This window comes from Tsukamurella sp. PLM1 (assembly GCF_023168325.1).
In the GTDB taxonomy this organism is placed as follows: Bacteria; Actinomycetota; Actinomycetes; order Mycobacteriales; family Mycobacteriaceae; genus Tsukamurella.
In genome coordinates this window covers 3863573-4094258 of record NZ_AP025688.1, presented here as the reverse complement: position 1 = coordinate 4094258, position 230686 = coordinate 3863573, and the positions used below count along the sequence as shown (strand labels likewise).

At 70.3% G+C, this 230686-nt stretch carries 180 protein-coding genes, 2 tRNA genes and 58 pseudogenes (2 of these 240 cut by a window edge); 103 read left to right on the top strand and 137 right to left on the bottom strand.

Annotated features, from left to right (window positions below):
• Positions 1–205 carry the start of a TetR/AcrR family transcriptional regulator gene (locus MTP03_RS21015; RefSeq protein ID WP_248489821.1) on the bottom strand. Its footprint begins 428 nt before the window's first position, so 205 of the gene's 633 nt are visible here — the first part of the coding sequence; its start codon is at positions 203–205; its stop codon lies beyond the left edge, outside the window.
• A gap of 50 nt (positions 206–255) precedes the next feature.
• On the opposite strand from MTP03_RS21015, the gene MTP03_RS21010 reads away from it, so the two are divergent.
• The 5 genes from MTP03_RS21010 to MTP03_RS20990 all read left to right on the top strand — a co-directional run bounded on the left by MTP03_RS21010 (position 256) and on the right by MTP03_RS20990 (position 5659).
• On the top strand, positions 256–1959 hold the full coding sequence (locus MTP03_RS21010; RefSeq protein WP_371820820.1) for an FAD-binding dehydrogenase: 1704 nt from the start codon (positions 256–258) through the stop codon (positions 1957–1959).
• Positions 1960–2015: 56 nt separating this feature from the next.
• On the top strand, positions 2016–3131 hold the full coding sequence (locus MTP03_RS21005) for a hypothetical protein (protein WP_248489819.1): 1116 nt from the start codon (positions 2016–2018) through the stop codon (positions 3129–3131).
• 21 nt (positions 3132–3152) lie between these two features.
• Positions 3153–3956 carry an SDR family oxidoreductase gene (locus tag MTP03_RS21000; RefSeq protein ID WP_248489818.1) on the top strand — a complete coding sequence of 268 codons (804 nt, stop codon included), beginning with the start codon at positions 3153–3155 and terminating at the stop codon, positions 3954–3956.
• Positions 3957–4034: 78 nt separating this feature from the next.
• A complete protein-coding gene (locus tag MTP03_RS20995) occupies positions 4035–4472 on the top strand; it encodes an Rrf2 family transcriptional regulator (RefSeq protein WP_248489817.1) in 438 nt (145 codons plus the stop codon).
• 11 nt (positions 4473–4483) lie between these two features.
• Positions 4484–5659: a globin domain-containing protein gene (locus MTP03_RS20990; RefSeq protein ID WP_248489816.1), complete on the top strand. Its 1176-nt coding sequence runs from the start codon at positions 4484–4486 to the stop codon at positions 5657–5659.
• A gap of 57 nt (positions 5660–5716) precedes the next feature.
• Here the strand turns inward: MTP03_RS20990 and MTP03_RS20985 are convergent, their stop codons facing one another.
• From MTP03_RS20985 to MTP03_RS20965, 5 genes and pseudogenes are all read right to left on the bottom strand, one after another.
• Complete coding sequence (locus MTP03_RS20985; protein WP_248489815.1) at positions 5717–6430, bottom strand: polysaccharide deacetylase family protein; 714 nt, start codon at positions 6428–6430, stop codon at positions 5717–5719.
• A gap of 7 nt (positions 6431–6437) precedes the next feature.
• A pseudogene (leuA, locus tag MTP03_RS20980) lies at positions 6438–8305 on the bottom strand (2-isopropylmalate synthase).
• A 283-nt stretch (positions 8306–8588) separates the two neighbouring features.
• Entirely contained in the window at positions 8589–9809 is a 1221-nt protein-coding gene (locus MTP03_RS20975; protein WP_371821001.1) for a mannosyltransferase family protein, read from the bottom strand.
• Positions 9810–9856: 47 nt separating this feature from the next.
• Complete coding sequence (locus MTP03_RS20970; protein WP_248489813.1) at positions 9857–10108, bottom strand: hypothetical protein; 252 nt, start codon at positions 10106–10108, stop codon at positions 9857–9859.
• Positions 10093–10662, bottom strand: coding sequence for a hypothetical protein (locus MTP03_RS20965; protein WP_248489812.1), 570 nt, complete (start codon positions 10660–10662; stop codon positions 10093–10095). Before MTP03_RS20965 ends, MTP03_RS20970 begins: the two co-directional genes overlap by 16 nt.
• A gap of 259 nt (positions 10663–10921) precedes the next feature.
• Here MTP03_RS20965 and MTP03_RS20960 point away from each other — a divergent pair, with 259 nt between their 5' ends.
• Positions 10922–12187: an aspartate kinase gene (locus MTP03_RS20960; protein WP_248489811.1), complete on the top strand. Its 1266-nt coding sequence runs from the start codon at positions 10922–10924 to the stop codon at positions 12185–12187.
• Positions 12188–12189: 2 nt separating this feature from the next.
• A pseudogene (locus tag MTP03_RS20955) lies at positions 12190–13213 on the top strand (aspartate-semialdehyde dehydrogenase).
• 331 nt (positions 13214–13544) lie between these two features.
• Here MTP03_RS20955 and MTP03_RS20950 read toward each other — a convergent pair.
• On the bottom strand, positions 13545–14147 hold the full coding sequence (locus MTP03_RS20950) for an MFS transporter (protein ID WP_248489810.1): 603 nt from the start codon (positions 14145–14147) through the stop codon (positions 13545–13547).
• Positions 14126–14797: an MFS transporter gene (locus MTP03_RS20945; RefSeq protein ID WP_248489809.1), complete on the bottom strand. Its 672-nt coding sequence runs from the start codon at positions 14795–14797 to the stop codon at positions 14126–14128. The genes MTP03_RS20950 and MTP03_RS20945 overlap by 22 nt, the downstream gene beginning before the upstream one ends.
• A gap of 116 nt (positions 14798–14913) precedes the next feature.
• On the opposite strand from MTP03_RS20945, the gene MTP03_RS20940 reads away from it, so the two are divergent.
• From MTP03_RS20940 to MTP03_RS20930, 3 genes are read left to right on the top strand one after another with little or no spacing between them, the layout of a single operon-like run.
• Positions 14914–16614, top strand: coding sequence for a (2,3-dihydroxybenzoyl)adenylate synthase (locus tag MTP03_RS20940; RefSeq protein ID WP_248489808.1), 1701 nt, complete (start codon positions 14914–14916; stop codon positions 16612–16614).
• A gap of 13 nt (positions 16615–16627) precedes the next feature.
• Positions 16628–17698, top strand: coding sequence for an FAD-dependent monooxygenase (locus MTP03_RS20935; RefSeq protein ID WP_248489807.1), 1071 nt, complete (start codon positions 16628–16630; stop codon positions 17696–17698).
• A complete protein-coding gene (locus MTP03_RS20930) occupies positions 17695–18165 on the top strand; it encodes a hypothetical protein (protein WP_248489806.1) in 471 nt (156 codons plus the stop codon). The genes MTP03_RS20935 and MTP03_RS20930 overlap by 4 nt, the downstream gene beginning before the upstream one ends.
• A gap of 55 nt (positions 18166–18220) precedes the next feature.
• Here MTP03_RS20930 and MTP03_RS20925 read toward each other — a convergent pair whose 3' ends face one another.
• Entirely contained in the window at positions 18221–19693 is a 1473-nt protein-coding gene (locus MTP03_RS20925) for an aldehyde dehydrogenase family protein (RefSeq protein ID WP_248489805.1), read from the bottom strand.
• Between the two features lie 50 nt (positions 19694–19743).
• On the opposite strand from MTP03_RS20925, the gene MTP03_RS20920 reads away from it, so the two are divergent.
• The 6 genes and pseudogenes from MTP03_RS20920 (at position 19744) to MTP03_RS20895 (ending at position 24420) form a co-directional block, all read left to right on the top strand.
• The gene (locus tag MTP03_RS20920; RefSeq protein ID WP_248489804.1) at positions 19744–20613 is read left to right on the top strand and encodes an SDR family NAD(P)-dependent oxidoreductase; all 870 of its coding nucleotides are present in this window, start codon (positions 19744–19746) and stop codon (positions 20611–20613) included.
• A 50-nt stretch (positions 20614–20663) separates the two neighbouring features.
• Positions 20664–21359, top strand: a complete 696-nt coding sequence (locus tag MTP03_RS20915; RefSeq protein WP_248489803.1) for a TetR/AcrR family transcriptional regulator — start codon at positions 20664–20666, stop codon at positions 21357–21359.
• A 228-nt stretch (positions 21360–21587) separates the two neighbouring features.
• Positions 21588–22283 carry a maleate cis-trans isomerase gene (locus MTP03_RS20910; protein WP_212554735.1) on the top strand — a complete coding sequence of 232 codons (696 nt, stop codon included), beginning with the start codon at positions 21588–21590 and terminating at the stop codon, positions 22281–22283.
• A gap of 24 nt (positions 22284–22307) precedes the next feature.
• A complete protein-coding gene (locus tag MTP03_RS20905; RefSeq protein ID WP_212554722.1) occupies positions 22308–22955 on the top strand; it encodes a VOC family protein in 648 nt (215 codons plus the stop codon).
• On the top strand, positions 22952–23197 hold the full coding sequence (locus tag MTP03_RS20900) for a hypothetical protein (protein ID WP_248489802.1): 246 nt from the start codon (positions 22952–22954) through the stop codon (positions 23195–23197). Before MTP03_RS20905 ends, MTP03_RS20900 begins: the two co-directional genes overlap by 4 nt.
• A pseudogene (locus tag MTP03_RS20895) lies at positions 23194–24420 on the top strand (alpha/beta hydrolase). Before MTP03_RS20900 ends, MTP03_RS20895 begins: the two are co-directional and overlap by 4 nt.
• Before the next feature lie 4 nt (positions 24421–24424).
• On the opposite strand, the gene MTP03_RS20890 reads toward MTP03_RS20895, so the two are convergent.
• From MTP03_RS20890 to MTP03_RS20850, 10 genes and pseudogenes are all read right to left on the bottom strand, one after another.
• Positions 24425–25915, bottom strand: a complete 1491-nt coding sequence (locus tag MTP03_RS20890) for a glycosyltransferase family 39 protein (protein ID WP_248489801.1) — start codon at positions 25913–25915, stop codon at positions 24425–24427.
• 45 nt (positions 25916–25960) lie between these two features.
• Positions 25961–26602 (bottom strand): TetR/AcrR family transcriptional regulator, encoded by a 642-nt coding sequence (locus MTP03_RS20885; protein ID WP_248489800.1) that lies wholly within the window; start codon positions 26600–26602, stop codon positions 25961–25963.
• Positions 26603–26708: 106 nt separating this feature from the next.
• Positions 26709–27200: a ferritin gene (locus tag MTP03_RS20880; RefSeq protein ID WP_248489799.1), complete on the bottom strand. Its 492-nt coding sequence runs from the start codon at positions 27198–27200 to the stop codon at positions 26709–26711.
• A 63-nt stretch (positions 27201–27263) separates the two neighbouring features.
• Positions 27264–28715 carry a PepSY domain-containing protein gene (locus MTP03_RS20875; RefSeq protein WP_248489798.1) on the bottom strand — a complete coding sequence of 484 codons (1452 nt, stop codon included), beginning with the start codon at positions 28713–28715 and terminating at the stop codon, positions 27264–27266.
• Between the two features lie 85 nt (positions 28716–28800).
• The gene (locus tag MTP03_RS20870) at positions 28801–29496 is read right to left on the bottom strand and encodes a hypothetical protein (RefSeq protein ID WP_248489797.1); all 696 of its coding nucleotides are present in this window, start codon (positions 29494–29496) and stop codon (positions 28801–28803) included.
• Between the two features lie 60 nt (positions 29497–29556).
• Entirely contained in the window at positions 29557–29778 is a 222-nt protein-coding gene (locus MTP03_RS22965) for a hypothetical protein (protein WP_256465297.1), read from the bottom strand.
• Positions 29779–29800: 22 nt separating this feature from the next.
• Positions 29801–30091 (bottom strand): annotated as a pseudogene (locus MTP03_RS22960) (phosphoribosylanthranilate isomerase); the annotation flags it as partial.
• A gap of 64 nt (positions 30092–30155) precedes the next feature.
• Positions 30156–31961: a penicillin-binding transpeptidase domain-containing protein gene (locus tag MTP03_RS20860; RefSeq protein WP_248489796.1), complete on the bottom strand. Its 1806-nt coding sequence runs from the start codon at positions 31959–31961 to the stop codon at positions 30156–30158.
• Between the two features lie 74 nt (positions 31962–32035).
• Positions 32036–32935, bottom strand: coding sequence for a serine hydrolase (locus MTP03_RS20855; protein ID WP_248489795.1), 900 nt, complete (start codon positions 32933–32935; stop codon positions 32036–32038).
• Positions 32932–33777 carry a LysR family transcriptional regulator gene (locus tag MTP03_RS20850; RefSeq protein ID WP_248489794.1) on the bottom strand — a complete coding sequence of 282 codons (846 nt, stop codon included), beginning with the start codon at positions 33775–33777 and terminating at the stop codon, positions 32932–32934. Before MTP03_RS20850 ends, MTP03_RS20855 begins: the two co-directional genes overlap by 4 nt.
• Positions 33778–33841: 64 nt before the next feature.
• Between MTP03_RS20850 and MTP03_RS20845 the strand changes: the two genes are divergently transcribed.
• The 9 genes and pseudogenes from MTP03_RS20845 to MTP03_RS20805 all read left to right on the top strand — a co-directional run bounded on the left by MTP03_RS20845 (position 33842) and on the right by MTP03_RS20805 (position 41458).
• Positions 33842–35041: a CdaR family transcriptional regulator gene (locus MTP03_RS20845; protein ID WP_248489793.1), complete on the top strand. Its 1200-nt coding sequence runs from the start codon at positions 33842–33844 to the stop codon at positions 35039–35041.
• A 140-nt stretch (positions 35042–35181) separates the two neighbouring features.
• Positions 35182–36680: pseudogene (locus MTP03_RS20840) on the top strand (long-chain fatty acid--CoA ligase).
• Between the two features lie 33 nt (positions 36681–36713).
• Complete coding sequence (locus MTP03_RS20835; protein WP_248489792.1) at positions 36714–38408, top strand: alpha/beta hydrolase; 1695 nt, start codon at positions 36714–36716, stop codon at positions 38406–38408.
• Between the two features lie 4 nt (positions 38409–38412).
• Complete coding sequence (locus MTP03_RS20830; RefSeq protein WP_248489791.1) at positions 38413–38865, top strand: MaoC family dehydratase; 453 nt, start codon at positions 38413–38415, stop codon at positions 38863–38865.
• Positions 38862–39746, top strand: a complete 885-nt coding sequence (phaZ, locus tag MTP03_RS20825; RefSeq protein ID WP_248489790.1) for a poly(3-hydroxyalkanoate) depolymerase — start codon at positions 38862–38864, stop codon at positions 39744–39746. Before MTP03_RS20830 ends, phaZ begins: the two co-directional genes overlap by 4 nt.
• Positions 39747–39785: 39 nt before the next feature.
• Positions 39786–40207: pseudogene (locus MTP03_RS20820) on the top strand (Fur family transcriptional regulator).
• A 90-nt stretch (positions 40208–40297) separates the two neighbouring features.
• The gene (locus tag MTP03_RS20815) at positions 40298–40723 is read left to right on the top strand and encodes an organic hydroperoxide resistance protein (RefSeq protein ID WP_248489789.1); all 426 of its coding nucleotides are present in this window, start codon (positions 40298–40300) and stop codon (positions 40721–40723) included.
• An 85-nt stretch (positions 40724–40808) separates the two neighbouring features.
• Positions 40809–41105, top strand: coding sequence for a CrcB family protein (locus MTP03_RS20810; RefSeq protein ID WP_248489788.1), 297 nt, complete (start codon positions 40809–40811; stop codon positions 41103–41105).
• Positions 41102–41458 (top strand): CrcB family protein, encoded by a 357-nt coding sequence (locus MTP03_RS20805; protein ID WP_248489787.1) that lies wholly within the window; start codon positions 41102–41104, stop codon positions 41456–41458. Before MTP03_RS20810 ends, MTP03_RS20805 begins: the two co-directional genes overlap by 4 nt.
• 1 nt (position 41459) lies before the next feature.
• Here MTP03_RS20805 and MTP03_RS20800 read toward each other — a convergent pair whose 3' ends face one another.
• Both MTP03_RS20800 and MTP03_RS20795 read right to left on the bottom strand, forming a co-directional pair.
• A complete protein-coding gene (locus MTP03_RS20800) occupies positions 41460–41960 on the bottom strand; it encodes a hypothetical protein (RefSeq protein ID WP_248489786.1) in 501 nt (166 codons plus the stop codon).
• Positions 41961–41964: 4 nt separating this feature from the next.
• Entirely contained in the window at positions 41965–42429 is a 465-nt protein-coding gene (locus MTP03_RS20795) for a GatB/YqeY domain-containing protein (RefSeq protein WP_248489785.1), read from the bottom strand.
• A 53-nt stretch (positions 42430–42482) separates the two neighbouring features.
• Here MTP03_RS20795 and MTP03_RS20790 point away from each other — a divergent pair, with 53 nt between their 5' ends.
• Both MTP03_RS20790 and MTP03_RS20785 read left to right on the top strand, forming a co-directional pair.
• Entirely contained in the window at positions 42483–43433 is a 951-nt protein-coding gene (locus tag MTP03_RS20790; protein ID WP_248489784.1) for a metallophosphoesterase, read from the top strand.
• A 58-nt stretch (positions 43434–43491) separates the two neighbouring features.
• Positions 43492–43565, top strand: a tRNA-Pro gene (locus MTP03_RS20785).
• 284 nt (positions 43566–43849) lie between these two features.
• Here the strand turns inward: MTP03_RS20785 and MTP03_RS20780 are convergent.
• The 8 genes and pseudogenes from MTP03_RS20780 to MTP03_RS20755 form a co-directional block, all read right to left on the bottom strand.
• Positions 43850–45088: an alpha/beta hydrolase gene (locus MTP03_RS20780; protein WP_248489783.1), complete on the bottom strand. Its 1239-nt coding sequence runs from the start codon at positions 45086–45088 to the stop codon at positions 43850–43852.
• On the bottom strand, positions 45085–45330 hold the full coding sequence (locus tag MTP03_RS20775; RefSeq protein ID WP_248489782.1) for a hypothetical protein: 246 nt from the start codon (positions 45328–45330) through the stop codon (positions 45085–45087). Before MTP03_RS20775 ends, MTP03_RS20780 begins: the two co-directional genes overlap by 4 nt.
• Positions 45327–46024: pseudogene (locus MTP03_RS20770) on the bottom strand (VOC family protein). The gene MTP03_RS20775 and the pseudogene MTP03_RS20770 overlap by 4 nt, the downstream one beginning before the upstream one ends.
• A gap of 29 nt (positions 46025–46053) precedes the next feature.
• Positions 46054–46824, bottom strand: coding sequence for a maleate cis-trans isomerase (locus MTP03_RS20765; RefSeq protein WP_248489781.1), 771 nt, complete (start codon positions 46822–46824; stop codon positions 46054–46056).
• A 163-nt stretch (positions 46825–46987) separates the two neighbouring features.
• Positions 46988–47278, bottom strand: coding sequence for a hypothetical protein (locus MTP03_RS24105; protein WP_371821000.1), 291 nt, complete (start codon positions 47276–47278; stop codon positions 46988–46990).
• Positions 47194–47595 (bottom strand): TetR/AcrR family transcriptional regulator, encoded by a 402-nt coding sequence (locus MTP03_RS24100; RefSeq protein ID WP_371820999.1) that lies wholly within the window; start codon positions 47593–47595, stop codon positions 47194–47196. Before MTP03_RS24100 ends, MTP03_RS24105 begins: the two co-directional genes overlap by 85 nt.
• A 742-nt stretch (positions 47596–48337) precedes the next feature.
• Positions 48338–49051, bottom strand: a pseudogene (locus MTP03_RS24095) (FAD-dependent monooxygenase); the annotation flags it as partial.
• A gap of 244 nt (positions 49052–49295) precedes the next feature.
• Entirely contained in the window at positions 49296–50996 is a 1701-nt protein-coding gene (locus tag MTP03_RS20755; RefSeq protein ID WP_248489779.1) for an AMP-binding protein, read from the bottom strand.
• Between the two features lie 498 nt (positions 50997–51494).
• Between MTP03_RS20755 and MTP03_RS20750 the strand changes: the two genes are divergently transcribed.
• Positions 51495–51998 (top strand): hypothetical protein, encoded by a 504-nt coding sequence (locus MTP03_RS20750; RefSeq protein ID WP_248489778.1) that lies wholly within the window; start codon positions 51495–51497, stop codon positions 51996–51998.
• A gap of 86 nt (positions 51999–52084) precedes the next feature.
• Here MTP03_RS20750 and MTP03_RS20745 read toward each other — a convergent pair whose 3' ends face one another.
• The 8 genes and pseudogenes from MTP03_RS20745 to MTP03_RS20710 form a co-directional block, all read right to left on the bottom strand.
• Entirely contained in the window at positions 52085–52714 is a 630-nt protein-coding gene (locus tag MTP03_RS20745) for an MBL fold metallo-hydrolase (protein WP_248489777.1), read from the bottom strand.
• Positions 52711–53792, bottom strand: a pseudogene (locus tag MTP03_RS20740) (S-(hydroxymethyl)mycothiol dehydrogenase). The gene MTP03_RS20745 and the pseudogene MTP03_RS20740 overlap by 4 nt, the downstream one beginning before the upstream one ends.
• 49 nt (positions 53793–53841) lie before the next feature.
• A complete protein-coding gene (locus MTP03_RS20735) occupies positions 53842–54990 on the bottom strand; it encodes an NAD(P)/FAD-dependent oxidoreductase (protein WP_248489776.1) in 1149 nt (382 codons plus the stop codon).
• A complete protein-coding gene (locus MTP03_RS20730) occupies positions 54987–55310 on the bottom strand; it encodes a 2Fe-2S iron-sulfur cluster-binding protein (protein WP_248489775.1) in 324 nt (107 codons plus the stop codon). The genes MTP03_RS20735 and MTP03_RS20730 overlap by 4 nt, the downstream gene beginning before the upstream one ends.
• A gap of 64 nt (positions 55311–55374) precedes the next feature.
• Entirely contained in the window at positions 55375–55848 is a 474-nt protein-coding gene (locus MTP03_RS20725; RefSeq protein ID WP_248489774.1) for a cytochrome P450, read from the bottom strand.
• Positions 55764–56420 carry a cytochrome P450 gene (locus MTP03_RS20720; RefSeq protein ID WP_248489773.1) on the bottom strand — a complete coding sequence of 219 codons (657 nt, stop codon included), beginning with the start codon at positions 56418–56420 and terminating at the stop codon, positions 55764–55766. The genes MTP03_RS20725 and MTP03_RS20720 overlap by 85 nt, the downstream gene beginning before the upstream one ends.
• Entirely contained in the window at positions 56417–56569 is a 153-nt protein-coding gene (locus MTP03_RS20715) for a hypothetical protein (protein WP_248489772.1), read from the bottom strand. The genes MTP03_RS20720 and MTP03_RS20715 overlap by 4 nt, the downstream gene beginning before the upstream one ends.
• Before the next feature lie 123 nt (positions 56570–56692).
• Positions 56693–57346 carry a TetR/AcrR family transcriptional regulator gene (locus MTP03_RS20710; RefSeq protein ID WP_248489771.1) on the bottom strand — a complete coding sequence of 218 codons (654 nt, stop codon included), beginning with the start codon at positions 57344–57346 and terminating at the stop codon, positions 56693–56695.
• Between the two features lie 172 nt (positions 57347–57518).
• Here MTP03_RS20710 and MTP03_RS24090 point away from each other — a divergent pair.
• Together MTP03_RS24090 and MTP03_RS20705 are read left to right on the top strand one after the other, a co-directional pair.
• Positions 57519–57758, top strand: a pseudogene (locus tag MTP03_RS24090) (MFS transporter); the annotation flags it as partial.
• Positions 57704–58816: an MFS transporter gene (locus MTP03_RS20705; protein WP_248489770.1), complete on the top strand. Its 1113-nt coding sequence runs from the start codon at positions 57704–57706 to the stop codon at positions 58814–58816. The pseudogene MTP03_RS24090 and the gene MTP03_RS20705, both read left to right, overlap by 55 nt.
• Before the next feature lie 20 nt (positions 58817–58836).
• Here the strand turns inward: MTP03_RS20705 and MTP03_RS20700 are convergent.
• A pseudogene (locus MTP03_RS20700) lies at positions 58837–59232 on the bottom strand (integrase core domain-containing protein); the annotation flags it as partial.
• Positions 59233–59329: 97 nt separating this feature from the next.
• Here MTP03_RS20700 and MTP03_RS20695 point away from each other — a divergent pair.
• The 3 genes from MTP03_RS20695 to MTP03_RS20685 all read left to right on the top strand — a co-directional run bounded on the left by MTP03_RS20695 (position 59330) and on the right by MTP03_RS20685 (position 63730).
• Positions 59330–60229, top strand: coding sequence for a hypothetical protein (locus MTP03_RS20695; protein WP_248489769.1), 900 nt, complete (start codon positions 59330–59332; stop codon positions 60227–60229).
• Complete coding sequence (locus tag MTP03_RS20690) at positions 60154–61539, top strand: MFS transporter (RefSeq protein ID WP_248489768.1); 1386 nt, start codon at positions 60154–60156, stop codon at positions 61537–61539. Before MTP03_RS20695 ends, MTP03_RS20690 begins: the two co-directional genes overlap by 76 nt.
• 184 nt (positions 61540–61723) lie before the next feature.
• A complete protein-coding gene (locus MTP03_RS20685) occupies positions 61724–63730 on the top strand; it encodes a TerD family protein (RefSeq protein ID WP_248489767.1) in 2007 nt (668 codons plus the stop codon).
• A 220-nt stretch (positions 63731–63950) separates the two neighbouring features.
• Here MTP03_RS20685 and MTP03_RS20680 read toward each other — a convergent pair whose 3' ends face one another.
• Positions 63951–64559: a class I SAM-dependent methyltransferase gene (locus tag MTP03_RS20680; RefSeq protein WP_248489766.1), complete on the bottom strand. Its 609-nt coding sequence runs from the start codon at positions 64557–64559 to the stop codon at positions 63951–63953.
• A 90-nt stretch (positions 64560–64649) separates the two neighbouring features.
• Between MTP03_RS20680 and MTP03_RS20675 the strand changes: the two genes are divergently transcribed.
• The 3 genes from MTP03_RS20675 to MTP03_RS20665 all read left to right on the top strand — a co-directional run bounded on the left by MTP03_RS20675 (position 64650) and on the right by MTP03_RS20665 (position 66567).
• On the top strand, positions 64650–65441 hold the full coding sequence (locus MTP03_RS20675; RefSeq protein WP_248489765.1) for an acyl-CoA thioesterase domain-containing protein: 792 nt from the start codon (positions 64650–64652) through the stop codon (positions 65439–65441).
• Entirely contained in the window at positions 65438–66226 is a 789-nt protein-coding gene (locus MTP03_RS20670; RefSeq protein ID WP_248489764.1) for a crotonase/enoyl-CoA hydratase family protein, read from the top strand. Before MTP03_RS20675 ends, MTP03_RS20670 begins: the two co-directional genes overlap by 4 nt.
• A gap of 110 nt (positions 66227–66336) precedes the next feature.
• Complete coding sequence (locus MTP03_RS20665) at positions 66337–66567, top strand: hypothetical protein (RefSeq protein WP_248489763.1); 231 nt, start codon at positions 66337–66339, stop codon at positions 66565–66567.
• A gap of 10 nt (positions 66568–66577) precedes the next feature.
• Here MTP03_RS20665 and MTP03_RS20660 read toward each other — a convergent pair whose 3' ends face one another.
• Entirely contained in the window at positions 66578–67297 is a 720-nt protein-coding gene (locus tag MTP03_RS20660) for a PaaX family transcriptional regulator C-terminal domain-containing protein (protein WP_248489762.1), read from the bottom strand.
• Positions 67298–67657: 360 nt separating this feature from the next.
• Here MTP03_RS20660 and MTP03_RS20655 point away from each other — a divergent pair.
• A pseudogene (locus MTP03_RS20655) lies at positions 67658–69354 on the top strand (acyl-CoA dehydrogenase family protein).
• Between the two features lie 23 nt (positions 69355–69377).
• Here the strand turns inward: MTP03_RS20655 and MTP03_RS20650 are convergent.
• A pseudogene (locus MTP03_RS20650) lies at positions 69378–71897 on the bottom strand (penicillin-binding protein).
• Positions 71898–72145: 248 nt separating this feature from the next.
• On the opposite strand from MTP03_RS20650, the gene MTP03_RS20645 reads away from it, so the two are divergent.
• Complete coding sequence (locus MTP03_RS20645; RefSeq protein WP_248489761.1) at positions 72146–72463, top strand: WhiB family transcriptional regulator; 318 nt, start codon at positions 72146–72148, stop codon at positions 72461–72463.
• 90 nt (positions 72464–72553) lie between these two features.
• On the opposite strand, the pseudogene MTP03_RS20640 reads toward MTP03_RS20645, so the two are convergent.
• Both MTP03_RS20640 and MTP03_RS20635 read right to left on the bottom strand, forming a co-directional pair.
• Positions 72554–73683, bottom strand: a pseudogene (locus MTP03_RS20640) (ArsA family ATPase).
• A pseudogene (locus tag MTP03_RS20635) lies at positions 73680–74716 on the bottom strand (ArsA family ATPase). Before MTP03_RS20635 ends, MTP03_RS20640 begins: the two co-directional pseudogenes overlap by 4 nt.
• 142 nt (positions 74717–74858) lie before the next feature.
• Here MTP03_RS20635 and MTP03_RS20630 point away from each other — a divergent pair.
• From MTP03_RS20630 to MTP03_RS20620, 3 genes are read left to right on the top strand one after another with little or no spacing between them, the layout of a single operon-like run.
• Positions 74859–75023, top strand: coding sequence for a DUF4177 domain-containing protein (locus tag MTP03_RS20630; RefSeq protein ID WP_248489760.1), 165 nt, complete (start codon positions 74859–74861; stop codon positions 75021–75023).
• Complete coding sequence (locus MTP03_RS20625; RefSeq protein ID WP_248489759.1) at positions 75020–75484, top strand: RidA family protein; 465 nt, start codon at positions 75020–75022, stop codon at positions 75482–75484. The genes MTP03_RS20630 and MTP03_RS20625 overlap by 4 nt, the downstream gene beginning before the upstream one ends.
• On the top strand, positions 75481–76320 hold the full coding sequence (locus MTP03_RS20620; RefSeq protein WP_248489758.1) for an MBL fold metallo-hydrolase: 840 nt from the start codon (positions 75481–75483) through the stop codon (positions 76318–76320). Before MTP03_RS20625 ends, MTP03_RS20620 begins: the two co-directional genes overlap by 4 nt.
• A gap of 130 nt (positions 76321–76450) precedes the next feature.
• Here MTP03_RS20620 and MTP03_RS20615 read toward each other — a convergent pair whose 3' ends face one another.
• Entirely contained in the window at positions 76451–77125 is a 675-nt protein-coding gene (locus tag MTP03_RS20615; protein ID WP_248489757.1) for a Crp/Fnr family transcriptional regulator, read from the bottom strand.
• A gap of 213 nt (positions 77126–77338) precedes the next feature.
• Positions 77339–77551 (bottom strand): hypothetical protein, encoded by a 213-nt coding sequence (locus MTP03_RS20610; RefSeq protein WP_248489756.1) that lies wholly within the window; start codon positions 77549–77551, stop codon positions 77339–77341.
• A 75-nt stretch (positions 77552–77626) separates the two neighbouring features.
• Between MTP03_RS20610 and nth the strand changes: the two are divergent.
• The 4 genes and pseudogenes from nth to MTP03_RS20590 all read left to right on the top strand — a co-directional run.
• Positions 77627–78349, top strand: a pseudogene (nth, locus tag MTP03_RS20605) (endonuclease III); the annotation flags it as partial.
• Positions 78350–78702: 353 nt separating this feature from the next.
• Positions 78703–79077 carry a TlpA disulfide reductase family protein gene (locus MTP03_RS20600; protein WP_248489755.1) on the top strand — a complete coding sequence of 125 codons (375 nt, stop codon included), beginning with the start codon at positions 78703–78705 and terminating at the stop codon, positions 79075–79077.
• Positions 79074–79784: a CoA pyrophosphatase gene (locus tag MTP03_RS20595; protein WP_248489754.1), complete on the top strand. Its 711-nt coding sequence runs from the start codon at positions 79074–79076 to the stop codon at positions 79782–79784. The genes MTP03_RS20600 and MTP03_RS20595 overlap by 4 nt, the downstream gene beginning before the upstream one ends.
• Positions 79781–80980: a MarP family serine protease gene (locus tag MTP03_RS20590; RefSeq protein WP_248489753.1), complete on the top strand. Its 1200-nt coding sequence runs from the start codon at positions 79781–79783 to the stop codon at positions 80978–80980. The genes MTP03_RS20595 and MTP03_RS20590 overlap by 4 nt, the downstream gene beginning before the upstream one ends.
• 63 nt (positions 80981–81043) lie before the next feature.
• Here the strand turns inward: MTP03_RS20590 and MTP03_RS20585 are convergent.
• The 3 genes and pseudogenes from MTP03_RS20585 to nhaA form a co-directional block, all read right to left on the bottom strand.
• Positions 81044–82008 (bottom strand): annotated as a pseudogene (locus MTP03_RS20585) (alpha/beta fold hydrolase).
• A 25-nt stretch (positions 82009–82033) separates the two neighbouring features.
• Positions 82034–82495 (bottom strand): phage holin family protein, encoded by a 462-nt coding sequence (locus MTP03_RS20580; protein ID WP_248489752.1) that lies wholly within the window; start codon positions 82493–82495, stop codon positions 82034–82036.
• A gap of 37 nt (positions 82496–82532) precedes the next feature.
• Positions 82533–83746 (bottom strand): annotated as a pseudogene (nhaA, locus tag MTP03_RS20575) (Na+/H+ antiporter NhaA).
• Between the two features lie 61 nt (positions 83747–83807).
• On the opposite strand from nhaA, the gene MTP03_RS20570 reads away from it, so the two are divergent.
• From MTP03_RS20570 to MTP03_RS20565, 3 genes and pseudogenes are all read left to right on the top strand, one after another.
• On the top strand, positions 83808–85127 hold the full coding sequence (locus tag MTP03_RS20570; protein WP_248489751.1) for an MFS transporter: 1320 nt from the start codon (positions 83808–83810) through the stop codon (positions 85125–85127).
• A gap of 3 nt (positions 85128–85130) precedes the next feature.
• Positions 85131–85319 (top strand): annotated as a pseudogene (locus tag MTP03_RS24085) (2-dehydropantoate 2-reductase N-terminal domain-containing protein); the annotation flags it as partial.
• Between the two features lie 58 nt (positions 85320–85377).
• Positions 85378–86034: a ketopantoate reductase C-terminal domain-containing protein gene (locus tag MTP03_RS20565; RefSeq protein WP_371820998.1), complete on the top strand. Its 657-nt coding sequence runs from the start codon at positions 85378–85380 to the stop codon at positions 86032–86034.
• On the opposite strand, the gene mug is transcribed toward MTP03_RS20565, so the two are convergent.
• A complete protein-coding gene (gene mug / locus MTP03_RS20560) occupies positions 85985–86590 on the bottom strand; it encodes a G/U mismatch-specific DNA glycosylase (protein WP_248489750.1) in 606 nt (201 codons plus the stop codon). The genes MTP03_RS20565 and mug overlap by 50 nt on opposite strands.
• Between mug and MTP03_RS20555 the strand changes: the two are divergent.
• Positions 86589–86954: pseudogene (locus MTP03_RS20555) on the top strand (nuclear transport factor 2 family protein); the annotation flags it as partial. The gene mug and the pseudogene MTP03_RS20555 sit on opposite strands and share 2 nt — an antisense overlap.
• Before the next feature lie 171 nt (positions 86955–87125).
• Here MTP03_RS20555 and MTP03_RS20550 read toward each other — a convergent pair.
• From MTP03_RS20550 to acs, 4 genes are all read right to left on the bottom strand, one after another.
• Entirely contained in the window at positions 87126–88079 is a 954-nt protein-coding gene (locus tag MTP03_RS20550) for an ATP-binding cassette domain-containing protein (protein ID WP_248489749.1), read from the bottom strand.
• Entirely contained in the window at positions 88076–88903 is an 828-nt protein-coding gene (locus tag MTP03_RS20545) for an ABC transporter permease (protein WP_248489748.1), read from the bottom strand. Before MTP03_RS20545 ends, MTP03_RS20550 begins: the two co-directional genes overlap by 4 nt.
• Positions 88896–89669: an ABC-2 family transporter protein gene (locus MTP03_RS20540; RefSeq protein WP_248489747.1), complete on the bottom strand. Its 774-nt coding sequence runs from the start codon at positions 89667–89669 to the stop codon at positions 88896–88898. The genes MTP03_RS20545 and MTP03_RS20540 overlap by 8 nt, the downstream gene beginning before the upstream one ends.
• 130 nt (positions 89670–89799) lie before the next feature.
• Positions 89800–91746, bottom strand: a complete 1947-nt coding sequence (acs, locus tag MTP03_RS20535; protein ID WP_248489746.1) for an acetate--CoA ligase — start codon at positions 91744–91746, stop codon at positions 89800–89802.
• A 304-nt stretch (positions 91747–92050) separates the two neighbouring features.
• Between acs and MTP03_RS20530 the strand changes: the two are divergent.
• From MTP03_RS20530 to MTP03_RS20510, 5 genes and pseudogenes are all read left to right on the top strand, one after another.
• Positions 92051–93594, top strand: a pseudogene (locus MTP03_RS20530) (ABC transporter substrate-binding protein).
• A 4-nt stretch (positions 93595–93598) separates the two neighbouring features.
• Positions 93599–94525, top strand: coding sequence for an ABC transporter permease (locus MTP03_RS20525; protein WP_248489745.1), 927 nt, complete (start codon positions 93599–93601; stop codon positions 94523–94525).
• Entirely contained in the window at positions 94518–95468 is a 951-nt protein-coding gene (locus MTP03_RS20520; protein ID WP_248489744.1) for an ABC transporter permease, read from the top strand. The genes MTP03_RS20525 and MTP03_RS20520 overlap by 8 nt, the downstream gene beginning before the upstream one ends.
• Positions 95468–97210, top strand: a complete 1743-nt coding sequence (locus tag MTP03_RS20515; RefSeq protein ID WP_248489743.1) for an ABC transporter ATP-binding protein — start codon at positions 95468–95470, stop codon at positions 97208–97210. The genes MTP03_RS20520 and MTP03_RS20515 overlap by 1 nt, the downstream gene beginning before the upstream one ends.
• A 52-nt stretch (positions 97211–97262) precedes the next feature.
• Positions 97263–98056 (top strand): annotated as a pseudogene (locus MTP03_RS20510) (oxidoreductase).
• 335 nt (positions 98057–98391) lie between these two features.
• On the opposite strand, the gene MTP03_RS20505 reads toward MTP03_RS20510, so the two are convergent.
• A complete protein-coding gene (locus MTP03_RS20505) occupies positions 98392–99276 on the bottom strand; it encodes an HAD family hydrolase (protein ID WP_371820818.1) in 885 nt (294 codons plus the stop codon).
• Positions 99277–99415: 139 nt separating this feature from the next.
• Between MTP03_RS20505 and ssd the strand changes: the two are divergent.
• From ssd to MTP03_RS20460, 7 genes and pseudogenes are all read left to right on the top strand, one after another.
• Positions 99416–100517 (top strand): annotated as a pseudogene (ssd, locus tag MTP03_RS24080) (septum site-determining protein Ssd).
• Positions 100514–101695 (top strand): TadA family conjugal transfer-associated ATPase, encoded by a 1182-nt coding sequence (locus MTP03_RS20490; RefSeq protein ID WP_248489740.1) that lies wholly within the window; start codon positions 100514–100516, stop codon positions 101693–101695. Before ssd ends, MTP03_RS20490 begins: the two are co-directional and overlap by 4 nt.
• A 37-nt stretch (positions 101696–101732) precedes the next feature.
• Entirely contained in the window at positions 101733–102491 is a 759-nt protein-coding gene (locus MTP03_RS20485; RefSeq protein ID WP_248489739.1) for a type II secretion system F family protein, read from the top strand.
• Positions 102488–103306 carry a DUF4244 domain-containing protein gene (locus MTP03_RS20480; protein ID WP_371820817.1) on the top strand — a complete coding sequence of 273 codons (819 nt, stop codon included), beginning with the start codon at positions 102488–102490 and terminating at the stop codon, positions 103304–103306. The genes MTP03_RS20485 and MTP03_RS20480 overlap by 4 nt, the downstream gene beginning before the upstream one ends.
• 35 nt (positions 103307–103341) lie before the next feature.
• Positions 103342–103650, top strand: a complete 309-nt coding sequence (locus MTP03_RS20470) for a TadE family type IV pilus minor pilin (RefSeq protein ID WP_248489738.1) — start codon at positions 103342–103344, stop codon at positions 103648–103650.
• Positions 103651–103751: 101 nt separating this feature from the next.
• Entirely contained in the window at positions 103752–104072 is a 321-nt protein-coding gene (locus MTP03_RS20465) for an Rv3654c family TadE-like protein (protein WP_248489737.1), read from the top strand.
• A 145-nt stretch (positions 104073–104217) separates the two neighbouring features.
• Entirely contained in the window at positions 104218–104547 is a 330-nt protein-coding gene (locus tag MTP03_RS20460; protein ID WP_248489736.1) for a TfoX/Sxy family protein, read from the top strand.
• A gap of 4 nt (positions 104548–104551) precedes the next feature.
• On the opposite strand, the pseudogene MTP03_RS20455 reads toward MTP03_RS20460, so the two are convergent.
• A pseudogene (locus MTP03_RS20455) lies at positions 104552–106863 on the bottom strand (DEAD/DEAH box helicase).
• A gap of 410 nt (positions 106864–107273) precedes the next feature.
• Between MTP03_RS20455 and MTP03_RS20450 the strand changes: the two are divergent.
• The 3 genes and pseudogenes from MTP03_RS20450 to topA all read left to right on the top strand — a co-directional run bounded on the left by MTP03_RS20450 (position 107274) and on the right by topA (position 111282).
• Positions 107274–107477 (top strand): cold-shock protein, encoded by a 204-nt coding sequence (locus MTP03_RS20450; RefSeq protein WP_068523077.1) that lies wholly within the window; start codon positions 107274–107276, stop codon positions 107475–107477.
• A gap of 133 nt (positions 107478–107610) precedes the next feature.
• On the top strand, positions 107611–108186 hold the full coding sequence (locus MTP03_RS20445) for a hypothetical protein (RefSeq protein WP_248489735.1): 576 nt from the start codon (positions 107611–107613) through the stop codon (positions 108184–108186).
• Between the two features lie 157 nt (positions 108187–108343).
• A pseudogene (gene topA, locus MTP03_RS20440) lies at positions 108344–111282 on the top strand (type I DNA topoisomerase).
• 24 nt (positions 111283–111306) lie between these two features.
• Here the strand turns inward: topA and MTP03_RS20435 are convergent.
• A pseudogene (locus tag MTP03_RS20435) lies at positions 111307–112837 on the bottom strand (adenylate/guanylate cyclase domain-containing protein).
• Positions 112838–112889: 52 nt separating this feature from the next.
• On the opposite strand from MTP03_RS20435, the pseudogene MTP03_RS20430 reads away from it, so the two are divergent.
• Positions 112890–114108, top strand: a pseudogene (locus tag MTP03_RS20430) (DNA polymerase III subunit delta').
• A gap of 830 nt (positions 114109–114938) precedes the next feature.
• On the opposite strand, the pseudogene MTP03_RS20425 reads toward MTP03_RS20430, so the two are convergent.
• From MTP03_RS20425 to MTP03_RS20405, 5 genes and pseudogenes are all read right to left on the bottom strand, one after another.
• A pseudogene (locus tag MTP03_RS20425) lies at positions 114939–115604 on the bottom strand (serine/threonine-protein kinase); the annotation flags it as partial.
• A 197-nt stretch (positions 115605–115801) separates the two neighbouring features.
• On the bottom strand, positions 115802–117295 hold the full coding sequence (locus MTP03_RS20420) for an NAD(P)/FAD-dependent oxidoreductase (protein WP_248489734.1): 1494 nt from the start codon (positions 117293–117295) through the stop codon (positions 115802–115804).
• Between the two features lie 128 nt (positions 117296–117423).
• The gene (locus MTP03_RS20415; RefSeq protein WP_248489733.1) at positions 117424–118656 is read right to left on the bottom strand and encodes a CdaR family transcriptional regulator; all 1233 of its coding nucleotides are present in this window, start codon (positions 118654–118656) and stop codon (positions 117424–117426) included.
• An 83-nt stretch (positions 118657–118739) separates the two neighbouring features.
• Positions 118740–119198, bottom strand: a complete 459-nt coding sequence (locus MTP03_RS20410) for a hypothetical protein (protein ID WP_248489732.1) — start codon at positions 119196–119198, stop codon at positions 118740–118742.
• 5 nt (positions 119199–119203) lie between these two features.
• Positions 119204–121582: a molybdopterin oxidoreductase family protein gene (locus tag MTP03_RS20405; protein ID WP_248489731.1), complete on the bottom strand. Its 2379-nt coding sequence runs from the start codon at positions 121580–121582 to the stop codon at positions 119204–119206.
• 684 nt (positions 121583–122266) lie between these two features.
• On the opposite strand from MTP03_RS20405, the pseudogene MTP03_RS20400 reads away from it, so the two are divergent.
• A pseudogene (locus MTP03_RS20400) lies at positions 122267–122661 on the top strand (helix-turn-helix domain-containing protein); the annotation flags it as partial.
• 41 nt (positions 122662–122702) lie between these two features.
• On the opposite strand, the gene MTP03_RS20395 reads toward MTP03_RS20400, so the two are convergent.
• The gene (locus MTP03_RS20395; RefSeq protein WP_248489730.1) at positions 122703–123590 is read right to left on the bottom strand and encodes an IS3 family transposase; all 888 of its coding nucleotides are present in this window, start codon (positions 123588–123590) and stop codon (positions 122703–122705) included.
• Complete coding sequence (locus MTP03_RS20390) at positions 123587–123874, bottom strand: transposase (protein ID WP_248489729.1); 288 nt, start codon at positions 123872–123874, stop codon at positions 123587–123589. The genes MTP03_RS20395 and MTP03_RS20390 overlap by 4 nt, the downstream gene beginning before the upstream one ends.
• 213 nt (positions 123875–124087) lie before the next feature.
• Between MTP03_RS20390 and MTP03_RS20385 the strand changes: the two are divergent.
• Together MTP03_RS20385 and MTP03_RS20380 are read left to right on the top strand one after the other, a co-directional pair.
• Positions 124088–125336, top strand: a pseudogene (locus MTP03_RS20385) (IS256 family transposase).
• Positions 125337–125594: 258 nt separating this feature from the next.
• A pseudogene (locus MTP03_RS20380) lies at positions 125595–127051 on the top strand (IS1634 family transposase).
• Positions 127052–127627: 576 nt separating this feature from the next.
• On the opposite strand, the gene MTP03_RS20375 reads toward MTP03_RS20380, so the two are convergent.
• The 4 genes from MTP03_RS20375 to MTP03_RS20360 all read right to left on the bottom strand — a co-directional run bounded on the left by MTP03_RS20375 (position 127628) and on the right by MTP03_RS20360 (position 130879).
• Positions 127628–128302: a polymorphic toxin type 44 domain-containing protein gene (locus tag MTP03_RS20375; RefSeq protein WP_248489728.1), complete on the bottom strand. Its 675-nt coding sequence runs from the start codon at positions 128300–128302 to the stop codon at positions 127628–127630.
• On the bottom strand, positions 128299–129057 hold the full coding sequence (locus MTP03_RS20370) for a hypothetical protein (RefSeq protein ID WP_248489727.1): 759 nt from the start codon (positions 129055–129057) through the stop codon (positions 128299–128301). The genes MTP03_RS20375 and MTP03_RS20370 overlap by 4 nt, the downstream gene beginning before the upstream one ends.
• A gap of 503 nt (positions 129058–129560) precedes the next feature.
• The gene (locus MTP03_RS20365) at positions 129561–130073 is read right to left on the bottom strand and encodes a hypothetical protein (RefSeq protein ID WP_248489726.1); all 513 of its coding nucleotides are present in this window, start codon (positions 130071–130073) and stop codon (positions 129561–129563) included.
• A gap of 161 nt (positions 130074–130234) precedes the next feature.
• On the bottom strand, positions 130235–130879 hold the full coding sequence (locus MTP03_RS20360) for an MspA family porin (protein WP_248489725.1): 645 nt from the start codon (positions 130877–130879) through the stop codon (positions 130235–130237).
• Between the two features lie 53 nt (positions 130880–130932).
• Here MTP03_RS20360 and MTP03_RS20355 point away from each other — a divergent pair, with 53 nt between their 5' ends.
• Positions 130933–131082, top strand: a complete 150-nt coding sequence (locus MTP03_RS20355) for a hypothetical protein (RefSeq protein WP_248489724.1) — start codon at positions 130933–130935, stop codon at positions 131080–131082.
• Positions 131083–131764: 682 nt separating this feature from the next.
• Here the strand turns inward: MTP03_RS20355 and MTP03_RS20350 are convergent.
• The 3 genes and pseudogenes from MTP03_RS20350 to MTP03_RS22950 all read right to left on the bottom strand — a co-directional run bounded on the left by MTP03_RS20350 (position 131765) and on the right by MTP03_RS22950 (position 132532).
• Positions 131765–131837, bottom strand: a tRNA-Thr gene (locus MTP03_RS20350).
• Positions 131838–131963: 126 nt separating this feature from the next.
• A pseudogene (locus tag MTP03_RS24075) lies at positions 131964–132407 on the bottom strand (DinB family protein); the annotation flags it as partial.
• Positions 132404–132532, bottom strand: a complete 129-nt coding sequence (locus tag MTP03_RS22950) for a hypothetical protein (protein ID WP_256465180.1) — start codon at positions 132530–132532, stop codon at positions 132404–132406. The pseudogene MTP03_RS24075 and the gene MTP03_RS22950, both read right to left, overlap by 4 nt.
• 41 nt (positions 132533–132573) lie before the next feature.
• Here MTP03_RS22950 and MTP03_RS20345 point away from each other — a divergent pair, with 41 nt between their 5' ends.
• Positions 132574–133059, top strand: coding sequence for a GNAT family N-acetyltransferase (locus MTP03_RS20345; RefSeq protein WP_248489723.1), 486 nt, complete (start codon positions 132574–132576; stop codon positions 133057–133059).
• Here the strand turns inward: MTP03_RS20345 and MTP03_RS20340 are convergent.
• The 3 genes and pseudogenes from MTP03_RS20340 to MTP03_RS20330 form a co-directional block, all read right to left on the bottom strand.
• On the bottom strand, positions 132954–134045 hold the full coding sequence (locus MTP03_RS20340) for an ABC transporter substrate-binding protein (RefSeq protein ID WP_248489722.1): 1092 nt from the start codon (positions 134043–134045) through the stop codon (positions 132954–132956). The two genes, MTP03_RS20345 and MTP03_RS20340, sit on opposite strands and share 106 nt — an antisense overlap.
• 85 nt (positions 134046–134130) lie before the next feature.
• On the bottom strand, positions 134131–134358 hold the full coding sequence (locus MTP03_RS20335) for a hypothetical protein (protein ID WP_248489721.1): 228 nt from the start codon (positions 134356–134358) through the stop codon (positions 134131–134133).
• A pseudogene (locus MTP03_RS20330) lies at positions 134358–135277 on the bottom strand (SPFH domain-containing protein). Before MTP03_RS20330 ends, MTP03_RS20335 begins: the two are co-directional and overlap by 1 nt.
• A 346-nt stretch (positions 135278–135623) precedes the next feature.
• Between MTP03_RS20330 and MTP03_RS20325 the strand changes: the two are divergent.
• Positions 135624–136022 carry an SgcJ/EcaC family oxidoreductase gene (locus tag MTP03_RS20325; RefSeq protein WP_248489720.1) on the top strand — a complete coding sequence of 133 codons (399 nt, stop codon included), beginning with the start codon at positions 135624–135626 and terminating at the stop codon, positions 136020–136022.
• 95 nt (positions 136023–136117) lie between these two features.
• The gene (locus MTP03_RS20320) at positions 136118–136777 is read left to right on the top strand and encodes a hypothetical protein (protein ID WP_248489719.1); all 660 of its coding nucleotides are present in this window, start codon (positions 136118–136120) and stop codon (positions 136775–136777) included.
• Between the two features lie 51 nt (positions 136778–136828).
• Here MTP03_RS20320 and MTP03_RS20315 read toward each other — a convergent pair whose 3' ends face one another.
• From MTP03_RS20315 to MTP03_RS24070, 6 genes and pseudogenes are all read right to left on the bottom strand, one after another.
• Positions 136829–137455, bottom strand: a complete 627-nt coding sequence (locus MTP03_RS20315; protein WP_248489718.1) for a hotdog fold domain-containing protein — start codon at positions 137453–137455, stop codon at positions 136829–136831.
• Positions 137456–137459: 4 nt separating this feature from the next.
• Positions 137460–138631: pseudogene (locus tag MTP03_RS20310) on the bottom strand (lipid-transfer protein).
• Positions 138628–139044 (bottom strand): MaoC family dehydratase, encoded by a 417-nt coding sequence (locus MTP03_RS20305; protein WP_305852772.1) that lies wholly within the window; start codon positions 139042–139044, stop codon positions 138628–138630. Before MTP03_RS20305 ends, MTP03_RS20310 begins: the two are co-directional and overlap by 4 nt.
• Positions 139041–140045, bottom strand: coding sequence for a bifunctional MaoC family dehydratase N-terminal/OB-fold nucleic acid binding domain-containing protein (locus MTP03_RS20300; protein ID WP_248489717.1), 1005 nt, complete (start codon positions 140043–140045; stop codon positions 139041–139043). Before MTP03_RS20300 ends, MTP03_RS20305 begins: the two co-directional genes overlap by 4 nt.
• The gene (locus MTP03_RS20295; protein ID WP_248489716.1) at positions 140042–141577 is read right to left on the bottom strand and encodes an acyl-CoA dehydrogenase family protein; all 1536 of its coding nucleotides are present in this window, start codon (positions 141575–141577) and stop codon (positions 140042–140044) included. The genes MTP03_RS20300 and MTP03_RS20295 overlap by 4 nt, the downstream gene beginning before the upstream one ends.
• 218 nt (positions 141578–141795) lie before the next feature.
• Positions 141796–142248, bottom strand: a pseudogene (locus tag MTP03_RS24070) (acyl-CoA dehydrogenase family protein); the annotation flags it as partial.
• Between the two features lie 168 nt (positions 142249–142416).
• On the opposite strand from MTP03_RS24070, the pseudogene MTP03_RS20285 reads away from it, so the two are divergent.
• Together MTP03_RS20285 and MTP03_RS20280 are read left to right on the top strand one after the other, a co-directional pair.
• Positions 142417–143282 (top strand): annotated as a pseudogene (locus tag MTP03_RS20285) (TIGR03619 family F420-dependent LLM class oxidoreductase).
• Between the two features lie 8 nt (positions 143283–143290).
• Positions 143291–143698: a nuclear transport factor 2 family protein gene (locus MTP03_RS20280; protein ID WP_248489715.1), complete on the top strand. Its 408-nt coding sequence runs from the start codon at positions 143291–143293 to the stop codon at positions 143696–143698.
• Positions 143699–143789: 91 nt separating this feature from the next.
• On the opposite strand, the gene MTP03_RS20275 is transcribed toward MTP03_RS20280, so the two are convergent.
• The 5 genes and pseudogenes from MTP03_RS20275 to kstD all read right to left on the bottom strand — a co-directional run.
• A complete protein-coding gene (locus tag MTP03_RS20275; protein ID WP_248489714.1) occupies positions 143790–144647 on the bottom strand; it encodes a MaoC/PaaZ C-terminal domain-containing protein in 858 nt (285 codons plus the stop codon).
• Positions 144648–144681: 34 nt separating this feature from the next.
• The gene (locus MTP03_RS20270; RefSeq protein ID WP_248489713.1) at positions 144682–145770 is read right to left on the bottom strand and encodes a ferredoxin--NADP reductase; all 1089 of its coding nucleotides are present in this window, start codon (positions 145768–145770) and stop codon (positions 144682–144684) included.
• A gap of 1 nt (position 145771) precedes the next feature.
• Positions 145772–146092 carry a hypothetical protein gene (locus MTP03_RS20265; protein ID WP_248489712.1) on the bottom strand — a complete coding sequence of 107 codons (321 nt, stop codon included), beginning with the start codon at positions 146090–146092 and terminating at the stop codon, positions 145772–145774.
• Between the two features lie 4 nt (positions 146093–146096).
• Positions 146097–147273 (bottom strand): annotated as a pseudogene (locus MTP03_RS20260) (Rieske 2Fe-2S domain-containing protein).
• A 163-nt stretch (positions 147274–147436) separates the two neighbouring features.
• Positions 147437–148989 (bottom strand): annotated as a pseudogene (gene kstD, locus MTP03_RS20255) (3-oxosteroid 1-dehydrogenase); the annotation flags it as partial.
• Positions 148990–149154: 165 nt separating this feature from the next.
• Between kstD and MTP03_RS20250 the strand changes: the two are divergent.
• Positions 149155–149451, top strand: a complete 297-nt coding sequence (locus tag MTP03_RS20250) for a hypothetical protein (protein WP_248489711.1) — start codon at positions 149155–149157, stop codon at positions 149449–149451.
• A 338-nt stretch (positions 149452–149789) separates the two neighbouring features.
• Here the strand turns inward: MTP03_RS20250 and MTP03_RS20245 are convergent, their stop codons facing one another.
• Complete coding sequence (locus MTP03_RS20245; protein ID WP_248489710.1) at positions 149790–151253, bottom strand: FAD-dependent oxidoreductase; 1464 nt, start codon at positions 151251–151253, stop codon at positions 149790–149792.
• A 158-nt stretch (positions 151254–151411) separates the two neighbouring features.
• Between MTP03_RS20245 and hsaA the strand changes: the two genes are divergently transcribed.
• The 5 genes and pseudogenes from hsaA (at position 151412) to MTP03_RS20220 (ending at position 155640) form a co-directional block, all read left to right on the top strand.
• Entirely contained in the window at positions 151412–152587 is a 1176-nt protein-coding gene (hsaA, locus tag MTP03_RS20240; protein ID WP_248489709.1) for a 3-hydroxy-9,10-secoandrosta-1,3,5(10)-triene-9,17-dione monooxygenase oxygenase subunit, read from the top strand.
• Positions 152588–152589: 2 nt separating this feature from the next.
• Positions 152590–153497, top strand: a pseudogene (hsaD, locus tag MTP03_RS20235) (4,5:9,10-diseco-3-hydroxy-5,9,17-trioxoandrosta-1(10),2-diene-4-oate hydrolase).
• 17 nt (positions 153498–153514) lie between these two features.
• Positions 153515–154433, top strand: a pseudogene (gene hsaC, locus MTP03_RS20230) (iron-dependent extradiol dioxygenase HsaC).
• Positions 154433–155005, top strand: coding sequence for a 3-hydroxy-9,10-secoandrosta-1,3,5(10)-triene-9,17-dione monooxygenase reductase subunit (gene hsaB / locus MTP03_RS20225; protein WP_305852771.1), 573 nt, complete (start codon positions 154433–154435; stop codon positions 155003–155005). Before hsaC ends, hsaB begins: the two are co-directional and overlap by 1 nt.
• Positions 155006–155076: 71 nt before the next feature.
• Positions 155077–155640, top strand: a complete 564-nt coding sequence (locus MTP03_RS20220) for a peroxidase-related enzyme (protein WP_248489708.1) — start codon at positions 155077–155079, stop codon at positions 155638–155640.
• Between the two features lie 139 nt (positions 155641–155779).
• Here the strand turns inward: MTP03_RS20220 and MTP03_RS20215 are convergent, their stop codons facing one another.
• The 8 genes and pseudogenes from MTP03_RS20215 to MTP03_RS20190 all read right to left on the bottom strand — a co-directional run bounded on the left by MTP03_RS20215 (position 155780) and on the right by MTP03_RS20190 (position 162396).
• Positions 155780–156697, bottom strand: coding sequence for an SAM-dependent methyltransferase (locus MTP03_RS20215; RefSeq protein ID WP_248489707.1), 918 nt, complete (start codon positions 156695–156697; stop codon positions 155780–155782).
• Between the two features lie 68 nt (positions 156698–156765).
• Positions 156766–157281 (bottom strand): acyl-CoA dehydrogenase family protein, encoded by a 516-nt coding sequence (locus tag MTP03_RS24065; RefSeq protein WP_371820816.1) that lies wholly within the window; start codon positions 157279–157281, stop codon positions 156766–156768.
• Between the two features lie 337 nt (positions 157282–157618).
• Positions 157619–157801, bottom strand: a pseudogene (locus MTP03_RS24060) (acyl-CoA dehydrogenase); the annotation flags it as partial.
• The gene (locus MTP03_RS20205) at positions 157798–158814 is read right to left on the bottom strand and encodes an acyl-CoA dehydrogenase (protein ID WP_248489706.1); all 1017 of its coding nucleotides are present in this window, start codon (positions 158812–158814) and stop codon (positions 157798–157800) included. The pseudogene MTP03_RS24060 and the gene MTP03_RS20205, both read right to left, overlap by 4 nt.
• A 79-nt stretch (positions 158815–158893) precedes the next feature.
• A pseudogene (locus MTP03_RS24055) lies at positions 158894–159097 on the bottom strand (acyl-CoA dehydrogenase); the annotation flags it as partial.
• A complete protein-coding gene (locus MTP03_RS20200; RefSeq protein WP_371820815.1) occupies positions 159031–159969 on the bottom strand; it encodes an acyl-CoA dehydrogenase family protein in 939 nt (312 codons plus the stop codon). The pseudogene MTP03_RS24055 and the gene MTP03_RS20200, both read right to left, overlap by 67 nt.
• A pseudogene (locus MTP03_RS20195) lies at positions 159969–160870 on the bottom strand (enoyl-CoA hydratase). Before MTP03_RS20195 ends, MTP03_RS20200 begins: the two are co-directional and overlap by 1 nt.
• Positions 160867–162396, bottom strand: a complete 1530-nt coding sequence (locus MTP03_RS20190) for a FadD3 family acyl-CoA ligase (RefSeq protein WP_248489705.1) — start codon at positions 162394–162396, stop codon at positions 160867–160869. The pseudogene MTP03_RS20195 and the gene MTP03_RS20190 overlap by 4 nt, the downstream one beginning before the upstream one ends.
• 112 nt (positions 162397–162508) lie before the next feature.
• Between MTP03_RS20190 and MTP03_RS20185 the strand changes: the two genes are divergently transcribed.
• The 4 genes and pseudogenes from MTP03_RS20185 (at position 162509) to MTP03_RS20170 (ending at position 166234) form a co-directional block, all read left to right on the top strand.
• Entirely contained in the window at positions 162509–163669 is a 1161-nt protein-coding gene (locus MTP03_RS20185) for an acyl-CoA dehydrogenase family protein (RefSeq protein WP_248489704.1), read from the top strand.
• Complete coding sequence (locus MTP03_RS20180; RefSeq protein WP_248489703.1) at positions 163666–164478, top strand: SDR family oxidoreductase; 813 nt, start codon at positions 163666–163668, stop codon at positions 164476–164478. The genes MTP03_RS20185 and MTP03_RS20180 overlap by 4 nt, the downstream gene beginning before the upstream one ends.
• A complete protein-coding gene (locus tag MTP03_RS20175) occupies positions 164471–165076 on the top strand; it encodes a TetR/AcrR family transcriptional regulator (protein WP_248489702.1) in 606 nt (201 codons plus the stop codon). The genes MTP03_RS20180 and MTP03_RS20175 overlap by 8 nt, the downstream gene beginning before the upstream one ends.
• A pseudogene (locus MTP03_RS20170) lies at positions 165073–166234 on the top strand (acetyl-CoA C-acetyltransferase). The gene MTP03_RS20175 and the pseudogene MTP03_RS20170 overlap by 4 nt, the downstream one beginning before the upstream one ends.
• Positions 166235–166260: 26 nt before the next feature.
• On the opposite strand, the gene MTP03_RS20165 reads toward MTP03_RS20170, so the two are convergent.
• The 4 genes from MTP03_RS20165 to MTP03_RS20150 are packed head-to-tail and all read right to left on the bottom strand — an operon-like array spanning position 166261 to position 169743.
• Positions 166261–167319 (bottom strand): nitronate monooxygenase family protein, encoded by a 1059-nt coding sequence (locus tag MTP03_RS20165; RefSeq protein ID WP_248489701.1) that lies wholly within the window; start codon positions 167317–167319, stop codon positions 166261–166263.
• Positions 167316–168059 carry a CoA-transferase subunit beta gene (locus MTP03_RS20160; RefSeq protein WP_248489700.1) on the bottom strand — a complete coding sequence of 248 codons (744 nt, stop codon included), beginning with the start codon at positions 168057–168059 and terminating at the stop codon, positions 167316–167318. Before MTP03_RS20160 ends, MTP03_RS20165 begins: the two co-directional genes overlap by 4 nt.
• Entirely contained in the window at positions 168056–168934 is an 879-nt protein-coding gene (locus MTP03_RS20155) for a CoA transferase subunit A (protein ID WP_248489699.1), read from the bottom strand. The genes MTP03_RS20160 and MTP03_RS20155 overlap by 4 nt, the downstream gene beginning before the upstream one ends.
• Positions 168931–169743: an enoyl-CoA hydratase family protein gene (locus MTP03_RS20150; RefSeq protein WP_248489698.1), complete on the bottom strand. Its 813-nt coding sequence runs from the start codon at positions 169741–169743 to the stop codon at positions 168931–168933. Before MTP03_RS20150 ends, MTP03_RS20155 begins: the two co-directional genes overlap by 4 nt.
• 124 nt (positions 169744–169867) lie before the next feature.
• On the opposite strand from MTP03_RS20150, the gene MTP03_RS20145 reads away from it, so the two are divergent.
• Positions 169868–170767 (top strand): SDR family oxidoreductase, encoded by a 900-nt coding sequence (locus MTP03_RS20145; RefSeq protein WP_248492315.1) that lies wholly within the window; start codon positions 169868–169870, stop codon positions 170765–170767.
• A complete protein-coding gene (locus MTP03_RS20140; RefSeq protein WP_248489697.1) occupies positions 170764–171669 on the top strand; it encodes an SDR family oxidoreductase in 906 nt (301 codons plus the stop codon). The genes MTP03_RS20145 and MTP03_RS20140 overlap by 4 nt, the downstream gene beginning before the upstream one ends.
• Positions 171670–171757: 88 nt before the next feature.
• On the opposite strand, the gene MTP03_RS20135 is transcribed toward MTP03_RS20140, so the two are convergent.
• Positions 171758–172744, bottom strand: a complete 987-nt coding sequence (locus tag MTP03_RS20135; RefSeq protein WP_248489696.1) for an NAD-dependent epimerase/dehydratase family protein — start codon at positions 172742–172744, stop codon at positions 171758–171760.
• Between the two features lie 4 nt (positions 172745–172748).
• Entirely contained in the window at positions 172749–173909 is a 1161-nt protein-coding gene (locus MTP03_RS20130) for a steroid 3-ketoacyl-CoA thiolase (RefSeq protein WP_248489695.1), read from the bottom strand.
• A gap of 245 nt (positions 173910–174154) precedes the next feature.
• Between MTP03_RS20130 and MTP03_RS20125 the strand changes: the two genes are divergently transcribed.
• Positions 174155–175378, top strand: coding sequence for a cytochrome P450 (locus MTP03_RS20125; RefSeq protein ID WP_248489694.1), 1224 nt, complete (start codon positions 174155–174157; stop codon positions 175376–175378).
• Positions 175379–175617: 239 nt separating this feature from the next.
• On the opposite strand, the pseudogene MTP03_RS20120 reads toward MTP03_RS20125, so the two are convergent.
• From MTP03_RS20120 to MTP03_RS20110, 3 genes and pseudogenes are all read right to left on the bottom strand, one after another.
• A pseudogene (locus tag MTP03_RS20120) lies at positions 175618–176789 on the bottom strand (thiolase domain-containing protein).
• A pseudogene (locus MTP03_RS20115) lies at positions 176789–177863 on the bottom strand (thiolase domain-containing protein). The pseudogenes MTP03_RS20120 and MTP03_RS20115 overlap by 1 nt, the downstream one beginning before the upstream one ends.
• Positions 177863–178792: a Zn-ribbon domain-containing OB-fold protein gene (locus tag MTP03_RS20110; protein WP_248492314.1), complete on the bottom strand. Its 930-nt coding sequence runs from the start codon at positions 178790–178792 to the stop codon at positions 177863–177865. The pseudogene MTP03_RS20115 and the gene MTP03_RS20110 overlap by 1 nt, the downstream one beginning before the upstream one ends.
• A 162-nt stretch (positions 178793–178954) precedes the next feature.
• On the opposite strand from MTP03_RS20110, the pseudogene MTP03_RS20105 reads away from it, so the two are divergent.
• A pseudogene (locus MTP03_RS20105) lies at positions 178955–180507 on the top strand (AMP-binding protein).
• Positions 180508–180576: 69 nt separating this feature from the next.
• On the opposite strand, the pseudogene MTP03_RS20100 reads toward MTP03_RS20105, so the two are convergent.
• Positions 180577–181799 (bottom strand): annotated as a pseudogene (locus MTP03_RS20100) (IS30 family transposase).
• 70 nt (positions 181800–181869) lie between these two features.
• Positions 181870–182667, bottom strand: coding sequence for a crotonase/enoyl-CoA hydratase family protein (locus tag MTP03_RS20095; protein ID WP_248489693.1), 798 nt, complete (start codon positions 182665–182667; stop codon positions 181870–181872).
• Positions 182668–182784: 117 nt separating this feature from the next.
• Between MTP03_RS20095 and MTP03_RS20090 the strand changes: the two are divergent.
• Together MTP03_RS20090 and MTP03_RS20085 are read left to right on the top strand one after the other, a co-directional pair.
• A pseudogene (locus tag MTP03_RS20090) lies at positions 182785–183887 on the top strand (NAD(P)H-dependent flavin oxidoreductase).
• 4 nt (positions 183888–183891) lie between these two features.
• Positions 183892–184388: pseudogene (locus MTP03_RS20085) on the top strand (pyridoxamine 5'-phosphate oxidase family protein).
• Here MTP03_RS20085 and MTP03_RS20080 read toward each other — a convergent pair.
• Positions 184360–185469 (bottom strand): LLM class F420-dependent oxidoreductase, encoded by a 1110-nt coding sequence (locus MTP03_RS20080; RefSeq protein WP_248489692.1) that lies wholly within the window; start codon positions 185467–185469, stop codon positions 184360–184362. The pseudogene MTP03_RS20085 and the gene MTP03_RS20080 overlap by 29 nt on opposite strands.
• Positions 185470–185514: 45 nt before the next feature.
• Here MTP03_RS20080 and MTP03_RS22945 point away from each other — a divergent pair, with 45 nt between their 5' ends.
• From MTP03_RS22945 to MTP03_RS20070, 3 genes and pseudogenes are all read left to right on the top strand, one after another.
• Positions 185515–185955, top strand: a complete 441-nt coding sequence (locus tag MTP03_RS22945) for an aldehyde dehydrogenase family protein (RefSeq protein WP_256465179.1) — start codon at positions 185515–185517, stop codon at positions 185953–185955.
• Entirely contained in the window at positions 185952–187094 is a 1143-nt protein-coding gene (locus MTP03_RS20075; RefSeq protein WP_256465178.1) for a succinic semialdehyde dehydrogenase, read from the top strand. The genes MTP03_RS22945 and MTP03_RS20075 overlap by 4 nt, the downstream gene beginning before the upstream one ends.
• Positions 187095–187125: 31 nt before the next feature.
• Positions 187126–188693, top strand: a pseudogene (locus tag MTP03_RS20070) (ATP-dependent DNA ligase).
• Here the strand turns inward: MTP03_RS20070 and MTP03_RS20065 are convergent.
• The 4 genes and pseudogenes from MTP03_RS20065 to MTP03_RS20050 all read right to left on the bottom strand — a co-directional run bounded on the left by MTP03_RS20065 (position 188629) and on the right by MTP03_RS20050 (position 194123).
• Positions 188629–190202: pseudogene (locus tag MTP03_RS20065) on the bottom strand (AMP-binding protein). The pseudogenes MTP03_RS20070 and MTP03_RS20065 sit on opposite strands and share 65 nt — an antisense overlap.
• A gap of 1 nt (position 190203) precedes the next feature.
• Positions 190204–191847 carry a GMC family oxidoreductase gene (locus MTP03_RS20060; RefSeq protein ID WP_248489691.1) on the bottom strand — a complete coding sequence of 548 codons (1644 nt, stop codon included), beginning with the start codon at positions 191845–191847 and terminating at the stop codon, positions 190204–190206.
• On the bottom strand, positions 191844–192926 hold the full coding sequence (locus MTP03_RS20055) for an acyl-CoA dehydrogenase family protein (protein WP_248489690.1): 1083 nt from the start codon (positions 192924–192926) through the stop codon (positions 191844–191846). Before MTP03_RS20055 ends, MTP03_RS20060 begins: the two co-directional genes overlap by 4 nt.
• A gap of 15 nt (positions 192927–192941) precedes the next feature.
• Positions 192942–194123, bottom strand: a complete 1182-nt coding sequence (locus MTP03_RS20050; protein ID WP_248489689.1) for an acyl-CoA dehydrogenase family protein — start codon at positions 194121–194123, stop codon at positions 192942–192944.
• A 120-nt stretch (positions 194124–194243) separates the two neighbouring features.
• Between MTP03_RS20050 and MTP03_RS20045 the strand changes: the two genes are divergently transcribed.
• From MTP03_RS20045 to MTP03_RS20035, 3 genes are read left to right on the top strand one after another with little or no spacing between them, the layout of a single operon-like run.
• On the top strand, positions 194244–195134 hold the full coding sequence (locus MTP03_RS20045; protein WP_248489688.1) for a 3-oxoacyl-ACP reductase: 891 nt from the start codon (positions 194244–194246) through the stop codon (positions 195132–195134).
• 9 nt (positions 195135–195143) lie between these two features.
• Positions 195144–195905, top strand: coding sequence for a glucose 1-dehydrogenase (locus MTP03_RS20040; protein ID WP_068626488.1), 762 nt, complete (start codon positions 195144–195146; stop codon positions 195903–195905).
• Positions 195906–196604: a nuclear transport factor 2 family protein gene (locus MTP03_RS20035; protein WP_248489687.1), complete on the top strand. Its 699-nt coding sequence runs from the start codon at positions 195906–195908 to the stop codon at positions 196602–196604.
• A 49-nt stretch (positions 196605–196653) separates the two neighbouring features.
• On the opposite strand, the gene MTP03_RS20030 is transcribed toward MTP03_RS20035, so the two are convergent.
• The 3 genes from MTP03_RS20030 to MTP03_RS20020 are packed head-to-tail and all read right to left on the bottom strand — an operon-like array spanning position 196654 to position 199238.
• Positions 196654–197406 carry an IclR family transcriptional regulator gene (locus MTP03_RS20030; RefSeq protein WP_248489686.1) on the bottom strand — a complete coding sequence of 251 codons (753 nt, stop codon included), beginning with the start codon at positions 197404–197406 and terminating at the stop codon, positions 196654–196656.
• A gap of 36 nt (positions 197407–197442) precedes the next feature.
• Positions 197443–198006: a TetR/AcrR family transcriptional regulator gene (locus tag MTP03_RS20025; RefSeq protein ID WP_248489685.1), complete on the bottom strand. Its 564-nt coding sequence runs from the start codon at positions 198004–198006 to the stop codon at positions 197443–197445.
• A 5-nt stretch (positions 198007–198011) separates the two neighbouring features.
• Entirely contained in the window at positions 198012–199238 is a 1227-nt protein-coding gene (locus MTP03_RS20020) for a cytochrome P450 (protein WP_248492313.1), read from the bottom strand.
• Between the two features lie 203 nt (positions 199239–199441).
• On the opposite strand from MTP03_RS20020, the gene MTP03_RS20015 reads away from it, so the two are divergent.
• Together MTP03_RS20015 and dmpG are read left to right on the top strand one after the other, a co-directional pair.
• The gene (locus MTP03_RS20015; protein WP_248489684.1) at positions 199442–200350 is read left to right on the top strand and encodes an acetaldehyde dehydrogenase (acetylating); all 909 of its coding nucleotides are present in this window, start codon (positions 199442–199444) and stop codon (positions 200348–200350) included.
• Positions 200347–201395, top strand: a pseudogene (gene dmpG / locus MTP03_RS20010) (4-hydroxy-2-oxovalerate aldolase). The gene MTP03_RS20015 and the pseudogene dmpG overlap by 4 nt, the downstream one beginning before the upstream one ends.
• A gap of 122 nt (positions 201396–201517) precedes the next feature.
• On the opposite strand, the gene MTP03_RS20005 reads toward dmpG, so the two are convergent.
• The 13 genes and pseudogenes from MTP03_RS20005 to rfbB form a co-directional block, all read right to left on the bottom strand.
• Entirely contained in the window at positions 201518–201706 is a 189-nt protein-coding gene (locus MTP03_RS20005) for a ferredoxin (protein WP_248492312.1), read from the bottom strand.
• Between the two features lie 27 nt (positions 201707–201733).
• A pseudogene (locus MTP03_RS20000) lies at positions 201734–202510 on the bottom strand (2-keto-4-pentenoate hydratase); the annotation flags it as partial.
• Positions 202511–202627: 117 nt separating this feature from the next.
• Positions 202628–204724, bottom strand: a complete 2097-nt coding sequence (locus tag MTP03_RS19995) for an acyl-CoA dehydrogenase (RefSeq protein ID WP_248492311.1) — start codon at positions 204722–204724, stop codon at positions 202628–202630.
• A gap of 825 nt (positions 204725–205549) precedes the next feature.
• Positions 205550–205675, bottom strand: a pseudogene (locus MTP03_RS19990) (MlaD family protein); the annotation flags it as partial.
• 143 nt (positions 205676–205818) lie between these two features.
• A complete protein-coding gene (locus tag MTP03_RS19985) occupies positions 205819–206838 on the bottom strand; it encodes an MlaD family protein (protein ID WP_248489683.1) in 1020 nt (339 codons plus the stop codon).
• Positions 206838–207866 (bottom strand): MlaD family protein, encoded by a 1029-nt coding sequence (locus MTP03_RS19980; protein ID WP_248489682.1) that lies wholly within the window; start codon positions 207864–207866, stop codon positions 206838–206840. Before MTP03_RS19980 ends, MTP03_RS19985 begins: the two co-directional genes overlap by 1 nt.
• Before the next feature lie 55 nt (positions 207867–207921).
• Positions 207922–208914: an MlaD family protein gene (locus MTP03_RS19975; RefSeq protein WP_248492310.1), complete on the bottom strand. Its 993-nt coding sequence runs from the start codon at positions 208912–208914 to the stop codon at positions 207922–207924.
• Complete coding sequence (locus MTP03_RS19970) at positions 208911–209909, bottom strand: MlaD family protein (protein ID WP_248489681.1); 999 nt, start codon at positions 209907–209909, stop codon at positions 208911–208913. The genes MTP03_RS19975 and MTP03_RS19970 overlap by 4 nt, the downstream gene beginning before the upstream one ends.
• Positions 209910–209964: 55 nt before the next feature.
• Positions 209965–210939, bottom strand: a complete 975-nt coding sequence (locus MTP03_RS19965) for an MlaD family protein (protein WP_248489680.1) — start codon at positions 210937–210939, stop codon at positions 209965–209967.
• Between the two features lie 9 nt (positions 210940–210948).
• A complete protein-coding gene (locus MTP03_RS19960; RefSeq protein ID WP_248489679.1) occupies positions 210949–211815 on the bottom strand; it encodes an ABC transporter permease in 867 nt (288 codons plus the stop codon).
• On the bottom strand, positions 211815–212633 hold the full coding sequence (locus tag MTP03_RS19955; RefSeq protein ID WP_248489678.1) for an ABC transporter permease: 819 nt from the start codon (positions 212631–212633) through the stop codon (positions 211815–211817). Before MTP03_RS19955 ends, MTP03_RS19960 begins: the two co-directional genes overlap by 1 nt.
• A gap of 129 nt (positions 212634–212762) precedes the next feature.
• A complete protein-coding gene (kstR, locus tag MTP03_RS19950; RefSeq protein ID WP_248489677.1) occupies positions 212763–213398 on the bottom strand; it encodes a cholesterol catabolism transcriptional regulator KstR in 636 nt (211 codons plus the stop codon).
• A gap of 146 nt (positions 213399–213544) precedes the next feature.
• Entirely contained in the window at positions 213545–214540 is a 996-nt protein-coding gene (gene rfbB, locus MTP03_RS19945; protein ID WP_248489676.1) for a dTDP-glucose 4,6-dehydratase, read from the bottom strand.
• A gap of 42 nt (positions 214541–214582) precedes the next feature.
• Here rfbB and rfbA point away from each other — a divergent pair.
• Both rfbA and MTP03_RS19935 read left to right on the top strand, forming a co-directional pair.
• Positions 214583–215451, top strand: a pseudogene (gene rfbA / locus MTP03_RS19940) (glucose-1-phosphate thymidylyltransferase RfbA).
• Positions 215448–216017, top strand: a complete 570-nt coding sequence (locus MTP03_RS19935) for a dTDP-4-dehydrorhamnose 3,5-epimerase family protein (RefSeq protein WP_248489675.1) — start codon at positions 215448–215450, stop codon at positions 216015–216017. The pseudogene rfbA and the gene MTP03_RS19935 overlap by 4 nt, the downstream one beginning before the upstream one ends.
• A gap of 2 nt (positions 216018–216019) precedes the next feature.
• Here the strand turns inward: MTP03_RS19935 and MTP03_RS19930 are convergent, their stop codons facing one another.
• The 7 genes and pseudogenes from MTP03_RS19930 to MTP03_RS19900 all read right to left on the bottom strand — a co-directional run bounded on the left by MTP03_RS19930 (position 216020) and on the right by MTP03_RS19900 (position 225105).
• Positions 216020–217360, bottom strand: a complete 1341-nt coding sequence (locus tag MTP03_RS19930; protein WP_248489674.1) for an RNA polymerase sigma factor — start codon at positions 217358–217360, stop codon at positions 216020–216022.
• A 23-nt stretch (positions 217361–217383) separates the two neighbouring features.
• Positions 217384–217980, bottom strand: coding sequence for a dihydrofolate reductase family protein (locus MTP03_RS19925; RefSeq protein ID WP_248489673.1), 597 nt, complete (start codon positions 217978–217980; stop codon positions 217384–217386).
• A gap of 15 nt (positions 217981–217995) precedes the next feature.
• Complete coding sequence (locus MTP03_RS19920; protein ID WP_248489672.1) at positions 217996–218367, bottom strand: YciI family protein; 372 nt, start codon at positions 218365–218367, stop codon at positions 217996–217998.
• A gap of 139 nt (positions 218368–218506) precedes the next feature.
• Positions 218507–219871, bottom strand: a complete 1365-nt coding sequence (locus MTP03_RS19915; RefSeq protein WP_248489671.1) for a M1 family metallopeptidase — start codon at positions 219869–219871, stop codon at positions 218507–218509.
• A gap of 292 nt (positions 219872–220163) precedes the next feature.
• Entirely contained in the window at positions 220164–220460 is a 297-nt protein-coding gene (locus MTP03_RS19910; RefSeq protein WP_248489670.1) for a hypothetical protein, read from the bottom strand.
• A 53-nt stretch (positions 220461–220513) separates the two neighbouring features.
• The gene (locus tag MTP03_RS19905) at positions 220514–220990 is read right to left on the bottom strand and encodes a GNAT family N-acetyltransferase (protein WP_248489669.1); all 477 of its coding nucleotides are present in this window, start codon (positions 220988–220990) and stop codon (positions 220514–220516) included.
• Between the two features lie 207 nt (positions 220991–221197).
• Positions 221198–225105 (bottom strand): annotated as a pseudogene (locus MTP03_RS19900) (Pls/PosA family non-ribosomal peptide synthetase).
• A 152-nt stretch (positions 225106–225257) separates the two neighbouring features.
• Here MTP03_RS19900 and MTP03_RS19895 point away from each other — a divergent pair.
• Positions 225258–226250 carry an alpha/beta hydrolase gene (locus MTP03_RS19895; RefSeq protein ID WP_248489668.1) on the top strand — a complete coding sequence of 331 codons (993 nt, stop codon included), beginning with the start codon at positions 225258–225260 and terminating at the stop codon, positions 226248–226250.
• A 77-nt stretch (positions 226251–226327) separates the two neighbouring features.
• Positions 226328–226771: a hypothetical protein gene (locus MTP03_RS19890; RefSeq protein WP_248489667.1), complete on the top strand. Its 444-nt coding sequence runs from the start codon at positions 226328–226330 to the stop codon at positions 226769–226771.
• A 4-nt stretch (positions 226772–226775) separates the two neighbouring features.
• Here MTP03_RS19890 and MTP03_RS19885 read toward each other — a convergent pair whose 3' ends face one another.
• The 3 genes from MTP03_RS19885 to MTP03_RS19875 are packed head-to-tail and all read right to left on the bottom strand — an operon-like array spanning position 226776 to position 228344.
• On the bottom strand, positions 226776–227093 hold the full coding sequence (locus MTP03_RS19885; protein ID WP_248489666.1) for a cupin domain-containing protein: 318 nt from the start codon (positions 227091–227093) through the stop codon (positions 226776–226778).
• 1 nt (position 227094) lies between these two features.
• Positions 227095–227841: an ankyrin repeat domain-containing protein gene (locus MTP03_RS19880; RefSeq protein ID WP_248489665.1), complete on the bottom strand. Its 747-nt coding sequence runs from the start codon at positions 227839–227841 to the stop codon at positions 227095–227097.
• The gene (locus MTP03_RS19875) at positions 227838–228344 is read right to left on the bottom strand and encodes a nucleoside deaminase (RefSeq protein WP_248489664.1); all 507 of its coding nucleotides are present in this window, start codon (positions 228342–228344) and stop codon (positions 227838–227840) included. Before MTP03_RS19875 ends, MTP03_RS19880 begins: the two co-directional genes overlap by 4 nt.
• 63 nt (positions 228345–228407) lie before the next feature.
• Between MTP03_RS19875 and MTP03_RS19870 the strand changes: the two genes are divergently transcribed.
• Entirely contained in the window at positions 228408–228761 is a 354-nt protein-coding gene (locus MTP03_RS19870; protein WP_248489663.1) for a VOC family protein, read from the top strand.
• 1 nt (position 228762) lies between these two features.
• Here the strand turns inward: MTP03_RS19870 and MTP03_RS19865 are convergent, their stop codons facing one another.
• Positions 228763–230499 (bottom strand): ABC transporter ATP-binding protein, encoded by a 1737-nt coding sequence (locus tag MTP03_RS19865; RefSeq protein WP_248489662.1) that lies wholly within the window; start codon positions 230497–230499, stop codon positions 228763–228765.
• Positions 230496–230686, bottom strand: a pseudogene (locus tag MTP03_RS19860) (ABC transporter ATP-binding protein/permease); it runs 2415 nt beyond the window's last position. Before MTP03_RS19860 ends, MTP03_RS19865 begins: the two are co-directional and overlap by 4 nt.

Genomic DNA, 230686 nt, shown 5'->3' with positions numbered 1-230686 from the left:
CCTTACCGGAGAAGTTGGAGTAGAAGGCGCCGCGGGACAGACCTGCCCGGGCGCAGATCTCGTCCATGGACGCGGCATGGAAACCGAACTCGGCGAAGACGTCCAGGCCCGCGTCGAGGAACCGTTCGACGCTGCGCGCTCGTGTCCTGACTCCCTTGGCCACCGGATCCAGCCCTCCGTTGACGATTCCTGTGATGCGTGCCATGCTAGCGATAAATAGAACGTCTAGTCCAGTTATGACCGAGGGGAATGACGATGACGAGTACGGACCGCGGCGCGGTGGGGTCGGGCGGCTTCGAGCCCGACGCGATCGTGGTCGGTGCCGGTCTTGCGGGACTGGTGGCGGCGTACGAACTGTCCCGGGCGGGCCGGAGGGTGTTGATCCTCGACCAGGAGAACCGCGCGAACCTGGGCGGGCAGGCGTTCTGGAGCCTGGGCGGCCTGTTCCTGGTGGACTCGCCGGAGCAGCGGCGCCTCGGCATCAAGGACTCGTTCGAGCTGGCGTGGCAGGACTGGCAGGGCTCCGCCGGCTTCGATCGCGACGACGAGGACCGCTGGCCCCGGCAGTGGGCGCGCGCCTACGTCGAGTTCGCCACGCACCGCAAGCGCGACTATCTCCGCCGGCTCGGCCTGGGGTTCACGCCCGTGGTCGGCTGGGCGGAGCGCGGCGGCGGCGCGGCCGACGGTCACGGCAACTCGGTTCCGCGCTTCCACCTCACCTGGGGTACGGGCCCCGAGGTGGTCCGGGTGTTCCGAGAGCCGGTGGAGCGGGCGGAGGAGAAAGGACTGGTGCGCTTCGCGTTCCGGCATCGCGTCGACGAACTACTCCGTGACGCCGACGGTGCCGTGACCGGCGTGCAAGGTGCGGTGCTCGCCCCATCGGAGCTCGACCGTGGCGTGGCGAGCTCGCGAGACGTGGAGGGCGAGTTCGAGTTCCGCGCGCCCGCGGTGCTGGTGACCTCCGGTGGCATCGGCCACAACTTCGAGCTGATGGAGAAGTACTGGCCCACCGAACGGCTCGGGCCGTTCCCGAAGCACATGATCGCGGGCGTGCCGGCCCACGTGGACGGCCGGATGTTGGCGATCTCCGAGGCGGCGGGCGCGAACATCGTCAATCGCGATCGGGTGTGGGCCTATACGGAGGGCATTCACAACTGGGACCCGATCTGGCCGCAGCACGCGATCCGCATCATCCCCGGCCCGTCGTCGCTGTGGTTCGACGCCGACGGTAACCGCTTCGCCGCCCCGAACTTCCCCGGCTTCGATACCAATTCGACGATGAAGGCGATCCTCGAGACCGGCTACGACTACTCGTGGTTCGTGCTCACCGAGACCATCATCGAGAAGGAGTTCGCCCTGTCCGGGTCGGAGCAGAACCCGGACATCACGGAGAAGGACATCAAACTCGCTCTGGGGCGCGTGAAGTCGAAGGGCGCACCGGGCCCGGTCGAGGCGTTCAAGCAACACGGCGAGGACTTCGTGGTCGCCGACACCCTCGAGGAGCTGGTCGCGGGGATGAACGGCATCGGTCGGGGCGGCCACGTCGACCTCGACCACCTGCGCCGGCAGATCGAGGCCCGTGACCGCGAAACGGCCAACGCCTTCACCAAGGACGCCCAGGTGCAGGCGATCAGCAACGCGCGGAACTATCTGGGCGACAAGATCGTCCGCGTCGCCAGGCCGCACCGCATCCTCGATCCCGCGCACGGCCCGCTCATCGCGGTGCGGCTGAACGTTCTCTCCCGCAAGACCCTCGGCGGGCTCGAGACGGACCTCTCGGCGCGCGTCCTCGGGGCCGACGGTGCGCCCGTCCCCGGCCTGTACGCCGCAGGCGAGGTGGCCGGATTCGGTGGCGGCGGGGTGCACGGCTACAACGCGCTGGAGGGCACCTTCCTCGGTGGGTGCATCTTCTCCGGGATGACGGCGGGCCGCGCCGCCGCTGCGGCGACGGAGAGCTGACGGCCCGTTAAGCGGGAACCAGGCGGGCCCCAACAACGCCCGAATACGGTGCGGAGATGGAGTACACGCCGATCGCAGTCTTCTACCCGTCCACCATGCGGGTGGCTGCGACGGCGTCCGTCATCGGGTTGTGCGCGTGCGCCGTGGTGTTCGCCGTCGCGTGGGGCCACCACCCCCGCAACGCCGCGTTCGCCGTGCTCACCGTCGTGTCGGTCGCCGCGGCGATCGGCTGCGCCATCGCGCTCGCCCGCGTGGCGTCCAGGCTCGAGGTCGACGCGCAGGGACGGCTTCGAGTGCACTTCCCCCTGAAGCACGTGGACCACGATCTCCGAGCCGCCTCGATCCGCGTGGACCGCGACATCGTGACCAACTGGAACAAGTACCGATCGTGGGATGCGCCGCGGACCACGTTCACCGTAGACCTGGGAAACCGGAAACTGATGGTCCTCGCCATCGAGGAGGACGCCACCCACTTGGCGGGCTTCGGGGCCACTGTGACCAGGGTGCTGGGGCCCGACCGGGCGATGGAGGAGCCGCTGCCGATCGGCGAGTTCGAGGACGTCCACGTCCTCGCGGGCGGGGGGTACCGCGTGCCGGAGGGGGCGCGGATCCTCGGGCCGCTGGCTCTCGTCTACTGGGGCGGTGCCGCAGCGGGCCTGGCCCTGCTCATGCTCGCCGGGGGCATTCTGTGGACGGGGTTCGACGGCCCGCTGCGTGAGCCCGTGGAGTCCGGGCAGGCGCACGCCGCCACCATCGCGACGGCGGCACCGTCGGGAACGACGATCGCGCCGACGACGGAGCTGTCGCGCACGCAGGCGGGATGCCCGTTCGAGGCCAAGACGGTGCGGTGGCTGTGGGGCGCCGAGAGCGACACGGCGTTCACCGTGACCCACACGGTCACCGTCCCGTACGCCGAACGGGACCAGCGGGCGATGGTGGCGCGCCTGAACGATGCCGGATCCGAGCGCTACCCCTCGCGCAGCCTGGAGTCCTGGTACCGATTCGCGCAGTGGCGGATGACGGTGGAGCCCGATGACGCGGCGACATCTGGACCGCCGACGCTGGTCGCGACGGTGACCACGCCGTGCGTGCGTTCGTCGGACCTGGCGCGGTTCGGGGACGACTACGACGGGGCGCTCGGGCGCCTGGTCAACTGGCTGGCGCACGGCTGAGCCGCCAGTATCGTTGCGAGTATGACGCGGAAGGCATTGGTAACGGGGGCATCGTCGGGAATCGGCCTGGAGGTGGCGAAGCTGCTGGCGCAGAAGGGCTACCAAGTGCTGGGAACCAGCCGGAACCCGGACACGATCCCGGTCGACAAGCGGATCCCGGGGGTGGAGTACCTGGCCCTGGACCTTGCGGATCGGGACTCGGTGGCCGCCTGCGCCGCGGCTGCGGGCGCGGTGGACGTGGTGGTGAACAACGCGGGCGAGAGCCAGTCCGGGCCGCTCGAGGAACTCCCGGCGGATGCCGTGGACCGCCTGTTCCAGACCAACGTGTTCGGCGCGGTGCAGCTGACGCAACGGCTCCTGCCCGCGATGCGGGCGGGCGGGTACGGCCGTGTGATCATGGTGGGCTCGATGCTCGCGAGTTTCCCACTGGCCTACCGCGGTTCGTACGTCGCGGCGAAGGCCGCGCTCAAGGGGTTCGCCTCGGCCGCGCGGCAGGAACTCTCGCCGTTCGGGGTGTGGGTGAGCACTGTTGAGCCCGGGTCGATCGCGACCGGCATCGGGGAGCGGCGCACCAAGTACGTCGCCGACGACTCGGTGTACCGCAAGGATTTCGACACGATGATCGAGAACCTGGACGCGAACGAGCGCGCGGGGATCACCCCGCGACAGGTGGCGGAGACGATCGTGAAGGCGGTCGAGGCGGACAAGCCGCGCGAGTTCTACGCCGTCGGCAGCAACGCGCCGCTGGTGTTCCTGCTCAAACGCCTGGTGCCGGTCGAGGTGGTCTCCTCGATCGTGGCGCGCAAACACGGGTTGAAGCGCTGACGCGGATCTACTACATGGTGTCGTAGATCACTCGGATTAATATTGCATCGATCATGATGATTTGAATAGCCTGGTCACGTGCGGCTCACAGGGTTCAGTGACGTCGGGCTTCGGATCCTCATCCGGCTCGCCGTCCAGGAGGACGGGCACCGCATCTCGACGCGCGACATAGCCGACGAGATGCAGGTGTCCTACGCCCATGCGACGAAGGCCTGCGCGCATCTCTCGTCGCACGGGTGGATCGACGCGGACCGCGGCCGCGGCGGTGGGGTGACCCTCACCGCCGCCGGGCGCACCGCGCTCCTCGGTGATGTCGTCCGCTCGCTCGAGGGCGACGACGACACGGAACTCGTCGATTGCTCGGGACTCGAATGTCCGCTGCGATCGGCGTGCCGGCTCCGGACCGCACTCGCCACGGCCAACGAGGCGTTCTACGCCTCGCTGAACACCACGACGGTGGCCGCCCTGGCGCAGGCCCCGACCCGGGCGCTGGTGCTCGGGCTCACGACCGGATAGGACTTCTCACGATGCTTTCCGCAGCCCACAGGGACATCGTCTCGGCCACCCTCCCGCTCGTCGGCGGAGCGATCGGGGAGATCACCCCCGTCTTCTACCGACGCCTGTTCGCGGCCCACCCCGAGTTGGAGCGCGACCTGTTCAACCGTGGCAACCAGGCCAGCGGTGCGCAGCAGGCGGCGCTCGCCGGCGCCGTCGCGATGTACGCCACCATGCTGGTCGAGGAGAATCCGGAGACCCGCGCGCTGATCGAACGGATCGCCAACAAGCACGCGTCGCTGGGAGTTGCGCCGGACGCGTACCCGATCGTCCACGAACACCTGTTCGCGGCGATCGTCGAGGTTCTCGGCGCGGACACCGTGACGACCGACGTCGCGGAGGCGTGGACGGCCGTGTACTGGGCGATGGCCGACGACCTGATCGGCCGCGAGAAGCAGCTCTACGCGGCGGCAGGGGCCACCCCGGAGAGCACCTGGATCCCGGTCGTCGTCGTGGAACGAGACCAGCAGTCGCCGGCCACCGTCGCGTTCACCCTCGCGGCGCCCGACGGTGCGCCCCTCCCGGACTTCCATGCCGGGCAGTACATCTCGGTGTCGGTCACGCTGACCGACGGTGCCCGCCAGATCCGGCAGTACAGCCTCTCGCACGCGGCCGGCGTCGATCGCTGGCGCATCTCGGTCCGCCGCGACGGCGAGGTCTCCTCGCATCTGCACGAGTACGCCTTCGAGGGAACCGAGCTGTCGGTGTCGCGCCCGTTCGGCGACGTGTACCTCGACAGCGCCCCGTCGACCCCGCTCCTGCTCGTCTCCGCCGGTATCGGGATCACGCCCGTGCTCGGAATGCTCTACGCGCTCGAAACGGAGGCGCAGGGACGATCGGTCACCGTCGTCCATGCGGACCGCACCCGGGCCACCCACGCGCACAGGGCCGAACTCGCCGAGCTGGTCGCGCGCATACCCGGCGCCGAACTGGTGACGTACTACGACGAACTCCCGGACGGGTATCCGCTGGTCGCGGGGGAGCGACGCGGACGGATCGACCTGCGGGACATCGTCGTTCCCGCGGAGGGCAACGTCTACCTGTGCGGCCCCACGCCGTTCATGCAGGCGCTGACCCGCCAGCTCGCGGACGTGGACGTCGCCTCCGACCGGATCTACGCGGAGGCGTTCACCCCGCTCACGGCCTGAGCCCGGCCGACGGCGCACCGTCGGACCGAGGAATGGTGACGCGACCGCCGGACCGGATCAGCGCAGGGCGAGGAGCTGCTGGACAGTCACGAACCGGTAGCCGTCGGCGCGCAGACGTTCGATGATGCGCGGCAACGCTTCTCGGTCCGCTCCGCAGCCCGCCTCGCAGAACGGGTGCATCAGCACGATCGAGCCGGGCCGGACGTGCTCGAGCGTGTACCGCTCGATGGCGGCGGCGTCGCCCGCGTGGAAGGTATCGGGTTCCACGTCCCACGTCACCGTGGTGACGCCGCGTCGCGACAGCTCCCAGGGCAGGACGAACAGCTTCTTGCCGTAGGGCGGGCGGAACGTGATCGGCCCCCGGTAACCGGTGGCGCGGATCAGCGCGTCGGTGCGATCGAGCTCGCTGCGCACGAACCCCGGCGTCTCGTTCGTGCCCACCATCCGGCGGTGGCTGAACGTGTGGTTGCCCAGTTCGTGCCCCGCGGCCGCGATGCGCCGCCCCAGTTCGGGGGAGCGCTCGAGCTCGGATCCCAGCGCGTAGAAGGTGCCCTGCACGCCGAACCGGGCGAGGGTGTCCAGCACCTCGGCCGCGCGAGGCGTGGGGGCGTCGTCGAAGGTCAGGGCCACGACGCGTTCGGTGGTGTCCACGCGGTCGACGATCTCGCCGAAGAACTGGAACGAGCGCGACTTGCTCACCTGGAGGAGCCCGAACAGCACGGCGGCCGTGCAGAGCAGCACGGCCGCCGTGAGGATCAGGCGCTTGCGCACGGAGGCCCTAGGGCGCCCAGGTGCGGGTGGAGGCCTCGCCCACCGCCTCCTCGGCCGTGCGGACGCTGCCGTGGGCGCGGTTCACGGCCGAGACCAGCGCGCGCAGGGACGCGGTGGTGATCGACGGTGCGATGCCGACGCCCCACACGGTGCGGTCCTCGCCGCCGACCTTCACGATGGCCTCCACGTAAGCGGCGGCCTGCGCGTCGTCGCCGGCGGAGAGGGCGTGCTCGTGGTAGTCCAGCACGCGGACCTCGAACCCGACGCCGGCGATCGCGTCGACGAACGCCGCGAGCGGGCCGTTGCCCTCGCCGGAGATCTCCTGCTCCTTGCCGTCCACCTTGACCACCGCGTCGATGCGGTCGACGCCGCCGTCGACCTCCGACGCGGTGACCTTCTGACGCATGCGTTCCAGCGGCAGGATCGGATCGATGTACTCGCCGGAGAAGACGTCCCACATCTCCTTGGGCGTCACCTCGCCGCCCTCGCCGTCGGTGATCCTCTGCACGGACTGGCTGAACTCGATCTGCAGGCGCCGCGGCAGCTGCAGGCCGTGGTCGGCCTTCATGATGTACGCGACGCCGCCCTTGCCGGACTGGCTGTTCACGCGGATCACGGCCTCGTAGTTGCGACCCACGTCCTTCGGGTCGATCGGCAGGTACGGCACCTGCCACAGGATGTCGTCGATGTCCTTGTCGGCCGCGTCGGCGTCGACCTTCATCTGGTCCAGGCCCTTGTTGATCGCGTCCTGATGGCTGCCGGAGAAGGCGGTGTACACCAGGTCACCGCCATAGGGGTGCCGCTCGGGCACGGGCAGCTGGTTGCAGTACTCGACGGTGCGCCGGATCTCGTCGATGTCCGAGAACGTGATCTGCGGATCGATGCCGCGGCTGTACATGTTCAGGCCCAGCGTCACCAGGCAGACGTTGCCCGTGCGCTCGCCGTTGCCGAACAGGCAGCCCTCGATGCGGTCCGCGCCGGCCAGGTAGCCCAGCTCGGCGGCGGCCACGCCCTCGCCGCGGTCGTTGTGCGGGTGCAGCGACAGGATCACGCTCTCGCGGCGGGCGAGGTTGCGGCTCATCCACTCGATCGAGTCGGCGTAGACGTTGGGCGTCGCCATCTCGACGGTGGCGGGCAGGTTCAGGATGATCGGCTTCTCCGGCGTCGGCGCGATGATCTCGGTGACCGCGTCGCACACCTCCTTGGCGAAGGAGAGCTCGGTGCCCGTGTAGGACTCGGGGGAGTACTCGTAGCGCCACACGGTGTCCGGGTACTTCTTCTCCTCCTCGAGCACCTTGTGCGCGGCGTCGGTGGCGATCTTCTTGATCGCGGCCTTGTCGGCACGGAAGACGACGCGGCGCTGCAGCACCGAGGTGGAGTTGTAGAAGTGCACGATCACGTTCTTCGCGCCCTGGCAGGCCTCGAAGGTGCGCTCGATCAGCTCGTCGCGGCACTGGACCAGGACCTGGATCGTGACGTCGTCGGGGATGGCCCCGTCCTCGATGATCTCGCGGACGAAGTCGTAGTCCGTCTGGCTGGCGGACGGGAAGCCCACCTCGATCTCCTTGTAGCCCATGCGGACCAGCAGGTCGAACATGCGGCGCTTGCGCGCTGGGCTCATGGGATCGATCAGGGCCTGGTTGCCGTCGCGCAGGTCCACGGCACACCACAGCGGGGCGGTGGTGGCGACCTTGTCGGGCCAGGTGCGATCGGGGAGCGAGACCTGCTCCACCTCGTCGGCGAAGGAGCGGTACCGGTGGGTCGGCATGGCGCTCGAACGCTGTGGGTTCCACGACGGCTGCCCGGGGTGACGGGGCCTGCGGGAGCGGTGATCTTCGATACGCCGGAGGTGTAGGAATCGGCTGCGGGGCTCATGATGACGAGGCTACTTTCTGGGATCTCTCCGCGGATCGCGGGGAGGAAACCGGCAGTGAGACGCCGGGAGGGGGACTCGACCGGCGCAGCCGCGCCTGCACGGCTCAACCCGCGACGGGGAGCCGGTCTGGATCAGGCCCCGCCGCGGCAACCGAGGAGAAGGGCGCGCCGCTGCACACCACGAATGTAGCGCACGGGGTGCGGGCCCGGGAAGAGGGGCGGCACGGGCCGGGCCCGACGGTGCCGCTTCCTTCGGTCGCCGCGCCGATCGCGGGCCCCTCCGTCACATGGCGTGCGGGTACACGCTCACCATGTGGGCGCCGTACCAGCAGGTGATGGTGACGACGCCGACGCAGGTCCACACTCGCGTCGGTTTCGCCGTCTTGGCCAGCGCGATCGCGATCGGGATCAGCAGGACGAACGCGGGCAGCAACAGCCGCGGGCGCGACATCATCAGCCCACCCGAGCCGAGCAGTGAGACCACCACGAGCGATCCGTACAGCGTGATCGGCCATGGCATCTTCGCGCGGATCGCCAGCACGATCAGGACGATTGACGCGGCGAGCAGGCCCACCACCGACAGGTCGGCGATGTCGGAGCCGTTGACGAGCGTGTAGTTGACGAACTGCCAGGTCTGTACGCCGAGGTCGAACGTGGTGCCCCAGCCCTCCGTCTGGATCCGGAACCATCCCGTGAGGCTGCCGGTGTGGTTCGCCACGATCAGCAGGTAGGTCACCCAGCCCAGCGGAGTGAGGAGCACGCACGCGGCGGCCCGGACGCGCTCGGCACCGTCGGACGTGAGGACCGCGAGCAGCGCGGCGAGCGCGACCACCCCGATCAGCACCACCGACGTCGGTCGGCAGAAGCCCGCGAGCGCCGTGCAGAGGCCCGCGAGGAGCCACTTGCGCTCCATGACCCCGACCAGAGCCCATCCGGCCAGTGCGGAGTACAGGGCCTCGGTGTACGCCATCGTCAGGACGATGGACATGGGGGCCGCAGCGAACAGGACGGTCGTGAGCAGGCCGGTGCGCTCGGCGAGACGATCGGGGAGTCGCGGCATGTGCTCGACGCACAGTCGGCCCAGCCGGTACGCCGCGACCGCGGCCACGCAGCCCAGGATCACGTTCACGGTGAGCGCCGCGCGGTACGCGTCGAAACCGGGGAGCTGGGCGACCGCCCGCACCAGCATCGGGAAGCCGGGGAAGAAGGCGTACGCGGTGTCGGCGGTGTGCTCGCCGCGCGCGTCCACGAACCGCCACGGCATGTCGTCGTAGCCGTAGGTGGCCAGCCCGATCATCCACTTTCCGTCCCAGGCGGTCAGGAGATCGGCGAGGTTCTGGTTGCGCAGCTGTGCGAACCGGGCGAGCATCGCGAGCCCGATGCCGCGGATCGCGAGGTAGACGACGATCGGCAGCCATACCGTGCGGGTGCGGTCGAGCAGCGACGACGGTGCCGTCGCGGCACCGGTGTCGGCGAGGTCGGGGGCGGTCGGCACGCGTTGCATCGTACCGACGCGGTCGTCGCCCTCCCCGCGGCGCGCGGCGACCCCCGTCACGGCGCGCGCTTGATCCCGCACTGCACCGTGTTGGTGCCCTCGCGGGTGCTGATCTCCTTACCGTTGACGGAGATCGAGCAGCTGACGGTGCCGGTGCCCGTGACCCGCATCGTGAGCGCATCGCCGATCACCGCGGTGCCCTGCCAGTCCCACGGCAGGGTCGAGGCCGGCGGCACCGTCGAACTCGCGACTCCCACGATGAGCACCACCCCGACGCCCGAACCGCCCGCGCTCAGCTTGAGGGGCACGGCCGTGCCGCTCGACGGTGCGCCGCTCGGCGCCGTCGTCGTGGTGAGGAACCCGTCCGACTCGGTGGCGGGCTCGGTGGGGCCGGTCGTGGGCGCGGCCCCCGTCGTCGGGGCGCCGGCGGTGGTCGTGGTGCCCTCGGCGGAGAACGTGACCGGCGACGCGGTCGACGACGAGTCGTCGCGCAGGGTGAGCCCCGGCCCACCGCTGCGGCCACGGCGAGCACGGCGACGACGGCCGCGAGTGCGATGACCAGGCCCTTGCGCCCGCCCCCGCCGTTCGGGGGCTGCGGCGGCCCGGGCTGATAGCCACCCTGCTGCCCGTACTGCGGCTGCACGTACTGCGGCTGCCCGTACTGCGGCACGCCCTGCGGGTGACCGAACTGCCGGGTGCCCTGCGGCCCCTGCTGGTACCCGCCCTGCTGGTACCCGCCGCTCTGGTAGCCGCCCTGCTGGTACCCGCCGGCCTGGTACCCGCCCTGCTGGTAGCCGCCGGCCTGGTGGTACTGGCCGCCCGGGTACTGCCCGGGGTTCTGGCCGCCGCCGTGGGGATTCATCGGTTCTCCTCGATCGCGCTGATGCAACGATTATCCGCGCACCGGCTGAACGCGGGGTTGTGGACCGCTTGGACCCGTACGGATCGTCGCGGGCCGCGGTGCGATCGTTACGACGGCCCGCCTGGTCACGGGCCCCGAGCGGGTCCCCGCGCGGGGACCGGGGTGGGGGCACCGTCGTAGCGGGGAGGCGAGCGGCGATGCCGCGACCGGTACGATGACTCCAGCAGGTAGCCCGCGAAATGCAGGAGGAATCCCCAAAGTGGCACTCGTCGTCCAGAAGTACGGGGGCAGTTCCGTCTCCTCCGCCGAGCGCATCCGGCGCGTGGCCGAACGGATCGTCGAGACCAAGCGCGCGGGGAACGACGTCGTGGTCGTGGTGTCCGCCATGGGCGATACCACCGACGAACTGCTGGACCTGGCGAACCAGGTGTGCCCGGCTCCGCCCGCCCGTGAGATGGACATGCTCCTGACCTCCGGCGAGCGCATCTCGAACGCGCTGGTCGCGATGGCGATCCACTCCCTCGGGGCCGAGGCGCAGTCCTTCACGGGCTCGCAGGCCGGCGTGATCACCACCAGCAAGCACGGTGCCGCGAAGATCATCGACGTCACGCCCGGCCGCGTCCAGGCCGCGATCGACGACGGGAAGATCGTGCTCGTCGCGGGCTTCCAGGGCGTCTCGCAGGACACGAAGGACGTGACCACGCTGGGGCGCGGCGGCTCCGACACCACCGCGGTGGCCCTCGCGGCCGCCCTGAACGCCGACGTCTGCGAGATCTACACCGACGTGGACGGCATCTACACCGCGGACCCGCGGATCGTGCCCAACGCCAAGCACCTGAAGTCCGTCTCGTTCGAGGAGATGCTCGAGATGGCGGCGTGCGGCGCGAAGGTGCTCATGCTCCGGTGCGTGGAGTACGCGCGCCGCTACAACACCCCGGTTCACGTGCGCTCGTCGTACTCGACCAAACCCGGCACCATCGTCAACGGATCTATGGAGGACATCCCCGTGGAAGAGGCAATTCTCACCGGCGTCGCCCACGACCGCAGCGAAGCGAAGATCACCGTGGTCGGCCTTGAGGACAAGCCGGGCTACGCCGCCCGCGTCTTCCGCGCGATCGCCGATGCCGAGATCAACATCGACATGGTGCTGCAGAACGTCTCCAAGGTGGACACGGGCCGCACGGACATCACCTTCACACTGCCGCGCGAGCTCGGCCCGCTCGGTGTCGAGAAGCTCGAGGCGCTGCGCGCGGAGATCGGCTTCGATTCGGTGGTCTACGACGACCACGTCGGCAAGGTCTCGCTGGTGGGCGCGGGCATGAAGAGCCACCCGGGCGTCACCGCCACCTTCTGCGAGGCGCTGTCGCAGGCCGGCATCAACATCGAGCTGATCTCCACCTCGGAGATCCGGATCTCGGTCCTCATCCGGGACACCGAGCTCGACGAGGCCGTCAAGGTGCTGCACGACGCCTTCGACCTCGGCTCGGACGAAGAGGCCACCGTCTATGCCGGAACGGGGCGATAGTCATGGGCGTACGGGTAGGAGTGGTCGGCGCCACCGGCCAGGTGGGCGCCGTCATGCGGCAGCTGCTGCTGGACCGGGTTTTCCCGGCCGACGAGGTGCGGTTCTTCGCGTCCTCGCGCTCGGCGGGCAAGAAGCTGCCGTTCGGCGACCGCGAGATCGTCGTCGAGGACGCCGAGACGGCCGACCCGACGGGGCTCGACATCGCGCTGTTCAGCGCGGGCGCCACGATGTCGCGGGTGCAGGCGCCGCGGTTCGCCGCCGCCGGGGTCACCGTGATCGACAACTCGAGCGCCTTCCGTAAGGACCCGGACGTGCCGCTCGTGGTCTCGGAGGTGAACCCGGAGCAGGTCAAGGACCTGAAGAAGGGCATCATCGCCAACCCGAACTGCACCACGATGGCCGCGATGCCGGTGCTCAAGGTGCTGCACGACGAGGCGGGCCTGCAGCGGCTCATCGTCTCCTCGTACCAGGCGGTCTCCGGCTCCGGCCTGGCCGGCGTGGACGAATTGGTCTCCCAGGTTCGCGCCGTCGAGGCCGAGGCGGAGAAGCTGGTGCACGACGGTTCGGCGGTGGATTTCCCTGCGCCGAACAAGTACGTCGCGCCGATCGCGTTCAACGTGCTGCTGCTGGCCGGCGCCATCGTGGACGACGGTTCCGGTGAGACCGACGAGGACCAGAAGCTGCGCAACGAGTCGCGCAAGATCCTCGGCCTGCCGGACCTGCTGGTCTCGGGTACGTGTGCGAGTGCCGGTGCTGACCGGACACTCGCTGTCGATCAACGCCGAGTTCGCCTCGCCGCTGTCGGTGGAGCGGGCGCAGGAACTGCTCGCCGCGGCGCCCGGCGTGAAGCTGGTCGACGTGCCGACGCCGCTCGCGGCGGCCGGCGCCGACGACTCGCTGGTCGGCCGCATCCGGCAGGATCCGGGCGTGCCCGAGGGCCGCGGCCTCGCGCTGTTCATCAGTGGCGACAACCTGCGCAAGGGTGCGGCGCTGAACACCGTGCAGATCGCGGAACTGCTGGTCTAGGAGCTCCGCAGGCCAGGCGCCAACGGCGGCCGTGAGCAGTTCGGTCTGCCGGTCGAACGTGAGGTCGCCGGCCGGGAGGGCGGCGCTCGCGCCGTAGCCGGGGCGGTCGATCGCGGCCACGGAGTAGCCGAGCCGGGGGCCCAGGGCGAGAAGTGAATCGGGTCCGGTGTAGTACTCGCCGTCGTAGGTGCCGCCGTGGAGGGCGGCGATCAGTGCCCGTGGCGTCCCCTGTGCCGTGGCGATTCGCGCTCCGAGTTCGGCGCCGTCGGCGGCGAGCGATTCGATGGTGACGTCGTTTATGTGCGTGCTCCGTTCGTAAGGGTGGGACTGGTCAGGCGCCCGACGGTGCCGGGGTTGCGGTGCCGTGGATGTGCTGCTCGTCGGCGCGCCGGGGCACTAGGAGGCAGGCGACGCCGCCGACGAAGGCGACAGTGCAGAACGCCGCGGCGATCCCGCCGAAGGAGACACCGGCGCTGAGCAGGATTCCGCCGGCCAACGGGCCGGTCACGGCGCCCAGCCGTCCGACTCCCGTGCTGATGCCGAGGGCCGTCGCCCGGACCGAGATGCGGTAGTAGGTAGCGACGTACCCGAACAGCACGATCTGGGTGCCTATCGAGCCGGCGCCGGCGAGCAGGACCACCACGTACATGACCGCCATCGAGGGCATCATCGCCATGCCTCCAATCGCGAGCGTGGCAAGCAGGAAGTAGGCCGCCGCCACCGGACGGTTCCCGTACCGGTCGGCGAGCATCGCGCCTGCGACGCCGCCGGCGATCGCGCCCACGTTGAGGAGCACCTGGAAGGTGAGCGCCGAGCCCAGGCTGTATCCGGCGCCGCGCATCAACTCGGGGAGCCACGTGTTCAGGCCGAACACGAGGAGGAAGCCCGCGAAGTTGGCCAGTGCGAAGAGAGTCAGTGCGACCACGGCGGGCATGCCGAGCAGCTCGCGAGTCCTTCCTTCGGCCGGGGCGCCGGTGGGTGCGGTTCCGGGGTGTGCGCGGTCTCCGGGATGACCCGCCACGCGACCGGCACGACGAGGACCAGTGCTGTGGCACCGAGTGCCCACAGTCCACGGAAGCCGAGATCGCGGCCGAACGCGAGGGCGAACACCGCCGCGACGACTCCGCCGACCGGCAGCCCCGACAGCATCAGCGCGTTGAGCAGATTCTTCTGATGCGCCTTCGCCACCTCGATCACGAGCGCGATGGCGACCGGGGCGACGCCGCCGAAGCCGAGTCCGGCGATGAACCGGAACACGCCGAGGAGCTCGGGGTTGGGCGCGGCGGCGACCGCGAGCATCGCGACCGAATACCAGATGAGGCAGCCCAGGAAGAGCCGCCGGCGACCGAAGCGGTCGGTCAGTGTTCCGGCGAGGATCGCGCCGAAGAACATGCCGAGCAGCGCGTAGCTGCCGATCGCGCCGGCTTCGGTCCGGCTCAGTGACCAGGGCTCGTACGCGAGGAGATACGGCATCGTCGAGCCGTAGACGATCAGGTCGTACCCGTCGTAGACGATCGCGGCGAAACAGACCGCGACCACGGCGTACGGGTGGGTGAAGCCCCTGGTGGCTGGGCGACGGGTCATGGACACTCCTCGGGACTCGAAGCTGCGGTGAGAACGTGGCGTGGATCACGTTCGGTGACTCATCAAACGGGAGAACCCCTTGTGTTGTCAACAGTGATGTTGATATCTTGACTCGTATGTCAGCAGATCGTGCTTCCGGCCTCATCCGACCCGAGACGGACCCGGGCCTCATTGCGTATCCGCCCGAGTTCGTCGCCGACTACCGCGCTCGCGGCCTGTGGCAGGGGCGGTCCCTACCTGATGAATTCCTGGACGCGACAACGGCGTTCGCAGATCGCGACGCACTGATCACCCCTGAGGTTCGGTGGTCCTACGCGGACCTCGGCGACCGTGCCCTGCGGCTCGCGGCGGGGCTGCGCGCGGAGACGGACCTGCGACCGGGCGAGGCGATCATGTTCCAGATGGGGAACGTCGCCGAGACCGTGGTCGCCTACTTCGGGGCGCTCATCGCCGGTCTCCGCCCCGTGTGCACGCTGCCGCAGCACGGAACCCGCGAGGTCGGGCTGCTCGCGGAGCACGTCGGTGCCCGCGCCACCGTCGTCCAGGCCGATCACGGGCGGGGCGGGACTCTCGAGGTCGCGCGGGAACTCCACGCGGACGGCCGGATCGGGGTGGTCGTCGTCGCCCGGGGAGAATCGATCGGGGGGACGCCGACGCTGGAGCAACTCATCGAGGCCGGCGCCGGGGCGCCCGCGCCCGAGCCGGTCCACCCGGAGCAGATCGTCGTCTTCCAGTTGTCGGGCGGCACCACCGGTCTGCCGAAGGTCGCGCCCCGGCAGCACGAGGAGTACGTCTACAACTCCCGGGCCTGGGCCGAGACGCTGGGCTGGGGGACTGACACCAGGGTCCTGTACCCGCTGCCGGTGATGCACAACGCCGGCATTGCGCTCGCGGTGCAGCCCGCACTGCTGAGCGGCGCGGCGATCGTTCTGGCGCCCTCGGCGCAGATCCCGCTGCTCCTGGAACTGATCGAACGAGAGCGACCGACGTCGCTGCCGCTGGTGCCGCCGGCACTCGCGGTGCGCCTCCTGGAGGACCCGGCCAGCCGAAGCGCCGACCTCTCCAGCATCGAGCAGTTCATCGTGGGCGGACAGGCCCTCCCCGAGGAGGTCTCGATCCGGCTCCGGGACGAGCTGGGCATCGCGGTCCGGCAGATGTTCGGGATGGCCGAGGGCATGTTCCTGGTCAATCCCGACGGTGCGGGCGAGGACGTCCGGCACCATACGGTGGGCGCACCGATCTCTCGCGCCGACGAAGTGCGGATCGTGGAGGTGGGCGGTGACGAGGAGGTGCCGCTGGGCGAGATCGGCGAGTTCTGCGCGCGCGGTCCGTACACGATCCGCGGCTATTACCGTGCCGAGCAGCACAATCGGGACGCGTTCGACGCCGAGGGCTTCTACCGCACCGGGGATCTGGCTCGCGCGCACGACGCCGACGGGGTGCTCGTGTACTCGATCGAGGGCAGGATCAAAGACGTGATCAACCGCGGTGTCGAGAAGATCCACGCCGAGGAGGTCGAGGAGGTCATCCTCCGGCACCCGGACGTGATCAGCGCCGCGCTCGTCGCGATGCCCGACCCGGTCCTCGGCGAGCGCGCTTGTGCGTTCCTCATCGTGGAGCCCGCCGCCGCGGACCTCACCGTGGAGCGCCTCGGCGAGTTCCTGCTGGGCGAGGGGCTCGCCAAATACAAACTGCCCGAACGCGTGGAGATCGTCACCGAGTTCCCGCTGTCGAACGTGGGCAAGGTGTCGAAGAAGGATCTGCGGGAACGCATCGCAGCGGTATTGCGCGCCGGCGATTCCGGCGTCGCGGAATAAGGGAGGTCGGACAATGACGAAGAGGACCGTTGCGATCATCGGCGGGGGCCCGGCGGGCCTGGCCGCCGCCCGGCTGATCCGGCTCCGCGACCCGGAATCGGCGGTCACTGTCTACGAACGCGCCGATTCCAGCACGGGCACTTTCGGATTCGGGGTCGGCCTCACGGAGGCGACGATGCGGAACGTCGCATCGGCGGATCCCGAGACCGCAGACCGCATGCGGGCCGCGAGCCACGCGGGACACAACCTGGTGCTCCGCACCGAGGGTCGGGAGGTACACCTGCACGGCGCCCGAAACCTGGCCATCGGACGCGCGATCCTGCTCGACGTGTTGACGCGCGCCGCGGAGGAGGTCGGGGTCGACATCCGGATGGGGGCGCGCGTCGACGTGTCCGATCTGAACGCGGACGTGATCGTCGCGGCCGACGGTGCGCGGAGCGCGGTGCGCGAGAAGCTGCAGGCGGAGCTCGGGGTGAACGTCACCTACGGGTCGCTCCACTACATGTGGTGCGGAACGGATTTCGCGGTGGACAACGCCAACTTCACCTGGCGTTCCCGCGGCGACGACCTGTTCGTGGTGCACGCGTACCCGTACACCGAGGACCGGAGCACGTTCCTGATCGAGGCCGACGCCCGGACATGGGAGAGCGCGGGACTGGCCGAGAACGACCGGGCGGTCGCCCCGGGAGAGTCGGACCGCCGCAGTCTCGCACTGCTCGAGGACGTCTTCGCGGAAGAGCTGAAAGGACGGGCGCTGCTGGCCAACCGGACCCGGTGGGCGCAGTTCCCGACGGTGTCCCTCGAGCGGTGGTCCGCCGGCAACGTCGTCCTGCTGGGCGACGCCGCGCACACCGCGCACTACACGATCGGTTCCGGCACGAAACTCGCCCTCGAGGACGCGATCGCGCTGGCCGACGCGCTCGGCACCCACGACGACGTCGGTGAAGCGTTCGCGGCTTACGAGGCCGCCCGCAGGCCGGGGTGGACCGGTTCAAGCACCTCGCGGCACGGTCGCAGGCGTGGTGGTCGAGCTTCCGCGAACGCTCCGGCGAACGCCCCGAGGAGATCGCCCTGTCGTACATGACCCGCGCCGGGAACATCGGCGTCCGCGACTACGCCGTCGAGTACCCCGAGAACACCGGCCTCGCCCTTGCCCACCTGGGCGAGGCGCCCGTCGGCGAACCCGATGCCCTCGACGACTGGGTGCTGTCCCGTCCACTCGCGACTGAGGCACTCACGGCACCGTCGCGCACGGTGACCCGCGCCCAGCTGCCGGACGGTGCCACGCGCGTCGTGGAGTGGACGGGTGGCGATGTGTGGGGCACGGAGCACGAGGCTGTGGTCGATGAGCTGTCGAAGGCACCGGAGCCCGTGATCGTGCTCTCGGGCGCGCCGGAGCCGGCCGCGGTGGGCGCGCGGATCGACATCGGAGAGCGGGTTCGCTGGGACGGCCGGCACACGGTGATCATCGAGATCCCGGAGTCGCTGCGCTCCGAAGCGGCCGCAGCTGTGGCGGCGCGCCGGGCCGATGCGGTGATCATGACCGAATGATCGAGAGACGGATGAGGGCGGCCTCCCCGCGGGGAGGCCGCCCTCATCCGTCGCATCACTCCTGTGGCGGCGCGACCTGTGCGTACAGCTTCGTGTCCTGGAATTCGCTGATAGCACTGGGGCCGCACAGCAGACCGTAGCCACTCTGCTTCAGGCCGCCCTCCTCGAATGCCTCGTGGATGACGCCCCAGCAGTTCGTCCAAACGAAGCCGGCCCGCATGTTCCGGGTCACCCGGCGCGCCAGCCACTCGTCCCGGGTGAACACCGCGGCGCCGAGGCCGAACGACGTTCCGTTCGCCATGCGCACGGCGTCCGCCTCGTCGTCGAAGACCTCGAAGGTCTGGACCGGGCCGAACAACTCGTCCTGGACGAGCGGGACGTCCAGCCGGTCGACCTCCACCAGGCTCGGCTGATAGTAGGCTCCGCCGGGCCGTTCGGCGTCCTCGACGACACCGCCGCGGACCAGGATCTTTGCGTAGGCGTCGGCCTCTTGGACGATCCGGTCGACACGTCGCGCGCTGTCGGCGTCGATGAGCGGCCCGAGATCACTGGCGGGGTCCTCGCTCGGTCCGGGCCGGAGGTTGCTGATGGCGTCGATCACCATGGGGCGCAGCCGGTCCGCGATGCTGCGCTGTACCAGGAGTCGTGAGCCGGTCAGGCAGAACTGGCCGTTCATCAATGTGCACGCCGCGACGATGTTCTGCATGACGACATCGAGGTCAGCGTCCTCGAAGATGACGAGCGGTGTCTTACCGCCGAGTTCGAGACTGAGGCGTTTGAGTGTGTCCGCACCCGTCTTGGCGATCGCGCGCCCGACATGGGTGCTCCCGGTGTAGCTGATCATGTCGACGTCGGGTGACGTCACCAGTGCCGGGGACACGGCGTTGCCGCCCTCCGTCAGGATGCTGACGACGCCCGGCGGGATCGAAGTGGTCTCAGCGATGATCTCGGCAACCAGCGTGTTGGTGAGCGCGGTCTGTCCGGGCATCTTCACGACCATCGTGCACCCGGCGGCGAGGGCGGGGCCGATCGATCGCATCGACAGGATCACCGGTGAGTTCCACGGCGTGATGATGCCGATGACTCCCATGGCTTCGCGACCCGTTTGGAAGTAGACCCCGGGAGCCACCTCCGACGATCGTCCACCGTCGAGCACGATCGCGGACGCCGCGGCGTAGCGCAACCAGTCGACCGTGGTGGAGACCTCCCACGTCGTCTCCGGAAGACGTTTCCCGTTCTCTCGGCTCAGCATGAGCGCGACCTCGTCGACGCGCGCCTCCAGGTTGTCGGCGAGCTGGTGGATGGCGCGCGACCGCCGGCGCGGATCGCGGGACCAGTCGGATTCGTCGAACGCGCGGCGCGCGGCCGCGATCGCGGCGGTGGCCTCGGACGCTCCGGCGCTGGCGTACGAACCGAGAACGAGGCCCGTGGACGGATTGACCGACTCGAGGCGGTCCCCCGATTCGCTCCATTCGCCCGCGATGAGATTGCGTCCCGTCGAACGCATGGTGAGTGGTTCTGTCGTCATAGCTGGATGTTCCTCTCGAGATGTGTGATGCAGGACACTCCGCATCCACCATGACCGATGTCAACAATAAAGTCAATAGTTCAACATGGTTGTTGACACCGGGGAGGTGTCGGCTTAGCGTCGGGGATCGAAACAGTCATGACGAGGCTCCGAAAGGGTGTGCAGAAGTGAGTGATTCGAATGCGGGGAATGATCGCGTCGCGGTGGTGACCGGCGCGGCGCAGGGCTTCGGGAGGGCGATAGCGGCAGCGCTGGCGGCACGGGGCGCGAACATCGCGGTGCTCGACCTCAATCCGGCGGCGGAGACGGTCGCGGAGGTGGAAGAAGCAGGGCGGCGGGCGATTTCCATCGAAGTGGACGTGTCGGAGCCGGACTCCGTGGAGGCGGCGTGCCGGAGCGTCCTCGACGCGTTCGGCCGTGCTGACATCCTCGTCAACAACGCCGGTGTGTACCCGTTCCGGGACTTCTTCGAGGTCGACTACCACTACTGGAAGCGGATCCAGGCCATCAACCTCGATTCCCAGTTCCTGATGGCCCGTGGTCTGGCGCCCTCCATGCGGGACCGTGGGTGGGGGCGGATCGTGAACATCGCCTCGAATTCCCTCGGTCTCGCAGTACCTGCGTTGTCGCACTACATGGCGAGCAAGGGAGGTGTCGTCGGGTTCACCCGCGGCCTGGCGACGGATCTCGCTCCGTACGGCATCACGGTGAACGCCGTCGCGCCGACTGCGTCCAGGACCCCTGGTGGAGAGGCGAACATCGCTGCCGAGGTGCTCGACGGCGTAGCGGCCATGCAGGCGATCAAGCGCAGTGGTACGGCGGCCGACGTCGTTGGCACCGTCTGCTTCCTCGCGGGTGACGACAGCGCGTTCGTGACCGGACAGACGATCATGGCGGACGGCGGTTTGGTGCGTCTGTGACCCGATCCGGTTGCGCTGTCATGAGCCGGACCGGGAGTACTGTGTTCGCCATGTCGACCGCGGAGAAATCAGGAAAGGCGACCGGCTCCCGGCGTCGCGAGCTGATCGTGGGCGAGGTGTTGGACGCCGCGACGGAGTTGTTCGCGGTCAAGGGCTACGAGGCGACGAGCCTGCAGGACATCGCCGACGCGGTCGGCGTCTCACGACCGGCGTTGTACCACTACCTCAGCAGTAAAGAGGACCTGTTGGTGATGCTGGTGGAGGGCGTATCCCAGAGTCTGGTCGCGATGCTCGAGGAACTGCACGCCCGGCCCGATCTCGCCCCGGCGGAGAAGATCGCGAACTTCACCGATCAGCTGGTGCGGGAACGGGTCCGGTATCCGGGGAGGTTCCGCATCCTGGACCGCTCGGAGACCGTCCTTCCCGAGCCGGCCCGCACCGATCACCTGGAGGCCAAGCGGCGGATCCTGCGCGAGGTCGTCACGATCATCGAGGACGGCGTGCGGGTCGGCCAGTTCGTGCCCGTCGACGCCCGGACGACGGCGCTGAGCGTGATCGGCATGTGCAACTGGGTGGCCTGGTGGGCCCGGCCGGAGGACACCGCCCGCGTCGAGTCCATCGCCGAGACGGTGAACTCGCTGGTCCAGCGCATGCTCCGCGTTCCGGACGAGCAGGAGGCCGACGGTGCGCCGGGCCTCGTCCGGGAGATCCGAGAACGGCTCGACCGCCTCGAACCGCTGCTGTAGAACACGCGCGACCGACGGACCGACAGTGCCAGTCACTGTCGGTCCGTTGGCGTTTCGGGAGAGGTGCGGGCGAAGCTGACGAGGCTGTCTACGCAAGTGTTGACAATTTAACGTCATCGTCGAATACTGGGGAGGAAGCCACACAGCGGCAGAAGGAGCAGCGTGAACACCAAGCCCACCCGCATCGGACTCGTCGTGCCGAGCTCGAACGTCACTGTCGAGACGGAGATGCCGCGCATCCTGGCGCGGCACCCCGAGCGCGAGTTCACCTTCCACTCCAGCCGGATGCGGATGCAGAAGGTCTCGCCGGAGCAGCTCCGCGCGATGAACGCGCAGCGGGAGCGCTGCGTGATCGAGCTCGGCGACGCCGGGGTGGACGCCGTGCTGTACGCATGCCTTGTCGCCATCATGTCGACCGGCCCGGGCGCCCATCGCGACGCCGAGCTCGCCGTCGCCGAGCAGCTCGCGGCCGGGGGATCCGAGGCGAGTGCGCTGTCCAGCGCCGGGGCGCTCGTGGACACCCTGAACGACATGGGAGCCAAGAGGATCGCCGTTGTCACGCCGTACCTGCGGCCCCTCGCGGAGCAGGTGGTCGCCTACCTGGAGAACGAGGGGATCGAGGTGGCCGACTGGCGGGCCCTTGAGGTCGGCGACAACGCCGAGGTGGGCTGCATCCCCGGTGACCGGGTGATGGAGGCGGCGCGCAGCCTGGACCTGGACGGCGTGGACGTGCTGGTGCTGTCGGCCTGTGTGCAGATGCCGTCGCTGGATCTGGTGCAGGCCGCGGAGGACGAGTTCGGTATCCCGGTGATCACCGCGGCGACGGCCGGCGCGTACCGGATCCTGCGTGCCGTCGGCGCCAGGGTCGACATCCCGGACGCCGGATCGCTCCTGCGCGCCGACGCAGCCGTGCCCGCGAACTGACCGACGTCCGGAAGGGAGAAAAGAATGACCGAGAAGAACGACGAACACAGGGTCAGCGGTGTCGACCACGCCGCGTTCCCAACCTTCGATCCGGTGGGAACCGTGAAGTTCTACCGCGACGTGCTGAAATTCCCCGTGGTGCACTCGATCTGCGCCGCCGGCTGGGGGCCTGAGAAGCACCCGGACTTCATTCACTTCTTCTTCGACATCGGCAACGGTGACCGGATCGCCTTCTTCTACTACTTCGGCCTCGAGCCCTACGGCGACCAGTCGGCGCCGGGCGACTCCTGGGCCCGGTTCGACCACGATACGCCCGTGTTCTTCCGGAACTCGCGGCACCTCGCCATCCACGTGGACAGCGAGGAGGATCTGCTCGAATACCGCCGCCGCATGGACGAATCCGAGTGGCCCTGCGAGATGCAGGTGATGCACGAGACGATCGAATCGATCTACACGCACGACCCGAACGGCTACATGTTGGAGATCACCCGGGCCCTGCGTCCGGTGACCGCGCAGGAGGACCTGGACGCGCAGCTCACCCTCGAGGCGCTGTGCGACGTGGTGACGGCCGGCGACGCCTCACTCGACACCCTGCTCACCCGCAAGGCGGAGCTCATCGTCGAGAGGGCGGAGGCGTGGGAGCGCGAGCAGGCCGCGGAGGCGCAGCGATGAGCCGGCTGTACGTGCTCGACGTGCCCGAGAACGAGGGCGTGGTGAAGGTCGCGTCCGCGGACCGCGAGGTGACCGTGGACAAGGTCGGCCCGTACTTCCGGCTCTCCGCCGACGGCGACATCGTGATCGACCGTCGCGCGACCGGATGTCGGCATGCGGTGTGGTACAGCGCCATTGCGGGTCTGGAGGATTCGAAGATCGTCCAGCACGACAAGGACGCGCTGCGCGTGGTGATGCGATGAGCACCGCAGAGCGGGTGGGTGCGGGTCGCTACCTCGCGGCCGAGGAGGCACCCGCCGAGACGACGGTAACGGCGCACGAACTCACCACCGCCGACGGCGCCACCGTCGCCGGACTGCTGCGCACTGTGCCGGACGCGACCGCGGTGGCCTTCCTGATGCACCCGCGCAACGACTTCAGCCACCATGTCCTCGTGCCCGAGTTCCTGCGTCGCGGCGTCGCGGTGTGGACGCAGGGCAGCCGGACCATGGGCAACGACCTCACGCTGCTGCACGAGCAGGCGCTGCTGGACATGGCCGCCGGCCACGTCTTCCTGAGGGATCGCGGCTTCGGAACCGTGATCTCCGTGGGGCATTCGGGAGGGTGCGCTCGCCGCGTTCTACGCGGAGCAGGCGGGCCTGCCGGCGGGGAAACGCCTGAAGGCCACCCCCGGCGGGAAGCCGGTGCCCCTGGCGGATGCGGAGATGCCGCTCGCCGACCTCATGGTGCTCATGGCTCCGCACCCCGGGCAGGGGGAGCTGTTGCTGCGCCTCATCGACCCGTCCGTGGCCGACGAGTCCGACCCCGATCCGTGGACCCCGCGCTGGACCCTTACTCGGAGGCGAACGGGTTCGCCCCTGCTCCGCAACCGAGTTCGTACTCCGAGGAGTTCCTCGAGCGTTACCGCGCCGCGCAGCGCGCCCGTGTGGAGCGGATCGACGCCGTCGCCCGGGAACGAGTGGCCCGCGCCCGCGAGGCGCAGCTCCAGTACAAGCGGACGAGGGATCCGGCGGACCGTCGGGACGCGCTCGCGACCGAGCTGATCACGGTGTATCGCACCGACGCCGACCCGCGGTGCGTGGACCCGGCGATCGATCCCAACGATCGCCCGTACGGGTCGCTGTTCGGGTCGCGCCCCGACCTCACCGACTACGGCGTCGTCGGATTCGGCAGGTTGACCACGCCCGAGGCGTGGCTCTCCACGTGGTCCGGGCTGAGCAGCAACGCGGGCTTCCTGCGCTGCGCGCCCGCGATCGGGGTGCCCACGCTGTTCATCGAGATCACCGGCGACCAGGCGTGCTTCCCTGCGGACGCGCGCGCCATGGTCGAGGCCATCGGTACGGACGACGTCGAGCATGTTCGGGTGCGCGGCAAGCACTTCGGAGCGGCCCTCGCTGAAGGCGAGCCGACCGCGGCGGCGTCGGCCGGAGCCGAGATCGGCCGGTGGCTCGCGCAGCGGGTCTGATCCGCTACATGCGGCGCAGCGACGGCCAGGCCTGAGACCAGGGCTTCGCGGCCTTGCACAGGCGGACGTCGACATCGGCGGACGCGGTCGGCATGCCGATGCGGTAGTCGAAACGCCGGAGAGTGCGAGAACTCGCGCACATCTCGCCGGGCTGCTCCGCCTCGGACGAGACGATCCAAAGCACTGTCGTAGCGGAGTCGTCGGGCTGCCCGAAGAACCCGTACCCGCGACTGAAGCTGAACACCGGCGGAAGGTCCCTGCCGTAGTAGTCCAGCGCGGCCGCCTGCCAGTACGAGCTCGCGACGATCGCCTGCGGTCGCTCGGACTCCGGCAGCGCGGCGATCGAATCCTCCACGGCGCCGGTCAGTTCCGGCCAGCCGAACTGCCCGTACACCGAGATCTGCATGCCCGCCTCCATCACGGACTCGGGCTCCTTGATGTCGGACTCCGGGGTGAACGGCAGGCTCACGACCAGGAAGACGACGGCGAGCGCGGCGACCGGGGCGGCCACCCACCGCAGCCGAGGTCGCCCGATCCGCTCGAACGCGACGGCGCCCGCCGCCACGATCACCGTCAGCATCCCGCCGGGGTAGTACGGCCGGCCGGCGGTCGCGAGGAACACGACCACCAGCAGTAGGAACGCGGGAGCCAGGAACCGGTACGGCCGCAGCGCGGGCGAGCGAAACAGCGCCCACAGCCCGAACAGCAGTAGCGGCGCGCCCAGGACCCCGGCGAGGAGCAGCAGGATCGGCACGAACAGCAGCCTGCCGCCGGCGTACTGACTCTCCTCGGCGACCTGGCTCGTGAGCTGCAGGTACGGCCAGCCGCGGTCGGCCTGCCACAGCAGCGCGGGGATCATCGTGAGTACTGTGAACGCGCCGCCCGCCCAGAGCGCGGGCCGGCGCCACAGCTCGCGCGGCCCCCAGATCAGCGAGGCGGCGAGCACGCACACCCAGAACACGGGGATCAGCCACTTCACCTGCATGTCCAGCGCGGTGACCACGCCCGCGGCGAACAGCAGCCGGTCCTGCCGGGTGCGCACCCAGCGCACCACGAGCCAGGTGACCGCGACCCACAGCGGCGTGTCGATCGCGTTGGTCGCGAGCAGCGAGGACTGCAGCAGCAGGAACGTCGAGGTCGCGTAGGCGCCGGCCGAGAGCGCCTGGGCGAGGCGCCCGCCGCCGAGCTCGCGGGCGATCAGCGCCGCGAGCACGATGCCCGCGAGGGTGATGAGCACCGACGGCAGGCGGAACAGGATCAGCGAGTCGCCCGGCATCGCGTCGCCGAGCAGCGCGAGCAGCGGCAGGATCGGCCCCTGGTCCGCGTAGCTCACGGACAGGTGGTGGCCGGCGGCGATGAAGTACAGCTCGTCGCCGAACAGGTGGTACCGGCTCGCCCCGAACAGCGCAGCGATCGCGGCGAGCAGGGTGATGGGTACGACCGCCGTCCAGGCGAACGGGGCGATGCCCGACGGTGCGCCGGCACCGTCGGGCACGGGGCGGTACGGGGAAGGTCTGCCTGCGTCATCCGGGTCTCTCCGTCAGTCGTCCGCGTGCGTGGGCGGCGATGGCTGCACCGCCCGGAGGTAGAGGTCGATGAGGTGGCGTGCGTAGGGCTTGAGATCGAGGTCCGGGTCGCGCGCCGCGCGGTTGGCGGCGCCGTCGATCGAGTCGCGGATCTGCTGGGCCATGATCCAGGCGTCGAACTCTCCGAGTTCCCCGGTGGCCTGGCCCGCCCGCAGCAGCTCGGCGAGCGGCGCGACGGAGGCGGTGTCGCCGTCCTCGGCGGAGAACGCCGGCCGGTCGTCCGCGTCCCGCAGGCCGAAGACGACTTCGATCATCGCGGTGATGTGCCGGCGCGCGGCGTCGAGGAACTCGAGGTTCGATTCGATGTAGGCGCGGACGCGGCCGAGCGCGGTGGTCTCGGCCTCGATCCGGGGAACCATTGCGGCCGCACCGTTCTCGTAGAGCGAGATCACCACCTGCCGGAGCAGATCGTCCTTGCCGTCGAAGTGGTACGAGATGACGCCCTTGGAGATTCCCGCGCGCTCGGCGATCCGGGCGAGGGACGCCCCGCCGAATCCCGTCTCGGCGAGCACGTCGACGGCCGCCGCGAGGATCTGGGCGCGCCGCGCCTCCTCGATGAACGAGCGTTGGCCGTCGATCTCATTTTCTGGCCGCATGGTCAAAATTTAGCACGGATGGACAGAACGTGGAAGAGAAAGACGGGGCCCTCCAATGCGGAGGGCCCCGTTTCCCGGGCTGCAGAGGTGGTCTGCGGGAGGTGGCTTAGGCGGACGAACGCGCCGACAGCTCCTCGTCGAGGCGCAGCAGGCCCGGGCCGTCACCGTCGATCAGTTTGAGGCGACCGACGATCTCGCTGACCGTGGCCTCCTCCTCGACCTGCTCGTTGACGAACCACTGGATGAGCGCCTTGGAGTCGATGTCGTCGATCGCGGCGCGGTACAGGTTGCGGATCGAGTCCGACACCCGGCGCTCGTGCTCCAGGGCGGCCTCGAACACGTCGAGGACGGTGTCCACGTCCACCTTCGGCGCTGCCGAGGCGCCGATCTTCGGGTGGTTGCCGCGGTCCGACAGGTGATCGATCCACTTGTTGGCGTGGACGATCTCCTCGTCCGCCTGCTTGCGCAGCCAGCCGGAGATGCCCGGCAGGTCGCGGATCTCCATTTCGATGGCCAGCTGGCGGTACACCAGCGAGGCCTCGAACTCCAGGGTGATCTGGTCGTTGAACTTCTCTTCGAGTGCGTCCGTGAGCTTCATGAGGACGACTCTAGAACCGTTCCAGGATCCCCGCAACGCAGGCAAGGCGACCCTTTCCGCAGGTCAGGGGGTATTTCTTAGGTTAGCCCTGCCCCTCTTAGCCACGCCTATCGCAAGATCCAGCACCAGGAATACGAGGAGCGAAACTCCGAAAACGGGCAGGAACCAGCCGAGGAACGCGACCCCCAGAATCGCCGGAATCGCGTGCGACGGTTCGACCTTGCGGATCGCGCCCCGCTCCGGCGGCTTCGGGAGCCCGCCGCGCTTCGGCCGCCGCTGCCACCACATCAGGTAACCGCGCACGATCACCGTCACCAGCAACGCCGCGAAGGCGACCAATGCGATCTGATTGAGCAGACCGAACTGCCAGCCCATGTGCGTGTTGATGAGCAGCTCCGTCGCCTTGGCCAGCAGCGGCCACGACGCGAACCCCAGCACGGTGATCACCTGCCCGGTGGTCGGGTCCACGGCGGCGGAGTCGATCCCCATCCGCCACGGCTGCCGCGTCTGCGCGACCGTGATCGCGACGGACGGGTCCGTCGGGATCGAGACCTGGACGGCACCGTTGACACCCCGGGCCGCGGCGGCCGCGACCGCCCGGTCCAGCACGACGGTGTTGCGGGCGCGGGTCTGCTCGGCCACCTCCCGCGGGACCGACGGTGCCGCGGCCGGCGCCTGATGGTCGGCGTGCTCGCCCGCCGCGCCGTGCCCGCCGCCCGGCGTGAGCGACGTGGAGAGCGCGGGCTTGGTCCACCCGAGCTCGGCACGCAGCTGGCCGATGTTCTCGCCCGCGTACTTCGACCAGGTCAGGCCCGTCGCGGAGAAGAACAGCAGGCCCACGAGCAGCCACGTGCCGACAGCGGCGTGCCGGCTCATCCGCCCGCCGCGCCCGCGCGCCGTGCGGTCGTAGCCCAGCATGCGTTTCGCGTTCCCCCGGCGGTTGCGCCACCACAGGTAGAGCCCGCCGAGCGCGACGACCCACAGCCACGACGCCGCCAGCTCGCTGTAGAACCGGCCGACGGTGCCGAGGTGCAGGTCCACGTGCAGCCGGTCGATCCAGAACCGGATCGGCAGGGCCTCGACGGAGCCGTACACCGGCAGTGCGCCCTGGACCTGCGCCGATGCGGGATCGACGTACACCGCGAGCTGCCTGCCCTCGGCGACCAGCGAGGGATCGTCGAACAGCACCCGGGTGGTCAGGCCCGGGCCGTCGCCGGTGCGGACGGCGGAGAGCGGCAGGCCCGGCCGGGCCGCCTGCGCGGCGGCGACCTGCTCGGCCAGGGGCCGGGCCGGGCCGTCGGTGCGCGCCTCGATCTGGTCGGCGTAGACGAACCTCTCGACGGTGGGCGCCGCGGCGTAGAGCCCGCCGCTGACGGCTGCGACGAGGAGGAACGGGCCGATCAACAGGCCCGCGTAGAAGTGCAGCCGCCAGATCGCGGCGCGCCAGCCCGGCCGCGGGGGCGGGCCGGTTCGGGTCGGCGGCGCGTTCTCGGCCGCCGATTCGGTGATGGACATGAGGACACCTCACGGAAGTAAGTGCGCGTACGCGCGGGGACCCGGGCGGCGGCGCCGTCCCGGGCGGGAGAAGGGAAGTGAGGGGTCAGGCGGGCGGGCCGCGCAGGGCGCCGTGCCGCGCGAGAGCGGGCACGGGCGTGGGCACGTAGGCCCAGGCGGGGAGGGCGACGGTGCGCGTCCGGTCGCGCCAGGTGGCGGCGAGTGGAACGAGAACGGCCAGCGCGAGCCGCAACGCGCGCTCCGCGCCGGCGATCGCCGCGCCCGCGAGCACGGCGGCGGCGACGTGTGCGACCGCCATCGAGGGGCTCATCGCCAGGTGCCCCATCGTGACACCCAGTGCGAGGTGGCCCGCGCCCTGGCCGAGCAACAGCATCGCGCCGGTGGCGCGCGCGCTTGCGGAGCGGGGACGGGCCGCGAGCAGCCCGAGGACCGCGCACACCGCGGCGAGCAGCAGCACCGAGGTGGCCGGGACCGTCGGCGCGGCGAGCGACGCGGCGGGCACGGCCGAGGCCGCCGCGTCCGGAATCGCGTGCGTCGCAGGCATCGCGTGGCCCGCGTGCGCGCCGTGCATCGCGTGCGCGCCGTGCAGGGCGGGCATGGCGTGCGCCGCGGGCGTGCTGGATCCTGCGGGAACAGCGGCCATGGACGCCATGGCGTGGCCGCCCGCCGCAACGGCGCCGTGCATCGCCAGCGCGTGCGCGGTGAACGCGGCGCCGAACGAGACCGCGCCCGCCGCGAGGCCGCGGAAGGCGGCTTCGGGGCGGGCTGGGCTGCGGCGCATGGCCGGAATACTACTCCCTGTAGGGGACCCGTCTCGTGTGCGAAGGGGCTGGTCAGCGGGTCAGGCGCGGGCGGCGGCCAGGAATGCCCGGATCAACTCCGGATCCTTGACGCCCGGCGCGGACTCGACGCCGCTGGAGACGTCCACGCCCGACGGACCGAAGGCGGCGATCAGGGCGATCACGTTGTCCGGACGCAGGCCGCCGGCCAGGAGCCATTCGGTCGCGGGGAACGGGGAGATCAGCGGGATCGAACGGCTCGCCCGAGCCGGGCACCGTCGCATCGATGAGGAGGCGGCCCGGCCCGGCGTGCCCGGATCCCGAGTAGCGGGCCGCGGAGACCGCGCGGATGGTGCCGAAGCCCGCCTCGGCGGCGCGGGCGAAGTGCTCGTCGGGTTCGTCGCCGTGCAATTGGATCGTGCGCACCCCGGCGGCGCGCGCCACCGCGAGCACCTCGTCGATCGGCTGCTTGCGGAACACGCCCACCGTCTCCACATCGCCGGGGACGCGCGCGACGAGGGCGGCGGCGCCGTCGGGGTCGATGAGCCGGACGCTGCCGGGCGCGAACACGAAGCCCACGGCGTCGGCGCCGGCCACGACCGCCGCGTCGACGGTCTCGGGGGTACGCAGGCCACACACCTTGACGAACACCCGGACGAGCCTAATCTGCCAGTACGGCCCGCTCCGATCGCACCACCGTCAGGAGGTCGCCGCCCGCGCCGCGGAGGAACGCGCCGCTCACCGCCACGGCCGGGGCGGAGCTCTCGCCCGAGACCACGAGCGTCGCGAACGCGAGGTCGCCGACGATGCCGGCGAACCAGCCGTGCGCATGCGAGTTGTCGCCGAACTCGGCGGTGCCAGTCTTGCCGCCGAGGCCCTCGATGTCGCGCAGCGCGGCCGCCGTGCCGGACGTGACGGTCTCGCGCATCGCCGCGCGCAGCGCCGTCGCGACCGCGGGGTCGATCCGCACGGCGCCGGCGTCGGCGGTACCCGGCTCACCGTCGAACAGGGAGGGCCGCACCATGGTCCCCGCGGCGAGCGAGGCCTCGACCACGGCGAGCCCGAACGGCGACGCGGTCACACGGCCCTGCCCGATCGATTCCTCGACCCGCTCGGCGGGCGTGCGCGCGGGTGGGACGGTGCCGGTCACCGTCGTGATCCCGGGAACCGTGAAGTCGACGCCGAGGCCGAACGCGCGGGCGGTATCGGCCAGGGCGGTGTCGCCGAGTTTCGTGCCGAGGGCCGCCATCGTGGTGTTGCACGACTTCGCGAAGGCGGTGTGCAAGGGCACGGTGCCGAGGGCGAACTCGTCCTCGTTGGGGATGGTGCGGTCGCCGAACCGGGCCCGGCCGGGGCACGGCAGCTCCGCATCGGCGGTGGTGACGCCGGCCTTCAGGGCCGCCGCAGTGGTGATGGTCTTGAACGTCGAGCCGGGCGGGTACAGGCCGGTCAGAGCGACGGGGCCCTGCGCGTCGGCCGCGGAGTTCTGCGCGACGGCGAGGATGCCGCCGGTCGACGGGCGGATCGCCACGAGCATGGTGGGGCGCTTCTCCCGCGCGACGGCCGCGTTGGCGGCGCGCTGCAGGCCTGCGTCGAGGGTGGTCCGCACGGGCTGTGCGGTGGCCGCGGGGAACGACTCGACCAGGCGGATCGGCTCGCCCTCGCCGTCGACGACGGTGACCGAGGCTCCCGCCCCGGCGTCGACGTCGCCGCGCCAACGCTCCTCGAGGCCGGTGGTGAGGGGGCTGCGCAGCGCCGGCGACGTCGTGAGCAGGCGGCCCTCCTCGCGCGTCGTGACGCCCGGGATCGTCGCGAGCGATCCGACCCGCTTCGCGGCGTCGGCGCGGAGCGCGATCACCGTCGTGGGGGAGTCCTTGCCCGCCACCGTCTTCCGGAGTCCGGCGGCTGTCACCGTCCGGTCGGCGACGGCGAGCCGGCCCGCCAGCGCCTCGGCGGAGTCCGCGTGCTCGGGGTCGAGCGAGACGACGGTGACCGTCTGCCACGTCATCAGCGGCGCGTTCTTGCGATCGAGCACGCGGGTGCCGTACGACTTCTCGTCGGCGTAGAGCAGGCGGGCCCCGGCGGTGGCGTCCGGGTGGATGACGCTCGGCTGCCAGGTGACCTTGCCGCCGCCGGCCGCGACCCGCGTCGTGTACCGCACGTCGCGATCGTGCGGCAGCGACCAGGACCAGGTGAGGTCGTGCTCGTCGCCGTTCTTCCCGACGGTGACCCTCGGCCGCGCGTCGCCCATGCCGTCGAAAGTGCGCTGGAGCGCGTCGGTCGCGGCCGTGGGGTCGGAGGTCAGCCCGGCGGCCTCGCCGGCGTCGCGCTGGGTCAGGGCCGTCGCGAACTTCGTCACCACGTCGTCCTCGGAGCAGGACACGAGGGAGGCCGCGAGGGCGGCGATCGCGAGAACGGCCGTGCCGCCGCGGGCGGGTCGGCCGGGTCGGATGGAGGCGGAGCGCATGCGCCCAGTCAACCCGCGCCCCGCGATACCCGCCAAAGAGCGAAACCGGCGTCGACGATAGCGAATCGGTATCGCTACTGGTAGAGGGGCACGCGAAGCGCGTCGACGGCGATGGCCGCGACAGTCCCGATCGCCGCGTCGACCCGCGGCAGGCTCGGATCGTTGCGCGCCGCGTGGGTGAACACGGCCACCGCGACGGGGTGCTCGCCGGGGTACTCGACCACCGCCACCTCGTTGCGGAGCGCGCCCAGGGTCCCCGTCTTCCCCGCGATCGACGGCGCCGAGCCGAAGCCCGAGGCGACGCGGTGCCGGAAGACCTGCCCGGCGAGCGCGGAGCGGGCGAAGGCGCACTGCTCCGCCGACGCCGCGGTGTCGGTCCAGAGCGCGGCGAGGAGTGCGGTCATGTCGGCGGCGGTGGTCGCGCTGCCGAACGTCGGGTCGTAGGCGCGGACGGGGCGCGCGAGATCGTCGTCGGCGAGCGCCGCGAAAGCCTCGGCGACGGTGCGCGTATCGGTCTCCGCCATCATCGCCGCGTGGATCTCCGCGTCGCCGCCGACGATCCGGGTGCCGCGCAGCCCCAGGTCGCGGGCGGTCGCCTGCACGGTGTCCAGGCCCACGAGCGGCATCAGTACGCCCGCTGCCGCGTTGTCGGAGACCGCGATCATCGAGCGCGCCAGGTCCCGCACACTCACTTCGACGGGATCCGCGAACGCCGCGAGGCCGGTCGGGCCGGGCGTCGCGGTGGCCGGGTCGACGACGACCCGCGCGCGGGGATCGAGCCGCCCGGCGTCCACGGCGCGCGCCGCGGCGACCAGCAGCACCACCTTGTAGACCGACGCGGGCACGACGGGCTGCTCGCCGCCGACGGACAGCGCGGCGACGGGGTCCGACCGGTGCCCCACGACGCGCGCGTGCAGCCAGCCGTTGCACCCGGCGTCGGCGAAGACGGCGTCGATCCGCTCGATCGCGTTCACCGGCCCAGCCGCCACAGAACCGACTCGAGTACTGCGACGTCCGGGTGGTCGCGACGGCCGAGCACCTTGACCCGCAACGGGAAGTCCGTCGCCGGGCGCCGTGCGGTCCCCGCGGGGGCCGCTCCACCGGCGGCGACGGGCGTGAACGCCAGGCCCGCGGCCACGGCGGCGTGCGCTGCTGCCTCGGTCTCGGTGATGAGCACCGTCGACGTGATGCCCCGCGCCGTGAGCCGGTCCAGCAGCAGGTCGGCGGCGGGCGGATTCGTCGCGCGCGGCGGCAGCGCCACCGCCAGCGTCGACAGGTCCCGCAGGCGCGGCGACCGGAATCCCCCGGGCACCAGGAAATCGCGCGGCAGCGCGATCACGGGCCCAGACGGTGCGCCGTCCCCGAGGACGGGGTGCTCGACGACCGCGACGTCCAGCAGATCCTCGGCGACGGCCCGCGCGAGCTGCGGTGACGCGCCCGCCGAGAGGGTGAGCGGCGCATCGTCGTCGCGCGGGGCGAGGGCGGCGGCGCAGACCGCGGCCAGGTCGGTACCGAGCGCGTCGCAGAGCGCGACTCGGCGCTCCCCGGTGCCCGCGCCCAGCCGGGCAGCCTCGGCCACGAACCGGTCCGCATCGCGCACCATCACCCGGGCGCGGGGGAGCAGCTCGCGTCCGGCGGGCGTGAGGTCGGCGCCGCGTCTGCTGCGGTCGATCAGGGCCACCCCCAGTGCGTCCTCGAGGCGTCGCAGCCCGGCGGAGACCGGCGGCTGCGTGATGCCGAGCCGGTCGGCGGCGCGGCCGAAGTGCTGTTCCTCGGCGACCGCGACGAAGAACCGCAGGTGCCGGATCAGGTCCATGCGCCGGAGTCTAACCGGCGGATTCGGGCGCGCGACCGCCCGCGAGCCCCCACAATCGACAGGTGTGAGTGACCGTGTGGACGCCGAGATCGCGCAGATCCGAGACGCCTTGACGGCGCGGATGGATGCCATCGCGGTCGCTGTGACCGCGGCGATCAGGCGCGACATCCCCTTCTACGCGGACGCGGGTGCCGTCTCGGAGGACATGGTCACCGATACGGTTCGGGACAACCTGAGCTACATGGTGAAGGCGCTCACGGACCCGTCCTTCGACACCTCCCCGGCGGCGATGACCGGCCGCTCGCGCGCCGAGATCGGGGTGCCGTTGGCCGCGGTCATGCACGCCTACCGGATCGGCGTGCACCGCGTCTGGCAGGAGGTGTACGCGATTGCGGACGAGCGGCCCGAGCTGAGCCGGCAGGCGCTGCTCTCGGCGACGCAGCACATGTGGGAGGCACAGGACCAGTTCATTGATGCGATGGCCGGCGCCCATCGGGACCGGACCACCGAGCAGGCGCTCGACGACGCGGCCGAGCGCGCCGCGCTCGCGGAATACCTTCTGCAAGGCCGTATCCCGAGCGATCAGAGCCTGTGGGAGATCGCGACGATCCTCCGCATCCCCACCACGGGTCCGTACCTCGCGGTGGCGGCGGCCACCGTCGAGGTGGGCCGGGCGCCCCTGCCGGGCATCGTCGATCGGCTGCGCGCGATCGACGCCTACTCGGCCTGGCGGCTGCTGCCGGACCAGCAGATCGGGATCGTCCACGCTCCGACGCCGGCGGTGCGCACCGCGGTGATCGACCTGCTGAGCCGGGTGGCGATCGCGCGTGTCGGCGTGAGCGCGCCCTTCGGCGACCTCCGGGACACCCCGCAGGGGCTCAACTTCGCGCGGCGCGAACTCGTCGGGCCGGGCACCGGCGTTTCGGTGTTCGACGGTTCCGTGCTCGGCACGGCCGCGATCGCCGCGCCCGAGACCACTGTGGAGCTGGCGCGCGGCGTTCTCCGCAAGCTGTACGCGCTTCCCGACGACGACCGCGAACCGCTGTTCGCGACCTTCCGGGCCTGGGTGGCGCACGAGGGCAACGTCAAGGACGCCGCGACGGCGTTGTTCGTGCACCCGAACACGGTGCGGCACCGCCTGCGGCGCATCGAGCAACTCACGGACCGCTCGGTGAGCTCTCCTCGGGAGAGCGCGGAGCTGTGCCTCGCTTTCGAGGTCGACGCACGCGTCCGGCTGCAGGTGGGCGGCGACCGCGAGCGGTAGCGAGTCCCGCGAATACCAGCACCGGTGATTGTGTTCCGTCACACCCTGCGGGCTCAACGATGTGTCCATCACCATCGACCCCGAGGGGTGTCGGGGGTCACTCTTGAATGGTCGAACCCGCTACCCGCCCGAAGGACACCATGACGAATCTCGCCGAGAACCTCACCGCTGCCGCCGCGGCCCATCCCGACGTGCTCGCCCTCAAGTGCGATGACCTCGAGTTCACGTACGCGGAGTTCGACGCCGCCGCCGCGCGCTTCGCCGCCTACCTCGCAGAGCAGGGCATCGAGCCCGGCGATCGCGTCGGGATCATGCTGCCGAACACTCCCGCGTTCGCGATCGTGTTCTACGGGATCATGCGCCGCGGGGCGGTCGCGGTGCCGATGAACCCGCTGCTCAAGGCCGCCGAAATCGAGTTCTACCTCGCGAACACCTCGGCCAAGGCCCTGTTCGCGACTCCCGTGTTCGCCGACGACGCCGAGGCCGGCGCGAAGGCCGCCGGGGCCGTCTGCCACTTCGGCGACGATGCGGCCCTGGCCGCGCTCCTCGCCGACTACGAGCCGACCGCGGCGGTCGAGCCCCGGGCACCGTCGGACACGGCGGTCGTCCTGCACACCTCCGGCACCACCGGCAAGCCCAAGGGCGCCGAGCTCACGCACCGCGGCCTCGGCATGAACTGCGAGATCGTCGGGCGCACGCTGTTCCACGTCGAGGCGGGCGACGTGGTGATGGGCTGCCTGCCGCTGTTCCACGTGTTCGGCCTCACCTGCGGCCTGAACGCGGCCGTGCGCTTCGCGCTCACCCTGACCCTGATCCCCCGGTTCGAGCCGCGCAAGGCGCTCGAGGTCATCGCCCGCGACGGGGTGACGATCTTCGAGGGCGTGCCCACGATGTACGCGGCCCTGGTCGCGGCCAAGCAGACCGATGACGACGTCTCCTCGCTGCGGCTCTGCGCCTCGGGCGGCGCCGCCCTGCCGCTGCAGGTCATCTCCGATTTCGAGAGCGCCTTCGGCGCGGCGATCCTCGAGGGCTACGGCCTCTCCGAGACCTCCCCGGTCGCGTGCTTCAACCACCCCGACAAGCCGCGCAAGCCGGGCACGATCGGCACGCCGATCGAGGGCGTCGAGATGCGGGTGGTCGACGACGCCGGCAACGAGACCCCGCAGGGCGAGCGCGGCGAGGTCCGGTGCGCGGCCACAACATCATGAAGGGCTATTGGAACCTGCCCGACGCGACCGCCGCGTCGATCGACGCCGACGGCTGGTTCGCCACCGGCGACATCGGCATCGTGGACGAGGAGGGCTACTTCTCGATCGTCGACCGGAAGAAGGAGATGATCATCCGCGGCGGGCTCAACGTCTACCCGCGCGAGATCGAAGAGGTGCTCTACAGCCACCCCGAGATCGCCGAGGCCGCCGTGGTCGGCGTCCCGCACGACACGCTCGGCGAGGAGGTCGGCGCAGCCGTCGCACTCAAGCCCGGCAGCGCGCTCACCGCCGACGACGTGCGGGCCTTCGTCAAGGACCGCGTGGCCTCCTACAAGTACCCGCGCCACGTCTGGCTCCTGGCGGAGCTGCCCAAGGGGGCCACCGGCAAGGTCCAGAAGCGCGACATCACCGTCCCCGCAGAGATCAACTGACCCACCGAACGAGAAAGTCGAGGCCACCGAACAATGACCACCACTGCCGAAGGCGCCGACGAGATCGTCGCCCCCCTGGATCTGCTCCTCGTCAACTCCACGAAGAGCTTCGCCTCCCGTATGGTGCCCAACGCCGCCTGGGCACGGTTCGGGCTGTCGCTGGCCGGCCAGCCGGTGACGGTGGCCGAACGCTCCGCGGGCCTGGCCAAGGAGCTCGCGCTCATCGCCGCAGGGCGCAGCGCCCGCGAACCCAAGAAGGGCGATTTCCGGTTCAAGGATCCCGCCTGGTCCAACAACCCGCTGCTCAACCGCATCGAGCAGGCGTACCTCGCCGTGTCGGACCTGGCCGATCAGCTCTACGACGATGCCGATCTGGACTGGAAGGACGCCGAGAAGATGCGGTTCGTCCTCGACAACCTCATCGAGGGCCTGTCGCCGACGAACAATCCCTTCGTCTCGCCGCTCGGCTGGAAGGCGATGATCGACACGGGCGGCCTGTCGATGGTGCGCGGCCTCAAGGCCCTCGCCGCGGACATGGCGTCCAAGCCCCGCATCCCGTCGATGGTCGACCCGAAGGCCTACAACGTGGGCGAGACCGTCGCGACCACGAAGGGCACCGTCGTCCTGCGGACCCGGATGTTCGAGCTGATCCAGTACGCTCCGCAGACCAAGCAGGTGCGCGAGGTCCCGCTGCTGCTGGTGCCGCCGGTGATCAACAAGTTCTACATCATGGACCTCGCGCCCGGCCGCAGCCTGGTGGAGCACTACGTCAAGGGCGGCCAGCAAGTGTTCGCCATCTCGTGGCGCAATCCGTCGGCGCGGCACCGGGACTGGGGCTTCGACGAGTACGGCAAGGCGATCATCGACGCGCTCGACGCGCTCCAGGTGATCACCGGTGCGGACAAGGCGAACGTGTTCTCCACGTGCTCGGGCGGTATCCTCACCGCGATGGTCATGGCGCACCTGTTCGCCACCGGCCACGGCGACCGGATCGCCGGCCTCACCTTCGGCGTCACCGTGCTCGACCAGAGCCACGCGGGCTTCGCCTCGGCCCTCGCGGACCGCCGCGCCGCGGACGCCGCGATCCGCACGTCCGCGAGCAAGGGTTACCTCGACGGTGCCGCCATGGCGGAGATGTTCGCCTGGCTCCGCCCGACGGACCTGGTGTGGCGGTACGTGGTCAACAACTACATCCAGGGGCGCCCGCCGGCCGCGTTCGACGTGCTGTTCTGGAACGCCGACACGACCCGGATGGCCGCCGCGCTGCACCGCGACATGGTCCTCATGGGCCTGGAGAACAAGCTGGTCACGCCGGGCGCCGCGACGATGCTGGGCACGCCGGTGGACCTGTCCACGGTGGAGGCCGACCTGTACGTGCTGGGCGGCATCTCCGATCACATCTGCCCCTGGCAGGCCACCGAGCGCAGCGCCGCGCTGTTCGGCAGCAAGGACAACACCTACGTGCTGTCCACCGCGGGTCACATCGCGTCGTTGGTCAACCCGCCCGGCAACCCGAAGTCCTCGTTCCGCACCGCGCCAGTGCTGCAGGGCCAGACGCCCGACGAGTGGTTCGAGACCGCCGAGAAGCAGTCGGGCTCCTGGTGGCCGCACCACCTGGAATGGCTCGACGCCCGCAGCGGCGCCGAAGTCGACGCACCGTCGGCCCTCGGTGCTCCAGGCTTCGAGCCGCTCGCTCCCGCTCCCGGCACCTACGTCCTGGAGAAGTGAGCACATGACCACCACCGTCAACACCCCGCAGGATCTCCTCGACCTGGTCGGGCAGACGCTCGGCACCACCGACTGGATCACCATCGACCAGGACCGCGTGAACCTGTTCGCGGACGCCACCGGGGACCACCAGTGGATCCACGTCGATCCGGAAAAGGCGGCGAAGGGGCCGTTCGGCGGGACCATCGCCCACGGCTACCTCACACTGTCGTTGGCGCCGTTGCTGCTGCAGGAGGCCGTCGTCGTCGAGGAGTTCGCCGCGGCGCTGAACTACGGCCTGAACAAGGTCCGCTTCCCGGCGCCCGTGCCGGTCGGGTCGCGACTGCGCGGCACCGTCGAACTGGTTGCGGCGCAGGACAAGAAGGGTGCGATCGAGGCCGTCTTCCGCCTCACTTTCGAGGTCGACGGTGCCGAGCGTCCTGCCTGTATCGCCGAGACGGTGGTGCTGTACCGGTGAGCGAGGAGCAGGAGAGCGGCGCGCAGGAGATCGAGGACCGACTCATCGCCACGGGCGGACAGCGGATCCGCGTGCGCTACCGGCCCGGCACGGGCGTTCCGCTGGTGCTGTGCAACGGGATCGGTGCGAGCCTCGAGGTGCTGGACCCGTTCGTGGACGCTCTCGACCCGCAGCGACCGGTGGTGCGGTTCGACGTGCCGGGCACAGGCGAATCGCCCACATCGGTTCTCCCGTATGGATTCCCGTATCTTGCTTGGGTGCTGGGTCGGGTGCTGGACGAGCTGGACATCGGTGTCGTCGACATCCTGGGCCTGTCCTGGGGCGGCGCGCTGGCGCAGCAGTTCGCCTTCCAGAATCCGATGCGCTGCCGACGCCTCATCCTGGTCTCCACGGGGACCGGGGCGATCATGGTCCCCGGCGATCCGCGGGTGCTGTCGAAGATGGTCACGCCGCGGCGGTTCCGTGATCCCGAGTACGCGGCGCAGGTGGCCGGCGAGCTGTACGGCGGAGCGGTCCGGGAGGACGGGAAGGGCATCGCCGAGACGTTCTCGCGGCAGATGCACGCCGGCTCGAAGATGGGCTACCTGCACCAGCTCCTGGCGGGCTCGGTGTGGACGTCGATCTTCGCGTTGCCGGTGATCCGGCAGAAGACGCTGCTGGTGTTCGGCGAGGATGATCCGATCATCCCCATGATCAACGGCAGGATCTTCGAGACGCTCCTCCCGCGGGCCACGCTGCACCGCCACGACGGCGGCCACGTCGACCTGGTGACCAGGGCGGCGAAGCTGGCCCCGGTGATCGACGAGTTCCTCGGGACGCCGCACCTGGGACGGCGCCAGTGGCGCGGGCGGACCGCCGGTCTGCTCACACCGCGCGACTAACCCTGGAATGATTCCAAATCCGGGCGTACTCTAGTCGGCATGAGTGAGGTGGACACCGCCGAGGGTCGGCTGCGGGGCGTGGGGCTGCGGATCACCGCCCCCGCGTCGCCGCGCTCGGCTACCTCGACGGGCATCCGCACGCGACGGCCGACGACGTGGCAGAGCACCTCCGCGGGCGGCTCGGCACCGTCGCCACGCAGACGGTGTACGACGTGCTGCGGGTGTGCTCGGAGAAGGGACTGCTGCGGCGCATCGAGCCGGCGGGGTCGGCCGTCCGGTACGAGGCCCGCGTCGCCGACAACCATCACCATCTGGTGTGCCGCACCTGCGCGAAGATCGTCGACATCGACTGCGCCGTGGGTACCGCGCCGTGCCTCACCGCGGACGACGACCACGGCTTCGTCATCGACGAGGCCGAGGTCACGTTCTGGGGCTACTGCCCCGACTGCGCGCCCCACTGAGCATCCCCGGGCGCGTCCCCTGTGACGCGGACTACTGTCGAGGGTGGCGCCGCCCGGGCCTTGGGCGGCACGAATGCGAAGGAGTGCGATATGAGCTTGGACGTCGTTTACACCATCTCCTCGACCGCCACCGGTGGCGGCCGCGACGGGCACGTGAAGTCGGCCACCGGCCGCATCGACCTGGACACCCGTCCGCCCGCCGAGATGGGCGGCAGCGGCGAGGGCACCAACCCGGAGGAGCTGTTCTCCGCGGGCTACGCGGCGTGCTTCCTGGGCGCGATCCGCGCCGTGGGCCGCAACGAGAAGGTGGCCGTCCCGGACGACACCAGCGTCGACGTCACCGTCGGTTTCGGCAAGACCGAGACCGGATTCGGTATCAACGCCGCCATCAAGGCCACCCTGCCGGGCCTCGCCCAGGCCGACGCGGAGGCTCTCGTCGCCAAGGCGCACCAACTGTGCCCGTACTCCAACGCGACGCGCGGCAACATCGACGTCGACCTGACCACCGCCGTCTGATCGGCTCCTGAGCACGCTGCTGCGGCCCGCCGCCCTGGGACTCGTCTTCCTGGGCGGCGCGGCTGGCACGTTTGTGCGCGCCGAGGTGGGGCACTGGCTGCCGCACAGCCCGTTTCCGTGGGCGACGTTCGTGGTGAACATGCTCGGCGCGTTCCTGCTCGGCGGGTTGATCGAAGCCCTCTCCCAACGGCCGGACGACGAGCGGCATCGTCGGGTCAAGCTACTGTTCGGCACCGGATTCTGCGGGGGCCTCACGACGTACAGCGCGTTCGCGCTGGACATCCACGACGCGGGCCCGGCCGTCGGCGCACTGTACGCGGGGTCGACGGTGCTCCTCGGTCTCGTTTCGGCGATCGCCGGGGCGGCGGTGGTGCGCCGATGACGGCGCTGTTGGTGGCGGTCGGCGGGGGCATCGGTGCCGTCCTGCGCTACCTGGTCGACGGTGCCCTCCGCTCCCGTCTGTCGTTCTGGGCGACGGCGGCGATCAACGTGTCGGGCTCGTTCGTGCTCGGGCTCCTGGCCGGTCTGGTCGCCGGGGGAGGGCTGGGCGGCACGGCGCTCGCGATACTCGGCACCGGCGTGTGCGGCGGCTACACGACGTTCAGCACGGCTACCGTCGAGACGTGGACCCTCCTGCGGGATCGACGCTACCGCGACGGGATCGCGTACGGCCTGGCCACGCTCGGCGCGAGCGTCGTCGCGGTGTGGGGCGGCTACGCCCTCGGCGCGGTGTGACTCACGCGCCGCTGCGCTCGAGCGCGTACCGGTGCACCGGGCGCGTGAGCAGCAGCGAGAACAGGAACAGGAACATCACGATCACCGCGCCCCACATCGGCAGGCCCGCCAGGGGCGCACCGTTGTGGTCGACGCCGAAGCGGCTCACCGGATCGGTGTAGTCGCGTTCGTTGCCGAGCAGCGCCGACGCGGCGGCGAACAGGAAGCCGACGAACACGGCCAGACCGTAGAGCACCGTCGCCCAGCGTTGCCCGAACAGGGCGAACAGGCCCGTGAACGCCATCGCGGCGACGGTCACCAGCCCGGCGATCGCGATCACCAGGATCGTGATCGTGCGCACGCCCAGCGGCGACGCCGGGAAGTTCCCCGGATATCCCATCGTGCCCAGCAGCGCCGAGCACTGGATGATCGCCGTGACGTAGAGCGCGATGGCGCCCGCGCCCGCGACGAGTGAGACGAGGACCCACAGCCACATCGCGCCGGGCCGGCGCAGTTTCGCCATGGGGTTACGCCAGCCGGGCCTTGACGGCGGACGAGAGGCGCTTGCCGTCCGCGGCGCCGGCTGCCTTGGCGTTCGCGACCTTCATGACCTGGCCCATCTGGCGCACCGTCGGGGCCTCGCCGAGCTCCGCGGTCACCTCGGCGACTGCGGCGTCGACGAGGGCGTTCAGCTCGTCGTCGCTGAGCTGCTTCGGGAGGTAGCGCGCCATGACCTCGGCCTCGGCGCGCTCCTTGGCGGCGAGCTCGTCGCGGCCGTTGGACTCGAAGATCTCCGCGGCCTCGCCGCGCTTCTTCACCTCGCGCGCGACGACCTTCAGGAACTCCTCGTCGGTCAGCGCGTGCGCCGTGCCGGAGGTCTCCTCGTTCTGGATCGCCGAGAGCAGCATGCGCAGCGTGCCCGTGACCAGGGTGTCCTTGGCCTTCATCGCGGTCTTGAGGTCGTCGCGGATCGCGGCCTTCACTTCTGACATGTCGTCCAAGTTACGCGGTGTGCGACGGGGCGGCAGCTGAGTATCCTGGGGGAATGGCAGTTCATCCTCTTCTCCGTGCCGGGGCCGGCCTGGTGGGCGCGGGTGCCGCGTCCATCGCGTACGCCACGGTGTACGAGCGCAACGCGTTCACGCTGCGCGAGCACACGCTGCCGATCCTGCCGCCGGGCTCGCCCACGCTGCGCCTGCTGCACATCTCGGACCTGCACATGACCCCGGGACAGCGGCTCAAGCAGGGCTGGGTGCGTGAGCTGGCCGCGCTGGAGCCCGATCTGGTGGTCAACACGGGCGACAACCTGTCGCACCCGCGGGCCGTGCCGGCGGTGGTGCAGACTCTGGGACCGCTGCTCGGCCGCCCCGGCCTGTTCGTGTTCGGCTCCAACGACTACTTCGGGCCCACGCCGAAGAACCCGGCGAAGTACTTCGACAAGGACCACGAGCGCAAGCACGGCGAGCCCCTGCCCTGGCAGGACCTGCGGGCCGCGTTCGCCGAGCGCGGCTGGCTCGACGCGACGCATCAGCGGCGCCGGCTCGAGGCCGGCGGCGTCACCATCCAGGTGGCGGGCGTGGACGATCCGCACATCGAGCGGGACCGGTACGAGACCATCGCGGGGCGTGCGGACGAGTCCGTGGACCTGCGGCTCGCGCTCACGCATTCGCCCGAGCCGCGCGTGCTCGACCGGTTCGCGTCCGACGGCTACGACCTCGCGCTCGCCGGCCACACGCACGGCGGGCAGCTGTGCCTGCCGGTGTACGGCGCGCTCATCACGAACTGCGGTCTGGACCGATCACGGGTGAAGGGGGCCTCCGCGTGGGGCGCGCACATGAAGCTGCACGTGAGTGCGGGCCTCGGCACGTCGCCGTGGGCGCCGTTCCGCACCTTCTGCCGGCCGGAGGCGTCGCTGCTCACCCTCGTCGGCGCGCCGGTGCGCGACCGCGAGGTCGAGATCGGCCCCGTCGTCGCTCCGGAGGCAGTACAGGCCTGACCTGCCGATTTCCTGCCCGACGGTGGCTGTAGTAACCTATTGCAGGTTGTTACAGTCACGGGGTGTGGCGCAGCTTGGTAGCGCGCTTCGTTCGGGACGAAGAGGTCGTGGGTTCGAATCCCGCCACCCCGACTCGTTGGTTGAGACGACAGCAGGGCCCCTGATCAGTGGAAACACTGGCCAGGGGCCTTACTTGTGGCCGGATCCGCGAGCGCGGGGCCCCACGTGTGGTCACGCGTCGTCCGGTATCCGTGGGGTGTGCCGCGATCCGAGTGCGCTCGGATCCTGTCCGCTCTGGACAAGCGCCGGGAGGGTCGGCGAGCTCGAGGACACGGCCGGCGCCGCGGTGTACCTGGCCTCCCGCGCGGATGACTACGTCGTCGGGTCCACCATCACCCTGGACGGCGGCGCCAGCCTCACTCGGTGAGGAGGCGCTCGGTGAGCCAGCGCTCGATCTCGTCGGCGGCGAGCGCGGCGGCGGTCGGCTCGCCCTCGGTGAGCGCCGCACCGAAGTGCTTGCCGCGAACCCGCACGTGCGTGACGTCGTCGGTCCCGAACGCCGCGACCATCGCGCGGGCGTCGTCGGGGAAGCACGCCTGATCGCCGGTGATCTCGATGAACAGGGCCGGCATGGTGACCGCCGGGGCGCAGCGGAGGAAACCGGCGTTGCTGCTCAGCGCCGACCAGGTCGACAGCCACGCATCGGGCGTGGTCAGCCGCCCGAAGCCGACGACGCCGTAGTCGGTGAGGTCGGGCCGGGAGCCGAACAGCGAGCCGTACGGCCGGTCGTTGGGGTCGATCGACGGGTCCATGCAGCGCAGGTCGGCGTCGGTGCGGTGCACCACGATGAACTCTGTGGCCAGTGCGTCGCGGCGGTCGGCCGGATCCTTGGACTCGGCGTACCGTTGCTGAGCCGCGCGGGACTGCGCGACCCGCTCGCGGGCGAGCGCGTCGATCCGTTCGATCCGGGCCCGCTGCGCTGCGCGGTACCGCTCCACGAACTCCGCGGAGTACGAGCTGGGCGCCGGGGCCGGCGCGTAGCCGTTGTCCGGGTTGAACGGATCCAACTCGGGCAGGATCGACCGCGGGTCGGTCTCGTCGGCGACCGACGGGTCGATCATCCGCAGTAGCAGCTCGCCCTGTCCGGGGTGCGGCGCCATGAACACCGCGAGGTCCGGCGCCGGCATCCGCGCCTCTGGCAGCTTTACCGGCTTGCCGCTCGGGGTGCGCGTGAGACGCTCTTCCGTGGGCAGCCCGGCCTGCTCGATGTAGAACGCCGCCAGCGCGCCGCCGCCGGAGTGGCCCACGGCGATCACGGTCTCGAAGCCCCGGTCGCGCAGGTACGCGTGCCCCGCGGCCATGTCCAACAGAGCCTGCTCGTGCAGCAGCGTGAGGTCGTTGCCCTGGGTCCGGCTGCCCTGCGTCCACACTGCCACCCCGCGACGCAGGAACTCGGGAACGAGCACGTGGTGCGTGAAGTCCTGCCGCGGATGCATCAGGAACGCCACGGCGGTCGCGCCCGGGACCGTCCGGAGCAGGCCCGACACCTTGGCCCCGTCGACGGTGTCGAGCTCGACCGGGGTGGTCTCGGTGCCGTCCGGCACCTCCTCGGCGTCCAGGTACCGTCCGGCGCCGACGCGCTCGGCGGTGGTCATCGGTCGACCACCCGGAGTGCGTCCTTGTCGTGCTGCGCGACGCGGGAGTGCTCCAGGCCTGCGAGGGCGCTGTACCAGACGGCGTGCCGGCAGCCCGTGGCCCGCCGGTCGATCGCGATCTCGTCGGGCTGGGTGATCCGAAAGTACGGTCCCACCTTCTCGATCTCGTTGCCGGGGTCGGCCCCGGCCACCTTGATGACGCCCTCGTTCTCGGGGACGTCCAGGACGTACATGCGGCTCATCGGACCTCGACCTCCTCGTCGGCGTTCCACGCTGCGTCGCCGGCGTCGGTGAGGCCGGCGAGCTCACGCTGCCGCTCCTCCCACGTCTCGGCCTTCTCCACGATCAGCTCGGCCTTGCGCATCAGCAGGGCATCCATCGAGGGTGCGCCGCCGGAGACCACGTCGCACAGCGCCTCCAGGGTGAGCGCGGCGTCGAGGTCCTCCTGCGGCGTCACGGGCCGCAGGGCCGGGTGATCTCGACCATGTAGCCGTTGGGATCGTGGGTGTAGATCGACTCGATGGTCTCGTGCATCACCTGCATCTCGCACGGCCAGTCCGAGTCGTCCAGGCGGCGGCGGTACTCGAGCAGATCCTCTTCGCTGTCCACGTGGATCGCCAGGTGGCGCGAGTTCTTGAAGAATTCGGGAGTGCCCTGGGGCAGCCGCGCCCAGGAGTCGCCGGGCGCGGTCTGATCCCCGAACGGCTCGAGGCCGAAGTAGTAGAAGAACGCCATCCGGTCGCCGTTACCGATGTCGAAGAAGAAGTGTATGAAGTCGGGGTGGTTCTCGGGTCCCCAGCCGGCGGCGCAGATCGAGTGGACGATGGGGAACTTGAGCACGCCGTTGTAGAAGTTCACGGTGCCGACGGGGTCGAAGGTCGGGAAGGCGGCGTGGTCGACGCCCTGGACGCGGTGCTCGGAAGTCCTGGCGGACATGTCTTTCTCCTTATCCGGTAGCGGGTGAGTCAGGCTCCGGCGGTGGCCGGTGCGGCGGCATCGGTGCGGAGCAGCGAACCGGCGCCGGGGATGTCGACGGTGGCGCCCACCGACCGCAGGATCCGGTAGGCGCCTGCGGTGGCGGCGGTGATCACCGGGATGCCGAATTCGTCCTCGGCGGCCTGGACCAGGTCGAGTGACGGCATCTGCACGCATGCGGACAGCACGAGCGCGTCGACGCCGGTCAGGTCCAGACTGCGCGCGGCCTCCATGACGCGATCGCCAGGGATGCAGCCCACCTCGGCGTTGTCCGCCACCTCCAGGGCGCGCCAGTCGGTCACCGTCACGCCCTCGTGCTCGAGGTACGCCATCACCTGCTCGGCGAGTGGGCGCAGGTAGGGAGTGACGACGGCGATCCGGGTGGCGCCTATGTCGTTCAGGGCGTCCACGAGGGCGCCGGCGCTGGAGAGCACGCGGGCGTCGCTGCCGCCCTCGGAGAGCTGCTCGGCGATCTTCGCCTCCACGCCGTGATGTTCGCCGAGGCCGGTGGACATGATCGCGACGAGGCAGGCGTAGAGCATCGCGTCGACACCGGCGTCGCCGAGCTCGATGACGCAGCGCTCGCGCTGGGTGTTCATGGCGCGCAGCTGCTCCGGCGACACCTTCTGCATGCGCATCCGGCTCGAGTGGAACGTGAAGGTCTCCTGCGGGTGCCGGCCGAGGATCTGGGGCATCTCCGTCTCGACGGTGACGTTCGAGCTGGGGACGATCAGTCCGATCCGAATGGGCTTGACGCTCATGGTGCTCCTTGCGTGGGCTCGCTGTACCCCTCCAGTATTCGACACTACCGTCCAATTGTCAACAGTCATGTTCAAAACATGACGCCGACGCCGACCGCAGAACGGCACTCGCCCGGCCGTCCTGCGGCCGGGCGAGCGGGATGTTCAGTTGTGGTGCGCGATCTCAGATCAGCGGTTCGAGCCGGTCGAGCCGGTCCCGGATCCCCTGCAGCAGGGCGGCGGGACCGCCGCCACCGTCGCCGTCACCGGAGTCGGGGACGCACAGCATGCGACGGGCGAGGGCCGTGACGGTGCTTACGATCGACTTGACCTCGACGGCGTCGGCGGGCCGCGCCCACCAGGCCACCCAATTGCACATGCCGAGCAGGCTCAGGGCGGCGGTGCGGGCGTCGACGGGCACGAACTCCCCCTGCTTGACGCCCTCCTCGATGATGGCGATGGTCTCGCGCAGCACCGGCGCTTGGCGCGGGCGTGCTCGGCGCCGGCCTCCTCCGGCAGCATCATTTCGGAGCGATCGAGTATCCGGAACTGGCTCGGGTGCTCCGCGCGCTGCTGCACGAGCTGCTCGGTGAGCAGCGTGATCTTCTCCGTCGGCGCGAGGTCGGAGCGCTTGCGCAGTTCCTCGATCACGTCGGCGAGGTCCCGTGAAACCCGCTCCACCAGCATCACGAGGAGGTCTTCCTTGCTGCTGAGGTAGTGGTAGAGCGCGGGCCGGGACACGCCGACCGCGTCCGCGATGTCCTGCAGGCTGGTCGCGTCGTAGCCCTTCACCGCGAACAGACCGGTCGCAGCGTCCAGCACGTCGCTCACGATCAGGTCCTGCGGCGCGACCCGCGGCCCGTTCTCTCCACTGTCGACATGTCGACGACCCTATCCCCCGGCGGGCTCGGCCGCCGGGAAGCTCATGCCGTGAGCACGACGGCGTCGGCCCGCCCCACGGCGACCGCCGCCGCGGCCTCCGGCCGCAGGGCCTCCGGGATCTCGAGCACCACCGTCTTGCCCGCCCAACGGATCCGCTCGGCAAGGTCGATGCGCGCACCCACCGCCGCGTGGTCTGACGGTCCGCCGACCACCACCACGGGGGCCTCCCTGCGGCCGCGGCCACGACGAAGTCGTCGTGCCCCGTCTCCCACGCGGCGGCGCCGCTCCATTCCACGCGGGTAGCATCCGGGAGCTGTTCCGCCGTCACGATCTTCGACGGTGCGCGGAGCGCCTCGGTCTCGAGCGGAAGGCCCAGGACCCAGTCGTCGACGGCGTCCCAGTCCCCCGCCGGCTCGCCGCCCAGGGCGCGCAGCGCGACGGTGGCCGCTTCGGGGAACTCGGCAGCGTAGTGGCCGATCCCCAGGTTGCCGGCGCGGGTCATGTACGACAGCGCGGTGGCCTCCGGCGCCGTGCCGGCGCGCTCGCGGAAGCTGGTCCACCAGTTCTGCGAGCGGGCGGCGAGATGCTTGAACCGCTGTACCGAGGGGCGACGCGCGGCCTCGTAGGCTGCGAAGGCCGCGCCCGTATCCTCGTGCGCGGCGAGTGCGGCAGCGAGGGCGATGGCGTCCTCGATCGCCAGCTTGGTGCCGGATCCGATGGTGTAGTGCGCGGTGTGCGCGGCGTCGCCGATCAGCACCACATTGCCGGTGGACCAGCGGTCCAGTGTCACGGTGGGGAACTGCGCCCAGCGGGTGCGATTGGCCAGCAGCTCGCCGCCGTTCAGCTCGCGGGCGAACACCCGCTCGAGGTGTTTCAGGCTCGCGGTGTCCGACTCTCCCGCGGGCGTCGCGGCGGCGTTGGCCGCGAGCCCCGCCGCCTCCCAGGTGATGTCGTCGGCCTCGATCAGGAAGGTGCTGCGGTCGTCGGCGTAGGGGTACGCGTGCACCACGAACAGCTCGTCGCCGTCGCCGCGCCAGGTGAAGTTGGCGTTGTCGACGGCGAAATCGGTTCCGCACCACATGAAGTGGAGGCGACCGTAGTCGACGTGCACCCCGAGTTCGTCCGCCACCGCGTCTCGGACGGCGCTGCGGGCCCCGTCGGCGGCGACGACGACGTCGGCCGAGACGTCGTCGAGGCCCGCTTTCACGCCGCTACGGATCTCGACGCCCACCTCGAGCGCCGCCTTGGTGAGCACCTCCAGCAGCACCGCGCGGCCGATGGCGAGGTTTCGTGCGCCGTGCAGGCCTACGTCACCGGCGTCGGTGCGCAGCACCAGCGAGTGGCCGCCGTGACTGACCTCGCGCATCCGGTCCGCGGTCTGCGGGTCCACCTTCGCGAGATTGCTCATCGTGGCCTCGGTGAGGCCGACGCCGAAACCGAACGTCTCGGTGCTGCTGTCCGTGCGCTCGTACACGGTGACCTGAGCGTTCGGGTCGGCGAGCTTGATCAGCCGGCCTGCGGCGAGGCCGGCGGGCCCGCCACCGATGATCGCGACGGTCCGGCCGGGGAGGGGCTGGTTGGTCATTCCTGTTCCTTTCGGCTGTCGGGGCTTATCGCGCGGCGGTGGGGAGGTCCGCGGCGAGCCGCTCCGCGATGCGTTCGCGGAGGTCCTTCTTCGACACCTTGCCGACGTTGGACAGCGGGAACTCGGTCACCACCTCGACCCGCTCGGGCAGCTTGTACTTCGCGAGACCCTGCCCCAGGAGGAACTCGCCGAGCGTCGCGACGGTCGGCGCCTCGGCCCCGTCGTCCACGATGAGGTAGGCGCACGCGCGTTCGCCGAGGACGGGGTCGGGCATCGCGACCAGCGCGGCGCTGACGACGTCGGGGTGGCGCAGCATGACCTCCTCGACCTCCTCGGCGTGGATCTTCTCGACGCCGCGGTTGATCACGTCCTTGATCCGGCCCTCGATCGAGTAGACCGTGACGCCGCCGATCTCGTGGGCGCGGGCGAGGTCGCCCGTACGGTAGTAGCCGTCCGCGCTGAACCCGTCGCGGTTGTGCTGCTCCGCGCGATAGTAGCCGCGGATCGTGTACGGACCGCGGGCGCAGAACTCGCCGATCTCGCCGGGCGCCACCGGATCGTCGCTGCCGATCTCGGCGATCCGCACTTCGTCGCCGGGCGAGACGGGGGCGCCCACGCTGTGGTGCCGCACGCTCTCGCCGGCCCCGGTCGGGGTCACGAAGAACATCCCCTCGGCCATGCCGAACATCTGGCGGACGGCGATGCCCAGCTCATCCCGCAGTCGCTCGGAGACCTCCTCCGGCAGCGCCTGACCGCCGACCACGAAATCCTCGATGGAGGTCAGATCGGTGGAGGCGCTACGCGGATCCTCGAGCAGCCGCACGGCGACGGCGGGCGGCACCAGCGGCAGCGAGGTGGGGCGCTCGGCGGCGATGAGGTCGAGGATGTCGGAGGTCTTCGCGGAGGGGGCGAGGACCAGCTGCGCGCCCGCCAGGATCGTGGGCTGCACGGCCAGGCCGATGCCCGCGTTGTGCATCACGGGCAGCGGGTAGAGCACCTTGGTGGCGCCGTCGTAGCTCATCGCCTCCGCCCACGCGCGGGAGTTGTAGACGTACTCCTCGTGCTGCCGGGCGGCCACCTTGGGCAGGCCGGTGGTCCCTCCGGAGAGCTGGAAGACCGCGATCTGCGCAGGATCCACGGCGGGCGGCGCGGGTGCGGCGGCGCCGATCTCCGACAGGCGCTCCAGGGTGGGGGTGTCCCCGATCGCGTCGCCGCGGGTCACCACGACCACCGGCAGTGTTCCGGAGGCGTGCAGCGCGCGGGCGACGGCGAGGGCTTCGCCGGCGCCGTGGTCCGCCTGCACGATCGTCGCGCGGGCGCCCACGTGCTGGGCGAGCAGGCCGATCTCGCGCTCGCCGTGCTGCGGGAGGGTGCACACCGGGCGCAGTCCCGCGATCAGGGCGCCCAGGTAGGCCACGACGGTCTCGGCCACATTCCCCATCTGGAACATGACCGGCTCGCCCGGCTCCAGCTCGGTGCCTGCGAGCAGGCCGGCGCCGAACGCCCGCGCCCGGACGAGCAGCTCACCGTGAGTCCACCGGACCTCCGGCGTGATGAGGTAAGGGCGGTCGGCGAACCGGGCGAGCGCGTCGGTCAGCTCGTCGGGCAGCGACCTGCCGCGCCACAGGCCGTCCGCCCGGTACCGGGCGACGACGTCGTCGGGATAGGAGACCAACCCGGCCTCGTGCGCCGAGCGGGTGGAGGACTGCACATCGTTCTCTGACATATTCGTCAATTTATCAACATGCCTGTTGACACACAAGGGGTCGGCGGGGTTTCTTGACATTGCCGACGAAAGTTCACCATCGGCGTAATCTCACTCGCGAACGCCGGCCGGCCACCGTCCGCGTCGACCAGTCAAGGAGCACCACATCATGACGACCACCTCCGCAGTCTTCTCCACCACCATCGACGCCGCAGGCGTTCCGCTCGCGGCACGCGTCGCCGAGTCCCCGGGCGAGCCGCGAGCCCTGATCGTCGCGATTCACGGCGGAACGTACGATTCCGAGTACTTCCACGCAGGCGCGGACTCGCTGCTGGCCCTCGCCCCGAGCCTCGGGTACACGATCGTCGCGATCGACCGGCCGGGCTACGGCGGCAGCGCGGCGGTCCCCGCTGAACTGTTCGGCTTCGACGCGCAGTCCACCGTCCTCGCGGCGGCGGTGGACGCACTGCGGACTCGGTACGGCCGGCCCCGGTCCTCGTCGGTCATTCGATCGGCGGCATGCTCGCGCTGCTCACGGCCACGAAGACCGCGACGCCACCCGCCGGCGTCGAGGTCAGCGGCCTCGGCGAGCTCTGGCAGCCGGGAATCCGAGAGATGTGGGGCGGCCTGCGCGGTGACGCCCCGGCGATCGAGCTGCCGGCCGAGGCCCACGCCGGTGTCATGCTCGGGCCCGACGGTTCGTTCACGCCGGCCCACGTGGCCCGCGACGGCGAACTGCTGCGCCCGATGCCGATGCCCGAGCTCTACGACGTGGTCGACTGGGCTGATCGACTGCCCGACGTGGGGGCTGCGGTCGCCGCGCCGGTTCGGGTGACCTTCGGCGAGTACGACAAGATCTGGCGCTCCGACAGTGAGGCGCGGGCGGCGCTCGCCCGGCACTTCACGGCCGGACCCGTCGACGTGCGCCTGATGCGCGGCGTCGGCCACTCCATCGAGCTGCACACGCGTGCCCGCGAGTACGCGCTGTCCCAGTTGTCCTTCGTCGAGCAGGTGACTGCCTGACGGCCGGTACTCGTCCCGGGAGAGGCACGCCTGCGTCGCCGGCCGCGAGTCCGACCGGCGACGACGACGGAGTGCGGCCCCGGCCACTAGTAGCCTCGGGCGATCCATTCGCCGAGGTGCGGCGCCTCGGCGCCGATCGTGGTGCAGGCACCGTGGCCCGGCCGGACCACGGTGTCGGGCGGCAGCGGTAGTAGTCGGCTCCTGATGGAATCGATGATCGTCGGGAAATCGGAGAGCGACCTGCCCGTGGCCCCTGGGCCGCCGGAGAACAGCGTGTCTCCCGAGAACAGGGAATCGAGCTGTGGTGCGTGCAGGCACACGGAGCCGGGACTGTGCCCCGCAGTGTGGATCACCCGGACTTCGACGCCGGCGACGACGATCCGCTCACCGTCGGTCAGCGGAGCGTACTTCTCGCCCGGGTGGCTCGAGTCCCACAGCGGTCGGTCCGCGGGGTGCAGCCGGATCGGTGCGCCGTAGTGAGCGGCGAGCTCCGGCGCAACGGTGATGTGGTCGTTGTGTGCGTGCGTGCACACGATGGCGATCACGTCGCGATCACCGACCGCCTCGACGATCGGTCCCGCCTCGTGGGAGGCGTCGACGATGAGCACCTCCCGATCGTCGCCGATCAGCCAGATGTTGTTACTGACTTCCCATGTACCCCCGTCGAGGGCGAACACACCGCTGGTTTCGACGAGCTCGATACCGGCGCCGGTCACAGCTCGACCACGGACCGGAGCACCGAGCCCCGGTGCAGTCGTTCGAACGATTCCTCGACGTCGCCGAGCCCGACACGTTCGGTCACGAACCGCTCGAGCGGCAACCGGCCCTGCCGGTACAGGTCCACCAGCATGGGGAAGTCGCGGTCGGGAAGGCAATCGCCGTACCAGCTCGACTTCAGCGCGCCGCCGCGGCTGAAGAAATCGACCAGGGGCATCTCCAGCGTCATGGCCGGCGTCGGCACCCCGACGAGGACGACGGTTCCGGCGAGGTCGCGGGCGTAGAACGCCTGCTTCCAGGTCTCCGGTCGGCCGACGGCGTCGATCACGACGTCGGCACCGAAGCCGCCGGTCGCCTGCCGGATCGCCTCGACGGCGTCCTCCCGCGATGCGTCGACCGTGTGCGTCGCGCCCAGCGCCGTCGCCGCGGCTAGCTTGTCCGCCTCGAGGTCCACGGCGATGATCTTGGTCGCGCCGGTCAACCGGGCGCCCATGATCGCGGCGTCACCGACGCCGCCGCACCCGATCACGGCGACCGAGTCGCCGCGTCCGACGCCGCCGGTGTTGACGGCCGCACCGAGTCCGGCCATCACGCCGCAGCCGAGCAGGCCGACCACGGCGGGATCGGCTTCGTCGACGATGGTGCACTGCCCCTCGTGGACCAGGGTCTTATCCGCGAAGGCGCCGATCCCCAGCGCCGGCGTCAGTTCCGTGCCGTCCTCCAGCGTCATCTTCTGCGTGGCGTTGTGGGTGTCGAAGCAGTACTGCGGGCGCCCGCGCCTGCAGGCCCGGCACTGCCCGCACACGGCTCGCCAGTTGAGGATGACGAAGTCGCCCGGCTGGACCGTGGAGACGCCCTCGCCGACCGATTCGACGGTGCCCGCGGCCTCATGGCCCAGCAGGAACGGGAACTCGTCGGTGATGCCGCCCTCCCGGTAGGTGAGGTCGGTGTGGCAGACCCCGCATGCGGCGATGTCCACCACGACCTCGCCGGGACCGGGGAGGGGATGACGATCGTGGTGAGCTCGACGGGGGCTCCGGGAGCGCGGGCGATCACGCCGCGGACGTGCTGTGACATTGTCTCGGTTCTCTCCTTCGGATTCGCGCGGCGCCGCTGCGGCGCCGCCTCAGAGTTGCTTTCGGGCGGCGACGTGCGCAGTGGGGTCGTTGATCGACTCCACCGCGACGAGCCGCCCCTCGCGGTAGCAGCTCGTCGAGAACGAGCCCGTCGACGGGTCGCCGACGATCCTCGCCTCGTCGTGCCCCGTGCCGTCCCCGGCGATCTGCAGTTTGAGGTCGTGCTGGTCGCTCCAGAACCACGGAAGGGCCTGGTACGGGGTGGGATCGCCGGTCACGGTGCGGGCGACGGCCCGCGCCTGGTCGGTGGCGTTCTGCACGGATTCGCGCCGTCGGGTGCTTCCGTCCGCGGTGGTGAACCGGGCGCAGTCGCCGATCGCGAAGACGGCCGGATCGCAGGTCCGGAGATGGGTGTCGACCAGGACCCCGTCGTCCACGGCGAGGCCGGCGTCGGCCGCCAGGTCGACGTTGGGCACCGCGCCGACGCCCACGACCACGAGGTCGGCGCGCACCTCGTCGTCGCCGAGGTCGATGCGGACCGAGGGGCCGTCGGCGGCGAAGCCCCGCACGCGCGCCCCGGTTCGGATCTCGGTCCCCCAGGAGCGCTGCGCGCGTGCGACGTGCGCGGAGGTGGGTTCCGACAGTGAGCGCTGCAGGAGCCGGTCGGCCGACTCCAGGACGACCGTGTCGATCCCCTTCGACGCGGCGACGGCGGCGAGTTCGAGGCCGATGAATCCGCCGCCCACGATCGCCAGCCTCGTCGCGCCGGCCAGGCGGGGCGCGAGGGCGTCGACGTCGGCGAGCGTGCGCAGCGTTGCGACCGCCTCGAGGTCGAGGCCCGGTATGTCGAGCCGGCGCGGCCGGGCACCGGTCGCCAGGATGAGGGTGTCGTACGGGACCCGTTCGCCGGAGTCCAGGTGGACGCTCCGTCCGGCGCGGTCGATGCCGGTCGCGGCGACGCCGGTCCGGAGCGTGATGTCGTGTCGGGTGTAGAAGCTCTCGGGCCGGAACGCCAGGCGACGTTGCTCGACCTTCCCGAGCAGGTACCCCTTGGACAGCGGTGGCCGCTGATAGGGCATGGAGTCCTCGTCGCCGAGGAGCGTCACGGAGCCGGTGTATCCGCGGTCCCGAAGGGCGGCCGCGGCCGCGAATCCAGCGTGTCCGGCCCCGACGATGACAGCGTGAGGGCCGGTGCTCACCACTGGTCCTCCGGGAGCTCGACGACCAGGCCGTCGACGGCGGGACCGCCGACGAGCTGGCACGAGAGCCGGCTCGTGGGCCGACGCGGGGCCACGGTGCCCTCGAGCATGTCGTCCTCGAGCGGGGTCATCGGGGGGACCCGGTTCGCGCAGCCCTCGGTGAGATAGATGTGGCAGGTCGCGCAGGTCGCGTTGCCACCGCACTCGGCGAGGATCTCGTCGATGCCCGCGTCGATGGCGGCCTCCATGAGCGAGACGCCATCGGGGACGGTGACGTCCGATCGCGAGCCGCCGGGATGGACGAATGTCACTTGTGCCATGGGAGTAGCCCTTTCGGGGGAGGGGAGGGAGGGACGGACGGAGGTGGGTCGGCGCGGGGCCGGGCTACGCGGGGATGGGCGTGAACTCGACGGGGAGGTCGACGATCTCGAGGAGTTTTCCGCCCTGGAGGGTCGAGTAGGTGACTTCGCCGGCCAGCCGCAGATCCGGAAGCCGCTCGAAGAGGCGTTCGATCATCACCTTCAGCTCGTGCCGCGCCAGGTGGCGGCCCAGGCACAGGTGCGGGCCGAACCCGAAGGCCAGGTGCGGATTCGGCTTGCGGTCCAGCTTGAACTCCTCGGGGTCGTCGAACCGTCGCGGATCGTGGTTCGCCGAGGCGTAGTTGAGGAACAGGCGGGTCGATTCGGGAACCTCGACTCCGGCGATGGCGGTGTCGGCCGTCGCGGTCCGCGCGAAGATGTGCAGCGGCGTCGTGACGCGGAGGCTCTCCTCGATCAGGGCGGAGAGCCGGGGCCCGCCGTGGTCGACGACCTCCCGCAGCCCGGGGACGCTGAGGACGTGGTGGATGAGATTGCCCATCGAGGCAGCGGTGGAGTGGTGACCTCCGATGAGGAGTGTGGTGACGACGCCGATGATCTCGTCGTCGTCGAGGTGCCGGTCCCGATCCTGCCGATCGCCAGGTCCGTGAGGAAGTCGTCCCGCGGTTCGGCGCGCCGCCGAGCGATCTGATCGTTGACGAAGGCGTCGAAACTGTTCTTGTTGTCCGCGAAGTCAGGTGTACCGATCGACTGGAACGTCTTGATCGCCTCCTCGCGGAGGGTGCCGCAGTCCGCCACGTCGAGTCCGGCGACCATGCCGACCACGTGCGCGGGGACCGGTTCGGCGAGCTCCTTTGCGAGGTTCGCGGAACCGTTGGCGGCGAACGCGTCGATGTGCCGGTCGACGATCGCCACGATGTCGTCGTGCAGAGCCCGCACGGCGGGCGGGCTCACCGGTGTCTGCATCAGGGCCCGCCAGAAGTGGTGCTCGTCGCCGTCGTAGTCGATCGGCGCCATCCGCGGCAGGCCGCTGGGCGGGATGAACGCCCCGTCGGCCGAGCTGAAGACGTCCGCGCGATTCGCGGTCTCCTTGACGTCGTCGTATCGCGTCACGTGGAGATGACCCCGTAGCGGGAGTTGTGCGCGACCGGGCAGGCGTCGCGCATCTCGGCGTACGACGACCACACTTCATCGCGGGTCAGAGTCTGGTCGAGGTGGTCGTACGTCACCTCGGTGGCTGTACGGGGGTGGGGAACGTCCATCGGATCCTCCGGCGGTTCGGCATTTACTGAACGGTCCAGTAAAGAGATTTACCCCACACAGGATGCGCGTATGTGACGCAGATGTCAATAGTTCGACACCGACTTAACTGGCCGGAGGCGGACTCACTCTCCCGTGATCCCCCGCAGGGCCGCGCGCGCCACTCGCCGATCCCATTCGTCGTCCATGGGCGTGCCGGCCAGGTAGTCGGCGTAGAACGCGCCGATCATCATCGAGGTCGCGAGCTCGAGGTCGGCTCCGGCGGTGAGTGTTCCATCGCGGACGGCCGCCGAGAGCACCTGAACGAACGTGGCGCGCCGCGGCCTGAGGGTGCTGTCGCGCACCACGTCGAGGAAGCCGGCGTCCCTGCCGTCGGCGGCAAGGCATGTGCCGACGATGCTCATCCCGCCGACCGACGCGTACTGACGACGCATGGCGGCGAGCAGGCGCGCCAGGTCGCGTTCGAGATCGCCCGACACCGGCGGAACGTCGCCGAGTTGCAGATGCTCGAGGGCGGCGCCGATGAGCCGGTTCTTGGTGCGGTAGCGCGCGTAGACGGTGACCTTCGATACCCCCGCGTCGGATGCGACACGCTCCATCGATGTGCCGGCCACCCCGTGGGCGGCGAGGGCCTTGACCGTCGCGTCGAGGATGGCTTCGTCGATCGCCGGATCGCGCGGGCGACCACGCGGTGCGGTGCCCCGCTGCGACTCATCGGACACGAGGACTCCTTCCGCGGTACGTGATGCGAACGTTAGCAAGCTCTTGCAGGAGCTCATACCGAGGCTGTCAACACTCTCGTTGAAACTTCGTCATCACTGTTGACGGTGATGTGGATCACGGTTTAGTCTTTCGGTGCGCTCGGCCCCACCGGCGATTCACCGGACCGTCCCCGAGCGTCGAGCGTTCTGCTCATGTACGGCCAGTTCTTCGAAGCAATCCGAGGGAGCCATGTCTCAATCCATCGCCGACCCCACCGGCGCGAACAGTTCACTCAATACGCGAAAACCGACAATCGCCGCTGCGATCGGGACGTTCGTCGAGTACTACGACTTCGTCGTGTACGCCTTCTTCGCGCCCACCCTGGCGGCGCTGTTCTTTCCGGCGGCCGATCCCGTCGTCTCGCTCTTGTTGACGTGGAGCGCGTACGCGACCAGTTACATCGTCAGGCCGGTCGGTGCACTCGTGTTCGGCCCGATCGGCGATCGTATCGGGCGGCAGAAGGTGCTCGCGGCGGTGATACTGCTCTCATCGGGGCGACCACCGCGATCGGTCTCCTGCCGACGCAGGCGCAGATCGGGGTCGCTGCACCGATCGTTCTCATCCTTGCGCGCCTGTTGCAGGGGATCGCTGTCGGAGGCGAGTTCGGCGGCGCGGCGACGTATGTTGCCGAGTACGCCCCCAAGGGGCGGCGAGGTTACGACCTCAGTTGGCTCGGCGTCGCCGTCGGCGGGGGCCTGCTGGCCGGATCTTTCGGCGCCCTCCTCGTGACCAACACCGCGAGTCCCGAGGTTGTCAATGGCTGGCTGTGGCGGATTCCGTTCCTGCTGGCGCTGCCCCTCGGGTTGGTCGGTGTCTACGTGCGTACGCAACTCACCGAGACGCCGGAGTTCCTAGCGGCTGCGGCGGCGAGTGAGGGCTCGGCGCGTCGAGCGCGGAACGCCTCCCAACAGATGGGCAGGGACATGCCCAGAGTTCTGTACGCCGCCGGTGTGCTCTCGGCGATGACCGCGGCGACGTACATCTTCCTGATCTTTCTCCCGTCGTACTTGTCCACGGCGATGGATTTCGCGAAGAGCGATGCCACCGTGATCAACACGACCGCGGTGGTGACCTTCTGCGTGGCGCTCCCGTTCTTCGGAAAACTGTCCGATCGGATCGGTGCACCTAGGCTGATCCTCATTTCAACGGTCCTGCTTCTGCTGCTCTCCTATCCAGCGATGAATGTACTCGATAGCGGAAATGTGTCTGCTGGAATCATTGCCATGGTCGTCATGGGAATCGTCTCCGCGATGGGCTTCGCATCGGGTCTGGCGGCGATTCCGGAATTGTTCAGCGTCCACAGCCGGTACACGAGTCTCGGGCTGGGATGGAATATCGCCGCCGTCGTGTTCGGCGGAACCGGACCGCTGATCATCACCGAAATGACGTCACTCACGGGATCGATTCTGACGCCGGCGTACTTCGTCATGGCCGGTGCCGTGTGCACCCTGGTTGCCCTGCAGTTCCGCAACCGGCTGGCCGGCTGACGCCGGCTGACCGTATCGCACTACGGCGGCACGGTGGCCGATCCACGACTTGGGTCGGCCACCAGGCGTTGGCAGTCTGAACCGCCCCGGTGTGTCCGGAGACTGACTCGATCAGTCACCGGCACCTGATGGTTGGGTGTCCTCGCAGCGTAGTACGCGGCCTCCAACTCCGCGGGTGGGATGTCACCGCAGTACTCGTAGGGCCGGCGGTGGTTGAACCAGTCGACCCATTCGGCGGTGCCGTATTCGACCTGTTCGACGCTCTTCCACGGTTTGCGGGGTTTGATCAGCTCGGTCTTGTAGAGCCCGTTGATCGTCTCAGCGAGCGCATCGTGATACGAATCACCCACGCTGCCAATCGAACTCGTAGTGCCCGCGCCGGCCAGTCCCTCGGCGAACCGGACGGAGGTGTATTGATCAGGTTCAACCGCAGGTGCTCGGCTCCGGACTGCAGCGGTTGCGGAATATACCCCCTATGGGTATCAATGACGTGTCGAACCGAAGGAGCACGTCATGGACCACAGCGCACCCACCGCCGCACCGTTCCCGCAGGGGCTGCAGACCGCGGAGCGGGGTTACCGCATCACCCCGTCGCTCACGATCCTCGACGCCGGCCGCACCCGCGTCGAGTTCGCGATCCTCGGCCCCGACGGCGCGCCCGTCACCGATTTCGACGAGCAGCACGACAAGCGGCTGCACTTCATCGCCGTGCAGCGCGACACCAGCGGCTTCCAGCACGTGCATCCCGTCATGGATCCCGTCGGCACGTGGTCGGTCGAGCTGGATCTCACGCCGGGCGTGTGGCGCTTCTTCGCCGACGTCGTCCCGTCCGCGCTCGGCTCCGGCATCGTGCTCGGCGCCGACGTCGCCGTTCCCGGCGAGTACCGCCCCGTCGACTTGCTCGCGCCGCGCGCGGTCTCGCAGGTCGACGACTACGTCGTCACGCTCGACGGCGCGCTCGTCCCCGGTCAGGGCGCCGAGTTGCGCGCGACCGTCACGCGCGGCGGCGTGCCGGTCACCGACCTCGAGCCCTACCTCGCCGCGTACGGCCACCTCGTCGCGCTGCGCGCAGGCGATCTCGCCTTCCTGCACGTCCACCCCGAAGGGGACCCGTCGGACCCTGCGACCCCGCGGGCCCCGACATCCGGTTCCACGCTGTGGCCCCGTCGGCGGGCACGTACCGGTTGTTCCTCGACTTCCAGCACGGGGGCACGGTCCGCACCGCCGACTTCACCTTCATGGCCGACGGTGCGCCGCAGCCCGATTCGCACACCGGTCACCACGCCGCTCACGCGCACCACCACTGACCAGTTCGTATCTTCCGCAAGGAGTCCGACGTGGGACCGTTCGCGCACCGCGACTTCCGGCTGCTGTTCAGCGCGCAGATCGTCGCGCTGCTCGGCACGGGCCTGACCACCGTCGCGCTCGGCCTGCTCGCCTACAAGGTCGCGGGCTCCTCGGCCGCCGTCGTGCTCGGCACCGCGCTGACGATCAAGATGGTGCTGTACGTCGTCATCGCGCCGCTGGCCGCGGCCTATGTCGACCGGCTTCCGCGGCGGGCGTTCCTGGTGGCCCTCGACGTCGTGCGGGCGGGCATCGTCCTCGCCCTGCCCTTCGTCACCGAGGTCTGGCAGATCTACGTGCTCATCGGCACGCTGCAGGCCGCGTCGGCGGCGTTCACGCCCACGTTCCAGGCCGTGATCCCGGACATCATCACCGACGAGCGCGAGTACACCACGGCACTGTCCGCGTCCCAAGTCGCGTACACGATGGAGAGCCTCGTCAGCCCGGTGGTCGCGGCGGTGGCGCTCCTCGTCATCGAGTTCGACGTCCTGTTCGTCGGCACCGCAGTCGGTTTCGTAGCCTCCGCTCTCCTCGTTCTCCGGGCGACGGTGCCCGACGCGCGCACGGCACCGTCGGGTGGCCCCGCCGACCGGATACTCTCCGGCGTCCGCCTCTTCGCCCGCACCCCGAGCCTGCGGGGCGTCTTCGCAGTGAACTTCGCGGTGGCCGCCGCGGGCTCGATCGTAGTGGTCAACACCGTGAACTACGTTCGCGATCGACTGGGTGGCAATGAATCCCAGGTCGCGTGGATGCTGGCCGCATCCGGCGGCGGCACCCTGCTCGTGGCGCTGGCGGTCCCGCGACTGTTGGACCGATTCCCCGCACGGGTCGTGATGCTCACGGGCGCAGCGGTGCTCACCGCCGCAGCCGTCGGCGCCGTCGCGATGGCCGCCGCCGCCACCCCGTCGTGGGCGCTGACCGCGGCGGTGTGGTTCGCCAGCGGCGCCGGATCGGCCATGGCGATCACCCCCACCGGAACGGTGCTGCGCGCCGCTGCGGCACCGAGCGACGTGGCCGCCGTCTTCGCCGCCCAGTTCTCGCTTTCGCACCTGGCTTGGTTGGTCGCCTACCCGATCGGGGGTTGGGGTGCCGATCGTTTCGGTCTCGTGCCCGCGTGGGCGGTGCTCGCCGGAATCGCGGCTGCCGGAGCGGTTCTCGCGCCAGCCCTGTGGCGCCGTGTGCCCGCGAAGTCGGTGCTGGAGTCGACGGTGCCGGCGGCCTCGGACAGCGCGCCGGCGGCGACGGCACCGTCGGGTACGGCGGACGGAACGGCCGAGCGCGTCCCCGCCCTGGTGCCCGGCAGCACAGCCTGGAGCCACACCGCCGCCGCAGGCGGCACCCTCACCGAATGCCAGTGCACCTGCGGTCATGCGGCCTGACGTTCGTGTCCGAACGTGACGTGCTGCCGTTCATGGCTTATCTGTTGCTTGCGTCTGCGTCGCGGGTGCACTTCGTACAGACGAGTGGGCGAGATCGCCCAGCGGAGAGAGGGTGTGTCGTTCGATCAGTGCAATTTGGTGAGGACTCGCTGACGGCGCGACGAGGCAGGACTACATTGGCGCAATGGTGAGCTCTGTGATGTTGTCCAAAGGTGAAAACATCGCGGTGGAAGCCGCTCTCGGTGGTGCCGCGATGCGTCTCGCCATCGCGATCACGGCTGATCTGCCAGCGCATTCGACGAATATCGTGTCCGACACGAGTGTTCTGATCCTTGGTGAGAACGGTAGAGTCCGGTCGAGTCGCGATCTCGTCTTCTACAACCAGCCCGTCGGCGCTGACGGGGCCGTCCGACTGAAGGTCGAAAGTACGGGAGAAGAGTCGCCCGGAGGCGAGTCGACGGTCGAAGTGGATCTCGCTCGCCTCCCCGACGAGGTGGATCGGATCGTTATCGCCGCGAGTATTGACCTGGAGGAATCCGGCGACGTCACCTTCGGTGCAGCGGAAGCGGTTCGCATGCGGGTGAACGGCGTATCCCCGAATTCTTCCGGCGACAGGTTCGTCATCAGCGAACTCACCGACCTGACCGATGAACGGGCGGTGATCTTCGGAGAGATCTATCGGCGGGAATCCGAGTGGAAGATCCGAGCGGTCGGCCAGGGATACCGCGATGGGCTCCGGCCCCTGGTGATCGAGTACGGCGTCGAGGTGGACGATCCGGCAGAGGTGGTCACCGAGCGCACACCGGACTCGAGTGAACCCGTGACCGCGCAGTCCGCCGGCGACAGTGCGGTGCTGAAGGGTCCCGATACGGCATCGAAGGTCGCGCTGAGTAGGCGGAGGAAGCCCGTGGCGAAGCTGCCCGGGGACTGGAAGGACCGAGTGTGCCCGGGGCTGCCTGCCGATCCGAATGCGGCCCGGCGGCCGGCCCGCCTGTTTCCAACGGTGGGAATGAAGAGCAGTGCGGAACAGGAAGGTCGCTCCACATCGGTGCTGCTGTCCGTCATGGCGACGGTGCCGGAATTCGGCAAGCGGATCGTCGCGCGGCTCGGTGCCCCGCGGGGCAGGGTGGAGACCTTCACCGAGGTTGCGTTCACTCTGGGCGGCAAAGATCTTCGCCCGGACGGCCTGATTCGAGTGACCCGTGGAGCGAAGACCTGGGTGGGTCTCGTCGAGGTGAAGACCGCGAAGGGCGTGCTGAGCCCGGAACAGGTCGAAGGGTACATCCAAGTCGCTCGTTCGAAAGGGTTCGACGCAGTTGTCACTATTACCTGCGACCTCGTCGCAGAAGCGGGCGAGTTGCCGATCCGACTACCTGCGCGACCGCCGAAATCGGTGTCGGTCAGGCATCTGTCGTGGGAGGAGATCCTCACCGAAGCGGCGCTCTCGGTTGCGAACGACGGCCTGGAACGTACCCATCGCCGAATCATGGAGCAGTTTCTCCAGTACGGGTCTGAGCATCAATCGGGCATGTGGCATTTCGGAGATATGGGCCGTCATTGGGTGAAGGTCCGGAACGGGATCTCGGACGGAACCCTGTCGTCGTCGGATCCCGCGACCGCAGACATCTGCTCGCGCTTTGATCGGTTGTTGTGCCACGTGGCCCTGCAACTGACCGCGTTGACGGGGCAGTCGGTCACGGCGTCCAGCCCGGGTGATCCCGCGGATGTCGTGAGTCGGGCCAAGCAACTCGCGGACTCCGGTGAGCTCTTCGGAACACTCAAGGTCGTGGGTGCAACAGGCCCGATCGTGGTCAACGCGAACCTGGTTCGCCTGCGCATCGCATGCTCGCAAACTGTCGATGCGCCCAGAGCGGGAAGGGTCGGCACCAAGGTGAATTGGCTTGTGCGGCAGCTCGACGGCGCACCACCACGCCTGAAGCTGACCGCCCATCACCTCGGGAGCCGAACCGAAACGACCTCGGCGTTACTGGATTCGGTGCGCGACGACGCGGATGTGCTGTCGCCGCCGGACGGGCGAGACATCCGAGAGTTCACGGTCACCGGCGAGGCGTCGATGGGATCGAAGCGGGCGGCAACGGAGAACGGCTTCGTGTCGAGCCTGGTGAACCTGGTCAACCAGTTCCACGTCGACGTCACCGAAGTGCTGAAGACGCCGCGAGACGAACGCTAACCGCCGATGGACACCCTGCCGAGAACTGATCAACCGCGTCGACCAGCGCTCGATTGGAGGGTTTGTCCACCACGGACACAATCGAATGGGTAACGGCAGTGGACAACCGCACGCTGCTACGCGCGATGCCGTAGGTCTCACCAGGCCGCGACTAACCCCGCGAGAAGGACGGCGAACGCACCGATCTCGGCAACGATCAGCGCTCCAGCAGCGTCGATCGTCATGCGTGGGCGCGACCCAGGACCAGCGGGGAAGTGGGGAACGGCACCCACGCGGGCGCCAGCATCCGATCCTCGACGGTCGTGACGGCGAAGCCGGCGCCGCTGATCAGCCCGACGGCGTCGCGGTGCGCGTGACAGCCCCCGAACAGCCGCGGCCAGACGGTGGCGTCGGCGACCTTCTGCAGACCCTCCAACATGCCGCCCCGCGCGGCGACGTGCTCGAGGAAGCGGAGGTCACCGTCGGGCCGGAGAAGCCCGCGGACCTGCCGGATCGCGCCCTCGGGGTCGGGCAGCGAGCACAGCACCAGGCTGAACACCACGGCGTCGAAGGGGTCGTCGGCGATGTACTCACCGAGCCGCTCGGGGCGCACCTCGACGCGCGCGTCTGCCACCGCCGACGCCTCGGCGCGCAGGGCGTCCTCCGGTTCCAGCGCGACGACCGAGGTCACCTCCGGCGGATAGAGCGCGAAGTTGGTGCCGGTGCCCGCACCCACCTCAAGCACGCGGCCCGACAGGCCGGCCAGGTTGCGCCGGCGCAGCTCGGTGAGCAGCGGCGGCTCGTTGCGCACCAGCCGCGGCCACATCTTCACGAACAGCGAATCGCCCATGCTCCATCAGTACCCCATGCCCGCCGCCGCGGTGGCGTTCCGGCGGATGCGGGTGCGCGACGCCCCGCGCGGCCTGGTAAACCCAATGCAATGACCACCCTGGAAGTACCCGCGCAGTTCGCCCGCAGCGGCGGCGGTTTCGAATCGCTGCCCGCCGCGGAGGGACGCTGGGCGCCCGGCACCCTGTCGGGGCCGGCGATCGCGGGCCTGCTCGCGCAGGTGCTCGACACCGAGTTCGGCGAGGGTCTCGTCGGAACCCGCTGGCACTGCGACATGTTCCGCATGGTCGCGTCCGGCCACCTCGACGTGCGCACGCGCCTCGTCCGCTCCGGCCGCCGCATCCGCGTCGCCGAGGCGGAGATCATCCAGAACGAGCGGACCGTCGTCCGCGCGGCCGTCACGTTCTATCACCGGGCCCCGCAGCCCGACGGTGCCGTCTGGTCCGATCCGCACGTCCCAGCGCCGCCGCCGTCCGGCGCCCCGCGCCTCGCGATGGCCGGGGGCGGCGGCGACTACGTGTCGTCGGACACCCCGGAGTTGTGGGCCACCGCCGAGCGCAAGCGGGTGTGGACCCGCGGCTGGCGGGTCCTCGACGGCGAGGAGACCACCCCCTTCGCCCGCGCCGCGATGGTCTCCGACTGCACGAACCTGGTGACCGGCATGGGCACCGGCGGGGTCGAGACCATCAACGGCGACGTCTCCATGGCGATCGCCCGCCCGCCCCGCGGCGACGAGATCGGCCTGGAGGCCGACCAATTCGTCATCGTCGACGGCATCAGCATCTCCTCGGCCAGCATGTTCGACCGCGAGGGCAGGTTCGGCGTCTGCACCGTCACCGGGGTCGCCACCGGCGCCGCCGTCCACGGGCCCACGTCGTCATGAGCGTCCTCGTCAGCGGGCAGGGACCGGTCACCGTCGTCGAGATCGACCGGCCCGCCGTGCGTAACGCCGTCGACCGCGCCACCGCCCAGGCCCTCGCCGAGGCGTTCCGTGCCTTCGACGCCGACCCGGACGCCGCCGTCGCCGTGCTCCACGGCCGGGGCGGAACCTTCTGCGCCGGAGCCGATCTCAAGGCCGTCGCCGCCGGCACCCCGAACCGCGTGGAGCCCGACGGCGATGCGCCGATGGGCATCTCGCGCATGCGGCTGAGCAAGCCCGTGATCGCCGCGATCGAGGGACACGCCGTGGCCGGCGGCCTCGAGCTCGCGATCTGGGCGGACCTGCGCGTCGCCGCCACCGACGCGGTCCTCGGCGTCTTCTGTCGCCGCTGGGGTGTGCCGCTCATCGACGGCGGCACGGTCCGGCTGCCCCGCCTCATCGGGGCGAGCCGTGCGATGGACCTGATCCTCACCGGGCGGCCCGTCGATGCCGCGGAGGCCGAGCGGATCGGCCTGGTCAACCGCCTCGTCGAACCCGGAACGGCGCTGGACGCCGCCGTGGAACTGGGCCTCCAGCTCGCCGGATTCCCGCAGACCTGCCTGCGCAACGACCGGCTCTCGATGCTCGACGCGGAGACCGAACCCGAGGACGAGGCGCTCGGCATCGAGTACCGGTACGGGCTCGCCTCCCTAGCGGACGGTGCCGTCGCCGGCGCCACCCGGTTCTCCGACGGTGCCGGGCGGCACGGAGCTTTTCAGGACGAACGACCGGTTTGCGATGACGACTGATCGTCGGGTAACGGACACGCAACGGTCACCTGCAATTCGTCACACCGGCCACAGCTGCCACCTACTGTGCAGGTGAACGCCCCGCCCGGGGTGTGCAGAGAGGGACAATCATGGGGCTCGCCAGTGTTCGCAACGAACTCGACGATCTCACCGCCCAGCTCACGATCATCGCCGCGTCGCTCGGCCGCACCGGCGACGACCTCCAGATCGACGCGCGTAGCCTGCACGAGACCGGCTCGTGCGACGCCGTGAACTCCATCGCCCGTCGCCTCGACGACCAGGGGCTGCAGCTCCGGCGCCTGCAGGCGCGCATCACCCGCCTCACCGAGTCGCTGGCCTGATCGGCGTCGGTCAGCCCCGGCCGATCCGCATGTCGGCCAACCACGCGCGGAAATCCGCGTAGGCCTGCGTGAGCGCTGCCGACGGCCAGTCCTTCGGCCGCAGCTCGTCGGGGAGCAGCGGGTCCTGATAGAGGTGCCGGACCAGCGCGACCATCGTCAGGAACCGCGCGCGCCCGTCTTCTCCCGCGTCCCGCACGGCGTCCAGCAGTACGTGGCCCCGACGGGACCATGCGGGCAGGTCCCACAGGGTTTCCGCGAGTTCGACGGGGTCGTGGTCCGGTCGGGCGGCGAAGCGCGTGGTCACCTCCCGCACCGACGCCGGGAGGGCCCGGTCGAGGTTCGCGGGGCGCATCCACACGCCCTCACGGAGCTCCGCGAGCCGGAGCCGTGTCATCTCGGTGCGGAGGTCGGCCCGATCGCCCGCGCTGCGCCCACTGGTCGTGACGATCGCGGTCTCCCACGTCCCGTCCCAGGGCAGCATTGTGGGGGAGTCCGTGCGCGCCTGGCGCCGTGCGAGACGATCCGACAGCGCGTAGAGCCCTCCGTCGCGCACCAGGTCGCCGGCGGACACCATGCGCGACATCGCCGCCCGCGTCGTGGATTCGGAGACCCCGAACAGTCGCATCGCCGCGACGATCTCGCGCCCCTCCAGCTCCGGCGGGTGCGCGCCCAGCAACAGGCTCAGCACGGCGGAGCGCGCCGAGACCGTCGTGGCGAGGGGCGTGGACATCGGCGTCGACGCTACACCGCGCCCGCCCGCCCGCCCGTCTGCGCTCGGAAGTGTTGGGCGGGGGGCGACCGTGATGTCGGGGCGACGGTGCCGTGTTCCGGGCTGTCCTCGGGTCCTGTTCGTTCCGGCCGGCGGGTGGCGGGCGGCGTGTGCGGTGGGGCGCGCGCTGCGGTCGTCCCCCGCGCGGCACCGAAAGGCGACCGAGGCGTTCGCTCCCACCTCGGACGCCGCGCCCGAGGTGGGCGCTCGGCTGACCCCCACGCGGCGCCGATTCCCCCTGTGCCCTGAGCCGGCATTGGCGTCCCTCGTACCCGATTCCATTGCATATCTGGTGCAGTTGTCTGAAATATGCAACACTGGATGGTGCCGGTCCGAGCGGGCCGCGCACCGTCGACCGAAGGAGCAGGCGTGCCCACCCATCAAGTGACCAACCAGGCGCCGCCGCTGCTCGGCTTCAACACCGCCGAGACCCCGATGATCGACGAGGCGCTGCGGCGCGCCCACGTCGACGCGGCGCAACTGGACGCGATCCACGCGCTCGGTGCGCTCGGCGGCACCGCCGAGGCGCTGGATTGGGGCGATCTCGCCGAGGCGCACCCGCCCGTCCTCAAAACGCACGACCGGTACGGCCACCGCATCGACGAGGTGGTCTACGACCCCGCGTACCACCGGCTCATGACGGTCTCCGTCGAACACGGCCTGCACGCCGCGCCGTGGGCCGAGACCGACCCGAACGCCCACCTGGTGCGCGCTGCGAAATTCAGTGTGTGGGGCCATGTCGACGCCGGGCACGGCTGCCCGATCTCGATGACCTACGCCGTGGTGCCGCGCTCCGCGCGAACCCGGAACTGGCCGCGCAGTACGAGCCGTTGCTCACCGCGAAGGAGTACGACTTCGGCCTGCGCGCGCCGCTCGGCAAGCGCGGCCTCATCGCCGGTATGTCGATGACGGAGAAGCAGGGCGGCTCCGACGTGCGGGCCAACACCACCCGCGCGATCCCGCAATCCGATGGGACGTACCGGATCACGGGCCACAAGTGGTTCACCTCCGCGCCGATGTCGGACCTGTTCCTCACGCTCGCGCAGACGGAAGCGGGCGTCTCCTGCTTCTTCATCCCACGCGTCCTGCCCGACGGGACTCGCAACGTGTTCGCCCTGCAGCGCCTCAAGGACAAGCTGGGCAACCACTCCAACGCGAGCAGCGAGGTGGAGTACGACGAGACCGTCGGTTGGCTCGTCGGTGAGGAGGGCCGCGGCGTCCGCACCATCGTCGAGATGGTCAACATGACCCGCCTCGACTGCGTGCTCGGCACGGCCACGGGCATGCGGGCCGGGCTCGCGCAGGCCGCACATCACGCGGCGCATAGGAAGGCGTTCGGCGCCGACCTGATCGACCAGCCGCTCATGCGCAACGTGCTGGCCGACCTCGCCGTCGAGGCCGAGGGCGCCACCACGGCGGGCCTGTGGCTCGCGGGTCTCACCGACCGCTCCGTCGCCGGCGACGAGGACGCGTCCCTCCTGCGCCGCATCGCGCTGGCCGTCACCAAGTACCACGTGTGCAAGCGGGGCCCGATCCACGCTGCCGAGGCCCTGGAATGCCTGGGCGGCAACGGTTACATCGAGGACTCGCGACTGCCGCGCCTGTACCGCGAGGCGCCGCTGCTGTCGGTGTGGGAGGGCTCCGGCAACGTGGCCGCTCTCGACGTGCTCCGCGCGATGGCCCGCGAGCCGCAGGCCGTGGCGGCCTTCTTCGCGGAGCTCGACGCCGCCACCGGCGCCGATTCCGTCTACGACGAGGCCGTCGCGGAGCTCAAGGGCTCGTTCGGCGTACTCGACCTCACCGACCAGGCTGCGATGCAGTTCGGTGCTCGCCGGCTCGTCGGCGAGATGGCGGCTGCGCTGCAGGGCTCGCTGCTCGTGCGGTTCGGGCATCCCGCCGTCTCGGACGCCTACACCCGTACCCGCCTCGCAGGCGACCGCGGCGATGTCTTCGGCACCCTCCCGCACGGCGTTGACACCGCCGCGATCCTGGACCGGGTCACTCCGAAGATCGGCTGACCGCTGCCGGCGAGCGGTCCGCCTCAGTTGTCGGGCGTGGGCGCGGGCGTCTGGACCGGACCGCCGCCCTGGCCGCCGGCACCGGGGATGGTGAACTGGCCGAAGCCGGGGATGGTGATGGTGGTGCCGCCCGGGCCGGTCTGCACGCCGGGCGCCGACGGGGTCGAGGGTGCGGGGGCGACGCCGTTCGACAGGTTCAGCGTGATCGTCGACCCCGGCTGTGTGAAGCCCGACGGGGACGTGGAGACGACGGTGCCGCGCGCGGAGGAGTTGTTGACGTACGCGACCGTCGTCTTGAAGCCCGCCGCCTCGACGCGGGACTTCGCCGCCGCCTGCGTGAGCCCGATGACGTTGGGGATCTTGCCGGGGCCGAAGCCGTCCTTGTACTTCGGGTCCACGGGCGGCAGCGACACGGGGCCGTAGATCGTCGAGACCGGCTTGAGCGCGGTGTACCACGCCGTCGCCGGCTCGTTGCCGCCGTACACGTTGCCCTCACCGCACGGGCGCAGCGGGCTGGTGCAGATGGGGCCGGGGGAGTTGCCGTCGTTGTAAACGTAGCTGGCACCGGCGTACTGGTTGGTGTACCCGAGGAACGCCGACGAACGGAACGTCTCCGTGGTGCCGGTCTTACCGGCGAGCGGCAGCGTCCAGCCGGCGCGCGAGGCCGCGGCGGCCGACGTCCCGCGCCGCGGTCGTCCTGGCTGAGCGCGTTGGCGAGGGTGTTGGCGAGCCCCTTGTCGATGACCTGCTCGCACTTCTCAGACTTGAACGGCACCGGCACCGTCTCGGGCTTGCCGTCGGCGCCCACGGTCTGGATGCCGTCGCTGTTGCGCTTGGGCTGGGTGATCGACTGGATCGGGTTCGCCGGACACCACACCCCGCCGGACGCGAGTGTCGCGGCCACGTTCGTCAATTCCAGCGCGCTCACCGCTGTCGGTCCCAGGGTGAACGACGCGAGGTTCTGTTTCTTGAACATGTCGGCGAGGCTGTCGGTGCCGAACCCCGAGCTGCCCGGCTGCGTGTACGAGCGCAGCCCCAGCCGGACCGCCATATCGACCACCGGCGACACCCCGACCTGTTCGATGAGCTTGATGAACGGGGTGTTCGGGGAGGTCGCGAGCGCCTGCGTCAACGACATCGAGTACGGGTACGGGCCCGCGTTCTTGACGCAGTACGAGTCCGACGGGCACCCGGCGTAGCCGCCGTGGCCCATGCCCTTGACCTGCACCGTGGACGGGACCGTCACGGTGGTGTCCAGGCCCATGCCCTTCTCCATCGCCGCGGCGACGGTGAAGATCTTGAAGGTCGAGCCGGCACCGTCGCCCACCTGGGCGAACGGCTCGGGCTGGACGGTCTGCCGCTTGCTCACGTCCAGGCCGTACACGCGGGAGGAGTTCATCGCGACGATGTCGTGCGAGTCCTGGCCCGGCTTGATCACGTTCATGACCTGGGCGACGTTCGACAGGGTGGGGCTGGCGGTGCCGTTGAGCGCGGCCTGCACCGAGTCCTGCACGCGCGGATCGAGCGTGGTGCGGATCGTGTACCCGCCGCGGAGCACCGTCTCCTTCGGGATGCCGGCCTGAGCGAGGTATTGCAGGACGTAGTCGCAGAAGTAGCCGCGATTGGCGACCGCCGAGATGCAGCCGCCGGGCAGTGTGTTCGGGCGGGGAAGCACGCCGAGCGGCTTGGCCTTCGCCTCCGCGTACTCGGCGGCCTTGTCCGGGAAGTTCTGCACGAGCGTGTCGAGGACGGTGTTGCGCCGCTCCGTGACGCGCTGGGGGTTGGTGTACGGGTTGAGCGCCTCGCTCGACTGGACCATGCCGGCGAGCATCGCCGACTCCTCGATGTTCAGCTGCGACGCGCGCTTACCGAAATACGTCTGGGCGGCCACCTCGATGCCGAAGGCTCCGTTGCCGAACGGGACGATGTTCAGATAGCGGGCGAGGATCTGCTCCTTGGCGATGAGCTTGGCCTTGGCGTCGTCGACGCCGTGCTCCTGCTTCGCGCGCTCGGTGAGGGTGCGCTCGAGCGTGAGCGCCATGCGCACCTCACGCAGCTTGCGTGCGGGCGTGGTCGCGACCGCGGCCCGGCGGTCGGCGTCCGACTTGGCGAGCACCAGCAGTTGGTAGTTCTTGATGTACTGCTGATCGAGCGTGGACGCGCCCTGCTGGACCTCCCCGGCGGATTGGTTCTTGAGGAACGCGCGCAACGTTCCCTGGTAATCCACGCCGTCGTGCTCCATGAAGCGCTTGTCCTCGATGGAGATGATCGCCCGCACCATGTTGGGTGAGATCTGATCGAACGGGACCTGCACGCGTCGCTGGTCGTAGAGATAGGCCATCGGCGCCCCGGTGCTGTCGGTCACCGTGGTGACCTCGGGCACCGCCCTCGAGCAGCTCGGAGCTGATGTTGTCGACGGTGTCCGCGGCGCGGTTCGAGATCAGCCCGATGCCGCCGATGTACGGGAACAGCACACCGGCGACCAGCAGACCGGCCAGCAGGATGCAGCCGGCCAACTTCGCGATCACTGACGGTTTCGACACGGTCACCAGGATACGTGCCAGCCCGCCGCAACCCGGGCTCCCGACGCGCCGACCAGGCGATCGGTACGGACGTACAGGTTTTCTTGGACCACTGTTCCGAATTACCCCCGGGGCCGGACTTGTTTCCTCCGTGTGATTCAGGTAACACTATTGCAGACGATGTGGTGAGCACCTCGATCGGCCCCCCGAACAGCTGAGGGATGGGCCGAGGGGAGGTCCGGGCCGCTCCACGCGAAAGGGGATGTGACATGACGAGTGCACGCGTTCTGGTCGACGATGAGGATCGTCTGGTCTGGGTCTCGAAGGCCAAGTGTCGCGACGTCGACCCCGACGAGTTGTTCGTCCGCGGCGCTGCGCAGCGCAAGGTCGCCACCATCTGTCGTCACTGCCCCGTCCAACTCGAGTGCGGTGCCGATGCGCTCGACAGTCGCGTCGAGTTCGGCGTCTGGGGCGGGATGACCGAGCGCCAGCGGCGCGCCCTCCTTCGCCAGCACCCCGAGGTCACCAGCTGGCGCGCCTTCTTCGAAGCCCAGCGCGAGCGCAAGCGCGTGTCCGCAGCGGGCTGACCCCTCGCTCGTCCGGCCGAGCCGGGAACCCTGGGCCTCGTACCGCCGCCGGTGCGAGGCCCTTTCGTTTGTCCAGCTAGATGTTTCGGCTCAGGATCCGACGATCTGCTCCGCTACCGCCTGCAGCGCCTCCAGGCTCGACACCTCGAACGGCAGCGACGGCACGCCGACGACCGGCACCGCCGGATTGCGGCCGACGAAGTCGCTCAGCATCTGCACCTCGCGCGCCGCGATCTCGCCGCGCCACGCATGCACCCGCAGGACGCCCGCCGCAGCACCCGACGGGCCCGCGCCGCTGTCGGACGGGCCCGCGGCACCGTCGGGCTGCAGGCGCGCGGCGGCGGCCTCCGCGGCCCCGGCGGGGATCGGCGCGAGGCTCGGGTGGGTGCGGTTGACGATCAGGCCGGCGAGCGGCATCGCCTCGCCGGCGAGGCGCTCGACGAAGTAGGTGGCCTCGCGCAACGTGTCCTCCTCGGGCGAGGCCACCACCACGAACCGCGTGCTGGGCCGCGCGAGCAGCGCGTACGTCTGATCGGCCCGCTCCTGGAATCCGCCGATCAGCGAGTCCATCTGGGAGACGAACGTCGAAGCGTCCGAGAGCATCTGGCTGCCCACGATGGTGGAGACCAGCTTCAGGGCGATCCCCATGCCGCCGGACACCAGTCGGCCGATGCCGCGGGTGGGGCCCGCGATCAGGCCCATCAGCCGCGAGTCCAGCATCGAGCCGAACCGCTTCGGCGCGTCGAGGAAGTCGAGCGCGTTGCGCGACGGCGGCGTGTCCACCACCACCAGGTCCCACCGCTCGTCCGCGGTGAGCTGGCCCAGCTTCTCCATCGCCATGTACTCCTGCGTGCCCGAGAACGACGAGGCCACCGTCTGGTAGAACGGGTTCTCCAGGATCTCGCGGGCGCGCTCGGGGTCCGCGTTCGACGTCACCATCTCATCGAAGGTGCGCTTCATGTCGAGCATCATCGCGTGCAGCGTGCCGTCGCCCGGGACGCTCACGGACTGCGGCTCGTTGGTCAGGTCGGCGACGCCCAGGCCTGCGCGAGCCGGCGCGCCGGATCGATCGTCAGTACCACGACGCGGCGGCCGTGTTCGGCCGCCCACAGCGCCATCGCCGCGGCGGTCGTCGTCTTGCCGACCCCGCCGCTGCCGCAGCACACGACCACCCGTGTACCCGGATCCACCAGCTGCGGACCCAGTTCCAACCCGATCATCGGACCCCCGCCTCGGCGAATGCGCCGGCCAATTCGTACACGCCGCCCAGGTCCACGCCGCCCGTGAGCAGGGGAAGTTCGAGCCGCCCCGCCGCATCGATCGCGTCGAGGTCCGCGCGCGCCCCGTCCTGCCCGCGGACCGTCCGCGCGAACTGGATCGTCTCGGTGAGCAGGCCGGCCAGCTCCTCGTCCGACAGCGTCAACCCGGCGGACTCGAGCGCGGCCCGCACGGCCGGCCCGTCGACGGTGCCGTCAGCTGCGGTCTCGAGCTCGGTGTCGGAGAGCAGTTGCGGCAGAGTGCGATTGACGATCACCGCGCCCACCTGGAGGTCGAGGGCGCGCAGCTCGCGCACCGCCTCCGCGGTCTCCTGCAGCGGCAGCGACTCCAGCAGCGTCACCAGGTGCACGACGGTGTCGGGCGAGTGCAGCAGGCGCACCACGCGGTCGGCCTGCCCCGCGATCGGGCCCGCCTTGGCGATCTCCTTCATCGCGCGCGTCACATCGAGGAACTTCCCGATGCGGCCGGTGGGCGGCGCGTCCACGACCACTGCGTCGTAGGCGTAGCGGCCGTCGCGGTCGCGGCGCTGCGTGCACTCCATGATCTTGCCGGTGATGAGGATGTCCTTGAGGCCCGGCGCCAGCGTCGTCGCGAACTCGATCGCGCCGATCGACTTCAGCGCGCGCGCCGCGAGCCCCATGCCGTAGTTGGTCTTCAGGTAGTCGAGGAACGTGGCCTCCACGTCCATCGGGAGCGCGAACACCGCGCCGTCCCCGCCGGCGGTGGCGATCTTCGACTCGGTCGGCGGCAGGTCGGCCACCTCGAACGTCGGCGCGATGCCGCTGCGTCCCTCGACCTCGATCAACAGCACCTTCTTGCCGCCCGCGGCGAGCGCCGGGCGAGCGCCGCGGCCACCGTCGACTTCCCGGTCCCGCCCTTGCCGGACACGAAGTGCAGTCGCGCCTCTCGGAGCCCTTCGGGCCATCCCGCCGCCGTGTCCTGCGCGACCCCGTTCGGGTTCGCCTCACTCACCACCACGTTCGGAGCATATCCATACGCCCTTGTACCGCCGGGCCGATAGCGTGAACATCACCCGGCAATGCGACCGAGAACACGTTCTGCGGCGCGACTAGCCACGCGCCTGTCGCGCCGGCTCCGCGGTGGATAGGCTGACCCCATGAGTGAGAAGACCTCCTGGGAGTACGCCACCATCCCCCTGCTGACGCACGCCACCAAGCAGATCCTCGACACCTGGGGCTCGGACGGCTGGGAACTCGTCACCGTGCTCCCCGGTCCCACCGGCGAGCAGCACGTGGCCTACATGAAGCGGCCGCTCTCGTGACCGCGTCGGCCCGCCTCGCCGAGCTCGGCATCGTCCTGCCCGAGGTCGTGCCGCCGCTCGCCGCATACGTGCCCGCGACGCAGATCGGCGATCTGGTCCACACGTCCGGCCAGCTGCCGATGGTCGACGGTGAGCTGATCGCGCGCGGGAAGGTCAGCGAGAACGCGGAGGGCGTGGTCGACGTGGAGACCGCGGTCGCCGCCGCCCGGCAGTGCGCGCTGAACGCGCTGGCCGCGGTGCACGCGCTCGTCGGGATCGACTCGGTGCAGAGGATCGTGAAGGTCACCGGCTTCGTCGCGTCGGCGCCCGGGTTCTCGAACCAGGCCGCGGTCCTCAACGGCGCGTCGCTGCTGTTGGGCGAGGTCTTCGGTGACGCCGGCAGGCACGTGCGGTCGGCAGTCGGCGTCGCGGAGCTGCCGCTCGGCGCGCCCGTCGAGGTCGAGATCACGGTCCAGGTATGACGCCCGAGGCCACTGCGGATCCGCATCCGGGCCACCCGCTGCCCGGGAAGCTGCGGCAGGTCACCCCCTACGCGGCCGTGCTGCTCTGCGACAACCCGTCGGTGATGACGCTCGAGGGCACCAACACCTGGATCCTGCGGGCCCCCGGCCGCGAGGAGGCCGTGGTCGTCGACCCGGGCCCCAAGGACAAGAAGCACCTGAAGAAGGTCGCGAAGGCGGCGGGCACCGTCGCCCTGACCCTCGTGACGCACCGGCACGCCGACCACACGGCCGGGCTCAAGCGGTGGGAGGAGCTCACCCGCAGCCCGATCCGGGCGTTCTCCGAGAAGTACTGCATCAACACCGCGACGCCGCTCACCGGCGGCGAGGTGATCGAGGTGGCCGGCCTGCGCATCGAGGTGCTGCACACCCCCGGCCACACCGCCGACTCGCTGAGCTTCCTGGTCGACGGTGCCGAGGGCGAGCCCGGCGCACTGGTCTCGGGCGACACCATCCTGGGCCGCGGCACCACGGTGCTCGACGCGAGCGACGGCACGCTCGCCGACTACCTCGGCTCACTGGAGGCCTTGTCGACGGTGGCCGCGGGTCGCGTCCTGCTGCCGGGGCACGGCCCCGACCTGCCGGATTCCGGCCCCGTCGTCGCGGCGTACGCCGCGCACCGTCAGGACCGCCTGCAGCAGGTCCGCGACGCGCTCGCCGACCTCGGCCTGAGCGCCGCTGACGCCAAGCCCATGAAGGTCGTCAAGCACGTCTACCGCGACGTCGACAAGAAAGCCTGGCCCGCCGCCCGCCAATCAGTCAAAGTGCAGCTCGCGTACCTCGCCGAGCACGGCTGACAGCGCGGCAGGCGAGACGACTGCCGGACGAGGGATGGGGCGGGGAGACGCTGTAAACGTTTCTGCAGTGCCCGAGGCGCTAGCCGAGGGCGCGAAGCCTAGTGCGCAGCGACTCCCCGCCCCAGACCGGTCAGCGAGCCCGACGCGCCAGACGCTCGCTGTCCGTGATGACTACCGACTTGCCTTCGAGACGGAGCCAACCCCGGTGTGCGAAGTCGGCGAGGGCCTTGTTCACGGTCTCGCGGGAGGCGCCCACGAGCTGTGCGATCTCCTCCTGCGTGAGGTCGTGAGTGACGCGCAACGCGCCGTTCTCGTGCGTGCCGAACCGCTGCGCGAGCTGCAGCAGCTGCTTGGCGACGCGGCCGGGCACGTCGGTGAAGATCAGGTCGGCCAGGTTGTTGTTGGTGCGCCGCAGACGGCGGGCCAACACGCGCAGCAGCTGCTCCGCGATCTCGGGCCGGTCGCGGATCCACGCGCGCAGGGCCTCGCGGTCCATCGTCATCGCGCGGACCTCGGTGATGCAGGTGGCACTCGACGTGCGGGGGCCGGGGTCGAAGATCGACATCTCACCGAACATGTCCGACGGGCCCATCACCGACAGCAGGTTCTCGCGACCGTCGGGAGAGCGGCGGCCGAGCTTCACCTTGCCGGCGAGGATGATGTACAGCCGATCGCCGGGCTCGCCCTCGTTGAAGATGACGTGCCCGCGGGGGTAATCCACCTCGTGCAGATCCTTGGTGAGCGCTTCGATCGCGCTCGGCTCGACACCTTGAAAAATGCCGGCCCGCGCCAGGACCTCGTCCACGGGGTACCTCTTCCTTCATCGACCAGTCGTTTCGCCGGACGCCCATCGTCCGCGACCCTGGAGACAGTGTGAGTTTAAGCAGCGGTCGGCGTGGATGTGGGAAATCGCACAGACGACCGCACTGAACACTACCCGTTCACTTCGCGAAGGGCACGCCGACGTTCCGCATCCGGCCAGTCGGGGACCGCCGACCGCGGTGCCGGTGGGGAGGGGTCAGCTGGCGCGGCGCTCGGCGGCGCCGTCCAGATCCAGACTGTCGACGGCCTTGGGGAGGCCGATCGTGGCGAGTGTCTCGACGTCGGGCACCTCGTCGTCGTGCGCCGGGGCCGGTGCGCGCTCCGCCGTCACGCGCGCCTCGACACGCTCCATGGCCAGTGCGAACAGCATCAGCACCACCGGGAACAACAGCCCGAGCAATCCTTGCATGCCGGACAGTAAACACAGCCAAGGTCTCGATACGGCAACGAAAGCGCTACGGCGCCGTCGTTAGAATCGGTTCCCATGCCCCCCGAGCCGGAGTCCCACCTCGCCCTGGTGCGTCGCGCCCGGCGGATGAACCGGACGCTGGCGACCGCGTTCCCCCACGTGTACTGCGAACTCGACTTCACCGATCCGCTCGAGCTGTCGGTCGCCACGATCCTCTCCGCGCAGTGCACCGACGTGCGCGTGAATCAAGTCACACCGGCTCTGTTCGCCCGATATCGGACGGCCGCCGACTACGCCGGGGCCAACCGGGCCGAGCTGGAGGAGTACATCCGGTCGACGGGCTTCTACCGGAACAAGGCGACGTCGATCATGGGGCTGGGCCAGGCGCTCGTGGACCGCTTCGGCGGCGAGGTTCCGCGCACCATGAAGGAGCTGGTCACGCTCCCGGGCTTCGGCCGCAAGACCGCCAACGTGATCCTCGGCAACGCCTTCGACGTCCCCGGCATCACCGTCGACACGCACTTCACCCGGCTCGTGCACCGCTGGGAGTGGACGGAGCTGACCGACCCGGTGAAGATCGAGCACGCCGTGGGCGAGTTGATCCCGCGCAAGGAGTGGACCCTGCTCAGCCACCGCGTGATCTTCCACGGCCGCCGCGTCTGCCACGCGCGCAAGCCCGCCTGCGGCGTGTGCGTGCTCGCCAAGGACTGCCCGTCGTTCGGCACCGGCCCGATCGACCCCGTCGAGGCCGCCGAGCTGGTCAAGGGGCCCGAGCGGGACCACCTTCTCGAGATCGCCCCGCCCCGCCCCGCCGGCGTCGGGTCCCGGCGGGAGCCGCACGATGACGGGGCGCGACGCCGAATCCGGTGCCGCACCGTTGCTGCCCGGCGAGCGGCCGAGCCGCGTCCCCGGCCCCGTCCGGTGGTTGATCGTCTGCGCCGTCGTCGTCCTGGCGCTCGCCATCGCCATCTGGCCCCGCGGGTCCGACGACGGGGCCGCCCCGACCCCGCAGGTCGCGGCACCGTCGGCCAGCGCGACCCCGGCCAGCTGGCCGACGCCCGCGCACGGGCCGCGCTGCCGCCCTGCCCTGCCGGGATCGGCGCCCAGCAGCTCGCCGGCCTGTCGCTGGACTGCCTCGGCGACGGCTCCCCGTGGAGCTCGGCGCCCCAGCGAGCCGGCCCACGCTGGTCAACGTCTGGGCCTGGTGGTGCGGCCCGTGCCGGGTGGAGCTGCCGGCGCTCGCCGAGCTCGCCCGGCGGGCCGGTGACCGGCTGACGGTCCTGGGTGTGCACGCCGACCCGAACGCCGTCGCAGGGCTCGACCTGCTGGCCGAGCTGAAGGTCGCGCTGCCCACGGTGCAGGACCCGCAGGCCGTGGTCGCGACGGTGCTCGGCGCGCCGCGCGCCTACCCCGTGACCGTTCTGTTGCGTTCCGATGGCACTGTTGCCGGTGTGCATGCCCGACCCTTCAGCTCCGTCGACGACGTCGCCGCCGTGGTGCGCGACCAGCTCGGGGTGCGCCTGTGACCGCGCCGCGGTGGCTGGCCCCGCTGCTCGGCAACCTCGACGACATCGGCGCGGAGCTCCGCGAGCGGGGCGGCGCGGTGGCGGCGCTGCAGCGCGTGCGGAACCCCCGGCGCGCGGCAGTCCTGATCCTGTTCGACGGTGACCCCTCGGCGTCCGGCCCGACCCCGCCCGAGGACGCGACGGTGCTGCTCACGCAGCGTGCGTCGGCGATGCGCCAGCACGCCGGGCAGGTCGCCTTCCCCGGTGGCGCCCGTGACCCGGAGGACGCCGACGACGTGGCCGCCGCGCTGCGCGAGGCGTGGGAGGAGACCGGGCTCGACCCGCGGTCCGTCGAGGTGGTCGCGGTACTGGACGAGATCGAGGTCCCGGTGTCGGGCTTCCAGGTGGTCCCGGTGATCGGTTACGCCGCCGGAGCGTCGGAGGTGCGTGTCGTGGACACCGCCGAGACGGCGATGGTGCGCAGGGTGCCGCTGGCCGAGCTGATCGACCCGGCGCACCGGTTCATGGTGCGCAAGTCGTTCTACCGGGGCCCGGCGTTCGCTGCGGGACCGATGTTGGTGTGGGGGTTCACCGGCGGTCTGGTGAGCGCGCTCATCGCGGCCGCCGGGTGGGAACGGCCCTGGGACGCCGGCGACGTGCGCCCCCTGACCGACGAGGTGCGGGCGGCCGCCGCGCGCGCCCGGGCCTGGCAGGAGGGCGTGTCGTGAGCGGATCGATGTGGGTCGATGTCGTCGTGGTGATCCTGATGATCATCGCGGCGTTCTCGGGCTACCGGCAGGGCGCCGCGGCCTCGGTGCTCGCGTTCGTGGGCGTGGTGCTCGGCGCCGCTGCCGGCGTGCTGCTGGCGCCGCACGTGCTCGACTCGGTGGACGATGCGCGCGGCCGCCTGCTGCTGGGCGTCGGCCTGCTGGCCGGGCTGGTGATCATCGGCGAGTTGTCCGGGATGGTGCTCGGGAGGGCCGTCCGGAGCTCGATCCGCAGCCCCGGCGTGCGCACGGTCGACTCCGGGGTCGGCGCGTTGGTGCAGGTGGGCGCGCTGCTGGTGGCGGCCTGGCTGGTCGCGATCCCGCTGACCACGGCCGCGGCGCCGCAGATCTCCCGGTCGGTCAACGGCTCGGCCGTGCTCGGCAAGGTCAACGAGTTCGCCGTCGCCGTCGGGGCCGACGGTCTGCCGCAGAAGTTCGCCGCGATCATCGACGACTCGGGCCTGCCGCAGGCGCTCGGCCCGTTCGTGGACACTCCGGTGGTCAGCGTCGACGTGCCGGACAGGGTGGACTTCACCGACCCCGCGGTGCAGCGCGTGCGCTCGTCCGTGGTGCGCATCGACGGCCAGGCGCCCAGCTGCAGCCGCGCGCTCGAGGGCTCGGGCTTCGTCTCCACCCCGGGCCGGGTGGTCACCAACGCGCACGTCGTCGCCGGCACCCGCAGCGTGCAGGTGACGGTCGACGGCACGCGCAAGTACAGCGCGCAGGTCGTCTACTTCGATCCGCAGACCGACGTCGCCGTGCTCAACGTCCCGGGCCTGCAGGCCAAGCCGTTGCCGATCGTGTTCAACGGCGCGAAGCCGGGCGATCCAGGGTTCGTCCTGGGCTACCCGGGCGGCGGGCCGCTCACGCTGTCGTCGTCGCGAGTGCGGAGCCAGCAGACCCTCGAGGGCCGCAACATCTACCGCGACGCGCAGGTCCGGCGCGATGTCTACCTGCTGCGCGGCCAGGTCCGGCCGGGCAACTCCGGCGGCCCGATGTTCGACCGCGAGGGCAACGTCGTCGGCGTGATCTTCGGCGTGGCCGTCGACGACGCAGACACGGCGTTCGCGCTCACCGCCAAGCAGGTCGAGCCGGCGCTGAAGGCGGGGACCACCGCCACCGCGGGCGTGTCGACCGGCGACTGCGTCAACCGGTAGCCGACCGGTAGGTGCCTGGCCGGCGGGTCCGGCGCACCGTCGGGTCCGGCGGACGGGAGGGGCCTACGGGAGCAGACGGGGCCCGGGCAGGCCCGCGAGGAAGTCCGTCAGCTGGGGCCCGACGGTGCCGGGCGCCTCCTCGTGCGCGTAGTGCCCGGCGTTCTCGACGGCACGCACCCGGTAGTCGTTCGCCCAGTCGTGGCTGGAGTACACGGGCTGAGGGAGGACGTACGGGTCGTCCTCGCCGCGGAACGCGAGCACCGGGATGTGCAGGCGCTGGTTCATGCTGCCCAGGAACCGACTTCCGTCGGGCCGGAACTGGCTGCGCCGGCCCACCGCGCGTACTCGAGGGCGCTGTGCGCCGTGCCCGGGATCCGGATCGCGCTACGGTAGCGCTCCAGCGCCTCGGCGTAGTCGGCGGTGCGCCGCCACGGGGCGCCGCTGCGGGCGGCGAGGATCGCGCCGATCTCGGCGCCGTCGTCGCGCACCAGGCGATCCTCCGCGACACGGGGGAGCTGGGCGAACGTGATCGGCCCCAGCATCGCCGAGCGCTGGTCCTTGTTGCGCAGCGCGGACCGCTTGAGCGCGATCGGATGCGGGGAGGAGATCACGGAGATCGCGGACACCACCCGCGGGTGCAGCGTGGCCGTGGCCCAGCACCCGAGGCCGCCCTCGCCGTGGCCGACCAGCGCGGCGGAGGTGTGGCCGAGCGCGCGCACCAGCCCGCTGACGTCGCCGGAGAGGGTCCACCCGTCGTAGCCGCGGGGCGGTTTGTCGCTGTCGCCGTAGCCGCGCAGGTCGAACGCGACGGCGCGGTACCCGGCCTCGTGGACCTGGGGGAGCAGATGCCGCCAACTCCACCAGAACCCGCCGAATCCGTGCAGGAACACCACGAGCGGGCGGTCCGGATCGGGCTCGGTCCCCGCGGGGCGGTACTCGGCGGCGTGCAGACGGATGCCGTTGGCACGGACGTCCAGGTGCTCCCACGGCCCCGCGAACCGGACGCTGGACGGATCGGGACTGCTCACCGCGGATACCTGCCGAACGGTCGGGTCAGGAGCGCTTGCCGCCGGACAGCAGCGACTGCGACTGCTTGAGCGAGTCGATCGTCTTCTTCGGTCCGCGGATCTTGCGCACCTTGAGGTAGCCGAGGAACGCGGCGAGGCCGGCGACGACCAGCATGAGGATGAACACGATCAGCGACGCGGCCCACATAGGCAGCCAGATGTTCAGCAGCCAGGTGAGGAAGAAGAAGAAGAAGAACGACGAGTACAGCGCCACGACGCCCGCGATGGCGAAGAACGCCGAGCCGGTCGCGGCCTTCTTGACCTCCTGGACCGTTTCGGCCTTGGCGAGCTCGACCTCGGCCCGGACCAGCGACGACACCTGCGCGGAGGCGTCGCGCACCAGGCTGCCGATCGTCGGATCGCCGGAGGCGGTCACGTTCGGGTCGGTGAGCGGGATCGCCGACAGGGTGCGCGGTGTCCCGCTGGTGGGTGTGCTGTCCAAGCTCACAGTCGTCCTCCTCGAGTTGTCATCATCGTGCCAGAGGTCAGAGGTTCTGGTGTACGCGACCACGCCGGAGCAGGAGCAGCGATCCGATCACGGACGCCACCACGGACGTCAGCAGGACGGCCGCCTTGGCCAGATCGGCCTCGCCCTCGGGAGCGACAGCTCCGCCACCAGCAGGCTCACGGTGAAGCCGATGGCGCCGAGCACGCTGAGCGCCAGGATGTCCCGGGTGAACAGGCCTTCGGGGCGCGCCGCCAGTTTCAGCCGGACGGCGAGCATGCTGGACCCGGAGATGCCGATGATCTTGCCGAAGAACAGGCCGGCCATGATGCCGATCGCCAGTTCGTCGGTGAACATCTCGCGGAACACGGCGCCGTTCACCGCGACGCCGGAGGCGAAGAACGCGAACACCGGCACGCAGATGAGCGCGGAGATCGGCTGGATGCGGTGCTCGAGCCGCTCGGCGGGCGAGTCGTGCTCGCCCGGATCGGGCTTGACGCGCGTGAGCAGGCCCAGCGCCACGCCCGCGATGGTCGCGTGCACACCGGACTGCAGCATCGCCACCCAGACGACCAGCGCGATCGGCACGTACAGGAGCGGTGTGGTGATCCGGCGGCGTTGCCCGAGCCAGTAGAGAGCACACCCCACCAGGGCCACGGCGAGCCACTGCGGCTTGAGGTCGGCCGCGAAGAGCACCGCGATGACGGCGATGGCGATGAGGTCGTCGACCACCGCCAGACCCAGCAGGAACACGCGGGCGCCCGACGGGAGCCGGGAACCGATGAGCGAGAGGATGCCGAGAGCGAAGGCGATGTCCGTGGCGATCGGGATCGCCCAGGCCGTGCCGATGTGCGGGTTGTCGTGCGCGATCGCGACCGCGATGAGCGCGGGCACGACGACGCCGCCGACCGCGCACAGCACGGGCAGCGCGGCGCCGCGCAGCGTCGACAGCTCGCCCACCACCAGTTCGCGTTTGAGCTCCAGGCCGGCCACGAAGAAGAAGATCGCGAGCAGACCGTCCTTGGCCCAGTCGGCCAGCGAGAGCCGCAGGTGCAGGCTCTGGCCGAGGATCGACCAGTCGTCGCTGCCGAGGTGGATCTCGGCCAGATGGGTGTACCCGCCCGACCACGGGGAGTTGGCCCACACGAGCGCGATGAAGGCGGCGATCAGAAGGGCCGTGCCGCCGACGGTCTCGGTGCGCAGGAATCGGATCAGCGCGCGCGACGCCCGGAATTGGGTCGGTGCTTCGCTCATCGTTCGAACCTACCGCAGGGCGGCCCCGTGACCCGCGTCACCAAACTGTATTCTTCTGCAAATGAATCGCAGGCGAATCGTCGTCGCCTCGATGGTGGGAACCACCATCGAGTTCTTCGACTTCTACATCTACGCGACCGCAGCAGTGCTGGTCTTCCCCACTCTCTTCTTCCCGAAGGGCAACGACGCGGCGGCGCTGCTCGCCTCCTTCGCGACGTTCGGTCTCGCGTTCGCCGCGCGGCCGCTGGGATCGATTCTGTTCGGCCACTTCGGCGACCGCGTCGGCCGCAAGGCCACCCTGGTCGGCTCGCTCCTCACGATGGGCATCGCGACTTTCCTCATCGGCCTGCTGCCCACCTACGACCAGGCCGGATATCTGGCCCCGGCGCTGCTCGCACTGATGCGTTTCGCGCAGGGTCTCGGCCTCGGCGGCGAGTGGTCCGGCGCGGCGCTGCTCGCGACCGAGACGGCCGAGAAGGGCAAGCGGGCGTGGGCCGCGATGTGGCCGCAGCTGGGCGCGCCGTTCGGCTTCTTCCTCGCCAACGGTGTGTTCCTCGTGATCATGCAGGTGATGGACTTCGACTCGAAGACGTCGGCGTCCAACCACGCGTTCATGACCTGGGGCTGGCGCATCCCGTTCCTGCTGTCCGCCGTCATGGTGCTGGTGGGCCTGTACGTGCGGCTCAAGCTGACCGAGACGCCGGTGTTCGCCAAGGCGGTCGAGGAGGGCAAGAAGGTCAAGGCGCCGATCGGCGAGGTGCTCCGCACCGCGTGGCGCCCGCTCATCATCGGCACGTTCGTCATGGTCGCGACGTACACGCTGTTCTACCTGGTCACCACCTGGATCGTCTCGTACGGAACGGGCAAGGTCACCGACAAGTCCGGCGTGAAGCTGTCCGTCTCGTACATCGACTTCCTCGAGATGCAGCTGATCGCGGTGCTCTTCTTCGCGGTGTTCGTGGCGGTCTCGGGCCGCCTCGCCGACCGCTTCGGCCGGCGCCTGGTGCTCATCATCGTGACGCTCGCGATCATCGTCTACGGCCTGTCGTTCAAGTGGATCCTGGATCCTGCGCACACCACCCAGGGAACGATGCTGGCGGTCCTCATCGTGGGCCTGACGCTGATGGGCCTCACCTTCGGCCCGATGAGCGCGGTGCTCCCCGAGCTGTTCGCCACCAACGTCCGCTACACCGGCAGCGGCGTCTCGTACAACTTCGCGTCGATCATCGGTGCCGCCATCGCACCGTTCATCGCCACCTGGTTGGTCAAGGACTACGGCGTCGAGTGGGTGGGCGTCTACCTCGCGATCGCCGGCCTGTCCACGCTGGTCGCGCTGGTCGTCATGCGCGAGACGAGGGACGTGGAGCTCGATAAGGTCTGATCCATGCGGATCCTGATCGTCGGCGCGGGCGCGACGGGCGGCGCGTTCGGCATGCGCCTCGCCGAGGCGGGGCGGGACGTCACCTTCCTGGTGCGCCCGGCCCGCGCGGCGTCGCTGCGCGCGGAGGGCCTGCGGTTCTCCGCTCCCGACGGTGCCCGCGCCCGCCCGGTCGGCGTCCTCACGGCGGCCGAGCTCGCCGCGGAGCCAGAGACGTTCGACCTGGTGCTGATCACGGTCAAGGCGCTCGCCACTGGAGGACGCGATCGCCGACCTGCGTCCCGCGGTCGGGGAGGGCACCGTCGTCCTGCCCGTCCTGAACGGGCTCGCCCACCTGGATCGGCTCGAGGCAGCGTTCGGGCCGCGCGTGCTGGGCGGGCTCGCGATGATCGTCGCGACCCTCGACGACGGTGCCGTGGTCCAGATGACGGACTGGTCGGCGATCACGATCGGCGACGGTGCGCCCCGGGTCGCCGAGGCACTCGACGTTCCGGGCATCCGATTGACGGTGAGCGATGATCCGCTGGGGTCGATGTGGGCGAAGTGGGCGTTCATCGCCGCGTGCGGCATCGTCTGCTGCCTCTTCCGCAGCCCCGTGGGGCCCGTGATCGCGGCCGGCGGCGAGCCGCAGGTGCGGGCGATCATCGCGGAGACCGAGGCCGTCGCCGCGGCCGCCGGGCACCCGGTGCCGGAGGCCGCACACGAGCGGACCGTCACCACGCTCGTGGACCCGGACTCGGCGATGACCTCGTCGCTCTACCGCGATCTCGTCGCCGGACTGCCCACCGAGGCGGAGCACATCCTGGGCGATCTCGCTTCGCGCGCACGGGAACTGGGCGTGGGCACTCCGCTGCTGGATCTCACTCTAGTGCAGGTGCGGGCGGACGCCCTGGTGCGGGCAGGAGCGTGACGCCTGCGGCCGCGGCCGCCCGACGGTACGCCGCGGCGAGGCTCGCCACCGTCTCGTGCGCGTTGAGCCCGCTCGGATTGGGCAGCACCCACACGCGGGTCGTACCGATGGTGCGCTCCTGCGGACCGGGTACGGCCTTCGGCTCTCGGAACGCGGTGCGGTAGGCGGTGATCCCGAGCACGGCGAGGATCCGCGGCGCCACCTGGAGCACCCGCTCGACGAGGGCGTCGCCGCCCGCGCGCAGTTCCTCCGCGGTGAGCTCGCTGGCCTTCGCCGTGGCCCGCGGCGCGACGTTGGTGATGCCGATCCCCGCTTCCACCAGAGCGTTCCGGTCCGCGAATGTCATCCCGTCGGTGGCGTCGATGACGTGGTCCACGATGCCGGCCCCGTACAGCGCCGGGTAGAAGCGGTTGCCGGGATGCGCGAAGTGCGCGCCGGTGGCCGCGGTCCACAGGCCGGGGTTGATGCCGCAGAGCAGCATTCGGCAGCCGGGCCCGATCAGGTCCGGCACCGTCGTGTCCGAGTAGGCGAGGAGTTGCTCGCGGGTGAAACCCATGGATACTGCCTACCCGGTCGCGCCGTCGTGGTCCACTGGGCCCATGACCGTCGACGAACTCCTGGCCCGGCGCGAGATCGAGGACGTTGTGCTGCGGTACTGCCGCGGCATCGACCGGCTCGACCTCGATGCGGTCCGCGCCTGCTATCACCCCGGCGCCGTCGATCACCACAGCGGCTTCGACGGCCCCGTCGAGGAGTACGTTCCCTGGGTGCGCGGACAACTGGAGTCGCTGGGCGGTACGCACCACCAGGTCGGCAACCACCTGTGCGAGCTCGCGGGCGACGTCGCGGTGGTCGAGACCTACTGCACCGCGACGCACTGGTCGGCCCCCGGGGCGGAGCTGCAGGTCTACCTCACGCTGGGGTTGCGTTACGTGGACCGGTTCGAGCGCCGGGACGGGCGGTGGGCCATCGCCGAGCGGTGGGCGGTCACCGACTGGACGCGCTGGGAGAAGGACCTGACAGGGCCGCTGGGGATCCCGGAGGCCGCCGCCCGCGCGCGGCGGGGGCGACCCGGTGGACGCGCTGCGCGCTCAGGTGTTCGGGCGCGACCGCTCGTAGAGCCGCCGCACCACGTCCTCGATATCGGGTTCGTCCACCGTGAGGTCGCGCACCGTCGCCCGCTCGGCGATGGCCGCGAGCACCTGCGGCAGCGGCGCGGACAGCTCCAGCCGTTGGCGCAGGCCCCCGCCCTCGCTGGTGAGGTGCCGCGCACCGTCGACCTCGAGATCCGGTGTGGGGCGGTCCAGGTCGAGCACGAGCACGCGTGTCGCCCCGACGGCGCCGACGAGCCCGTCGAGCGCGCCGTCGAACGCGGTCCGGCCGTGATCCACCACGAGGATCCGCTCGCACAACCGTTCCACGTCGCCCATGTCGTGCGTGGTGAGCAGCAGGGTGAGGCCGCGCTCGGCGCGCTCGGCGATGAGGAATTCGCGCAGCCGCTGCTTGCTGAGCACGTCGAGCCCGATGGTGGGCTCGTCGAGGATCAGCAGCTCCGGCGAATGCATCAGCGAGGCGGCGACTTCGGCCCGCATCCGCTCGCCCAGGCTGAGCTGCCGCACCGGCCGGTCGAGGTAGGCGCCCAGCTCCAACTGCTCGATCAGCCTGTCCGCCCGCTCCTTCGCCACCGCGTCGGGCAGGCGGTGCACCGCGGCGAGGATCTCCAGCGACCGTCCGGTGGGCAGGTCCCACCACAGCTGCGAGCGCTGTCCGAAGACCACGCCCACGCGCCGGGCCACGTCGCGTCGCCGGGCTAGGGGATCGAGCCCGACGGTGCGCACCGTCCCCGCCGTGGGCACCAGGATGCCCATGAGCATCTTGATCGTCGTCGACTTGCCGGCGCCGTTCGCGCCGATGTACCCGACGGACTCGCCCGGCGCGATCGTGAGGTCCAGGTGGTCGACGGCGGTGGTGACGGTCCTGGCGCGTCCGTTCCAGCCCCGCTTGGTGAAAGTACGTGTCAGTCCACGTGTTTCGATGACGTTCATCCGCCGGCTCCCCGATAGTGCCGCAGTCCCCACCGCCACGTGACGCCCGCGAGGAGCACGGCCCATGCGGTGGCGACCGGCAGCAGCCACGCCAGGTCGGGCCGGAAGAGGCCGGTGCCGGGCAGGCCCAGGATGTACAGGGCTGGAAGGTAGCCGGTGAACGCCAGCGGGAGGACGAAACCGAAGGTGACCTTGATCGCGCCCGGCCACACCGAGGCGGGCTGCGACGCGGCGTACCGGCCGCCGTAGACGAAGGAGTTGGTGAACTCCGCGCCGTTCACGAGCACGAACTGCACCCCGGCGGCGATCACGAAGACCGACGAGTAGATGATCGGTCCGCAGATCAGCGCCAGGACGAGCATCCCGACGGTGCCCGGCCCCCACGCGATCGTGTTGTGGGTGAGGGCGTACCCCAGCGCGAAGACGCTGACCGCGGGTCGCGTGAGCCGGTTGATGCGGATGTCGCTGGTCATGAGCTGCAACAGGATCGGCTGCGGCCGCAGGTAGAATACGTCGATGGTGCCTGCCCGCACGTAGCGGGGCAGCTTGTCCAGGTGTCCGAACAGGATGTCGGCTGCGCAGAACGAGAGGTCGGCGAGCGCGAAGACGAGTAGCACAGCGGAGAACGTGAGGCCGCCGATGACCTTCGCGTTGTGGAACAACAGCCACACCTCGCCGAGCTCGACGAGGCCCAGCAGCAGAGCCGCGACCAGGTCCATCGCCAGCGAGGCGCGGTAGCTCACCTGCGCCTGCACGCGCGAGTTGAGTACCGCGCGGTATGGAGCGAGTCGTCCCGGCCGTGCGGCGGAAGCGGTATCAGCCACCCTGCACCTCCAACCGGCGCCGGCCCGCTGCCGTGAGGAGGGCGCCGACGCCGAGCACCGCCACCGTCCAGCCCGCCTGAACCGCCACCGTCGTCAGCCCGGCGGCGGCGTCAATACGACCCGACAGGATGTCGCACGGCGGCATGAGGATCCACGCGAACGGAGTGAACTCGGCGAGGCGCGCGAGCCGGCCCGGGAACAGGCCGACCGGCACGAACATGCCCATGAGAAAGGTTCCCGCGACCATGTAGAACATCTGGATGCCGCGGGTGTCGACGACCCAGAAGCCGAGGATCTGCACGCAGTACAGCAGCGCCTGCGCCAGCAGGATCGCGAGCAGCACGCTGAGGGCGCCGAGCGGGTAGGCGGCGGGCTCGCCGGCCCACGCCATCATTCCGGTGAGCGCGCCGATCGCCACCAGCGGCAGTGCGCGCGGGATGAGCGAGTAGACCGCGCCGCCGAGCACGGTCGCGAGCGTCGCGACCTGGACGTTCAGGGGCCGGAGGAAGTCGACGGCGATGTCGCCCGTGCGGATCCGTTCGGCGAGGACACCGTCGCCGCCGAACGCGCCGATCGCCCCGAGCATCCCCTGCGAGAGGAAGATGTAGCTCACCATCAGCTCCGGCGTGTAGCCGCCGGCCGTCCCGCCCGCGCCCGCGAGCGTGGCGAGCAGGATCGCCATCTTGACGAATCCGAAGACGGCGTTGGTGAACACGCCCGCGGCGGCCGCGGTCAGGTAGGTGGACTGCTGGCGGAAGCCGGCCACCGTCAGGCGGACGTAGGGGCGGAGAACACTTCGGACACTGAGGAGGGCGGCACGCCCGGGAACTGCGGCCGCAGTTCGCGACGACACAGTTACCGCACGTTACCGCCCTCGTGCGCTCGAAGCGAGGCGATCAGCCGCGCTGCTTGCGGATGTTCTCGAAGACCGTGGGATCGACCAGGGTCGACGTGTCGCCCAGTTCGCGGCCCTCGGCGACGTCGCGCAGGAGGCGCCGCATGATCTTGCCGGAGCGCGTCTTCGGCAGCTCGGGCACGATGTTGATCTCGCGCGGCTTGGCGATGGGCGAGATGTCCTTCGAGACCTGCGCCGTCATCTCGGCGATCAGCTTGCCGGGATCGGAGTCGTCGACGCCCTGGCGCAGGATGACGAACGCCGCGATGGCCTGGCCGGTGGTCGCGTCGGACGCGCCCACGACGGCCGCCTCGGCGACGGCCGGGTGTCCGACGAGGGCGGATTCGACCTCGGCGGTGGAGATGCGGTGGCCCGAGATGTTCATGACGTCGTCGACGCGTCCGAGTACCCAGAGGGCACCGTCCTCGTCGTAGCGCGCACCGTCGCCCGCGAAGTACCAGCCCTGGTCGGCGTAGCGCGACCAGTAGGTGTCCACGAACCGCTCCTCGTCGCCCCAGATGCCGCGCAGCATGGCCGGCCACGGCTTGTCGAGCACCAGCAGCCCGGATTCGCCGCGAGGCAGGCTGTTCCCGTCGTCGTCGACGATGTTGGCGCTGATGCCGGGCACGGGCTCCATCGCCGACCCGGGCTTGAGCACCGTCGTGCCGGGGAGCGGCGCCACCATCGCGGCGCCGGTCTCCGTCTGCCACCACGTGTCCACGATCGGCGCCGAACCGGCGCCGATGACGTCGCGGTACCAGCGCCACGCCTCGGGATTGATCGGCTCGCCCACCGAGCCGAGCAGGCGGATCGAGCTCAGATCGTGCGCGTCGGGGATCTCTCGGCCCCACTTCATGAATGTGCGCACCAGGGTGGGTGCGATGTAGTAGATGCTCACGCCGTACTTCTCGATGATCTCGAAGTGACGGTGCTCGTTCGGCGAGTTCGGTGTGCCCTCGTACACGATCTGCGTGGCGCCGTTGGCGAGTGGTCCGTACACGATGTAGGTGTGTCCGGTGACCCAGCCGATGTCGGCCGTGCACCAGTACACGTCCTTCTCGGGCTTGAGGTCGAACAGGTAGTAGTGCGTGTACGCGGCCTGGGTGAGGTAGCCGCCGGAGCTGTGCACGATGCCCTTCGGCTTGCCCGTGGTGCCCGACGTGTACAGCAGGAACAGGGGGTGCTCGGCGTCGAAGGCCTCGGGCGTGTGCTCCGACGATGCCGCGCCCACGCTCTCGTGCCACCACACGTCGCGGTCGTGCCAGTCGATGTCGTTCTTGCAGCGCTGCACGACGATCACCTTCTGCACGGACTGGGCCTTCTGGCCGTCGATGTCCATGTCCAGTGCCTCGTCGACGTTGGCCTTGAGCGGCGCGGGCTTGCCGCGGCGGAACTGGCCGTCGGTGGTGATGACGACCTTGGCCTCGGCGTCGTCGACGCGCGAGCGCAGGGCAGCGGCGGAGAAGCCGCCGAAGACCACGGAGTGGGTCAGGCCCAGGCGCGCGCAGGCGAGCATCGCGACGATGGCCTCGGGGACCATCGGCATGTAGATCGCCACGCGGTCGCCCGCCTGCAGGCCCAGCGACGCGAGGTAGTTGGCGGCGCGGCTGACCTCGTCCTTGAGGTCGGAATAGGTGATGTCGCGGCTGTCGCCGGGCTCGCCGATCCAGTGGATCGCAACGCGATCGCCGTCGCCCGCCTCCACGTGCCGGTCGACGCAGTTGTACGCCACGTTGAGCTTGCCACCCACGAACCACTTGGCGAACGGCGCGCCCGACCAGTCCAGGACCTCGCCGAAGGGCGCGTCCCAGTGCAGACGGTTCGCCTGCTCGGCCCAGAAGCCCAGACGATCGGCTTCGGCACGGTCGTACAATTCCCTGCCGTGCGTATTGGCCTGAGCTGCGAATTCAGCGGACGGCGGGTATGCAGCGGTGGCGGAATCAGTCATGGGTCAATCGTAGGGACGGCGCGCGGGGCGGGCAGGGCAAAGTCGAAAATTCGACGGTGCCGGGCCCGGGTTGCAGAGGGTTGCGCCCGGTCGCGGCGTCCGACCGGAGTCGCTCGGAGGGGGATTCAGTTAGCAGTGCTGCCGGTTACCGGGACAGGGCGCGCAGGCCGACTTAAAGTGCTCAGCACCGAGATGGCCAACTAAGGCGGAGGTAATTGTGGGAGTACGAAGTAGGCGGTGGTCGGTGGCGCGGGCGATCCTCGCGGTCACCGTCGCCGCGAGCCTGGCGGTGTCCGGGTGCAGCATGGAGGGCGCGAAGGGCCAGTACGGTAGCGGTCCCGACGCGGTGATCCGCGTCAACGGAGGCGAACCTCAGAGCGGGCTGGTGCCGACCGACACCAACGAGAACATGGGCGGCCGCGTGGTCGACACCCTGTTCACCGGGCTCTATTCGTACAAGGCCGACGGTTCGCCGGAGCTGGCCAATGCGGAATCGGTCGAGACGAACGACAACAAGCACTTCGTCGTGAAGCTCAAGCGGGACTGGACCTTCCACGACGGTACCCCGGTGAAGGCCTCGAACTACGTGCGCGCGTGGAACTTCGGCGCCTCCATCGAGAATCTGCAGAAGCAGCAGAGCTTCTTCGCGCCGATCGCGGGATTCGAGGAGGTTTCCGAGAAGGGCGCCACCAAGAGCGAGATGAGTGGCCTGCGCGTGGTCGACGACTACACGTTCACCATCGATCTCACGGCGCCGAACATCGATTTCAAGCTCGCGCTCGGGTTCACACCGTTCGTGCCGCTACCCGACGTCTTCTTCACCGAGGGCAAGGAGAAGTTCGGCCAGAACCCCGTGGGCAACGGCCCGTACAGGTTCAAGCAGTGGCGGCACAACGTCCAGCTGGACGTCGTCCGCAACGAGGACTACAAGGGTCCCAAGCCGAAGAACGGCGGCCTCGCGTTCATCATGTACGAGGGGTACGACGCCGCGTACACGGACCTGATGTCGGACAATCTGGACGCACTCGACACGATCCCCAACAGCGCGCTGCGCTCGTTCCAGAAGACGCTGGGCAAGCGGGCGATCACCAAGCCCACCGCGCAGACCCAGTCGTTCGTGATCCCGCAGTTCCTGGATCACTTCCACAGCGACGAGGAGGGGCGCCTGCGCAGGCAGGCGATCTCCATGTCGATCAATCGCCAGCAGATCATCGACGTGGTCTTCCAGGGCTTCAAGTACCCGTCGGTCGAGTTCACGGCGCGTTCGGTGCCCGGCTGGAACGCGGACATCCCCGGGAACGAGACGGTCAAGTACAACCCGGAGCTGGCGAAGCAGCGCTGGGAGGAGGCGAACCGCATCCGGCCGTGGTCGGGGGCGTTCCAGATCGCTTACAACTCGGACGGCGACCACAAGCAGTGGATCGACGCCGTGACCAACCAGATCCGGAACACGCTGGGGATCGAGGCGTCGAGCAAGCCGTACGCCACGTTCAAGCAGATCCGCGATGAGCTGACCAAGCGGACGTTGACGTCCGCGGGCCGCAACGGCTGGCAGGGTGACTACCCCACGCAGCTGAACTTCCTCGAGTCGAACTACGTGACCGGGGAGGTTCGAACGACGGCGACTACAGCAGTCCGGAGTTCGACGCCCGGATCGCCCGAGCCCAGCAGGCGCTCGACCCTGCGGAGTCCACGAAGCTGGTGAACTTCGCACAGGAGATCCTTCTGCGTGACCTACCCGTCGTGCCGCTGTGGGATTACAAGGCGGCGGCCGGCGTCGGTGACGGCATCACTGCCGAGATCACGTGGAACGGCCGTTTCGACTTCACGAACATCACGAAGGGGTAGCGGAATGGCGAGATATCTCCTGAGCCGGCTCGGGCAGCTGGTGATCGTGTTCTTCGGGGCGACGCTGCTCATCTACGCGCTCGTGTTCCTGGTGCCGGCGGATCCGATCGCGGCGCTCGGCGGCGATCGCACGCTGCCGCCCGAGGTGGTCGAGGGCCTGCGCGCCCAGTACCACCTGGACCAACCCTTCCTGGTGCAGTACTGGTACTACATCAAGGGCGTCTTCTCGCTGGACTTCGGCACCTCCTTCTCCGGCCAGCCGGTGTGGGACGTGATGAAGCGGGCGTTCCCGGTCACCGTGAACCTGGCCCTGATCGCGCTCGCGGTGGAGACGATCCTGGGGATCTTCTTCGGCGTCGTCGCCGGCCTCAAGAAGGGCAGGCTGTTCGATACGTCGATCCTGTTCGTGTCGCTGGTCATCATCGCGGTGCCGATCTTCGTGCTCGGCTTCATCGCGCAATTCGTGTTCGGCGTGAAACTGCAGTGGTTCCCGGTCACCGTCGGCGGCAACCTGGACTTCTACCACCTGCTGCTGCCCGGCATCGTGCTCGGCCTGGTGTCCTTCGCGTACGTCGTGCGGCTCACCCGCTCGCAGGTCTCGCAGAACCTCACCGCCGACTACGTGCGCACCGCCACCGCCAAGGGCCTGCCTCGGTCGCGAGTGGTCCTGGTGCACGTCCTGCGCAACTCGCTGATCCCGGTGATCACGTTCCTCGGGGCCGACATCGGCGCCCTGATGGGCGGCGCGCTCGTCACCGAGGGCATCTTCAACATCCCCGGTGTGGGCGGCACCATCTACCAGGCGGTGATCCGCGGCGAGGCCACCACCGTGGTCTCCTTCGTCACTGTTCTCATCGTGATCTACCTGATCTGCAACGTGGTGGTGGACCTGCTCTACGCCGCCCTCGACCCGAGGATCCGCTATGCCTGACAATCACATCTATCCCGGACAGGAACGTTTCGTCGCCGCCGCGGACGACGTCACGGTCGGAGCGATCGATGCCGTCGATCGGGACACGCAGCCCGCCGGCTTCTGGAAGTCCGCGTGGCTCCAGTTGCAGGGCAAGCCGCTGTTCTGGGTCTGCGTCGCGTTGCTCACACTGATCCTGCTGGTCGTGCTCTTCCCGTCGGTGTTCGCGTTCGGCAAGGACCCGCACGAGGCATCCCTCGACCGTTCTCTGCTCCCGCCCAGCGGCGAGCACTGGTTCGGCACGGACCTGCAGGGGTACGACATCTACGCCCGCACCATCTACGGTGCCCGCGCCTCGGTCATCGTCGGCGTCCTCACGACGATCGCCGTCGTGGTCGTGGGCGGTCTTCTCGGCGCCACGGCCGGCTTCTACGGCGGCTGGCTCGATTCCATCATCGCGCGACTCGCGGACGTCTTCTTCGGCGTCCCACTCATGCTGGCCGCTGTGGTGGTGATGCAGATGGTCACCTCGCGCACCATCTACTCGGTGGTGCTGGTGCTGACGATCTTCAGCTGGCCGCAGATCGCGCGCATCGCGCGGTCGGCGGCGATCTCGATCCGGAACGAGGAGTACATCGACGCATCGAAGTCCTTGGGCTCCTCCAAGGTCCGTACCCTATTCACCCACGTGATCCCGAACTGCCTCGGCCCGGTGATCGTGGTCGCGACCGTGGCTCTCGGCATCTACATCGTCACGGAGGCCACGCTGTCGTACCTCGGCATCGGTCTCCCGTCGACCGAGGTCTCCTGGGGCATGGACATCTCCGACGGGCAGCAGCTGCTGCGCGAGGGCACGCCCATCCTGTTCTACCCCGCGACCGCGTTGGCGATCACCGTGCTCACCTTCATGATGCTCGGTGACGTCCTCAGCGACGCACTCGATCCGAAGGCGAGGAAGCGCTGATGTCCGACGACTCGATGCAGAATGCAGAACCGTCGCCCCTCCTCGAGATCCGCGATCTGGTCGTGGAATTCGACGTGCAGGGCAAGCCCGTTCAGGCAGTCCGGGGTGCCGGCCTCACCGTCTACCCGGGCCAGACGGTGGCCATCGTCGGCGAGTCCGGCTCGGGCAAGTCCACCACGGCCGCCGCGGTGATGGGCCTGCTACAGGGCACCGGCAAGGTGGCGAGCGGGCAGATCGTCTTCAACGGTCAGGACCTGTCGAAGGCCTCCGAGAAGGACTTCCAGAAGATCCGCGGTGATGGTATCGGCCTGGTACCGCAGGATCCGAACACCAACCTGAACCCGCTGTGGCGGATCGGTTTCCAGATCCGCGAGACCCTCAAGGCCAACAACGCCGAGGAGGGGGATGCCCGGAAACGGGCCGTCGCGCTGCTGGCCGAGGCCGGCATGAAGGACCCGGACAAGCGGGTGAACCAGTACCCGCACGAGTTCTCGGGCGGCATGAAGCAGCGCGCGCTCATCGCGATCGGCCTGGCCTGCCGGCCCAAGCTGTTGATCGCCGACGAGCCGACCTCCGCGCTGGACGTCACGGTGCAGCGGCAGATCCTCGACCACCTGGAGACGCTCACCACGGACCTGGGGACCGCGGTGCTGCTCATCACGCACGATCTGGGGCTGGCGGCGGAACGTGCCAGTCACCTCGTGGTGATGTACAAGGGGCGGGTCGTGGAATCCGGTCCAGCGCTGGACATCCTGCAGGATCCGCAGCACGAGTACACCAGGCGGCTGGTGGCGGCGGCACCGTCGTTGTCGGCGCGCAGGACGGAGGCCCCGTCGGCCGCGGACGCGGTCACGGAGGCGGCCGCCGTGAGCACCGTCAAGGAGCGCGGTGTCGAGCTCGAGACCGTCGAGGACGGTCTGCGCGATGCCGCGACTCCCGGACCGGCAGAAGTCGTCGTCGCCTCGAATCTGGTGAAGGACTTCCCGATCCGTGGCTCCTTGCCGTTCCAGAGCAGCGACTTCCGCGCGGTCGATGACGTGAGCTTCACCATGCTGCGGGGCACCACGACGGCGGTCGTGGGCGAATCCGGCTCGGGTAAGTCGACCGTGGCCCGCATGGTGCTCGGCCTGCTCGAGCCCACCAGCGGCACCGTCGAATTCGACGGGGTGGACGTGCGCTCCCTGTCCGGCACCGAAGCCAAGAAGTTCCGGCGCCGTGTCCAGCCCGTGTTCCAGAACCCTTACGGTTCACTGGATCCCATGTACTCGATCTACCGGGCGATCACTGAACCGCTCGTGGTGCACGGCGTGGGCGACAAGGCCTCACGAGTGGATCGGGCGAAGGAACTGCTCGAGATGGTGGCGCTGCCGGCGGACACCATGCACCGCTACCCGAACGAGCTGTCGGGCGGACAGCGCCAGCGCGTGGCGATCGCGCGGGCACTGGCGCTGAACCCCGAGGTGATCGTGCTCGACGAGGCGGTGTCCGCGCTCGACGTGCTGGTGCAGGCGCAGATCCTGACCCTTCTGGAGGGGCTGCAGCAGGAGCTGGGCCTGACCTACCTGTTCATCACTCACGATCTGGCGGTGGTCAAGCAGATCGCGCACCAGACCCTCGTGATGGCGGGCGGCAGGGTGATGGAGCAGGGGCCGACGGATCAGGTCTACGACAATCCGTCGTCGGACTACACGCGCAAGCTGATCGACGCCATTCCTGGCGGTTCGATCGAACTCGCGGGCTGATCGGCGGGCCGGGGCGGCAGGAGTGCGGCGGCGCGCGAGCTAGGGTGGCATCGTGACCGACCCGCTCAGCCCGCTCGTCGCCGTTCCCGCCGTCGCCGAGGCGGCCGCCGCCGCGCGCGAGGCGCTCGCCAAGGTGCACCGTCATCCCGCGAACCGGCGGGAGTGGCGCGCGACCGCCACCGAGTCATCGCTGCGGGGCGCGCGGGCCTCCGCGGCTCTCGACGGTGGCGCGGTGGCCCTGAGTAGGGATGACCTGATCTCCGATCCGGTGCTGGCGGGCGCGATGCGCGCGTATCAGGCGGTCGACGGTGACGCGCTCGACGCCACCGTCGGGGTGTGGCGGCGCGCGCCGCTCCAGGTGCTGGCGCGGCTGCACACCCTTGCCGCGGCGGAACTCGTCGACGGTGACGACTCCCGCCTCGGGCGTCCGCGCCCGGGTACGGGGAGCGGCTGGGGTTGCTCGCGCAGCTGGTCACGGGCGGGACTCAGGCGCCGGCGCCGGTGGTCGCGGCCGTGGTCCACGGGGAACTGCTGTCCCTGCGGCCGTTCGAGGTGGCGGACGGGGTGGTGGCCCGGGCGGCATCGCGCCTGGTCACGGTGGCGTCCGGGCTGGACCCGCATGCCCTGGGGATCCCCGAGACGACGTGGCTGAAGTTCGCTCCCAGCTACGCCGACGCGGCGGACGCGTTCGGCGTGGGCGAGCCGGACGGCGTGGTGGCGTGGGTCGTTCTGTGCTGTCAGGCGCTGGAGGCCGGCGGGGTCGAGGCCCGGCGCTCGCGGAGCGATGAGAGGGAGGAAGGGCAGGGCGGACCGGCCCCGGACATGCGCAACGGCGACCCGGCCTGAGCTCCAGGTGCGCGCCCAATGTGGCGTGTCCTGAAGAACGGGTCCGAATCGCCGTTCGCTAGCACGGATCCCGGTTACCAAGCGTGCGTAAGGGTGGGCTGTATTACGGCCTCGGCGTTCACGCGGGGAGAGATCCACTATCCGCAGACCTTGTGCTGACCACTGGTTCCCCGGTGACGCAGGCTCACAGCGCTTTCCGCCATAGGTGGCGAGCTCCGCGTGGGTGCCTGGTGTCCGTGCTGGGAGCCTTGACGCTCAGGAACCCTCGACCTTCTCTTCCGGTGAGGGTTTGGCTTTGCGCCGCTCCGTGATTCATTTGTACCTTGTGACGGCGATCACATCAAGGGGTTGGCGGAAAATTCTCCGGAAGGCGGGCCCGGCGGGCCTTTTCTCAGGATTTTGCGTTGCAGCGCAAAGTAAGTCGCGATTCCGGCACCTGCGGCGACGAGACCGAGGCCGGCCGAGGCGAGTACCGAGTTCCGGGAGGGGGTCGGGATCCGGTCCCGCAGGGGCGTCGGGTTCGAGAACGAGACCACCGGCCAGCCCCGCTCCGCTGCCTCCTTGCGCAGGCCCCGGTCGGGGTTGACCGCGGTGGGGTGACCCACGGCGGCCAGCATCGGGACGTCGGTGATCGAGTCCGAGTAGGCGAAGCACTGGTCGAGGTCGTACCCGTGCTCGGCGGCGAGCGCCTCCATCGCGACGACCTTGTTCTCGCCGTAGCAGTAGAACTCCACCTCGCCGGCGTACTTACCGTCCTCGACCTTCATCTTCGACGCGACCGCGTAGTCGGCGCCGAGCAGGTCTGCGATCGGCGCGACCATCTCCTCGCCGGATGCCGAGACGATCACCACGTCGTGGCCGCGGGCGTGGTGCCCCGCGATCAGCTCCGACGCCTCGGCGAAGACGAGCGGGTTCACCACGTCATGCAGCGCCTCGCGGACTATGGACTTCACCTGTTCGACGTTCCAGCCCTCGCACATCTGCGTGAGGTGGTCGCGCATGCGCTCCATCTGGTCGTGGTCGGCCGCCGTGAGCATCATCAGGAACTGGGCGTAGCTCGACTTCAGCACGGCACGACGGTTGAGCAGGCCCTCGTCGAAGAAGGGCCGCGAGAACGCGAGTGCGGACGACTTCGCGATGATCGTCTTGTCCAGGTCGAAGAACGCGGCGACCCGGCGCACCGGGGCCTCGTCGGGCGCGGTTGGGCTCACGACGTTCACCCTACCGCTGCCATGCCGATCCGTACCGCGCAAGAGTCGAGCCCGGATTCCTCCACAGGTTTCTCGAACCGGACACGTTCCTCCACAGATGCCCCGGCGGCGGGCCCTTCCGGTCGGGTGTCGGGGCCAAGCTGGGCGTATGCGGGGAATCGAGATCGGGATGGCGGTGGCCGAGCAGGGGCTGGCCGATGACGTGCGCCGCGCTGCGGCGGCCGCGGCGCGCACGGTGACGGACGTCGACCGGGGCCGCCCGCGCGCGGCGTGGGCGGCCGCTGCGGGACTGGTGTTGGACCGGGCGCCGCGACGGCGATGGCGGAGGCGGCGCGGGCGGGCGGCCTCCCGCGCCGCGACGGGGTCGCGATCGTCGCGGCCGAGGCGGGCATGGCGGAACTGGCGGCAGCCGTCGAGGTGGGCGCCGCGCAGGTCTTCGTGCTGCCCGCGCAGGTCCGTGACCTGGCCCGGTTCCTCGCGGCCAGGGAACAGGACGACGGTGCGCGCTCGCGCGTCGTCGCCGTCGTCGGCGGGCACGGCGGCGCGGGGGCCTCGGTCCTCGCGGCCGCCGTCGCGGTGACGGCGCCGAGCCGGGGGATCAGGGCGCTCGCGGTCGACGCGGACCCGTGGGGCGGCGGCCTCGACCTGCTCCTCGGCTGCGCGGACATGCCCGGCCTGCGCTGGGGCGACCTGGCGCTGCGCGGCGGGCACGTTCCGTCGGACGCCCTGGTCGCGGCGCTCCCCGGGCGCGCGGGCGCCGTGGCGGTGCTGTCGGCGGGCGGATCGGCCGCCGGCGGAACGCGCGACGCCGCAGCCGGAACCACCCCGTCGGATATTCCGGTCGAGGGACTGCTCGCGGTGATCGACGCGGGCCGCCGCAGCGTGGGGGTCACCGTCGTCGACCTCCCCCGGCGCGACGACCCGGCGACCTCCGCCTGCCTCGAGGTGGCCGACGTGGTGGTCGTGGTCGCCGGCGCCACGGTGCGGGGTGCGCCGCGGCGCGCAGCGTGGCCGACGGGGTGGCCGCCCGCTCCCGGCACGTCGGGCTGGTGGTGCGCGGCCCGGCGCCGGGCGGGCTCTCGGCGCGCGACGTCGAGCGGGCCGTCGGGGTGCCTCTGCTGGCATCGATGCGACCGCAACCCGGGCTGGCCGCCCAACTCGACGACGGCGGGCTGCGGTTGCGCAAGGGCACGCCGCTGGCGGTCGCGGCCGGCCGCGTGCTCGAGGGCGTGCGGCGGGGTGCGGCGTGACCTCCCCGGACGGCGACCTGCTCGCCCGGGTGCGGGAGCGGCTGGCGCACACCGCGACCGTCCTCACCCCCGACGTGATGGCGGCCGCGCTCCGCGCCGAATGCGGGGGCGTCCTGGGCGATACGGACCTGCTCGACGGCCTCGCCTACCTCGAGACCGAGCTCGTCGGCGCCGGGCGGCTCGAACCGCTCCTCGCCGACCCGGACGTCACCGACGTGCTGGTCTGCGGCCCGCGGAAGGTGTGGGTGGACCGGGGCCGGGGCCTCGAGCCCGCGGGCGTCGTCTTCGAGGACGACGATGCCGTGCGGCGCCTCGCGGCTCGGCTCGCACTGACGGCCGGCCGGCGGCTGGACGACGCGCAGCCGTGGGTCGACGGGCACCTGCCGGCCGGGCCGGGCGGCCGCGCGGGGAGCGGGATCCGGTTGCACGCCGTTCTGCCGCCCCTCGCGCACGGCGGCACCTGCATCTCCCTGCGCGTGCTGCGCCCTGCCACCCAGACGCTCGGCACGCTGATCGACAGCGGGGCGGTGCCGGCGGAGGTCGCCGGGCTGGTGCGCCGGGTGGTGGCGGCGCGGCTCGCCTTCCTCGTGGTCGGCGGTACCGGCAGCGGGAAGACGACGCTGCTCAACGGGATGCTCGGCGCAGTGGCGCCGGCGGAGCGGGTGTTGTGCGTCGAGGACGCGCACGAGCTCGCTCCGGTGCACCCGCACGTGGTGTCGCTGCTGGCGCGGGGCGCTAACGTCGAGGGCGTCGGTGAGGTGACGGTGCGCGACCTGGTGCGGCAGGCGCTGCGGATGCGGCCCGACCGGATCGTGGTCGGCGAGGTCCGCGGCGCCGAGGTCGTCGACCTGCTCACCGCCCTGAACACGGGCCACGACGGCGGGGCCGGCACCGTCCACGCCAACTCCCCGCGGGAGGTGCCCGCCCGGCTCGAGGCGCTCGCCGCGCTGGGCGGCCTGGGGCGGGACGCGCTGCACGCGCAGCTGGCCGCCGCTTTCCAGGTGGTGTTCGCGGTGCACCGCTGGCCCTCGGGGCGGCGCGGGTTGCGCAGCATCGGCGTCGTCGACCGCGGCGACGACGGCTACGTGCGGGTGCTGCCCGCGTGGGAGCGCGACACCGGGTTCACGCCGGCAGCGGAGCGTGTGTCGGTGCTGCTCGCCGAGCGGGGTGTCTCATGACCGTCGCGATCGTCCTGCTCGCCGCGGCGGCGCTGGCGTGGCCCGGGGTCCGGCCGCCGCCCGTCTGCGAGCGGAGTACGCGCCCGCGGCCGCGCCGTTCGCGGTGCGGTGGGGTTGGCTGGCCGCCGCGATCCCGCTCGGCGCACTGCTCATCGGCCCCGGTCAGGCGCTGGCCGCGGCGCTCGCGGCCGGCACCGCCCGCGACCTCCGCGCGCGGAACCGCGCCGCCCGGCAGCGAGTGGCCCGGCTCTCGGCGATCCTCGCCGGCGTGGACGCGATGGTCGCCGAGCTCTCCGTCGGCGCCCATCCGGCGGCCGCGTGCACCACCGCCGGCCGTGATGCCGAGGATCCGCACGTGCGCGCCGTCTTCGCCGAGATGGCCGGCCGTGCCGAACTCGGCGGCGACGTGTCGGCCGGCCTGCGGACGCACGCCGGCGAGAGCGCCGCGTGGTCGCGGATCGCTGCGGCCTGGGAGACGGGCACGCGGCACGGCATCGGCATGGGCGACCTGCTCGCCTCCGTCCGCGAGGACCTACGGGCCCGCGAGCGGTACGAGCGGCGGGCGCACTCGTCGCTGGCCGGTGCGCGCGCCACCGCGCAGGTGCTCGCCGCCCTCCCCGTGCTCGGCGTCGCGATGGGACAGCTCATCGGCGCCGATCCCCTCGGCACGCTGCTGGGCACCGGCGCGGGCGGTGTGCTGCTGGTCGTCGGGACGTGCTTGACCTGCGCCGGGCTCCTCTGGTCCCGCGCCATCGCCGACGGTGCCGGCGGCACCGGATCGGTGGAACGGACATGAGCGGTCACGGTCCGCTCGCCGCCGCACTCGCCCTGCTCGCGGCGGCCCTGCTCGTGCTCCCGGTCGCGGCGCGGTCGGCGGTCGTCGCCGGCGTGACGGGGGAGACACCCCTGTTGCGGGGGATGCGGCTGCCCCGCCGGGCCGCGCCGGCGGACCCGTTCGAGGCGGCCGCGGCGTACGACCTGTTCGCGGTGTGCCTGCGCGCGGGCATGCCCACCGCCGACGCCGCCCGCGCCGTCGCCGCCGGCGCGCCGCTCGCGCTGGCGGAGGTGCTGAACCGCGCGTCAGAGCTGCTCGCGCTGGGCTCCGACGCTGAGACCGCGTGGCGGACCGAATCGGACGACCCGCAGGTCGTCGGGCTCACCCGCATGCTCCGACGGTCCGCCCGCGCGGGCTCGTCGCCGGCCGCGGGGCTGGCGGACCTCGCGCGCACCGAGCGGGCGCAGGCGGAGGACCGGGCGGTGGCGGCGGGCGAACGCGCGGGCGTCGCGGTCGCGGGGCCGCTGGGGCTGTGCTTCCTGCCGGCTTTCGTGTGCCTGGGCCTCGTGCCGGTGGTGATGGGACTCGCGGGCAAGGTGCTCGGGGAGGGCTGCTCTAGCGGCCCGACGGAAGGGGATGGAATGTGGGTTCGACTGCGATGCAGGATGACCGAGCTGATGCTGGAGGAAGACGGCATGAGCACCGTCGAGTACGCAATAGGGACCGTCGCGGCCGCGGCGTTCGGGGCCGTTCTCTATGGGGTCGTCACCGGCGACAACATCATCAGCGGACTGACGGACATCATCGGCAAGGCGCTGGGCACCTCCACCGGCTAGGACGCCGACTCGCCGAGGAGGCGGGGGCGGTCACGGTGGAGGCGGCGTTCGCCGTCGCCAGCCTCATCACCGTGCTGGTGCTCAGCGTGGGCGCGGTCGTGGGCGTCACCGCTCATGTCCGGTGCGTGGACGCCGCCCGCGAAGCGGCCCGGCTCAGCGCCGGGGGCGATGAGGCCCGTGCCGCGAGGGCGGTCCAGTCGGTCGGCCCGCCGGGCGCGACCTCGACGGTGAGCCGGGACGGCGACACCGTGACGGTGCGGGTCCGGGCTCCGGTGGCGCTGCTGCCGGGGCTCACGGTCTCGGCGACGGCGGTGGCCGCGGCCGAGCCGGGGACGGCGTCGTGACCGCGGCGGCCCGTGCCGGTCCGGCGGTCGACCGAGCGGTACCGACGAGCGGTCCGCCGCACCGCCCTTGCGCGCGTCCGTGGGGCGGGCGGGAGGACGGCGTGGCGACGGTGCTCGCCGCTGTGATGGTCGCCGCGATCGTCGTGGTGGCGGTCATGGTGATCGACGTGGGCGCCGCCGTTTCCGCCCGCCACCGCGCGCAGGCGGCGGCCGATCTCGCGGCGCTCGCGGGCGCCGCGAGCGCGATCGATGCCGATGAGGCGTGCGCGGCGGCGGACCGTCTGGCCCGAGCCAACGCGGGGGCACTCCGGGCGTGCGGCGTGGAGGACTTCGAGGTGACGGTCCGCGTGAGCGTCCCGGTCTCCCTGTCGGTCTTCGGCGACGGCGAGGCGGTCGCCGTCGCCCGCGCGGGCCCGGTATGACCGACGAGGATCCACTGGCGCCTTCGTGATTCCGGAGATGACCACGGGGCAGCGGCGGTCGGTGTGGCGGAGGCATGTGCAGAGATCCGGCCGCGCGATACGGCGACGGGCTGCGGGTTGCTCATGACCGGCGCAGACTGGGATGATGGTGTACGACGAGGGGCTGGCGGACAGGATCCGCGACGCGATGGACGGCGAGCACGGCGTCGTGGAGAAGCGCATGTTCGGCGGGCTGGCGTTCCTGGTGGACGGGCACATGGCGATCGCGGCGAACAGTCGCGGGGAGTCGATGGTCCATCTGCACCCGGACGCCACGGACGAGCTGATCGGGCCGCACGTCAGCGCCACCGTCATGCGCGGGCGGGAACTGCGAGGCTGGCTGGACCTGGCCCCCGAGGCCACGGCCTCGGACGTGGACCTGAAGGAGTGGGTGCGGCGCACCGTCGACTACGCCCGGTCGCTGCCGCCGAAATAGCCGTTCAGACGTCGTCCGCGAGCGCGGCGCCCGGCCCGCCACCGCCGTCGCGCGCCACCGCCCCGATCACCAGATCCAGCACGACGATCGCGCCCGCTTTGTCGAGCGGGTCGTTGCCGTTGCCGCACTTGGGGGACTGCACGCACGAGGGGCAACCCGACGGGCACTCGCACGCGGCGACGGCATCGCGCGTGGCGACCAGCCAGGTCGCCAGCGACGCGTAGCCGCGCTCGGCGAAGCCCGCGCCGCCGGGATAGCTGTCGTAGACGAAGATCGACGGCAGGCCGGTGTCGTCGTGCAGCGCCGTCGACAGGCCACCGATGTCCCACCGGTCGCACGAGGCCACCAGGGGCAGCAGCCCGATCGCCGCGTGCTCGGCGGCGTGCAGTGCGCCCGGCCACCGCTCCGACACCAGGCCGGCGCCCTCCAGCACCTCCGGGGTGAGGGTGAGGAGCGCGGCCGTGGTCGCCAGCGTGGTCTCGGGCAGATCGAGTTCGACCGCGTCCAGCACCTCGCCGCTGCGCAGCGTGCGCAGGTACCCGACCACGCGGCTCGTGACCTCCACCGCGACGAACCGCGCCGTGACCTCGCCCAGCGTCTCCGTCGAATGGACCGCGGTCACATGCACATCGAGGTCCTCGCGAGCCGACGTCGTCCACTCCGGCTCCTCCGCGTGCACCAATGCCAGGCCGTCGTCGAGGTCGAGCGAGTCCACCACGTAGGACTCGCCCGGTGCACGTGCACCGCCCCCTCGTGCACCGTCGAGAGCGCCCGCGTGAAATCGACCGTGCCCAACAGCCTTCCGGAGTTCTCCTCCACGATGAGTATCTCGCTGCCGGCTCCCCCGCGGATGTTCACGCCGGCGTGCGGATCGATCCCGGCGGCCAGGAAGTAGCCCGCCGGCCGCTCGCGGAGCAGTCCGTCGGCCACGAGCCGGCCCACCACGTCCACGGCGCCGAGGCGCACCACCTCGGCGCGGGTCAGCGGCATCTCGCCTGCCGCGCAGAGCATCTGGGGTCCGAGTACGTACGGGTTCCAGGGGTCGGTGATCGTCGCCTCCACCGGCCGGCCCAGGAGCGAATCCGGGTGATGCACCAGGTAGGTGTCGAGCGGATCGTCGCGGGCGATCATGAGGATCAGCGAGCCCTGCCCCCGCCGCCCGCTGCGCCCCGCCTGCTGCCAGAACGAGGCCACGGTTCCCGGGAAACCGGCCATCAGCACGGCATCGAGCCCCGCGATGTCCACGCCCAGCTCGAGCGCGTTCGTGGTCGCGACGCCCAGCAGCGCACCGTCGTTCAGGCCCCGCTCCAGGGCGCGCCGGTCGTCCGCGAGATACCCGGCGCGATACGCCGCGATCCGTTCGGCCAGTTCGGGAGTCGCCTCCGCGAGCATCCGCCGGGCGGAGAGGGCGACGGATTCGGCGGACCGTCGGGACCGGACGAACGCGAGCGTGCGCGCTCCCTCGACCACCAGATCGGACAGCATCCGCGCCGCCTCCGTCGTTGCCGGTCGCCGCACCGGTGCCCCGTTCTCGCCCTCCAGGTCCGGCAGCAGCGGCGGCTCCCACAGGGCGACGGTGCGCGGCCCGTGTGGCGACGAATCCTCGGTGACCGCAACGCAGTCCGCGCCGATCAGCCGGGACGCCGCACCCGCCGGATCGGAGGTGGTGGCTGACGCGCAGATCACCGTGGGCGCGGCGCCGTACTTCGCCGCCACCCGCAGCAGCCGGCGCAGCACCACCGCCGTGTGCGAGCCGAAGACGCCGCGGTAATGGTGGCACTCGTCGACCACCACGTACCGCAGGCCGCGCAGGAAGCGTGCCCACTTCGCGTGCCGCGGAAGCAGCCCCACGTGCAGCATGTCGGGATTCGCGAACACCCAGCGGCTGTCCGAGCGCGCCCAGCGCCGCATCTCCTGCGAGGTGTCACCGTCGTACATCGAGGGGGAGACGTCGGCCGGGCCGTACGCCGTCGTCAGGCGGACCGCCGCCCGGTGCTGGTCCGTGCCGAGCGCCTTCGTCGGCGACAGGTACAGGACCGTGGCCAGCGGGTCGTCGGCGAGCGCCGCGAGTACCGGCAGCTGGTAGGCGAGCGATTTCCCGGAGGCCGTCCCCGTCGAGACCACCACGTGCCGGCCCGCGTGCGCGTGCTCCGCGGCCTCCGCCTGGTGGCGCCAGGGCTCCCGCACGCCCTCGTCGATCAGCCCCTCCCGCACCCGGGGCGGCACCCAGGCCGGCCACGGGGCGAATTCCGCTCGGCGTGACGGGATGTCCGCCACATGTGTGAGGCTCTCGGGGCCGGAGCCCGAGCCGGCCATGACGCGGGCCAGCAGTTCCCTGCCGAAGGTGTTGTGCTCCACCGTGATAGCCCCCGCATCGATCCGGCGTCCGCGCGGCCACAGGGGCCGGGAACGCGCCGATCGCCCAGTCTAACCGTGGTGGAGTCGGACCGTCGTTCAGTAGGACGGAGGGTGAACGGAAGGCGAAATCGGTCCGCCCGCTGTTGCTCGCTCGGAAATCGTGATTGACTGTATGCGGTCGCAGCTCCCGCCGGGGGTCCGAAGGGGCCATCGGGGGATCGATGTTGCGGGCGTGGTACTGAAGGTTTTTGTGTGCGGTCTCCGCAAACGGCTCCAGAAAGTATGGCGGCCGGAACCGGCCAGGAGTCGCGCCCCACCTCGGGGAACGGTTCCTACACCGGTAGAAAGACAAGTTAGGAAACATCTCAATGGCACAGGGAACTGTGAAGTGGTTCAACGCGGAGAAGGGCTTCGGCTTCATCGCACCGGCCGACGGCTCGGATGACGTGTTCGTCCACTACTCGGAGATCCAGGGCAACGGCTTCCGTACCCTCGAGGAGAACCAGCTCGTGGAGTTCGAGGTCGGCCAGGGCACCAAGGGCCCGCAGGCCACCGGCGTCCGCGCCCTCTAAGAAACCCCGCACCACGCGATAAGCGTTTCTCGCAGCACCCCTCCGCCGTTCCCGGCGGAGGGGTGCTGTGCATTTCGGTACCGATCGTCGTGTCGGCGGAGACTGCCGTCCCACGGGGATCTACGCTCATCACGTGTCCCAGCTGTCACTGTTCTCCGCCGAGCAGACCGAGCCGTCGCCCCGCGACCTCGCCGGCCTGCTCGCGACGTCGGGGCAGATCGTGCAGTTGGGCGGCAGTGCGCGGGTCTCCGTCGTGGTCGCCGATGAGTGGCGGGCGCAGGCGATCGCCTCGATGATCGACGAGGCCGGCCTGCGATCGCAGCTGGACACCTCGGACGAGGGAAGCCCGCTGGTCCGCACGCTCGCGGCGCCCGAACTACAGCCGATGGCCGTCGCCTGGACGCGCGGGGCGGCGAAGGCGGCACCGTCGACCTGGGTTCCGGGCCCGCGCGCACTGCGGGCCTGGGCGCTCGCCGGTGGCGACGTGGACGGCGTGCACTACCTCCTCGCGCTCGACCCGCACGCCCCGGAGAGCGCCCCGGTTCTCGCCACCGCCCTGATGCGGGCCGGCGTGGCCCCCACGCTCGTCGGTACCCGCGGGTCGAAGCCGGCCCTACGCGTCTCCGGGCACCGTCGCCTGCTCCGGCTGCGGGAGAGCATCGGCGATCCGCCGACCGCCGCCGCTGAGGCGCACTGGCCCCGCCCCTGACGGTCCGCGCGAGTATTCGGTGGCGTGCGCAGCGGACCCTGTATATAAGGTGGGGCCAGGTGTGCGGCAGAATGTGCACCGAAGTGACCGCCTACGTCGGAAGTGACGTGGGAGGCGGGTGGTGACGAAGCAGCCACCGGAACAGGCAGGAGGGTCCATGGCGGCACGTGCGAAGGCAGCGGGCGGAGACGGTATGCAGCGCCTGGTGATCGTGGAGTCCCCCGCCAAGGGCAAGAAGATCGGCGACTTCCTCGGGCCCAACTACACCGTGCGCGCGTCGATGGGCCACATCCGCGACCTGCCGAGCCGGGACAACCCGCTCCCTGAGGCCGACCAGGGCAAGCCCTGGGCGCGGCTCGGGGTCGACGTGGACCACGAGTTCGAGGCCCACTACGTGACCTCCGCGAGCAAGCGCTCCACCGTCTCCGAGCTGAAGTCCCTGCTCAAGCAGGCCGACGAGCTCTACCTCGCGACGGACGGTGACCGCGAGGGCGAGGCCATCGCGTGGCACCTGCGGGAAGTGCTCAAGCCGAAGGTCCCGGTCAAGCGGATGGTGTTCCACGAGATCACCCAGCAGGCCATCCTCGCCGCCGCGCAGGAACCCCGCGAGCTCGACATGAACCTCGTGGACGCGCAGGAGACCCGCCGCATCCTCGACCGCCTGTACGGCTACGAGGTCAGCCCCGTGCTGTGGCGCAAGGTCAACCAGGGCCTTTCGGCCGGCCGCGTCCAGTCCGTCGCGACCCGCATCATCGTCGACCGGGAGCGCGAGCGCATCGCCTTCCGCACCGCCGGGTACTGGGACATCGCCGCGCAGCTCGACGCCGGCGCCGAGGCCAGCCCGCGTACCTTCGGCGCGCGCCTGGTGACCGTCGACGGCGACCGGGTCGCCACCGGCCGCGACTTCGACGCGCAGGGCAACCTCAAGAAGCCGTCCGGGACCACCGTGCTCGACGGTGCCCGGGCGAACGCCCTGGTGGCAGGCTTGCAGGGCGCCAGCCTGACGGTGACCTCCGTCGAGGAGAAGCCGTACACCCGCAAGCCCTACGCGCCGTTCATGACGTCGACGCTGCAGCAGGAGGCCAGCCGCAAGCTGCGCTTCAACACCGACCGCACCATGCAGATCGCGCAGCGGCTCTACGAGGGCGGCTACATCACCTACATGCGTACCGACTCGACCACTCTGTCGGAGACCGCCATCGCCGCCGCCCGGGACCAGGCGCGGCAGCTGTACGGCGCCGAGTACGTGCACCCGACCCCGCGGCAGTACACCCGCAAGGTCAAGAACGCGCAGGAGGCGCACGAGGCGATCCGCCCCGCGGGCGAGACCTTCCAGACGCCGGGCGCGCTCGCGTCCGTATTGAACTCGGACGAGTTCCGGCTCTACGAGCTGATCTGGCAGCGCACCGTCGCCTCGCAGATGGCCGACGTCAAGGGCACCACCCTGAGCCTGCGGATCGCCGGCACCGCGTCGTCGGGCGAGAACTGCGAGTTCGCCGCGTCCGGCCGCACCATCACGTTCCCGGGCTTTCTCGCCGCGTACGTCGAGACCGTCGACGACCAGGTGGGCGGCGAGGCGGACGACGCCGAGTCGCGCCTGCCGCAGCTGGTGAAGGGACAGGCTGTCACGGCCGCCGAGCTGGCGGCCGCCGACCACGTGACCAGCCCGCCGGCCCGCTACACCGAGGCGTCGCTGGTCAAGACCCTCGAAGAGCTGGGCATCGGCCGACCGTCGACCTACGCGTCGATCATCAAGACCATCCAGGACCGCGGCTACGTCGTGAAGAAGGGCAACGCCCTCGTCCCGCAGTGGGTGGCGTTCGCCGTGATCGGCCTGCTGGAGGGCCACTTCGGCGGCCTCGTCGACTACAACTTCACCGCGTCCATGGAGGACGATCTCGACGAGATCGCCGGTGGCCGCGAGGGCCGCGTCGACTGGCTCACCCGCTTCTACTTCGGTGACGGCGGGCCCGAGGACGACGGCGCGGCCGTCGCCGGGGCCGACGGACCGGGACCCGACAGCCCCGGCTTGAAGAACCTCGTCGCGGCGAACCTGGACGCGATCGACGCGCGTGAGATCAACTCGATCCCGCTCTACACCGATGCCGACGGCAACGTCGTCTACGTGCGTGTGGGGCGCTACGGGCCGTACCTGGAGCGCACCGTCGGGCCCAAGGAAGGCGAGACGGAGCCCCAGGTCCAGCGGGCCAACATCCTGGCGTCGATGACGCCGGACGAGCTGACCGAGGAGGTCGCGGAGAAGCTCTTCGCCACCCCCCAGGACGGCCGCCCGCTCGGCGTCGACCCGGCCACCGGCCACGAGATCGTCGCCAAGGAGGGCCGTTTCGGCCCTTACGTCACCGAGATCCTGCCCGCGCCGGAGGAGGACTCCGAGGCCGAGAACCTCGACGAGCCGGGCACCACCAAGACGCGGCGCAAGAAGAAGACCGACGCGCCGAAGCCGCGCACTGGCTCCTGCTCAAGACGATGGACATCGAGACCGTCACGCTCGAGGACGCGCTGCGGCTGCTGTCGCTGCCCCGCGTCGTGGGCGTCGATCCGGAGTCCAAGGAGGAGATCACCGCCCAGAACGGTCGCTACGGGCCGTACCTGAAGAAGGGCACCGACTCGCGCTCGCTGGCCACCGAGGAGCAGATGTTCACGGTGACCCTCGAGGAGGCGCTCAAGCTGTACGCGGAGCCCAAGCGCCGGGGCCGCGGGGCGGCCGCCGCGCCGCCGCTGCGCGAGTTGGGCAACGACCCCGTCTCCGGCGCCGCGATGGTCATCAAGGACGGCCGGTTCGGCCCGTACGTGACCGACGGTGAGACCAATGCGTCTCTGCGGAAGGGCGACGAGGTCGCGACCATCACCGATGAGCGTGCGTCCGAGCTGCTCGCGGACCGTCGTGCGCGGGGGCCTGTGAAGAAGAAGGCCACCAAGAAGGCGGCCGCGAAGAAGGCGCCGGCCAAGAAGACGGCGGCCAAGGCTCCGGCCAAGAAGGCCGCCGCGAAGAAGACGGTGGCGAAGAAGACGACCGCGAAGAAGGCCCCGGCCAAGAAGACGGCCGCGACGAAGACCGGTCCCCCGGCGGAGTGACCCCGAGCGGCCCGCGAAGGCGGGCTACTCCTCGTCGACGGGGCGCGCGAGCTGCGTGAGCTGCCCGCGACCACGCAGCTCGATGGCCTCGCCGAGCGCCCACAGCGCCTGCTCGGCGGGGTGCTCGCCTCGACCGCCCGCCCGGCGGCCAGGAGGCACGACGGTTCCGATTTGGCGATCTCGGTGATCCGCGCGGCCTCGTTCACCGGGTCGCCGATCACGGTGTACTCGAACCGCGCCTTCGCCCCGATGTGCCCCGCGACCACCTGTCCCGCGGAGACGCCGATACCGAATCCGGTGCCGCCGAGCACGTCGCTGAGCTGGAACCGCATCTCCCGGGACGCGGCCAGCGCGGCGCCGGCGGCGTCGGGGTGGGGGAGCGGGGCGCCGAAGATCGCCAACGCCGCGTCGCCCTGGAACTTGTTGACGAAGCCGCCGTGCAGGTCGACCAGGTCGACGACCACCTTGAAGAAGTCGTTGAGCAGGTCCACCACTGCAGCGGGCTCCTCGGTGACGGCGAGCCTGGTCGAGCCCACCAGGTCCACGAACAGGACGCCCACCTCGCGGATCTCGCCGCCCAGGTGGGTGCCGTGCTCGAGCGCCTGGCGCGCCACGTCCTGTCCGACGTAGCGGCCGAACATGTCGCGCATCCGCTGCCGCTCGGCCAGGTCGTGCACCATGTCGTTGAAGCCCGCCCGAGCAGGCCCAGCTCGCTCGAGTCGTAGATCTTCACCGACGTGTTGAAGTCGCCGTCGCGAACCTTGCGCTGGGCGCGGAAGAGGTCCTGGATGGGGTCGCCGATCGACTTCGCGGCCCGCGCCGTGCCGAGCAGGCCGGCGCCGATCGCGACCACCGACAGCAGCAGGACCGGATTGATGACGGTGCTGGCATCGGGGTCGATCACCCCCGTCTCCTGGGAGACGACCACCATGATGATGCCGACGATCGGCGTCGCGGTGCCCAATACCCAGCTGAGCATGATCCGGCTCGTCACGGACAGCCCGGCGGTGCCCTGCGGCTCCTGGGCGAGGGCCGCCACGGTGATCGGCCGGAGCACCCGCTCGGTCTGCATGTAGCTCAGCGCGCACGTCGTGGTGGCGCCCAGGAGGATCGTCATCGCGATCACGATCGGGATGCCGCGCGAGGTGGTGAAGTTGATCACCACGAAGATCGCGCCGCCGACCAGCCAGAACACTGCTTGGAGGAGCGCCATCCGGCCGGGTATAGCCAGGGCCCGCCGGGATATCTCGGGGTCGTTCGGGGCGCTGCGCCGGTGCCAGCGCAGGACGGGCAACACCATCCGCAGGCCGATCAGCATGCCGGCCAGGCTCGCGAACAGCAGGTACGTGATGAATACCAGCAGGTTGACGCCGCTGATCTCCTGCAACTGCACCGACTGCTGCACCGGCAGCGCGAACCGCAGGAAGCCGAACACGAACACCGCGCCCAGGATGTTCGATCGCAGGACGTCGAGCGCGAAGATCGGCCACGGGGTCTTGGCGAGCCACCGCGCCAGTCGCAGTGCGCGACTGAGTCTGCTCTTCGGTGCTGCCACCGCTCCAACTTAGCCTGCGCTCGCCGTCGGACGGGAGGGCTAGTGTGTGGGGGTGAGCTCAGTGTTCGATCGCCTGGTGGGGCAGGAAGCTGTGGTGACTGGCCTGCGGGGCCGCGGCCGCCGCCCGGGAGGTGGTCGCGAGCGGCGGCACCGTCGCCGACCTGGCCGGATCGGCCATGACCCACGCCTGGCTGTTCACCGGCCCGCCCGGCTCGGGACGTTCCGTGGCGGCCCGGGCCCTCGCCGCGGCCCTGCAGTGCGACGATGCCGGCGAACCCGGGTGCGGCCGCTGCCGGGCCTGCACCACGGTGCTCGCCGGCACCCACGCCGACGTGCGCGCGATCGCGCCCGACGGGCTGTCGATCGCGGTCAAGCAGATGCGCGAGGTGGTGGCGGACGCGGCGCGCCGCCCCTCGGTTGGGCACTGGCAGATCGTCCTCATCGAGGATGCGGACCGGCTCACCGAGCAGGCCGGCAACGCGCTGCTGAAGATGGTCGAGGAGCCGCCGGCGCAGACCATCGTGCTGCTGTGCGCGCCCACGGTCGACCCGGAGGACATCTCCGTCACCCTGAAATCGCGGTGCCGGCACGTGCCGCTGGTCACCCCGTCGGTGCCCGCGATCGCGGCGGTCCTCGAGCGCGACGGTATCGATCCGGAGCGGGCGGCGTGGGCCGCGGGCGTGTCCGGCGGGCACGTGGGGCGGGCGAAGCGGCTCGCCACCGACCCCGAGGCGCAGAAGCAGCGCAAGCAGGCGCTGGGGCTCGCGCGGGCGGCCACGTCCGAGGGGGTGTACGGCATCGTCGAGCAGCTGCTGCGCGATGCGGAGAGCACGGCCAAGGAACAGGGCGCCGCGCTCAACGAGCGGGAGACCGAGGAGCTCAAGACCGCGCTCGGCGCCGGCGGCAGCGGCCGCGGCACCGCGGGCGTGATGCGCGGCTCCGCCGGCCAGCTGAAAGACCTGGAGAAGCGGCAGAAGGCGCGCGGCACACGGGCGGTGCGCGACTCGCTGGACCGCGCCCTGATCGACCTCGCGGCCCTGTTCCGCGACGCGCTGGTGCAGGGCACGGGCGCGCAGGTCACCCTGATGCATCCCGACGAGGCGGAGCAGACCCGCCGGCTCTCGGGTTACGCGCGGCCCGAGGGCCTGCTGCGCTGCGTCGAGTCGGTGCTGCAGTGTCGCGAGGCGATCGACCTCAACGTCAAGCCGGTGGTCGCCCTGGACGCGATGGCCGCGGGCGTCTCGTCGGCGCTGCGCGAGCACCGTCGCTGAGCGCTACTCGCCCCGCAGTTCCACCTGTCCGATGGTGGTCGACCACTGGCCCTGCGACACCTGTACCAGCCCGGTGATCCACACCAGCACGTACCTCGACGACGGCGCGTCGGTCGCCGTGAACTCGGTCGCGCCGTTGCTGAGCGTGCCGTCCCAGACCTCCGTCGTGGCGTCCAGCGACCCGGGGACGCTGAGTCCGCGATCCGGATCTGCACCGTCGACCCCGCGCTCGGCGAGGTGATGGTCCCGGACGTGACCTTCGCCGCCTCGTCGAGCGTGATGAGCAGGCCGGTGCCCTGCTTCAGCCCACCGAAGCCGGGACCGGAGAAGTAGTAGTCGGTGCGCCACGAGGGTTCCGCACCCGTCAGGATGTTCGCGGCGTTCCCCGAGCGCTCCGATCCGCCCTGGAAGTACACCTGCTTGACCGAGCTCGCCTTCAGGGGCGACCCGCCGCCCCCACCGCCCGGTTTCCCGGCGTCCTGGTACAGGTACAACCCGCCTGCGGCGATGGCGAGCAGGACCACGACCACCAGCGCGGCGACCGTACGGCCCCACCTGCGGGGCTTCGCCGGTGCCGGCGCGGCGGGCCCCTGCTGGCGGGCGGAGGCGGGCAGTTGCTCGGCGCGCGTGGGCGCGGGCTGGGCCGCGGTGTGCGGGCCGGGGTACTCGCCGGTCGGGACGTACTGCCCCGTCGGTGGGCCGGGGTACTGGGCGGTCCGCGGACCGGGCTGCTCGGCGGTGAACGGGGGCACCTGCCGCTGCGCGGTGCCCGTCGGCCGGCTCGACGGTGCCTCCCCGCGCAGGCCCGCGACGAACTCCGCGCACGAGGCGTAGCGGTCCTCGGGGCGCTTGGCGAGCGCCTTGCGGAACACGGCGTCCAGGTGCCCGGGGAGGTGCGGCGCGCGGGCCGTGATCTTCGGCGCGGGCTGGTTCAGGTGCGCTGCGATGACCGCCGCGGGCGAGTCGCCGGGGAACGGCGGCGCGCCCGTGAGCAGCTCGAACACGGTGCAGCCCAGGGAGTACAGGTCGGCGCGGTTGTCGAGGATCTTGTTGTCGAACGCCTCGGGCGACATGTACGACATGGTCCCGACGGTGACGCCCGTCGACGTCACGCCGACCGCCTCGCCCGCGGCCTTGGCGATGCCGAAGTCGGCGAGCTTGACCTGCGGCGCACCGTCGGAGTCGAAGGCCACGAGGATGTTGGCGGGCTTGACGTCGCGGTGCGTGATGTTGGCGTGCCGGTAGGCGTAGTCCAGGCCCGCGCCGGCACCGTCGGCGATGCGGATGGCGAGGTCGAGCGGCATCGGGCCCCGCTCGGCGAGCATGCGCGCCGTGTCCGGCCCGGCCACGTACTCCATGGTGATCCACAACCGGCCGTCGAACTCGCCGCGGTCGTACAGGTGGATGATGTTGCGGTGGTTGAGCTGCGCGAGCACGTAGGCCTCGCGCTCGAACCGCGCCTTGTACTGCGGGTTGCTGCTGACCGAGCTGTGCAGCAGCTTCAGCGCGTCCTGCCGGGGTAGGCGGGGTGCTCGACGAGATACACCTCGCCCATACCCCCGCCACCGAGCTTGCGGACCACCCGATAGCCCGCGATCTGCTGCACGTTCATCCGCTCCATCCCGCCGCGACCGAATCTCGGCGCATCGCATCAACGTTAGCCGGTCGGGCGGGACGGCTGCGTCGTGCCAGGTCAGACGGTGACCGCGGCCCGCGTTCCGGCGCTCAGCCGCAGCCCGGACTCCTCGCCGAGCGAGAGCTCGCTGTTCAGGCGCTTGGCGTCCTCGAAGTAGCTCATGGACATGCGCCAGTCGTCGGCCTCGCCCTGCCGGGGCAGCTCGTGCAGCGCGCGCTGGACGTAGCCCGCCTCGAAGTCGAGTGCGGGGCGGGTGGGCATGTCCGGGTCGGCGACGGCGACCGCGACGTCCAGGCCACGTGCGTCCATGTGCTGGATCAGCTTGGTGATGTAGCGGAACAGCATGCCGATCTTGAGCGTCCACGAGGAGTTCGTGTAGCCGATGGCGATCGCCACGTTGGGGACGCCCGAGAGCATGGCGCCGCGGTGGATCACGGACTGCGTGATGTCCACCTCGCGACCGTCGACCGACAGGGTGACGCCGCCGAACAGCTTGAGCTTGAGCCCGGTCGCGGTCACGATGATGTCGGCGTCCAGGTGCTCGCCGCTCGCGAGCTCGATGCCGGTCTCATCGAAGGTGACGATCTTGTCGGTCGCGACCGACGCGTCGCCGCTGCGGATGGCCTTGAACAGGTCGCCGTTCGGCACGGCGCACAGCCGCTGGTCCCACGGGTTGTAGGGCGGGTTGAAGTGCACGTCCACCGGGTACCCCTCGGGGAGGCGCTTGGCGTTCTCGCGGCGGATGATCTTGCGGGCGAGGTCCGGGAAGCGCTGCGCGAACACGTACACGCCGCGCTGCTGCCAGATGAACCGCTTGCGGCTCAGGTCGTGGCCGATCCTGTGGCCGAACGCCCGGTGGAACAGGTTGGTCAGCGGATCCTGCTTGGGCACCGGCATGATGTACGTGGGCGTGCGCTGCAGCATCGTCACGTGCGCGGCCCGCTTGTCGCCGTTCAGCAGCGAGGGGACCAGGGTCACGGCGGTCGCGCCGGAGCCGACGACCACGACCTTCTTACCCGTGTAGTCCAGGTCCTCGGGCCAGAACTGCGGGTGGATGATCTGCCCCGCGAAGCGGTCGCGGCCGGCGAACTCGGGCGTGAAGCCCTGGTCGTAGTCGTAGTAGCCGCTGCCGAAGAACACCCAGCCGGCGGTGATGGCGAACCGCTCGCCGTCGCGCTCGACCTGCACCGTCCAGCGTGCGTCCTCGCTCGACCAGTCGGCCGAGACCACCTTGTGGCCGTAGCGGATCTTCTCGCCGAGGCCGTTCTCCTCGATCGTCTCGCGGAGGTAGTCGATGATCTTGTGCGCGTCGGCGATGGAGTCCTTGGCCTCCCACGGCTTGAACTCGTAGCCGAAGGTGTGCAGGTCGGAGTCGGAGCGGATGCCGGGGTACTTGAACAGGTCCCAGGTGCCGCCGAACGTCGAGCGGCCCTCGAGGATCGCGAAGCTCTTCTCCGGCAACTCGGTGGTGATGTAGTGCCCCGCGCCGATGCCGGAGATGCCGGCGCCGATCACGAGGATGTCGAGGTGCTCTGGCGTGGTGCTGGTCATGGAAGTCTCCTGGGGTCTGCCTTGTCGGCCGGGCTCAGTGATAGAACCGATGCCTTACTCTCTCGCTCCCGGGCGTCTACAGGCCAGCGCAAAGCGCACCCGGATCGACGGTGCCGTGGTGCAGATCGTCACGCGGGGCCGTCGGGGCCCAGCCAGCGCAGCACGTCGAGCGCGACCGCCACGCCGGTGGGGTTGTCGGCGAGCGGGCGGGGGAGCAGCTCGTCGGCCCTGGTCAGGCGGCGGACTACGGTGTTGCGATGGGTGTACAGGCGCTCCGCGGTGCGGGAGGTGTTGAACTGCTCGGCCACGTACGCGGCGACGGTGTCGCGGGTCTCCTGGTCGGCGGTCAGCAGCTCGCCGAGGGTGTCGCGCACGAACTCGTCGGCCTTGGTCGTGTCGCTCGTGACCAGCGAGATCAGCGCGATGTCGTCGTACCGGGCCACGCGGCGCCGCGAGCGCAGCCGGGTCATCAGGCGCTGCGCCGTGCCGGCGTCGAGGTGGCTGCGGCGGAAGCCGTCGAGGTCGTCGCCGGGCCGGCCGAGCGCCACGCGCACGTCGGGGTGGTCGGCGAGTTCCTTCGCGACCTCGCCGGCGTCGATGACGACGGTGCCCGGCAGCCACAGCCACAGCGCGGAGGCGCTCGCGACCACGGTGAGCGGCCGCGACGTGCCCGTGTGGCGCGCGAGTGCGTGCGCCGCGGCATCGAGGTCGGCGGCGTCCCCGCCGGTCCAGATGACCGCCGCCGTGTGCGGACCGGTGAGTCGGTAGCCCAGCTGCTGTTCGGCCCGGGCCCGGCCGATGGGTGCGCCCTCCAGGATCAGCGACACCGCGGCCAGACGGTCCGCGTTGGTCCCGCTGGTCAGCTGCTCGCGTTCGGCAGCCATGCGGACGGTGATGGCGTCGATGGTGTCGTCGACGTACGTCGACATCGACGCCCAGCTCGTGGCCAGCAGTTCCCGCAGCTCGTCGGGGTCGTCGGTGAGCTCGAAGCACAGCTGCATCCAGAGCGACCACGCCGCGATGAGGCCCTTGCGGTAGGTGTCGATCCCGTGCAGGTCGAGGCCCCGCCGGACCAGGTCCCGGGCGACGGCGAGCGCGTCCGCGGAGTCGATGTTCGGCGGCACGCGGCGCCCGGGGTGCACCAGGTTGTGCGCCGCCCAGTGCAGCATCACCGCCGTGTCCGACTGACGCACGAGCGCCGCCAGCGCGGGGTCCGACGCGATGGGGTACAGGATCACACCGCTCAGCGTGGCGTCCTGCAGCCCGGTCAGCCACTCCTCCGGCGGGTTGCTCGCGACCTCCGCGCCGCGCCGGATCAGCTCTTTCACCCGATCGGACGGCTCGGGCCAGCTCTGCTCCATGTTCCGTCCCTTCCGTGTGGGAAGGATTGTGCCCGCTCGGGGGAGCCGGTGGTACGCCGCCCGCCCGCAGTGTCGTCGTCAGGTTACGTGGCGACGAGCAGTGTTTGGGCGGCGTCGGATTTCTGGCGCATGCTCAGCCACGCCAGTTGCGCCGTGGTCCGGCTCGTGCATTCGCCGCAGACGGCGATCAGGTCCCTGTCGCGGGCCCCTTGGGCGGCCTGCGCGATGAGCTGCCAGGTGGACTCGACCAGGGTCGCGAGCTGATGCAGGTCGGCCAAGTCGCGCAGCAGCCCGATCGGCCCGGTGCGCGGCGGGCCGGGGCAGATCGCGTGCAACCGCTCGGGCGGTTCCTCGGCACGATCGGCGTACCGGTCCAGGGCAGGGGCCAGAGCGGCCACGTGCTCATCGGCCTCGCGGGCGAAGGCCGCACAGGCGAAGGAGACATCCGCATCGGCCGTGTGCGCGGTCGCGACCTGGCGGTAGCACCGGGCGAGGTTCTCCTCGGCGCGGGCGAGCATATCCAGATACGTGTACAGGTGCATGGTCCTCACTCTCCTGTTCCGCGACCGGCGGCGATTGGGGCCACCGGTGCCGATGCGGTCTCCGTCGGAGCCGGCGCCGGTCCGGTTCCCGCCCGCAGTCGCCGTACCGAGACCGCGGCGACCTTGAGCTCGGGTTGCTTGGACACGGGGTCCCACGCGGAGATGGTCAGCTCGTTGGCCGCGGTGCTGGTACTGGACCCGTAGTGCCAGGGTGCGAACACCACGCCGTCGCGCACATGGGAGATGCGCGCGGGCGCTTCGATCGACCCGCGCCGCGAAGTCACCTGGACCACGTCCCCTTCGGCCACGCCCAGAGCACGGGCGTCCGACTCCGACAGCTCCACCCACATCTCCGGGGCGGCCGCCTGCAGTTCGGAGGCACGCCTGGTCTTGGTCCTGGTGTGCCAGTGGTACACGGTCCTCCCCGTCGTCAGTCGCAGCGGGTACTGCTCGTCCGGAGTCTCGTAGGCCGGCTCATACGGTGCGGTCTTCAGCACCGCGCGCCCGTCCGGACGGGCGGCGAGGAAACGGGTCCTGCCGGTCGGTGCCCCTGTGACGACGTCGTGGCCGAATGTCTCGCAGGCCTCGAACGTGGTGGGGAAGTGCCCGTCGGTGTAGAGCCGCTCGGTCCCTTCCGGGGCCTCGGCGGTCACCGGCCACTGGATCCCGCCCTTGTCCCTGAGCATCTCGTAGGTCAGCGCTGAGTAGTCGCATTGGCGGCCGGCACTGCAGCGCTTCCAGGCCTCGAACGCTTCCTCCGGGGTGTCCCAGGCGGGCAGCGGGTTCCCGTCCTTGTCGCTGAGGCCGAGGCGACGGGCGTACTCGACCCACACCTCGAGGTCGCCCCGCGCCTGACCGGGAGGGTCGACGGCCTTCTCCTGCAGATGCACGGTGCGGTCGACATTGGTGAAGGTGCCCGTCTTCTCCGCCCACAGCGCCGACGGCAGGACCACGTCGGCCAGCTCGGCCGTCTCGGTCAGGTACCCGTCGGAGACGACGACGAAGCACTGCTCGCCGGCCAGTGTCTCGCGGATCCGGGCGAGGTCCGGCATCGACACCGCTGGATTGGTCCCGGCGATCCACAGGAACCCGATCGAGCCCTGCTCGGCGTAGCGGAACATGGCGTTGGCATTCGTCGGCGGGCTCCAGTGCGGGATGACGAGTGGATCGACGTTCCACATCTCCGCGAGTTCCCGCACGTGGTCGGGGTTGTTCCAGTTGCGGAATCCCGGCAACGCAGGCCCGCATCCGGTCTCGCGGTTGTTCTCCGCTGAGGGCTGGCCGTTCATCTGCAGTATTCCGGCACCCGGTCGGCCGAGCATCCCGCGGAGCAGATGGAGGTTGTTCACCTGGCAGGACGAGGCGGTGGCCTGATGGGATTGGTAGAAACCCATTGAACAGGTTGAGACGACCGCCCGGCTCGTCGCGAAGATCTCCGCGGCAGCGCGGATGTCGTCGGCGGGCACCCCGCAGATCTCGGCCGCCCACTCCGGGGTGGTATCGGCCGTCAGTCGCCTGAGTTCGTCGAAACCTATCGTGTGCGCGTCGACGTAGTCGTGATCGATCGCGTCGCGGGCGATGAGCTCGTGCACGAGGGCGTTCATCAGTGCCAGGTTGGTGCCGTTGCGGATCGGGAGGTGGACGGTGGCGCGTTCTGCGACATTGGTTCGCCGCGGGTCCACGCACACCAGGCGGGGCGGATTCGGCCCGTCGAGACGGTCGAGCATTCGCGCCCACAGCACCGTTTGAGTCTCGGCGACGTTGTGGCCGAAGAGGAACAGCGCGTCGCAGTGGTCGACGTCGGTGTAGGAGCCCGGCTGGCCGTCGCAACCGAACGATTCCTGGAACGCCGCCGAGGCCGTCGCGGTGCACAGCCGGGTGTTGCCGTCCATGTGCGGAGTGCCGATGCCGGCTTTGCCGATCACGGCGAGGGTGTAGAACTCCTCGATCATCAACTGTCCCGAGGTGAAGAACCCGTGCGAGAGCGGGCCCTTCGATTTCAGCAGCGAGTCCGAACGGTCGACGATGGCCGACATCGCCGTCTCCCAATCGGTCTCGACCAGCTTGCCGTCGCGACGGATGAGAGGCGTCGTGAGGCGATCATGCTGCTGCCCCTGCCAGCCGTAGAGCCCCTTGGGGCCGAGTCTGCCGTGGTTGATCCGGTCATCCGCACGTCCGCGCATTCCGACGATGCGTCCGTCGGCGACGGCGACCTCGACCCCGCAGCCGTTCGAGCACAGCAGGCAGGCACCTTTGACCCAGCGGTCCACCTGGGACTCGACGATCCCGTCGACCAAGTGCGTGTCCACACGCGCCGGCCACGTCCCACCGGCGCCGAACGGGGTCCGCTCGCCCCAGATGTCGCTGATGCGTTCAGCAGTCACCGTTCTCACCTCCGCAGTCGCGACCGTCCATGCTCGCGCGGCTCATCTGGTGCCGTACCAACGCCGATCCGTGTCTCATCGCGCTCCACTCCTCTTGGCCCTTCGGCCATCCCGATGGAGTCCGCGAAGCGAGAGGACGAACCTCTTCGATACCGGTGCTGTTGCGTCGATCGGTGTCCGCTGCCCGATCCCGCCGCGAACAAGTCGCATCGCGTCGTCGCGAACTCGTCTCCGTCCTCTCCATCTGCCTGACGCCGGCCACCCTGGCACCGGACCTCTCGTCCCGGCAGCGTCGGGTGGTGATGACATCACGTTATATTCTCGTCGGGCGATCGGTGGGTGCATCGAGGCAGTCGGCAGGCGGCGGTGATCCTCCTGGGCCGATGTACGGCGGCAATCAACCCGAGTCGCGGCACCGGCCTCAGGAACTCCTCGCGTTCCTCGAGCAGATCGAACGGACCCATCTTGTGTCGCGTCACGTCAGTCGCGAATCCGCTCATGCACTCCCGTAGGGGAAGAGCCATTGAAGGGAACGCCGACTCGGCTATGCATCGAGGCATCTAGCTGTTGCGGGTCATGACGTTGTAGACACACCGGCACGGTCGGGCTGAGACGGGAGACGGGTCCCCGGCGGCAGGATGAGTAATCGCCAAACCACTCACCAGCCGAGCCGAAGGACCCGTCATGGTTCACCGTAATGCCCCGTTGTCGTTCGAGGGTCGCCGCCGTCTCGTTGAGCGGTGTCGGCATCGTCCGATCGCCCACGTCGCTGCCGAGATGGGCATCTCCCGTGCTTGCGCCAGCAAGTGGGTCAACCGCTACCGCGGTTCGGTGAGCTGGGCCTGCACGACCGCTCCAGCGCACCGGAGACCTCACCAACGGCCACCGACGGTGCCGTGATCGCCGACATCGAACGGATGCGACGCGAACGCAAGTGGTCAGCCCGCAGGATCTCTCACGAGCTGTCTCTGGACGGAACCTCGATCTCGGTGCGGACGGTCTCCCGACATCTGCTCGCACTCGGACTCAACCGCCGCCGGTTCCTCGACCCCTGCGGCGACTCGAACCGGGAACCACGCGGAGCTTGACCCGGTTTCCCGGACAGTTGGTGTGACAGGAGTCAGGCTACGCCTGCGAGGCCGTGGAGAGCCTCGTGGTACTCGTTCTCGAATTCGATCGGCGAGAGGTAGCCGATACTCGAGTGCCGCCGGCGCGGGTTGTACCAGGCTTCGACCCATTCGAAGATCGCCGATGCGAGCTGCTCGGGCGAGTCCCACTCGCGGGTGTCGAGGAGCTCGCGCTGCATGGTCGACCAGAACGATTCCATCATCGTGTTGTCCACGGATGAGGCGACCCTACCCATCGATCCGAGGAGCCCCGCCCGGCGCATACGATCACCGAAAACCCAAGAGGTGAACTGACTCCCACGATCCGAGTGCACTATCGTCTCTCCGTCGGGTTGGCGTCGCCACAGTGCGTACTGCAGTGCATCGACGACCAGTTCGGTGCGCATGTGATCGGCGATCGACAAGCCGACCAGACGACGGGAGAACGTGTCGAGGACACCGCAACAGTAGATCTTCCCGGTCTTGGTGGGATGCTCGGTGACGTCTGTGCACCACAGCTCATCCGGGGCGTCCGCGGTGAACTGCCGCTGCACCAGATCTTCGAAGACAGCGTCAGCACGCTTGTGTCGCTTCATTTTCCGTGACCCGCCGATCCCGCTGATGCCCAGCAGTCGCATCAGTCGGGCGACCCGCTTTCGCCCGACCTTCTCACCACCGGCCAGGCGCAGGTCAGCGTGCACCCGCGGAGAGCCGTAACAACCCCGCGACAGGGCATGGATGTCGAGGATCGTGTCCGCCAGATGCGCATCGGATTCGTCCCGGGCCGAGGCCGGCCGGTCGCGCCACTCGTAGTAGCCGGACCGCGACACCCTGAGCGTCTCGCAAGCCACCGCGACGTCGAAGCTGTCTGCGGCCAGTTCGTGGACCAGCGAGAACATCATTTTGGGAGGATGTTCTCCCGCGCGAAGTACGCCGACGCACGTTTGAGAATCTCCACCTCCTGCTCCAGGCGCTTCTTATCGCGGCGCAGCTGGGCCAGCTCCGCCCGTTCCGTGGTGGACAGGCCCTCCTTGCGGCCGGCGTCGACATCGTCGATATTCATCCACCTGCGCAGACACGACTCGGAGATCCCCAGATCCTTCGCGATCTGGATCACCGACGCGCCCGGCTCACGGGTCAGATTCACCGCCCGACGACGAAACTCCTCAGGATGCGGCTTCGGCATGACGTGGACTCCTCTCCTGCAGCAGCAACGCTACAGATCAGGTGTCCGGAAACCGGGTCAAGCTCCGGTAAGTCCCCTGGGGTGGTGGGGTTTCAGACCAGGACGGCCGGGACCCTGCCGGGGTGAGGTCGTGTCGCTCCCGTGCCGGGGTGGGCCATCGCGTAGTGGTCAATGAGTTACCGCCAAGTGACTCACAGAAGGACACACCACACGATGACCCAGGACCATTCTGCCGTGCTCGCCCGCCTCGACGAGTTGAAGGCCGCTGATCCGCAGGCGATGATCGCCGAGCTGCTGCGGGGACCTTGCAGGAGCTGATCGAAGCCGAGCTCACTGCGGTGATCGGCGCCGGCCGCTACCAGCGCACCGATGAGCGGACCGTGCACCGCAACGGGCACCGCCCGAAGACCGTGACGACCGCCGCCGGTGATGTCGAGGTGCAGGTCCCGAAGCTGCGGGCGGGGTCGTTCTTCCCCACCCTGCTCGAGCGGCGCCGCCGGATCGACCGCGCCCTGCACGCGGTGATCATGGAGGCTTACGTGCACGGCGTCTCCACCCGCAACGTCGATGACCTGGTCAAAGCTATGGGCAGCCAGGCCGGAATCTCCAAGTCGGAGGTCTCGCGCATCTGCGCCGGGTTGGATGAGGAGATCACCCGGTTCCGGGAGCGGATCCTCACCCACACCACCTTCCCGTACGTGTTCCTCGACGCCACGTTCTGCAAGGTCCGCGTCGGCGCACACGTCACCTCGCAGGCTCTGGTGGTCGCGATCGGAGTGTCGATGGCCGGCACCCGTGAAGTGCTCGGCACCGCCGTCGGGGACAGCGAATCCTACGAGTTCTGGACCGAGTTCCTGCGCTCGCTCAAGGCCCGCGGCCTGGCCGGGGTGCACCTGGTCACCTCCGACGCGCACGCCGGCCTCAAACGCGCGATCAGCGAGCAGTTCACCGGCGCCGGCTGGCAGCGCGGGTGCACTTCATGCGCAACATCGGCGGCACCGTTTCAGCGAAGCAGATGCCGCCAATCATGGCCGCGGTCAAGACGATCTTCGCGCACAAGGATCCCGACGATATGCGCGTCCAGTGGGACCAGGTCGCCCAGTCGCTGGCCGGATCATGCCCGAAGGTCGCCGCGATGCTCGACGCCGCCAAAGACGACGTGCTGGCGTTCCTGGCGTTCCCACCCGGGCACTGGATGAAGATCTGGTCCAACAATCCGATCGAACGGCTGAACAAGGAGATCAAACGCCGCGCCGACGTGGTCGAGATCTTCCCCAACCAGGCCGCGTTCCTGCGGCTGGCGACCGCCGTCGTCATCGAGCAACACGACGAATGGCAGGTCGTCCGACGCTACGTCTCCGACGTCTCCATGGACGAACTCCGCGCCGTCATCGCTGCCAAACAGCGCGCCGCGCAGAGCAACTCGGACGCCATGCTTGCCGCCCCCACCGCCGTCAGCTAACGTTCACCACGACTCGTTGATCACCACGCGAACCTGATCCGAAGTCCACCACACCACGGGGCGCTGTCGAGTGGAACACACCTTCCCACTTTTGATCACCTGACTTCGGCCACGATTCAGACATGCGTGTGCATGTAGCGATGTGACCTGGTGCGATCGGCTGGTCTTGGTGCGGATCTGCGCACTAAATCTTGGGGTTCGTAGGCTGCTGAGGTGGCGTACGTGAGGACGGTGAAGACCGCGTCGGGGGCGACGGCGGTGCAGATCGTCTGGTCCTCGACGCGTGGCTCCCACAAGATCGAGCACCTGGGCTCCGCGCACGATGAGCAGCAGCTCGCCGCACTCCGCGGAGCTGGCGAGGAGAAGATCGCCGCAGGTCAGACCGCCTTGGATCTCGGTGTCGACGGGATGCCGCAGGTGGATCCGTTGCCGATCACCGCATCGCGAATGGCGGCACTGTGGGACGCCCTCGTCGGCGCCTACCGGCTGCTTGGGTTCGATACCGCCACCGGCGGCGATGCGGTGTTCCGCGATCTGGTGCTCGCCCGGATCATCGAGCCGACGAGCAAGCTCGACTCGCTGCGGGTACTTGAGGCAGTCGGCCAGGACCCGGCGTCGTATCGGACCGTGACACGGCGACTCCGAGAGTTCGCGAAACCGGCTTGGCGGCAAGCACTATCAGCCGCGTGCGCCGACCACGTCGGGATCGGGCCGGCGACGCTGCTGCTCTATGACGTGACCACGTTGTACTTCGAGACGGCCGCCGAGAACGAGTTCCGCAAGCCCGGCTTCTCCAAGGAACGACGTCTCGAGCCGCAGATCACCGTCGGGCTGTTGACCGACCCGGCCGGGTTCCCCCTGCAGATCGAAGCGTTCGAAGGGAACCGCGCGGAGACCACCACAATGCTGCCGACGATCGCCGCGTTCACCGCCGCCCACCAGCTCGAATCGGGGCAGGTCACCGTGGTCGCTGACGCCGGGATGGTCTCCGCGGCGAACAAGCAGGCCCTCGAAGCCGCCGGACTGCGGTTCATCCTCGGTGAACGTCTCGGCGCGAGCGTGCCGTGGATCATCGATGACTGGCGCCGCCGTCATCCCGGTCAAGAACCCGACGATCAGCTCGTACTGACCCAGCCGATGCCCGCCGGCCCCGCCGACAAACGCCGCGATCACGTCGTCTACTACCAGTACCGGGCCGCCCGCGCCCGCCGCACACTCAAAGGCATCGACGAGCAGATCATCAAGGCGCAGAAGGCCGTTGACGGGACGATCCGGTCAAGCGGAACCGGTTCGTCACCATCAAAGATGCCAAGAAGACCGTCAACCGGGACCTCGAAGCCCGCAACCGAGCCATGGCTGGGTGGAAGGCCTACGTCACCAACATCGACGCCCCGACAGCAGATTTCGTCATCGGCTCCTACCACCAGCTCTGGCGGATCGAGAAGACCTTCCGGATGACCAAGAGTGATCTCGCTGCCCGCCCGATCTACCACCGACTCCGCGAGAGCATCGACGCCCACCTGACAGTCGTGTTCGCCGCCCTCGCGATCACCAGGCTGATCGAAGGCCGCACCGGCTGGAGCATCAAGAAGTTCGTCACCACCGCCCGCCGCTACCGCACCATCGACATCCAAGCCGGCCAGCACACCATCACCGCCGCCGACCCCGTCCCCGCGGAACTACAGGACGCGATCAACGCGATCCTTGCGCACTAATTTGGCCTAAGTCAGGTGCCGTTTGTGCACCTCGCGACTGCATGCTGGTACACCGAGATCAGCTCTTGGTGCGCAGCAACCGCGAGGCCGATGTCCACACCTCCGACTCCTAATACGGTGAGCGTGCGGACGGCGTTGCTCTGCGAGGGCGTCTGGCAAGGTCCTTCTGGTGTAATCAAGATCTCACCGTGCCGTATGTCTGTCGGCCACCAAATTGAGATGGGGTCAAGGAGTTGGAATATTGACCAATTGCAGCGCCACGACGGTGGCACCGACCGACGCAACGAGAACGGAAGCGAGTTGCAACCACCAGAAGAACCGACCCTGTCCAATAGCGCCGAATGAAACCCAAATCCCGAGCACTGACACCACGGCTCCGACGAGGAAAGCTGCGGGCCCGGAGAACTAGGAGACCCCACGCAGGAGGTTCGTAGCCGACGGTGTCCCACCACGCCAAGCAGGTCGTGATTGTTAGTGCCACGGTCAGTACGCCGGAGACGAGCACTGCGATCTCCCAGTTGCCGTGCGCGACCGAGCGTGCTGCTCTTGCGACTACCGTGCGCACTCGTCCCATCGCTAGTACTGTCCGGACGGTCGGAGGTTGGTCATGGTGGTCCCAGCCGCCTGTGCGGCTTCGAACTGCTGGACCAGCGACTGAATCGCCTGGTTGTACTCGCCCCACGTCAGGTCTCGGCCTTCACGCTGCGCGAGCTCCCACCCTGCCTGAGATGCCATGGTGTCCCAAGGTGACTGCTTTCCGGAAAGGACGGGAACGTCCTGTCCCTTGATTGTTTCGTCGAGAGGCCACCCAGCCAGATTCATGATGTAGCCGTAGTGAACGTTCGAGAAGAAATCGTAGTAGACGGTGTTGTCGCCGTACGGAGGCTGGAAGTACAGGCCGTCTTCCGTGTACGTGTTCGTCAAATTCTGAATCTTGGGCTTGTGGTCCCAGGTCCTACCCGGCGCAAACACCTCGAACAACGCGCCGGCACTTTCGAACTGGGGATTCCCGCCTAGCGCCAGCGACATCGTCGAATTTCTCGTATCTGCAGCAGCCTTAACCTTCTTAAAGGTGTCTGTGTTCGGATTGTTCTTCATTTCGTCGAACATGTACTGCATCGTCTTATCCCACTTTGCCCGGCGATCATCCTCCCAGTTGGTCGGCTTGCTGACGACGGTCGCGTCTCGCATAACACTGGTCATGGTGTCGTCGGCGACGGCACGCCCGCTGCGCACCGTGGACTCCGTCACCTTCCGCCGCCGGTACGTCCCGACCAGCGACGCGAGCTCGGCGGCCTGGTAGGGGATGCCTGAGTTCTTGTCGCGGTTCTCGTTGCTGCTGCGGGTCTGGTTCTCGTCGCGGTCGCGGGCCTTGCTCGAGTTGCTCGAGGTGGTGGTCTCGGGTGTCGGGGTCCGCAGTTGGGGCGTCGTGGTTGGTGCCTGCGGGGTGGTCTGTACGCGAGGGGCGTGGTGACGGGGTTCTGCGCGGTCTGCGTCGGAGTCACCTGCCCAGTCTGCGGCACCTGCCCGGTCTGCGGGGCCTGGGTGGGGCCGCAGTTGAGGATGCAGGCGTTGGGGTCGGTCTGGTCGGGGGTGGGCATCGGCCGCGCGGTGCCCTGGAACCCGTTGCCGTTGCCGCTTCCGTTGGGCGGCGCGAGGGTGTCCGGCGGGGTGTAGCCGGGCACCGTCGTATTCGGGGCTTGCGGGGCGGTGGTGTTGCCGCCGTTGCCCTGTGTCGGGCCGGGGTCCTGGGTGGGTTGCGGGCCGCAGGTCTGGCTGCCGTCGGGGCACGGCGCCGCATTAGCCGGCGTCGAGGTGAGGCCGACCGGGAGCAGGATCAGTGCGGATGCGATCCCGACGGCGCCGATCGCGGCGGCGACGCGAGCGCCGGGTGAGGCAGGTCCGTCGCCGGAGTGCAGGGTCGGGTTTGAGTCGCGGAGCTCGCGGACGCCCTTCCAGAACACGAGGCCGATGAGGCCGGCGATGAGGAAGTAGCCGAGGAACACGACTGGGACGGGGTCCAGTACCGCGCCGGCCCGAAGGTGAGCAGGAATTCGAGGATCAGCAGCGCTGCGGCGGCGAGGGTGATGGCCCACCACCCGGAGCGTCCGATGCGGGGGCCGTCTCCGGTGCGGGCGGCGTGCGCGGGCTTGCCTGGGGGTGGGGTGTCGTCGCGGGCGACCGGTATCTGCGCGGTGTCGGGAGCCGGGTTCGACTCGTCGGGGCTTGTCATGGGTCCTCGGTTTCTCGGGATCTGGGGGCTGATGCGGGTGGTTCACGTCGCAGTGTTCGCGATCAGCGGGGAACGGATTCACCAGAGCACGGTTTCTCGTCCGGTCTCAACCACCGGACGGGTCCGGACAGGTCCGGACGCCCATCTCTGCTGGCAGCGACCGTTTTCGTTACCGAACTGTGATGTTCGCGGGGCGGGTTCGGCGGTGTCCGGAGTGTCCGGTCCGGACGGCGTGTCGTCGTTTCCGGTGTCGGCGTGTCGCGCCTCTACGGTGTGTCACATCGTGGCCCAGCTGAGCAGGAATGCCATCACCGCCAGTGCGGCGACCAGCACGACGATGACGCTCACCACGGCGATGGCGACAGGCTTGCGATCAACCGCATCTACTCGCTTTGACGCCGCAACGTCACCCGCGCTCTGCACGGCGGCGGGGACGTCGACCGATCGCCGCCAGGCTTCGTGCCACCGCTCGGGTGTCCAGTCGGTCACGACTGCTTCCACGTCGCTTCCCTCCGCTGTGGTGATGCCGCTCGCAGTGATGCGCAAGTAGGCGATGACGGGTTCGAGGTCCTCGAACCGGGCCGGTACGTGCCGGCCTGCGCGCCAGTCCGAGAGTCGCTGCTTCGACACACCCGGTGCTGCGTGTGCGACGGCGGCGAGGCTCGGGTTCCCCGCTTCCTCGAACGCACGCCGCAGCGCGGAGGCGAGATCGCCCTCGCGGCCGGGGATCGGCTCCCTCACTTCTGCACCAGCGCGTAGAACTTCTGGAGGTTCGACCAGAACAGCCACCCCGCCACCACCGTGATGACGAAGAAGCCGCCCCAGACCGGCCAGGGGCCGATCGCTTCGACCGCCCTGGGTAGGCGGGGAGCGTGAACGCGCAGCAGACGATCAGCACGGCCCCGGCCGCGAACCCCAACACCGCCTTCAGGGCCTCGCCGCGCTCGGACTCAGCCACGAGGACCCGCCGGGGCAGCCGATGGCTTCGCAGGCGCCGACAGTTTCGCGGCCGGTGCTGGCTTCGCGCTCGAGGCTGCGGGCTTCGCCGCCGGGGCAGGGGCGGGCTTCGCGCTTGGTGCCGGCTTCCCGGCGGGCTTCACGCTCGGCGCGGGCTTCGCATCGGGTGCAGGCTTCGCGGCCGGTGCGGGCTTGACCTGCTCGCTGGCCCGCGCGGCGACGGCGGTGTTCGGGGTCGCCGCCAACGCGGGCGGGTTCGGATCGGCGCGGACCTTGGGCGGGTTCACCGGCGGATCGTTCGCGTCGCGGCGCAGGTACAGCGGTGTCCCGTACGCTGTCGTGCTGATGTCGCCGTGGTCGGTGGACAGGGTCGCCACAGCCCACATCACGATCTGCGCGGCCCAGCAGGCGTCCATCCGCACCATGGTTTCGCGGACCACGACGTAGCCGGATTTGCCGGTCAACGACTTCTTGGCCAGGGCCTGCTCTTTCGATCCGCCCGCGGCGATGGTGCCCTGGATCGTTCCCGAAACGGTGGTGGTGCCGCCGCCGGTGCCGGAGATGCCTTCGGTGACGGAGGCGTTCACTGATCCGTTGCCCTGTCCGCCGTTCGAGCCGCCCTGACCGCCGGCGGTCACCCCTTGTTGAGATGACAGCGAGGGGGTCAGCGAGTAGTTCCCGGCCTGCGAGGGTGCCGCCCAGCTGGATCTGCTGCGGCGACGCCCCGCACGCCAGGGTCGTGCCGACGGTGATCGTGGCGCTGCGGACCTTCACCTTCGGCGGCTTCTTCGGGTCCTTGACCTCGATCACCGCCCGCCCGGCCATCGACAACGCCGCCTGATACGACTGCGGTGATCCACCCAGCGGCACGAGGCTGCGGGCGTTCATCCCGAACAGCTCGGCCCTCACGATGAACCCGTCGGCGTCCTCCTGCGCCCGGGCCTTGTCGGCGAACACGCCGGTGCGGACCGCGCCCATGCGCGGCATCGGGTCCGGCGCCACCGGATCCGCTGCGACCACCCCACCAGCCAGTGTGACCCCGGCGACCACCACGACCGCGCCGACCTTCCGCATGTCCGCGCGCCGTAACCGGTCACGCTGCTGCGATTCCAAGATTCCGCGCCGTTTCTCTCGGTTCACCTGCGTGTCCGTCATGCTGCCCCTCGTAGTTCAGATTCACTTCAATCACATACACAACTTGGGTAACACTGAAGCAGCAGTTGAGGGTTTACACCAGCATCGTTATTGAATCGCAATGTAGATAGTCGGACTAACGACGCCGATGAGGCCACGTATCCGCAGGTAGAATGCCTGATTGCAATCGGCATCAGGCATCAATGTGATCTGTGTCGCGTCTGGGGGCGCGGTGTGCCGCGACGTCCGCACATCGCTATCGCGCAGGGGAAGGTGGAAAGGGTTGCCGCCGGAGGCAGAGCCAACGCATGCCGTCACCGGGGCGGCGCTCGCGCCCTCGTCGCCAGCGAGAGGGCCCCGATCCGGACTGACCGGACGGGGGCGAGGGGAGCTGCCTGCGAGAATCGAACTCGCGACCTTTTCATTACGAGTGAAGCGCTCTACCGACTGAGCTAAGGCAGCGTGGCCGCGCACGGATGCGCGACCGAGGACTAAGTGTACGCAACGCCGCCGGGCGTACCAAATGCGCCGCTCAGCTGGGACGTCGCGCCAGGATCTGCTCTCGAAGGATCTCCGCGTGGCCCGGTGCTGGGCGAGCTCGCGCAGCATGTGCAGGTACACCCACCGCAGAGGCAAGGGGCCGAGGCGATGATGCGGCAGGACGTCGTCCAGCGTCATGGTCTCGGTGGTGCGCCGGGACGCATCGCAGGCAGCCGCGTACGCCGTGAGTACGGAATCGACCGTGTCCCCGTCGTCCAGGATGAACGTCTCATCGACGGTCGGGGCGATGCCCAGGTCGGCGCGCGAGCGGCCGGTGACGGCACCGTCGAACCATACTTTCTCGACCGTCGTCGAGTGCTTGACCAGTCCCAGCAGTGTCGTGCGCGAGGGTACGAGCGAGGCGCGTGCCTCGTGTTCGGTGAGTCCGTCGACGGTGGCGGCGAGCCGCGTCCGGTGCTCGTCGAGGAACACCTCGAACTGTTCGCGCAGGGGTGCGTCGAGTGTGGTCGGTTCGGTCGTGGGCAGTGTCATCGGTGCGGTCCGATCGGCGACGCTGCCGTTCTGAGGTCCTCGTCGTTCACCTGCTTGCAGACGGGGCTCTCGAAGTGCCCCGCACATTCGCTGAGCCCGGCCTCGGCCAGGATCGTCACCGCCATGACCCGATGGTACGGAGATTCGCCAGTGCGATCATCGACCCATGCTCATCCTCCGTCGCGCCGCCGCCGGCGACGAGCTCGCGGTCGCCACGGTGCACGTCCGGTCCTGGCAGGCCGCGTACGCCGACCTCCTCCCGGCGGACGGCCTGGCCGCGCTCTCGCCGCAGGATCGCGCCCGGCGCTACACGTTCGATGCCGTCCCCACCGTGATCGCGGAGGCGAACGGCACGATCCGCGGGTTCGTCACCTACGGCGAGCGGGACGGTCGCGCGATGATCTGGGCCCTGTACGTCGACCCGGGCCACTGGGACGAGGGGCTGGGCGCCCGTTTGTTGAACTGCGCGCTCGCGGACCTCGCCGGCCAGGGGCGGCGCACCGTCGACCTGTGGGTCCTGCAGGGCAACACCCGGGCCGAGCGGTTCTACCTGCGGCACGGCCTTAGGCCGACGGGCCGCACCCGGCGCGAAACGCTGTTCGGCGCGGAGGTCGAGGAGTTCGAGCTCCGCGCCGAGACGGCGTCGTCGTGACTACCCGCCGATCCAGGCGGGGATCGTGGGCCGGGCACGTCGAAGGCCTTCGCGATGTCCGCGAGGATGTGGTACGCGCCTTGCACGCTCACGGCGCTCATCCATTCGGCGTCCTTGACCTCCACCACGCGCGGCGCGAGCGGCGCCCACAGTGGGTTCTGGCGGAAGGTGTTCAACGAATCGGATCCCTTGTCGCCGTTGGTCGTCACGAAGATCTTCGTGCCGTCGGCGGCGGGAATCCGCTCGGCGCTGATCTCGGTCATGAACTCGTCGATGTTCTGCGACTCGGGCCGCGCCAGCCCGGCGTCCTGCAGGACGATCCCGGAGAACGACTTCTTCGCGTACAGCCGGGTGGGCCCGTCCAGGAACCGCACCACGGAGATGGTCGTCTCCGGGCCGGACTTCGCCTTCACGGCGTCGCCCACCTTTTTCGCCTGCGCCTCGTACTCGGCCAGCCGCTCATCCGCCAGGCCCTCCTTGCCGAGCGCCTTGGCGAGCAGCCGGATGTTGTCCTTCCACGTCGGCCCCGTGGTCTCGCTGAACACGGTGGGTGCGATCGCGCTGAGCTGCGGGTACTCCTTGCTATGCCGCACCTTCGCGCTCACGATCAGGTCGGGCTTGGTCGCGACGATCTTCTCCAGCGACGGCGCCGCCAGCTTCCCGACACTCACCGCCTCCGCGCCGAAGTTCTTCGACGATGCGCCAAGGTAGTCGGGCAGCTTGCTGCCGAGGGTGTTGTACTCGGTGAACGCGACCAGCTGCGTGTCCAGCATCAGGGTCGCGTCGGCGAACGACGCGTCGAGCGCGGCCACGCGCTGCGGCTGACTCGGGATGGTCGTCGAGCCCATCGCGTGTTCGACGGTCCGCGGGAACGCGGCCCCGGCGGCACTGCTTCCGGCCGGGTCCGACGGTGCGCTGTTGCCGCACGCCGTCAACGCGCCGATGGTGACCGCGGCGAGCGCCACGCGCGTCAGGGAGAGCTTCATGGGTGGGGGATTCCTTCCTTCGCGAGAATCGCGAGCGGAAGGTTACGCTGCCCTTACTCCCTACGACAACTGTCGTGAGCGCAGGTCACGGTTCCCGAGAGGGCCGGCCGGGCCCACGCATCGGCCGCACTTTCGAGGGCATCCGTCCGGCTTCCTCGAGCGCCCGCCGCAGCAGGTGCTCGATCTGGGCGTTGACGCTGCGCAAGTCGTCCGCCGCCCACTTCGCGAGCGCCTGGTAGACGGCGGGGTCGATCCGGAGCGGGACCGCCTTCCGGCCCCGCTCCGGCTTCTCGCCCGACTGCGGTGTGTCCACTAGCTGTACAGACTCCCCGTGTTCACGACGGGCGTGGTGCGGCTGTCGGAGCACAGCACCACCAGTAGGTTCGAGACCATCGCGGCGCGCCGCTCGTCGTCCAGCTCGACGGTGCCGTTGTCCTCGAGCCGTGTGAGCGCGTTCTCGACGATGCCCACCGCGCCCTTGACGATCTTCTCCCGCGCCGCGAGCAACGCGGACGCCTGCTGCCGCTGCAGCATCGCCCCGGCGATCTCGGGGGCGTACGCCAGCGAGGAGATCCGGGCCTCGAGGATCTCCAGGCCGGCCAGCTCGACCCGCGCAGCCACCTGCTCCGCGAGCTCCGCGGCCACCTGATCGGTCGATCCGCGCAGCGACGTCGCGCCGGCAACGGCGTCATCGGCGTCGTACGGGTGGCTGGTGGTCACGTGGCGGAGCGCGGACTCGGCCTGCGAGACGATGAACTCCTCGTAGTCCTCGACCGCGAAGGTCGCCCGGGCGGTGTCCGCGACCTGCCACACGATGATCGACGCGATGTTCACCGGGTTGCCGGTGGAGTCGTTCACCTTGAGCTCGGCGGTCTCGAAGTTGTGCACCCGCACGGAGAGTCGGCGCCGCGTGGTGAGCGGCAGGACGAGGCCAGGCCCTGGTTGCGTACGGTGCCCACGTACTTGCCGAACAGCTGGACCACCAGCGTGTGGCCGGGCGCGACGACGACCACCATGCTGATGAGCAGCACAGCCGCGATCACGAGTGCCACGGCGACCGCGATCAGCGCGGGCGCCTCGACGGCGATGGACGCGATGACCACGCCCACCGCCACGGCGAGGAGCACCAGGAAGCCGAAGAAGGCGGCGACCGCCGCTCCCGCCCCCGCGTGCCACGCCGCCCGCTCGGAGATCGTCACCTGGGTGTCCTCGGGTTGAACGATGCCGGTCATCTCTCCTCCTTATTCTGATATCACTTATTTAAGTGATATCAGTTTTCGGCGAACGCCGTCAAGGACGCGTCAGGGGTTCGTCAACACCCTTCCGGCGGCGAGAGCGTCTCAATAGCGTCCCGGAGCATGACCTTCCTCCTCGTCCTGCTGGCGCTCGTCCTCGCGTCTCGCCTGGTCAACGACGTCTACTACCGGCGGGCCGACGGTCGCGCGATCGAATCGCACTGAATCCAAGCCTTGACCTCAACCGGGGTTGATACGCGAACCTGGGACGCATGGCTGACCACGCATCCCGCGATCTCCCCGATGTCCTCGGCGACGGCGCCCTGCCGATTCCGCCGCGATCGTGGAGTTCGTCTCCGAGGTGCTCGACGCGCAGCGCGAGGGCAGCGTCCCCCGCGTCCGCTCGCTGTTCCGCGACGACGCGGTCTGGACCACCGCGCACGGCCGCCGCCTCCACGGCCGCTCCGCCATCGACGCCTTCCTCGCCCGCACCGTCCGCGGATCGATGGCGCGCGGCACCGCTGACTACCGGGTCGAGCGCATCCTCTTCGTCCGTCCGGACGTGGCCGCGGTCAGCGTCCGGGTGCGGCCCGTCGGGTTCGACGGTGCGCCCCTCTCGCAGGTCCCGGACTCTGCGCCGCTCTACGTGCTGTCCAAGGACGACGGTGCCTGGCGCATCGTCGCGGCGCAGTCGACCGCGGTGTTCGACGATCCCGCCGTGCAGCAGTCGAGGGCCGGGTAGTGTTCGCTCCGCGTCCCGCGCCGGCCTGACGTACGCCTCCGGTATTACCTGCGATCCGTAGCGCGCCAAAACTGGAACGTGTTACATTTTTGGCCGTGACGAAGCCTGACGCAGAAGATTCGACCGCGGCCGCGGAGATCGACGAACCCGACCGCGCCGCGAAGCCGCGGCCGGCGAAGAAGTCCGCGGAACCGCAGCCGAAGGCCCAGCCCGGCGGCATCGTCGTGACCCCGCTGGCACTCGGCCTGGCGGCGATCGTGGTGGTGCTGGCGGTGGCCGCCACGGCGTTCGGCTTCCTCTGGCAGTCCGCTGCGTCGGACCGCGACCAGGCCCGCGCCGACCTCGCGGCCGCCACCGCGACCTCGGATCAGAACCAGCGGGCGCAGGACGTCGCGAAGAAGTACGCCATCGGCGCGGCCACCATCGACTACCAGAACCTGGCCGCGTGGCGCACGGCGCTCACCGCCAACACCACCTCGCAGCTCGCGGCCCAGTTGCAGCAGGCCTCCGTCGAGTTCGAGCAGATCGTGGTGCCTCTCCAGTGGCAGTCCACGGCCACTCCGCTCGGCACGATCGTCGCCTCCAACAAGGACGGTCTGATCGTGGTGAACGTGTTCCTGAACATGGTCACCAAGAGCACGCAGCGCCCGGAGGGTATCCCGTCGACCGCGACCTACACGCTGACGATCGACACCAAGCAGGACTGGCAGATCAGCGACGTCCGCGGCATCGACGCCGCCCTCGGCGGCAATTAGCCGCCCGGCTGCGGATGAGGCCGGCCCGCGGGGGCCGGCCTCATCCGGCTGTCAGGGCTGGCCGGGAAGCAGCTGCACCATCAGCCCTTCGCCGTCCGCGAGCAGCGTCCCGTCCGCCTCGGTGAGCCGCGCGGTCACGAACGTCTTCCGCCCGTCCACGCGGTCGACCTTGCCCTCGATCACGAGCGGCACGTCCAGCGGTGTCACCTTGCGGTAGTTCACGTGCAGGTAGGCGGTGCGGCTGATCGGCCGCTTCGCGGCGTAGACCACGTTGCCGAAGTTGTCGTCGAAGATCAGGGGCAGGACGCCGCCGTGCGCGACTCCGCCGCCGCCCAGGTGGTAGCGACGCAGCACGCCGCGGGCGACGACGGACTCCTCGTCGAACTTCTCGATGTGGAAGGGCGGCATCAGCAGGCTCCCGCGCCCGGGGAGGTCCATCGACCGGTTCGCGGGCCCCTTGCCCTCACGGGCCCGGTGGGGCGCCAGCAGCTCCACGAGCTCCGCGGCCTTGTCGCGCGCCGCCGAGTACACCTCGGGCGGCGCGTCGACGCTCACGGCCAGGTCCTGCAGCAGACGCATGTTGTCCACGAACTCCCCGAACGCGGGAACGGGCGTGGCCGGACGAAATCGCGGGATCTCGCTGCGCAGGTCCACCTTGTCCGAATCCGACTCGCTCATGCCCTTAGACCTTACTCAGCACCAATCCGCTGGTCGGAACCCCGGTCCCGGCGGTCACCACCGCGCGCTCCGCACCCGGCACCTGGTTCGCGGCCGTCCCGCGGAGCTGCCGCACCGCCTCGGCGATGCCGTTCATGCCGTGGATGTAGGCCTCGCCCAGCTGCCCGCCGTGCGGGTTGAGCGGCAGGGCCCCGTCGAGCTCGCACGTCCCGTCGGCGAGGTACGACGGTGCCTCCCGCGCCCGCAGAACCCGAGCTCCTCGAGCTGCATGAGCACGTAGGGGGTGAAGTGGTCGTACAGCACGGCCAGGTCCATGTCCGACGGTGCCATCGAAGCCTGCGCCCACAGCTGCCCGCCGACGACACCCATCTCGGGCAGTCCGGTGAGGCCGTCGCGGTAGTAGCTGGTCATCACGTACTGGTCGGGGCCGCTGCCCTGTGCCGCGGCGGCGATCACCGCGGGTGTCCGCTTCAGGTCCCGAGCGCGTTCGACGCTCGTGATCACCAGCGCCACACCGCCGTCCGACTCCTGGCAGCAGTCCAGCAGGTGCAGCGGTTCGGCCACGAACCGCGACGCCTGGTGCTCCGCGAGCGTGATGGGCTTGCCGAAGAACCAGGCATTCGGATTGGTCGCGGCCCGGGCCCGGTCGAGCACGGCGACGCGGCCGAAATCCTCGCTGGTTGCACCGAAGTCGTGCATGTAACGGCGCGCCGCCATGGCGACGGTGGCCGCGGGCGTGGCGATCCCGGCGGGGTAGTGGAAGGCGTTGTCGATGCCGTTCGTGTTCACCTGCTGCGCAGCGGCGTTCGAGACCTGTCCGAACCGGTGCCCGGAGCGCTCGTTGAAGGCGCGGTAGGCCACCACCACCTCCGCGACGCCGGTCGCGACGGCCATCGCCGCCTGCTGCACCGTCGCGGCGGCGGCGCCGCCGCCGAAGTTGATGCGGCTGAAGAACTTCAGCTCGGGGATCCGCAGCTCGCGGGCGACGGCGATCTCCGAGTTGGTGTCCATGGTGAAGGTGACGAACCCGTCCACGGCCTGCGGTGTGAGCCCGGCGTCGTCGAGCGCAGCGCGGACGCACTCGACGGCCAGGCGCAGCTCGCTGCGACCGGAGTCCTTCGAGAACTCGGTGGCGCCGATCCCGGCGATCGCGGCCCTGCCGCTCAGCCCGCTCATGCCGGCAACACCACGGTCGCGGTGCCCGAGATGTGGTCGCCCAGGCTGTCCTTCGCGGTCACGGCGATGGTGACGGAGGCACCGTCGACCTCGGTGACGGTGCCGGAGAACTCCAGCGTGTCGCCCGCGTAGCAGGGCGCGCCGAGCCGGATGGAGATGTTCCGCACGAAGGCCTCCGGACCCGCCCAGTCGGTCACGTACTTCTGGACCAGGCCGTTGTCGGTGAGGATGTTGACGAAGATGTCCTTGCTTCCGCGCGCGTGCGCCGCGTCGCGGTCGTGGTGCACGTCCTGGAAGTCGCGGGTCGCGATGGCGGTGGTCGCCACGAAGGTGGTGCTCGCGTGGATCGTCATGGGCGGCAACGCGGTGCCGACGGCGACCGCGCCAGCGCGCAGGGTGGTGGGGTACGTCATCGTGCCTCCCAAGCGGGCAGGGTGAGGTCGTCGTCAACGCGGAGGAACACACTCTGCACGGGCATTCCGATCTCGACGGCGGCAGGGTCCACGTCGATCAGCTCGCCGAGCACGCGTACGCCCTCGTCGAGTTCCACGAGTGCCACCACGAAGGGCAGGCGCTTGCCGGGGACCTTGGGGTGGTGATGCACCACGAAGCTGAAGACGGTGCCGATGCCGGGGGAGACCGCGTAGTCGGGGACGAGCCCCAGGTCGCCCCCGGGGTCCATCGGCCCCGGCGGGTGCCGGAGCGTCTCCCCCCAGCGCTGGATCCGCAGCTCCCCGAGCTTGGCGCCCTCCCAGTAGAAGGCGGTGTCGCGCGAGATCACCGGCCGCAGGACGCCTCCCGCGTAGGCGGAGGCGTCGACGATGCGGCCGCTCGGCCCGGCGTCGGGCACAACGGCTTCGGGGACATCGGGCGGTTCCGCGGCGGGCGGGCGGAACTTGAGGATGCGGAAGACCATCTCGGCCACCACCTCGTCGCCCACGCGCCACAGCGTGCGCGTCGTGAAGAACCAGCCCTCGCCGAGCCCGGTCTTCTTGGGGCCCACCACGTCCTCGAGGCGCGACGTGGCGGTGATCTCCTCGCCTGGCCGCACATGGCGGTGGTAGGTCTGGTCGGAGTTCGTCGCGACGACCGACGTGAAGCCGAGCTCGTCGAGCGCCTCGGTCATCAGGCCCAGCGGATCGTCGCCGGCACGCTCACCGTGCAGCCCGCGCATCGACCACACCTGCGCCATCGCGGGCGGCGCCACGGGGCCGCCGAACACCGACTGCGCCGCGAACTCCGGATCCGAGTACAGCGGGTTGGTATCGCCGATCGCCTCGGTCCAGTTGTTGATCATGGGCTGGTTCACGGGATCCCGGCCCGCGCGCGGCGCTGAATCGCCGAGCGCACGGATCCGCTCCGCCGCGGCGAGCACGGCCGCGGTCGTGTCCGAGGTGGTGTTCGCCGCGGTCATCGGGGCACCCGCGGCAGCTGCAGGCCCATGAGGGCGATGAGTTCGCGCTGGATCTCGTTGACGCCGCCGCCGAAGGTGAGCACCAGGTGCCGTTTCGCCTGCACGTCGAGCCAGCGCAACAGCTCCGCGGTCGTGGGCTCGGACGGGTCGCCGTGCGTCCCGACCACCTCTTCGAGCAGCGCGGTCAGGCCCTGGATCCGGTCGGATCCGAACACCTTGGTGGCGGAGGCGTCGGCCACGTCGACGGGGCCGCCGGCTTCGGCCGCGGCCACCTGCCAGTTGAGCAGCTCGTTGATGAGCTCGGCCGCGCGCACGCGGGCCAGTGCCTCCGCGACGTCGGGGTCGGCCAGTAGATCCTGGTCGTGCGCCCAGGCGTCCACCTTGTCGTACAGCGCGCCGATGCGCCCGGACGGCCCCAGCATGACGCGCTCGTGGTTGAGCTGCGTGGTGATCAGCTTCCAGCCCTCGTTCTCGTCGCCGACGAGCATGTCCGCGGGCACCCGGACGTCGTTGTAGTAGGTCGCGTTCACGTGGTGCGCGCCATCGGCGGTGATGATCGGCGTCCAGGTGTAGCCGGGATCGCGGGTGTCCAGGATGAGGATCGAGATGCCCTTGTGCTTGGGCGCATCGGGATCGGTGCGCACGGCGATCCACACGTAGTCGGCGTCGTGGCCGCCGGTGGTGAAGATCTTCTGCCCGTTCACCACGTAGTGATCGCCGTCCCGGACCGCGGTCGTGCGCAGCGAGGCCAGGTCGGTGCCGGCGTCCGGCTCGGTGTAGCCGATGGCGAAATGCACTTCGCCCGAGAGGATCTTCGGTAGGAACCTCGCCTTCTGCTCCTCGGTGCCGAACGCCTGCAGCGTGGGCCCGACGGTCTGCAGCGTGACCGACGGCAGCTGCACGTCGGCGCGGGCGGCCTCGTTGACGAACAGGTACTGCTCGATCGGGCCGAAGCCCTTGCCGCCGAACTCGGTCGGCCATCCGACCCCCAGGCGGTCGTCGCGGCCCATGCGCAGCACCACGTCCCGGAACACCTCGCCGTGCCGCTGCACCAGCATCGCGGTGCGCTCCTCCGGCGTCATCAGGGTGGAGAAGTAGTCGCGAAGCTCGGCCTGGAGCGAGCGCTGCGCGGTGGTCAGCGCGAGGAACCGCCCGGATTCGTCGGCGTTCACGGCGTCGTCGCGGTGCGCGGCGGCCAGCGCGCGCACCGTCTGGGGAGCCCCGCCGACGAAGCGGGTCAGGTCCTTGATCGCCGAGTAGAACCGGTGCAGCGGGTACGACGCGTCCACGCCGATGCCGCCGTGCAGGTGGTGGCACGTGCGCACGGCCGACGGTGCCTCCGCCGCCAGCCAGTGCGCCGCGAGCGCGGTGGCCTCGTCGGCGGGGGAACCGGTGCCCACGCGCCAGGCGGCGGAGACCGCGGCCAGGTGCAACGTGCGGGAGGCGATGTACACGTCCGCGATCTGCTGCGCGACGGCCTGGAACGCGCCCAGCGGGCGACCGAACTGTTCGCGCTTGCGCAGGTGGTCCACGGTGAGAGCGAGAGCCCCCGCCAGCGCACCGTCGGCGAGGGCGGCCGCGCCGACGAGGCCGCACTCGCGGACCGCCGGGCGACGGTGCCGTCCGTCGACCCGCCCAGTACCGCGGTCTCCGGTACCTCGACCCCGGCGAGCTCGACGGTGCCCTCCGGCGCCCCCGCGGCCGTGGGGCTCGGCCTGACGGCCACGCCGGGTGCCGACGCGGGCACCACGAACACCGCGGCGCCGTCCTCGGTCGCGGCGCTTACCAGCAGGTGGGCGGCGTGTTCCGCGTAGCCGACGGCCACCTTGCGCCCGGTGAGCGCCCAGCCGCTCGCGGTCCGGGTGGCCCGGGTCGCGGGCGTGACGGGGACGGCGGCGCCGGGCTCGCCCAGCGCGCCCACGATCAGCTCCTCGCCCGCGAGCGCGGCAGGCAGCAGTGCGTCGCGCTGTTCGACGGTGCCGTGCGCCGCCACCGGGAGGATGCCGAGGGCGAGCGCGGGCAGGAGCGGCGCGGCGACGCCGACGCGCCCTCCCTCGGTGAGTACCGCCGCGACCTCCTCGGCGCCGAGGCCGGCGCCGCCGAGGCTCTCCGGGGCGGCCAGGCCCAACAGGTCCGCCCGTGCGAGGTCGGCCCAGGTGGCGCGCCAGGCACCGTCGTCCCCGGTGCCGCTCGCGCGTTCCACCGCGTGCGTCAACACGTCGGCGGCGAGGCCGGCGACGGCCACCTGGTTCTCGTCCGGACGGAAGTCCACGCGCACTCCTGATCTCGATACCGCGTACAAACGGTGAAACGTGTTCTATTTTTAGCAAGTGGGGTGCACGCCCGCAAGCGGTTCGACGAAAGGGAGACCATGCGATTCACGTACGCGGAGGCGATGACCGATCCGTCGTTCTACGTGCCGCTCGCGCAGGCGGCAGAGGAGGCGGGCTATCACAGCATGTGCGTCGCCGACAGCATCGCGTATCCGGAGGTGTCCGACTCCACCTACCCGTACACGCCGGACGGGAGCCGGGAGTTCTTGGACGGCAAGGAGTTCATCGAGACCTTCGTGCTCGCCTCGGCACTCGCCGCCTCCACGAAGACACTCCGCTTCACGCCGTTCGTGCTCAAGCTGCCCATCCGCCCGCCGGTGCTGGTGGCCAAGCAGGCCGCATCGCTGGCCGCGATGAGCGGCAACCGGTTCTCGTTGGGGGTGGGAATCAGCCCCTGGCCGAGGACTTCGAGATCATGGGCGTGCCCTTCGAGCGCCGCGGCAAGCGGATGAACGAGTGCATAGAGATCATCAAGGGACTCTCGACCGGTGAGTACTTCGAGTACCACGGGGAGTTCTACGACATCCCGTCGATCAAGATCGCGCCGGTGCCCACGGAGCCGCTGCCGATCCTGGTGGGCGGGCACGCTGATGCGGCGCTGCGCCGCGCGGTGCGCCTGTGCGACGGGTGGATGCACGCGGGCGGCGATGGCGAGGAGCTCGACCGGATGCTCTCCAGGATCGACGAGCTGCGCGCCGAGCACGACAAGAAGGAGTTCGAGATCCACGTGATCTCGCTGGACGCCTACACCGTGGACGGCATCAAGCGGCTCGAGGACAAGGGTGTCACCGACGTCATCGTCGGCTTCCGGCTGCCCTACCAGGTGGGGCCCGACACTGAGCCGCTGCAGCCGAAGATCGACAACCTGCGGCGCTACGCCGATTCCGTGATCAGCAAGTTCTAGGAGAGCGCATGAAGGACGATCATCCCGCGGTCATCGCCGGCCGCGCCTCGCAGGCCGCGGCCAGTGGCCACCGCAAACAGGAGTGGCTCGATCTGTTCGCGGCCGACGGCGTGGTCGAGGACCCGGTCGGCCCTTCCGGCTTCGACCCCGAGGGCAAGGGCATCGGCCGCGAGGAGATCGCGGCGTTCTACGACAAGACGATCGGCATCGCGGAATCGCTCGAGTTCCTCTTCGACGACGGCTTCGCCTGCGGCAACGAGGTGGCTTTCACAGGGCGGATCCGCACGGTCCTGGGCGGCCACGTGATCGACGCCGAGGGCGTCTTCACGTACAAGGTCGACGAGGCCGGGAAGATCATGGCGCTGCGCGCGTTCTGGGAGATCGACCGCGCCATGGCCACCGCCCGCCCGGCCTGAGTCGCGCGTTCCCACGGCGTCCCAGGTGAATCCGCGGCTCAGCCGCGATAGGAGGCCAGATCTGGCTTCCTATCGCCCGTGAGCCGTGGATTCACCGGCGGATGAATACCGCGTCCGCGAGCACCGGGGCGCCCCGCTCCACGGACTCGGCCGTGACTATCTCGCGACCGCCGTCGCGCCAGATCCGCACGCGCAGCGTCTCGCCCGGCAGCATGATCCCCGCGAACTTGGCCGACCACGAGCCCACCGCGGCGGCGTCACCGTCGAGCACGGCGTCGGTCACGGCCTTCGCGACGATGCCGTAGGTGCACAACCCGTGCAGGATCGGCGCGTCGAAGCCCGCGCCCCGAGCGAACGCGGGATCGGAGTGCAGCGGGTTCCGGTCGCCGCACAGGCGGTAGAGCAGCGCCTGCTGGGGCAGCGTCGGTACGTCCATTGTCGCGTCGGGTTCCCGGGCGGGTAGTTCGACCTTCTCCGACGGTCCGCGTTCGCCGCCGAAACCGCCCTCGCCGCGCGCGAAGATCGACGACCGTGCGGTCCACAGCGGCTCGCCGGCCCGGTCGACCACCTCGGTCTCCTGCCAGATCACCGCCGCCTTGCCCTTGTCGTGCACGTCGCTGATCCTGGTGCGGGCCACAGCCGTTCCCGAGGCGGGCAGCGGACGGTGCGCCGTCACCGATTGACTCCCGTGCACCACCTTGGCGAGGTCGATCTCGACGCCGGGGAACGAGACCTTCGGCGCCTCGGTGGCGTGGAAGTTCTGCGCTACCGTGGCGAAGGTCGGCAGCACGACGGTGTTCTGCTCCGTGGCGTACCGCAGCTCGCGGGCCGACAGCGGGTCGGCGCCCGCGCCGAGCGCCAGCTGGTAGAGCAGCACGTCCGAGGTGCTCCAGGAGAATTCGGCGGTGCCGAGCTCGGCACCGATCGCGACCGACGGGTCGATGGGCATGGGACTCCTCAGCAGTGGGCCGTCGTGGGACGGACTATTCGTAGGTGATGTGGACGGCCTGCGTGCGGCGCATCGACTGGCAGGCCAGGATCAGCCCGTCGTCGAGGTCCTCCTGGTCGAGGACCTCGTTGTGCGCGAGCTCGACCTTGCCCTCGACGAGCCGGCAGGCGCAGGCGCTGCACGCGCCCTCACGGCACGAGTACGGCGCGTCGATACCGGCCTCGAGCATGACGTCCAGCAGCTTCTTCTCGGCGGGCCACGCCAGCTCGGTCGTCGTCCCGTCCAGCTCGACGGTGACGGTGCCCCCGCCGTCCGCCGGCGCGGGGGCGTCGGCGGCGGGCTCTGGGAGGTCCTCCGCCTCGGCGATCGCGGCCTTCTCCTCCGCCTCCTCCTGGGCGGCCTCCACCTCGAAGGGGTTGCGCGGCAGGGAGCGGAACTTCTCGATGTGGACCTCGCGGCGGCCCTTGCCGAGCGAGGTCATGGCCTCGGAAACCGCGTCCATGAACGGCCCGGGGCCGCAGACGAACACCTCGCGGGAGGCGTACGGCGCCGCGAGCGCGGCCAGGTTCGCCGCCGACGGCAGCCCCTGGACGGATTCGAGCCAGTGCACCACGACGAGGCGATCCGGGTACGTCCGGGTGAGCTCGGCGAGCGCCGAGGCGAAGATCACCGACTGCGCGTCCCGGTTGGCGTAGATCAATGCGACCGACCCGGACCCCGTCTCCAGCACCGAGCGCAGGATCGACAGGATCGGCGTGACGCCGCTGCCGCCGGCGAACAGCAGCATGTCGGTGTCCAGCGACTTCGGGGTGAAGATCCCCGCGGGCACCAGCACGTCGATCTCCATGCCGGGGGTAGCGTTGTCGCACAGCCAGTTCGAGGCGTAGCCGTCGGAGGTGCGCTTGACCGCTACGCGCAGCGGACCGTCGTCGTGCGGTGCGCTGCACAGCGAGTAGCACCGGGCCACGGAACCGGTCTGTTCACTGGGGACGCGCAGTGTCAGGAACTGGCCGGGCTTGTATCGGAAGAGGTCCGCGGATTCCTCGGGCACCTCGAACTCGATGGAGTGCGCGTCGTGCGTCTCCGCGACCACCTTGGCGACCAGTAGCCGGTGGATGCTCACGTTAGGGACTCTCCTCAGGGGGAACGGACTCGGGCACGGGCACTGTGCCGAGTTTCGCCGCGCGGGCGATCGATTCCATCAGTCGCGGGCAGGTGGCCCGCAGGGCGGTACCGGCGCCGTCGGCGGCGAACACCTCGCACTGGGAGGCCGAACCGCACCACTGGATCGATGTCTGCTCTCGGCTGTTCTTCTTGACCTGCACCGCGACGCCGCAGGTTCCGCACGCGAGCGGGACGTACCCGTCGGTGAGGAAGCCCTCGCGGTCGGTCACCGTCGACGGCACCGTCACGGGCTCGCCGAACATCGTCACGGTCGGAGGCATGAGGTCAGCCTTCCGTCGACCCGGAATCGGCGGCCGCGGCGGACTTCTCGGCGTCCTGGCGGGCGATGTTCGCCGCGACCTCGGCCTCCCAGGCCTCGACGGCGTGCGAGGTGTCGATCTCGAACTCGAAGCGCTGCGTCATGTCCTCGGAGACCTCGGCCGAGTCCACGTAGAACTGCTCGTACCAGCGGCGCAACTGGTACACGGGTCCGTCCTCCTCGCAGAGGAGCGGGTTGTCGATGCGGGTCTTGTTCTTCCAGATCTCGACGTCCTGCAGGAAACCCAGGCCCACGTTCTTGGCGAACTTGCCGGCCAGGTAATCGGACTTCTCGTCGTCGAAGCCCGGCAGTTTCTTCACCTTGACGCCGTACATGAGCTTGAACGAGTTCTGATCGATCGGGTAATGGCAGTTGATCAGGACGTTCTCGACCAGGAAGCCCTTGTAGTCGTTGTGCAGGTAGTTGATCATGTACGACGGCCCGAAGTAGTGCGCCTCGGACTTGAGCAGCACGTCGTCGCCGCCGGACAGGCCGATGTCTACGACGTCGCCCCGGCCCTTGGTGTCCAGGTACTGCGAGGCGATGTGCCCGTTGAAGACGTTCTTGAAGTACGTGGGCAGGCCGTAGTGGATGTAGAAGAAGTGCGGCATGTCGACCACGTTGTCGACGATCTCGCGGCAGTTGCTGCCCTCGATGACGATCTCGTTCCACACCCAGTTGGACCACTCCGGCCCGTCGACGTCACCGTCGATCTTCGGGATGTCCAGTTCCGCAGGGCTTGGAGCCCTCCACGTCGTGCCAGACGAAGAGCTGATCGTTCTCGATCATGGTCGGCCACGTGCGGGTCCGGGCCCGCAGCGGCACCCGCTTGGCGTACGGGATCGCCTTGCACTTGCCGTCGCCGCCCCAGCGCCAGTCGTGGAACGGGCAGGCGATCTCGTTGCCCTTGACGGTCCCCTGAGTCAGGTCGCCGCCCATGTGCCGGCAGTAGCCGTCGAGGACGTTGACTTTCCCGTCCTCGCCGGCGAACACGACGAGCTTGGTCCCGAAAGCCCGGACGGCGTGGGGTTTCCCGTCGGTGAAGCCCTTCAACAGACCCAGGCAGTGCCAGCCCCGGGCGTACCGGGTGGGCGCGGTTCCACTGTCGATGAGACGGGCCGCCGTCTCGGTATTGCTGCTCATGAGATCTCCTCTTCCGCGCGGGCGGGGCTGCCGCGGCCGGGGCTGTTTCCTGACGGGCCATGTCCTCGACGGCGAGGTAGGCGAAGACCATGGCGGGTCCGATGGTGGCGCCGGGGCCCGCGTAGGTGTGGCCCATGACGGGCGAGCTGGTGTTGCCGGCGGCGTACAGGCCGTCGATCACGGTGCCGTCGGCGCGCTGGACGCGGCCCGCGACGTCGGTGCGCAGGCCGCCCTTCGTGCCGAGATCGCCGGGGACCATACGGGCAGCGTAGAACGGCCCGGTGGTCAATTCGGCGAGACTGGGATTCGGCTTGTTCCGCGGATCCCCGTAGTAGTGGTCGTAGGCGCTCTCGCCGCGGTGGAAGTCGTCGTCGCGCCCGGCGCGGGCGAACCCGTTGAACTTCTCGACGGTGGCGGTCAGCGCCTGCGCCGGGACGTTCATCTTCTCGGCCAGCTCCGCAAGGCTGTTCGCGCGCACCAGATTGCCGGACTCGAACCAGCGCTTGGGGAGCGGCTGGCGCGGCGGCTGGCCGGCGAACATGTACCGGTTGCGGTACCGCTGGTCGAAGACCAGCCAGCACGGCACGTTCTCGCCAGGGCCCTCGCCCTGGCCGTACTCGCCGCCGTACATCGCGTGCACGGCCTCGACGTAGGGCGCGGACTCGTTGACGAAGCGCTCACCCGCGGTGTTCACCATGACGCTGCCCGGGAGCGAGCGCTCGGACAGGGCGAACCAGGCCATCTTCGGCAGTTGGATGGACGGGCCCCACCAGGCGTCGTCCATGAACTCCAGAGCGCCGCCCACGGCCGCGCCCGCGCGGATCGCGTCGCCGGTGTTGGCGGGGACGCCGTTGGTCCACTCGGTGCCGATGGGCTGGCGCTGGTACTGCGCACGCATCGTCTCGCTGGACTCGAACCCGCCGGCGGCCAGGATGACGCCGCGCCGGGCGGTGAGCCGCAGTTCTGCGCCGCCGCGCTCGACGGTGACGCCGGTGATCCGACCGTCCTCCTGCGTCAGCCCGACGAGGGCCGTGTTCAGCCACAGGGCACGCCGGCCCGCTGCAGACCCACGCGCAGCGCGGCGATCAGCGCCTGGCCGCGGCCCAGCAGGTGCTTCCCACGGGCCCGGGCGCCGTAGTAGCGCGCGGCCACCCGGAGCGCGCGGAGCGGGCCCTTCGGGTGCCGCATGATCAGGTTGAGCCACTTGAAGTCGGCCTGCGTGACCACCAGGTTCATCGGGGCCTTGGTGTAGTCGGGCTCGAGGTTCTCGAGTTCGTCACCCAGCTGGTTGCCGTCGAACGGCTTCGGCTCGCACGAGCGGCCGTGCGCGCGCCCACCCGGAGCCTCCGGGTAGTAGTCCGAGTAGCCGGGAACCCAGGTGAGCTGCAGCGGGCTCATCCGGTGCAGCATCGCGATCACCTCGGGGCCGCGGTCGATGTAGGTGTCGATCCGCTCCGCCGGCACCACGTCGCCGATGATCGCGTGCAGGTACTTGCGCGCCTCCTCGGGCGAGTCCTTGACGCCAGCCGCGACCAGCGCCTCGTTGCCCGGGACCCACACGCCGCCCCCGGACCGGGCGGTGGAACCGCCGTAGTGCGCCGCCTTCTCGACGATCAGGACGCTGAGCCCCGTGTCCGCGGCCTTGAGCGCCGCAGCCATCCCCGCAGCTCCGCTGCCCACCACGATCACGTCGTACTCGGTGGCTTCCGCCGTCATCGGCACTCCTCGTCGATGTAACAAGTTCTCTGGCGTCACCTGCGCCGATGGGCAGCAGGTTATGGCCGTGTCTGCAGCATAGACTAGAACGTGTTTCACTCGCCAGGGTTCGGCGACGAATCAGCGATCGCGCGGGGTCAGCAGCGGATGGTGATCTTCTCGTAGGTGCCGGTGCTGGGCCGGAACACCCAGCGCGACCCCGGGGTGCAGGTCGGCGGTGCGGGCGTCCTCGTCGTGGTCCGCGCGGGCGCGGCCACAGGCGGAGTGGTCGTCGGCTCCGGAGTGGTCGTCACCGGCGGCGCGGCGACGCTCGTCGTCGTGGGCTCCGTGGTCGACGGCGCTGCCGCCGAGCTCGGAGCGGACGGGGCCGTCTCCATCGACGTCGGCGTGCTCGTGCTGCGCGGGATCGGGGACGGGACGGACACGGGGTCGGGGAGTCCGACGGTCCGCTGCACATACTGACCGTCACCGCGATCGCGACGACGCACAGGGCCGCCGCGGCGGCGATCGCGACCACCCGGCCGGCGAAGCCTCCGATCCGTCGTGACCCGGACTTGTCGACGCGGTGCGTCATACTCTCCGCCCTCCTCGGGGCGCGGTGTGCACGGCCGGCGGTGTCGCGTTCATGCCGACATCCTCGCAGCCCCGGGGGCGATGGCAAACACGCCGCCATGCGCATCAATCACTATGTGGGACTATGAATTCGACAGTGCTGGTCGTTCTGCTGAAACATGAATCCTGGGATTGTTCGTGATTCCACAATGCAGCTGGTGAGAACTGATGCATCCGCAAATTGACCACTACCCGGATGCGGCGCTGATCCCCGCCCGTCGGCCGAAGAAGCTGCCGTCCCCGAGTGAGGTGCCGCTGGCGTATCCGCCCGCGCACACGCCGGACGTGCACCGGCCCGCCGCGAACAGGCCCGCGATGGGGCCACCGTCGACGTGCAGGACCCGCGCGTCGGCGTCCGTGCGCAACCCGCCGAGGGTGAAGCCCGCGGTGAAGCCGCGCATGTCCCACGCCGCCACCGGGCCGGTCAGCGGCCGCACCCACTGCGCCTTCTTGTGCAGCACGGGGTCGGCGCCGTCCGCCGCGTGCCGGTTGTAGGTGTCGACGGTGCCGGTCAGCGTCCCGGCGGGCAAGCCCATGTCGGACTCAAGCTCGACGACCGTCTCGGCCGCCCAGGTGGGCGGCTGCCGGAAGTAGGGGGTGGAGGTCTCGGTCGCGAGCGCCTCCTCGTGGGCGTCCATGTCCATCACCAGGTAGGCGGTGTTGTCCTGCTGGATCAGCACGGCCTGGCCGATCCGCCCGCCGTAGGTGTCCTCGGCGATGAACCGCTGGCCGCGACCGTTGACCAGGATGCCGCGCGCCAACATCTGCGGATCGCCGAAGAACGCGACCTCGGTGGCGTCCATGTGCGCCAGGGCGGCCCCGACGGCCTGGGCCATCAGGATCCCGGCGCCGTCGTGCTCCTCGATCGCGGCGGCGGGGCGGCCGATCAATCGCGGCGCGTAGGTCTCGATCATCTCCGGGTTGTAGGCGAAGCTGCCCGTCGCGAGCACGACGCCCCGTCGGGCCCGGACGTGCACGTCCGCGCCGAACCGGCGCCCGACGATGCCGCACACCCGGCCCGCGTCATCGGTCACCAGGGCGCTCGCGCGGATGTCGAACTCGGCTCGGACGCCGAGGGATTCGGCGGTGTCGACGAGCGGTTTCATCAGCATGTAGCCCGCGCCGCGCACGCCGGTGCGCTTGTCCTTCATCTGCGGGACGTGCCCGCGTGGCGCCGGCGTCGCGATGGTGTTGAACGGGGCGGCGTTCTCGCCTCCGGAGTACCCGAGGCCCTCGTCGTGGGGAACCTCCCAGCCGGGTTCGCCCCAGAACTCCTCTTTGAACACCACGCCGCACCCGGTCAGCCAGTCGTAGTGCTCCGCGCTGCCGTGCGCGTAGGCGTGGATCTTCGCGGCGTCGACGCCCGGGCCGAGCGCGGCGGTCATGAACGTCTCCATGTTCTCGGCGCTGTCCTCGAAGCCGAGCGCCCGCTGCAGCGGCGTGCCGCCACCCAGGTAGATCCAACCGCCGGACAGCGCCGCGGCGCCGCCCCAGCCGCCGGCCCGGTCCAGGACCAGCACGTCGGCGCCCGCCCGCGCCGCCTCGATCGCCGCGCAGACGCCGGCGATGCCGTACCCGGCGATCACCACGTCCGCCTCGAGGTCCCAGGTGATCACGGCCTCGACGGCGACGGGGCGGCGGCTGCTGGACATGGCTCTCCTCGGGCGGGTGGCGGAACGGGTTACATCAGCAAGATATGCGGATCCGAACCTTTGGTGTAGCGTTTCGATCCAAGAAATGAGAACGTGTTCTAGTATCGGATCAGCGGCGGGCGCGGTGCCGGCCAGAGCCCGAAAGAAGGCGAGGAGACATGAGCGAACAGAGCGTCAGCGCCGTGCTGGCCGAGGTGGCGGAGCTGCTGCCCACGCTCCGTGATCGTGCACAGGAGACGGAGGACGCCCGCCGGGTGCCCGCCGAATCCATCAAGGCGTTGCAGCAGAGCGGGTTCTTCCGGCTCCTGCAGCCGAAGCGCTACGGCGGCTTCGAAGCGGACCCGGAGGATTTCTACACCGCGGTCAAGATGCTGGCGAGCGCGTGCGGGTCCACCGGGTGGGTCGCCTCGATCCTCGGCATCCACCCCTGGAACATCGCGCTGTTCGACGACAAGGCGCAGCAGGAGGTGTGGGGCGAGGACCAGGACACCCTGGTGTCGTCGTCGTACGCACCGATGGGGCGGTCCGAGGTCGTCGAGGGCGGCTACAAGCTGACGGGCAAGTGGAGCTTCTCGTCGGGGTGCGACCACGCCACGTGGGCGCTGCTCGGCGGCCCGGCGTTCAAGGACGGCAAGCCCGTCGATTTCCTCACCTACCTCGTGCCGATCAGCGACTACGCGATCAACGACGTGTGGCGCACCGTCGGCCTGCGGGGCACCGGCAGCAACGACATCGTGGTCGAGGACGTGTTCGTCCCGGCGCACCGTGCGCTGAGCTTCCAGCAGGTGAGCAAGTGCAAGGGACCGGGCCAGGAGGTCAACACCAGCCCGCTGTACAAGCTGCCGTTCGGCTCGGTGCACCCGTCCACGATCACCGCGCCGATCATCGGTATGGCGCAGGGCGCGTACGACGCGCACGTCGAGCACCAGCGCAAGCGGGTGCGCGCCGCCTACGCGGGCGAGTCCGCGAAGGAGGACCCGTTCGCCATGGTCCGGGTCGCCGAGGCCGGCAGTGAGATCGACGCGGCGTGGCTGCAGCTGATCTCCAACATCAACGAGGAGTATGCGCTGGTCAAGGCCGGCGAGAAGATCCCGTTCAACCTCCGTCTCAAGGTCCGTCGCGACCAGGTGCGCGGCACCGAGCGTGCGATCTTCGCCGTGGACCGCATGTTCGAGAACTCGGGCGGCCGGGCGCTGGCCGAGGGCACGCCGATCCAGCGGTTCTGGCGCGACGCGCACGCGGGCCGCGTGCACGCCGCGAACGATCCCGAGCGCGCCTACAAGATGTTCGGCACCGGCGAGTTCGGCCTTCCCGTCATGGACGGGATGGTCTAGCCATGACCGACACGGAAGTGGACGTCCTCAAGGAGGGGAAGTTCGCCACCACAGCAGCGGGTCTCACGCTGCACTATCACGAGGCCGGCGAGGAGAACCGCGCCACCGGCACCGGCGGGCAGGAGGCCGGAGGCCGACCGGGGGTGGCACCGTCGTGCTGCTGCACGGCAGCGGCCCCGGCGTCTCCTCGTGGAGCAACTTCGGGCGCAACATCCCGGTGCTGGCGCAGCGCTTCCACGTGCTCGCCGTCGACCAGCCGGGCTTCGGCCGGTCCGACAAGCCGACCGAGCACCCGCAGTACTTCGTGCACAGCGCCACCGCGCTCGCCGGACTGCTCGACACGCTCGGCATCACCGGACGCGTGCACCTGGTGGGCAATTCGCTCGGCGGCGGCACCTCGGTGCGGTTCGCCCTCGACTTCCCGGAGCGCGCGGGCCGGCTCGTGCTCATGGGCCCCGGCGGCCTCAGCGTGAACACCTTCGCGCCGGACCCCACGGAGGGCCTGCGCACGCTGCAGAAGTTCTACGCCGCACCGAGCAGGGAGCGGCTCGAGGACTTCCTGCGGATCATGGTCTTCGACCAGAAGATGATCACCCCCGAGCTCGTCGAGGAGCGCTTCGAGCTCGCGCTCGATCCCGAGGCGATCGCCGCGTTCAAGGCGATGGGCAAGTCCTTCGCCTCCGCGGATTACGAGAAGGGCATGCTCTGGCGCGACGCCTACAAGCTGCGCCAGCCCGTGCTCATGATCTGGGGGCGGGAGGACCGGGTCAACCCGCTCGACGGTGCCCTCCTCGCGCTCAAGCAGATCCCGCGCGCGCAGCTGCACGTCTTCGGGCAGTGCGGCCACTGGGCGCAGTTGGAGAAGTTCGACGAGTTCAACCGTCTCACCGCCGATTTCCTCGCCGGCTGAAAGGGAGAAGTAGGTACATGGCGATCAAGGCGCTCGGGTACATGCGCATCGAGGCCACCGACATGGCGGCCTGGCGCGAGTACGGATTGAAGGTGCTCGGCATGATGGAGGGGCGCCCCCGGCCGGGGCGGGGAGGTATCGCAGAATCTGTACCTGCGCATGGACGACTTCGCGGCGCGGCTCGTGATCGTGCCGGGCGAGAAGGACCGGCTCCTGGTCTCGGGCTGGGAGGTCACCGACGCGGCCGGGCTGCAGGAGCTGCGCGACGCCCTCACCGTCGCGGGCGTGGCCTTCGAGGAGGGCACCAAGGACGAGAAGGCCGAGCGCCGCGTCGAGGGCCTGATCCGGTTCCGTGATCCGGCGGGCAACACGCTCGAGGCCTTCCACGGTGCGCAGTACCTGGGGCGCAGGTTCGTCAGCCCCTACGGGCACCGGTTCGTGACCGGCGAGCAGGGCCTCGGGCACGTCGTGCTCACCTGCACGGACGACGCTGCGGCGCAGGAGTTCTACCAGGGCGTGCTCGGCTTCCGGCTCCGCGACTCGATGCGCCTCCCGCCGCAGATGGTGGGCCGCCCCGCGGACGGCGATCCGGCGTGGCTGCGGTTCTACGGATGCAATCCGCGGCATCACGCGCTCGCCTTCCTGCCGCTGCCCAACCCCACGGGGATCGTCCACCTCATGGTCGAGGTGGAGAACTCTGACGACGTGGGGCTGTGCCTGGACCGCGCGAACCGCAAGAAGGTCAAGATGTCGGCGACGCTCGGCCGGCACATCAACGACAAGATGCTGTCGTTCTACATGAAGACGCCCGGCGGCTTCGACATCGAGTTCGGCTGCGAGGGGCTGGAAGTCGAGAATGACGACTGGATCGCGCGGGAGTCCACCGCGGTCAGCCTCTGGGGGCACGACTTCTCCATCGGCTTCAAGGAGCAGTGATGACCGCCGCAGAGGTGGTGGGACCGATCGAGCCCATCGATTACCGCACCGCGATGGGGCACTTCTGCACCGGCGTCACGGTGATCACCGCCGCCGATGAAGAGGGCCCCGCCGGCTTCGCCTGCCAGTCCTTCTCGGCGCTGTCGCTCGATCCGCCGCTGGTCCTGTTCTGCCCCATGAAGACCTCGGGCGCGTGGCGCACCATCGAACGCAGCGGGCGGTTCGCCGTCAACGTGCTCGGCGAGGGGCAGCAGGACGTCAGTTCCGTGTTCGGCTCGCGACACCCGGACAAGTTCGCGGCGGTGGCCTGGCGGCCGTCACGCACCGGTTCGCCGCTACTCGACGGTGCGCTCAGTTGGATCGACTGCGCCGTCGAGGCCGTGCACGACGGTGGCGACCACCACATCGTGATCGGCCGGGTGCTCGAGCTCAGTGCCCCGAACGCGGGGCGCCCGTTGCTGTTCTACAAGGGGCGTTACACGCAGACGGTGACCGATCCCGGCGAGGCGATCCCGCGCGCCCTCTCGCTCGACTCGTTCCTCACGTGGCCCGTGGGCGACGACTGGATGTAGGCGATCGCGCCCGCCGGGCCGGCCGTGCCTGATACCTAGAAGGGGACGCCCGGACCGATCGAGGAGACGACATGAGCGAGAAGATCACTGCCCTGGACCTGCCTGCGGGTGAACTCAGTGCGGGAACGCAGAAGTACTTCGACATCTGCCGCGAGAAGCTGGGCATGGTGCCGAACGTGCTGCAATCGCTCACGTTCGACGAGACCAAGCTGCGGGCGTTCACCGACACCTACAACGACCTGATGCTCGGTGACTCCGGGCTCAGCAAGCTGGAGCGGGAGATGATCGCGGTGGTCGTCTCGTCGATCAACAAGTGCTTCTACTGCCTCACCGCGCACGGCGCGGCGGTCCGCGAGCTGTCGGGCGACCCGGTGCTGGGCGAGCTGTTGGTGATGAACTTCCGTGCCGCACAGCTGCCGCCGAAGCAGCGGGCCATGCTGGAGTTCGCCGAGAAGGTGACGGAGGCACCGTCGAAGCTGGACGAGCCGGACCGGCAGCGCCTGCGCGACCACGGCTTCAGCGACCGCGACATCTACGACATCGCCAACACCGCCGCGTTCTTCAACATGACCAACCGGCTCGCCGCGGCGATCGACATGCGCCCCAACCCGGAGTACCACTCCGCCGCACGGTGATTCGATCGCGCGATGGGCGTCCGCGTCCTCGCTTCGCTCGGGCCCCGCTCCCTGCTGGGAGCTGGTGTCCCCGGCGGAATGCGGTGTCCCCGCGACTGCAGTTGGTGGGAGGCCGGCTGAAGTCGGGGACGCCGGCTCCCTATAGGGAGCCGCGTTCGGCCGTGAAGTACTCGATCACGCCGGTCAGCCGCGCCGCGTCCTCGGGGAGGACCGCGTCCGTGACGCCGTAGCGCCGGCCGAGATCCACCGGCCCGCCCGCGCGGTGCACCGTCCAGCCCTCGCTCGCGAGGTACTCGGCGGGGTCGCGGCGGGCGGCGTCGGCGACGAACAGCGACGTCACGTCGAAGTCGCGGATCGGGTTGTCCTCGGTCGCGTACTTCTTCTGCACGGCGCGGAACCCGTCCAGATCGAGCTCGCCGGCCTGGCCCTCGACCGCGACGCGACTGCCGGGTGCAGCGAGCGCCACGATCCGCTCGAACAGCAGCGACTGGGCATCGCTGGGCAGGTAGGGTAGCAGCCCCTCCGCCAGCCAGGCCGACGGTGCGCCCGGGTCGAATCCGGCGCCCGTCAGCGCGGCGGGCCAGTCCTCCCGCAGATCCACCGGCACGGCGCGCAGCCGGGCGGCGGGGGCGACCCCGTGCGCCGCGAGGGTGTCGGACTTGAACGCCAGCACGTCCGGCAGGTCCAGTTCGTACACCACGGTGTCGGCGGGCAGGTCCAAGCGGTAGCCCCGGGTGTCCAGGCCGGAGGCAAGAATGACGAGCTGCCGGACGCCGGCGGAGAGCGCGTCCGCGACGACGTCGTCGAAGAAGCGGGTGCGCAGGCCCAGGTGGCGGCTGGCACTGAGCGGGGTGTCCGCGCGGTCGGCGGCCTCGAGCATGGCGATGGTGCGCGGATCGCCTGCGGCCTCGATGAAGGCGCGAGCGTGCGGGTCGCGTGCCAGCGCATCGTCCCGATCGCTCTCGACCGCCCGGGCCGCGGCCACCAGCAGCGCGGTGAAGCCGACGCCGGTGGTGATGGTCCAGGTGTCGCCGTCCGTGCGCGCGTTCTCCGTCATCGCGTTCCCTCCGCAAGTAGTTCGTCTACGAAAGTACATCGGTCGCGGATGGCGGGCAAGAACGCGTTTCAGGAGTGGACGAGCTCCCGGCGGCCGAGGTGCTGGGCCGGGTCGCCGAACAGCTGCGACGACGAGTGCGCGCGCTTGAAGTACAGGTGCGCGTCGTGCTCCCACGTGATGCCGATGCCGCCGTGCAACTGGATCATCTCCGCGGCCACGGTGCTGAAGGCCTGGGAGCAGTAGGTCTTGGCCGTCGCTACCGCCACGCGGGCGTCCCCATCGCCGCGGTCGAGGGCGTCGCCCGCCGCGTACGCTGCCGAGCGCGCCGATTCGACCAGGACGTACATGTCGGCCATTCGGTGCTTGAGGGCCTGGAACGACCCGATCGCGCGGCCGAACTGGACCCGGGACTTCGCGTAATCGACCGTAATCGCGAGCGCCCGGGCGGCGGCGCCGACCTGCTCCGCAGCGAGAACCGCGCACGCGACGTCGAGCGCGTGCGCCAGCTCGGCCTCGCCGCCCGGCAGGCTCCGCGCGGCGGCCCGGTCGACGGTGACCTCGGCGAACCGTCGGGTCGGGTCCATCGAGGGGGTGTCGACGGTGCGCCGCCGCCCCGTCGAGCGCGTACAGGCCGCCGTCCGCGACGAGCACCAGGTCGTCCGCGAGGTCACCGTCGAGCACGAACCGGGCGGTGCCGGAGACGGCGGAACCCGCGGCGGTGAGCGGCCGCGCCGCGAAGGTCTCGCCCGCGAAGGCGACCGCCGCGGTGCGCGCCCCGGACGCGAGGTCCGGCAGGAGCGCACCGTCGTCGATCCGGGCGAGCAGCGCGGTCGCGAACGCGGCCGAGCCGAGGAAGGGGGACGGAATCAGGTGCGCGCCCAGCTCTTCCGCGACCACCTGCAGCGCTCGGACACCGGCGCCGAGACCGTCGTGCGCTTCGGGGACCGCGAGCGCGGCCACGCCGACCTGTTCGCACAGCAGCGACCAGAATGCGCGGTCGTAGCCCTGGGGCGAGTCGATGGCCGTGCGCAGTGCGGCCGGCGTCCACCGCCGGTCGATCACGCTCCGGACCGCGCCGGCCAGGTCCTCGAGTTCGGAACTCATCGTGCCGCCTTCCGGACCGCGTCGAGCAACGTGGCTCGATGCTCGGCCTGAGTTCCCCACGCGGACTGCAGCGCGCGGACTTTGGTGATCCACAGGCCCAGGTCGTACTCGGCCGTGTAGCCGATCGCGCCGTGCACCTGCAGCGCCGTCCGGGCCGCCAGGTACGCGGCGTCCGCGGCGGCCACCCGCGCCGCCGCCACATCGCGCACGGGATCGAGATCCACGCCGCGGGAGTCGTTCCCGGACAACGCCACCGCCGCACCGCTCAGTAGCGGTTCGGCCAGTTCGAGCCGGGTCGCCACGTCGGCCAGGAGATGTTTGATCGCCTGGTACTCGCCGATCGCCTTGCCGTACTGCGCGCGCGACTTCGCGTAATCGACGGTGTCGTCCAGCAGGCGCCGCCCGGCACCGATCAGCTGCGCCGCCGCCCCGAACGCACCCCACGCCTCCGCCTGCGATTGAACGATGTTCTGGAGATTGCGACCTGGGGTTTCTCCCTCCAGAACGTCGTTCAATTGCGTGGCGAAGAGGCGCCGGGTCGGGTCGATCGACGTCCGAGCGGAGGTCGACGGTGCGCCGACCTCGGCGACGGTGCCATCGGGTCCGATCACGAAGCGCAGGTCCGCGGCGTCGGCGTCCAGCAGGTACGGCGTGCGCGGGGGAACGCCGACGGTGCCGATCGCCCCGCCCGCGAGGGCCTCCAGGTGCCCGGCATCGTCGAGCACCGCGGGCAGGACCGCGATCGACTCCACGACCGGTCCGGGCACCCCGTGATACCCCAGCGCGCGGAGCGCGACGGCGAGGTCCACGGCGTCGCCGCCGACCCCGCCGTGCTCCTCGGCGACGGCCAGACCGGTGACTCCGAGGTCGGCCAGCGCGGCCCAGACCTTCCGGCCCGGGCCGCTGTCCCCGGCGGCCCACGCGCGGGCGGCGGACACGACGCCGGCCTGCGAGAGCAGATCGTCGAGCGACTCCGCGAAGGCCAGGTTCTCCTGCGACGGTACGAATCTCATCGGGCCCCCGGGGTAGGCCGAGGAGACGCTCGGCGATGGTGTTGCGCTGGATCTGGTCGGTCCCGCCGTAGATCGGGCCCGCCAGCGAGAACAGGTACCCGGCCGGCCAGCGGCCCTCATCGGGTGCGTCCGGTCCGGTCAGTTCGCCGCGCGCGCCGAGCAGGTCGAGCGCGGTCTCGTGCAAGCCGACGTCGAGGTGACTCCAGAACAGCTTGTTCACGCTCGACTCCGGGCCGAGCTCGCCGCCGTCCTGCAGGCGGGTGACGGTGCCGAAGGTGTACAGCTGGTAGGCGCGGGCGCCGATCCAGGCATCGGCGACCTGCTGTGCTGCAGCGCTTCCGTGTCGCCGTCCTCCCGCTCCCACAGGTCCACGAGGGCGTCGGCGGCCGACAGGAAACGGCCAGGACTGCGCAATGACAGCCCGCGTTCGTTGTTCGCGGTCGTCATGGCCACGCGCCAGCCCTGGCCGGGCTCGCCGATCACGTCGGCGTCGGGCACGAAGACGTCGTCGAGGAAGATCTCCGCGAACCCCGGCTCGCCGTCGAGCTGCGGGATGGGGCGCACCGTCACGCCGGGGGCGCGCAGGTCGAACATGAGATAGGTCAGGCCGCGGTGCCGCTCCGAGCCGGGTTCGCTACGGAACAGGCCGAACGCGCCGTCGGCGAAGGCCGCGCGGGAGCTCCACGTCTTCTGGCCGGAGAGCTTCCAACCGCCCTCGACGCGGGTGGCGGTCGAGCGGAGCGAGGCGATGTCGCTGCCCGCCTCCGGCTCCGACCAGGCCTGCGCCCACACCCGCTCCGAGCGGGCCATCGCGGGCAGGATCCGTGCGCGCTGCTCGTCGGTGCCGTGGCTGAAGAGCGTGGGGGCCAGCATGAACAGGCCGTTCTGGTTCACCCGCAGCGGCGCGCGCGCGGCGTAGTACTCCTCCTCGCAGACGACCCATTGCAGCAGCGTCGCATCGCGGCCGCCGAACTCCGCGGGCCAGGAGACCGCGGCAAGGCCGGCATCGGCGAGCGTCGCCTCCCACGCGCGGTGCGCGGCGAAGCCCTCGGCGGTGTCGAAGGAGGGGAGGGGCTCGGCGGGCACGTTCGCCGCCAGCCAGGCGCGCACCTCGTCGCGGAACGCGACGACTCCGTCGTCGAACTCGAGGTCCACTACTCGCCCTTCCTCGCCGCGGCGGCGTCGGCCGACCGCGCGCCGGACGCCATCGACTTGGCGCTCTGCCCGCCCAGCGAGTCGCCGCCGGAGACCTCGGCGTTGTGGGCGTGCGCGAAGTGATGCAGCCCGAACACCGAGTCCATGCCCGCGCGCATGCCCATGAGGTCCTCGCACTGGTTGACGGCCTTCTTGGTCAGGGCCAGACCGAAACTCGGCATGTCGGCGATGCGCTCCGCGAGCGCCAGCGTCTCCTCCTCGAGCTCTGCCCGGGGCACGACCCGGTTGACCATGCCCCATTCCTTCGCCTGCTGCGCCGAGAAGCGGTCGCCCGTGAACAGGAACTCCTTGGCGGCCCGCGGGCCCATCACCCACGGATGCGCGAAGTACTCGACGCCAGGGATGCCCATGCGCACCACCGGATCCGAGAAGAACGCGTCGTCCGAGGCCACGATGAGGTCGCAGCTCCACGCCAGCATCAGCGCGCCGGCGATGCAGGCGCCCTGCACCGAGGCGATCACGGGCTTCGGGATCTCCCGCCATCGCCGGCACATGCCGAGGTACACCTCGGACTCGCGGGCGAAGCGCTGGTCGCCCCCTCGCGGCCCACGTGGTCCCACCACAGCACGGCCTTGTTGTCGAAGTGCTGATCCACGTCGCGGCCCGGGGTGCCGATGTCGTGGCCGGCGGAGAAGTGCTTCCCATTGCCCGCCAACACGATCACCTTGACCGCCGGATCCTCCACCGCGCGCACGAAGGCCGCGTCGAGGGCGTAGGTCATGGCCGAGTTCTGCGCGTTGCGGTACTCGGGCCGGTTCATCGTCACGACGGCGACGGGGCCGCGGAGCTCGTACGTCACCACCTCCTGCTCGCCGGAGGTGGGAGTCGGATTCTCGGTCATGGCTTCTCTCCTGCTGCAGGGTCGGGCTCGCCCCGCAGGACGCGCTTGAGCACCTTTCCGGTCGCGTTGCGCGGTAGCTCGCTCACGAACTCCACGCTGCGGGGGACTTTGAAGTTGGCCAGGAACTCCCGGCAGTGCGCGATCACGGCGTCCTCGGTCAGGTCGTGTCCCGTGGCGGGTACGACGAACGCCTTGCCCACCTCGCCGAGCCGCGGGTCCGGGACGCCCACGACGGCCGACTCGGAGACGCCCGGGATGCGCGCGATCACCTGCTCGATCTCCGCGGGGTAGACGTTGAACCCGCCGTTGGTGAACATGTCCTTGATGCGGTCGGTGATGCGCAGGTTCCCGGCCTCGTCCATCGACCCGGCGTCGCCGGTGCGGAACCACCCGTCCGCGTCGAAGGCCTTGGCGGTCGCCTCGGGGTCCTCGAAGTACTCGGTGATCACGTTCGGGCCGCGCACCAGGATCTCGCCGTCCTCCGCGATCCGCACCTCCATGTCGCGCACGGCCCGGCCCGACGTCGTGGCGATGACCTCCGGAGCATCGTCGGCGCGGCACATCGTCACCACCGGCGCCTCGGAGAGCCCGTAGGCCGTGAGCACGCGGTCGTACCGCAGTTCGTCGCGCATCCGCTCGATCAGCACGACGGGGATCGTGGCCGCCCCGGTGGTCGCGGCCCGCAGGCTCGACAGGTCGTAGGACGCCCGGTCCGGATGGTCGAGCATCATCTGGTGCACCGTCGGGACGCCCGGCAGGATCGAGATGCGTTCGCGCTGGATCAGTTCGAACGCGCGGATCACATCGAAGGTCTGCTCCGGGTAGATCGCGGCGCCGAACTGCAGCGCCGCGAGGACGCCCGCCTTGTAGCCGAAGATGTGGAAGAACGGGCTGAGAATCAGGTAGCGATCGGCGGCGCCGACCCCCACGAGCTCGGACCAGTTCGCCGCATTCGCCAGAGTCTGCGTGTGCGTGCTCATCGCCCCCTTGCTGCGCCCCGACGTGCCCGAGGTGAAGAAGATGTCGGATGGATCGTCCGGCGTGACCGCGGCGGCCGCACCGTCGAGCTCGGGGTCCGTGACGTGCGCGCCCCGCGCGGGGACGGCGGGCCAATCGGGGAGCCGGAACACAGCGGCGATGTCGGCCGGCAGGGAGCCCGCCGTCGAGATCACCAGATCGAGCCGGTCGACGCCGAGGAACGGGCCCGCGACCACGAACGCGCGGGCCCGGGTGCGGACCAGCAGGTCGACGATCTCGGGGCCGGTGTACCGGGTGTTGACGGGGACCAGGACCGCGCCGATGTACGCGGCCCCGAGTGCGGCTTCGATCCATTCGTGGCCGTTCGGCGCGCACACGGCCACCCGGTCGCCCCGGCGGATCCCCTCGGCGAGGAGCGCCTTGGCCACGGCGCGGACGCGGTGATGTAGTTCTTCGTAACTGATCCGCAGGTCGCCGTCGGCGATTGCAGTGCGGTCCGCGAAGCTCTCCGCGGCGCCGCGGAGAGCCGTCGCGATAGTGCGGGACATGCGCAAACCCTTCCACCTAGCAAGTGCTTGGTAGAACACGTTACAGTGCGAGTCGAGTCTGTGTAACCTGATTCCACCAAGCAGTTGCTTGGTGCGTGTCGAAGGGAGAGCGGTGACCACGCGAAGCGGTGAGACAGACGCTGAGTTCCGCGTCCGGATCCGCGACTGGCTCGCGACGAACCTGGCTGGCGAGTTCGCCGCGCTCCGCGGTGCGGGCGGTCCGGGGCGCGAGCACGAGTTCTTCGACGAGCGGTTGGCGTGGGAGCAGCACCTCGCCGCCGCCGGACTGAACTGCATCGGCTGGCCGGCCGAGAACGGTGGCGGCGGAGCGTCGCTCGCGCAGCAGGTGATCTTCCACGAGGAGTACGCCCGCGCCGGCGCGCCCGCCAAGGTCTCGCACCTCGGTCAGGAGTTGTTGGGACCCACTCTGATCGCTTTCGGCACCGCGGAACAGAAGGCGCGATTCCTGCCCGCCATCCGCGACGTCCGGGAGCTGTGGTGCCAGGGCTACTCCGAGCCCGGCGCGGGCTCGGACCTGGCGAACGTCCACACGCAGGCCCGGCTCGAGGGCGACGAGTGGGTGATCACGGGCCAGAAGGTGTGGACCTCGCTCGCGCACGTCGCGGACTGGTGCTTCGTGGTGGCCCGCACCGAGCCGGGATCGGCACGGCACAAGGGGTTGTCGTACCTGCTCGTCCCGATGGACCAGCCCGGAGTCGAGGTGCGGCCCATCGTCCAGCTCACCGGTACCTCCGAATTCAACGAGGTCTTCTTCGACGGTGCCCGCACCGCGGCCGCCAATGTGGTCGGCGAGCCCGGCGACGGCTGGCGGGTGGCTATGGGCACCCTGGCGTTCGAGCGCGGGGTGGCCACCCTGGGGCAGCAGATCGGCTTCCGGCGCGAGCTGCAGGCCCTCACCGATCTCGCCCTCGACAACGGTGCTGCCGCCCGTCCCGAGGTCGCCGACGCCCTCCGCCGCGGGTGGACCGAGCTCGACGTCATGCGCGCGCACGCCCTCCGGACCCTCGGCTCCGCCGAGACCGGGACGGCCGAGGTCGCGAAGCTGCTGTGGGCCAACTGGCACCGCAGGCTCGGAGAGCTCGCGATGACGGTGCGCGGCGCCGCCGGCCTGCTCGCCGAGCCGGAGCTGGACGACTGGCAGCGGCTCTATCTGTTCACCCGGGCCGACACGATCTACGGCGGCTCCAACGAGATCCAGCGCAACATCATCGCCGAGCGCGTACTCGGCCTACCTCGAGAGGCCCGCCCATGAGCAGCGAACTCCCGCCCGCCGCACCCGCTATCCCCGCACCGCCGTATCCCCGGGGCCGCAACCTGCTTGAGGACAAGGTCGTGGTGGTCACCGCGGCCGCCGGCACCGGCATCGGCTCGGCCACCGCCCGGCGGTGCCTCGAGGAAGGCGCCCGCGTGGTGATCTCCGACTGGCACGAGCGCCGCCTCGGCGAGAAGCTCGACGAGCTCGCCGCCGACTTCGGCGACCGCGTGTACTCCGTCGCCTGCGACGTGACCGTCGAGGAGCAGGTGCAGGCGCTGCTCGACGGTGCCGCCGAGCGGTACGGCCGGATCGACGTGCTGGTCAACAACGCCGGACTCGGCGGCAGCGTCGCGGTGCAGGACATGACCGACGAGCAGTGGTCCCGCGTGCTGGACGTGACGCTGACCGGCACCTTCCGCGCCACCCGCGCCGCGATCAACCGGTTCATCGCGCAGGACGGGGGCGGCGTCATCGTCAACAACGCCTCGGTGATCGGCTGGCGCGCGCAGGCCGAGCAGGCCCACTACGCCGCCGCGAAGGCCGGCGTCATGGCGCTGACCCGGTGCTCGGCCGTCGACGCGGCGCCGCACGGCGTGCGAATCAACGCCGTCTCGCCCAGCATCGCGATGCACGCCTTCCTCGCCAAGGTCACCTCCGACGAGCTGCTCGACGAGCTCTCGCGCCGCGAGGTGTTCGGTCGCGCCGCGGAGCCCTGGGAGGTCGCGAACGTGATCGTGTTCCTCGCCTCCGACTACAGTTCGTACATGACCGGTGAAGTCGTGTCCGTGAGCAGTCAGCATGCCTAAGCCGGACCCGTCCGCGCGGCGCGCGGAGGTCCTCGCCATCAGTGCGAAGCTGTTCGCCGAGAACGGCTACCGCGCCACGACGGTGCGCGACATCGCCGATGCCGCGGGCATCCTGTCCGGGAGCCTCTACCACCACTTCGACTCCAAGGAGTCGATGATCGACGAGATCCTCCGCGAGTTCCTCGACGAGCTCTTCGGGACCTACCGCGCCGTGCTCGTGTCGGCGTCGGACCCGCGGGAGCAGTTGCGGGGCTGCGTCATCGCCTCGTTCACCGCGATCGACGCGCGTCCGGCCGCGGTGGCGATCTATCAGGCGGAGGCTCGCACGCTCGCGCAGCAGGAGCGTTTCGCCTACATCGCCGAGTTACTCGACGAGTTCCGCGCCATGTGGCGCGGCATCATCACCCGCGGCGTCGAATCCGGTTCGTTCCGAGCCGATCTGGACGTGGACGTCACCTACCGGTTCCTCCGCGACACCGTCTGGGTGGCCGTGCGCTGGTACCGGCCGGACGGTCCGCTGCTGGCCGTCGATGTCGCGGAGCAGTACCTGAAGATCCTCGAGCAGGGGATCGCCCGGCCCACGAAGGAGCACTCATGACAGCCCTCGCCCCCGGCGCCTACATCCTGGACGCCGTACGCACACCCACCGGCAAGCGCGGCGGATCCTGGCCGCGGTGCATTCCGCGGACCTCGGTGCGCACGTGCTGCGCGCCTCGGTCCTGCGCTCCGGCGTCGACCCGGAACTCGTCGACGACGTGATCATGGGGTGCTGCGACACGATCGGCCCGCAATCCGGCAACATCGCACGCACCTCGTGGGTCGTGGCGGGCCTGCCCGAACACGTTCCGGGGTCACCGTCGACCGGCAGTGCGGATCGAGCCAGCAGTCGGTGCACTTCGCCGCCCAGGCGGTGCTCTCCGGTACCGCCGACGCGGTCGTGGCCGCCGGCGTCCAGAACATGAGCGCGATCCCGATCAGCGCGGCCATGCTCGCCGGCCGCGAGTACGGCTTCGACGACCCCTTCTCCGGTTCGGTGGGCTGGCGCGAGCGCTACGGCGACGCCGAGGTCTCGCAGTTCGCCAGCGCCGACATGATCGCGAGGAAGTGGGGCGTCTCCCGCGCCCGCATGGAGGAGTTCGCCCTCGCGAGCCACGAGCGGGCGATCGCCGCGATCGACGCCGGCCGCTTCGAGGCCGAGATCGCGCCGGTGGACGACTTCGCCGTCGACGAGACGCCGCGCCGCGGCACCACACTGGAGAAGATGGCCGGCCTCGCGCCACTCGCCGAGGGGTCGTCGATCACGGCGGCCGTCGCGAGCCAGATCGCCGACGGTGCGGCCGCCGTGATGGTGGCCTCGGCCGGATTCATCGAGCGGCACGGCCTGCGACCGCGCGCCCGGATCCACCACATCTCGGTCCGCGCGGCGGACCCGGTGTGGATGCTCACCGGGCCGATCCCGGCCACGCAGTACGCGCTGCAGAAGACGGGGCTGACGGTCGACGACATCGATTTGTTCGAGTGCAACGAGGCCTTCGCGTCGGTGCCCCTGGCCTGGATGGACGAGCTGGGGATCCCGCACGAGAAGGTGAACGTGAACGGTGGCGGCATCGCGCTGGGGCATCCGCTGGGTGCCACCGGCGCCAAGCTGATGACCACGCTGCTGCACGAACTGGAGCGTCGCGGCGGCCGTTACGGACTGCAGACGATGTGCGAGGGCGGCGGTACCGCCAACGTCACGATCATCGAGCGCCTCTGATAGCGCCGCCGCGCGGGCGCGGGAACTCAGGCGCGGAGGCCCGCGAGGGCATCGAGGCGCTGCTCGGCCTCGGCGACGATGCGCTCGATGAGCTCGGCCACCGTCGGCAGGTCGTCGATGATCCCGGCGACCTGGCCCGACGCCAGAACTCCAGCATCGGTGTTCCCCTCGACCAGTCCGGCGCGCAGCAGCATCGGCGTGTTCGCCGACATCATCAGCTGGCTCCAGGTGCGGTCGCCACCCTTCTTGAGCGCAAGGCCCTCGCTGACCAGGCCCCGCCAGGAGACACCGGTCAGGGCCTGGAAGCGCACGGTGTTGCGGGCCGCGTGGGCGAGCGTCGCCACCCCGCGCGACCTCTCGAGCGCGTCGACGAGCGCGGTGCGCAGGACCCGGTGGGGCATGCCGTCGACCTTGGTGGTGACGACGGTGTCCCCGAGGCCGCGCCGGATGTATTCGGCCTTCACGGATTCCGGGACTCGGCTGTCCTGGGTGAGCAGGAACCGCGTCCCCATGGCGACGCCGGAGGCGCCGTAGGCGAGGGCCGCGGCGAGTCCGCGTCCGTCGAAGAATCCGCCGGCCGCGACGACCGGGATGTCGACGGCGTCGAGTACCGAGGGGAGCAACAGCGTGGTCGCCACGCCGCCGGTGTGGCCGCCGCCCTCTCCGCCCTGAACGATCACCGCGTCCGCTCCCCACGACGCGACCTTCTCGGCGTGCCGCGCCGCACCGATCGACGGGATCACCACGAGGCCGGCGTCCTTGAGCTGCGCGATCATCTCCTTGCGGGGCGCAAGCGCGAACGAGGCCACCTTCACGCCCTCCCGGATCAGCAGATCCACGCGCTGCTGGGCGTCCTCGGCGTCGGCGCGCAGGTTGACGCCGAACGGTGCGTCGGTGCGCGACTTGGTCTTCCGGATCGCGGCCTCGAGTTCGGGGTAGGTCATCGTGGCGGAGGCCAGGATCCCCAGGCCGCCGGCGTTCGCCGTCGCCGCGGTCAGGTGCGGGCCGGACACCCACCCCATGCCGGTCTGCACGACCGGGTGCTCGATCTCGACGAGCTCGGTGAACCGAGTCCGGAGCGTCACGCGGGGACCTCCTTGCCGCGCAGGTTCTTCGGGTCCACCACGGTGCGGATGAGCTCGAGCTCGGCGGCTGTGGGCACGCGCGTCTCGGGGACGCCCGAACCCGCGAGTTCGAATCCGGTCGCCGCGCGCACCTGCTCTTCGGAGACGCCGGGGTGGACGGAGAGGAGGGTCATGGCACCGTCGTCGTCGAAGCCGAGGACGGCGAGATCGGTGACCACGCGGTGGATGTCGTGGAAGCGCGAAGCGGACGGGCCGGCCGCGCGGGCGCGGTCGTAGCCCACGCCGCTGACGACGTCGACCGACTGGACGAAGACGCGCGTCGAGTGCTTCGGGATCCAGTACGAGGTGCGGTTGTTCACGGTGTTGCCCGGTCCGCCGCGCACGCCCAGCAACTGGCGTGACGGTGCGCGGTGCTCGCCGATGGCGGAGATGTTCTGATTGCCGTATCGGTCGATCTGGCTGGCACCCATGATCACGTGCCGCTTGCCGTTCGGGACGACCACGTCGAGGACCTTCTTGAACGGTTGCCAGCCCTCGATGCCCGCGGCCGGGTCAGCGGCGTCGGCGATCAGGTAGGCCTCGCCGTCGGAGAGCAACAGGTCGGGTGCGAACGTGAGGCGGGCGAGCCGCCCGCCCAGCGACGGGATCAGGCCCATCGGGCTGGCGGTGATCTCGCCGTCGCCGCGGAACAGGTCGGCGATCGCGGTCACGCAGACCTCGGCGCGGGTGATGTCGGTCATTTCGCCTCCTGCTGAGCCGATTCCGCGGCCCATGCGGTCACTTCGGCCTGGTAGTGCGCCTCGTCGCCCGAGAGGAACCGCTGCTCGAACTCGGCCCAGGCGGCAGGGTCCTTGGCGCTCGCGGCGTAGTGCCGCTGAAACTTCTCGTCGCGCCCGTAATCGGGTACGGCGGTGGTGAAGTGCGCGCCGTTCGGCGTCTCCACCACGCCGGTGACGGCGCTGCGATTGATGAGCAGCGACTGGACGGGGCCGCCCGCCACCAGCTCCTCGGTGGGGACGATCCGCTCGCACGAGACGTAGCAGCGGTCGGCCGCGAGGGCGAAGTCGTCGTCGAAGTACGGGTCCGGTCCCAGGTACTGGGCGTTGCCCCGCGCATCGGCACGGTTCATGTGCACGAGAGCGGCATCCAGCCGCAGGGCGGGCACCGCGACCAGCTCCTCGCCGTCGGCGTACGGCGAGACGACGGTGCGCAGGTCCGGGTTGACGTCCATGACCGACGAGCCGAGGCCGGCCCGGATCGGCAGGAACGGCAGGCGCTGCACCGCGGCCTTGAGGCCCGCGGCGAACATGCCCTCGTCCCACTCCGCGACCTCGATCGCGCCGGACTGCCGGGCGCGCGCGAAGTTCGGGTCGATGGGCACGGTGTCGAGGGTGACGAAGCCGAAGACCAGCTTCCGGATCTTCCCCGCCGCGGCGAGCAGGCCCACGTCGGGCCCGCCGTAGGACACCACGGTGAGGTCCCGGAGGTCGGAGCGCAGGATCGCGCGGACCAGGGCCATCGGCTTGCGCCGCGAGCCCCATCCGCCGATGCCCAGCGTCATACCGTCCTCGAGCTCGGCGACCACCTGATCGGCGGTCATGGTCTTCTCGGTCATACGTTCTCCTGCTGTTCTTTCCGTGCGTCGACGGCATCGCCCACGGTGCGGCCGGTGGCGACGAACTCGCGGCGGTGCTCGTCCGAGTAGCCCGCGAGATTGAGTTCGAACGTGAAGCCCTGCTCGAACCGGTAACTGGTGTGGACGTTCACGGGGTCGATCCCATTGATCGCCTCCTTGGCCTTGCGGATCACCCGGGTGTCCTTGGCGGCGATCGCCCGCGCCACCTCGAGGGCGGCCTCGTCGAGCTCGGCGCGCGGCACGACGCGGTACACGGAGCCGAAGTGGTGCAGCTGCTGGGCGGTCACGGTACCGGCGGTGAAGTACAGCGTTCGCATGAGGTGCTGCGGTACCAGCCGCGCAAGATGCGTTGCGGCGCCGAGGGCGCCGCGGTCCACCTCGGGCAGGCCGAAGGTCGCGTCGTCGGAGGCGACGACCACGTCGGCGTTGCCGACGAGGCCGATGCCCCCGCCCAGACAGAAGCCGTTCACTGCGACGATCACGGGTACCGCACAGTCGTACACCGCCGAGAAGGCCGCGGCGCAGCCCGAGTTCGCGCCGATCAGCGCGCCGTAGCCGTCGCCGGCGGCCTGTGCGGCGTCGATCTCCTTGATGTCGACGCCGGCGTTGAAGCCGCGTCCCTCGGCGCGCACCACGACGACGTGGCACGACGGGTCGCGTCCGGCCTCGGTGATCGCGGCCGCGAGGTCGAACCAGCCCTGCACGGTGAGGGCGTTGACGGGCGGGGCGTCGACGGTGATCGTGTGGATCCCGGGCTCGTCGACGGTGGTCGTGATCGGTGAAGACACACCGACTCCTTCGAGGTAGACAGGTAGAACGTGATCTAAACCGAGCAATTGCTTGGTACGCTACCACCGAAGCCCTGTCAGCCGGAATGGGAAGTGGGGAAATCTTGTGAGCGCAGCGACGTCGGTGGGCCTCGGGCTCGACGGTGCGGTGGTACTGGTCACCGGTGGAGTGCGCGGAATCGGTGCGGGTATCGCCCGCGTCTTCCTCCGGCACGGCGCCACCGTGGTGGTGTGCGCCAGGCGCGAACCGGAGAGCCCGGTGGCGGTCGGCGGAGCCGATGGATTCGGCGGAGTCGGCGGAGCCGATGGATTCGGCGGAGTCGGCGGAGTCGATGGATTCGGCGGAGTCGGCGGTGCCGTCGCCGAATTCGTCGCGGCCGATGTCCGCGACCCCGAGCAGGTGGACGCGCTCGTCGCCGGCATCATCGAGCGGTACGGTCGCCTCGACGTGCTCGTCAACAACGCCGGCGGCGCGCCCTACTCCGATGCCGCGAATGCCTCGCCCCGATTCCACGAGAAGGTCGTCGGACTCAACCTGCTCGCGCCGCTCCTGGTGGCGCAGAGGGCGAACGCGGTCATGCAGGTGGCGGGGCGCGGAGCTATCGTCAACATCTCGAGCGTGAGCGCCACACGCCCGTCCCCCGGGACCGCGGCCTACGGGGCGGCGAAGGCGGGGCTCGACTCACTCACCACGAGTCTTGCGGTGGAGTGGGCGCCCGCGGTGCGGGTGAACGCCCTCGACGTCGGCATGGTGCGCACCGAGGCTGCGGAACAGCACTACGGTGACGACGCGGGGATCGCCGCGATCGGGGCGACCGTGCCGCTGGGCCGCCTCGCGGACCCGGAGGAGGTCGGGGAGTGCGCGGCCTTCCTCGCGTCCCCGCTCGCCTCGTACGTCACCGGCGCGACCCTGCTCGTCCACGGCGGCGGCGAGCGCCCCGCCTTCCTGGCCGCGGCCACCGTCGACAACGGTGCTGAGCGGCCGAACTCGAATCGAACCGAGAACCAGGAGAATCGTCCATGACAGGAATAGTCGACGGCCGTGTGGTCATCGTCACCGGGGCCGGCCGCGGCATCGGCCGTGCCCACGCACTCGCGTACGCCGCGGAGGGGGCGGCGGTCGTGGTCAACGACTACGGCGTCGGGCTCGACGGTGCCGACGCGTCGGCGGGACCCGCCCAGCAGGTGGTGGAGGAGATCAGGGCCGCCGGCGGTCGTGCCGTCGCGAACCCCTCCGACGTGGCGGACTGGGCGGGAGCGGAGGCCTTGGTGCGCACCGCGATCGACGAGTTCGGTCGCCTGGACGTGCTCGTGAACAACGCCGGTTTCCTGCGCGACCGCATGCTGGTGAACATGTCCGAGGCGGAGTGGGACGCCGTGACGCGCGTGCACCTCAAGGGGCATTTCGCGATGCTGCGCCACGCGGCGGGCTACTGGCGGGACGAGTCGAAGGCAGGGCGCCGGCCCGACGCGCGGGTGATCAACACCAGCTCCGGTGCCGGCCTGCTGGGCAGCGTCGGTCAGGGGAACTACGCCGCGGCGAAGGCGGGCATCGCCGAGATGACGATCCAGGCGGCGGCCGAAATGGGGCGCTACGGCATCACCGTGAACGCGATCGCGCCGGCCGCGCGCACGCGGATGACCGAGGTGACGTTCGCCGACGACATGGCCGCTCCCGAGGACGGATTCGACGCGATGGCGCCGGAGAACATCTCGCCGCTGGTGGTGTGGCTCGGCAGCACCGAGTCCGCCGGGGTGACGGGCCGCGTCTTCGAGGTCGAGGGCGGCAAGGTCTCCGTGGCGCAGGGCTGGCGGCACGGCCCGCAGCGTGACAAGGGCGCACGCTGGGAGCCCGCGGAGCTGGGGGACGTGGTGCGCGGCCTCCTCGCCGAGGCGCAGCCGCCGGAGCCCGTCTACGGCACCTGACCGTCGAAGACGACGGTGCCGGCCGCACGGGAGGGGATCTCCGTGCGGCCGGCCGCGTCTCGGCGAGGGGTCGGCCGAGTCTGTGTGGTCAGGCCCGCGTGCCGAGCCGGCCGGACTCCGCGAAGAAGCGCACCAGCTCGGTGGCGGTCGTTGCCATCGAACGCGGGGCGTAGCCGAGTTCGTTGCGGGCCTTGCTGATATCGACCAGCGGTGACGCGAAGAGCGGCCCGAGCGCGGCCTTGGAGAGGACGTCCGAGCCGAGCCGGGCGTTGATCGGTTCGAGCACCGGCATGATCGCCGCGAGCGCACCGATCGGCACGGCCACGCGGGGGCCCGACTTCCCCGCGGCCTGTGCGGAGAGCCTCATGGCGTCGATGATCGGAGCGAACTCGCCTCCGAGGAGGTAGTTCTCGCCCGTCCGGCCCTTCTCGGCCGCGAGCATCACGCCCGTCGCCACGTCGCGCACATCGACCAGGTCGAAGCCGGCCTTGGAGACGAACGCGGGCATGCGGCCTCGGGCGGCCGTGTGCGCGAGGCGGTTCAGGCGCGAGAGCGAGGCGCCGTGGTCGGCAGGCCCCCACACGCCGGTCGGATTGCAGATCGTGGCGTCCAGGCTGTCGTCGATGACTCTGCGGAGCTCCTGTTCGCCCGCCCACTTGGAACGGTCGTACACGGGGATCTCGGGTCGCTCCGACCGCGGCGCCGTCTCGTCGATGACGTCAACGAGGTCCTGGTCGAAAGCGTGGATGGAGCTGAGGTGCACCATTTTCCGCACCCCGGCTTCGAGTGCGGCCCGAGCGACCGTGCGTACGCCCACCGTGTTCAGGTGCCAGGCCTTCTCGTCCTGCATGCGCAGGGTGATCATCGCCACCAGGTGGTAGACCACCTCCACACCCTTGAGCGCCGCGCGCATCTCGTCGGGCTCGAGCACGCTGGCCTGCACCCAGCGCACGCCGTCGGGGGCGTGCGGCGAACTGGTGCGGTCGATCGCAACCACCTCGTGGCCGTGCTCAACGAGCTGTTGCAGGAGGTTTCCGCCGACGAAACCGGCTGCGCCGGTGACTGCTACCCGCATCGCCTCAGATCCGCTCGATGATCGTGCCGGTGGCCATCGCGCCGCCGCAACACATCGCGATCAGCGCGGTCGACGCGTCGCGACGCTCCAGCTCGTGCAGCGCGGTGGTGATGAGGCGCGCGCCGGTGGAGCCGACGGGGTGGCCGAGCGCGATCGCGCCGCCGTTGACGTTGACCTTGTCCGGATCGGGGGCGATCACCTGCTGCCAGGACAGGACGACGGAGGCGAAGGCCTCGTTGACCTCGAACAGGTCGATGTCGCTCAGCGCGCGGCCGGAGCGCTCGAGCACGCGCTCGGTGGCGCGGATGGGGCCGTCGAGGTGGAAGTAGGGTTCGCCGCCCACGAGCGCCTGCGAGACGATGCGGGCCCGCGGGGTCAGTCCGAGCGCGGCGGCGCGATCGGAGTCCATGAGCAGGACGGCCGCGGCACCGTCGGACACCTGCGAGGAGGTCCCGGCGGTGTGCCGGCCCCCGTCGAGCATGGGCTTGAGCTTGGCGAGTCCCTCCGCGGTGCTCTCGCGCGGACCCTGGTCGCGCGAGACCTCGATCGTCTCGCCCGTGGGGGCACCGTCGGCCATGGCGGGCGCCTTGAGCGAGACGACCTCGCGGTCGAAGCGACCCTCCGCCCAGGCCTGCAGGGCCTTGCGCTGCGAGTCGAGGCCGAAGGCGTCGATGTCCTCGCGGGTGAGTCCGCGGCGCTCGGCGATCCGCTCGGCGGCGAGGAACTGATTGGGCATGTCGATGGTCCACGATGGGGGGCGGGAGTTGCCCAGGCCCTCCGGCCGGTTCGCGCCGAGCGGGATGCGGCTCATGGATTCGACGCCGCAGGAGATGCCCACCTCGATCGCGTCGGTGGCGATGAGGCCGGCGATGAGGCCGGTGGCCTGCTGTGCGGAGCCGCACTGGGCGTCGATGGTGGTGGCACCGGTCAGCTCGGGCAGGCCGGCATTGAGCCAGGCGGTGCGCGTGATGTTCCCGGCCTGCTCACCGGCCTGAGTGACGTTGCCGCCGATGACCTGCTCGACTTGTGCGGGGTCGGTGCCCGCGTGCTCGAGGAGGGCGGTGACGGTGCCGCCGAGGAGTTCGGCGGGGTGCAGTCCGCTCAGCCAGCCGCCCCGTTTGCCGATGGGGCTGCGGACGGCGTCGACGATGACGGGGATACCCATATCGATCGTTCCTCACATTCTCGGCTCGACCCGATGGGTAGAGCACGTTCTCGATTGTGGCGCCGATCTCCGGCTTTGTCGAGCCTCGTGGGGCGGCGCCGCGACTGGTTCGTCCCTGTGTATCTGCTGTGCAACCAGCGTCCTCCGCAATCTAGCTCACGAGCGGACGGTCTGTGCTTCAATGAGTAGAACATGTTTCAGATACGCCTGGCTGAAGTCCGGGTGAAGACGCTTGAGGAGGCGACGTGAGCGTGCACTTCCCCGCGGGGTTCGATTTCACCAGCCCCGACCTGTGGTCGGAGCGACGGCCCGAGGCCGAGTTCGCCGAGCTGCGGCGTTCAGCGCCGGTGTGGTGGCAGGACATCCCGCCCGGGACCACCGGGTTCGACGACGGGGGCTTCTGGGTGGTGTCCAAGCTGGAGGACATCAAGGCCATCTCGCGGAACCCGAAACAGTACTCGAACTGGGAGAACGGCGCGATCGTCCGGTTCGGTCCCGAGATCGAGCGGGAGCAGATCGACATGCAACGGATGCTGCTGCTGAACATGGATCCGCCGCAGCACACCAAGACGCGTCGCATCATCTCGCGCGGTTTCACGCCGAAGGCGGTGCAGTCGCTGCACGACGCGTTGGCCGAGCGGGCCGAGCAGATCGTGCACGAGGCGCGCAAGACCGGCGGCGGGGACTTCGTCGAGCAGGTCGCCTCGGAGCTTCCGCTGCAGGCTATCGCTGAGCTGCTCGGTGTGCCCCAGGAGGACCGCCGTAAGCTGTTCGACTGGTCCAATTCGATGATGGCGTACGACGATCCCGAGTTCGAGGGCAACTACCTCGAGGCGATGACGGAGTTCACGGGCTACTCGTGGAACCTCGCCGAGGAGCGCCGCAAGTGCCCGATGGACGACATCGTGACCTCGCTGATCCAGGCCGATATCGACGGTGAGTCGCTCGGCAGTGACGAGTTCGCCTTCTTCGTGCTGCTGCTCGCGGTTGCCGGCAACGAGACCACCCGTAACGCCATCAGCCACGGCATGAAGGCCTTCGTGGACTACCCCGAGCAGTGGGAGATCTACAAGGAGCAGCGTCCGCGCACCGCGCCCGACGAGATCGTGCGCTGGGCGACGCCGGTGTCGGTGTTCCAGCGGACCGCGCTCGAGGACGTCCAGCTCGGTGAGCAGACGATCAAGAAGGGCCAGCGCGTGGCGCTGTTCTACGCCTCGGCGAACTTCGACGAGGACGCCTTCGAGGATCCCTACACCTTCAACATCCTGCGCGACCCGAACCCGCACGTCGGTTTCGGCGGCTCGGGCACCCACCACTGCGTGGGCGCGAACCTCGCGCGGCTCGAGATGGATCTCATGTTCAAGGCCATCGCCGACGTCATGCCGAACCTCCGCGAGCTCGAGCCCCCGCAGCGCCTGCGGTCCGGCTGGCTCAACGGCATCAAGCACTGGAAGGTCGCCTACGAGTAGGCACGTCCACGACGAAGCCCCGGGAATCTCCCGGGGCTTCGTCGTGTGCGGGGCCCGGCGAGTCGGCCGGCGACTGAAGGATGTCGCGTTCGAACAAGCCCTCGAATTCTGTCCGCTCCGGACCGCGTGTCCGAGGTGGACGGAATCCGAGGGCGTTGCCATCGTGGTAGTGCCGCACGCCCGTACCCGTGCCGGTTCCACGGGTGGAACAAGCGCCGGCCAGAGGAAGGTATGCGGAATCAGGCGGGTTTGTCAGCGCCCACCAGCCACATCGAGAAGTATTGCGAGCCGCCGCCGTAGGCGTGGCCGAGAGCCGTTCGGGCACCGTCGACCTGGTAGTCCCCGGCCCGGCCCATGACCTGCTTCGCCGCCTCGGCGAACCGGATCATGCCGGACGCGCCGATGGGGTTGGAGGAGAGCACGCCGCCGGACGGATTGACGGGCAGTTCCCCGCCGATCTCGGTGCCCTGGACTCGGTGAGCTTCCAGCCCTGACCCTCGGGGACGAACCCCAGGTTCTCCAGCCACATCGGCTCGAACCAGGAGAAGGGCACGTAGATCTCGGCGGCGTCGACCTCGCGCAGCGGGTCGGTGATGCCGGCATCCCGCCACAGGGCGGCGGCTGCGTCCTGGCCCGCGCGGGGGCTGACGTGCTCGCGCCCGGCGTACGCGAGGGGCTCGGTGCGCATAGCGGTCGCGAGCACCCAGCCGACCCGGTTGCCGGTCGAGGCCTCCGATGCGGCGGCGGCCTCCTCGTCGCCGAGCACGATGGCGCAGGTGCCGTCGGACGACGGGCAGGTCTCGTCGAATCGGATCGGATCCCACAGCATCTGGGACGCCTGCACGGACTCGAGCGTGATGTCGGGCTGGTGCAGGTGGGCGAGCGGGTTCCGCGCCCCGTTGCGCCGGTCCTTCACCGCGACCATCGCCCCGATGTGGTCGGGCGCGCCCGAGCGACGGATGTAGGAGCGCACGTGCGGGGCGAAGTAGCCGCCCGCCCCAGCGCCGACCGGCACCGTGAACGGGACCGGGATCGACAACGCCCACATGGCGTTCGACTCCGACTGCTTCTCCCACGCCACCGTGAGCACCCGCCGGTGCACGCCCGACTTGACCAGGGCGGCGGCGACGGCGGCGGTCGAGCCACCGACCGAGCCGGCGGTGTGCACCCGCAGCAACGGCTTGCCGACGGCGCCGAGCGCGTCGGCCAGGAACAGCTCGGGCATCATGACGCCCTCGAACATGTCCGGCGCCTTACCGATCACGATGGCGTCGATGTCGGCCATCGTGGTGCCGGCGTCGAGCAGCGCGGCGTCGACGGCCTCGCGGATCATCCCGGCCATCGAGACGTCGGTGCGCTTGGCGCGGTGACGGGTCTGGCCCGTCCCGAGTACGGCAGTGGGCTTAGCCATCACTTGGCCTCCATCACGGCAATCAGGTTCTGCTGCAGGGCGAGCCCGCCCGTGGCGTGGGCGAGGACGCGCTCCGCGTCGCCGCTGAACACCGCACGGGCGGCCTCGCCGATCCGGGCGAGGCCCGCCGAGAACATCGGGTTCCCCACCAGCGCACCGCCGGACGGGTTGATCCGCACGTCGTCACCGAGCCCGATCGCCGCCCGCAGGATCAGTTCCTGATGAGTGAACGGTGCGTGGAGTTCGGCGAACTGCACACCACCGGCGCCCGCAGCGAGGGCGGCGGCGGTGGTCGACGGGGACTCCGTCAGGTCGCGGGAGCCCAGAGCGGGAGAGTCGATCCGGTGCTCAAGACCCGTGATGAACGCGGGCCTGTCGCGGATCTCGCGGGCGCGCTCGGCGGAGGCGAGGATCGCGACCGCGGCACCGTCGGTGACGGGGGCGATGTCGTGCCGGCGTAGGGGATCCGCCCACATGGGTTCGGCCAGAAGGGTATCGGCGTCGACCGTGCGCGAGAACTGGGCAGCGGGGTTCGATGCCGCGTCGCTCAGGCTGCGGGCCGCCACGGCGGCCATGTCGGCCTCGGTCCACGCGCCGGAGTCGATGCCCGCGCGCGCCTGCAGCGCGGCGACCGACACCGAATCGGGCCACAGCGGCGCGACGCTGTACGGGTCGAGCTGCATGGTGAGGGTGCGGCGCAGCTGACCCGCCGACGACTTGCCGAAGCCGTACACCAGCGCGGTATCGATCTCGCCGGTGCGGATCTTCACCCACGCCTCGTACAGCGCCCACGCGGCGTCCATCTCGACGTGCGATTCGTTGATGGGCGGGACGGCCCCGATGGAATCCACGGCGGCGATGAACGAAAATGCGCGCCCTGCAAGGTAATCCGACGACCCGGAGCACCAGAATCCGATGTCGGACTTGGTGAGGCCGGTCTGGGCGAAGACGTCGGCGAAGAGTGGGATCAGCATCTCCACGCCGTTGGTGGTGGTCTCGGCGGCGCGGAGTGAGGGTGGCGGCGTAGCCGACGACGGCGACGGAGCCGTCCGGATCGGTGCAGGTTCGCGACATCACAGGTGCTTCTCGTAACTGGAGTAGGGGGCGTCCGGCTCGCCGGTCGGTTCGAAATGCGAGATGTTGCCGGGGCTGGGAGTCCATTCCTCGCGGGGCTTCCACACGGCACGCACCCGCATGCCCATTCGCACCTCGGCAGGTTCACAGCCGAGGACGAGGTGGAGGAACGGGATGTCGGCGCCGTCGATCAGCACGTAGGCGGCGACGTACGGAGGTTTGATGCGCTGGCCCTGGAAGGGCACGTTCACCACGCAGAAGGTGGTGACCACGCCGGTGTCCGGCAGGTCGACCTCCTCGGTGGTGGGGATGCCGTCGATCGGGCAGGCGTTGCGCGGCGGCACGTAGACGTTGCCGCACGTCCCGCACCGCTGCCCCAACAGCCGGCCCTCGGCGAGGGCCTGCAGGTAGCGGGTCTCCGGCACGGATGCCGAGTGTTCGAGGCGCAGCGCGACCGGGGTGGTGAGGATCTCGATCGGCTCGCCCGACGGTGCGCCGACCTCGGGGACGCCGGAGCCCTCGCCGGGGACGAAGTGCGTGATGTCGCCGATCGCACCCGTGGTCTCCGCGGCCCAGCGGGCGTGTACCCGCATGCCCGTCGACATGTCCGCGGGGCCTGCGACGTCCACGGCGTGCAGGAGGGAGGTGTCGGCACCGTCGAGCCTGATGAGGGCGTACGCGAAGGGCCGGTCGAAGGGCTGCCCGTCGACGGGGTGCGCGTTCCAGCTCCAGCTGGTCACCGTGCCGGTGTCGGAGACCGGAACGATCTCGCTGAGGGCGGCCGTGGTGTCGGGATCGAACTCCAGCGGGGGCACGTGCACCCGCCCGGCCGCGTCCCGGGTGCCGACGATGCGGCGCTCGCGGAGGTTCGTCATGAACGCGCCCAGGACGGGTCCGAGCGACCGGGTGTAGTCGAAGGACAGGTGCATCGGCGCCGAGAGGGTCTGCGTTTCTGCGGTCACCTCACGAGTGAAACATGTTCTAACTTTTTGGCGCAAGGGTATCCCGGAAAAGGCATTCAGCCCTTACCGTGGAGAAAGTTCGCACCGCGTCCCGCGCCGGTGTTCCCACCACGATCCACGAGGTGTTCCATGGACGATCTGCATCGCGAGCCGCTCGCCGGCGACATCCTGCTCGGCTCCCTCGCCACCTACCCCGACCGCGTCGCCGTCCACGTCACGGGGCCCGACGGTGACTCCGCGCTGACCTACGCGCAGGTGCGCGACGAGGTCAGCCGCTACGCGCAGGCGTACGCGTCCGTCGGGCTCGGCGTGGGCAACCCCGTGGCGATGCTCTCGGGCAACCGGCACGAGGTGCTGATCGCCCAGTCCGCCAACTTGATCACCGGTGTCCGCTTCGCCGCGCTGCACCCGATGGGCTCGCTCGACGACCACGTCTACGTCATGGAGGATGCGGGGATCGAGACCCTCATCTATGACCCGCGCCTCTACGAGCAGCGCGCCGCGGACCTGCGGGATCGGGTGCCGGGGCTGAAAACCCTGCTCTCCCTGGGGCCCACGGCGGCGGGCGTCGACCTGACCGCCGTCGCAGCCGGATTCGAGCCCGGACCGCTCGCCGCGCACACGGCTGCCCCGTCGTCGACCGCGAGCCTGGCGTACACCGGCGGCACCACCGGCAAGAGCAAGGGCGTCATGCTCAGCTACTCCGGCGGCGCGGCGCTGCTTCGCATCCAGCGGACGGAATGGGAATGGCCGGAGGAGATCCGGTTCCTCGTGTGCGCGCCGCTCAGCCACGCCGGCGGAGCCTTCTGGAACCCGACATCGATGTCCGGTGGCTCGATGGTCGTACTGCCCCGGTTCGAGCCGGAGGCCGTGCTCGCGGCGATCGAGAAGTACCGGATCACCGCGACCATGCTGGTGCCGACCATGATCTACGCGCTGCTCGATCACCCGAAGTTCGACGACTACGACCTCTCCAGCCTGGAGACGGTGTTCTACGGCGCGTCCGCGATCTCGCCGACCCGGCTGACCGAGGCGATCGAGCGGATCGGCCCGGTGTTCTTCCAGTTCTACGGTCAGGCCGAGTGCCCCATGACCATCTCCGTGCTGCGCCGCGGCGACCACGACCCGTCGAAGCCGGAGCGACTCGCGAGCTGCGGCAAGCCGGTCCCGTGGGTGAACGTCGCCCTGCTCGACGATGCCGGGCGCACCGTCGAACCCGGTGCGCCGGGGAGATCTGCGTGCGTGGCCCCCTGGTGATGCAGGGATACCTGAACAAGCCGGAGCAGACCGCCGAGGCCACAGAGCACGGCTGGCTGCACACCGGCGACGTGGGCCGGTTCGACGACGAGGGCTACCTGTACATCGTCGACCGGAAGAAGGACATGGTGGTCACGGGCGGCTTCAACGTCTTCCCGCGAGAGGTCGAGGACGTGATCTCGACGCACCCGTCCGTCGCGTCCGTCGCGGTGATCGGCGTGCCCGACGAGAAGTGGGGCGAGGCGGTGAAAGCCGTCGTGGTCCCGCGCGCCGGCACGACCGTCGACGTCGAAGAGCTGCGCGACCTGGTGCGTGACCGCAAGGGAGCCGTCTACACCCCCAAGACCGTCGACCTCGTCGAGTCCATCCCCGTCAGCCCCCTCGGCAAGCCGGACAAGAAGGCCCTCCGCGCCCAGTACGCCTGATCACCCGATTGAACGATGTTCTGGCGAACGCGACCTGCGGCGAATCCAAGGGGCTAGCGCAACACGGCTCTACGCTGCTTGTTCGGATAGTAGTCGGTCGAGTGCTTCGGCTGGTGTGTGCCAGTCGAGGCGCTTGCGGGGCCGGCGGTTGAGTTGGGCGGCGACGAGGTCGAGGTAGCCCGGGCCCCACTGTGACAGGTCGGTGCCTTTGGGGAAGTACTGACGGAGAAGCCCGTTGGTGTTCTCGTTGCTGCCGCGTTGCCACGGTGAGCGTGGATCGCAGAAGTAGATATCGATCCCGGTCGCGGCGGTGACCAGTTCGTGCTTGGTCATCTCGATGCCTTGATCCCAGGTCAGGGAACGTTGAAGCTGTTCGGGTAGTTCTCCGATCTTGTCGATCAAGCGCCGCAGCGACCGATTCGGCGGTGTGGTCGCCGGGCAGGTGCAGCAGCATGACGAACCCGGTCGCTCGTTCGACGAGGGTGCCGATCGCCGACCCGGAGGCGGTCGATCCGAGGATCAGATCGCCTTCCCAGTCGCCGGGGATCGCCCGGTCCTCCACGTCTTTCGGGCGTTCGCTGATGTTGACCATGTTCGGTATCCGATTCCGGACGGTGTTGCTGCGCTGCGGCTTACGAAGCTTCCTCCCGGTGCGCAGATGCGTGGTCAGCTCGCGGCGCAGCTCGCCGCGCCCCTGAACGTAGAGGGCCTTGTAGATCGTCTCGTCGGACACACGCATCTCCGGGTCGTCGGGGAACTCCACCCGCAGCCGGTTCGAGATCTGCTCCGGGCTGAAGTCGTCTTTGAGCCACTGTTGCACCACCTGCTGCAGCCGAGGGTTCGAGGCCAACTTCCCCGGTGCCGTCCTGCAGGCTGCGGCATCGGCCGCGGCCTGCGCTGTGCTCGCCCGATACCGCCGCTCCCGCTCATACTCATACCGCCGACCGTTGACCGTCCGACCGTGGATGAACGTTCCCGCACGGCGCAGCTCCCGGCTGATCGTGCTCGGCGAGCGTCCCAACCGGTCAGCGATCGCACGCACCGTCAGCCGATCGGCCCTGAGCAGGGCAATCTCCTCCCGCTCGGCAAAATCAAGCCTTCGGTACGACGGCTCACAGGTTCTGATCGCGGGCTTCATTCCTCCACGATCGTTGAACCACCGGCTTGCCAGCCTCTCCGACACGGCCGCAGCAGCGGCCGCCCGCGACAGTCTTACCGCTGCGGATCTGATCCCAGAACGGACGCTCCCGCTCCGCCGGGCTCTTCGGCCTTCCCACCAGACAACACCCCATCTACCTCAGGTGTTGCGCTAGCCCTTGGACCCGAGGCAGGTCAGAATCTCCAAAACATCGTTCAATCGGGTCAGCGGCCTTCGAAGACCGGGGTGCGCTTCTCGGCGAAGGCGCGCGGGCCCTCCTTGGCGTCGCGGGAGAGGAAGACGGGCAGGCCCTCCTTCGCGTCGATCGCGAAGGCCTCCTCCTCGTGCATGCCCTCGGTCGCGCGCATGGTGCGCAGCATCGCCTGCACGGCGAGGGGGCCGTTCGCGTTGATGAGCTCGGCCAGTTCGAGGGCCTTGTCCAGCGCTCCGCCGTCGGGCACGACGTGCCCGATCAATCCGTACTCCTTAGCCTCGGCGGCGGTGATGTGCCGGCCCGTGAGCAGGAGGTCCGCCGCGACGGTGTACGGGATCTGCCGGGGCAGGCGGACGGCGGAGCCGCCCATCGGGTAAAGGCTCCACTTCGCCTCGGAGACGCCGAACTTCGCGCTCTCGCCGGCGACGCGGATGTCGGTGCCCTGCAGGATCTCCGTGCCGCCGGCGATGGCGGCGCCCTCGACCGCGGCGATGAGCGGCTTTCCGGGGCGGCGGCCCTTGATGAGGCCGGGGATCCGGGCCGGGTCGAAGGCGCTGCCCTCCTTCATCGCCTCGCCCGGGCTCGACTTCGCCATGTTCTTCAGGTCCGCGCCGGCGCAGAAGGCGCCGCCCGCGCCGGTGAGCACGGCGCTGCGGATCCCGGGGTCGGCGTCGATGCGATCCCAGGCGTCGCTGAGGATCTGCAGCATCTCGCCGGTGAGCGCGTTCTTGCGCTCCGGCCGGTTCATGGTGATGAGCAGCGTGTGGCCGCGCTGCTCGACGATCGCGTGCGGGGCGTCATCGGTCATGGCGAAAGCTCCTGGTTCGAGGACCTCGCCGAAACGAGGATCGGCAAATGCGGGAATCCGCTTCCCAGGAACAGTAACAGGTTCTAGTTTGGAGGAAAGAAGTCTTCAGGAGGATTCATGCGCACACCCCTGTGCGACGACCTGGGCACCCAGTACCCGGTCATCGCGTTCACCCCGTCGGAGCACGTGGCCGCGGCGGTCTCCAGGTCCGGCGGTCTCGGCGTTCTCGGCTGCGTCCGCTTCAACGACCCCGACGAGCTCGACGCCGTCCTCGACTGGATGGACGTCAACACCGACGGCCGGCCCTACGGCGTCGACATCGTCATGCCCAACAAGGTGCCCACCGAGGGCAGCGCGGGCGATCTCACCGAGCTCATCCCCGCCGAGCACCGCGCATTCGTGGAGCGCACCCTGCGGGAGCTCGGGGTGCCGGAGCTGCCCGACGGTGCCGCCGGCGCGGGGGTGCTCGGCTGGCTGCACTCGGTGGCCCGATCGCACGTCGACGTCGCACTCAAGCACCGGATCTCGTTGATCGCCAACGCCCTCGGCTCGCCGCCGAAGGACGTCATCGACGCCGCGCACGAGCACGGCGTCAAGGTCGCCGCGCTGGCAGGTCGCGCCAAGCACGCCCGTTCGCACGTCGACAACGGCGTCGACATCGTCATCGCGCAGGGCTACGAGGCGGGCGGCCACACCGGGGAGATCGGCTCGATGGTGCTGCTGCCGGAGATCGTCGACGAGGTGGGCGACGACGCGACCGTCGTCGCCGCGGGCGGTATCGGCTCCGGCCGGCAGATCGCCGCGGCCCTGACCCTCGGCGCCGAGGGCGTGTGGATGGGCTCGTACTGGCTCACCACCACCGAGTACCTCGAGACGCACACGAAGTCGCAGACCATGCAGGACGCCCTCGTCGCGGCGACGAGCGCCGACACGGTGCGCACCCGGATCTTCTCGGGCAAGCCCGCCCGCCTGCTCAAGACCCGCTGGACGGACGCCTGGGAGCAGCCGGGGGCACCGTCGGCCCTGCCCATGCCCTGCAGAACCTACTGGTGGGGGAGGCGCACAGCCGCATCCATGCCTCGGGTGATCCCTCGGTCGTCGCGATGCCGGTCGGCCAGATCGTGGGCCGGATGAACGCGGTTCGCCCGGTCGCCGAGATCATGGCCGAGCTGGTCGGTGAGTTCGAGGATGCCGTTGACCGACTGAACCTGGCACGCTGATCCCATGGGAACCAATCAGCGCGGCCAGATCCAGATGACCGAGGCGGAGATCGAGGACTTCCTCGAGCGCAGCCGCACCGCCACCATCGCCACCCTGGGCGCGAGCGGGCGCCGCACCTCGTCGCCATGTGGTACGCCGTGATCGACGGCGACCTGTGGATCGAGACCAAGGCCAAGTCGCAGAAGGTTGTGAACCTGCGCCGCAACCCCGTCATGAGCGCGTCGATCGAGGCCGGCCAGTCGTACGACCAGCTCCGCGGCGTCACCGTCGAGGGCACCGCCGAGATCGTCGAGGGCGAGGCGACGGTGCGCGCGGTCTGCGAGCAGGTCTACGAGCGCTACTTCGGCCCGTACTCCGACGAGCTCAAGCCCGCCATCGACGAGATGATGAAGAAGCGGGTCGCCGTGCGCCTGCGCGGCGAGCGCGTGCGCTCCTGGGACCACCGCAAGCTCGGTATGCCTGCGATGCCCGTCAGCGGCAGCACCGCGGCGCACCTCTAGGACGATCTCCGCGAAACTCGCGGCCCCGGTGTCGATCGCACACCGGGGCCCTCAGCGCCAGGGTCAATTCCGGGCGGCCTCGGCCAGGGCGCGCAATGTGGGCTCGTCGCGGACGCCGCTGAACAGCACCGTCGTGACGGGAGTCCCGCCACAGCGCGAGGCGTTCGGAGATCCGGTCGATCGGCCCGAGCAGGGCGATGGAGTCGGCGAGCTCGTCGGGGACGGCGGCGATGGCGCCCGCGCGGTCGCCCGCGAGGAACTTCTCCTGCACGGCGACCGCGGCGTCGGCGAAGCCGAGCCGGCCGATGAGGTCGAGGTGGAAGTTCGTGGACTTGTGGCCCATCCCGCCGATGTAGAAGGCCAGCGGGATCTTCGCCTGCGTCAGCGCCGCGTCGAGGTCGTCGGAGACGATCACCGAGACCGTCGCGGCGATCTCGAAGTCCGCGGATCGACCGGCCAGGGACGCGCCGAAGACCGACTCGACCTGCTGCGGGTCGACGAACAGGGGCAGCCAGCCGTCGGCGATCTCGGTCGACAGCGCGACGTTCTTCGGCCCCTCCGCGCCGAGGAAGATCGGGATCCGCGGCCGCACGGGCAGGGCGATGGACTTGAGCGGTTTGCCCAGTCCCGTGCCGCCCGGCAGCGGTAGCGGGTAGTGCGGGCCGGCGCTGGTGACCGGCTCCTCCCGGGCGATCACCTGGCGCACGATGTCGACGTACTCGCGGGTCCGGGCGAGCGGTTTGGGGAACGGATTCCCGTACCAGCCCTCGGCGACCTGCGGCCCGGACGCGCCGAGGCCGAGCACCATGCGGCCGCCGGACAGCCCGTCGATCGTCAGGGCGTGCATCGCGGTCGCGGTGGGTGTGCGCGCGGGGATCTGCGCGACGGCGGTGCCGAGTTTGATCCGCTTCGTTCGGGATCCGTACCAGGCCAGCGTCGAGAAGGCGTCGGAACCGTATGCCTCGGCGGTGAAGACGTAGTCGTAGCCGAGCTCGTCGGCGGCGACCACCGCTGCGGTGTGGTCCTCCGGCCCACGGGTCCAGTAGCCGAGGTTGATGCCCAGATTGAGATCGTTGACCATTCCTCGAATCTAGAACAAGTTCTAGGGTTTGGGTTACAGTTCGGTATGGCTTCGCCCACGCAGATCGACAGCACCCTGCCCGCGCGCGTCACCGACGAGCTGATCGAGCGCCTCACCGCACTGGTGGTGGCCGACGGCAGTCGCGAACCGTTCACGATGAGCGAGGTGTTCACCGGCGCCGCCATCGGCGCGCTCCCGCAGTCCACCCCGAGCGACGTGGTCGCGGCCTTCGCCACCGCCCGGGAGGTCCAGCGGCAGTGGGCGCAGCGGCCCCTCGAGGAGCGCCTTGCCGTCTTCCGGCGCCTGCACGAGCTGATCCTCGAGAACAACGAGCTGCTCGTGGATCTCATCCAGAGCGGCACCGGCAAGAACCGGCGGATGGCCTTCGAGGAGTCCTGCGACGTCCCGATGGTGATCAGCCACTACCTCAAGTCCGCCCCCAAGCTGCTCCGCTCGCGCCGCCGCGGCGGCCCGTCCCCGTGGTGAGCAACTCGGTGGAGCTGCACCGCCCCAAGGGCGTCATCGGCGTGATCGCGCCGTGGAACTTCCCCTTCGCGATGGCCCTCTCCGACGCGATCCCGGCCCTCATCGCCGGCAACGGCGTGGTGCTCAAGCCCGACAACAAGACCGCGCTCGCCGCGCTCTACGGCGTCGAGCTGCTGCGCCGCGCCGGCGCGCCGGACGGCCTGTTCCAGGTGGTCTGCGGGCAGGGGCCGGACGTCGGCCCCGCCCTCATCGACGAGTCGGACTTCGTCATGTTCACCGGTTCCAGCGCCACGGGCGTCACCGTCGGCGAGCGGGCCGGGCGCAACCTCATCGGGTGCAGCCTCGAGCTCGGCGGCAAGAACCCGATGATCGTGCTCGACGACGTGGACCTCGACGAGGCGATCCCGTCGGCGATCTTCGCGGTCTTCGCCAACGCCGGCCAGGCGTGCATGCACATCGAGCGGATGTACGTGCACGAGAGGATCTACGACGAGTTCTCGCGACGTTTCGTCGCCGCCGCGGGCGCCCTCAAGCTGGGCGCGACCTACGACTTCGAGCCGGACATGGGCTCGCTGGCCTCGCCCGACCAGCTACGCCGGGTCTCCGCGCACGTCGAGGACGCGCGGGCGAAGGGCGCCACGGTGTTGTGCGGCGGGCGGGAGCGGACCGACGTCGGCCCCGCCTTCTACGCGCCGACGGTCCTCACCGGCGTCACCCCGGACATGCACCTCGCGTCCGCGGAGACCTTCGGGCCCGTCGTCGCGCTGTTCCGGTACTCGAGCGACGACGAGGCGATCCGCCTCGCCAACGACACCCGCTACGGCCTCAACGCCAGCGTGTGGGGCAAGGACCTGCGCCGCGCCGCGCGGATCGGCGCGCAGCTCGAGGCGGGCAATGTCAACGTCAACGACGGCTTCGCCGCGTCCTTCGCGAGCAAGGGCACCCCGTCGGGTGGCTGGAAGGCCTCGGGCGTGGGCGTGCGCCACGGCGACGCGGGTCTGCTCAAGTACACGGACACCACCAACCTCGCGACCTTGAAGCAGCAGGTGTACAACCCGCGCCCGGGGCAGAGTTACGAGCAGTACGCCCAGCAGACCAAGCAGGTGCTGCGCTGGATGCGCAAGCTGCGCATCCGCTGAACCTGTCGGACCCGTGCGCGACAATCGGCACGTGTTGTTCGCCGAGGTCGTCGCCCTCTCCGCCGAGGTCGCGGGCACGCGATCGCGCACCGCGAAGGTCGCCGCGCTCGCCGCGGTGATCCGCGCCGCCGGGCCGGGGACGTGCGCCCCGTCGTCGCCTGGCTGTCGGGGGAGTTGCTGCAGGGCCGCCTCGGCGCCGGATGGCGCACCGTCGCGCGGACCGTCGACGCTCTCGAACCCGCCACGGAGCCGTCCCTGACGGTGGACGAGGTCACCGCCGCACTCGACGAGCTGGCCGGGACGTCGGGCGCCGGGTCCGTCGCCCGACGGGACGCCGTCCTCACCGGGCTGTTCGGGCGCGCGACAGCGGCGGAACAGCGGTTCCTCGTCGGGCTCATCACCGGCGAGCTGCGCCAGGGTGCCCTCGCGGGCGTGGTGACCGATGCGGTGGCGCGCGCCGCGGAGGTGCCGCTGGAGACGGTGCGCCGCGCGGCCATGCTCTCCGGATCGCTGCCCGACACCGCCGCCGCGGCCCTGCGCGGCGGCGCTGAGGAGCTCGCCGGCTTCGTCCTCGAGGTGTTGCGCGGCGTCTCGCCGATGCTCGCCTCGCCGGCGGACGGTGTCGCCGCCGCGCTGGCCGACCTGGGACCGGAGGTGAGCGTCGAGTTCAAGCTGGACGGCGCCCGGATCCAGGTCCACCGGCTCGGCGACGAGGTGCGCGTCTACACCCGCACGCTCCGCGACATCACCGACGCCGTGCCCGAGATCGTCGCGCTGGCACGGGAACTCCCGTGCCGGTCCGTCGTACTCGACGGGGAGTCGCTGGCCCTGACCGATGCCGGCCGGCCTCGGCCCTTCCAGGAGACGATGAGCCGGTTCGGATCGTCGGAGTCCGGCGAGACGGTGCTGCGGCCGTACTTCTTCGACTGCCTGCATCTCGACGGCCGCGACCTGCTGGACGAGCCGCTGTCGGTCCGGCTCGACGCGTTGCAGTCGGTGGCGGGCGGGCTGCGCATCCCCGCGCTGGCCCGGCCCGCCCCGGACGAGGCCGCCGCCCACTACGAGGCCGCCCTCGCCGCGGGGCACGAGGGCGTCATGGTCAAGGCGCTCGCCTCGCCCTACGCCGCGGGCCGCCGCGGCCGCGCGTGGCAGAAGGTCAAGCAGACCCACACGCTCGACCTGGTGGTGCTGGGCGCGGAGTGGGGCTACGGCCGGCGCACCGGGATGCTGTCGAACCTGCACCTCGGCGCCCGCGACCCGGACGGCGGCGATCCCGTCATGGTGGGCAAGACCTTCAAGGGGCTCACGGACGCGCTGCTGCGGTGGCAGACGGACGAATTCCCGCTGCACGAGCGTGATCGGGACGAGCACACGGTGTACCTGCGGCCGGAGATCGTGGTCGAGATCGAGCTCGACGGGGTGCAGGTCTCGCGCCGGTACCCCGGCGGCGTCGCGCTGCGCTTCGCCCGCGTGCTCCGCTACCGGCCCGACAAGACCGCGGGCGAGGCGGACACGATCGACGCCGTGCGCGCGCCTACCCGGGTAGCGGTGCGGTGGCGTCGATCCCGTCCGCGGCGAGAGCGCGGCGGAGCACCTTGAACGACGGGGTGCGCGGAAGCTCGTCCACGATCCGCCAGCGGCGCGGGTGCTGTCGTGGGCCGAGATCCGGCTGCGCGCGCAGGAAGGCGGCGAGCTCCGCGGGGTCGAGCTCCGCGCCGGGCGCGAGGACGAGCGCCGCCGCCACCTGATCGCCGACGCGATCCGGCAACCGTAGACCGCGGCATCCGCGACGGCGGGATGGCGCAGCAGCGCCCGCTCGATCGGTGCAACGCCCAGGTTCTCCCCGCCCACCCGCATCCAGTCGCCGGTGCGGCCGGCGAAGTGGACGTAACCCGCTTCGTCGACGTACGCCAGGTCGCCCGTGCGGTAGACGCCGCCGTCCGCGCGCGCGGCGTCGGCGGCGGGATCGTTGTAGTAGCCGGAGAATCCGCCGGTGCCGGCGGTGTTCACCAGTTCGCCGATCGCCTCGTCGGCGTTGAGCAGGGTGCCGTCCGGGGCGGTCTCGGCACGCGGGCACTCGATCGCCGTGCCGGGCCTCCAGACGGCGACACCGTCGGGCAGGGGGCCGAGCGCGCCGGACGGGGTGTCCGGGGTGCGGGCGATGGCGACGCCGTTCTCCGACGAGCCGTAGCCGTCCTGGACGTGGCAGCCGAAGCGCCGGGAGAAGGCGGCGATGTCGTCGGCGCGGCCCTCGTTGCCGTACAGGACACGCAGGGAATTGTCGGCGTCGTCCGGGCGTTCCTCGGTGGCGAGGATGTACGACAGGGGCGTGCCCACGTAGTTCGCGTAGGTGGCGCCGTACCGCCGCACGTCACCGAGGAAGCGTGAGGCCGAGAAGCGTTCGGCGAGAGCGATCGTCGCCCCGGCGGCGAGCGCAACCGCCCAGCCCGCGAGCAGCGCGTTCGAGTGGAAGAGGGGCATCGCGATGTACGCGGTGTCGGCGCCGCTGAGGCCGAACCGCTGCGCCAGCATGATTCCCGCGCTGGTGAACTTGCCGTGCGTGGCCCGCACGGCCTTCGGTTCGCCGCTGGTGCCGGAGGTGAAGACGAGGGCGAGCAGGCTGTCCGCGGTCACCTCGGCACTCGGGAGCGGGGCGCCCGCGTGTGCGCCGAGGAGCGCGGCCCACCGCGGACCGTCGAGGTCGATCACGGGTACGCCGAGGTCGAGGCCGTCGACCAGCGCCGCGTGCCTGCCCTGCGTGAGCACGACCCCGCAGTCGGCGAGCGCGGCGTCCCGGGCGAGGGCCTCGCCGCGGCGGGTGGGATTGAGCCCCACGACGACCGCCCCCGAGAGCGCCGCGGCGCCGAGCAGCAGTGAGAACTCGGGGACGTTGTCGGCGAGCACGCCGACGTGTCGGGGCGCAGCTCCGCCACCGTTGCCGCCTCCGGCGGCGTCGGGCAGCAGCTCCCGCAGGACGGACGCGCGGACCGCGGACGCCGCGACGTGCTCCGCCCAGCTCCACGTCCGGTCGCCGGCCCGCAGGCCCGCGCCGGGATCGTCGGCGCGCGCGCGGAGCAGGTCGGCGACCGTAGGGAGCGGAGCCGTCATGTCAGGCGCCGAGGAACCGCGCGCACATCTCGCCGATCATGTACGACGGCGCGTTGGTGTTGCCACCCGTGATCGACGGCATGATCGAGGCGTCCGCGACGCGCAGGCCCTCGACGCCGATGACCTTGAGCTCCGGGTCGACGACGGCACGCTCGTCGGTGCCCATCCGGCAGGTGCCCACCGGGTGGTACACCGAGTGCACCCGGTTCGGGAGCTCGCGACGCAGCGCGGCGTCGTCCATGTAGGCGGCGCCGGGGGTGAACTCCTCGCTGACCATCGGTGCGACCGACGGGTGGCGCATGACCTCGCGGATCATGCCGATGCCCTCCATGAGGACCTCGGTGTCCTGCGGATCGGAGAGGTATCCGGGGTCGATCAGAGGCTGCTCCAACGGATCCGCCGAATTGAGGCGCAGCTCGCCGCGGCTCTGCGGGTAGATCAGCGTGGGCAGGATCGTCAGGCCCGGGCGGGGGTCCACCATGTGCAGCTTGTCGGCGTCCTGGTTGGGCGTCGGGTAGTTCCACGGCAGGCAGTGGATCTGCAGGTCGGGGATGTCCTTCGCGTACGACGTGCGCACGAAGGCGGCGGCGTCGAAAACCGTGTTCGCCATGAAACTCTCACCGGGGCTACGCCACTCCTTCGCCAGGCCCTTCGCGAAGTAAGCAGGAGTGCCCTTGTGCACCGCGTCCTTCATCAGGAAGGTCAGCGGGACGAAGAGATGATCGTGCAGGTTCTGCCCCACAGGGAGGTCTGCGTGGACGTCGATCCCCTTCTCCCGCAAGTGCGCGCCCGGGCCGATGCCGGACAGCATGAGGATCTGGGGGGTGCCGATGACGCCGCCGGAGACGATGACCTCGCGATTCGCGCGGATGGTGGTGACGGAGTTCCCGTCGAGCACCTCGACGCCCGTGGCGCGGCCGTTCTCGATCACGACCCGCTTGACGTGCGCGTTCACGTGCACGCGCAGGTTCGGCCGCGCGCCGCGGAGGTAGCCGTGCGCGGAGCTGAACCGCGTTCCGCCCGAGGCGCTCTGCTGGAAGACGCTGACGCCCTCCTGGGAGGGGCCGTTGTAGTCCTCGATGACCGGCGTGTCCAGGGCGGAGGAGAGGGCCTGCATGTACGACCGGGTGGCCGCCGTGAGGTGTTGCTGGCGCGTGACCTCGATGGGGCCGCCGGTACCGCGGAGGTCGGTCGCGCCGTCCTCCCAGTTCTCGAGCCGCTTGAATGCCGGGAGGACCCCCTCGTAGTCCCAGCCGGTCGCGCCCTCGGCGGCCCACGAGTCGTAGTTCGCGCGGTTGCCGCGCACGAAGAGCATGCCGTTGATCGAACTCGAGCCGCCGAGGATCTTGCCGCGCGTCATCGGGATCCGGCGATCGTTGGCGAACTTCTGCGGGACCGAGTACTGCTTCCACGCGACCCGGGCCTTGAGCTGCGGCACCGTGTGCACCATCGAGATCATCCCCGGTACCTGGGCGAGCCGGGTGTTGTCGTTGCGGCCGGCCTCGAGCAGTGCGACGGTGGCGCCGGTGTCGGCGAGGCGGCCCGCCACTACGGAACCCGCACTGCCGGAACCGATGACGATGTAATCGACGGCCTCGTTCGGCGCGAGCGCGGTGGTCGCGGTCTTGTACGGCTTGCGGATCATGCGGGGTTCCTTCCGGCGAGGGTCGCGCCGAGGGCGCGGAGATGGGCCGTCGCGCCGCCGAGCGCGAACTCCGCGCGCTTGGCCGCCACGAAATAGCGATGGGTGGGGTGATCGGTGTCGATGCCGATGCCGCCGTGCACGTGGACGGTGGTGTGCGCCACCCGGTGTCCGGCCTCGGCGGCCCAGAATTTGGCGGTGGCGATCTCGGCGGCCGCGTCGAGTTCCACGGACTCGCGCCAGGCCGCTTCGAGCACGGTGAGGCGGACGGCCTCGACGTCGATGTACGCGTCGGCGAGGCGCTGTCGGACGGCCTGGAAGCTCCCGATCGGCTTGCCGAACTGCTCGCGCGTGCGGGCGTAGTCGGCGGTCATTTCCAGGGCCCGCTCGGTGATGCCGGCCTGCAGGGCGCACCAGCCGATGGTCGCCAGGCGGCGCGCGCGGGCGGGCGCGCCGTCTCCGGCCAGCCGGGCTTCGCGCGGCAGCGGTACGGCGGCAGCCTCCACGAGCGCGGCGTCGGAGCCGTTCACCACGTGCTGCCGGGTGATGCTGATGCCCTTGGCGTCCCGGGGGAGCACGAACAGTGCGGGTCCCTCCGGCGTGGTCGCCTCGATGAGCAGGGTATCGGCGAAGGCGGCGGACGAGACCGCGGTCTGGGCGCCGTTGAGCCGCCACCCGTCGGTGGAGTTCGTCGCGGTGAAACCGGTGTGCTCGTCGCCGAAGACGACCGCGATGGTGTCCTCTCCCCGCAGGACGGGGACGAGCCATTTCTCGATCTGCTCGGGCGTGCCGTACGCGGCGAGGGTCTCGGCGCCGACGAGGACGGTGTCGAGGTACGGCGCGGGGGCGACGGTGCGTCCGAGCTCGGCGAGCACCGCGGCGTGCGCGGTGACGCCGAGGCCTCCGCCGCCGACCGACGCGGGCAGCGCGGCATCGAGAACGCCGGACCGGGCGAGCACGGCCCACAGCTCGCGGCAGAAGCCCGAATCGCCGGGGCTGGGATTCTTGGCGGACCAGTCCTCGGCGATGCGCCGGGTGAGGGCGGCGAGGTCGGTCTGTGCCTCGGGAACGGTGAAGTCCATGGGTGCCTCCTTCGCTCAGCGGCTCACGGGCAGGTGCAGTCCCGCACCCGCGATCAGGTCGCGCTGGATCTCGTTGGTGCCGCCGCCGAAGGTGAGGATCAGCGAGCTGCGGTGGAGCCGCTCGATCCGGCCCCGCAGCAGCGTGCCCGGCGACTTCGCGCGGACGATGCCCGCGCTGCCGAGCACCTCCATCAGGAGCCGGTATCCCTCGGTGGCGTATTCGGTGCCGAAGACCTTGGTGGCGGAGGCGTCGGCGGGGCCGAGCTCGCTGTGGTCGGCGGCCCAGGCGATCTTCCAGTTCCGAAGCTTGAGGTACTGGGCGTGTGCGTAGACGCGGGCGAGGTGGGTCTGCACCCACTCGGCGTCGATCACCCGCGTGCCGTCGGCCAGCTTCGTGTTCTGCGCCCAGTGCCGCACCTGCCGCTCCGAATCGAGCAGGGGCGCGGCCGAGGTCAGGGCGACACGCTCGTGGTTGAGCTGGCTGGTGATGAGCTTCCAGCCGCCGTGCAGATCGCCGACGACCGAGGTGACCGGGACGCGGACGTCCTGGTAGTAGGTGGCGGAGGTGCCGGGGCCGGCGACGGTGTGCACCTTCGTCCAGGAGAATCCCTCGACGTCGGTGGGCACGACGAGGATCGAGACCCCGCGGTGCCGCTGCGCCTCGGGATCGGTCCGCGCTGCGAGCCAGATGTAGTCCGCGTACTCGATGAGCGAGGTCCACATCTTCTGGCCGTTGATGACGAAGTCGTCGCCGTCGCGGACCGCGCGGGTGCGCAGCGCGGCGAGGTCGGTGCCTGCCTCCGGCTCGGAGTAGCCGATGGAGAAGTGGGTCTCGCCCGCGGCGATGCCGGGCAGGAGCTCGGCCTTCTGCTCCGCGGTGCCGCCGGCCATGATGGCGGGGCCCACGGTGTTCACCGTGAGGAAGGGGACCGGCACGCCGGCGACGGCGGCCTCGTCGGTGAAGATCAGCTGGTCGAGCATGGGCCGGGCCTGGCCGCCGAACTCCTCGGGCCAGCCGATGGCGAGCCACCCGTCCTTGCCGAGGGTGCGGGTGATCTCCTTGTAGACCTCCCCGTCGCCGTACTCGCCGCCCGGCCCGAGGAGCGCCTCGCGGCGCTCGGGCGTCATCAGCTGGGCGAAGTACGCGCGCAGCTCGGCGCGCAGCTCCTGCTGTTCCGGCGCATAGTCGATCCGCATGGCGTCACTGTAGAACAAGTTCTAGAAAAGTGGAACGAAACCGCGCTCTCGGCAGTATTTTCCTGTGGAGAGGGAGCGCATGCTCCGCAGTGAACAGGTTCTTACATCGAAGGGTGGCACATGACGCAGGCAGAGGTGGCGAACCTGGACGGCAAGGTGGCGATCGTGACCGGTGCGGGGGCCGGCCTGGGTCGCGCCGAGGCGCTGGCGCTCGCCCGTGGCGGCGCCGCCGTGGTCGTGGGCGACGTCTCGCCGTCGGCCGAGGAGGTCGTCGCGCAGATCCGGTCCGACGGGGGCCGCGCCGAGCTCGTGCTCGGCGACTCGGGAGACCGGGAGACGGCCGACGCGCTGATGGCCGCCGCCGACGGACTGGGCGGGCTGCACATCGTGGTCAACAACGCGGGCTTCTGCCGCGACAAGATGATCTTCTCGATGACCGACGAGGAGTTCGACTCGGTCGTGCGGGTGCACCTGCGCGGGCACTTCCTGCTCTCGCGCAATGCGTCGGCGTACTGGCGCGACGCGGCGAAGGCGTCGGGCGGCGAGGTCTACGGCCGCGTTATCAACACTTCGTCGGAGGCGTTCCTGTTCGGCTCCGTCGGGCAGCCCAACTACGCCGCCGCGAAGGCCGGCATCGCCGCGCTCACCATCGCCACCGCACGCGGCCTCGGCCGGTACGGCGTCCGCGCCAACGCCATCTGCCCCCGCGCCCGGACCGCCATGACGGAGGGCGTCTTCGGCGACGCCCCCGACGGTGCCGTCGACCCGCTGTCCGTCGACCACGTCGCGCGCTTCGTGCGGTTCCTCGCGGGGCCCGAGGCCGAACGCGTGAACGGGCAGGTCTTCGTGGTGCACGGCGGCATGGTCGCTCTGATGGCGCCGCCGAGCCTGGAGGCCCGCTTCGACGCCGACGGCGGCCAGTGGGACGAGGCCGGCCTCGCCGCCGCCGTGGGCGGCTACTTCGCGGACCGCGACGACCGCATGTTCGTCGCAGCACAGTTGGAAGGCTAGGAGTTTCGCATGGCACGACTGCAGGGGAAGCGGGCGCTGGTCACGGGCGCCGCACGCGGACAGGGCGCCGCGGTCGCGCGGCGGTTCGTGGCGGAGGGCGCGCAGGTGCTGCTCGGCGACGTGCTGGACGAGCAGGGTGAGGCGCTCGCCGCCGAGCTCGGGGACGCCGCGGTGTACCGGCATCTGGACGTGACGAGCGAGGACGACTGGGCCGCCGCGGTCGCCGCGGTGCAGGACGGTTTCGGAGGGCTCGACGTCCTCGTCAACAACGCGGGCGTGCTCTTCTTCTCGGCGCTCGAGCAGACCGCCCTCGCCGACTACGAGCGGGTGATCCGGATCAACCAGTTCGGCTGCTTCCTCGGCATGCGCGCCGCGGTCGAGCCGATGAAGGCCGCGGGCGGCGGGTCGATCGTCAACACCTCCTCCGTCGAGGGCCTGGGCGGCATGCCCTACCTGACCGCCTACACCGCCAGTAAGTTCGCCATCCGCGGGATGACCAAGTCCGCGGCGATGGAGCTGGGGCAGTACGGCATCCGCGTCAACTCGGTGCACCCGGGCATGATCGACACCGCGATGGTGGCGGATGCACTCGGCGGGAACGAGCCGCCCACCGACTGGCTCAAGCAACGCCTGCCGATCGGGCGGCAGGGCAGCGCCGACGAGATCGCGGCACTGGTGCTCTTCGTCGCGTCCGATGAGGCGAGCTACAGCACCGGCGCCGAGTTCGTGGCCGACGGCGGCGCCACCGCGACGCACGCGCTGAAGCTGTAGATGCCCGGCACGGAAGCGATCCGGCGGGTGGTGGAGGCGTCCCCCGCCGCGGTCGCCGCGCACGACAAGGACGCCTGGACAGCTCTGTTCGCCCGCGATGGCGCCGTCCACGACCCGGTGGGACCGCCGCCGCAGACGGACCCGGCCGCGATCGCGCGGTTCTACGACATGTTCATCGCGCCCAACCGGATCGTCTTCGAGGTGGAGCACGACCTGATCGTCCCGGGCGAGGGCACCGGCCTCATGATCCGCGACCTCACGGTGCACACGACGATGAGCACCGGCGTCACGCTGCACATCCCGATGCACCTGCGGTACACCGTGACCGACGGTCCCGACGGTCCCGACGGCGCCGCCATCACCGGCCTGTACGCGCATTGGGAGCTGCGCGGCATGATCGCGGCGCTGCTGCTCTCCGGCCCGCGTGGGCTCGCCGCCGGCGCGCTCCTGGGTCCCAGGTTGTTCCGCACCCTCGGGGCCTGTGCCGCTCTGGGGTTCCTCGGCGGCGTGCGCGGGGTGGGCGGCAGGGGCCGCCGCCGGGCGGTGGCCATGCTGAACGGGCGCGGCCTACGGACGGGCAAGGTCCTCGCCTCGGGCCGGACCGTGACCGCCACCGTCTACGACGGTGACCGCCGCGGCCTCGCCGTCGTCGACTTCGCCGGCGCTGAGCCGACGCTCACCCTCCACCTCCCCGATTGAACGATGTTCTGGAGAACGCGACCTGCGGAAATGCTCTCCAGAACGTCGTTCAATCGGCGCCGGCGACGCGGGAGAGGGTGAGGGCGGCGGCGCGGACGGCGGGGGCGACCCGTTCGGGGCGCATGCGGTTGCTCCAACCCGCGACCGAGACCGCGGCGAGCGGCGCACCGTCGGGACCGAGGACCGGACATGCGACGCAGACGGTGCCGTTGCCGGACTCCTCACGCTCATAAGCGATCCCGTCCGCACGGATCCGGATCAGCTGGCGGCGCAGGAGCGCGGGCGAGGTGATCGTGCGCGTGCTCAGGCGCGGCAGGCCCGCCGCGATCACGCCGTCGACCACGGCGTCGTCGGAGAACGCGAGGATGGCCTTGCCGACGCCCGTGGCGTGCGCAGGCATGCGGCCCCCGACCCGCGACGGCAGGTCCGGCGCGTCGGGCCCGGGCAGGACCTCGAAGTAGACGACCTCGGTGCCCTCGAGGCGCGCGAGGTGGACGGTGTTGCGGGTGCCGGAACGCAGATCGGCGAGCACCGGCCGGGACGCGTCCACGAGATCGCGGTGGCCAGTGGCGAGTTGACCGATCTCGAAGAGTCGCAGCCCCAGCCGCAGATCCGTGCCCGATCGCTCCAACAACCCTGCGGCCACGAGATGCCCGGCCAGGCGGTGCACCGTCGACTTCGGTAGCGCCGTGCGCCGCGCGAGCTCGGACACGCCGAGCCCGCCGTCGCCGGGACGGTACGCCGACAGCAGGGCGGCGATCCGGTCGACGGTGGCGCCGTCGTTCCGCTCAGCGGGACACATGCGTCCAGTGTGCCAGCTCCGGCACCGTCGGGGCGCTTATCCGTGGGCGATCGGCCCGACGAATCGGACGAGGAGCTCGTGCTCGTACTCGGCGCTCGCGCCCGGGTGCGCGAGCAGACCGACGATGACCCGCACGACCCAGTCGAAGACCTGCGGGTCGTCGAGGGCCGGGAGGTCGGCCGCGACGCGCGAACGCGACGCCGCCGCGGCGAGCGCGCCCGCGTTCTCGGCGAGGACGGGACCGACGGCGAAGTCCTCCGAGGCGAACCAGGCGAGCAGCTCCGGCCGGTCTCGCACGTACGCCACTGCCGCTTCGATCACGGCGACGAGCCGATCGGGGGCGGGTCCGGACGGCGGCTCGGTCGACGCGAGATGATCGAGGGCCCTGGACATCTCACGGAGTACGTAGGCGGACCGTAGCAACTCGCGGTTGGCGAAGTAGCGGTAGAGCGTGGCCCGGGAACAGCCCGCGGCCCGCGCGATGTCGTCCATGCCCACGGCGGCGACGCCGCGCTCGGCGAACAGTGCCGAGGCCGCATCGAGGATGCGCTCCTCGGCGTCCGCCCGCGCGGACTGCGCCCACGTGTTCGGCCCGGCCACACCGGTCATCGTAGCGACACCGGCACCGTCGTCGGGCGCCGGACGTAGGCGCCGGGCGCCCACCGGACCCCGTCGAGATCCACCTCGAGGTGGGTCGTCCTCGCGACCAGCTCTTCGAGCGCGACCCGCGACTGCATGCGCGCGGCGGCGGCACCGAGGCAATGGTGCGGCCCCTGCGCGAAGGTGAGGATGTGACGGGGTCGCCGGGTGATGTCCAGCTGCTCGGCGTCCGGGCCGAACACGCGCTCGTCCCGGTTGGCCGAGCCGTACAGCAGCAGCACCCGGCGGTCCGCGGGGATCGTCGCGCCGTCGAGGTGGACCTCGCGGGTAGTGGTGCGGGCGAGGCCCTGGACGGGGGACGTGAGCCGCAGGAACTCCTCGACGGCGTCGGGAATGAACGGGGGATCGTCGCGGATCATCCGCTGTTGTTCGGGGTGGTGTTCGAGCAGTTGTATTGCGCCACCGAGCATTCCGGTGGTGGTGTCGTTGCCGCCGGCCACCATGGTGAACGTGAAACCCAGGATCGGGACCACGCCGGCGACATCACCGTCGGCGCCGATGCCCGCGGCGACGAGGTGGGAGACGACGTCGTCCTCCGGCTCCGTCCGGCGCCGCTCGATGAGCTCGCCGAAGTAGCCCATGAGCTCGCCCACCGCCTGCGCGGCGCCGGCGACGACCGAGCTGATGTCGCCGCCGCCGGAATTGGCGGCGACGATGCTGTCGGTCCAACCGTCGAAGCGGTCCCGGTCCTCCGCGGGCACGCCGAGATAGTGGGCCACGACCATTGACGGCAGCGGCTTGAACAACTCGGCCACGATGTCGCCCCCGCCCTGCTCCCGGAGGCGCTCGATCCGCTCGACCACGAACGCGCGCACCGCAGGCTCGACGGCCTCGACCTGGCGCGGGGTGAAGCCGCGCGCGACAAGGCGCCGGAACTCGGTGTGCACCGGGGGATCCTGCATCACCATCGGCGGATCGTCCTGCAGTCCGATCTTCTCGAGGTCGCCGTAGTGCAGCGTCAACCCCTGGGCGGACGAGAAGGTCTCCGGGTCGCGGACCGCGTTCCACACGTTCTCGTGGCGCGGCAGTACGTAGTATTCGAGCTCCTCGCCGTCGAGGGGGTCGGCACGATGGACGGCGCCCGACGCGCGGAGCGCGGCGTACAGGGGGAAGGGGTCGCGCCAGGTGTCGGAGTTGCGCGGGACGAAGACGGGGCTGTGGGCGAGGGACATGACTTCTCGATTCCGGTGCGTCATGGTGATCTCCATGTGAGACGAAGATTGATGTATGTCTCAAAATTAAGTCGAGAAGCCCGGTATGTCAACGGTGACGATCGCACCCTGCGCAGAATCGGCGAGGGGACCTGTGTGTGGGCGTTCCGTTCAGCGGGACACGCGTGTTGGAGCGTGGGCCGGCACGAGCGCAGGGTAGTGACATGACGGAGAAAGTGACTGCGGCCATCGTCGGGCCCGGCAACATCGGCACCGACCTGTTGGCCAAACTGCGACGGAGTGAGCACGTGAACGTGCGGTACATGGTGGGCGTTGACCCGGAGTCGGACGGCCTCAAGCGCGCCGCCGAGCTCGGGCTCGAGACCTCGGCGGAGGGCGTGGACTGGCTGCTCGCGCGGCCCGAGCCGCCGCAACTGGTCTTTGAGGCGACTTCGGCGAAGGCGCACCGCGCCAACGCGCCTCGCTACGCGGAGGCGGGCATCGTCGCCGTGGATCTCACGCCCGCGGCCGTCGGCCCGCTGGCCTGTCCGGTGGTGAACCTCGAGTCCCAGCTGGACGCGCCCAACGTCAACATGATCACCTGCGGCGGGCAGGCGACGATCCCGATCGTGCACGCGGTCAGCCGCGTGACGCCGGTGAGCTACGCGGAGATCGTGGCCTCGGTGTCGTCGCGGTCGGCCGGCCCCGGCACCCGGGCGAACATCGACGAGTTCACCGAGACCACGGCCCGCGCCATCGAGGTGGTCGGCGGCGCGGCCAAGGGCAAGGCGATCATCATCATCAACCCGGTGGAGCCGCCGATGATCATGCGCGACACCGTGTTCTGCGCCATCGACCCCGATGCGGACCGCGACGCGATCACCGCCTCGATCGAGAAGATAGTGGCGGACGTCCAGGTGTACGTCCCGGGCTACACGCTGAAGGCGTCACCGCAGTACGACGAGCCCCGGCCCGGCTGGGAGGGCAAGGCCCGCGTCGCGGTCTTCCTGGAGGTCGCGGGCAACGGCGACTACCTGCCCACGTACGCGGGCAACCTCGACATCATGACCGCCGCCGCAGCGCGCGCCGGCGAGCTGCTCGCGCAGCGCATCCTGGCAGGAGTGAAGGCATGACCGGCATCAACGGCGACCTCTGGAGCGACCCGAACCGCGACGTACGCATCGTCGACACGTCCTTGCGCGACGGGTCCCATGCGATGGCCCACCAGTTCACCGAGCAGAACGTGCGCGACACCGTGCGCGCGCTCGACGACGCGGGCGTCTCACTCATCGAGGTGACCCACGGCGACGGACTCGGCGGCAGCACCTTCAACTACGGCTTCTCGCTGGTCGACGAGCGCAAGCTCATCGCCGCAGCGGTCGACGAGGCGCAGCAGGCGAAGATCGCCGTGCTCATGCTGCCTGGACTCGGCACCGTCGAGGACATCCGGATCGCGGCCGACCTCGGAGCCGGCGCGCTCCGGATCGCCACGCACTGCACGGAGGCCGACGTCTCGATCCAGCACTTCGGCGCGGCGCGGGGCTCGGCCTGGAGACGGCGGGATTCCTGATGCTCTCGCACATGTCCACGCCCGAGACGCTGGCGCAGCAGGCGCGGATCATGGCCGACGCCGGTTGTCAGTGCGTCTACGTCGTGGATTCCGCGGGCGCGCTGATCCTCGAGGACGCGGGCGAGCGGGTCGCGGCCCTTGTGGCCGAGCTCGGCGAGGATGCCCAGGTGGGCTATCACGGCCACCAGAACCTCAGCTTCGGCGTGGCCAACTCGGTCCTCGCGCACCGCGCCGGTGCGACGTGGATCGACGGCTCACTGCTCGCCCTGGGGGCCGGTGCGGGGAACTCGCCCACCGAGATCCTCTCCGCCACCTTCGAGAAGCTCGGCGTGCGCACCGGCACCGACAAGGACGTCCTCATGGCGGCCGCCGAGGACGTGGTCAAGCCCTACATCACCCGCCTGCCGGTGATGGACCGCAGCTCGATCGTGCAGGGCTATGCGGGCGTCTACTCGAGCTTCCTGCTGCACGCCGAGCGCGCGGCCGAGCGGTACGGCGTCCCCGCGCACGAGATCCTGTACGAATGCGGCCGGCGCGGCTACGTGGGCGGCCAGGAGGACATGATCATCGCGATCGCAGTGGAGATGTCCGCGGGGCAGAAGGTCTGAATGGATGGCTCGGCCGACGGTGCCCGCGCGCACCGTCGGGCCACACCCTCGACTTAACAGCGTTAGCCCATACCGTCACCTGCGGGTTCGGTATGGGCTAACGCTGTTAAGTGGGGAGGGGCTCAGTACTCGACGCGGATGGCCTGGGTGGGGCACTGGCTGACCGCGTACTCGACGTCCTCGCGGTCCGCGTCGGCCAGTCCCTCGTCGGTGGCCTCGGCGAACCCCTGGTCGTTGACCTCGAAGATGTCGGGGCGGATGCCCTCGCAGACGCCGAATCCGGTGCAGGCTTCGCCGATGGTGATCTTCATGTTCTTCTCCGTTCGTGGGTCAGGGGCGAGGATGGCGGTGACGGAGCCGAGGGGTCCCATGTCGGCGACGATGGTGTCGCCGGCCCGGACGGGCTCGGCCCGCGTCATCGAGCCGGGAAGCACGACGTGGCCGGGCTGCAGCGTGGTCCCGAGCGGACCGACGGTGTTGGCCAGCCACACCAGCGCGTTGATCGGGGAGCCGAGGACGGCGCCGCCCGCGCCGGTGCCGACCTGCTCGCCGCTGATCCGGAACGTGCAGCCGACGGTGCGCAGGTCGACGTCGTGCAGGCGGGTGGGGCGACTGCCCAGGACGACGCCGCCGGACGAGGCGTTGTCGGCCACCGTGTCCACGATCGAGATGTTCCAGTCGCGGATCCGGGAGTCCACGACCTCGAGTGCGGGAACCACGAAGTCGACGGCGCGGATCGCGTCGGCGACGGTGACCCCCGGGCCGCGCAGCTCACGCCCGAGGACGAACGCGATCTCGGGCTCGATGCGGGGCTGCAGCCAGCCGGAGGCGTCGATGGGCATGTGCTCGAGGTGGAACATCGACGCCGTCAGGTGACCGAAGTCGGGTTCGAAGACGTTCATCTGGCGCTGCATCGCCAGGGACGCGAGGCCCACCTTGTGTCCCTTCACGGCATCGCCCGCGGCTTCCCAGCGGCGCACCTGTTCCTGCTGGATCCGGTATGCGTCCGTGACGGTGGCGTCGGGGAACATCCCGACGATCGGGTCGATCGGGGCGTGGCCCGCGTACGCGCCGAGCAGTGCCTCGGCGGCCGCGGAGACGGCGGAATCATCCATGGTCAGATACTAGAACACGTTCCATATATTCGAGAGGGGAATCCTCGGTTACTCGCGAGTAGCAAGCACCTTCTGCAGAGGAAACCTCAGGTGGGGCCCTGGGCTAACGCTGTTAAGTCATGAGGGGTCAGGAGCGGGGAGGCCCAGGAGTTGTTCCGCCGCCACGTTGCGGAGGATCTGGGACGTGCCGCCGGCGATCGAGAGGCAGCGGCTGAGCAGGAACTCGTACCGCGGGTCGGCGGGGTCCTCCGGGCCGGCGAGGGCACCGTCGGGCCCGAGGGCTTGCAGGCAGGCCTCCGCCACGGCCTGACGGTGCTGCACCCCGACCAGCTTGCGCACGCTGGACGCCGGGCCGGGGTCCTGTCCGCCGACGCTCGCGATGACCGCGCGCAGGTCGAGCAGCGAGCACGACGCGGCCTCGGTGATCAGCGCGCCGAGCTCGTCGTCGTCGACGGTGCCCGGGTCGGCGACGAGGGCCTCCAGGCGCGCACCGAGGCCCGAGCCGCTCATCGCGACCCGCTCGTTGGCGAGCGTGGTCCGGGCGAGGCGCCAGCCGCCGTTCACCTCGCCGACCACGCAGTCGTCGGGGACGAAGACGCCCTCGAGGAAGACCTCGTTGAACCGCACGTCACCGGTGATCTCGCGGAGCGGCCGCACGTCCAGGCCGGGCGAGCGCATGTCCACCAGGAAGTAGGTGATGCCCTTGTGCTTCGGTGCGTCGGCGTCGGTGCGGGCCAGGCAGATCGCCCAGTCCGCCTCGTGCGCGAGCGATGTCCACACCTTCTGGCCGGTGAGCGACCATCCGCCGTCCACGCGGATCGCCCTGGTGCGCAGGGAGGCCAGGTCGGAGCCCGCCTCCGGCTCGCTGAACAGCTGACACCACGCGATCTCACCGAACAGGGTGGGCCACACGAAGCGTTCCGCCTGGGCGGCGGTGCCGTGCTCGAGGATGGTGGGGGCGGCCCATGCACCGATCACCAGCGGAGGCCGCTCGACGCCCGCGGCGTCGAGCGCGGCGTCCAGCACGAGCTGCTCCGCCGGGCCCGCGCCCCGGCCGTACGGCGCCGCCCAGTGGGGCACGAGCAGACCGGACTCCGCGAGCGCGCGCCGACGGTCCGCCGCTGGCAGGGCGGCGATGGCCGCCGCCTCCGCGGACGCCGCGGAATGTTCTCCCTCGACCTCGAAGTCGAGGCCGCGCCTGACGCCGGATCGCGCGAGTTCCGCAGCGCGGGAGCGCCATCCGCTCGTGCCGCCCAGCAGCTGCCGGAGCGCCGTCGCGCGGCGCAGGTACAGGTGCGCGTCATGCTCGAAGGTGAAGCCGATCCCGCCCAGCACCTGGATCGCGTCCTTGGCGTTGTCGACCGCGGCGTCGAGCGCGCCCGCCGCGGCGACCGCGGCTGAGAGCCGGTGCTCCGGCCCGGCCCCGAACGAGCGGGCGGCGTCCCACGCGAGTGCGGCGGACTGCTCGGCGCGGCACAGCATCTCGGCGACGATCTGCTTGACGGCCTGGAACGCGCCGATCGGCTTGCCGAACTGCACCCGGACCTTGGCGTACTCCGCGGCGGTGTGCAGCGCCCACGCCGCGACCCCCGATGCCTCCGCCGCCGCGAAGCCGGCGAGGGCGGCCCGCGCGTCGTCGGCGGTGAGACCCGGCACGAGCGTCTGATCGTCGAACGCGGGGTCCGCCAGCCGGATCCGGGCCAGCGGGCGGGAGAAGTCGAGCGCGGTGACCGGTTCGATGTCGACGCCCGGATGCCCGGGTGGAACGAGATGCCAGTTCCCGTCCGGTGATTCGAGCAGCAGGTGCGCGCCGCGGTCGGCGTCCAGGACGAGGGAACCGGGACCGTCGGTCACGAGGGCCGCGTGCGCCTCGCCCGAGGCGAGCGACGTGCGCACCGCGCTGAGACGGTCCGACCCGCTCAGGAAGTGCTCCAACAGCACTCCGACGGCGACCGTTCCCGTCACGGGCCCGGGGGCGAGGACGCGCGTCGCGGCCTCCACGGCGGCCGCGGCGTCGTCGGCGCCGGCCCCGAGTCCGCCGAGCTCCTCGGCGAGCGTGATGCCGAAGACGCCGATGTCGGCGAGCCCGCGCCACGCCTTTTCCACGGCGCCGGGGTCGCCGGACCGCACCGCATCGACGGGGTGCGCGCGTTCGGCCCAGTCGCGGATCGAATCCGACAGGGCGAGCTGGACATCGGTGAGGGCGAGGGGCACGGTTCTCCTTCGGCCCGCGTCAGCGGGGCTGGGCGGGGGTGCTGGACGGCGCGGCGCGGCGCGCCGTCGGGGACGCGGCGCCCGACGGCTTCGCGCTCGGCCGCGCACTGCTCGACGGTGCGGCGCTCGGCGGACCCGCGGGCCGCGGCTGGTCGGGGGTGAGGCGCAGGGTGACGCCGCCGTTGCGGCCCGCACCGTGGTGAGCGCGGTGTCCAGCAACTGCCCGGCGTCGATGGTGGACAGCGGCGCGGCGATCGCGCGGACCGACGGCAGCATCAGCTCGGACAGGTACTGCACGCTGGGGGCGGAGCGATCCTCGAAGTTCTGGATCACCTTGAACAGCTCCAGCATTCCGTCGCGGATCACGTTCGGGTAGTCGCCCTGGCTGATGTACGACACGGAGTACGGCGCCATCTCGCCGTAGCCCTTGCCGAACGTGCGCAGCGGCTGGTCGAGGCTCAGTAGCAACGCGCCGACGTCGCCGGCCCGCGGCGTGATCGAGTTGAACGATCCGAACAGGTCCTTGATGTCCGGCAGCTGCCGGAGGATCGACGTGGCCGCGAGCACCGCGCCGGAGTCGATGGTCGGGACCGTCCGCTCCTCGCCGGGCAGCGCCTCGTCGGCGCGCTTGAGGAGTCGTTGCACCACAGCGGGATCGAGCTGCTTCATCAACCGGGACAGCGAGCTGGACAGGGCGCCGACCGTGGAGTCGGCGGTGTCCACGACGCCGGCGAGCCGCGCGCCGTCGGGGAGTGGATCACCATCGCCCTGCCGCAGCGTGAGGTAGGTCTCGCCGAGGCCCGACAGGTTCTGCACGCGGACCGTCGAACCCGAGGCGATCCGGGTGTCGCGGTCGTACGCCACCTCGACCTCGACCCGATCGGCGTCGACGGTGAGCCCGCGGACCGTGCCCACCTCGACGCCGCGATCGAGGACTCGTGAGCCCTCCATCAAGCCGTTCGCGTCGGTGAGCTGGATGAACGCCGTTCGCTCGCCGGACGGGGCGAGCCAGCGCACGCCCTGCTGGCCGAGCAGCAGGACCGAGACCACGACCAGGGCGACGAGGCCGAGCGTGGACGCGAGGCCGGAGCGGGTCATCGGGCGCCTCCGATCACGCGGAGCAGTTTGATCGCGCCGGGGGACAGGTCCTGCCCGCCGGGGCCGGTGAGCGAATCGACCTTGATCGTGGGCTTGTCCAGGAACGGAACGAGGTTCTTGTTCACCAGGATCGACCCGCCATGGATGGCGCTGCCGAGCGAGACCATGTCGGCGGTGAGCAACTCGAACAGGTCCGACGACGAGTTCATCAGGGGGATCAGCCACGAGCCCTGCTGGAGCATGCCGCCGACGGCGGGCAGCAGGACACCGATGTTCGACATCAGCTTGCCCTGGTTGCTCCAGTACTTCATGTGGTACGGCGAGAGCGTGTCCTTGAAGTTGGCCTCCTGCTTGGCGATCCGATCCGCCATGTCCGACGCGGAGTCGAGCAGTCGGTTCACCTCGGCCGTCGATGCGCCGATACCGGTGATGTCGCGGTTCAACTGCTCCGAGAGCTGCTTGAACTGCGGACGATCCTTGGGAAGCGCGGTGTTGAGCCGCGTGATCGTCTTGCTGACGTCCTGCACGGATCCGCTGCCGAAGTAGTCGGCGAGAATCGTCAGGGTGCTCTCCACCGAGCGCGGCGGGCTGGTCTGCGACAGGGGCAGCGTGGCCCCCGCACGCAGCGGAGTCGCACTGGCGCTGGGCTTCTCGGGCGCCTCGAGCCGGACGTACGCCTCGCCGAGCAGGGTGTCCTGCAGCACCGACGCGTGGATGTCCGACGGGAGCGAGACCGACTGGTCCACGCGCACCGTCACAGTGGCGGCGTCCTCGCCGAGGGCGACGGCCTTGACCCGGCCGACGGTGAGTCCGCCGAGCGAGATCCGCGCCCCGATGGGAAGGTTCAGCACGTCGGCGAACTTCAGGTTCACCTCGTACTGGTCCTCGCCGCCGATCGGGTTGCGCATGTCCATGTTCGCCGGGCTCACGGAGCAGCCGGCCAGGACCGCGGCCGCGCCGACGGCGATTGCCGCCGCCACGGGGCGCGGCAGCCAGCGGGCGATGCGTCGCGTCATCATCGGCCTCCTTGCGCGAGGGGCAGTTGGAGCAGGTCGACGGTGGCGGCCTGCGCGGCTCCGGCGACCACGGCGCAGCTGCCGGGGGCCTGCGCGTTGATCCGCGCGCACAGTCCGGCCGGGTCGGCGGTCGCGATCGTGGTGACCGGCACGCCGGACACCGCGGCGGGCGCACCGTCGCCCCGGGGGAGGTAGGGCGCGATCTGCGAGCCGAACACCGGCAGGAGCCGCGTGAGCTCGTCGTTCGAGGCGACCCCCGTGGCGGCCAGGCGGACGGCGTCGGCCGCCATCGTGCCGCCCGGGCGCAGGACGTGACCGTAGCGGCGCATCATGTCGTCGCCCACCAGGAAGAACACCGGCAGCGTCTGGAAGATCTCGGACACCGCGGGGAAGGTGACCTTGCCGTACTGATCGAGCACGTTGCCGACGTGCTGCAGGGTGAGCATCAGCTCGCCCCACTGGGCGTCCATGCTCTGCATCAGCGGCCGGATGTTGCCGACCACGGTGGTGACGTCGCCGAGGAAGCCGGCGGGGTCGCTGAGCAGGGTGGAGAGGTTGCTGAGCGACCGGGACGCCTGCGGCGGGACGGACGGCCCGACCTCGGAGTCGAGGGTCGTGAGGAGCTTGCCGAGGTCGGCGGACGCTCCGCCCTCGGTAACGGAATCGACGAGGCGGGTGGCGGCCGCGGTGGTCTCCGAGATCGACTTCGGCGTGGCGGAGTTCTCCCGAGTGATGCACGTGCCGGGCTTCAACGTGGGGCCCGACGAGTAGTTGCCCACCAGCTCCAGGGAGCGGTCGGCGAGGATCGACGTGGACCGCGTGACGGCCTTCACCGATACGGGGAGCGTGCGCCCCGAGACGGAGAAGGTGACCTTCACGCCGTCGCCCTGCGGCTCGACCTTCTGGACCGCACCGACCTTCACACCCATCTGGGTGACGTCGTTGTTCGGGTAGAGGCCGATGCCGTCGGCGAGGTAGGCGCAGTGGGTGGCCGACGCCGCGGCCGCCGGCGCGGCGGCGAAGGGCACGGTCGGGACGGCGAGCGTGACGGCCGCCGCGAGGAGGAGAGTCTCGTGGGTCGCATCAGCAGCTCACCGTCGCCGTCGGGAAGCAGAGCTTGCTGGCCAGGACCGTGTCCGCGGACATGGGCTTACCCTGCTTCTCCAGCGCCTTCTGCATGGTGTCGATCGATTTCTGCAGCTCGGCGATCATCGCCGGGATGGTCACGTTCGTGGTCTGCAGGGCGGACTCCATCGACGCGAAGGCCTCGCCGAGCGGCTCGCGGTACTTCCAGTACAGGTCGAGGAAGGGCTTGATCTTGCCGAACATCCCGGCCAGCCCCACGTACGCCGCGCCGAAGTTGGCCGCGGTCTGGTCCAGGGTGACGATCGCGAGCGACGCCTTGTGGATCATCTTCATGATGGTCTCCCGCTCCTTGGCGAAGTCGACCGCGTACTGGGTGCTGATGTTGATGATCCGACCCACCTGGTTGCGCTGCTCCGTGAGCTGCCCGATCAGGCTGTTGACACCCTCGACCACGTTGTCGACGGAGCCGGGGTTCTTGTCGAGACCGGTGCTCAGCGCCTTGATCGACGAGGCCAGCTGAGTGCGGTCGATCGTGGTGAGCTTCTCCGGCGTGTCCTGCAGGAGGTCGCCGATGGTGTACGGCAGGCTCACGCGGGCGCGGGGGATCGGCTTGTCGCCCAGCGCGGTCCGGCCGGCCGACGTGACGGCCACGTAGAAGCCGCCGGCGACGGTGAGCATGCGCACGGCCACCGAGGTCTGGTCGCCGACGAACACGGTGTCATCGATCCGGGCGGTCACCCGGACGTCGTCCTTGCCGAGCTCGACGGACGAGATCGAGCCGATCCGCACTCCCGAGGCGCGGACCTCGATGCCGGGCTTGATGAGTGCGGCGTCCTGCGTGGTGAACACCAGTTCCTGCTGCCCGGGTGGGCGGAGGTACACGTACGCGAGGCCGGCCGTCAGGACCAGGGCGATCGCGACGGCGATGGCGCCGAGCTTGGTGCTGCGGGAGACGAGGGTCCGCCACGGCGGACGTCCGGTGAAGATCATTTCAGGCACACCGTCACATTCGTTCCGCCGAGCAGCACGGTGGTCGACTTCGGCAGCTGGGCCTCACCCTTCGAGCACGTGGTGGGAGGAGAACCGAGCAGGGCGGCGACGCCCGTGAACAGGCCGGGCAGGCGGCCCATGGCCTGCACCGCGGCGCGGGGGTCCTTGATGGCTGTGTGGAACAACTTCTCCACGTCGAGTTCCTTGGACAGGCCGAGCGCGGTGAGCACGCGGTTGGTGGCGGTGCCGAAACCCGGTCCGTAGGTGGCGGTCCGGGTGAACTCGTCGAGGTTCTCGAGCACCTTGGTGAGCAGCAGGTCGAAGTTCAGGATGAACTCGACGACCTGCGGGGAGTAGTCGTTGATCATGTTCGCGACGCGGGTCACGTTGTCGATCAGGGTCTTGATCACCGTCTGCCGGTCGGCGAGGTTCGCGGTGATGCGGTCGATCGCGCTGAAGGTGTCCGCGGCCGTCGTGTCGTCGCCCTGCAGGAGGCCCAGCAGATTCCGGGTCAGTTGGTTCACGTCCTCCGGGCTCAGCGTGCGGAGCACGGGCGCCAGGCCGTTGAACAGCGTCGTGATGTCGAACGACGGGGTCGTGCGGGACATCGGCACCGACGTGGCCGGCGTGCCGCCGGCGGACGAACCGGGCTGGATCTCGATGAACCGCTCGCCCGTGAGGTTGCGGTACTTCACCGCGACACGGGTCGTCGAGGTGACGGGGTGCTCGTTCTGGGCGGAGAACCCGACCACCGCCTCGTTCCCGTTGCCGGTGCCGCGCACCTCGACGGAGGTGACCTTGCCGATGAGGACGCCGCGCAGCCGGACGTCGCTGCCGACGCGCAGCCCGGATGCGTCGGACAGGTGCGCGTCGTAGGTCCGGCTCTCGCCGCTCGCCGGGTTGCGCAGCGCGGCGAAGATCCCGGCGGCGATGACTACGGTGATGACGAGGGCGAGCGCCAGGACGATCGCGGCGCGGGTGTTCTTCGCATGCATCAGCGGCCTCCCTCGAGCACCGAGGCGGCGCCGGGGAAACGGTCGACGATGACGTTCATACGCAGCGCGCGCCCTCCGGAACGGTGATGAAAGCGGTGTTCAGGCCCGTGATCAACGGGACGACCTGACGCGGAATACTCACGGTGCGCATGACTTTCGTGGTGCTGTCCATGACGACCCGGAGCAGGACGGTGCCCGGTTTGAACTCGGTCTCGTGTGAACCGAACATGTCGGCCAGCGGTGTGAAGAATCCCGTGCCCAGCAGCGTTGTCGTCTTGTCGATCTTGTCGTAGTTGTTGACGGTGTAGTCGAGGGTGCCGGCGACCTCGCCGCCGCGCATCTGCGGCACGAACCAGCCCTCGAAGGCCCCCTCGACGAGGCCCGGCGCACCGTCGAGCGTGGTGCGGACCGTGCGCAGCGTGGTCCCGATGGGCACTTTCACCGACAGCGCGTTCTGCTGCTCGACGGAGAACGCCACCTGCAGCAGGGGCGTGAGGGCCTGGGTGTAGTCGGTGGCCTTCTTCGTGACCTCGACGAGTTTCGGGGTGATGACGCCGGAGACCGACACCGCGCTGCGGGTGAGCAGGTCGGAGATGGTGTCGTTGCTGGACTCCGGGCGCAGCGTGCTGCCCGTGCGGAGCGCGGCGCCGCCGGACTGCGGTAGCAGGGCCATCTCGGTGACTCCGAAGTAGTTGCCCGGCTGGTACCGCACGGCGAGTGCGTCGGTGAGGCCGAGGATGCCGCTCTGCTCCAGCCGGATCGCCACGCGAGCCTTGCCCGCACGGGGGATCTCGACCGACATGACCTCGCCCACCGGGACACCCCTCAGGGTGACCCGGGTGCCGGCCTTCACGCCCGGCCCCACGTCCGCCGATTCGACGGTGACCGCGAGGCGGCGGTCGGTCGCGGGGATGCGCGAGGAGACGAAGCCGGCCAGCGTCGCGATCAGGGCGACCGCCACCACGACCACGCCCACCGTGAAGAACACGCGCTGCTGGCGCTGTGGCGTGCCACCGAGGAGTTCGTACATCGGTCCCGCCTAACCTTTGAAGATGATGGTGGGGGTCACGCCCCACATCACGATGGTCAGGATGAAGTCGAGCGTGAGCACCGTGACGAGGCTCGCGCGGACCGCCCGGCCGCTCGCGAGGCCGACGCCCTCGGGGCCGCCCTTGGCGAAGTAGCCGTAGTAGCAGTGGATGATCGTGACGGCGGCGCAGAACACCACGGCCTTCACGGTGGACAGCGCGATGTCGCCCGGACTCAGGAACTGCTCGAAGTAGTGGTTGTAGGTGCCCTGTGCCTGGCCGTGGAAGACCACCACGATCAGCTTGCAGGTGAGGAACGCGAGCAGGAGGGTGAGGAGGTACGCCGGGATCACGACGACGATGCCGGCGATGAGCCGAGTACTGACCACGTAGGGGATGGACCGGATGCCGAGGGCCTCGACGGCGTCGATCTCCTCCGCGATCCGCATGGAGCCGATCTGGGCGGTCATGCGGCAGCCCGCCTGGGCGGCGAAGCCGATGCCCGCCGAGATCGGGATCATCTCGCGGATGTTCGCGAGTCCGCCGATGACGCCGGTGAGGGGACCGAAGCCGATGAGGTTGAGACCCGCGTACGCCTCGATCGCGACCGCCGCGCCGCTGGCCGCGCCGAGGATGACCATCATCACGACGACGCCGCCGTCGACGATCACGGAGCCGCGGCCCCACGCGAGTTGCTTGAGCACGCGGGAGGTCTCGCCGCGGTACTTCAGGAGCGCGACCGGGACGAGGTAGATCGACTGCGCGACGAAGACGACGGCCTCGCCGATGCGGGCGACCAGGTTCGCCGGCGCGGAGTCCAGGGCGCTGGAGGCGGGCATCGATTCCCGGGTCTCGGGAGGTGTGGTGTTCGTGGTCATCACGCCACCTGACTCGGGAAGAACATCGTCTGCACCTGGGTGAGTCCGAGGAACGAGAGGAAGATGAGCGTGATCGACAGGACGACCGACGAGTTCACGCCGTCGGCCACGCCGCGAGGTCCGCCGGTGGCCTCCAGGCCGCGCAGGCCGGCGACCAGACCGACGATCATGGCTCCTGTCTCGGCCTTGAGCACCGCGAACGCGAGATCGGACGGTGCCGAGAACGCGCCGAACGAGGACCAGAATCCGCCCGAGCTGAGGCCGAACTGCCACACCGACACCGTGAGCGCGATGAGCATCGCGACCGCCACGATCGCGACCAGCAGCATCGGCGCGATGATCATCAGCGCGAGCATGCGCGGTGCGATCAGGCGCGCGATCGGATCGACGCCCATGACCTGCATCGCCTGCAGTTCCTCGCGGACGGTGCGCGACCCGAGGTCGGCGGCGATCGCCGAGGCGCACACGCCGCCGAGCAGGACGCCCGTCGCCAGTGGCGCGCCCTGGCGGATGATGCCGATGCCGCTCGCCGCGCCGACCAGCGAGTTCGCGCCGACCGTGTCGACCAGAGCGCCGACCTGCACCGAGACCACCGCGCCGAACGGGATGGCCACCAGGATCGCCGGCAGGGTGGTCACGCGCAGCAGCGTGACCGCCTGCGTGATCGTCTCGCCGACCGCGAAGTTCCGCTTGACGATGCCGCGCACCGTCCAGCTGATGATCTCCCCGGCCAGGACGACCGATCGGCCGATCGTCGACAGGCTGCGCGTGAAGATCGCGACCAATCGGTACAGCCGGTAGAGCGCCGCGGCCCTCACGCCGTGCCTCCGAATGCCGCCATCGCCGGTCCTCTCCCTGAATTTGCGAGAGGAGCGTATCAACTGTCGGGCAAAACTAGTACGTGTTTCAGTTGTTTACCCGGTGACCTGCGACGACGGGGGTCTTTCTCAGTCTTTTATCAGGAGATCGACCGCGACGGACAGCCGCTTCTGCACCTCGGTCGCCGACGCACGGTGCGTGACCCACGCGACCAGGTTCGCCATCCAGACGTCTGCGATCAGGTGGAAGGTGTCGCGCTGACGCTCGTCGGGATCGGTGATGCCGAGGGCGTGCGCGAACATCCCCTCCAGCAGGCGGCCGACCCGCTCGACCTCCGCAGCAGCGGTGGCGTCGGCGAACATGAACGCACGGACCATCGCCTCGGTGAGTAGCGGCGCGCGCTGCAGCGCCTGCGTGTTGCGGTCCAGCACGAACATCAGCCGCTCAGCGGCGGTGTCGCCGGGGATCTGGGCCTTGCCGATCCGCTCCCCGGCTCGCTCGAACTGGCTGACCAGGCCGGCGACCAGCAGGTGCACCTTCGACGGGAAGTAGCGGTACAGGGTGCCGAGCGCCACGTCGGCCTTCTTCGCCACGGCCCGCATCTGCACCGCGTCATACCCGCCCTTGCGGGCGAGCGCCAGCGTGGCGTCGATGATGCGCTTGCGCCGCTCGCGCTGGCCCGCTGTGTCGAGGTCTTCTCGCGACGGACCCGCGGAAACGGCGGGAGCGGGAGCGGTGGCGGCGGGAGTGCCTTCGGGCGGCATGGGTGGTCACCTCGTGATCTGTGTGTGCGACGGCCGGATCGTTCTCGTCTGATGTCGCGACAATTGAAACAGGTTTTCGCGGCGGACCTGTGCTTTCCGCGCTCTATCGGGCGAAGATCACACGATCGGACGGTGCGGCGCCGCGCCTACCGGGGCGTCTCGCGGCGTGCGTACGCGGCCTCGGTGCCCGCTTTGCCGGGCTCCCACCACGCGCGGTTCTCCCGGTACCAGTCGACGGTGTCGCGCAGTCCCGCGGCGAAGTCCGCGCGCGCAGGCGCCCACCCGAGCTCACGGCGGAGCTTCGAGGAGTCGATGGCGTACCGCAGGTCGTGTCCGGCGCGGTCGGGGACCGTGTCGAAGTCGTCGGGGGCGCGTCCCGTCGCCTCGAGGATGAGGGCGAGCACCTCTCGGTTGGACCGCTCACCGTCGGCCCCGATCAGGTACGTCTCGCCGATCGTGCCCCGCTCGAGGATCGCCCAGACCGCGTCGTTGTGGTCGTCGACGTGGATCCAGTCGCGGACATTGGCGCCCGCGCCGTAGAGCTTGGGCCGCTCGCCGCTGAGGATGTTGGTGATCTGCCGCGGGATGAACTTCTCGACGTGCTGGTAGGGCCCGTAGTTGTTGGAGCAGTTCGAGATCGTGGCCTGCACGCCGAAGCTGCGGACCCACGCTCGCACCAGGTGGTCGGAGGAGGCCTTCGACGCGGAATACGGGCTGGACGGGCGGTACGGCGTCTCCTCGGTGAACCGCTCGGGCGTCCCCAGGGGGAGGTCGCCGAACACCTCGTCGGTGGAGATGTGATGGAGGCGCTTCTCGTGCCGGCGGACCGCGTCGAGAAGTACGGCGGTACCGCGGATGTTGGTGTCCAGGAACGGCCACGGGTCGGTCAGCGAGTTGTCGTTGTGCGTATCGGCGGCGAAGTTGACGACGGCGTCGGCGGGGGCGACGAGCTCATCGACGACCGCGGGATCGGTGATCGAGCCCTTCACGAACTCGACGCCGACCCCGTCGAGCGAGGATTCGTTGGCGGCGTACGTCAGCGCGTCCACCACGGTGATCCGGACGTCCGGTCGCGTCGCGACGGTACGCCGGACGAAGTTCGCGCCGATGAATCCGGCACCGCCGGTGACCACGATGTGCATATGCATACCGTAACCCCCGGGGTGGGACGTTATTGTGTGCCTATGCGAGGGATCATCCTGGCCGGGGGCACCGGGAGCCGGCTGCACCCGATCACCGTCGGCGTCAGTAAGCAGCTCCTCCCGGTCTACGACAAGCCGATGATCCACTACCCGCTGTCCACGTTGATGCTCGCGGGCATCCGCGAGATCCTGATCGTCACCACCCCTGCGGACGTCGATCAGTTCCGCCGCCTGCTGGGCGACGGGTCCCAGTTCGGGCTCCGCCTGGAGTACGTCGTGCAGGACCAGCCCGACGGCCTCGCGCAGGCGTTCGTGCTCGGCGCGGACTTCATCGGGGACCAGACCGTCGCGCTCATCCTGGGCGACAACATCTTCTACGGCCCGGGCCTGGGCTCGCAGCTGCGCCGGTTCGACGGGGTCGACGGCGGCGCCGTCTTCGCGTACCGGGTCGCCGACCCGCGTGCCTACGGGGTCATCGAGTTCGACGGTGCCGGGCGCGCCGTCGGGTTCGAGGAGAAGCCGGAACATCCGCGGTCGCCCTACGCCGTGCCGGGCCTGTACTTCTACGACCCGTCGGTGGTCGAGGTGGCACGGGCCTGCGCCCGTCGGCGCGCGGGGAGTACGAGATCACCGACGTCAACCGGCACTACCTTCAGGCCGGGCGGCTCTCCGTCGAAGTGCTGCCGCGCGGCACCGCGTGGCTGGACACCGGCACGTTCGACGCGCTCGCCGACGCGACGAGCTACGTCCGGGCGGTGGAACAGCGGCAGGGCACCAAGATCGGCGCGCCGGAGGAGGTCGCGTGGCGGTGCGGTTTCATCGACGACGCGCAGCTGCTCGCCCACGCGGACGCGCTGGCCAAGTCCGGCTACGGAGACTATCTGCGGGGCCTGCTCGAGGAGGAGCGATGAACGTCGCGGAGCTGTCGATCGCCGGCGCGTTCGTCCTGGACCCGGTGGTACGGCCGGACGCGCGCGGTGAGTTCTTCGAGCTGTTCAAGGCCTCGGCGTTCCGGGACGCGACGGGGCACGATCTCGCGGTGGCGCAGACCAACGTGTCCGTGAACCGGATCGGCGCGGTCCGCGGCATCCACTACGCGGACGTGCCTCCGGGCCAGGCGAAGCTGGTGGCCTGCCTGCACGGCGCGGTCCTCGACGTGGTCGTCGACCTGCGGGTGGGGTCGCCCACGTTCGGGGCCGTGGAGACGGTGCGGCTGGACGCCGAGGGGCACCGCACGGTGTTCCTGGCCGAGGGGCTCGGGCACGGCTTCTGCGCCCTGACCGACGGTGCCGTGGTCGCGTATCACGTGTCCTCCGAGTACAACCCGGCCGCGGAGCACGGCGTGGATCCGCTGGACCCGGAGCTGGCCATCGCGTGGCCGGACGGTGCTCCTCCGATCCTGTCCGAGAAGGACACCGCGGCACCGTCGCTGGCCGAGGCGCTCGCCGCCGGCGCGCTGCCGCGCTGGCAGCGCTGAGGTCAGCTCGTCGAACGGCTGGCGGCGGCCCGGCGTTCGAGGAGGGTCCGCTCGCCGGCATTGCGGGTGCGGCGGGCCGCCTCGTCGAACAGGTCCGCCGCCGCGGCGTACCGTCCGGCCGCCTGCTCGAGGTCGGCACGCACCGCGGGCAGCAACGGCGAGTCGCCGAGCGCAGCGGGATCCAGCGCGTCGAGCACCGTCAGGCCCGCCTCCGCACCGAAGGCACGCCCGTGCGCCACAGCGCGATTGACCTCCACGACCGGGCCGGGGGCGGCGTCCGCCAGCGCGTCGTACAGCCGCGCGATGCGCGGCCAGTCGGTCTCCGCGGCGGTGGGCGCCGCGGCGTGCTGGGCCGCGATCGCGGCCTGCAGGAAGTACCGACCGACGGGGATCCCTTGGGCGGCCAGCGATTCGGCTCGGCGCAGCGCGGCGGAGCCGCGCCGGATGAGCAGCCGGTCCCAGCGCGCGCGGTCCTGCTGTTCCAGGAGCACGGGCAGGCCCGCCGCGTCGATCCGGGCATCGAGCCGGGAGCCCTGGAACTCCAGAAGTGCTTGGAGTCCGTGGGTTTCGGGATCGCCGGGAGCGAGCTCGGCGAGCATGCGGGCGAGCCGGATGCCCTCGCGAGCCAGGTCGGGGCGCATCCAGTCGTCGCCGGCCGCCGCGGAGTACCCCTCGGTGAAGATCAGGTAGATCACGGCCATCACGTCGTCGAGCCGGCGGGTCCGCTCCTCGCCGGTGGGCAGCTCGAACTCGGCGCGGGCGGTGGTGAGGGTCTTCTTCGCGCGGGAGATGCGTTGGCCCATGGTCTTCTCGGGGACGAGGAAACCGCGAGCGATCTCGCCGGTGGTGAGTCCGCCGACCACACGCAGCGTGAGCGCGGCGCGGGACTCGGGAGTGAGCGCGGGGTGGCAGGAGAGGAAGATCAGGCGCAGCGCGTCGTCCTCGATGTAGTCCACCTGGGAGTCGAGGTCGGGCATACCGTCGTCCTCCCTGAGCGAGCGACCGATCTCCTCGGTCTTGCGGCGCAGTGTGTCGGCGCGGCGGAAATGATCGACGCCGCGGCGTTTGGCCGTGGTCATCAGCCACGCCGCAGGATTCGCGGGCACGCCGGACTCGGGCCACTGCTCGAGGGCGGCGACGAGCGCGTCCTGCGCCAGGTCCTCCGCGAGCTGGATGCTGCGGGTCATCCGGGTGAGCGCGCCGACGAGGCGGCCCGACTCGGCCCGCCACGTGGCGGTGATCGCTTCAGCCGAATTCGACCCGCTCGCTGCGCTCCCGGCGTCGGCGGCTGAATCCGGCCCGCTCGCAGCGCTCCCGGCGTCGGCGGTGGTCGACTCTGGCACGAGGGCCAGCGTATCGCCTCCCGTCAGCGGCGGGGCCGGTAGACGACGTGCGTGACGAGCGGGGTCGCGCGAACCGAGGCACAGTCGAGTCTCTGCGCCGGAACCCCGTCGAAGACACGGACGCCCGCGCCGAGGACGCACGGTGTCACGTGCAGTCGCAATTCGTCCAGCAGCCCGGCCGCGAGGAACTCGTTGACCGTTCCGGGGCCGCCCGCGACGGAGACGTCCCGATCGCCGGCCGCGGCCCGGGCGCGCTCGAGTGCTCGCCCGGCTCCGTCGGTGACGAAGTGGAAGGTGGTCCCGCCCTCCATCACGATCGGCTCGCGCGGGAAGTGGGTCAGGACGAAGACGGGGTTGTGGTACGGCGGGTTCGTGCCCCACCAACCCCGCCACTCCTGGTCCCACTCGCCGCGGACCGGACCGAACATGTTGCGGCCCATGATGGTTGCGCCGGACGTCGTGATCGCCTCGACCTCGGCCCTGTTGTCACCGGAATCGTCGAACATCCACCCGTGGAGCCAGGTCTCGTCGATGTCCCCGAACGGGGACTGCTCGCTCTGGTGCAGGCCGGTGGCGAAGCCGTCGGCCGACACCGAGAGGTCACTGAACACGATGCCCATGGCGCGACCTCCCTGTCAGTCGTCCGCCGGGGCGGGCGGCTCGTCGGCGATCTGCCGCAGCGTGGAGACCATGTTCAGCTCGGGCCAGTGGGTGGCGTGCAACTCGGCGAACTCCCGCGACGCCTCGATCGCCTCCTCGACGGTGTCGTACTGGAGCAGCGACCAGCCGCCGACGATCTCCTTGGACTCCGCGTACGGGCCGTCGACCCGGGTGATCTCGCCCTTGCGGACGACGAAGTTCACGGCGTCCTCCGTGCCGTACAGGCCGCCGCCGTCGAGGAAGTGGCCCTTCGCGGCCTGCTCTCCGATGTAGACGTCCATCGCGTCGAACAGCGCCTGCGGCGGCGTGCCGACCTCGGGGCCCTCGGCCATTCGTACGAATCCCATGAAACGAGGCATGTCGATCAGTCCTTTGCGTAGTCGGTGGAGAAACTCTCTCGCACTGACGTCGATCGGGCGACCCGGATTTCTACATGCGCCCGGGAACTTTTCTCGTCCCGGCACCGTCGGGCAGGAGAACGCGAGGTCAGACGGCCGACAGGACCGGGAGCGGAGGCAGGTCGGTCTCGTACAGCCACGCTCGCCACAGCTCGCGCAGCGGTTCGGGGCTGTACTTGGCCACGAGGGTCACGAAGTCCTCGGTGCTCACGGACTGGTGCGCGTACTCGGCCGTCCACTCGTGGAGCATGGAGAAGAACGCCGGGTCGCCCAGCGCCACACGGACCGCGTGCACCGTGAGCGCTCCGCGCTTGTAGACGCGGTCGTCGAACATCAGCTCGGGACCGGGATCGCCGACGACGATGTCGGTGCGGGACGCCGCGAGCTTGGAGTAGTAGCGCGCCGCCATCTGCTGGGTGGTCGCGTCGCCGCACTCCTGCGCCCACATCCATTCCGAGTAGCACGCGAAACCCTCGTGCAGCCAGATGTCCTTCCACCGGGTGAGGGTGAGGGAGTTGCCGAACCACTGGTGGGCGAGCTCGTGCGCCACGAGACGCTCGGCCGCCCGCGTACCGTCGCAGTGGTTGGCCCCGAAGATCGAGACCGTCTGGGCCTCGACGGGGATCTCCAGCGTGTCGTCCGTGATGACGACGGTGTACTCCGGGAACGGGTACGGGCCGAACCAGCGGGTGAAGGCGCGCATGATGCGCTCCTGATTGCCGAAACTGCGCTGGAAGCCGAGCGCGAGACGGGCCGGCAGGGCCGCGCGGATCGTGACCGGTTTGTCGGCGACCTTGATGAGGTCGTACGTCCCGATCTGGATCGTGGCGAGATACGTGGCCATCGGCGCGGCCTGCTCGTACACCCACGTGGTGTGCGCGGCGGCCACTTTGCGCGAGACGAGTACGCCGTTCGACACGACGCGGTACGGCGAATCCGTGGTGACCGAGATCCGGTACGAGGCCTTCGACGCGGGGTGGTCGTCGCACGGGAACCACGACGGTGCGCCGCTCGGCTGCGAGGCGACGATGACGCCCTCGGTGAGCTCCTCCCAGCCCACCTCGCCCCAGGTGGAGCGGATCGGCTTCGGGGTGCCGGCGTAACGGATGGCGATCGTCATCGCGGCGCCTGCGGGGACCTCGCTCGCCAGAGTGAGCTCGAGCTTGCCGCCGCGCTGCGCGTACCGCTGCGGACGGCGGCCGTTGATCGTGATCTTGGCCGCGCTGAGCGCGTCCGACAGGTCCAGGGCGAAGCGCTTGAGTGGCTCGGATGCCGTCGCCGTGATCTCGGCCTTGCCCTCGAGGCGGTTGCTCGCGACCTTGTACGTGAGGTCGAGGTCGTAGCGCGAGACGCGGTAGCCAGGGTTGCCGTGACCGGGGACGTACGAATCCACCGCGCGCGCGTGCTGCGGGTTCGGTGCGGCTCCGGCCTTCGGCTTCGCCGATTTGCGCACGGATCGCACCTTCCTTCTCGACCGGGGTTCGGGTGGTTACCTTACCGGCGCGCCGAGGGACCGGCAGCGAGGCGGGGCGGTAGTGACGACGGCTACCCCTGTTCGACGGTGCGTCCGCGGGGTTTCGGCGGGGAGTGGAAGACGATCAGCGCGCCGATGAGGAGCACGGCCACCACCACGAGGCACGCGATCACCGCCGTGCCCGTCACCGGTGATGCGGCGAACGACCACCGCGTGGGCGCGGATCCGCCGTCGTCGGCCGCGACCCGGTACCGCCAGCCCGCGTCTCCGATCAGGAGAGCCGCGATCGCCGCCGACGTCGCGGCGAGGGGGACCAGCGCGGTGACGGCGCGGGTGGCGATCCGTTCGCGGGTGCGCGGCTCGTCAGAGCGATTGCGGCGAGGAACATCACGGGCGAACACAGGAAGGCGACGTCGAGGACGTCCTCGATCGCGATGTCCACCGACTTCGGCGTGAGGAGAGTGAGAAGGTCGATGGGGCCGGCGCCCAGGAACGCGATCGTGGTCGCGACGGTCGCCACGGCGAGATTCCGCCGGATGCGGTCGCGGAAGACCGGGGTACTCGCCACATCGCACCTCACTGATCGCAATACACGAATCAGTGTAGTGGATATCGGCCGGGTCAGGCTGCGGGTTTGCGCAGCGTGACCGTCGCGACGCCGCCGTGCGGGGCGGGCTCCGGGTCCGACACGGTGTAGCCGGCCCGCTCGTAGGTGCGGATGTTGCGGGCGCTGCCGGCGCCGGTGAACATGAGGAACTCCCGGGTGTCCTCGGGCGCGAGGCTCTCCATGAGGGAGATCAGTTCGGTGCCGAGGCCGCGGCCTTCGAGATCGGGCGCCACCATGACCCGGCCGATGTGCCAGGTGTTCCCGGGCTCGCGACGGCCGCGGGCGGCGCCGATGAGACGTCCGTCGAGGCGCATCACGAACGTGGCCCACTCGGCCGTCCACGCCAGGATGTCGTCGTGGGTCTCGGTGAGAGGCGGGATCTCGAGAGTGTCGTTCGCGATGGCCTCCTGCACCCAGCAGCAGCGCTGCAGCACGAGCAGTTCCGCCACGTCGCTCGACTGGAACGGGGTGATCTGGAGTCCGTCAGTCACGGTGCGCCTTTCGTCGGGGGACGCGTGGTGCCCACCCTAGTGTCGCGGGTTCGACGGTGCGCCGCCCACTCCCGGAGCGGCCGGTGCGGCCCGCCGAAATCGTCGCTCCCCGCAGGAATCGCCGGTCGCCTCAGTGATATGCGGGGCGAGCGGGCGAAACTGCGGGGAGCCGGGGAACCTGCTGGGTGCGGGAGGGGCACCGTCGGGCTAGTCGCGCTTGCGCTTGCCCTCGCCCACGATCCACGGTGAGATCGGGTTGCCCTGCCACTTGGTGTTGGCGGGCACCGAGTCGCCGCGCATGACGAGCGAAGCCGGACCGACCGTGGCACCGTCGCCCACGGACGAGGCCGGGAGCGCGACGCAGTGCGGGCCCAGCGTGGCGCCCTTGCCGAGGACCACGGTGTCCATCGCCATGATCCGGTCGTGGAACAGGTGCGTCTGGACCACGCAGCCACGGGAGACGGTGGCGGCATCGCCGAGGGTGACCAGGTCGGCCTCCGGCAGCCAGTAGGTCTCGCACCACACGCCGCGGCCGATCTTCGCGCCCAGCATCCGCAGCCACAGGTTGAGGATCGGGGTGCCGGTGGCGGCGTGCGCGAACCACGGCGCGGCGACGCACTCGACGAACGCGTCGGACAGCTCATTGCGCCACACGAAGCTCGACCACAGCGGGTGCTCCTCGCGGCCGATCCGCCCGACCACCAACCACTTCGCGGCCGCGGCGGTGCAGCAGGCGACGGCGCCCGCCACGAGCAGCGTGACACCGGACAGCAGCGCAGCCAGCCACCATCCCGCGGTGGCGGCGAAGTAGTTCAGCGCCACCAGCGTGCCGAGGCCCAGGCCGAAGCTGACGAAGACCGCCAGCAGGCGCGCCGTTTCGACGGTGCCACGGGCCATCCGCAGCGCCAGCGACGGGTTGTAGGTGAACGTCGAATCCGTGTTGCCGGCCGTGCGGCGCAGGCGGACCGGGGCGACCCGAGCCACGAGCTTCCGCTCTTCGCCTTCGACGGGGTGGCGCTCAGCACGGCCACCAGGCCGTCCTTCGGAACGCGCCGGCCGGGCCCCGTCATACCCGAGTTACCGAGGAAGGCGCGCTTGCCGATCTTGGCCTCGTCGATGCGCATCCAGCCGCCGCCGAGCTCGTAGCTGCCGACCATGGTGTCGTCGGCGAGGAAGGAACCGTCGCCGATGGTGGTGAACTTGGGAATCACCATCGCCGTGGAGATCTCGGCGTCCTTGCCCACCTTGGTGCCCAGCATCCGGAACCAGATCGGCGTGAGCAGCGAGGCGTACAGCGGGAACAGGAACGTGCGGGCGGCGTCCATGAGGCGCTCGGTGGCCCACACCTGCCAGCCCATCCGTCCGTGCACGGGGTGGTAGCCGGGCTTGAGGCCGATCGAGAGCAGCCGCACCGCGACCAGCGTGAGCAACGCGTAGACGGTGAGCGAGACGATGACCGCGACCGGTAATACCGGAAGCGCCTGCAGCGCAGCCTGCTTCAGATGGTCCGCGTCCCGCACGAACCAGCCGATCAGGGCCAGGCCCGCGCCGATCGCGACCATCGGTAGACCCGCGAGCAGGATCGAGCTGATTCCGTAGATCCACATCCACATCGGTTTGCGCGGCGGGTACTCGGCGGGCCAGGGGTGCTCGGCCTTGCCGATCTTCTCCGCGGGCGAGCCCGCCCAGTGCTGCTTCGCCTTGACCTTGCCGAACACCGCGGACCCCGGCCCCACCTCGGCGCGCTTGCCGATCTTCGCGCCCGGCAGCAGCGTGGACCGCGCCCCCACCGACGCCTCCTCGCCGACGGCGATGGCACCGATGTGCAGCTCGTCGCCGTCGAGGTAGTGACCCGCAAGGTCCACCTCGGGCTCGACCGAGCAGTAGTCGCCCAACTCGAGCATGCCGGTCACGGGCGGCAGCGAGTGCAGGCTGACGCCGCGACCGACCGTTGCGCCGAGGGCGCGAGCGTAGTAGATCATCCACGGCGCGCCGGACAGGTTCTCCGCGCCTGAGGCAGCCGTGAATCGCTCCGCGATCCACAGCCGCAGGTGTTCCCGGCCGCCCCGCCGGTACACACCGGGCTGTAGCCGGCCGAGCAGCAGGCGGCACGCGATCACCGACAGCGCCATCCGGCCGGGCGGCGTGATGAACACGACGAACAGCGCCAGCACCGTCCACCAGCTGAGCGTGGGCAACAGCGTGGATCCGGTCGCCCACGCGAACACGTTGTTGGCGATGGCCATCCAGGTGAGCCACTGCAGGCCCGTCAGCGTGGTGAGCGGCACCGACAACAGGATCTGCGCGATCCCCGTCGACCGCGGCGTGGGCCGCACCTCGCGCGGCGCGGCGACCTCGGCGGGCCGGAGCGAATCCAGGTACGTCGCAAGGGAACCGAGGCGCGGGTGGTCGTACAGGTCGGCGACCGTCACCGACGGGTACTGCTCGCGCAGCGCCGTCACCAGCTGGGCCGCACTGAGCGATCCGCCGCCCTCGGCGAAGAAGTCGGCGTCCTCACTGGTGATCGACGCGCCGAGGATGCCGGACCAGCGCTCGGCCACCCACGCGGCGGTGCCGGCCAGGTCGCCGGTGTCGGTGTCGTCGGCGCCGGGCAGCGGCCACGGCAGGGCGTTGCGATCGACCTTGCCGGAGGTCCGCGTGGGCAACTCGTCCATCAGCGCGAGCCGCGGGACGAGGGCCGCGGGCAGTTCCTTGGCGAGCAACTCGCGGGCGGCCGTGAGATCGAAGTCGGGATCGGTCGAGGCCAGGTAGCCGACGAGCATCGACGTGCCGGCGGAGTTCTTGCGCACGGCGGCAGCGGCGCCGGAGACGCCGGGCAGGTTCTGCAGCGCGTTGTCGACCTCGCCGAGCTCGATCCGCCGGCCGCCGACCTTCACCTGGTCGTCGGCGCGGCCCTCGAAGAGCAGTCCCTCGGGCTCGAGGCGCACCAGGTCGCCCGACCGGTACGCGCGGTCCCAGCCGAGTGTCTCCATCGGCGCGTACTTCTCGGCGTCCTTGGCCGGGTCGAGGTAGCGGGCCAGGCCCACGCCGCCGATCACAAGCTCGCCGGACTCGCCGACGGCCACGGGGAGCGACGTAACGGGGTCCACGACGGCCAGGTCCCAGCCCTGCAGCGGCAGGCCGATCCGGACGGGGCCCTTGCCGTCGAGCGGGGCCGCGCACGCGACGACGGTGGCCTCGGTGGGGCCGTAGGTGTTCCACACCTCGCGGCCGTCGACGGCGAGTCGCTGTGCCAGTTCGGGCGGGCAGGCCTCGCCGCCGAAGATGAGCAGGCGGACCGCTTCCAGGGCCTCGGCCGGCCACATGGCGGCCAGGGTCGGCACCGTCGACACCACGGAGATGTCGCGGGAGACGAGCCAGGGGCCGAGGTCCATGCCGGACCGCACCAGCGAGCGGGGCGCGGGTACGAGGCAGGCGCCGTGGCGCCAGGCGAGCCACATCTCCTCGCAGGAGGCGTCGAACGCGACGGACAGGCCGGCGAGTACGCGGTCGCCGGGGCGCAGGGGCTCGTCCTGCAGGAACAGGCGCGCCTCGGCGTCGACGAAGGCCGCCGAGTTGCGGTTCGTGACCGCCACGCCTTTGGGGGTGCCCGTGGAGCCGGAGGTGAAGATGATCCACGAGTCGTCGTCGGGGGTGGGGAGGCGATTGCCCGGCTCGGCCGTCCCGGCCTCGATCGCGGCGGCGTGCGCCTTGGTCCCTGCGGCGCGCCAGAGCCCGTCCCCGGTGAAGATCGCCGCGGCGTCGGCCTCGCCGAACACCAGGTCGGCGCGCTCCTGCGGGTCGTCGGCGTCGACGGGGACGTACGCGCAGCCGGCCGCGAGGGTCGACAGGATCGCGACGTACAGCGAGCGGTGCCCCGACGGCATCCGGATCCCGACGCGGTCTCCGGCGCGGACGCCGCTGCGGCCCAGGAATTCGGCGCCCTGCAGCACCTCGTCCCACAGCTCGGAGTAGGTGAGGACGGCGTCGCCGTCGTCGATCGCGGGGACCTCGGGGTGGGCGTGGACTGCCGCCTCGAGGATGTCGATCAGGGTGCGCGGTTCGGGCGCGAGTGCGGACAGCAGGTACTGCGGGGGGATCTCGTTCGGGACCACGGTGGCCGACTTCCTCCGGTTATGCAGACGGGCACGAGAGAGAACACAGAACTTCGCGTCGATTGTGTCAGGTCACAGAACCACCGCAGCGCGGGTGGCGGCGCTAAGCTGGAGACATAGATTACTGGCCAGTAACAAGGAGTGTTGATTTCATGGCCGTCATCGCCCACCGAGGCCGCAGCGTTCGCGCGCTGATCGTGCTCTGGTTCGTCCGCATCGTGATGAAGACGGTGTTCCGCCTGTTCCCGATGAATGACCGCACCCTGCCGATCCTGCGTGCCTTCGATCCGTACCTGAGCCGCGTCCCCAACTCGGTGCGCGGCGTGCGGATCGAGAAGATCGTGCTCGGCGGGGTGCCCACCGAGCGCATCGTGCCCGACGGTGACGCGGACCCGCACCCGCGCGCGGCCCTCGTCTACTACCACGGCGGCGCGTTCATCGGCTGCGGGCTGGACACCCACCGCCGCATCGCGTCGCTGTTGGCCCGGGGCCTGCGCGTACCCGTCTACAACGTCGAGTACCGGCAGTACCCCGACGGTGGCGTCGGAACCTCGGTCGCCGACGGCTTCGCCGCGTACCGCGAGTTGCTCGAGTCCGGCGAGTTCGACCGGATCCTCGTGGCGGGCGACTCCGCCGGCGGGTTCGTGTGCGCGAAGGTGATCGAGTACGCCGCCGAGGCGGGGATCCAGGGGCCGACCGCGTTCGCCGGCTTCTCGCCGTTCCTGGACATCAGTGCCGGCCTGCCGCGCACGTCGCGACACGATGCGATGCTGCCGCTCGCCAAGATCCGCAAGCTGCGCACCGTGCTCGGGCGCGGCCCGGAAGCGCTGCGCGGCCCGGAGGACATGACGACCGACGCCACCGCCGTGTACTTCCCGCCGACGGTGCTGTTCGCCGCGAGCCGCGAGGCGCTCGAGTTGGACGCCCTGGAGCTGCACGGGTCGCTGGACCGCGCGGGTGTGGTCAACGAGGTGCACCTGTACGACGCGCAGGTCCACGCCTTCGTCGTGGGGGCGGGCATAACCCCCGAGTCCTGGCACGCGTACAAGACGGCGGTCGGTTTCCTGTCCGAGCGGCTGACCGAAGCCGAAGCCGAGGCCGGGGACGGCGCGGCGGCGCCATCGCCGCGGAGCGAGGTCGCCTGAGACGGTCCGCCCGTCGGATCTGGCGATCGTCGAATAACATCGGGTTGGGTATCGTAAACTCACGACATGAGGATGCGATGGACAGTCCGGGGTTCGCGGCCGCCGCCACCGCCGTCGTCGTCGCGGGGTCGGCGACCGCGCTCGGGACTGCGGGAACCGCCTGCGCCTGTAGCTGCGCGCCGCCGCGGGCGATGCCGAACCCGGTGGTGATCGAGGGAACGGTGCGGTCGGGCCGCGAGGTTCCGCGCGCAGTGGATCGGTGGGCCGACGGTCTCGTCTACACGATCGCCGTGACCCGCGTGTACGGCGACACCGGCGCGCGGGCGCCGCGCACCGTCACCGTCGGGGTGCCGGCGCGGCTCGGCGCGTCGTGCGGGCTGAACTACCGCGACGGCGCGAAGGTCCGGCTGCTGGTGAACAAGAGCCGCACCGGTGTGGCGCAGTGGTCGACGGACCTGTGCACGAACCTGGGCATCTCCAAGGTCGACCTGGCCCGCCTCCCGGTGTCCGTCCCGGCGTGACGGGTCACCCCACCAGGATCAGGGTGACGTCGGCGTCGGTGACTGCGGTCAGCGAGTGCAGGACCCGCTGATCGATCTGCAGTGCCCGCCCGGGTTCGAGGGTGACTGCGGCACCGTCGACCTCCACCGTGACGGTGCCGCGCTGCCCGAGCAGCACGATCGGCCGCGGGGCGCTGTGGCCGGGCATGGTCTGACCGGCGGCGAACGTGATCTGGATCAGGCGCGCCGCGTCGGTCCGCTGGCGCAACTGGACCGACGGTGCCTCGCCCTCCTTCGGGGTTCCGCTCGCGAGCCCGTCGACCTCGGACCAGGTACCGGACATGTCATCGACTCCTGTCGAACTCGGCGATCACAGCGGTCTGGCCGCGCCGGACCGCGTGCTGGCGCGGCGTGACACCGTCGAAATCACCCAGGTCGGGCTTCGCGCCCGCGTCGAGCACGAGGCGGACGGTTTCCACGTGCGCGGCGTCGCCGTTGCCCAGGATCACGGCCTCGAGCAGGCAGGTCCAGCCGGACGCGTTGACGTGGTCCAGGTCGACCTTCGCGGCGATGAGCAGCTTCACGTTCGCCACGTGCCCGTGTTCGCACGCCGGGATCAGCGCGGTGCCGCGGTAGCGGTTGAGGCTGGTGACGTCCGCGCCGTGCCGCAGCGTCGAGGCGAGGATCTCCGTCATCCCCTCGGCGCCGGCGTACAGGTACGCCGAGTCCTGGATGTCGTCCTTGGCGTTCGGGTCGGCGCCCGCGTCGAGCAGGGCGAGCGCGATCGGCGTGTTCCCGGCCTTCGTGGCCGCGACCAGCGGCGTCCGGCCCGCCGCGCCGCGCTGCTCCAGATCCGCGCCCGCGGCGATCGCGGCGCGGACGCCCGCCAGGTCGTTCGCCGCGACCGCCGTGCTCAGCGCACGGGTCGCCTCCGGGCTCGGGGCGGGGCGCATCGTCGACGACGGTGCCGCGACCGGCGCGCTCGACGGTGCCGGGGCGGACGCGCTGGACGGTGACGGCGCGGATGCGGTCTGCTCGGCCGAGCATCCCGCGAGCAGCACTGCCACGGAGAGCGCCGCGAGTCGCTTCACACCGCGATCCCGGCGTTGCGGGCGTGGAGTGACCGGACCTCAGCGGTGAGTGAGGGCTCCGGGCCCGCGACCTCGATGCCCGGGGCCACCGCGCCGATCGGTAGCGGAGTCACCGGCGCGGGCGCGACGTTCCACTCGGCGTGCCAGGCGACGAGCTGCTCGGTGCTCGCGGCGTACACGATGCGCCCGAGCCCCACCCAGGCGTGGGCGGCGCTGCACATCGCGCAGTGCTCGCCGGACGTGTAGGTGACCGCGGCGGCGCGCTCGGCGGGGGAGAGGTGCTCGGCCGCCCAGCGCGCGATCTCGAACTCGGGGTGGCGCGTGGCATCGCCCCCGGCGACCCGGTTGCGGTCCTCGAAGACGACGGTGCCGTCCGCGTCGATCAGCAGCGAGCCGAACGGCTCGTCGCCGGCGTCGAGCGCCTCGCGGGCGAGATCGACGCATCGCCGCAGGTGGACGAGGTCAGTAGGGAGTGGGGCGGTGGGAATCGGCGAACCTGTCACACCTTGACCGTATCGTCCGAGTCAGGCGAATCGGTCGCCGAACCGGAACCCGGAGGAGCGCTCATGGCACTGCACGTACAGATGATCAACCTGGACTGCGCCGACGTTGCGGCGCAGGCGTCCTTCTGGTCGGCGGCGCTCGGCCTGCCGGTCGACGAGAACGACGGCAACGAGTTCATGCGGACCATCGGATTCGAGCGCCCCGATCTGCCGCGGATGATGTTCCTCGCGGTGCCCGAGCGGAAGACGGTGAAGAACCGCATGCATCTCGACCTGCACGCCGACGATAGAGCCGCGGAGGTCGATCGACTGCTCGCGCTCGGCGCCACCCACCTGCGCGACCACGAGGAGTTCGGATTCCGGTGGACGGTGCTCGCCGACCCCGAGGGCAACGAGTTCTGCATCGCCCAGGGCTGATTCAGCGGTCGGTCACCTTCCACGAGGCTGCGGATTCCTGCGCGTTCCAGAACCGGGCGAAGGCGCCACCGGCGGCGAGCAACTCGTCGGGTGAGCCGGTTTCGATGCAGCGCCCGTCGTCGATCACGACGATCCGATCGGCACGCCGGATCCCCGCCCGACGGTGCGCGACGATCACCCGGGTGCGGGCGATCGCGTCCGCGGACAGCGCGTCGACGACCGCCCGCTCGTTGGAGTTGTCGAGGGCGCTGGTGGCTTCGTCGATCAGCAGGATCGGCGCGGGTTTGAGCAGGGCCCGGGCGATGCTCACACGCTGGCGCTCGCCGCCGGACAGTGTGGCCCCGGCCTCGCCCACCCGGGCGTCGAGCCCGCCGGGAACGCGGTCGACGACCTCGTCCACCCGGGCGAGCGCGGTCGCCGCCGCGACGCGCTCGGCGGGCGCATCCGGGTCACCGGCGCGGACGTTCTCGCCGATGGTCTCCGCCGCCAGATAGGGCTCCTGGAAGACCACGCTGGTCAGGGCACGGCGGGACGGTGGATCGAGTTCGGCCACATCGATGCCGTCGACGAGGATGCGGCCGGACACCGGTTGGTGCAAGCCCGCGATGAGCCCCAGGATCGTGCTCTTGCCCGATCCCGAGGCGCCGATGACGGCGGTGGTGGTGCCGGACTCGAAGGCCAGCGTCAGGCCGCGCAGCACGGGGCGGTCGGCGTCGCCGTAGTGGAACGTGACGTTCTCGAGTTCGATGCGAGGCGCGGTAGGAGCGGTGCGGTGCGACGCGCCCACGGGGTCGACGGGCGCCTCGATCACGCTCGTGATGCGGCGCAGCGTGAGCCGGGTGGCCTCCAGGCCCGGTGCGAGTAGCCCGAGCGTGGTGAACGGCTCGAGGTAGCGCACGATGACCACGATCAGCGCGGCAGCGGCGGCGGGTGCGAGATCGCCGCGCAGCGCGAGCCACGCGGTGGTCGCGCCGAGCGCGAACAGGGCGATCTGAGCCGCGACGCCGAACATGATCTGGCCGGGGATCTGCAGTAGCAGCAGACGCATCGTGGCGCCGTGCTGGTGTGTGAGGGCGTCGCCGGCGAGGCTGCGCTCGGGCTCGGCTCGCCGCGCCACCCGCAGCGCCTGCTGCGTGCGCGCGAACTCGATGACGCGCTCGCTCAGCCGGGAGTTGGCCGCGTCGGCGACGCGGTCCGCGCGCTCGGTGACGGCGCCCGCCGCCGTGAGGGCGCCGAGCAACAGGGGGACTCCCGCGAGCGCGACGAGGCCCAGCGGCCAGGCGACGGGCAGCAGCGCGACGCCGATCGCGACCGGGAGCGCGACCGCCGTGAGCAACGGCACGACGAGGTAGACGAAGACGCCGACGAGGTCCGGCCCGGTCGCGGCGACGGCCTGGCGGGCGGTCGCGGTGTTCTCGGTGCCGAACCACGTCAGGCGGATGTGGGAGAGCCGCTCCGCGACGGTGTGCTGAGCGCTGTCCAGCGTCCCGAAACCCAGCTCATAGGCGTACCGCGACGCGACGGAGTCGATCCACCAGCCGAGCGCGGTGGCCGCGGTGAGCGCGCCCAGCCAGGCGGCTGCGCGGCCGTGGTCACCGTCGAACAGGGCGGTGAGGAGCGGGATGAGCAGCACCACGCCCGCGGCCCGTGCCGCCACGGACACCGCGGCGTACGCGAGGAACCGTGCGATCACGGGGCGCCCGCCGGCGGGGAGGAGGGAGAGCAGGGTCCGGATCATCGTGCGTCTCCCGTCGTGGCGTGCGCGGCGTCCCACATGGTCCGGTAGGTGCCTTCGGCGGCCAGCAACTCGGCGTGCGTGCCCTGCTCGACGATCCGCCCGGCGTCGAGGACGACGATCGCGTCGGCGTCGACGACCGTGTGCAGGCGGTGGGCGATCATGAGCACTGTGCGGCCGGCTGCGAGAC

Coding starts and splice junctions, on each gene's coding strand:
- MTP03_RS22965 (WP_256465297.1), bottom strand. CDS start 29,778: ATGCGACGGTGCCCGGCTCGGGCGAGCCGTTCGATCCCGCTGATCTCC.
- MTP03_RS20975 (WP_371821001.1), bottom strand. CDS start 9,809: ATGCAACGCGTGCCGACCGCCCCCGACCTCGCCGACACCGGTGCCGCG.
- MTP03_RS19895 (WP_248489668.1), top strand. CDS start 225,258: ATGGCCGTCATCGCCCACCGAGGCCGCAGCGTTCGCGCGCTGATCGTG.
- MTP03_RS20915 (WP_248489803.1), top strand. CDS start 20,664: ATGTCGACCGCGGAGAAATCAGGAAAGGCGACCGGCTCCCGGCGTCGC.
- MTP03_RS20060 (WP_248489691.1), bottom strand. CDS start 191,847: ATGATCCGCAAGCCGTACAAGACCGCGACCACCGCGCTCGCGCCGAAC.
- MTP03_RS20415 (WP_248489733.1), bottom strand. CDS start 118,656: ATGGAGCAGAGCTGGCCCGAGCCGTCCGATCGGGTGAAAGAGCTGATC.
- MTP03_RS20885 (WP_248489800.1), bottom strand. CDS start 26,602: ATGCGGCCAGAAAATGAGATCGACGGCCAACGCTCGTTCATCGAGGAG.
- MTP03_RS20830 (WP_248489791.1), top strand. CDS start 38,413: ATGACCACCACCGTCAACACCCCGCAGGATCTCCTCGACCTGGTCGGG.
- MTP03_RS20155 (WP_248489699.1), bottom strand. CDS start 168,934: ATGACCGAGAAGACCATGACCGCCGATCAGGTGGTCGCCGAGCTCGAG.
- MTP03_RS19865 (WP_248489662.1), bottom strand. CDS start 230,499: ATGATCCGGACCCTGCTCTCCCTCCTCCCCGCCGGCGGGCGCCCCGTG.
- MTP03_RS20730 (WP_248489775.1), bottom strand. CDS start 55,310: ATGGCACAAGTGACATTCGTCCATCCCGGCGGCTCGCGATCGGACGTC.
- MTP03_RS20795 (WP_248489785.1), bottom strand. CDS start 42,429: ATGTCAGAAGTGAAGGCCGCGATCCGCGACGACCTCAAGACCGCGATG.
- MTP03_RS20645 (WP_248489761.1), top strand. CDS start 72,146: ATGACGAGTGCACGCGTTCTGGTCGACGATGAGGATCGTCTGGTCTGG.
- MTP03_RS20055 (WP_248489690.1), bottom strand. CDS start 192,926: ATGGACTTCACCGTTCCCGAGGCACAGACCGACCTCGCCGCCCTCACC.
- MTP03_RS20925 (WP_248489805.1), bottom strand. CDS start 19,693: ATGACGACAGAACCACTCACCATGCGTTCGACGGGACGCAATCTCATC.
- MTP03_RS20780 (WP_248489783.1), bottom strand. CDS start 45,088: ATGACCACCGCCGAGCGCGTCGGCGCCGGACGGTACCTGGACGCCGAG.
- MTP03_RS20345 (WP_248489723.1), top strand. CDS start 132,574: ATGCTCATCCTCCGTCGCGCCGCCGCCGGCGACGAGCTCGCGGTCGCC.
- MTP03_RS20695 (WP_248489769.1), top strand. CDS start 59,330: ATGGACCACAGCGCACCCACCGCCGCACCGTTCCCGCAGGGGCTGCAG.
- MTP03_RS20900 (WP_248489802.1), top strand. CDS start 22,952: ATGAGCCGGCTGTACGTGCTCGACGTGCCCGAGAACGAGGGCGTGGTG.
- MTP03_RS20190 (WP_248489705.1), bottom strand. CDS start 162,396: ATGTCCCGCACTATCGCGACGGCTCTCCGCGGCGCCGCGGAGAGCTTC.
- MTP03_RS20945 (WP_248489809.1), bottom strand. CDS start 14,797: ATGACCCGTCGCCCAGCCACCAGGGGCTTCACCCACCCGTACGCCGTG.
- MTP03_RS20620 (WP_248489758.1), top strand. CDS start 75,481: ATGACGCCCGAGGCCACTGCGGATCCGCATCCGGGCCACCCGCTGCCC.
- MTP03_RS20045 (WP_248489688.1), top strand. CDS start 194,244: ATGACGCAGGCAGAGGTGGCGAACCTGGACGGCAAGGTGGCGATCGTG.
- MTP03_RS20750 (WP_248489778.1), top strand. CDS start 51,495: ATGCTCGCGCTGCTCACGGCCACGAAGACCGCGACGCCACCCGCCGGC.
- MTP03_RS20275 (WP_248489714.1), bottom strand. CDS start 144,647: ATGCCCATCGACCCGTCGGTCGCGATCGGTGCCGAGCTCGGCACCGCC.
- MTP03_RS19870 (WP_248489663.1), top strand. CDS start 228,408: ATGGCACTGCACGTACAGATGATCAACCTGGACTGCGCCGACGTTGCG.
- MTP03_RS19885 (WP_248489666.1), bottom strand. CDS start 227,093: ATGTCCGGTACCTGGTCCGAGGTCGACGGGCTCGCGAGCGGAACCCCG.
- MTP03_RS20675 (WP_248489765.1), top strand. CDS start 64,650: ATGACCACCCTGGAAGTACCCGCGCAGTTCGCCCGCAGCGGCGGCGGT.
- hsaB (WP_305852771.1), top strand. CDS start 154,433: ATGACCGCCGCAGAGGTGGTGGGACCGATCGAGCCCATCGATTACCGC.
- MTP03_RS20965 (WP_248489812.1), bottom strand. CDS start 10,662: ATGAATCCCCACGGCGGCGGCCAGAACCCCGGGCAGTACCCGGGCGGC.
- MTP03_RS20775 (WP_248489782.1), bottom strand. CDS start 45,330: ATGAGCCGCATGTACGTCCTGGACGTCCCCGAGAACGAGGGCGTCATC.
- MTP03_RS20670 (WP_248489764.1), top strand. CDS start 65,438: ATGAGCGTCCTCGTCAGCGGGCAGGGACCGGTCACCGTCGTCGAGATC.
- MTP03_RS21010 (WP_371820820.1), top strand. CDS start 256: ATGACGAGTACGGACCGCGGCGCGGTGGGGTCGGGCGGCTTCGAGCCC.
- MTP03_RS20860 (WP_248489796.1), bottom strand. CDS start 31,961: ATGCGCTCCGCCTCCATCCGACCCGGCCGACCCGCCCGCGGCGGCACG.
- hsaA (WP_248489709.1), top strand. CDS start 151,412: ATGAGCGAACAGAGCGTCAGCGCCGTGCTGGCCGAGGTGGCGGAGCTG.
- MTP03_RS20300 (WP_248489717.1), bottom strand. CDS start 140,045: ATGACCGCGGCGAACACCACCTCGGACACGACCGCGGCCGTGCTCGCC.
- MTP03_RS19920 (WP_248489672.1), bottom strand. CDS start 218,367: ATGGGATTCGTACGAATGGCCGAGGGCCCCGAGGTCGGCACGCCGCCG.
- MTP03_RS20630 (WP_248489760.1), top strand. CDS start 74,859: ATGAGTGAGAAGACCTCCTGGGAGTACGCCACCATCCCCCTGCTGACG.
- MTP03_RS20800 (WP_248489786.1), bottom strand. CDS start 41,960: ATGGCGAAACTGCGCCGGCCCGGCGCGATGTGGCTGTGGGTCCTCGTC.
- MTP03_RS20315 (WP_248489718.1), bottom strand. CDS start 137,455: ATGAGCGAGTCGGATTCGGACAAGGTGGACCTGCGCAGCGAGATCCCG.
- MTP03_RS20245 (WP_248489710.1), bottom strand. CDS start 151,253: ATGTCCAGCAGCCGCCGCCCCGTCGCCGTCGAGGCCGTGATCACCTGG.
- MTP03_RS20835 (WP_248489792.1), top strand. CDS start 36,714: ATGACCACCACTGCCGAAGGCGCCGACGAGATCGTCGCCCCCCTGGAT.
- MTP03_RS20870 (WP_248489797.1), bottom strand. CDS start 29,496: ATGCGCCGCAGCCCAGCCCGCCCCGAAGCCGCCTTCCGCGGCCTCGCG.
- MTP03_RS19890 (WP_248489667.1), top strand. CDS start 226,328: ATGGACAGTCCGGGGTTCGCGGCCGCCGCCACCGCCGTCGTCGTCGCG.
- MTP03_RS19975 (WP_248492310.1), bottom strand. CDS start 208,914: ATGATCTTCACCGGACGTCCGCCGTGGCGGACCCTCGTCTCCCGCAGC.
- MTP03_RS20040 (WP_068626488.1), top strand. CDS start 195,144: ATGGCACGACTGCAGGGGAAGCGGGCGCTGGTCACGGGCGCCGCACGC.
- MTP03_RS20450 (WP_068523077.1), top strand. CDS start 107,274: ATGGCACAGGGAACTGTGAAGTGGTTCAACGCGGAGAAGGGCTTCGGC.
- MTP03_RS21005 (WP_248489819.1), top strand. CDS start 2,016: ATGGAGTACACGCCGATCGCAGTCTTCTACCCGTCCACCATGCGGGTG.
- MTP03_RS20610 (WP_248489756.1), bottom strand. CDS start 77,551: ATGCAAGGATTGCTCGGGCTGTTGTTCCCGGTGGTGCTGATGCTGTTC.
- MTP03_RS20880 (WP_248489799.1), bottom strand. CDS start 27,200: ATGAAGCTCACGGACGCACTCGAAGAGAAGTTCAACGACCAGATCACC.
- MTP03_RS20660 (WP_248489762.1), bottom strand. CDS start 67,297: ATGTCCACGCCCCTCGCCACGACGGTCTCGGCGCGCTCCGCCGTGCTG.
- MTP03_RS20990 (WP_248489816.1), top strand. CDS start 4,484: ATGCTTTCCGCAGCCCACAGGGACATCGTCTCGGCCACCCTCCCGCTC.
- MTP03_RS20140 (WP_248489697.1), top strand. CDS start 170,764: ATGACAGGAATAGTCGACGGCCGTGTGGTCATCGTCACCGGGGCCGGC.
- MTP03_RS19985 (WP_248489683.1), bottom strand. CDS start 206,838: ATGACGCGACGCATCGCCCGCTGGCTGCCGCGCCCCGTGGCGGCGGCA.
- MTP03_RS20935 (WP_248489807.1), top strand. CDS start 16,628: ATGACGAAGAGGACCGTTGCGATCATCGGCGGGGGCCCGGCGGGCCTG.
- MTP03_RS20725 (WP_248489774.1), bottom strand. CDS start 55,848: ATGGGCAATCTCATCCACCACGTCCTCAGCGTCCCCGGGCTGCGGGAG.
- MTP03_RS20460 (WP_248489736.1), top strand. CDS start 104,218: ATGGTGTACGACGAGGGGCTGGCGGACAGGATCCGCGACGCGATGGAC.
- MTP03_RS20160 (WP_248489700.1), bottom strand. CDS start 168,059: ATGACCGACATCACCCGCGCCGAGGTCTGCGTGACCGCGATCGCCGAC.
- mug (WP_248489750.1), bottom strand. CDS start 86,590: ATGGGTTTCACCCGCGAGCAACTCCTCGCCTACTCGGACACGACGGTG.
- rfbB (WP_248489676.1), bottom strand. CDS start 214,540: ATGCACATCGTGGTCACCGGCGGTGCCGGATTCATCGGCGCGAACTTC.
- MTP03_RS20940 (WP_248489808.1), top strand. CDS start 14,914: ATGTCAGCAGATCGTGCTTCCGGCCTCATCCGACCCGAGACGGACCCG.
- MTP03_RS19960 (WP_248489679.1), bottom strand. CDS start 211,815: ATGACCACGAACACCACACCTCCCGAGACCCGGGAATCGATGCCCGCC.
- MTP03_RS19935 (WP_248489675.1), top strand. CDS start 215,448: ATGAACGTCGCGGAGCTGTCGATCGCCGGCGCGTTCGTCCTGGACCCG.
- MTP03_RS20755 (WP_248489779.1), bottom strand. CDS start 50,996: ATGTCAGAGAACGATGTGCAGTCCTCCACCCGCTCGGCGCACGAGGCC.
- MTP03_RS20685 (WP_248489767.1), top strand. CDS start 61,724: ATGGTGAGCTCTGTGATGTTGTCCAAAGGTGAAAACATCGCGGTGGAA.
- MTP03_RS20715 (WP_248489772.1), bottom strand. CDS start 56,569: ATGGACGTTCCCCACCCCCGTACAGCCACCGAGGTGACGTACGACCAC.
- MTP03_RS19970 (WP_248489681.1), bottom strand. CDS start 209,909: ATGCATGCGAAGAACACCCGCGCCGCGATCGTCCTGGCGCTCGCCCTC.
- MTP03_RS20015 (WP_248489684.1), top strand. CDS start 199,442: ATGACGGAGAAAGTGACTGCGGCCATCGTCGGGCCCGGCAACATCGGC.
- MTP03_RS22950 (WP_256465180.1), bottom strand. CDS start 132,532: ATGGCGGTGACGATCCTGGCCGAGGCCGGGCTCAGCGAATGTGCGGGG.
- MTP03_RS20080 (WP_248489692.1), bottom strand. CDS start 185,469: ATGGTCAACGATCTCAATCTGGGCATCAACCTCGGCTACTGGACCCGT.
- MTP03_RS20035 (WP_248489687.1), top strand. CDS start 195,906: ATGCCCGGCACGGAAGCGATCCGGCGGGTGGTGGAGGCGTCCCCCGCC.
- MTP03_RS20050 (WP_248489689.1), bottom strand. CDS start 194,123: ATGCGGATCGACTATGCGCCGGAACAGCAGGAGCTGCGCGCCGAGCTG.
- MTP03_RS20215 (WP_248489707.1), bottom strand. CDS start 156,697: ATGACGGAGAACGCGCGCACGGACGGCGACACCTGGACCATCACCACC.
- MTP03_RS20520 (WP_248489744.1), top strand. CDS start 94,518: ATGCCTGACAATCACATCTATCCCGGACAGGAACGTTTCGTCGCCGCC.
- MTP03_RS20570 (WP_248489751.1), top strand. CDS start 83,808: ATGAATCGCAGGCGAATCGTCGTCGCCTCGATGGTGGGAACCACCATC.
- MTP03_RS21000 (WP_248489818.1), top strand. CDS start 3,153: ATGACGCGGAAGGCATTGGTAACGGGGGCATCGTCGGGAATCGGCCTG.
- MTP03_RS20180 (WP_248489703.1), top strand. CDS start 163,666: ATGAGCAGCGAACTCCCGCCCGCCGCACCCGCTATCCCCGCACCGCCG.
- MTP03_RS20765 (WP_248489781.1), bottom strand. CDS start 46,824: ATGAGCGTCAAGCCCATTCGGATCGGACTGATCGTCCCCAGCTCGAAC.
- MTP03_RS20420 (WP_248489734.1), bottom strand. CDS start 117,295: ATGACCAGCACCACGCCAGAGCACCTCGACATCCTCGTGATCGGCGCC.
- MTP03_RS22945 (WP_256465179.1), top strand. CDS start 185,515: ATGGCTTCGCCCACGCAGATCGACAGCACCCTGCCCGCGCGCGTCACC.
- MTP03_RS20280 (WP_248489715.1), top strand. CDS start 143,291: ATGAAGGACGATCATCCCGCGGTCATCGCCGGCCGCGCCTCGCAGGCC.
- MTP03_RS20550 (WP_248489749.1), bottom strand. CDS start 88,079: ATGAACGTCATCGAAACACGTGGACTGACACGTACTTTCACCAAGCGG.
- MTP03_RS20515 (WP_248489743.1), top strand. CDS start 95,468: ATGTCCGACGACTCGATGCAGAATGCAGAACCGTCGCCCCTCCTCGAG.
- MTP03_RS20175 (WP_248489702.1), top strand. CDS start 164,471: ATGCCTAAGCCGGACCCGTCCGCGCGGCGCGCGGAGGTCCTCGCCATC.
- MTP03_RS20920 (WP_248489804.1), top strand. CDS start 19,744: ATGACCGATGTCAACAATAAAGTCAATAGTTCAACATGGTTGTTGACA.
- MTP03_RS20265 (WP_248489712.1), bottom strand. CDS start 146,092: ATGCCTCCGACCGTGACGATGTTCGGCGAGCCCGTGACGGTGCCGTCG.
- MTP03_RS20910 (WP_212554735.1), top strand. CDS start 21,588: ATGCCGCGCATCCTGGCGCGGCACCCCGAGCGCGAGTTCACCTTCCAC.
- MTP03_RS20340 (WP_248489722.1), bottom strand. CDS start 134,045: ATGAAGCTCTCCCTGACGCGCGTGGCGCTCGCCGCGGTCACCATCGGC.
- MTP03_RS20410 (WP_248489732.1), bottom strand. CDS start 119,198: ATGCACCTGTACACGTATCTGGATATGCTCGCCCGCGCCGAGGAGAAC.
- MTP03_RS20710 (WP_248489771.1), bottom strand. CDS start 57,346: ATGAGCTCCTGCAAGAGCTTGCTAACGTTCGCATCACGTACCGCGGAA.
- MTP03_RS20110 (WP_248492314.1), bottom strand. CDS start 178,792: ATGCACCTGTCCTTCGACTACACCCGGTCGCTCGGACCCGTCCTGGGC.
- MTP03_RS20130 (WP_248489695.1), bottom strand. CDS start 173,909: ATGGGTATCCCCGTCATCGTCGACGCCGTCCGCAGCCCCATCGGCAAA.
- MTP03_RS20205 (WP_248489706.1), bottom strand. CDS start 158,814: ATGAGATTCGTACCGTCGCAGGAGAACCTGGCCTTCGCGGAGTCGCTC.
- MTP03_RS20395 (WP_248489730.1), bottom strand. CDS start 123,590: ATGATGTTCTCGCTGGTCCACGAACTGGCCGCAGACAGCTTCGACGTC.
- MTP03_RS20680 (WP_248489766.1), bottom strand. CDS start 64,559: ATGGGCGATTCGCTGTTCGTGAAGATGTGGCCGCGGCTGGTGCGCAAC.
- MTP03_RS20905 (WP_212554722.1), top strand. CDS start 22,308: ATGACCGAGAAGAACGACGAACACAGGGTCAGCGGTGTCGACCACGCC.
- MTP03_RS20220 (WP_248489708.1), top strand. CDS start 155,077: ATGAGCGAGAAGATCACTGCCCTGGACCTGCCTGCGGGTGAACTCAGT.
- MTP03_RS20930 (WP_248489806.1), top strand. CDS start 17,695: ATGACCCGCGCCGGGAACATCGGCGTCCGCGACTACGCCGTCGAGTAC.
- MTP03_RS20005 (WP_248492312.1), bottom strand. CDS start 201,706: ATGAAGATCACCATCGGCGAAGCCTGCACCGGATTCGGCGTCTGCGAG.
- MTP03_RS20135 (WP_248489696.1), bottom strand. CDS start 172,744: ATGCGGGTAGCAGTCACCGGCGCAGCCGGTTTCGTCGGCGGAAACCTC.
- MTP03_RS20390 (WP_248489729.1), bottom strand. CDS start 123,874: ATGCCGAAGCCGCATCCTGAGGAGTTTCGTCGTCGGGCGGTGAATCTG.
- MTP03_RS20805 (WP_248489787.1), top strand. CDS start 41,102: ATGACGGCGCTGTTGGTGGCGGTCGGCGGGGGCATCGGTGCCGTCCTG.
- MTP03_RS20305 (WP_305852772.1), bottom strand. CDS start 139,044: ATGACGTACCCCACCACCCTGCGCGCTGGCGCGGTCGCCGTCGGCACC.
- acs (WP_248489746.1), bottom strand. CDS start 91,746: ATGACTGATTCCGCCACCGCTGCATACCCGCCGTCCGCTGAATTCGCA.
- MTP03_RS20815 (WP_248489789.1), top strand. CDS start 40,298: ATGAGCTTGGACGTCGTTTACACCATCTCCTCGACCGCCACCGGTGGC.
- MTP03_RS20525 (WP_248489745.1), top strand. CDS start 93,599: ATGGCGAGATATCTCCTGAGCCGGCTCGGGCAGCTGGTGATCGTGTTC.
- MTP03_RS20020 (WP_248492313.1), bottom strand. CDS start 199,238: ATGTCCCTCGCCCACAGCCCCGTCTTCGTCCCGCGCAACTCCGACACC.
- MTP03_RS20480 (WP_371820817.1), top strand. CDS start 102,488: ATGAGCGGTCACGGTCCGCTCGCCGCCGCACTCGCCCTGCTCGCGGCG.
- MTP03_RS20665 (WP_248489763.1), top strand. CDS start 66,337: ATGGGGCTCGCCAGTGTTCGCAACGAACTCGACGATCTCACCGCCCAG.
- MTP03_RS20095 (WP_248489693.1), bottom strand. CDS start 182,667: ATGACCGATGACGCCCCGCACGCGATCGTCGAGCAGCGCGGCCACACG.
- kstR (WP_248489677.1), bottom strand. CDS start 213,398: ATGCCGCCCGAAGGCACTCCCGCCGCCACCGCTCCCGCTCCCGCCGTT.
- MTP03_RS20950 (WP_248489810.1), bottom strand. CDS start 14,147: ATGCCCGCCGTGGTCGCACTGACTCTCTTCGCACTGGCCAACTTCGCG.
- MTP03_RS20875 (WP_248489798.1), bottom strand. CDS start 28,715: ATGTCCATCACCGAATCGGCGGCCGAGAACGCGCCGCCGACCCGAACC.
- MTP03_RS20850 (WP_248489794.1), bottom strand. CDS start 33,777: ATGGACCTGATCCGGCACCTGCGGTTCTTCGTCGCGGTCGCCGAGGAA.
- MTP03_RS20790 (WP_248489784.1), top strand. CDS start 42,483: ATGGCAGTTCATCCTCTTCTCCGTGCCGGGGCCGGCCTGGTGGGCGCG.
- MTP03_RS24065 (WP_371820816.1), bottom strand. CDS start 157,281: ATGGACCCGACCCGACGGTTCGCCGAGGTCACCGTCGACCGGGCCGCC.
- MTP03_RS19965 (WP_248489680.1), bottom strand. CDS start 210,939: ATGTACGAACTCCTCGGTGGCACGCCACAGCGCCAGCAGCGCGTGTTC.
- MTP03_RS20030 (WP_248489686.1), bottom strand. CDS start 197,406: ATGTGTCCCGCTGAGCGGAACGACGGCGCCACCGTCGACCGGATCGCC.
- MTP03_RS19925 (WP_248489673.1), bottom strand. CDS start 217,980: ATGGGCATCGTGTTCAGTGACCTCTCGGTGTCGGCCGACGGCTTCGCC.